Annotated in this window: 214 protein-coding genes and 6 tRNA genes (2 of these 220 running past the window's edge); 108 read left to right on the top strand and 112 right to left on the bottom strand. The window is 56.0% G+C overall.

All coding sequences use genetic code 11. From position 1 onward, the window contains the following. Positions 1–1,287 carry the 5' portion of a trimethylamine methyltransferase family protein gene (locus G7G_RS0108765; RefSeq protein ID WP_010440517.1) on the bottom strand. The gene continues 264 nt to the left of window position 1, outside the view, so the window shows 1,287 of its 1,551 coding nt (coding positions 1–1,287); its start codon is at positions 1,285–1,287; its stop codon lies beyond the left edge, outside the window. A 304-nt stretch (positions 1,288–1,591) separates the two neighbouring features. On the opposite strand from G7G_RS0108765, the gene G7G_RS0108760 reads away from it, so the two are divergent. Beyond that, positions 1,592–2,902, top strand: coding sequence for a YfiM family lipoprotein (locus G7G_RS0108760; protein ID WP_010440515.1), 1,311 nt, complete (start codon positions 1,592–1,594; stop codon positions 2,900–2,902). Positions 2,903–3,287: 385 nt separating this feature from the next. On the opposite strand, the gene G7G_RS23680 is transcribed toward G7G_RS0108760, so the two are convergent. Together G7G_RS23680 and tyrS are read right to left on the bottom strand one after the other, a co-directional pair. Next, entirely contained in the window at positions 3,288–4,373 is a 1,086-nt protein-coding gene (locus G7G_RS23680) for a DUF2652 domain-containing protein (protein ID WP_139056598.1), read from the bottom strand. A 253-nt stretch (positions 4,374–4,626) separates the two neighbouring features. After that, positions 4,627–5,877, bottom strand: coding sequence for a tyrosine--tRNA ligase (gene tyrS, locus G7G_RS0108750; RefSeq protein WP_010440507.1), 1,251 nt, complete (start codon positions 5,875–5,877; stop codon positions 4,627–4,629). A 230-nt stretch (positions 5,878–6,107) separates the two neighbouring features. Here tyrS and G7G_RS0108745 point away from each other — a divergent pair, with 230 nt between their 5' ends. Further along, positions 6,108–7,187: an anhydro-N-acetylmuramic acid kinase gene (locus G7G_RS0108745; RefSeq protein ID WP_238528772.1), complete on the top strand. Its 1,080-nt coding sequence runs from the start codon at positions 6,108–6,110 to the stop codon at positions 7,185–7,187. Between the two features lie 101 nt (positions 7,188–7,288). Here the strand turns inward: G7G_RS0108745 and G7G_RS0108740 are convergent, their stop codons facing one another. Beyond that, positions 7,289–7,708 carry a cupin domain-containing protein gene (locus tag G7G_RS0108740; protein WP_010440502.1) on the bottom strand — a complete coding sequence of 140 codons (420 nt, stop codon included), beginning with the start codon at positions 7,706–7,708 and terminating at the stop codon, positions 7,289–7,291. Positions 7,709–7,795: 87 nt separating this feature from the next. Between G7G_RS0108740 and G7G_RS0108735 the strand changes: the two genes are divergently transcribed. Then, a complete protein-coding gene (locus G7G_RS0108735) occupies positions 7,796–9,214 on the top strand; it encodes a protein adenylyltransferase SelO (RefSeq protein ID WP_029621851.1) in 1,419 nt (472 codons plus the stop codon). Here the strand turns inward: G7G_RS0108735 and G7G_RS0108730 are convergent. Further along, positions 9,190–10,101: an adenylate/guanylate cyclase domain-containing protein gene (locus tag G7G_RS0108730; RefSeq protein WP_083829000.1), complete on the bottom strand. Its 912-nt coding sequence runs from the start codon at positions 10,099–10,101 to the stop codon at positions 9,190–9,192. The genes G7G_RS0108735 and G7G_RS0108730 overlap by 25 nt on opposite strands. Before the next feature lie 215 nt (positions 10,102–10,316). On the opposite strand from G7G_RS0108730, the gene G7G_RS0108725 reads away from it, so the two are divergent. The 6 genes from G7G_RS0108725 (at position 10,317) to G7G_RS24515 (ending at position 14,664) form a co-directional block, all read left to right on the top strand. After that, positions 10,317–11,021 carry an endonuclease/exonuclease/phosphatase family protein gene (locus G7G_RS0108725; RefSeq protein WP_029621850.1) on the top strand — a complete coding sequence of 235 codons (705 nt, stop codon included), beginning with the start codon at positions 10,317–10,319 and terminating at the stop codon, positions 11,019–11,021. A gap of 72 nt (positions 11,022–11,093) precedes the next feature. Further along, positions 11,094–11,507: a Fur family transcriptional regulator gene (locus tag G7G_RS0108720; RefSeq protein WP_010440496.1), complete on the top strand. Its 414-nt coding sequence runs from the start codon at positions 11,094–11,096 to the stop codon at positions 11,505–11,507. Positions 11,508–11,643: 136 nt separating this feature from the next. Continuing rightward, positions 11,644–12,522: a DMT family transporter gene (locus tag G7G_RS0108715; protein ID WP_010440493.1), complete on the top strand. Its 879-nt coding sequence runs from the start codon at positions 11,644–11,646 to the stop codon at positions 12,520–12,522. A gap of 144 nt (positions 12,523–12,666) precedes the next feature. After that, positions 12,667–13,944: a phosphopyruvate hydratase gene (gene eno / locus G7G_RS0108710; RefSeq protein WP_010440487.1), complete on the top strand. Its 1,278-nt coding sequence runs from the start codon at positions 12,667–12,669 to the stop codon at positions 13,942–13,944. 134 nt (positions 13,945–14,078) lie between these two features. After that, positions 14,079–14,396, top strand: coding sequence for a hypothetical protein (locus tag G7G_RS0108705; RefSeq protein ID WP_010440485.1), 318 nt, complete (start codon positions 14,079–14,081; stop codon positions 14,394–14,396). A 100-nt stretch (positions 14,397–14,496) separates the two neighbouring features. Beyond that, on the top strand, positions 14,497–14,664 hold the full coding sequence (locus G7G_RS24515; RefSeq protein ID WP_010440483.1) for a hypothetical protein: 168 nt from the start codon (positions 14,497–14,499) through the stop codon (positions 14,662–14,664). Here the strand turns inward: G7G_RS24515 and G7G_RS0108695 are convergent. From G7G_RS0108695 to mazG, 3 genes are all read right to left on the bottom strand, one after another. Further along, positions 14,661–15,110, bottom strand: a complete 450-nt coding sequence (locus tag G7G_RS0108695; protein WP_010440479.1) for a GNAT family N-acetyltransferase — start codon at positions 15,108–15,110, stop codon at positions 14,661–14,663. The two genes, G7G_RS24515 and G7G_RS0108695, sit on opposite strands and share 4 nt — an antisense overlap. Further along, positions 15,107–16,045, bottom strand: a complete 939-nt coding sequence (locus tag G7G_RS0108690; RefSeq protein WP_010440475.1) for a nucleoside hydrolase — start codon at positions 16,043–16,045, stop codon at positions 15,107–15,109. The genes G7G_RS0108695 and G7G_RS0108690 overlap by 4 nt, the downstream gene beginning before the upstream one ends. Before the next feature lie 63 nt (positions 16,046–16,108). Continuing rightward, on the bottom strand, positions 16,109–16,966 hold the full coding sequence (gene mazG, locus G7G_RS22860) for a nucleoside triphosphate pyrophosphohydrolase (protein WP_037321041.1): 858 nt from the start codon (positions 16,964–16,966) through the stop codon (positions 16,109–16,111). 66 nt (positions 16,967–17,032) lie between these two features. Here mazG and G7G_RS0108680 point away from each other — a divergent pair, with 66 nt between their 5' ends. The 4 genes from G7G_RS0108680 to G7G_RS0108665 are packed head-to-tail and all read left to right on the top strand — an operon-like array spanning position 17,033 to position 20,641. Further along, positions 17,033–18,196, top strand: coding sequence for a M20 aminoacylase family protein (locus G7G_RS0108680; RefSeq protein ID WP_010440470.1), 1,164 nt, complete (start codon positions 17,033–17,035; stop codon positions 18,194–18,196). 12 nt (positions 18,197–18,208) lie between these two features. Then, positions 18,209–19,177: an agmatinase gene (gene speB, locus G7G_RS0108675; protein WP_010440467.1), complete on the top strand. Its 969-nt coding sequence runs from the start codon at positions 18,209–18,211 to the stop codon at positions 19,175–19,177. A gap of 59 nt (positions 19,178–19,236) precedes the next feature. Then, a complete protein-coding gene (gene speB / locus G7G_RS0108670) occupies positions 19,237–20,184 on the top strand; it encodes an agmatinase (protein ID WP_010440465.1) in 948 nt (315 codons plus the stop codon). Between the two features lie 31 nt (positions 20,185–20,215). After that, entirely contained in the window at positions 20,216–20,641 is a 426-nt protein-coding gene (locus G7G_RS0108665) for a DUF1499 domain-containing protein (protein WP_010440462.1), read from the top strand. Here the strand turns inward: G7G_RS0108665 and G7G_RS0108660 are convergent. Beyond that, positions 20,567–20,869, bottom strand: a complete 303-nt coding sequence (locus tag G7G_RS0108660; RefSeq protein WP_010440458.1) for a hypothetical protein — start codon at positions 20,867–20,869, stop codon at positions 20,567–20,569. The genes G7G_RS0108665 and G7G_RS0108660 overlap by 75 nt on opposite strands. A gap of 62 nt (positions 20,870–20,931) precedes the next feature. On the opposite strand from G7G_RS0108660, the gene prfA reads away from it, so the two are divergent. The 3 genes from prfA (at position 20,932) to G7G_RS0108645 (ending at position 23,648) form a co-directional block, all read left to right on the top strand. Further along, on the top strand, positions 20,932–21,987 hold the full coding sequence (prfA, locus tag G7G_RS0108655) for a peptide chain release factor 1 (RefSeq protein ID WP_010440455.1): 1,056 nt from the start codon (positions 20,932–20,934) through the stop codon (positions 21,985–21,987). Next, entirely contained in the window at positions 21,984–22,841 is an 858-nt protein-coding gene (gene prmC, locus G7G_RS0108650) for a peptide chain release factor N(5)-glutamine methyltransferase (protein ID WP_010440453.1), read from the top strand. Before prfA ends, prmC begins: the two co-directional genes overlap by 4 nt. 228 nt (positions 22,842–23,069) lie before the next feature. Beyond that, a complete protein-coding gene (locus G7G_RS0108645) occupies positions 23,070–23,648 on the top strand; it encodes a DUF4167 domain-containing protein (protein WP_010440450.1) in 579 nt (192 codons plus the stop codon). A 56-nt stretch (positions 23,649–23,704) separates the two neighbouring features. Here the strand turns inward: G7G_RS0108645 and rsmA are convergent, their stop codons facing one another. The 5 genes from rsmA to lptG form a co-directional block, all read right to left on the bottom strand. Continuing rightward, positions 23,705–24,547, bottom strand: a complete 843-nt coding sequence (rsmA, locus tag G7G_RS0108640) for a 16S rRNA (adenine(1518)-N(6)/adenine(1519)-N(6))-dimethyltransferase RsmA (RefSeq protein ID WP_010440447.1) — start codon at positions 24,545–24,547, stop codon at positions 23,705–23,707. Between the two features lie 81 nt (positions 24,548–24,628). After that, the gene (gene pdxA, locus G7G_RS0108630; RefSeq protein ID WP_010440442.1) at positions 24,629–25,594 is read right to left on the bottom strand and encodes a 4-hydroxythreonine-4-phosphate dehydrogenase PdxA; all 966 of its coding nucleotides are present in this window, start codon (positions 25,592–25,594) and stop codon (positions 24,629–24,631) included. Then, positions 25,591–26,844 carry a peptidylprolyl isomerase gene (locus G7G_RS0108625; protein ID WP_010440436.1) on the bottom strand — a complete coding sequence of 418 codons (1,254 nt, stop codon included), beginning with the start codon at positions 26,842–26,844 and terminating at the stop codon, positions 25,591–25,593. The genes pdxA and G7G_RS0108625 overlap by 4 nt, the downstream gene beginning before the upstream one ends. After that, positions 26,835–29,000 (bottom strand): LPS-assembly protein LptD, encoded by a 2,166-nt coding sequence (locus G7G_RS0108620; protein ID WP_010440434.1) that lies wholly within the window; start codon positions 28,998–29,000, stop codon positions 26,835–26,837. The genes G7G_RS0108625 and G7G_RS0108620 overlap by 10 nt, the downstream gene beginning before the upstream one ends. Next, a complete protein-coding gene (lptG, locus tag G7G_RS0108615) occupies positions 29,000–30,100 on the bottom strand; it encodes an LPS export ABC transporter permease LptG (RefSeq protein ID WP_029621849.1) in 1,101 nt (366 codons plus the stop codon). The genes G7G_RS0108620 and lptG overlap by 1 nt, the downstream gene beginning before the upstream one ends. 219 nt (positions 30,101–30,319) lie before the next feature. Between lptG and G7G_RS0108610 the strand changes: the two genes are divergently transcribed. From G7G_RS0108610 to G7G_RS0108600, 3 genes are read left to right on the top strand one after another with little or no spacing between them, the layout of a single operon-like run. Further along, positions 30,320–31,786: a leucyl aminopeptidase gene (locus G7G_RS0108610; protein WP_010440430.1), complete on the top strand. Its 1,467-nt coding sequence runs from the start codon at positions 30,320–30,322 to the stop codon at positions 31,784–31,786. Between the two features lie 4 nt (positions 31,787–31,790). Next, positions 31,791–32,249: a DNA polymerase III subunit chi gene (locus G7G_RS0108605; RefSeq protein WP_010440428.1), complete on the top strand. Its 459-nt coding sequence runs from the start codon at positions 31,791–31,793 to the stop codon at positions 32,247–32,249. 31 nt (positions 32,250–32,280) lie between these two features. Further along, positions 32,281–33,327: an aldo/keto reductase gene (locus G7G_RS0108600; protein ID WP_010440427.1), complete on the top strand. Its 1,047-nt coding sequence runs from the start codon at positions 32,281–32,283 to the stop codon at positions 33,325–33,327. A 77-nt stretch (positions 33,328–33,404) separates the two neighbouring features. On the opposite strand, the gene G7G_RS0108595 is transcribed toward G7G_RS0108600, so the two are convergent. Then, positions 33,405–34,391 (bottom strand): GlxA family transcriptional regulator, encoded by a 987-nt coding sequence (locus tag G7G_RS0108595; RefSeq protein ID WP_029621848.1) that lies wholly within the window; start codon positions 34,389–34,391, stop codon positions 33,405–33,407. Positions 34,392–34,523: 132 nt separating this feature from the next. On the opposite strand from G7G_RS0108595, the gene bcoG reads away from it, so the two are divergent. Genes bcoG through G7G_RS0108580 form a run of 3 tightly spaced genes read left to right on the top strand, consistent with a single transcriptional unit; the run spans position 34,524 to position 37,701 of the window. Next, complete coding sequence (gene bcoG / locus G7G_RS0108590; protein ID WP_010440423.1) at positions 34,524–35,447, top strand: 3-dehydrocarnitine:acetyl-CoA trimethylamine transferase BcoG; 924 nt, start codon at positions 34,524–34,526, stop codon at positions 35,445–35,447. Between the two features lie 29 nt (positions 35,448–35,476). Next, complete coding sequence (locus G7G_RS0108585; protein ID WP_010440421.1) at positions 35,477–36,943, top strand: carnitine 3-dehydrogenase; 1,467 nt, start codon at positions 35,477–35,479, stop codon at positions 36,941–36,943. Continuing rightward, on the top strand, positions 36,940–37,701 hold the full coding sequence (locus tag G7G_RS0108580) for an SDR family oxidoreductase (RefSeq protein ID WP_010440420.1): 762 nt from the start codon (positions 36,940–36,942) through the stop codon (positions 37,699–37,701). The genes G7G_RS0108585 and G7G_RS0108580 overlap by 4 nt, the downstream gene beginning before the upstream one ends. A gap of 1 nt (position 37,702) precedes the next feature. Here G7G_RS0108580 and G7G_RS0108575 read toward each other — a convergent pair whose 3' ends face one another. Next, positions 37,703–37,885, bottom strand: a complete 183-nt coding sequence (locus G7G_RS0108575) for a hypothetical protein (protein WP_010440418.1) — start codon at positions 37,883–37,885, stop codon at positions 37,703–37,705. 76 nt (positions 37,886–37,961) lie between these two features. Then, positions 37,962–38,828 carry a helix-turn-helix domain-containing protein gene (locus G7G_RS0108570; protein ID WP_010440414.1) on the bottom strand — a complete coding sequence of 289 codons (867 nt, stop codon included), beginning with the start codon at positions 38,826–38,828 and terminating at the stop codon, positions 37,962–37,964. A 108-nt stretch (positions 38,829–38,936) separates the two neighbouring features. On the opposite strand from G7G_RS0108570, the gene G7G_RS0108565 reads away from it, so the two are divergent. The 3 genes from G7G_RS0108565 to G7G_RS0108555 are packed head-to-tail and all read left to right on the top strand — an operon-like array spanning position 38,937 to position 40,959. Beyond that, positions 38,937–39,140 carry a DUF2061 domain-containing protein gene (locus tag G7G_RS0108565; RefSeq protein WP_010440411.1) on the top strand — a complete coding sequence of 68 codons (204 nt, stop codon included), beginning with the start codon at positions 38,937–38,939 and terminating at the stop codon, positions 39,138–39,140. Then, positions 39,133–40,035, top strand: coding sequence for a fatty acid desaturase (locus tag G7G_RS0108560; RefSeq protein ID WP_010440409.1), 903 nt, complete (start codon positions 39,133–39,135; stop codon positions 40,033–40,035). The genes G7G_RS0108565 and G7G_RS0108560 overlap by 8 nt, the downstream gene beginning before the upstream one ends. A gap of 21 nt (positions 40,036–40,056) precedes the next feature. After that, on the top strand, positions 40,057–40,959 hold the full coding sequence (locus G7G_RS0108555) for an EamA family transporter (RefSeq protein WP_010440406.1): 903 nt from the start codon (positions 40,057–40,059) through the stop codon (positions 40,957–40,959). Here the strand turns inward: G7G_RS0108555 and G7G_RS0108550 are convergent. The 3 genes from G7G_RS0108550 to G7G_RS0108540 all read right to left on the bottom strand — a co-directional run bounded on the left by G7G_RS0108550 (position 40,956) and on the right by G7G_RS0108540 (position 45,043). Next, the gene (locus G7G_RS0108550; RefSeq protein ID WP_029621847.1) at positions 40,956–42,308 is read right to left on the bottom strand and encodes a DEAD/DEAH box helicase; all 1,353 of its coding nucleotides are present in this window, start codon (positions 42,306–42,308) and stop codon (positions 40,956–40,958) included. The genes G7G_RS0108555 and G7G_RS0108550 overlap by 4 nt on opposite strands. 183 nt (positions 42,309–42,491) lie before the next feature. Beyond that, a complete protein-coding gene (locus G7G_RS0108545; protein WP_010440402.1) occupies positions 42,492–43,397 on the bottom strand; it encodes a glycosyltransferase family 2 protein in 906 nt (301 codons plus the stop codon). Between the two features lie 41 nt (positions 43,398–43,438). Next, positions 43,439–45,043: a peptide chain release factor 3 gene (locus G7G_RS0108540; RefSeq protein ID WP_010440399.1), complete on the bottom strand. Its 1,605-nt coding sequence runs from the start codon at positions 45,041–45,043 to the stop codon at positions 43,439–43,441. Positions 45,044–45,152: 109 nt separating this feature from the next. Here G7G_RS0108540 and G7G_RS0108535 point away from each other — a divergent pair, with 109 nt between their 5' ends. The 8 genes from G7G_RS0108535 to G7G_RS0108500 all read left to right on the top strand — a co-directional run bounded on the left by G7G_RS0108535 (position 45,153) and on the right by G7G_RS0108500 (position 52,561). Further along, the gene (locus G7G_RS0108535) at positions 45,153–45,515 is read left to right on the top strand and encodes a SnoaL-like domain-containing protein (RefSeq protein ID WP_010440398.1); all 363 of its coding nucleotides are present in this window, start codon (positions 45,153–45,155) and stop codon (positions 45,513–45,515) included. A 70-nt stretch (positions 45,516–45,585) separates the two neighbouring features. Continuing rightward, complete coding sequence (locus G7G_RS0108530) at positions 45,586–46,365, top strand: SDR family oxidoreductase (RefSeq protein ID WP_010440396.1); 780 nt, start codon at positions 45,586–45,588, stop codon at positions 46,363–46,365. 2 nt (positions 46,366–46,367) lie between these two features. Then, positions 46,368–47,480, top strand: coding sequence for a hypothetical protein (locus tag G7G_RS0108525; RefSeq protein ID WP_010440394.1), 1,113 nt, complete (start codon positions 46,368–46,370; stop codon positions 47,478–47,480). Between the two features lie 97 nt (positions 47,481–47,577). Continuing rightward, positions 47,578–48,624 carry a methyltransferase domain-containing protein gene (locus tag G7G_RS0108520; protein WP_010440392.1) on the top strand — a complete coding sequence of 349 codons (1,047 nt, stop codon included), beginning with the start codon at positions 47,578–47,580 and terminating at the stop codon, positions 48,622–48,624. Between the two features lie 80 nt (positions 48,625–48,704). Continuing rightward, the gene (locus G7G_RS0108515) at positions 48,705–49,790 is read left to right on the top strand and encodes an ABC transporter ATP-binding protein (RefSeq protein WP_029621845.1); all 1,086 of its coding nucleotides are present in this window, start codon (positions 48,705–48,707) and stop codon (positions 49,788–49,790) included. Between the two features lie 118 nt (positions 49,791–49,908). Continuing rightward, on the top strand, positions 49,909–50,691 hold the full coding sequence (gene surE, locus G7G_RS0108510) for a 5'/3'-nucleotidase SurE (RefSeq protein WP_010440388.1): 783 nt from the start codon (positions 49,909–49,911) through the stop codon (positions 50,689–50,691). Next, complete coding sequence (locus G7G_RS0108505; RefSeq protein WP_010440386.1) at positions 50,688–51,338, top strand: protein-L-isoaspartate(D-aspartate) O-methyltransferase; 651 nt, start codon at positions 50,688–50,690, stop codon at positions 51,336–51,338. Before surE ends, G7G_RS0108505 begins: the two co-directional genes overlap by 4 nt. 59 nt (positions 51,339–51,397) lie before the next feature. Further along, positions 51,398–52,561: a peptidoglycan DD-metalloendopeptidase family protein gene (locus G7G_RS0108500; protein WP_010440384.1), complete on the top strand. Its 1,164-nt coding sequence runs from the start codon at positions 51,398–51,400 to the stop codon at positions 52,559–52,561. Between the two features lie 63 nt (positions 52,562–52,624). Here G7G_RS0108500 and G7G_RS0108495 read toward each other — a convergent pair whose 3' ends face one another. Next, entirely contained in the window at positions 52,625–53,296 is a 672-nt protein-coding gene (locus G7G_RS0108495) for a helix-turn-helix transcriptional regulator (protein ID WP_010440383.1), read from the bottom strand. Positions 53,297–53,317: 21 nt separating this feature from the next. Then, a complete protein-coding gene (locus G7G_RS0108490) occupies positions 53,318–53,623 on the bottom strand; it encodes a hypothetical protein (protein WP_010440382.1) in 306 nt (101 codons plus the stop codon). A gap of 219 nt (positions 53,624–53,842) precedes the next feature. Here G7G_RS0108490 and G7G_RS0108485 point away from each other — a divergent pair, with 219 nt between their 5' ends. The 4 genes from G7G_RS0108485 (at position 53,843) to G7G_RS0108470 (ending at position 56,400) form a co-directional block, all read left to right on the top strand. Beyond that, positions 53,843–54,058, top strand: coding sequence for a twin-arginine translocase TatA/TatE family subunit (locus G7G_RS0108485; RefSeq protein ID WP_010440381.1), 216 nt, complete (start codon positions 53,843–53,845; stop codon positions 54,056–54,058). A gap of 6 nt (positions 54,059–54,064) precedes the next feature. Next, positions 54,065–54,523, top strand: coding sequence for a Sec-independent protein translocase protein TatB (tatB, locus tag G7G_RS0108480; RefSeq protein WP_010440380.1), 459 nt, complete (start codon positions 54,065–54,067; stop codon positions 54,521–54,523). After that, complete coding sequence (tatC, locus tag G7G_RS0108475; protein ID WP_010440379.1) at positions 54,520–55,443, top strand: twin-arginine translocase subunit TatC; 924 nt, start codon at positions 54,520–54,522, stop codon at positions 55,441–55,443. Before tatB ends, tatC begins: the two co-directional genes overlap by 4 nt. Positions 55,444–55,557: 114 nt before the next feature. Beyond that, positions 55,558–56,400 carry an ATP-binding protein gene (locus G7G_RS0108470; protein WP_010440378.1) on the top strand — a complete coding sequence of 281 codons (843 nt, stop codon included), beginning with the start codon at positions 55,558–55,560 and terminating at the stop codon, positions 56,398–56,400. A gap of 59 nt (positions 56,401–56,459) precedes the next feature. On the opposite strand, the gene G7G_RS0108465 is transcribed toward G7G_RS0108470, so the two are convergent. From G7G_RS0108465 to G7G_RS0108435, 5 genes are all read right to left on the bottom strand, one after another. Beyond that, positions 56,460–57,104, bottom strand: coding sequence for an SDR family NAD(P)-dependent oxidoreductase (locus G7G_RS0108465; protein WP_010440377.1), 645 nt, complete (start codon positions 57,102–57,104; stop codon positions 56,460–56,462). Between the two features lie 42 nt (positions 57,105–57,146). Next, on the bottom strand, positions 57,147–57,395 hold the full coding sequence (locus G7G_RS0108460) for a hypothetical protein (protein WP_029621843.1): 249 nt from the start codon (positions 57,393–57,395) through the stop codon (positions 57,147–57,149). Between the two features lie 238 nt (positions 57,396–57,633). Beyond that, the gene (purF, locus tag G7G_RS0108455; protein ID WP_010440375.1) at positions 57,634–59,154 is read right to left on the bottom strand and encodes an amidophosphoribosyltransferase; all 1,521 of its coding nucleotides are present in this window, start codon (positions 59,152–59,154) and stop codon (positions 57,634–57,636) included. Between the two features lie 16 nt (positions 59,155–59,170). Beyond that, the gene (locus G7G_RS24370; protein WP_010440374.1) at positions 59,171–59,326 is read right to left on the bottom strand and encodes a hypothetical protein; all 156 of its coding nucleotides are present in this window, start codon (positions 59,324–59,326) and stop codon (positions 59,171–59,173) included. Between the two features lie 776 nt (positions 59,327–60,102). Next, positions 60,103–60,612 carry an Lrp/AsnC family transcriptional regulator gene (locus G7G_RS0108435; protein ID WP_010440373.1) on the bottom strand — a complete coding sequence of 170 codons (510 nt, stop codon included), beginning with the start codon at positions 60,610–60,612 and terminating at the stop codon, positions 60,103–60,105. Positions 60,613–61,059: 447 nt separating this feature from the next. On the opposite strand from G7G_RS0108435, the gene G7G_RS0108425 reads away from it, so the two are divergent. The 5 genes from G7G_RS0108425 (at position 61,060) to G7G_RS0108405 (ending at position 65,582) form a co-directional block, all read left to right on the top strand. Then, positions 61,060–62,151: an aromatic ring-hydroxylating oxygenase subunit alpha gene (locus tag G7G_RS0108425; protein ID WP_010440371.1), complete on the top strand. Its 1,092-nt coding sequence runs from the start codon at positions 61,060–61,062 to the stop codon at positions 62,149–62,151. 19 nt (positions 62,152–62,170) lie between these two features. Next, on the top strand, positions 62,171–62,605 hold the full coding sequence (gene gloA / locus G7G_RS0108420) for a lactoylglutathione lyase (RefSeq protein WP_010440370.1): 435 nt from the start codon (positions 62,171–62,173) through the stop codon (positions 62,603–62,605). Between the two features lie 4 nt (positions 62,606–62,609). Beyond that, positions 62,610–63,008: a cupin domain-containing protein gene (locus G7G_RS0108415; protein ID WP_010440369.1), complete on the top strand. Its 399-nt coding sequence runs from the start codon at positions 62,610–62,612 to the stop codon at positions 63,006–63,008. 101 nt (positions 63,009–63,109) lie between these two features. After that, positions 63,110–64,549: a glutamine synthetase family protein gene (locus tag G7G_RS0108410; protein WP_010440368.1), complete on the top strand. Its 1,440-nt coding sequence runs from the start codon at positions 63,110–63,112 to the stop codon at positions 64,547–64,549. A 19-nt stretch (positions 64,550–64,568) separates the two neighbouring features. After that, positions 64,569–65,582 (top strand): alpha/beta fold hydrolase, encoded by a 1,014-nt coding sequence (locus G7G_RS0108405; RefSeq protein WP_010440367.1) that lies wholly within the window; start codon positions 64,569–64,571, stop codon positions 65,580–65,582. A gap of 306 nt (positions 65,583–65,888) precedes the next feature. Here G7G_RS0108405 and G7G_RS0108400 read toward each other — a convergent pair whose 3' ends face one another. The 15 genes from G7G_RS0108400 to G7G_RS0108325 form a co-directional block, all read right to left on the bottom strand. Next, positions 65,889–66,470, bottom strand: coding sequence for a CvpA family protein (locus G7G_RS0108400; RefSeq protein ID WP_010440366.1), 582 nt, complete (start codon positions 66,468–66,470; stop codon positions 65,889–65,891). Between the two features lie 40 nt (positions 66,471–66,510). Then, positions 66,511–67,875, bottom strand: a complete 1,365-nt coding sequence (gene radA / locus G7G_RS0108395) for a DNA repair protein RadA (protein WP_010440365.1) — start codon at positions 67,873–67,875, stop codon at positions 66,511–66,513. 121 nt (positions 67,876–67,996) lie between these two features. Further along, entirely contained in the window at positions 67,997–68,773 is a 777-nt protein-coding gene (locus G7G_RS0108390) for a DNA repair protein (protein ID WP_010440363.1), read from the bottom strand. 148 nt (positions 68,774–68,921) lie between these two features. Continuing rightward, positions 68,922–69,371: a paraquat-inducible protein A gene (locus tag G7G_RS22850; RefSeq protein WP_010440362.1), complete on the bottom strand. Its 450-nt coding sequence runs from the start codon at positions 69,369–69,371 to the stop codon at positions 68,922–68,924. 88 nt (positions 69,372–69,459) lie between these two features. Next, positions 69,460–69,858, bottom strand: a complete 399-nt coding sequence (locus tag G7G_RS0108380) for a hypothetical protein (protein ID WP_010440361.1) — start codon at positions 69,856–69,858, stop codon at positions 69,460–69,462. Positions 69,859–69,904: 46 nt separating this feature from the next. Next, positions 69,905–70,651: an ABC transporter ATP-binding protein gene (locus G7G_RS0108375; protein ID WP_010440360.1), complete on the bottom strand. Its 747-nt coding sequence runs from the start codon at positions 70,649–70,651 to the stop codon at positions 69,905–69,907. Further along, positions 70,648–71,430, bottom strand: coding sequence for an MlaE family ABC transporter permease (locus G7G_RS0108370; RefSeq protein WP_010440359.1), 783 nt, complete (start codon positions 71,428–71,430; stop codon positions 70,648–70,650). The genes G7G_RS0108375 and G7G_RS0108370 overlap by 4 nt, the downstream gene beginning before the upstream one ends. After that, complete coding sequence (gene alr, locus G7G_RS0108365; protein ID WP_010440358.1) at positions 71,427–72,461, bottom strand: alanine racemase; 1,035 nt, start codon at positions 72,459–72,461, stop codon at positions 71,427–71,429. The genes G7G_RS0108370 and alr overlap by 4 nt, the downstream gene beginning before the upstream one ends. Positions 72,462–72,509: 48 nt before the next feature. Continuing rightward, positions 72,510–73,448, bottom strand: a complete 939-nt coding sequence (locus G7G_RS0108360; RefSeq protein ID WP_010440357.1) for an isopenicillin N synthase family dioxygenase — start codon at positions 73,446–73,448, stop codon at positions 72,510–72,512. 166 nt (positions 73,449–73,614) lie between these two features. Further along, entirely contained in the window at positions 73,615–75,105 is a 1,491-nt protein-coding gene (locus G7G_RS0108355) for a replicative DNA helicase (RefSeq protein ID WP_010440356.1), read from the bottom strand. A gap of 199 nt (positions 75,106–75,304) precedes the next feature. Next, on the bottom strand, positions 75,305–75,982 hold the full coding sequence (locus tag G7G_RS0108345; RefSeq protein WP_010440355.1) for an orotate phosphoribosyltransferase: 678 nt from the start codon (positions 75,980–75,982) through the stop codon (positions 75,305–75,307). Between the two features lie 140 nt (positions 75,983–76,122). Further along, on the bottom strand, positions 76,123–77,304 hold the full coding sequence (locus G7G_RS0108340; protein ID WP_010440354.1) for an ammonium transporter: 1,182 nt from the start codon (positions 77,302–77,304) through the stop codon (positions 76,123–76,125). Positions 77,305–77,512: 208 nt separating this feature from the next. Further along, positions 77,513–77,980, bottom strand: coding sequence for a CinA family protein (locus tag G7G_RS0108335; RefSeq protein WP_010440353.1), 468 nt, complete (start codon positions 77,978–77,980; stop codon positions 77,513–77,515). After that, on the bottom strand, positions 77,977–78,474 hold the full coding sequence (locus tag G7G_RS0108330) for a phosphatidylglycerophosphatase A family protein (protein ID WP_010440352.1): 498 nt from the start codon (positions 78,472–78,474) through the stop codon (positions 77,977–77,979). Before G7G_RS0108330 ends, G7G_RS0108335 begins: the two co-directional genes overlap by 4 nt. Further along, a complete protein-coding gene (locus tag G7G_RS0108325) occupies positions 78,471–79,601 on the bottom strand; it encodes a bifunctional 2-C-methyl-D-erythritol 4-phosphate cytidylyltransferase/2-C-methyl-D-erythritol 2,4-cyclodiphosphate synthase (RefSeq protein ID WP_029621840.1) in 1,131 nt (376 codons plus the stop codon). Before G7G_RS0108325 ends, G7G_RS0108330 begins: the two co-directional genes overlap by 4 nt. A gap of 178 nt (positions 79,602–79,779) precedes the next feature. Here G7G_RS0108325 and dusB point away from each other — a divergent pair, with 178 nt between their 5' ends. From dusB to G7G_RS0108290, 7 genes are all read left to right on the top strand, one after another. Further along, positions 79,780–80,763 carry a tRNA dihydrouridine synthase DusB gene (dusB, locus tag G7G_RS0108320; RefSeq protein WP_037321038.1) on the top strand — a complete coding sequence of 328 codons (984 nt, stop codon included), beginning with the start codon at positions 79,780–79,782 and terminating at the stop codon, positions 80,761–80,763. After that, positions 80,760–81,839: a two-component system sensor histidine kinase NtrB gene (locus tag G7G_RS0108315; RefSeq protein ID WP_010440349.1), complete on the top strand. Its 1,080-nt coding sequence runs from the start codon at positions 80,760–80,762 to the stop codon at positions 81,837–81,839. The genes dusB and G7G_RS0108315 overlap by 4 nt, the downstream gene beginning before the upstream one ends. Beyond that, entirely contained in the window at positions 81,839–83,206 is a 1,368-nt protein-coding gene (locus G7G_RS0108310) for a response regulator (protein ID WP_010440348.1), read from the top strand. The genes G7G_RS0108315 and G7G_RS0108310 overlap by 1 nt, the downstream gene beginning before the upstream one ends. 162 nt (positions 83,207–83,368) lie before the next feature. Then, entirely contained in the window at positions 83,369–85,594 is a 2,226-nt protein-coding gene (locus tag G7G_RS0108305) for a sensor histidine kinase NtrY-like (protein WP_010440347.1), read from the top strand. Next, on the top strand, positions 85,591–87,000 hold the full coding sequence (ntrX, locus tag G7G_RS0108300) for a nitrogen assimilation response regulator NtrX (RefSeq protein ID WP_010440346.1): 1,410 nt from the start codon (positions 85,591–85,593) through the stop codon (positions 86,998–87,000). Before G7G_RS0108305 ends, ntrX begins: the two co-directional genes overlap by 4 nt. Positions 87,001–87,009: 9 nt before the next feature. After that, the gene (locus tag G7G_RS0108295; RefSeq protein WP_010440345.1) at positions 87,010–87,597 is read left to right on the top strand and encodes a helix-turn-helix domain-containing protein; all 588 of its coding nucleotides are present in this window, start codon (positions 87,010–87,012) and stop codon (positions 87,595–87,597) included. 43 nt (positions 87,598–87,640) lie between these two features. Further along, positions 87,641–88,834, top strand: a complete 1,194-nt coding sequence (locus G7G_RS0108290; protein WP_010440344.1) for an MFS transporter — start codon at positions 87,641–87,643, stop codon at positions 88,832–88,834. Here G7G_RS0108290 and G7G_RS0108285 read toward each other — a convergent pair. Further along, positions 88,799–89,278 (bottom strand): hypothetical protein, encoded by a 480-nt coding sequence (locus tag G7G_RS0108285; protein WP_010440343.1) that lies wholly within the window; start codon positions 89,276–89,278, stop codon positions 88,799–88,801. The genes G7G_RS0108290 and G7G_RS0108285 overlap by 36 nt on opposite strands. Before the next feature lie 96 nt (positions 89,279–89,374). Here G7G_RS0108285 and trkA point away from each other — a divergent pair, with 96 nt between their 5' ends. From trkA to G7G_RS0108260, 5 genes are all read left to right on the top strand, one after another. Continuing rightward, a complete protein-coding gene (gene trkA / locus G7G_RS0108280; protein WP_010440342.1) occupies positions 89,375–90,751 on the top strand; it encodes a Trk system potassium transporter TrkA in 1,377 nt (458 codons plus the stop codon). Beyond that, on the top strand, positions 90,751–92,292 hold the full coding sequence (locus tag G7G_RS0108275; RefSeq protein ID WP_010440341.1) for a TrkH family potassium uptake protein: 1,542 nt from the start codon (positions 90,751–90,753) through the stop codon (positions 92,290–92,292). Before trkA ends, G7G_RS0108275 begins: the two co-directional genes overlap by 1 nt. A 132-nt stretch (positions 92,293–92,424) precedes the next feature. Next, positions 92,425–92,664 (top strand): RNA chaperone Hfq, encoded by a 240-nt coding sequence (gene hfq / locus G7G_RS0108270; protein ID WP_010440340.1) that lies wholly within the window; start codon positions 92,425–92,427, stop codon positions 92,662–92,664. Then, positions 92,664–93,935, top strand: a complete 1,272-nt coding sequence (gene hflX / locus G7G_RS0108265) for a GTPase HflX (protein ID WP_010440339.1) — start codon at positions 92,664–92,666, stop codon at positions 93,933–93,935. Before hfq ends, hflX begins: the two co-directional genes overlap by 1 nt. A gap of 32 nt (positions 93,936–93,967) precedes the next feature. Beyond that, on the top strand, positions 93,968–94,258 hold the full coding sequence (locus tag G7G_RS0108260) for a putative quinol monooxygenase (protein WP_010440338.1): 291 nt from the start codon (positions 93,968–93,970) through the stop codon (positions 94,256–94,258). Between the two features lie 16 nt (positions 94,259–94,274). Here G7G_RS0108260 and G7G_RS0108255 read toward each other — a convergent pair whose 3' ends face one another. From G7G_RS0108255 to hemB, 4 genes are all read right to left on the bottom strand, one after another. After that, positions 94,275–94,670 (bottom strand): nuclear transport factor 2 family protein, encoded by a 396-nt coding sequence (locus G7G_RS0108255; protein ID WP_010440337.1) that lies wholly within the window; start codon positions 94,668–94,670, stop codon positions 94,275–94,277. Between the two features lie 104 nt (positions 94,671–94,774). Continuing rightward, complete coding sequence (locus tag G7G_RS0108250) at positions 94,775–97,237, bottom strand: penicillin acylase family protein (protein WP_010440336.1); 2,463 nt, start codon at positions 97,235–97,237, stop codon at positions 94,775–94,777. Between the two features lie 163 nt (positions 97,238–97,400). Next, positions 97,401–97,976 carry a lipid-binding SYLF domain-containing protein gene (locus G7G_RS0108245; RefSeq protein ID WP_010440335.1) on the bottom strand — a complete coding sequence of 192 codons (576 nt, stop codon included), beginning with the start codon at positions 97,974–97,976 and terminating at the stop codon, positions 97,401–97,403. A 143-nt stretch (positions 97,977–98,119) separates the two neighbouring features. Next, the gene (gene hemB, locus G7G_RS0108240; RefSeq protein WP_010440334.1) at positions 98,120–99,118 is read right to left on the bottom strand and encodes a porphobilinogen synthase; all 999 of its coding nucleotides are present in this window, start codon (positions 99,116–99,118) and stop codon (positions 98,120–98,122) included. Between the two features lie 120 nt (positions 99,119–99,238). On the opposite strand from hemB, the gene G7G_RS0108235 reads away from it, so the two are divergent. Further along, on the top strand, positions 99,239–99,766 hold the full coding sequence (locus G7G_RS0108235) for a hypothetical protein (protein WP_010440333.1): 528 nt from the start codon (positions 99,239–99,241) through the stop codon (positions 99,764–99,766). A gap of 18 nt (positions 99,767–99,784) precedes the next feature. Beyond that, the gene (gene mfd, locus G7G_RS0108230) at positions 99,785–103,240 is read left to right on the top strand and encodes a transcription-repair coupling factor (protein ID WP_010440332.1); all 3,456 of its coding nucleotides are present in this window, start codon (positions 99,785–99,787) and stop codon (positions 103,238–103,240) included. Here the strand turns inward: mfd and G7G_RS0108225 are convergent. The 5 genes from G7G_RS0108225 to G7G_RS0108205 form a co-directional block, all read right to left on the bottom strand. Beyond that, positions 103,237–103,914, bottom strand: coding sequence for an SH3 domain-containing protein (locus tag G7G_RS0108225; RefSeq protein ID WP_010440331.1), 678 nt, complete (start codon positions 103,912–103,914; stop codon positions 103,237–103,239). The two genes, mfd and G7G_RS0108225, sit on opposite strands and share 4 nt — an antisense overlap. Then, on the bottom strand, positions 103,911–105,575 hold the full coding sequence (locus G7G_RS0108220) for a hypothetical protein (RefSeq protein WP_010440330.1): 1,665 nt from the start codon (positions 105,573–105,575) through the stop codon (positions 103,911–103,913). Before G7G_RS0108220 ends, G7G_RS0108225 begins: the two co-directional genes overlap by 4 nt. Before the next feature lie 57 nt (positions 105,576–105,632). Further along, positions 105,633–106,841 carry a multidrug effflux MFS transporter gene (locus tag G7G_RS0108215; RefSeq protein WP_010440329.1) on the bottom strand — a complete coding sequence of 403 codons (1,209 nt, stop codon included), beginning with the start codon at positions 106,839–106,841 and terminating at the stop codon, positions 105,633–105,635. A gap of 73 nt (positions 106,842–106,914) precedes the next feature. Beyond that, positions 106,915–107,574, bottom strand: coding sequence for a DsbA family oxidoreductase (locus G7G_RS0108210; RefSeq protein WP_010440328.1), 660 nt, complete (start codon positions 107,572–107,574; stop codon positions 106,915–106,917). Continuing rightward, entirely contained in the window at positions 107,571–109,088 is a 1,518-nt protein-coding gene (locus tag G7G_RS0108205) for a class I adenylate-forming enzyme family protein (protein WP_010440327.1), read from the bottom strand. The genes G7G_RS0108210 and G7G_RS0108205 overlap by 4 nt, the downstream gene beginning before the upstream one ends. 65 nt (positions 109,089–109,153) lie before the next feature. On the opposite strand from G7G_RS0108205, the gene G7G_RS0108200 reads away from it, so the two are divergent. Then, positions 109,154–109,777, top strand: a complete 624-nt coding sequence (locus G7G_RS0108200) for a helix-turn-helix domain-containing protein (RefSeq protein ID WP_010440326.1) — start codon at positions 109,154–109,156, stop codon at positions 109,775–109,777. On the opposite strand, the gene G7G_RS0108195 is transcribed toward G7G_RS0108200, so the two are convergent. Further along, positions 109,766–110,002 (bottom strand): hypothetical protein, encoded by a 237-nt coding sequence (locus G7G_RS0108195; protein WP_010440325.1) that lies wholly within the window; start codon positions 110,000–110,002, stop codon positions 109,766–109,768. The two genes, G7G_RS0108200 and G7G_RS0108195, sit on opposite strands and share 12 nt — an antisense overlap. Before the next feature lie 531 nt (positions 110,003–110,533). Next, positions 110,534–112,360, bottom strand: a complete 1,827-nt coding sequence (locus G7G_RS0108185; RefSeq protein WP_010440324.1) for an extracellular solute-binding protein — start codon at positions 112,358–112,360, stop codon at positions 110,534–110,536. Between the two features lie 293 nt (positions 112,361–112,653). Here G7G_RS0108185 and G7G_RS0108180 point away from each other — a divergent pair, with 293 nt between their 5' ends. After that, positions 112,654–113,427, top strand: coding sequence for a 3-hydroxybutyrate dehydrogenase (locus tag G7G_RS0108180; protein ID WP_010440323.1), 774 nt, complete (start codon positions 112,654–112,656; stop codon positions 113,425–113,427). Between the two features lie 64 nt (positions 113,428–113,491). Next, positions 113,492–114,517, top strand: coding sequence for a patatin-like phospholipase family protein (locus tag G7G_RS0108175; RefSeq protein WP_010440322.1), 1,026 nt, complete (start codon positions 113,492–113,494; stop codon positions 114,515–114,517). Here G7G_RS0108175 and G7G_RS0108170 read toward each other — a convergent pair whose 3' ends face one another. The 4 genes from G7G_RS0108170 to G7G_RS0108155 all read right to left on the bottom strand — a co-directional run bounded on the left by G7G_RS0108170 (position 114,518) and on the right by G7G_RS0108155 (position 117,740). Beyond that, positions 114,518–115,195: a DUF502 domain-containing protein gene (locus tag G7G_RS0108170; RefSeq protein WP_010440321.1), complete on the bottom strand. Its 678-nt coding sequence runs from the start codon at positions 115,193–115,195 to the stop codon at positions 114,518–114,520. It lies immediately after the preceding gene. A gap of 64 nt (positions 115,196–115,259) precedes the next feature. Continuing rightward, a complete protein-coding gene (locus G7G_RS0108165) occupies positions 115,260–116,174 on the bottom strand; it encodes a pseudouridine-5'-phosphate glycosidase (protein WP_010440320.1) in 915 nt (304 codons plus the stop codon). Beyond that, positions 116,171–117,064, bottom strand: a complete 894-nt coding sequence (locus G7G_RS0108160; protein ID WP_010440319.1) for a PfkB family carbohydrate kinase — start codon at positions 117,062–117,064, stop codon at positions 116,171–116,173. The genes G7G_RS0108165 and G7G_RS0108160 overlap by 4 nt, the downstream gene beginning before the upstream one ends. Positions 117,065–117,119: 55 nt before the next feature. Continuing rightward, positions 117,120–117,740, bottom strand: coding sequence for a thiamine phosphate synthase (locus G7G_RS0108155; RefSeq protein ID WP_010440318.1), 621 nt, complete (start codon positions 117,738–117,740; stop codon positions 117,120–117,122). A gap of 154 nt (positions 117,741–117,894) precedes the next feature. On the opposite strand from G7G_RS0108155, the gene G7G_RS0108150 reads away from it, so the two are divergent. The 4 genes from G7G_RS0108150 (at position 117,895) to G7G_RS0108130 (ending at position 122,231) form a co-directional block, all read left to right on the top strand. Continuing rightward, positions 117,895–118,638 carry an RNA methyltransferase gene (locus G7G_RS0108150; protein ID WP_010440317.1) on the top strand — a complete coding sequence of 248 codons (744 nt, stop codon included), beginning with the start codon at positions 117,895–117,897 and terminating at the stop codon, positions 118,636–118,638. A 62-nt stretch (positions 118,639–118,700) separates the two neighbouring features. After that, the gene (ctaA, locus tag G7G_RS0108145; RefSeq protein WP_010440316.1) at positions 118,701–119,846 is read left to right on the top strand and encodes a heme A synthase; all 1,146 of its coding nucleotides are present in this window, start codon (positions 118,701–118,703) and stop codon (positions 119,844–119,846) included. Between the two features lie 5 nt (positions 119,847–119,851). Then, positions 119,852–121,321 (top strand): carboxypeptidase M32, encoded by a 1,470-nt coding sequence (locus G7G_RS0108140; RefSeq protein WP_010440315.1) that lies wholly within the window; start codon positions 119,852–119,854, stop codon positions 121,319–121,321. 505 nt (positions 121,322–121,826) lie between these two features. Further along, positions 121,827–122,231, top strand: coding sequence for a response regulator (locus tag G7G_RS0108130; RefSeq protein ID WP_202945031.1), 405 nt, complete (start codon positions 121,827–121,829; stop codon positions 122,229–122,231). Here G7G_RS0108130 and G7G_RS0108125 read toward each other — a convergent pair. Then, positions 122,228–123,832: an adenylate/guanylate cyclase domain-containing protein gene (locus tag G7G_RS0108125; RefSeq protein ID WP_029621832.1), complete on the bottom strand. Its 1,605-nt coding sequence runs from the start codon at positions 123,830–123,832 to the stop codon at positions 122,228–122,230. The genes G7G_RS0108130 and G7G_RS0108125 overlap by 4 nt on opposite strands. Positions 123,833–123,835: 3 nt before the next feature. Then, positions 123,836–126,310 (bottom strand): response regulator, encoded by a 2,475-nt coding sequence (locus tag G7G_RS23675; RefSeq protein WP_010440312.1) that lies wholly within the window; start codon positions 126,308–126,310, stop codon positions 123,836–123,838. 557 nt (positions 126,311–126,867) lie between these two features. Between G7G_RS23675 and G7G_RS0108110 the strand changes: the two genes are divergently transcribed. Further along, positions 126,868–128,169, top strand: a complete 1,302-nt coding sequence (locus G7G_RS0108110; protein WP_010440310.1) for a DUF3300 domain-containing protein — start codon at positions 126,868–126,870, stop codon at positions 128,167–128,169. 1 nt (position 128,170) lies between these two features. Next, the gene (locus G7G_RS22840) at positions 128,171–129,061 is read left to right on the top strand and encodes a DUF2950 family protein (protein ID WP_010440309.1); all 891 of its coding nucleotides are present in this window, start codon (positions 128,171–128,173) and stop codon (positions 129,059–129,061) included. Positions 129,062–129,347: 286 nt separating this feature from the next. Here G7G_RS22840 and gyrA read toward each other — a convergent pair whose 3' ends face one another. Continuing rightward, complete coding sequence (gyrA, locus tag G7G_RS0108100; RefSeq protein ID WP_010440308.1) at positions 129,348–132,053, bottom strand: DNA gyrase subunit A; 2,706 nt, start codon at positions 132,051–132,053, stop codon at positions 129,348–129,350. Between the two features lie 224 nt (positions 132,054–132,277). Here gyrA and G7G_RS0108095 point away from each other — a divergent pair, with 224 nt between their 5' ends. Together G7G_RS0108095 and G7G_RS22835 are read left to right on the top strand one after the other, a co-directional pair. Further along, a complete protein-coding gene (locus G7G_RS0108095; protein ID WP_029621829.1) occupies positions 132,278–132,547 on the top strand; it encodes an usg protein in 270 nt (89 codons plus the stop codon). A 102-nt stretch (positions 132,548–132,649) separates the two neighbouring features. Next, positions 132,650–133,345 (top strand): lipid-binding SYLF domain-containing protein, encoded by a 696-nt coding sequence (locus G7G_RS22835; RefSeq protein WP_010440306.1) that lies wholly within the window; start codon positions 132,650–132,652, stop codon positions 133,343–133,345. On the opposite strand, the gene G7G_RS0108085 is transcribed toward G7G_RS22835, so the two are convergent. Continuing rightward, complete coding sequence (locus tag G7G_RS0108085) at positions 133,346–134,299, bottom strand: radical SAM protein (protein WP_010440305.1); 954 nt, start codon at positions 134,297–134,299, stop codon at positions 133,346–133,348. Positions 134,300–134,462: 163 nt separating this feature from the next. On the opposite strand from G7G_RS0108085, the gene zwf reads away from it, so the two are divergent. The 4 genes from zwf to G7G_RS0108065 all read left to right on the top strand — a co-directional run bounded on the left by zwf (position 134,463) and on the right by G7G_RS0108065 (position 139,927). Next, entirely contained in the window at positions 134,463–135,917 is a 1,455-nt protein-coding gene (gene zwf / locus G7G_RS0108080) for a glucose-6-phosphate dehydrogenase (protein WP_010440304.1), read from the top strand. Beyond that, entirely contained in the window at positions 135,914–136,585 is a 672-nt protein-coding gene (pgl, locus tag G7G_RS0108075) for a 6-phosphogluconolactonase (RefSeq protein ID WP_010440303.1), read from the top strand. The genes zwf and pgl overlap by 4 nt, the downstream gene beginning before the upstream one ends. Before the next feature lie 5 nt (positions 136,586–136,590). Continuing rightward, complete coding sequence (pgi, locus tag G7G_RS0108070) at positions 136,591–138,201, top strand: glucose-6-phosphate isomerase (RefSeq protein WP_010440302.1); 1,611 nt, start codon at positions 136,591–136,593, stop codon at positions 138,199–138,201. Between the two features lie 106 nt (positions 138,202–138,307). Then, positions 138,308–139,927: a long-chain-fatty-acid--CoA ligase gene (locus G7G_RS0108065; protein ID WP_010440301.1), complete on the top strand. Its 1,620-nt coding sequence runs from the start codon at positions 138,308–138,310 to the stop codon at positions 139,925–139,927. A 19-nt stretch (positions 139,928–139,946) separates the two neighbouring features. Here G7G_RS0108065 and G7G_RS0108060 read toward each other — a convergent pair. The 4 genes from G7G_RS0108060 to G7G_RS0108045 form a co-directional block, all read right to left on the bottom strand. Beyond that, positions 139,947–140,021: transfer RNA gene (locus G7G_RS0108060), tRNA-Asn, on the bottom strand. 160 nt (positions 140,022–140,181) lie between these two features. Beyond that, positions 140,182–141,063: a hypothetical protein gene (locus G7G_RS0108055; RefSeq protein ID WP_010440300.1), complete on the bottom strand. Its 882-nt coding sequence runs from the start codon at positions 141,061–141,063 to the stop codon at positions 140,182–140,184. Positions 141,064–141,262: 199 nt separating this feature from the next. Further along, a tRNA-Asn gene (locus tag G7G_RS0108050) sits at positions 141,263–141,337 on the bottom strand. 74 nt (positions 141,338–141,411) lie between these two features. Further along, positions 141,412–142,326 (bottom strand): MBL fold metallo-hydrolase, encoded by a 915-nt coding sequence (locus G7G_RS0108045; protein WP_010440299.1) that lies wholly within the window; start codon positions 142,324–142,326, stop codon positions 141,412–141,414. A gap of 44 nt (positions 142,327–142,370) precedes the next feature. On the opposite strand from G7G_RS0108045, the gene G7G_RS0108040 reads away from it, so the two are divergent. Further along, positions 142,371–143,690: an ATP-binding protein gene (locus G7G_RS0108040; RefSeq protein ID WP_010440298.1), complete on the top strand. Its 1,320-nt coding sequence runs from the start codon at positions 142,371–142,373 to the stop codon at positions 143,688–143,690. Positions 143,691–143,692: 2 nt separating this feature from the next. Here the strand turns inward: G7G_RS0108040 and G7G_RS0108035 are convergent. After that, positions 143,693–143,769 (bottom strand) — tRNA-Ile (locus tag G7G_RS0108035). Between the two features lie 107 nt (positions 143,770–143,876). Here G7G_RS0108035 and purM point away from each other — a divergent pair. The 3 genes from purM (at position 143,877) to rnd (ending at position 146,784) form a co-directional block, all read left to right on the top strand. Continuing rightward, the gene (gene purM / locus G7G_RS0108030) at positions 143,877–144,923 is read left to right on the top strand and encodes a phosphoribosylformylglycinamidine cyclo-ligase (RefSeq protein ID WP_010440297.1); all 1,047 of its coding nucleotides are present in this window, start codon (positions 143,877–143,879) and stop codon (positions 144,921–144,923) included. Next, the gene (gene purN / locus G7G_RS0108025; RefSeq protein ID WP_010440296.1) at positions 144,920–145,516 is read left to right on the top strand and encodes a phosphoribosylglycinamide formyltransferase; all 597 of its coding nucleotides are present in this window, start codon (positions 144,920–144,922) and stop codon (positions 145,514–145,516) included. The genes purM and purN overlap by 4 nt, the downstream gene beginning before the upstream one ends. A gap of 110 nt (positions 145,517–145,626) precedes the next feature. Then, entirely contained in the window at positions 145,627–146,784 is a 1,158-nt protein-coding gene (gene rnd / locus G7G_RS0108020) for a ribonuclease D (RefSeq protein ID WP_010440295.1), read from the top strand. Here the strand turns inward: rnd and G7G_RS0108015 are convergent. Continuing rightward, the gene (locus G7G_RS0108015) at positions 146,781–147,305 is read right to left on the bottom strand and encodes a hypothetical protein (RefSeq protein ID WP_010440294.1); all 525 of its coding nucleotides are present in this window, start codon (positions 147,303–147,305) and stop codon (positions 146,781–146,783) included. The genes rnd and G7G_RS0108015 overlap by 4 nt on opposite strands. 141 nt (positions 147,306–147,446) lie before the next feature. Here G7G_RS0108015 and G7G_RS0108010 point away from each other — a divergent pair, with 141 nt between their 5' ends. Then, positions 147,447–147,857 carry a SufE family protein gene (locus tag G7G_RS0108010; RefSeq protein WP_010440293.1) on the top strand — a complete coding sequence of 137 codons (411 nt, stop codon included), beginning with the start codon at positions 147,447–147,449 and terminating at the stop codon, positions 147,855–147,857. Positions 147,858–147,860: 3 nt separating this feature from the next. Here G7G_RS0108010 and G7G_RS0108005 read toward each other — a convergent pair whose 3' ends face one another. After that, positions 147,861–148,526 (bottom strand): DUF1638 domain-containing protein, encoded by a 666-nt coding sequence (locus G7G_RS0108005; protein ID WP_010440292.1) that lies wholly within the window; start codon positions 148,524–148,526, stop codon positions 147,861–147,863. Between the two features lie 94 nt (positions 148,527–148,620). Then, positions 148,621–149,319 (bottom strand): corrinoid protein, encoded by a 699-nt coding sequence (locus G7G_RS0108000; protein WP_010440291.1) that lies wholly within the window; start codon positions 149,317–149,319, stop codon positions 148,621–148,623. 319 nt (positions 149,320–149,638) lie between these two features. Between G7G_RS0108000 and G7G_RS0107995 the strand changes: the two genes are divergently transcribed. Next, the gene (locus G7G_RS0107995; RefSeq protein ID WP_238528771.1) at positions 149,639–150,694 is read left to right on the top strand and encodes a PA0069 family radical SAM protein; all 1,056 of its coding nucleotides are present in this window, start codon (positions 149,639–149,641) and stop codon (positions 150,692–150,694) included. Positions 150,695–150,703: 9 nt separating this feature from the next. On the opposite strand, the gene G7G_RS0107990 is transcribed toward G7G_RS0107995, so the two are convergent. The 3 genes from G7G_RS0107990 to gltX form a co-directional block, all read right to left on the bottom strand. After that, positions 150,704–151,645 (bottom strand): autotransporter outer membrane beta-barrel domain-containing protein, encoded by a 942-nt coding sequence (locus tag G7G_RS0107990; protein WP_010440289.1) that lies wholly within the window; start codon positions 151,643–151,645, stop codon positions 150,704–150,706. Between the two features lie 172 nt (positions 151,646–151,817). Further along, positions 151,818–153,113, bottom strand: coding sequence for a citrate synthase (gltA, locus tag G7G_RS0107985; RefSeq protein WP_010440288.1), 1,296 nt, complete (start codon positions 153,111–153,113; stop codon positions 151,818–151,820). A gap of 114 nt (positions 153,114–153,227) precedes the next feature. Beyond that, the gene (gene gltX / locus G7G_RS0107980) at positions 153,228–154,634 is read right to left on the bottom strand and encodes a glutamate--tRNA ligase (protein ID WP_010440287.1); all 1,407 of its coding nucleotides are present in this window, start codon (positions 154,632–154,634) and stop codon (positions 153,228–153,230) included. 78 nt (positions 154,635–154,712) lie between these two features. Between gltX and G7G_RS0107975 the strand changes: the two genes are divergently transcribed. Next, on the top strand, positions 154,713–156,740 hold the full coding sequence (locus G7G_RS0107975; protein ID WP_010440286.1) for a ComEC/Rec2 family competence protein: 2,028 nt from the start codon (positions 154,713–154,715) through the stop codon (positions 156,738–156,740). Here the strand turns inward: G7G_RS0107975 and lexA are convergent. The 6 genes from lexA to G7G_RS0107945 all read right to left on the bottom strand — a co-directional run bounded on the left by lexA (position 156,734) and on the right by G7G_RS0107945 (position 161,551). Then, a complete protein-coding gene (gene lexA, locus G7G_RS0107970) occupies positions 156,734–157,432 on the bottom strand; it encodes a transcriptional repressor LexA (protein WP_010440285.1) in 699 nt (232 codons plus the stop codon). The two genes, G7G_RS0107975 and lexA, sit on opposite strands and share 7 nt — an antisense overlap. Before the next feature lie 70 nt (positions 157,433–157,502). Then, a complete protein-coding gene (locus G7G_RS0107965) occupies positions 157,503–158,675 on the bottom strand; it encodes a molybdopterin molybdotransferase MoeA (protein ID WP_010440284.1) in 1,173 nt (390 codons plus the stop codon). After that, a complete protein-coding gene (gene moaC / locus G7G_RS0107960; RefSeq protein WP_010440283.1) occupies positions 158,672–159,145 on the bottom strand; it encodes a cyclic pyranopterin monophosphate synthase MoaC in 474 nt (157 codons plus the stop codon). Before moaC ends, G7G_RS0107965 begins: the two co-directional genes overlap by 4 nt. Further along, a complete protein-coding gene (trpC, locus tag G7G_RS0107955; protein ID WP_010440282.1) occupies positions 159,145–159,957 on the bottom strand; it encodes an indole-3-glycerol phosphate synthase TrpC in 813 nt (270 codons plus the stop codon). The genes moaC and trpC overlap by 1 nt, the downstream gene beginning before the upstream one ends. After that, positions 159,954–160,973 carry an anthranilate phosphoribosyltransferase gene (trpD, locus tag G7G_RS0107950; RefSeq protein ID WP_010440281.1) on the bottom strand — a complete coding sequence of 340 codons (1,020 nt, stop codon included), beginning with the start codon at positions 160,971–160,973 and terminating at the stop codon, positions 159,954–159,956. Before trpD ends, trpC begins: the two co-directional genes overlap by 4 nt. Then, complete coding sequence (locus tag G7G_RS0107945) at positions 160,970–161,551, bottom strand: anthranilate synthase component II (protein WP_010440280.1); 582 nt, start codon at positions 161,549–161,551, stop codon at positions 160,970–160,972. Before G7G_RS0107945 ends, trpD begins: the two co-directional genes overlap by 4 nt. 197 nt (positions 161,552–161,748) lie before the next feature. On the opposite strand from G7G_RS0107945, the gene G7G_RS0107940 reads away from it, so the two are divergent. Beyond that, complete coding sequence (locus G7G_RS0107940; RefSeq protein WP_037321030.1) at positions 161,749–163,233, top strand: divergent polysaccharide deacetylase family protein; 1,485 nt, start codon at positions 161,749–161,751, stop codon at positions 163,231–163,233. A 24-nt stretch (positions 163,234–163,257) separates the two neighbouring features. Here G7G_RS0107940 and trpE read toward each other — a convergent pair whose 3' ends face one another. The 5 genes from trpE to fabI all read right to left on the bottom strand — a co-directional run bounded on the left by trpE (position 163,258) and on the right by fabI (position 169,241). Further along, positions 163,258–164,769: an anthranilate synthase component I gene (gene trpE / locus G7G_RS0107935; RefSeq protein ID WP_010440278.1), complete on the bottom strand. Its 1,512-nt coding sequence runs from the start codon at positions 164,767–164,769 to the stop codon at positions 163,258–163,260. 11 nt (positions 164,770–164,780) lie between these two features. Continuing rightward, positions 164,781–166,622 carry a peptidyl-prolyl cis-trans isomerase gene (locus G7G_RS0107930; protein ID WP_010440277.1) on the bottom strand — a complete coding sequence of 614 codons (1,842 nt, stop codon included), beginning with the start codon at positions 166,620–166,622 and terminating at the stop codon, positions 164,781–164,783. An 81-nt stretch (positions 166,623–166,703) separates the two neighbouring features. Further along, a complete protein-coding gene (locus G7G_RS0107925) occupies positions 166,704–167,879 on the bottom strand; it encodes an aminotransferase (protein ID WP_010440276.1) in 1,176 nt (391 codons plus the stop codon). A gap of 39 nt (positions 167,880–167,918) precedes the next feature. Further along, positions 167,919–168,428, bottom strand: a complete 510-nt coding sequence (gene gpt, locus G7G_RS0107920; protein WP_010440275.1) for a xanthine phosphoribosyltransferase — start codon at positions 168,426–168,428, stop codon at positions 167,919–167,921. Between the two features lie 6 nt (positions 168,429–168,434). Continuing rightward, positions 168,435–169,241, bottom strand: coding sequence for an enoyl-ACP reductase FabI (fabI, locus tag G7G_RS0107915; protein ID WP_010440274.1), 807 nt, complete (start codon positions 169,239–169,241; stop codon positions 168,435–168,437). 134 nt (positions 169,242–169,375) lie between these two features. Here fabI and pdxH point away from each other — a divergent pair, with 134 nt between their 5' ends. The 4 genes from pdxH (at position 169,376) to G7G_RS0107890 (ending at position 171,225) form a co-directional block, all read left to right on the top strand. Beyond that, on the top strand, positions 169,376–169,981 hold the full coding sequence (gene pdxH / locus G7G_RS0107910) for a pyridoxamine 5'-phosphate oxidase (RefSeq protein WP_010440273.1): 606 nt from the start codon (positions 169,376–169,378) through the stop codon (positions 169,979–169,981). 121 nt (positions 169,982–170,102) lie between these two features. Continuing rightward, positions 170,103–170,630 (top strand): cold-shock protein, encoded by a 528-nt coding sequence (locus tag G7G_RS0107900; protein WP_029621826.1) that lies wholly within the window; start codon positions 170,103–170,105, stop codon positions 170,628–170,630. Positions 170,631–170,640: 10 nt separating this feature from the next. Further along, entirely contained in the window at positions 170,641–171,105 is a 465-nt protein-coding gene (locus G7G_RS0107895; protein ID WP_010440270.1) for a DUF192 domain-containing protein, read from the top strand. A gap of 43 nt (positions 171,106–171,148) precedes the next feature. Continuing rightward, positions 171,149–171,225, top strand: a tRNA-Pro gene (locus G7G_RS0107890). Between the two features lie 9 nt (positions 171,226–171,234). Here the strand turns inward: G7G_RS0107890 and G7G_RS0107885 are convergent. Continuing rightward, positions 171,235–171,687 carry a hypothetical protein gene (locus G7G_RS0107885; RefSeq protein ID WP_120981140.1) on the bottom strand — a complete coding sequence of 151 codons (453 nt, stop codon included), beginning with the start codon at positions 171,685–171,687 and terminating at the stop codon, positions 171,235–171,237. A 525-nt stretch (positions 171,688–172,212) separates the two neighbouring features. Here G7G_RS0107885 and G7G_RS0107880 point away from each other — a divergent pair. Both G7G_RS0107880 and G7G_RS0107875 read left to right on the top strand, forming a co-directional pair. Continuing rightward, positions 172,213–175,830, top strand: a complete 3,618-nt coding sequence (locus G7G_RS0107880) for a vitamin B12-dependent ribonucleotide reductase (protein WP_010440268.1) — start codon at positions 172,213–172,215, stop codon at positions 175,828–175,830. 542 nt (positions 175,831–176,372) lie between these two features. After that, positions 176,373–176,618, top strand: a complete 246-nt coding sequence (locus G7G_RS0107875; RefSeq protein ID WP_010440267.1) for an EF-hand domain-containing protein — start codon at positions 176,373–176,375, stop codon at positions 176,616–176,618. A 54-nt stretch (positions 176,619–176,672) separates the two neighbouring features. Here G7G_RS0107875 and G7G_RS0107870 read toward each other — a convergent pair whose 3' ends face one another. After that, on the bottom strand, positions 176,673–178,217 hold the full coding sequence (locus G7G_RS0107870) for a trimethylamine methyltransferase family protein (protein WP_010440266.1): 1,545 nt from the start codon (positions 178,215–178,217) through the stop codon (positions 176,673–176,675). Positions 178,218–178,635: 418 nt separating this feature from the next. Here G7G_RS0107870 and G7G_RS0107865 point away from each other — a divergent pair, with 418 nt between their 5' ends. Further along, entirely contained in the window at positions 178,636–179,154 is a 519-nt protein-coding gene (locus G7G_RS0107865) for an outer membrane protein (protein ID WP_010440265.1), read from the top strand. Positions 179,155–179,207: 53 nt separating this feature from the next. Here G7G_RS0107865 and G7G_RS0107860 read toward each other — a convergent pair whose 3' ends face one another. Continuing rightward, positions 179,208–179,552, bottom strand: coding sequence for an MmcQ/YjbR family DNA-binding protein (locus G7G_RS0107860; RefSeq protein ID WP_029621825.1), 345 nt, complete (start codon positions 179,550–179,552; stop codon positions 179,208–179,210). A 218-nt stretch (positions 179,553–179,770) separates the two neighbouring features. Between G7G_RS0107860 and cysS the strand changes: the two genes are divergently transcribed. From cysS to G7G_RS0107845, 3 genes are all read left to right on the top strand, one after another. Then, positions 179,771–181,351 carry a cysteine--tRNA ligase gene (gene cysS, locus G7G_RS22830; RefSeq protein ID WP_010440263.1) on the top strand — a complete coding sequence of 527 codons (1,581 nt, stop codon included), beginning with the start codon at positions 179,771–179,773 and terminating at the stop codon, positions 181,349–181,351. A gap of 74 nt (positions 181,352–181,425) precedes the next feature. Continuing rightward, complete coding sequence (gene cimA, locus G7G_RS0107850) at positions 181,426–183,060, top strand: citramalate synthase (RefSeq protein ID WP_010440262.1); 1,635 nt, start codon at positions 181,426–181,428, stop codon at positions 183,058–183,060. 1 nt (position 183,061) lies between these two features. Next, the gene (locus G7G_RS0107845; RefSeq protein WP_010440261.1) at positions 183,062–183,838 is read left to right on the top strand and encodes a squalene/phytoene synthase family protein; all 777 of its coding nucleotides are present in this window, start codon (positions 183,062–183,064) and stop codon (positions 183,836–183,838) included. A gap of 1 nt (position 183,839) precedes the next feature. On the opposite strand, the gene G7G_RS0107840 is transcribed toward G7G_RS0107845, so the two are convergent. Then, the gene (locus tag G7G_RS0107840) at positions 183,840–185,066 is read right to left on the bottom strand and encodes an MFS transporter (RefSeq protein WP_010440260.1); all 1,227 of its coding nucleotides are present in this window, start codon (positions 185,064–185,066) and stop codon (positions 183,840–183,842) included. Positions 185,067–185,164: 98 nt separating this feature from the next. Here G7G_RS0107840 and G7G_RS0107835 point away from each other — a divergent pair, with 98 nt between their 5' ends. Genes G7G_RS0107835 through G7G_RS22825 form a run of 3 tightly spaced genes read left to right on the top strand, consistent with a single transcriptional unit; the run spans position 185,165 to position 186,791 of the window. Beyond that, the gene (locus G7G_RS0107835) at positions 185,165–185,797 is read left to right on the top strand and encodes a DNA-3-methyladenine glycosylase family protein (RefSeq protein ID WP_010440259.1); all 633 of its coding nucleotides are present in this window, start codon (positions 185,165–185,167) and stop codon (positions 185,795–185,797) included. Next, positions 185,794–186,459: an alpha/beta hydrolase gene (locus G7G_RS0107830; RefSeq protein WP_010440258.1), complete on the top strand. Its 666-nt coding sequence runs from the start codon at positions 185,794–185,796 to the stop codon at positions 186,457–186,459. Before G7G_RS0107835 ends, G7G_RS0107830 begins: the two co-directional genes overlap by 4 nt. A 29-nt stretch (positions 186,460–186,488) precedes the next feature. Next, positions 186,489–186,791, top strand: coding sequence for a putative quinol monooxygenase (locus tag G7G_RS22825; protein ID WP_010440257.1), 303 nt, complete (start codon positions 186,489–186,491; stop codon positions 186,789–186,791). Between the two features lie 4 nt (positions 186,792–186,795). Here the strand turns inward: G7G_RS22825 and G7G_RS0107820 are convergent, their stop codons facing one another. Both G7G_RS0107820 and G7G_RS0107815 read right to left on the bottom strand, forming a co-directional pair. Continuing rightward, positions 186,796–187,221 (bottom strand): VOC family protein, encoded by a 426-nt coding sequence (locus tag G7G_RS0107820; RefSeq protein WP_010440256.1) that lies wholly within the window; start codon positions 187,219–187,221, stop codon positions 186,796–186,798. Positions 187,222–187,252: 31 nt separating this feature from the next. After that, on the bottom strand, positions 187,253–187,858 hold the full coding sequence (locus tag G7G_RS0107815; RefSeq protein WP_010440255.1) for an rRNA large subunit pseudouridine synthase E: 606 nt from the start codon (positions 187,856–187,858) through the stop codon (positions 187,253–187,255). 212 nt (positions 187,859–188,070) lie between these two features. Here G7G_RS0107815 and G7G_RS0107810 point away from each other — a divergent pair, with 212 nt between their 5' ends. Further along, positions 188,071–188,658, top strand: a complete 588-nt coding sequence (locus G7G_RS0107810) for an HNH endonuclease (RefSeq protein WP_010440254.1) — start codon at positions 188,071–188,073, stop codon at positions 188,656–188,658. 3 nt (positions 188,659–188,661) lie between these two features. Here G7G_RS0107810 and G7G_RS0107805 read toward each other — a convergent pair whose 3' ends face one another. Then, complete coding sequence (locus tag G7G_RS0107805; protein WP_010440253.1) at positions 188,662–189,123, bottom strand: disulfide bond formation protein B; 462 nt, start codon at positions 189,121–189,123, stop codon at positions 188,662–188,664. Next, complete coding sequence (locus G7G_RS0107800; RefSeq protein WP_029621823.1) at positions 189,120–189,698, bottom strand: YqaA family protein; 579 nt, start codon at positions 189,696–189,698, stop codon at positions 189,120–189,122. The genes G7G_RS0107805 and G7G_RS0107800 overlap by 4 nt, the downstream gene beginning before the upstream one ends. A gap of 145 nt (positions 189,699–189,843) precedes the next feature. Here G7G_RS0107800 and G7G_RS0107795 point away from each other — a divergent pair. Further along, positions 189,844–189,929, top strand: a tRNA-Leu gene (locus tag G7G_RS0107795). 270 nt (positions 189,930–190,199) lie between these two features. Here G7G_RS0107795 and G7G_RS0107785 read toward each other — a convergent pair. From G7G_RS0107785 to G7G_RS0107775, 3 genes are read right to left on the bottom strand one after another with little or no spacing between them, the layout of a single operon-like run. Next, complete coding sequence (locus G7G_RS0107785; protein ID WP_029621822.1) at positions 190,200–191,234, bottom strand: lipocalin-like domain-containing protein; 1,035 nt, start codon at positions 191,232–191,234, stop codon at positions 190,200–190,202. Then, positions 191,224–193,638, bottom strand: a complete 2,415-nt coding sequence (locus G7G_RS0107780; RefSeq protein WP_010440249.1) for an FtsX-like permease family protein — start codon at positions 193,636–193,638, stop codon at positions 191,224–191,226. The genes G7G_RS0107785 and G7G_RS0107780 overlap by 11 nt, the downstream gene beginning before the upstream one ends. Continuing rightward, positions 193,635–194,282 carry an ABC transporter ATP-binding protein gene (locus G7G_RS0107775; RefSeq protein WP_029621820.1) on the bottom strand — a complete coding sequence of 216 codons (648 nt, stop codon included), beginning with the start codon at positions 194,280–194,282 and terminating at the stop codon, positions 193,635–193,637. The genes G7G_RS0107780 and G7G_RS0107775 overlap by 4 nt, the downstream gene beginning before the upstream one ends. A gap of 157 nt (positions 194,283–194,439) precedes the next feature. Here G7G_RS0107775 and G7G_RS0107770 point away from each other — a divergent pair, with 157 nt between their 5' ends. Next, positions 194,440–194,874: an ion channel gene (locus G7G_RS0107770; RefSeq protein WP_029621819.1), complete on the top strand. Its 435-nt coding sequence runs from the start codon at positions 194,440–194,442 to the stop codon at positions 194,872–194,874. On the opposite strand, the gene cls is transcribed toward G7G_RS0107770, so the two are convergent. From cls to G7G_RS0107755, 3 genes are all read right to left on the bottom strand, one after another. Then, positions 194,871–196,283: a cardiolipin synthase gene (gene cls / locus G7G_RS0107765; protein WP_010440246.1), complete on the bottom strand. Its 1,413-nt coding sequence runs from the start codon at positions 196,281–196,283 to the stop codon at positions 194,871–194,873. The genes G7G_RS0107770 and cls overlap by 4 nt on opposite strands. A 22-nt stretch (positions 196,284–196,305) precedes the next feature. After that, positions 196,306–197,280 carry an HAD family hydrolase gene (locus G7G_RS0107760; RefSeq protein WP_010440245.1) on the bottom strand — a complete coding sequence of 325 codons (975 nt, stop codon included), beginning with the start codon at positions 197,278–197,280 and terminating at the stop codon, positions 196,306–196,308. A gap of 72 nt (positions 197,281–197,352) precedes the next feature. Continuing rightward, the gene (locus G7G_RS0107755) at positions 197,353–198,921 is read right to left on the bottom strand and encodes an arylsulfatase (RefSeq protein WP_037321012.1); all 1,569 of its coding nucleotides are present in this window, start codon (positions 198,919–198,921) and stop codon (positions 197,353–197,355) included. A 241-nt stretch (positions 198,922–199,162) separates the two neighbouring features. On the opposite strand from G7G_RS0107755, the gene G7G_RS0107750 reads away from it, so the two are divergent. Beyond that, positions 199,163–199,843 carry a Crp/Fnr family transcriptional regulator gene (locus tag G7G_RS0107750; protein ID WP_010440243.1) on the top strand — a complete coding sequence of 227 codons (681 nt, stop codon included), beginning with the start codon at positions 199,163–199,165 and terminating at the stop codon, positions 199,841–199,843. Between the two features lie 3 nt (positions 199,844–199,846). On the opposite strand, the gene G7G_RS0107745 is transcribed toward G7G_RS0107750, so the two are convergent. The 8 genes from G7G_RS0107745 to G7G_RS0107710 form a co-directional block, all read right to left on the bottom strand. Beyond that, positions 199,847–201,076: a BatD family protein gene (locus tag G7G_RS0107745; RefSeq protein ID WP_010440242.1), complete on the bottom strand. Its 1,230-nt coding sequence runs from the start codon at positions 201,074–201,076 to the stop codon at positions 199,847–199,849. Further along, complete coding sequence (locus G7G_RS0107740; RefSeq protein WP_010440241.1) at positions 201,073–202,569, bottom strand: vWA domain-containing protein; 1,497 nt, start codon at positions 202,567–202,569, stop codon at positions 201,073–201,075. Before G7G_RS0107740 ends, G7G_RS0107745 begins: the two co-directional genes overlap by 4 nt. Next, positions 202,569–203,357, bottom strand: a complete 789-nt coding sequence (locus tag G7G_RS0107735; RefSeq protein WP_238528770.1) for a VWA domain-containing protein — start codon at positions 203,355–203,357, stop codon at positions 202,569–202,571. Before G7G_RS0107735 ends, G7G_RS0107740 begins: the two co-directional genes overlap by 1 nt. A gap of 197 nt (positions 203,358–203,554) precedes the next feature. Further along, entirely contained in the window at positions 203,555–204,028 is a 474-nt protein-coding gene (locus G7G_RS0107730) for a DUF4381 domain-containing protein (protein ID WP_010440239.1), read from the bottom strand. Next, positions 204,025–204,972: a DUF58 domain-containing protein gene (locus G7G_RS0107725; protein ID WP_010440238.1), complete on the bottom strand. Its 948-nt coding sequence runs from the start codon at positions 204,970–204,972 to the stop codon at positions 204,025–204,027. The genes G7G_RS0107730 and G7G_RS0107725 overlap by 4 nt, the downstream gene beginning before the upstream one ends. 20 nt (positions 204,973–204,992) lie before the next feature. Beyond that, on the bottom strand, positions 204,993–205,970 hold the full coding sequence (locus G7G_RS0107720) for an AAA family ATPase (RefSeq protein ID WP_010440237.1): 978 nt from the start codon (positions 205,968–205,970) through the stop codon (positions 204,993–204,995). A 114-nt stretch (positions 205,971–206,084) separates the two neighbouring features. After that, positions 206,085–207,221: an acetoin utilization protein AcuC gene (locus G7G_RS0107715; protein WP_010440236.1), complete on the bottom strand. Its 1,137-nt coding sequence runs from the start codon at positions 207,219–207,221 to the stop codon at positions 206,085–206,087. Beyond that, complete coding sequence (locus tag G7G_RS0107710; RefSeq protein WP_037321010.1) at positions 207,196–208,287, bottom strand: AI-2E family transporter; 1,092 nt, start codon at positions 208,285–208,287, stop codon at positions 207,196–207,198. Before G7G_RS0107710 ends, G7G_RS0107715 begins: the two co-directional genes overlap by 26 nt. Positions 208,288–208,455: 168 nt before the next feature. Here G7G_RS0107710 and G7G_RS0107705 point away from each other — a divergent pair, with 168 nt between their 5' ends. The 3 genes from G7G_RS0107705 (at position 208,456) to G7G_RS24365 (ending at position 211,503) form a co-directional block, all read left to right on the top strand. Continuing rightward, positions 208,456–209,313, top strand: a complete 858-nt coding sequence (locus G7G_RS0107705; RefSeq protein WP_010440234.1) for a YihY/virulence factor BrkB family protein — start codon at positions 208,456–208,458, stop codon at positions 209,311–209,313. Further along, complete coding sequence (locus G7G_RS0107700; RefSeq protein ID WP_010440233.1) at positions 209,313–211,217, top strand: cytochrome c3 family protein; 1,905 nt, start codon at positions 209,313–209,315, stop codon at positions 211,215–211,217. The genes G7G_RS0107705 and G7G_RS0107700 overlap by 1 nt, the downstream gene beginning before the upstream one ends. A gap of 91 nt (positions 211,218–211,308) precedes the next feature. Beyond that, a complete protein-coding gene (locus tag G7G_RS24365; RefSeq protein ID WP_029621817.1) occupies positions 211,309–211,503 on the top strand; it encodes a hypothetical protein in 195 nt (64 codons plus the stop codon). A 19-nt stretch (positions 211,504–211,522) separates the two neighbouring features. Here the strand turns inward: G7G_RS24365 and G7G_RS0107690 are convergent, their stop codons facing one another. The 3 genes from G7G_RS0107690 to G7G_RS0107680 form a co-directional block, all read right to left on the bottom strand. Continuing rightward, the gene (locus tag G7G_RS0107690) at positions 211,523–212,176 is read right to left on the bottom strand and encodes a leucine-rich repeat domain-containing protein (protein ID WP_010440231.1); all 654 of its coding nucleotides are present in this window, start codon (positions 212,174–212,176) and stop codon (positions 211,523–211,525) included. Between the two features lie 155 nt (positions 212,177–212,331). Then, on the bottom strand, positions 212,332–213,048 hold the full coding sequence (locus tag G7G_RS0107685) for an RlmE family RNA methyltransferase (RefSeq protein WP_010440230.1): 717 nt from the start codon (positions 213,046–213,048) through the stop codon (positions 212,332–212,334). Continuing rightward, positions 213,048–214,160: a Ppx/GppA phosphatase family protein gene (locus G7G_RS0107680; RefSeq protein WP_010440229.1), complete on the bottom strand. Its 1,113-nt coding sequence runs from the start codon at positions 214,158–214,160 to the stop codon at positions 213,048–213,050. Before G7G_RS0107680 ends, G7G_RS0107685 begins: the two co-directional genes overlap by 1 nt. 241 nt (positions 214,161–214,401) lie before the next feature. Here G7G_RS0107680 and G7G_RS0107675 point away from each other — a divergent pair, with 241 nt between their 5' ends. The 4 genes from G7G_RS0107675 (at position 214,402) to G7G_RS0107660 (ending at position 216,897) form a co-directional block, all read left to right on the top strand. Further along, the gene (locus tag G7G_RS0107675; protein ID WP_010440228.1) at positions 214,402–214,698 is read left to right on the top strand and encodes a virulence factor; all 297 of its coding nucleotides are present in this window, start codon (positions 214,402–214,404) and stop codon (positions 214,696–214,698) included. Between the two features lie 26 nt (positions 214,699–214,724). Continuing rightward, positions 214,725–215,651 (top strand): methylenetetrahydrofolate reductase, encoded by a 927-nt coding sequence (locus G7G_RS0107670; RefSeq protein WP_010440227.1) that lies wholly within the window; start codon positions 214,725–214,727, stop codon positions 215,649–215,651. A gap of 9 nt (positions 215,652–215,660) precedes the next feature. After that, on the top strand, positions 215,661–216,713 hold the full coding sequence (locus G7G_RS0107665; RefSeq protein WP_010440226.1) for a methyltetrahydrofolate cobalamin methyltransferase: 1,053 nt from the start codon (positions 215,661–215,663) through the stop codon (positions 216,711–216,713). A gap of 110 nt (positions 216,714–216,823) precedes the next feature. Further along, positions 216,824–216,897, top strand: a tRNA-Gly gene (locus tag G7G_RS0107660). Between the two features lie 10 nt (positions 216,898–216,907). Here G7G_RS0107660 and G7G_RS0107655 read toward each other — a convergent pair. Continuing rightward, positions 216,908–217,765 carry a class I SAM-dependent methyltransferase gene (locus G7G_RS0107655; protein WP_010440225.1) on the bottom strand — a complete coding sequence of 286 codons (858 nt, stop codon included), beginning with the start codon at positions 217,763–217,765 and terminating at the stop codon, positions 216,908–216,910. A gap of 24 nt (positions 217,766–217,789) precedes the next feature. Further along, the gene (locus G7G_RS0107650) at positions 217,790–219,835 is read right to left on the bottom strand and encodes an ASKHA domain-containing protein (protein ID WP_010440224.1); all 2,046 of its coding nucleotides are present in this window, start codon (positions 219,833–219,835) and stop codon (positions 217,790–217,792) included. Between the two features lie 215 nt (positions 219,836–220,050). Between G7G_RS0107650 and guaB the strand changes: the two genes are divergently transcribed. From guaB to G7G_RS0107635, 3 genes are read left to right on the top strand one after another with little or no spacing between them, the layout of a single operon-like run. Continuing rightward, a complete protein-coding gene (gene guaB, locus G7G_RS0107645) occupies positions 220,051–221,499 on the top strand; it encodes an IMP dehydrogenase (protein WP_010440222.1) in 1,449 nt (482 codons plus the stop codon). Positions 221,500–221,558: 59 nt separating this feature from the next. Continuing rightward, positions 221,559–222,767, top strand: coding sequence for an RsmB/NOP family class I SAM-dependent RNA methyltransferase (locus G7G_RS0107640; RefSeq protein WP_010440221.1), 1,209 nt, complete (start codon positions 221,559–221,561; stop codon positions 222,765–222,767). 59 nt (positions 222,768–222,826) lie between these two features. Next, a complete protein-coding gene (locus tag G7G_RS0107635) occupies positions 222,827–225,133 on the top strand; it encodes an ATP-binding response regulator (RefSeq protein ID WP_010440220.1) in 2,307 nt (768 codons plus the stop codon). A gap of 5 nt (positions 225,134–225,138) precedes the next feature. Here the strand turns inward: G7G_RS0107635 and G7G_RS0107630 are convergent, their stop codons facing one another. Next, complete coding sequence (locus G7G_RS0107630; protein ID WP_010440219.1) at positions 225,139–225,732, bottom strand: sulfotransferase family 2 domain-containing protein; 594 nt, start codon at positions 225,730–225,732, stop codon at positions 225,139–225,141. A gap of 190 nt (positions 225,733–225,922) precedes the next feature. On the opposite strand from G7G_RS0107630, the gene recA reads away from it, so the two are divergent. Next, complete coding sequence (gene recA / locus G7G_RS0107625; protein WP_010440218.1) at positions 225,923–226,987, top strand: recombinase RecA; 1,065 nt, start codon at positions 225,923–225,925, stop codon at positions 226,985–226,987. Between the two features lie 179 nt (positions 226,988–227,166). After that, positions 227,167–228,356 carry the 5' portion of an alanine--tRNA ligase gene (gene alaS / locus G7G_RS0107620; protein ID WP_010440217.1) on the top strand. 1,480 nt of this gene lie beyond the right edge of the window, so 1,190 of the gene's 2,670 nt are visible here — the first part of the coding sequence; its start codon is at positions 227,167–227,169; its stop codon lies off the right edge, out of view.

The following is a 228,356-nucleotide window of genomic DNA, read 5'->3' as shown; positions in this document are numbered from 1 at the left end:
CCCGCCGGGGCCGATATCACCAACGGCGGAAACCGCCTGATCGAAATCGTGCCATTTTGGGCCCTCGGCCATGCGATAGGCCATGGCGCATTGTTCCGCGTCGACGATGAACTTCGCGGTCGAGCAGTGCATCCCGGCTTCGTTCCAGCCTGCCGAATGCCAGATATAGTTCGCCCCTGCATGGATCACCGCCTGAAGAGTGGTCGCGGATTCATACCCCGCCTGTGCGTCAAAGGTTTTTGCCCCACCCAGCGTGTTCGAAGTGCGCCATGGTACGTCATAGTATCGGGCCATCTGTCCGATCATGAAGTTCATCAGGCTGATCTCAGGCGTGCCGGCCATCGGTGCACCAGATTTCATCGAGACAGTCGACAGGTAATGCCCGTAAATCGCAGGTGCGCCATTGCGGATCACCTGCGTATAGGCCAACGCGCTGAGTGCTTCAGCGTTCAGCTGCGCCACGGTGGCGGGTACACTGGCAGGCGTGTTGGCCCCGCCTAGAACGAAGGGCGAGCACAGCACGGGCTGCTTACGGCGACAGAATGCCCGCATCGCGCCCAACATGGTTTCATCCCAGACCAGCGGGGAGTTGCCGTTGCAGTTGCCGGTGGTGACAGGGTGATCCTCAAGGAACTCCTCGCCAAACAGGATCGCGCACATCTCCATGACATCTTCGGCATTCTTGGGACTGGTGGTCATGCCCATGAAGGTCTTGTCCGAGTGTTTCATCGACGAATAGGTGATCCGCAGATGTCGCTGGCTGATCGGGTGGTCATAGGGTTCGACTATATGATGGGCCGACGAATGAAGCGCGGGTAACATGTGGCTGAGCTTGTGGAACATCGCAAGATCGTCCAGCGTCGGGTTGCGGCGCACATCGTCTAGATCGCGCAGGAACGGCGCGCCGGTCATCGGTACAAAAATCGAGTGTTTGCCACCAAGTCGAACGTTCTTTTTCGGATCGCGCGCGTGGTAGGTGAAGTCTGACGGGATGGTCGTGATCAACTCGCGCACCAGACCGCGATCCAGATAGACCAGTTCACCTTCAACTTTGGCACCGGCCTTTTTCCAGTCTTCCAGCGCGATGGAGTCGCGGAACTGGACACCCACGTTTTCCAGAATTTCCATCGATGCCGCATCGATGCGTTCAACCTGAGTTCCGTCCATCACTTCGCAGAGCGGTAAGCCATGGGTCAGCCCGGGTAGCATCTCGAAATTTGGAGCGGTGCGGATGGCGCGACGGGCAGAGCGCCCTCCGGTACGTGTGGCAGTGGCAGTTCTGGTCATATGGTGCCTCCTTCCGGTTCAGAGTGGAACGGAAAGGGTGGGGCTCACATGCAGGAATGCGAAAGTCTGTTGCGAAATACGACGCCGGGAGTCGTCAATAATGCGGCAATCCGAAGAAGGTTATTGATGTTGGTATTGTTGTCTCAGGTTTGACAATCTCATGACCAATTAAGCATTGGCATTTTCCGACGCTTGGGCTGCATTATCCAAATTCGTTTCGCAGGTTGACGTTCATCGATTTCAGATGATTTCTTTTTTGAGGGCTTGCATACTTAAATAGTGTTGTTGGCCGAGTGGATTATGCATGTTGCGCAGACTTCTAAAGATATTGATAATTTCATTTGCCGCAGTGTTGATGGCTTTGGTTGTGTTTGTCCTGGTCGTCGTCGAGGACGCTCCACTAGTCGAAGCAGGAGCACCACCTTCTCCTAAAGATGTGACAGAAGCGCGTGAATTCGTACGAGGCCTGAGGTCCGCTATTCAGCCAAACTTATCTGAAACGGCTTCATTCACTACGAACGAGGATCAACTCAATAGTGTCTTAAAGCTAGGAGGGCGCTTCGTTCCCGGATTTCGCGGCGAACTCAGTGTTGATGGTAAGAGCGTTTATGGAATTGCCTCAGTCCCGGTTCCGTACACTAACAAATGGATGAACCTGCGCGCATCTGTACCTGAATTTGAAGGCCCATTTGTGCTTTCAAGCGTTCAACTAGGGCCCGTCACAGTCCCTCCAAGTCTCGCAATTAGCGTCGCGCGAATAGGCGGTAATGTAATTGTGGGAGAGCAGTTCGGTAATATCGTTCTGAACGTCGCGGATAGCATGCATATTCATGATGGCAACGTGGCCTTCCGTCTGACGATGAACGAAATGGGTAGTAACGGATTAATGCGAGGGATTTTTGGGAGCTTGCGTGGTTCCGACATGCCCGGTTCAGGAGACATTGACCGCTATTATTTGAAGTTTCGTTCAGCAATGGATCTCGGCGAACTGCCGACAAGCGGAAGTTACCTGCCCTACTTGCTTTTTATGCTAGAGGCCGCTCACGAAGGAAGCCAATCCGAGGGTGTGGCGAACGCCTACACGTCCGCGATTATCGCCCTTACACTGATTTGTGGCGCGAAAGATTTTACCTTGATTGTTGGTGGTATGATCGGAAGTGAATTTGCTGAGGACAATAACTGGAAAGCTGATTGTGGTGAATTGACTCTGAATGGGCGCATTGACAGTCGCCGACACTTCACAACTGCCGCCGCGTTGCAAGCTGCAAGCAACCGTGGCTTTGCCGTATCAGTAGGAGAATTCAAGGAGCTCTACGATACCGTTAAGTCCGGAGGTTTCGACTTCACTGACTTGGCGGCGAATAATTCTGGAATTCGGATGTCGAACAAATTTATGTCTACACCAGCCCCTGATTGGGCTGAACTCATACGTGTGATCCGGTCGGAAAATGATGTCATTATTGGATTCGAAGATATCCCCCAGATCATGTCTGAAGAAGATTTCAAGAATAACTACAAAGATGTCGAGAGCATCGAGTATCTTAAAATGCTGAATCTGATCGAGGCTCGGATCGATGAACTCGCATTGCATAGACGCGGTAATCGCATCGATTGAACGTCAATCACCTTTGGTGGACTTAGACGCAAGGAAATGCCCAGTCCGAACTCAAAGCGCACCTCTGACAGTCGGGCGCTAATAAATTTCAGATCGAATTGTTCGATCCGAAATAACAGCTGCAAATCGATGGAAGCCCAAAGGTGGCCGTTTACCTAGATCAACCCAGTTTCACCACCGTTCCACTTTTTTCTGCACTTTGTATGATCGGCGTTGGCAGCACCGACGCGGTGACCATCAGGCCCGCATCTGCCACCTTGCGGGCAACCGGTACAATCTGGCTCTAGGTGAACAACCCTGATTGCAAAGATAGCATCTTGTTCGATGATGGTACGATATTCTCAGCCCATTAAGGTGCGTAGATGCCGTCAAAGATTCAGCGTTATCACTCTTGTTTCTTTTGATTAAACTCCAGCGCCATCTCATCGAGAATGCCAAAAGCCACCGGATAAAAACTTTCGAATAATTCGATCACCGCAGCTTCCTCCGCCGGATGATGTTTTCCGTCAGAGTCTGTTAGTCGGCCCATACGAAATACAATTTCGGTGCCTTCTTCAGTCGGGACCAATTCATAAGTCTCAATATTCGTAAGACCTTCGATGGAGGAGTTGTGCAGAATGTCGGTTACATATTCGAATGGCTGCCAGTCGACGATCAGCATCTGAAAATGTGCGGCTTCATGAATGCAGTGCAAGCGAACGCCGACCGATGTGCGCGATGCATCTCCTTCGCGGTAGGCGTCCTTCAACATCATCCAGCGCATCTTCAGCTGGGGATCTGTAAGCATTTCCCAAGCCACTCCCGGGGGTGCGTTCAGCATGTGCCGAGTTGTGAATACTGCATCTTCGTCTGTAATGCGGACAGGTCCGGCGACTTCACGGTATCGATGCCAGGCTGCAGCAAGGTCGTAGACCCGCATGGGTACGTCGCCAAAGTGCTCGAACTGAGCGCTGTATTGCATGAGATCAGACTCGATGCCCATTGCCTCGAACGCGTCTTCTGAGAACAGCGCGTAGCTGAGGATACCTGTATCCTCTTTCACATCGGTTTTCGCCATCCGATGCACGAGTATGACGTCAGCACCGGAAATATCTTTCATCGGGCCAATCGAAAGCTCTTCAAATTTCCCGTGATGCGCAAGGATCTTCAGATCGAGATCAGCAACATTGCGACATGCATTGCAGGGACAAGTTGTGTTCTGCACAATGTTCCGACGGCGTTCGGCAAACGCCCGATAAAGGCTTTCACAGATGTTGAGGAAAGTTTCACCTGAAGGGAACGGTCCACTCGAATAAGCGAGAACGGCGTCACCCTCGAGGCCTCGCAACTTCATCGGGTCTTTCAGTTCCATCACAATTGCCTCAAGCAAAGAATGGATGATTGGGTTGGCATGCTCCAACTCAGACCGGGTCAAGTATCCTGTGTAACCGGTGATATCGGCGATTAGCAGGTAACCTGTCTGAACAGACACAATCACAATATCCCTAATTTCGAGCGTCAATACTCATGGTAGACTTTGAAACTATTTCGGGCAACGCAGTTCACAAACAAGAGCTGAACGACCAGAAATGGCACAGCCTGATAGCAGTTTCTGACAATTGATCTTCTCTTTCGAACCTAAAGCGATCTTCGTCGGGTGAATGCAAAAAAATTGCAGATCGAGTTACTCGATCTGCAACATTTTCTTCAAAGGACAAATGCGTGATAGCAGTTCTTTGACTGGATTAACCAAGTTTCACCAGCGCGTGGCGCTTCTTACCTGCGCTCAATTTGATGGGCGATGACAGTGCGCCTACGTCGATCATTAGGCCTGCGTCAGTCAGCGGGGCATCGTCCAGCTTTGCGCCGTTTTCGGCGATCAGGCGTTTGGCCTCTTTGCCGGATTTGGCGAGGCCGGATTTGACGATCAACTGAACGATGGACATGCCGTCACCCAGTTCCGAAGCGCTGAGGGTCAGGGTCGGGAGGTCTCCGCCAACGCCGCCTTTTTCGAACACTTCGCGCGCGGTTGCCTCGGCCGTTGCCGCAGCTTCGGCACCGTGAAGCAGGGTGGTGATTTCGTTTGCAAGGCGCACTTTTGCCTCGTTGATCTCGGATCCCGCGAGCGCGCCCATGCGGTCGCATTCGTCTACCGGAAGCTCGGTAAAGATTTTCAGGAACCGGCCCACATCAGCGTCGGTGGTGTTCCGCCAGAACTGCCAGAATTCGTAGGGCGACAGCATATCGCCGTTTAGCCACACGGCACCGCCCTGCGACTTGCCCATTTTACGGCCATCGCTTGTGGTCAGCAGAGGCGTGGTCAGGCCATAGATTTCGTGATCCAGGACGCGGCGGGTCAAGTCGATGCCGTTCACGATGTTGCCCCACTGGTCCGAGCCGCCCATCTGCAAAACGCAGTTGTACCGGCGGTTCAATTCGAGAAAATCATAGGCCTGCAGGATCATGTAGTTGAATTCGAGGAACGACAGCGATTGCTCGCGATCCAGGCGCGATTTCACGGATTCAAAGCTCAGCATCCGATTGACCGAGAAATGCCGTCCGATATCGCGCAGGAAATCGAGGTAGTTCAGGCTGTCCAGCCATTCGGCATTGTTCAGCATCAGCGCGCCGGTCTCGCTGTCATCATAGGACAGGTATTTCGAGAACACCTGTTTCATGCCCGCGATGTTGGCGTCGATTTGTTCGGGGCCCAGCAATGGGCGTTCGTCCGAGCGGAATGACGGATCACCCACTTTCGTAGTGCCGCCACCCATCAGGGTGATCGGTTTGTGACCGGTCTTTTGCAGCCAGCGCAACACCATGATGTTCATCAAGTGACCCACATGCAGAGACTGCGCCGTGGCGTCATAGCCGATATATGCCGTCTGCACCCCAGAGATCAGCGCGTCGTCAAGGCCCTGATAATCGGTGCAGTCGGCGAGAAAGCCGCGCTCGATCATCGTGGCGATGAAATCCGATTTGGGGTGGTAGGTCATATCGTGCCCTCGGGGTTACTACTGCGGAGCACTGTATAGGCGGCGTCAGAGGCAAGGAAAAGGCACCATTTCCAAGAAAAGTGCCGCTCGCGCCTGATGTGTCTTGCCTTGGCTTGGCGTTACCGTGCAGGTTGTGCCCAGAACCCGGCGAACGGGTGTTTGAACGGAACAATGAGGTCGATGTGGGCAGGGTCATCAGCAAATCGGGAGCGATCAGATCGTTAGGTGCCATGTCAGGAACCTCTCTGGACGGTGTCGACGCGGCAGTGATCGAAACCGATGGGCAGGAAATTTTTGATTTTGGACCAATTGCCTACCGGGCGTATTCAGAGGAAGAGCGTGAGACCTTGCGCTCAGCGCTCGGGCAGTGGCATGGCTCCAAAGTCGATACTGCAGCTGAATTGGTAACTCGCGCGCATGCCGAGGTTCTGTCTGAATTCGAAGAAGTTGACCTGATCGGCTTCCACGGCCAAACGCTGGCGCATGAACCACGTGGGCGTGGGACTTTGCAGGTGGGTGACGGTTTGGGCCTGTCGCAGGCCCTTGGATTACCAGTGGTTTGGGACTTTCGCAGCGACGATGTGGCGCTGGGCGGCGAAGGGGCACCGTTGGCACCGTTCTTTCACTTTGCCTGCGCCAAGTGGATTGGGGCGCAAGAGCCGATGTGTTTCCTCAACCTGGGAGGTGTGGGAAACCTGACTTATGTCGATCCGTCATTTGATGGACCTGAAGCACCTGGGGCGTTGCTGGCTTTCGATACCGGGCCAGCCAATGCGCCGGTAGATGACCTGATGCAGGCGCGATTGGGCCTGCCGATGGACCAGGATGGCGAGCTGGCGCGTGGTGGGACGGTCGAAACCGGTGCGCTGGAGCTGTTTCTGGCCGAACCTTTCTTTAATCGTATGCCACCCAAGTCGCTGGATCGGAATGACTTCTCGGAAATGATCGATCTGGTGAAAGAACTGAACGATGCAGATGCGGTCGCCACGTTGACGGGCATGAGTGCAGCAGGTGTTGTGCAGGGAATGGAGCATTGTCCCAAGCCACCTTCGCGCATTCTGGTGACGGGGGGTGGCCGCAAGAACCCGGTGTTGATGGAAATGCTGCGCGTATCGCTGGATTGCCCAGTAGGGCCGGTTGAGGCGGTTGGTCTGGACGGCGATATGCTTGAAGCCCAAGCATTTGCCTATCTTGCGGTTCGGGTAGCGCGGGGCTTACCGACATCTGGTCCGGGTACAACCGGGGTTAGTGCATTGGTTGGAGGCGGCGTCGTGTCGTCGCCAGCGCGGGGTGAGGTGGTTGGCGGGTAGGGGGTTCTGCCCCCGGTCGCTGCGCTTCCTCCCCCGGGATATTTTGAGCCAGATAAAGAAGCGGATACCTTTGGGATGTAATCCTGTGGGTCCAGTGATTATTATTTTGCGGGAATATCGAAGTCGGGTTCTGCGAGCTCGAAACCTTCAAACTCAAAGCCTGGGGATACCGTGCAACTGACCAATGTGTAAGCTCCGGTGCTGCGCGCTGCTTGCCAATACCCCTTGGGAACAATCAGCTGGGGTGCGCCGTTGGCCAAGTCCGGGGTGAGCGTGTAAGCGATTGCCGGACCCGCATCGGTTGCGCTGATCGACAAGGTCAACGGTGCGCCTGAATGGTAGAGCCAGATCTCGGTCGCGTCGACTTTGTGCCAATGGCTGCTTTGATCTTCGGTCAGCAGAAAGTAGATGCAGGTACCGGTGGCACGGCCGGAATTGTCGGCCCGCCAGGTTTCTTTGAACCAACCTCCTTCGGGGTGCGGTTGCAGATCAAGGTGATTGATGATGTCTTGTGGGTTCATGGCGGCCTCGGGTTCGATTGCGCTGATTATGCACGGCGTCGCATGATCCGCTATGGCAATTGTGTAACCAGCGCATATGTTTGCCGCATGACCATGATGATCCCTTTTGACAATAGTTACGCCCGCCTGCCGGAGGGGTTTTTTGCGCGGCAGGCTCCTGTACCGGTCCGCGCGCCGAATTTGATCGCGTTTAATACCAATCTGGCAAAGCTATTGCGGATAACGCCCGATGAGGCTGAAGAGATGGCGCGGGCGTTTGCGGGAAATATCGTTCCGGAAGGTGCGGAACCCTTGGCGCAGCTGTATTCCGGGCACCAGTTCGGTACCTATAACCCCCAGCTTGGGGATGGACGTGCAGTCCTGTTGGGCGAGACCATCGGCGCAGATGGGGTCAGGCGGGATATTCAGCTGAAAGGCTCGGGCCAGACGCCGTTTTCGCGCCGGGGCGACGGGCGCGCCTGGCTGGGGCCGGTGTTGCGCGAATATGTCGTGTCTGAGGCGATGCATGCGCTGGGCATTCCGACGACACGCGCCCTGGCGGCGGTCGAGACCGGTGAGATCGTGTTACGGGAAGGTCCGATGCCCGGTGCGATCCTGACGCGCGTGGCGCAGAGCCATTTGCGCGTGGGTACCTTTCAGGTTTTTGCCGCCCGAGGACAGTTGGACCATCTGCGAAAGCTGACAGACTATGCTATTCAGCGTCACTATCCGGACGCACAAGGTCCGATGGGATTGCTGCGTGCTGTACGCGATGCGCAGGCGCGACTGATTGCCCAGTGGATGAGCGTTGGATTTATTCACGGGGTGATGAATACGGACAACAGCTCGATCGCGGGTGAAACCATAGATTATGGACCTTGCGCCTTTATGGATTCCTATCATCCGAATACGGTGTTCAGCTCGATTGACCGGATGGGGCGTTATGCCTATTCGAACCAGCCTGAGATTGCGGTCTGGAATCTGGCGCAATTGGCGACTGCATTGATCCAGCAGTTCGAAGACAAAGACGCGGCGGTTGAAGAAGCTACCGAAATTGTCCATGCCATGCCTGACCTGATGCAAGAGCATTGGTTGAAGCGGTTCCGGACCAAGATCGGATTGGTTCGAGCTGAGGACGGAGACCTTGAACTGATCTCGGACCTGCTGGTGCGGATGGCGCAGAATCAGGCGGACTTTACCAACACGTTTCGTGCGCTGGGCGGTGATCATGCGCGGGATCAGTTCACTGATCCTGTCGCGTATGACGAATGGGCTGAAGGATGGCGCGCGCGGTTGCAGCGCGAAGATACTCCTGACGTTGTAATGAGTGCTGCAAATCCGGCTTTCATTCCACGCAACCACCGGATTGAGCAGATGATACAGTCGGCCGTTCAGGGAGATTACGCGCCATTCCATCGTTTGAACGACGTTTTGTCACGACCCTACGAGGATCAGTCCGATGCGGTTGATCTGACACGCCCTCCATCCGAGAGCGAAGTGGTTCATGCCACGTTCTGTGGTACCTGACTGCGGCCCAAAAGCTCGAACTGCAGGCAGGTTTCGGACTGTTCAATGGGCAGCGCTGGAGAAATCCAGCCGCTGTCTGCCAACATTACGGATTCGCGCTTGAGCTGGATTTCACGACCTGCCTCAGATTTCAGATAGGTACCGGATGTGCTGCGGTCTGACAGGATCAGCTTGCCATCCTTGATACTGAGAACAGCATGCAGGCGCGACACCCATGGTTGGGACAGCACGACGTCGCAATCTTGTGACCGGCCAATTGCCAGCTCGCCGTTCTCGTGGCAGCGCCATGAGCGCTCCCCATGGCTAAGCAAAAGGGTCAAACGTTCCGCTGGCTTCCAGTGATCTTCGGTCCGGCCATGGGACAGTGGCAATCTGGTTTGCGTGAACGGGTCCATGTCCGGGTTCATCAAGGAATAGACCATGAACCGCTCTGTCAAACCTTTGAGGTTGAGTTGCCCAAGCGGTTTGAGAATCTGGCGCAAGTTTTCCTGTAGCATCGTCGCGACGCCATTGCTGACACAGGCTTCTCCTGGGTTGGCGGCTGTGGCAAGACGGGCGGTCACATTCACCGCTTCGCCATAAACACCTTTTTCGGCGATGACGATCGGCCCGCAATGTACACCAACATGCACCGACAGTGAGGTTTCCGGGGACTGTTCGATCAGACCCATCGCTGCATTCAACGCCGCGTTTGGATCCAGGAAAAAGCTTAGAACATCATCCCCTTTCTGGCCAACTTGTGTGCCGCCATGGGTTGCAAGTACGCGACGTAGCCGATCAAGCTCCATTTGGATAAGGCGCTGCGCTTCGCCTTCGCCCACTGCTTTGTACAATGGGGTGCTCCCTGAAATGTCTGCGATTACCAGGGTGGCGAATGTTGTATTCACGTTTGATCCTTAGTTTGGCTTTACGGGCACTTTACCCATAGAGATGCACGTGTACACGATATTTGCGTTTTGGTAGAGCGCATTGTGGTAAAAGCAATTTTAAGTTGATTGGTGGTGATTGAACCAAAGCAATCTATCTGGTTCCTGCAGGAATTTCATGTTGCACTAGGCGCTGAGCGTGGCACTCTTAGTGTTTGAGTAAACATCGGAATCCCATGGTCCTTCAGTCAACACTGCGTCTAGCCAGTTACAACATTCAGAAATGTGTGGGACTCGACTTCCGGCGGCAACCGCAGCGGATATTGCAGGTTATTGAGAGTATGCAGGCGGATATTGTTGTGCTGCAGGAGGCCGATAAACGTTTGCCACCGCGCCCTGCCGCGTTGCCGCATTTCATGTTGGACGAAGCCGGCTGGCAGATTGTCGATCTGGGTGGTGCGGGCAGTCTGGGTTGGCACGGCAACGCCGTCATCTGGCGTGGAGACACAATTGCGGTGCGCCGGACAGGGCATCACGAGTTGCCGGGGCTGGAGCCGCGTGGTGCTGTGCGGGTCGAGTTTGATACACAGATCGGGCCCTTGCGGGTGATGGGGATGCATCTGGGATTATTGCCCGCGTCGCGACGCCAGCAAATCAACCATATCAAGCGCTGTGACTCCGATCTTGAGGATATGCCCACCGTCTGGGCCGGCGATTTCAACGAATGGTCGCGACAACCGGTTCTGGATCATCTGGCTCCGGACATGAGGTTTTTGCCGCCCGTACCCAGCTTTCCGGCTGCACAGCCATTGGGCGCGCTGGACAGGATCGCAGTGGGACAGGGGCTTGAGGCAGCATTGCATGGGGTGCACGATGCGCGACCGGCGCACATCGCGTCTGACCATTTGCCGGTTTGGGCCGATTTGCGACGCGCTGCCTGATGCGTAAATCCTGTGTGGCGCAAGGCACTCAGACATACTATGACAGAGTTTCGAACAGTTCCGGGGGTCACCATGTCCGATACGATTATCGCTCGTTGCGAAGCCAAGGGCCTGCGCATGACCGGTCAACGCCGGACCATCGCCCAGGTATTGCAGCAGAGCGAGGATCACCCGGATGTGGAAGAGCTGTATGCCCGTGCCTCGGCAGAGGATTCGGGGATTTCGATCGCAACGGTCTATCGCACCGTTAAGCTGTTCGAAGAGGCCGGGATATTGGAGCGATTGGAGTTCGGTGATGGCCGCGCGCGATACGAGGACGCAGAGCGCGATCACCACGATCACCTGATCGACATGCAGTCAGGCGAGGTGATCGAATTCGTAGACCCCGAGATTGAAGCACTGCAAGAAAAGATTGCGGCCAAGCTTGGGTATAAGCTGAAAGGCCATCGCTTGGAATTGTACGGCGTACCGCTGGAAAAAGACTAACTCATCACGAAAATCGATTGGTCGGCGTACGGGAAATCATCGAACATGTCACAATACTGCTTGCGACGTCGTGAAGGTTACGATTTTTGTGCTGGAAGGACTCGCAAGTTAGCGGTCAATTCCAATGGAAACGCGCATGAACAACGTAAACGGCATTTTGCTGATCATCGGCTCGATGGCAGCCTTCGCGCTTGAGGACATGTTCATCAAGTACCTTTCGGTTAGTGCCTCAACCGGGCAGATCATGATCGTGTTGGGTCTGTTCTGCGGAACCGTGTTTGCAATCATGTCGTTGGTGACACGTAAACGCATTTTCGACCCTGTCGCGTGGGAACCGCTGCCACTGCTTCGGGCAGGGACCGAGGCTTTTGGAGCGCTGAGTTTTGTGACCGCTTTGTCATTGGTCGATCTGTCGACCGTAGCTGCGGTTTTTCAAGCGATGCCGCTATTCGTCACGATGGGGGCTGCGCTGTTTCTGGGCGAGCAGGTCGGCTGGCGTCGTTGGAGCGCCATCGGCATTGGCTTTGTCGGCGTCTTGATGATCATTCGCCCCGGGCTCGAAGGTTTCCAGCCAGAATCTCTGTTTGTTTTGGTTGCGGTTGTTGCGATCGCGGCGCGTGATCTGATCACTCGCAGGCTGGATGTTCGTGTAGCCTCGTCGGTCGTCGCATTGCAGGCCTATATCGGAGTGGCGCTGGCTGGTGCGGCCCTGATGGTGTTCACAGCACAGCCCATCGTGCCGCTGCAGCCTGCGCAGATCGGGCCTTATCTGGGTGCCATCGGGTTCGGCGTATTAGGCTATTATGGCATCGTTACCGCGATGCGGATTGGTGAAGCTTCAGCGCTGACGCCGTTTCGGTATACCCGGTTGGTGTTTTCGATCATGGCCGGGATGCTGATGTTCGGCGAACGCCCTGACAGCATGACGCTGGCCGGTGCAGGTCTGATTATCGGATCAGGTTTGTATACCTTCATTCGAGAACGTCAGCTGGCGCGGGCACTGGCAGTGGCCTAAGCACCCGCTACCTGTTGGCGCAAACAGCAAACTGTTAGCCCTAAAGGCCGAAAAATATACGTGTTAGCGATAACGGAAACGGTTTACTTTTTGCCGCGTGCTGCTATGAGGCATGCAACTGTTGGCATCATCGGGACCCATATCATGAGCACGATCATCGACATCCACGCACGCGAAATTCTGGACAGCCGGGGTAACCCGACGGTCGAGGTGGACGTGATTCTGGAAGACGGCACTATGGGCCGCGCTGCCGTGCCCTCGGGCGCGTCAACCGGTGCCTATGAGGCAGTGGAAAAGCGTGATGGCGACAAGGCCCGCTATATGGGCAAGGGCGTGCTGGAAGCGGTCGCTGCCGTTAACGGTGAGATAGCCGAAGAACTGGTGGGCTTTGATGCGACTGAGCAGGTGGCCATTGATCAGGCGATGATTGAACTCGACGGGACAGAGAACAAGGGCCGTCTGGGTGCGAACGCCATTCTTGGTGTCTCTCTGGCGACGGCCAAGGCGGCGGCGGATTTCACTACGCAGCCTCTGTATCGCTACGTAGGCGGTACTTCGGCTCGTGTATTGCCAGTGCCGATGATGAACATCATCAATGGTGGAGAACACGCCGATAACCCGATCGACATTCAGGAATTCATGATCATGCCGACCTCGGCCGCAAATATCCGCGAGGCGGTGCGCATGGGGTCAGAAGTGTTCCATACGCTTAAAAAAGAGCTGTCGGCCGCTGGTCTGGCCACCGGCGTGGGTGATGAAGGCGGTTTTGCGCCCAATATCGCCTCGACCCGTGAGGCGTTGGATTTCATCCTCAAGTCCATTGAAAAAGCGGGCTACAAGCCGGGTGAGGAAATCCATTTGGCGCTGGATTGCGCGGCCACGGAGTATTTCAAGGACGGTAAATACGTTCTGGCGGGCGAGGGCATCTCGCTGACATCCGACGAAAACGCCGCTTATCTGGCCGCATTGGTCAACGATTACCCGATCATCTCGATCGAAGACGGTATGTCCGAAGATGACTGGGATGGCTGGAAGGCCCTGACCGACGCCATCGGTGACAAGGTGCAGCTGGTCGGCGACGATCTGTTCGTGACCAATCCGGCGCGTCTGGCCGAAGGAATCGAGCGTGGCTGTGCGAACTCGATGCTGGTCAAGGTGAACCAGATCGGTTCGCTGACCGAGACCCTTCGTGCCGTCGATATGGCCCACCGCGCGCGATACACCAACGTAATGTCGCACCGCTCGGGCGAGACCGAAGACGCCACGATTGCCGATCTGGCGGTCGCGACAAACTGTGGCCAGATCAAAACTGGCTCGCTGGCGCGCTCGGACCGGTTGGCGAAATATAACCAGTTGATCCGTATTGAGGAATCGCTGGGCGAGATCGCGGAATATGCGGGTTCGTCTATCCTGAAACGCTGATCTGCGTCTCTACATTTGGACTTGAATGGGCCTCGGCGTCATCGCCGGGGCTATTTTTTCTTTGTCTTGTCGTCGTTCCGTCTAATCTGTGTGAGATAGGCCATCACGCGGTGGTCGATGGGAGAGGACGTCATATGAGCCATCTTAAACTCATCGTGGGTGCAGTTTCGCTGTTGATCTCGCCTCAGTTGGTGTTGGCTGATCTACCGCCAGAGGCAGTGTGTCAGAAGATGGTGGAAGGCGATCCCAGCGGGCAGATCACGATGGAGGAATGTCTGTGTACTTATAACGTCGCCGATACGGTGCTGGACGATGACATCAAAGCCCTTTTGTTCGACTCCTGGTACACCGGCGAGAACATAACCGAGCAGCTCAACGCGCTGCCGCAGCCCAAGCGGGTGCCAAGGCAACTGAAAACCATGGAACAGACGTTCAACAAGAATTGCCTCTAAGCTAGAATATTCCGACATAAAAATCATTATGTGTGAACTTGTTCCTATTGCGGCGGAACAAGCCCCGATATTCTGCCTGTATTGCAGAAAGGGGGACAATATGTCTGCTTCAAAGATCTTTCTTGTAATTTCAATGCTTTCCGTCGGGCTTCTGGCCGCTTGCTCGGAGCCGGGGACCTATCCGATCACGGGGATGGAGGTCTCGCAGGATGATCCGGTGCAGGACATGGTGAATCCCGCTGTGATCTTCCGGGGTGAATCGCGCTAGAGCAATTTGCTCATCAGCATGTAGCGCTCGCGCGGTTTGAAACCCGACCGGAGATAAAGCTTCTGCGCGGTTTCGTTGGTGCGGTCGACCTCAAGATGCAGGGCGGTCAGGCCAGCTTCGGCTAGCGCTTTGGGGAGATCGTGTAGCACTTCGGTTGCGATACCCCGGCCTCGGACAGCAGGGCGGATGTAAATCTCATCCACAAATGCGTCCATGCCACCAAACTCGACCGACCAGCCGAATGTGAGGATGACATAGCCCAGCGGCGCTCGGCCCGGCCCGATCAGGTAGATGCAGCCATGCGGTATGCCATCCAGCAAAGGGGCAAGCGCGTTGCGGCGCTTCTCGTCATCCTGCGCGATGCCGGATTCCGAATGAAACGCTGCGACCAGTGCCATCAGGCGATCCAGATCGTCGGGACGGGCGAGGCGGAGTGCGGCAGTCATAGGCGGGCAAGCCTTTCTGTAAGCAGGTCGAAGAAACCCTGAGCGTCCACGTCGCCTATGAACATGGCATTTGGTGCGCGGTCGGTGACTCGCCACCAGTCGGCCACGGTCATGCCCAAAGTCAGTTCTGATTGGGTTTCGATCTCAACATTGATGTGGCGGCCCGAGAACAGATTGGGCCGGATCAGATAGGCGGTCACGCAGGGGTCGTGCAGGGGCGCGCCTTCCGAGCCGTATTTTTCTTTGTCGAAGCGTTCGAAGAAATCGGTCATTTCTGCCACCGCATGACCGACCTTGCTGTCCAATGCTCGGAATGCATCGTTGCGATGGGGCGTGACCAGTGCGCCATGAGTCACGTCGAGCGGAATCACCACGATGTGGATGCCGGATTTAAACACGATATCAGCCGCTTCCGGGTCGACATAGATGTTAAATTCCGCAGCTGGAGTTATATTTCCAACTTCGAAATAAGCACCTCCCATCAGCACGATTTCCTGCACCCGGTCGATGATGTCGGGTGCTTTCTGGAACGCTGTGGCGATGTTCGTCAGCGGCCCCAGAGGGCAGAGCGTCACCGTGCCGGGTTCATGCGCGCGCAGGGTTTCGATGATGAAATCGACCGCGTGTCCTTCGGCCAGAGGCATTTCAGGATCGGGGAGAACAGGACCGTCGAGCCCGGTTTTGCCATGAACATGTTCAGCAGTGACAAGCGGGCGTTTCAGCGGTCGGTCGCATCCGGCATAGACGGGGATATCGGTATGGCCCGCCAATTCACACACGATGCGTGCATTCTTGGCGGTTAGTTCCAGCGGAACGTTTCCGGCGACGGCGGTGATGCCCAGAACCTCGATCTCTTCAGGGCTGGCAAGGGCGAGAAGTATCGCAACGGCGTCGTCCTGACCGGGATCGGTATCGATGATGATTTTACGGGGCATGGGGGTCTCCGAGGGCCGTGAAGGTGGGACACTCGCAAGTGTCGCGGGACTTGTCTAGCCGAATTACGTGTCTGCCGGAGCATTCACCGGCGGGAGTTTGCCATTGGCGCGGTGCTCCTCGAATTTCACCTCATCCCACAGCGCATCCATTTCGGCCAGATCGCTTTGGGTGGGCGTTTTTCCGCGTTTAGCCAGCCGGGCTTCGACCTTCTCGAAACGGCGGGTAAACTTCGCGTTTGTGCGGCGCAGGGCAGCCTCGGGTTCGATGCCTAAGTGGCGGCCGAGGTTGACGATAACGAACAGCAGATCACCGAATTCATCTTCCAGCGCATCGGCATCCATGCTGTCGCGCGCCTCTTCCAGTTCGGCGGCCTCTTCGGTGATCTTTGCCAGCACATGGCTGGCGTCGGGCCAGTCAAAGCCCACACGCGCGGCACGTTTCTGCAGTTTATGCGCACGTAGCAAAGCAGGCAGGTTGGCGGCGACGCCGTCCAGTGCGCCTTTCTGTTCTTTGCCCGCGCGTTCGGCGGCTTTGATGGTCTCCCAATCCTTCGTCTGTTGGTCGGCGGACTTGTCACGGGATTCGTCACCGAACACATGCGGGTGGCGGTCAACCATCTTGTCCGACATGGTGCGCACTACGTCCTGAAAGGTGAAATGCCCAGCCTCTTCAGCCATTTGCGCGTGGAAGACGGATTGGAACAGCAGGTCACCCAGCTCCCCTTTCAACTCGTCATAGGCCTTGCGTTCGATGGCATCAGCGACCTCATAGGCTTCTTCAATCGTATAGGGCGCGATGGTGGCGAAATCCTGTTCGATATCCCAAGGGCAGCCGGTTTCCGGATCGCGCAGACGACGCATGATTTCCAGCAAACGCTCGATACCCGCATCGGTATCGTGGATCAGAGGATTTTCGGCCATTGCGAACCCTTTCGTTCCGGTGTCAGATGCATCCATCCCGCAGTCAGGATCAGGAGTCCACCCCAGATGCCCGTCGTCAACCGAATTGCCGATTACGCCGCCGATATGGCCAAGTGGCGCCAACACCTTCACACCATCCCCGAACTGGAATTCGAATGCTATGAGACCGCTGCATTCGTGGCCGAGCGTCTGCGCGAGTTTGGCGTGGATGAACTGCACGAAGGGATCGCCAAAACAGGCATGGTCGCGATCATCAATGGGCAGGGCGAGGGTCCGACGATTGGTCTGCGTGCCGATATGGATGCGCTGCCGATTACCGAGGAGACGGGCGTTGACTACGTCTCGAAGAACCCCGGCATGATGCATGCGTGCGGTCATGACGGGCATACCACCATGCTGTTAGGAGCAGCGCGCTATCTGGCTGAGACGCGGAATTTTGCGGGTCGCGTTGCGCTGATCTTTCAGCCCGCCGAGGAAGAAGGTGGCGGCGCGGGCGTCATGGTCGAAGAAGGCATTATGGATCGGTTCGATATCTCTCAGGTCTATGGCATCCACAATACTCCGGGTCGGCCTGAGGGTCTGTTCGAAACCACGCCGGGGCCTTTGATGGCGGCGGTGGATACGTTTGAGATTCATATTCAAGGTGTTGGCGGCCACGGGGCCATGCCACACGAAACGAAAGACCCGGTGATGGCGGCCTGCGGGATGGCGCAGGCAATCCAGACAATTGTCAGTCGCAATCACTATGCGCTTGACGATCTGGTGGTATCGGTGACGCAGATTCACACCGGAACGGTGAACAATGTCATTCCCGACACCGCTTATTTGAACGGCACTGTCCGCACCTTTGATCCTGTAGTGCAGAAAATGGTCAAAGAACGGATGGCGCAGATTGTGGCAGGGCAGGCGGCCTCGTACGGTGTTGAGGCCAAACTGGAGTATCAAGAGGGTTATCCTGCCACCATCAATGATGCCGACAAGGCCGCGTTTGCGGCCGAAGTGGCGCGGGATGTTTCCGGTGCGGAAAGTGTGAAGGATAATGCTGGACGCGAGATGGGGGCAGAGGATTTTTCATATATGCTGCAGGCCCGACCCGGTGCTTATCTGTTCATGGGACAAGGAGAGGGCGCAGGACTGCACCATCCGAAATACAACTTCAATGACGACGTCGCGCCGATCGGAGCGTCCTTCTTTGCGCGGATCGTCGAAAAGGCACAGCCGTTGGGCTGACAGGGAAAAGACATGGCACTGGAAGATGCAAAGAACCAGGTGGATGAGGCGTTCACCAACCCCGATCTCAAGGGGCTGTCCTATGAGAACACCTTTGGCGGCGCGACCTCATTCCTGCGGCGGCTTTATACCAAAGACCTGACCGGGGCAGATATCGCTGTAACAGGCGTGCCTTTCGATCAGGCCGTCACCAACCGCCCGGGAACCCGGCTCGGCCCTCGTGCGATCCGCGAGGCCAGTGCGTTGCAATCGCCTGATGCGCCTTATGGCTGGCCTTTTGATGCTCTGAGTGAGCTGGCCATCGTGGATTATGGCGACATGGCCTATGACTATGCCAATATCCCGGCTTTTCCTGACACGCTGACCGACCACATCCGTACCATTCTGAAGGCCGATGTCGCTTCGGTCACGCTGGGCGGGGATCATTATGTCAGCTTCCCGATCCTCAAAGCTTATGCCGAGAAATATGGGCCGATGTCGCTGCTGCAATTCGATGCGCATACGGACACCTGGGCCGATGATGATATGTCCCGCGTGGATCACGGGACGATGTTCTACAAGGCCGTGAAATCGGGGATCGTGGACCCGAAACATTCGGTTCAGGTGGGGATACGCACCACAAATGAGGACACGCTAGGCGTCAACATCATCGATGCGCGCGAGGTTTACGAATCCGGACCCGCCGCTGTGGCGCAGAAGATCAAAGGGATATTGGGCGACAGACCCGTTTATCTGAGCTTTGACATAGACGGTCTGGACCCGGCTTTTGCCCCGGGCACCGGGACACCGGTCTGGGGTGGGCTGAGCTCCATTCAGGCGCAAATCATCCTGCGGGACATTGCCGGGATCAACATCAAAGGTGGCGATGTGGTCGAGGTCTCTCCGCCATACGATACCTCCGGTGCAACGGCGATTGCGGGGGCCCATGTGGCGACGCAGATCATTTGCCTGTTGGGGTGGAACAAGCTGGTGAAGCCTTAACCTTTGGTTAGGCATAATCCCGGTATCTGCTTGGTAAGGCACCGGATCGGAGACAGTACATGACCGAATATAACCAACCCATTGGAGGCAATGATCTGGCGCGGTTTTCGGGGCCGAATACATTCATGCGCCTGCCGCAGGCGTCGTCGCTTGAAGGGCTGGACGTGGCGATCCTCGGGGTTCCGATGGATATCGGCACTTCTTGGCGGTCGGGCACTCGGTTCGGACCCAAGCAGATCCGCAGCGAAAGTGCGATGATACGGCCCTATAACATGGCCAATGGCGCGGCACCGTTCGAACATCTGCAGATCGCGGATATTGGAGATTTGGCGATCAACACCTTCTCGCTGGCTGATAGTCTTAAGATCATCAAGGGCAGCTATGACGGCATTCTGGCGCAAGGCGTCATCCCGGTGGCAATGGGAGGTGATCATTCGATCACTTTGCCGATCCTGCGGGCGATGGCGGCCAAGCATGGTCCAGTGGCTCTGGTCCATGTGGATGCCCATGCTGATGTCAATGACGAGATGTTTGGCGAGAAAGAGACCCATGGCACCGTCTTTCGACGAGCCTACGAGGAAGGGTTGATCGTGCCCGACAAGACCTTCCAGATCGGCATTCGCGGCTCGGGCTATGCCGCCAGCGACTTTACCGAGGCGCAGGGCTGGGGCTTTCGCCAGTACCCGGCGTGGGAGCTGTGGCAACAGAACCTGACCGAAATCGGCTCACTTATCCGCAAGACGGTCGAGGATCATCCGGTTTATATCACCTACGATATCGACAGCCTCGACCCGGCTTATGCGCCCGGCACCGGCACGCCCGAGATCGCGGGTCTGACGACGCCACAGGCGCTGCAACTGATCCATGCGCTGGCGGGCATGAACGTGGTTGGCTGCGATCTGGTCGAGGTCTCTCCGCCCTATGATCCGTCGGGCAATACGGCGCTGACGGCAGCAAATCTGCTGTTCGAGATGCTGTGCATTCTGCCGGGCGTGACGCCACGATAGGGGTGTTGGTCGCCCTCGGACCGGGTAGGCTTTGCGCAAAGGGATCGAAGGGCAGATGAAAATGGTGCTTTGGCTGTTGATTTCGGTGGGCATTGCGATGGGTGCATATGTTCGCCTTGCGCCGTCTGACCCAACGCGCTGGCATGTTGCCCCCGAAGGATTGGATCGAGATTTTAGGAACGGCGTAGTGCGGGTCGTTGAGGCAGCCCCGGAAGCGATGGAGCAACTCGATCATATCGCCCGCTCGACGCCGTGCACGACCGTGCTGGCAGGTTCGATCGAAGAGGGAATGATAACTTATGTCATCCGTTCCATGGTATTCGGGTTTCCCGACTACACCACCGTTCAGCATGACGGGGATAAGCTGCGCATCTATGCGCGCTCAAGATTTGGTCGGAAAGATTTCGGCGTCAATCGACAGCGGGTCACCCACTGGCTTGCTTTGCTGCAACCCTGACGACAAACACCCCTCCTGCACCTCACGCCACATGGGCACGTTCAACGACATCTGGCATTGGGCCATGAACATGCGGCCGTCGACCTGCAGGCAGATCATCTCTCCCAATTCGACGCGGGTGCCTGATTTGTCGGTGCAATAGCAGTCCTGCACCTTGCCCCCGGGGCCAATAACGTCGGCCATACCAGGAGTTGCAACAAGTGTCAGGGCCAGGATCAGTTGTTTCATGCGCTAAGCCTAGCACAAGGCAAGGCCTTGACCAAAGCCCCCGGATGATAGACACCGCGCGGATGATCCCCGAAGAACGCCTAGAACAGATCACCCAGCGATTCCAATATCTCGAAGCGGCCATGGCTGATGGCGCATCGGGCGGAGATATTGCGGCCTTGGCTAAAGAATACTCGGACCTCAAGCCGGTGGTTGATCAGATCATGTCATGGCGTTTGTTGGTCTCCGATTTGGCCGAGGCCGAAGCGATGCTGGCCGACCCAGACATGAAAGAGCTGGCCGAGGAGGAAATTCCCGAACTGCAGGCGCGAATCCCCGAGGCCGAACATGCCTTGCAGCTGGCATTATTGCCCAAAGACGCGGCGGATGCGCGCCCGGCGATGCTGGAGATACGGCCCGGTACAGGTGGCGATGAGGCGGCTCTGTTCGCCGGAGACCTGCTGCGGATGTACCAGCGATACTCCGAGGCGCGTGGCTGGCAGTTTGAAATCATCGAGGAACAGGCCTCGGATCTCGGCGGGATCAAAGAAGTAGTGGCTCATATCAAGGGCGACAACGTCTTTGCGCGGATGAAATATGAATCTGGCGTGCATCGGGTACAGCGTGTGCCCGAAACCGAAAGCGGCGGGCGTATTCACACTTCGGCAGCGACCGTCGCGGTTTTGCCCGAGGCTGAGGATGTAGACATCCAGATCGACGCGAATGACATCCGCATCGACACGATGCGCAGTTCCGGCGCGGGTGGGCAGCACGTTAATACGACGGATTCGGCGGTGCGGATCACGCACCTGCCCAGCGGTATCGTGGTGACCAGCTCTGAGAAATCGCAACATCGCAACCGTGAGATTGCGATGCAGGTGCTGAAAACGCGCCTTTACGATCTGGAGCGGCAGCGGATCGACAGTGAGCGGTCAGCGGATCGCGCCAGCCAAGTGGGCTCGGGTGACCGGTCGGAACGGATCAGGACTTATAATTTCCCACAGGGTCGTATGACGGATCACCGCATCAACCTGACGCTCTATAAGCTGGATCAGGTGATGCAGGGCGATCTGGATGAGGTGATTGATGCGCTCACCGCAGATGATCAGGCCCGGCTGCTGGCCGAGATGGCGCAATGATTGCGGCACTGACAGCTGCGCAGGCCATGGTAGCGGCCACCGCGCGTTTGCGCGCGGCAGGGGTGCCCGATCCGGCACGGGATGCGCGGGTGCTGCTGGCCCATGCGGCACGGATCGAGGCCAGCCGTGTGACGCTGATCGCACCCGAGGAACTGCCCGTTGATATCGCAGAGCGCTATGACCAGTTGATTTCTCTTCGTGCCATCCGGGTGCCGGTGTCGCACCTTCTGGGCGAGCGCGAATTCTATGGTCGTCGGTTCCGGGTCAGCCGTGATGTACTTGACCCTCGTCCAGAAACCGAAGCTTTGATCGAAGCAGCTCTAAGTGAACCGTTCGATCATGTTCTGGACCTGGGCTTGGGCACGGGCTGTATCTTGATTACCTTGCTAGCTGAACGGGCGAGCGCCTCGGGCGTCGGGGTGGATTTGAGCGAAGCGGCATGCCTGCAGGCCAGCGCCAATGCTGTTCAGCATCAAGTTCAGGCGCGTTTGGAGATTCGGCGGTCGGATTGGTTTGAAAACATTCAGGGGCAATTTGACCTGATTGTTTCGAATCCGCCCTATATTTCGGCGGAAGAAATGAATGAACTTTCGCCGGAAGTACGTGAGCATGAGCCGCGCATGGCTTTGACGGATGAGGGCGACGGATTGGACGCGTACCGTCGTATAGCGGCCTCGGCCCCAGATTATCTGATGCCTGGCGGGCGTATTTTGGTAGAAATCGGTCCAACACAAGGCACTTATGTCTCAGCGTTATTTGATGCCGCCGGACTGACGCGCACGCAGGTGATCCCTGACCTGGACGGGCGTGACCGGGTTGTAGGGGCAAGAATGCCACCATCCAGGGGAATCTGAAGCTGAAAAATGCCGATTGATGTAAAAAAGCTGCGACAATTGCGAGAATCCTCTTGTCTGAGCGCTCAGGACATGTTTACTCAGGATTAGTCGGCGAGGTTGACGCTGTTTCAGCGCACCCCTGACGCCAAGCCCAAAAAGTCGATAGCGCGTAACGGCACAAAGCCACTGAGCAGCGTTAGATACGGGTTGATCGACAGTGAATTGATAAGGCTGACGTAAAGTAAGATGAGATCTTCCAAATCCCGCTCGCGGGCCAAGAACAACCGCAATCGTCCTTCTGGCGGCAACGTCGTAAACCGAGTTTTCGACAGCTCGGGTCCTGAGGGCAAAGTGCGTGGCACACCGCAGCAGATCATTGACAAATACAACCAACTGGCGCGCGACGCACAGCTGTCGAATGACCGTGTGGCGGCTGAGAACTTTCAGCAACACGCCGAGCATTACCTGCGCATGCTGAGCGAGGCGCAGCGCGAGATCGAAGCGCGCCGCGAAGAGCAAGAGCGCCAGAACCGCGAACGGCAAGCTGAACGTGACCGTGAGCGTGCCGAACGTCAGGAGCGCGAAGCGGCTCGTCAGGCGGACCCCGCCGAAGCTCCGCAACCTGATGTGATGGATTTCGCCTCGGCCGAACCGACACCTGAAAGCGGGTTGGTCGAGACACCCGAAAGCAAAGGTGCCGAAGCTCCGGCTCAGGAGAAGAAGGAAAAGCCGGCGCGTAAACCGCGGGCGCGCAAGCCCAAAGCACCGCCTGCAGCTGAGGATACGCCCGCCGATACAGGCGACGCACCAGAAGCGGCCGAATAAGATCGGCTCACGCCGACAAAAGCCCCGAGGTTTTGACCCGGGGCTTTTTATTGCGATCAGGGTTTCTGAATTTCGCGAGCCAAGGCACAGAAAGCTTCCAGTGGAATCTGCTCGGCGCGCTCAGTGGGTTTGATACCAGCGGCAAGCAGGCGGTCTTCGATATCCGGGGCCGTACCTTTGAGCGAGGCACGCAGCATCTTGCGACGTTGATTAAAGGCCGCAGCGACCACACGGGACAGGGTGCGGGCGTCCGCTGGATACCGGGGCTCGGGCAACGCCGTCAGGTGAACCACCGCGCTGGAGACCTTCGGTGGAGGTGTGAACGCTCCAGGCGGCAGGGACATCGCGATGCGCGCTTCGGCCCGCCATTGGGCGAGGATGGCAAGGCGGCCATAGGCCTTGCTGCCGGGTTGGGCCACGATCCGCTCGGCCACTTCGCGCTGGAACATAAGGGTCAGGCTTTGCCAGAAAGGCGGCCAGTCGGGCGGGGTGAGCCAGCGGACCAGAAGCTCGGTCCCGACATTATAAGGTAGGTTCGCGGCCACGAGAATCGGAGGCGTCAGATGGGCCAATGGATCGATTTCCAGCGCATCACCGTTGATGACCTCGAGCCTGCCGGGATAAGCGGCGGCAATATCGTTCAAGGCTGCGATGCAGCGGGTGTCTTTTTCAACGGCCACGACCTTGCGCGCGCCCTCGGACAGCAGCCCACGGGTCAGACCACCGGGGCCGGGGCCGATTTCAAGGACATCGCATTGAGTCAGGTCCCCGGCTTGCCGCGCGATCTTGGCGGTCAGGTTGAGGTCGAGCAGGAAGTTCTGACCCAGCGATTTGCGGGCCGAGAGCTGATGGGTGGCGATAACCTCGCGCAGCGGGGGGAGGGAGTCGATGGCGCTCATGGCTTTATCGTTGTTCGGATTGGATTTGGTGCGCCAGATATTTTTTGCCTCCGGCGGGGATATTTTTGGCCAGATGAAGCATTAGCGGGATTGCGCCATCTTCTGGGCCAGTCTGAGTGCTTCGATCAGGCTGGTTGGGTTTGCGATCCCTTGGCCTGCAATGTCCAAGGCCGTGCCGTGATCCGGCGAGGTCCTGACAAAGGGCAGGCCCAGCGTCACGTTTACACCTCGGTCGAAATCCAGCGTTTTGATCGGGATCAGCGCCTGGTCGTGATACATCGCTATCGCCGCATCGTAGCGCGCACGTGCCGCGGCGTGGAACATGGTATCGGCGGGGTGCGGGCCGGTCACCGAATAATCACTGGAGGAGAAATCGGTGATCAGCGGCGCGATCCAGTCGAGCTCCTCAGTCCCCATCTTTCCCTCTTCGCCCGCGTGGGGATTCAATCCAGCCACGGCGATTCTAGGATTGGGGATGCCAAACTGGTCGCGCAAACCCCGTGCGGTGATCTCGATCGTTTCACGCAAAACTTCTGGAGTGAGCGCGCTTGTGACTTGCGATAGCGGAATATGGATGGTGGCTGGTACCACCCGCAACTGATCGCTCGCGAGCATCATCACGACGCGCGACTGTCCCGCCAGTGAGGCTAGGAATTCGGTATGTCCCGGAAATGCAAATCCAGCCCCATCGATCAGTGCCTTCTTGTGGATCGGTGCTGTACAAAGCGCCGATGCTGCACCGGATTGGACCAACTCGACACCCCGTTCAATAGCATCAACGACAGCGGGCGCATTTTTGGCTTCGGGATGTCCGGGTGTATTTATAGACGAAAACTCGACATGCAGAACGGGCAGGGCAGTGGCGCTTGCTGCAAGGGCTTCTGCTGGGTCGGATATCCGAGTGATCGGAGTGCCTGCCGGGAGGTGCGAGGCATCGCCGATATAGAAGAACGGGCATTCATCGCGCAATGATTGCCAGGCTTTGGCCGCGATCTCGGGGCCTATTCCTGCAGGTTCGCCGCAGCTGAGTGCGATAGGTAGTGTCATTGCTCGATGATGACGGCTTCGGCTCGGAGCTGTTCCAGCAGGCTGTCAGCAAGAGCCTGCAAGCGTTGTTGTGTCAGCGCGTTGGCTACGTCCACTCGGGTCGTTTCTTCACCCAGATCGCGGGTTCTGTTGCACAGCATCAGGAACATCAGCGTCTGACCGTTGTTTCGTGTCAGTGCAGTTGAAACCTCATTTGGATCAAGTTTGGCCAGTTCCAATGCGACATCGCGTGGTATCTCGGACGGTTTAGCGGTGATACGATCAAGAATATCCGGCGACTGACCCTTGGCCAATCCATAGAGATCATCGCAGGTGTCGACCTCTTCCTTGAGTTTGGTGGCTTTTGCGAGCGTATCTGTATTGCGGCCACCTGGGAGGGAATAGATGGCGTAGTCGATTTCGGAATATCGCGGCGCGCTGCCCGCTGTTTCACGGATACCCCTCATCTGGAATAGCGCCACAGCGTTTGGCAGAGCAAGCGGATCGGTAATCTCGCCGTTTTTCAGGCCCAGGATGACCGGCTGCAGAGCGGGTGGCAGATTTGTGATCGAAAGCCATTCGAGCCGCCCGCCATTTTCACGTGTAGCCGCTGCTGAGTACTGTGTTGCGGCGGCCGAAAAGCTCTCCTGATCAGGGAGCAATGCAATTTCGTCGGCCAGAGCCTCAGCTTGAGCCAGTGTTTGCGGGGTTACTGGAATGATGATTTCTGACAATAAAACCTGCAAGCCGCCGCCGCCGCCCTGTCCCAGTGCGCGATTGATTTCATCCTCGCTTGGCCGGGCCTGCGACAAAAAGCGAGTGGCGACATAATCCCGCCAGGATAATTGGTCGGCCACGAAATCCCGTACGGTTTCCGTGGAAACTCCCTCTTCGTTCAGTAGTCTTAGAAACTCGTCCGTGCTCAGGTTGCCGCGTGAGGCGAATTCATCAATTCCAGATTGAACATCTTCTGGCGTCGCCTGTATCCCGGCATCACGCATGGCCTGTTTACGCAGCCTGTCATCGATAAGTGCATTGCGGACTTCTGTTTCGGAACTGCCGGGGATACCCAGAAGATCCAGAAACTGTTGGCGCTGTTGCAGTTCATACCAAGTGACAATGTCTTGATTGACCCGGATTGCAGGAGAGAAAAGGCTTTGACTCTGGGCCGGGGGTGTCGCCAGGGCAACAAACGCGGCGGCCAACACCAGCAGGACCGAATTACGATAGCCTGAGCGAAGAGATTTTGTGAAACCTGAGATCAACTGCATCTTCTCTTAAACTTTTGTCCATTGCCTTCGACGGAGTACCCTGTCAGGGCTACGGTAAAGCCGAATTCCGTCGAAGGCTCAATACTTGATGTGGAGGTAAAGCGTCTGTTGACGTTCACATTCACCTGCACGCACTCATTCTCGTAGGTCAAACCAAACCCCAGGCGGAGTGGCTCAGATTCGCTGAAATCATAGCGCGCGCTGGCGCGGGTCAGCCAGTTCTGATCCACGCGATAGCGACCCGATACGCGCAGCTCTGATATTTCGTCATTATTAGCTTCAGCCGGGTCCGGTTCCAGCCAGATATAGCCGCCAGATAGTGCCGTATCTCCTTTGACCCACGCTGCGCGCAACTCAGCTTTCGTAAAACTGAAGTCATTATTCAGCAGTCCACGTGCCGCCAGTGTCAAACCTTTGCCATTGTTAAGTTGACCGGCCAAAAGAATGTCCGATTTGGTCCCCTGCAATCCTGATGTCAGCGTGAAATCCGGATCGGCGTCAGACCGAAAAACTTGCCCAATTGTTGCGAGCGCACGCCAACCATCAGCGTTGTAGCGGGACCAATTCAAGCCAACCACGGCGGTTGTGCCATCTTCACGCCGGTCAGGCGCAGGAAATCGCGAAAGTGCCAGCAGATTGCCCTGATCGAGCTCTTGAAATGTGCTTTCGTCGTTGGGCACATCGTTATCTGAAACATGTGTCCAGCCGATTTGTGCAATAGGTTCTAGGATTTGCGTCGCGCCAGATTGCTCGCGTCGCAACATTGGGTAGCGCAAAGTAAAGGCCGCGCGCGGCGTCGAGCGCGTCACATTGTTCGGATAACTGCTGTCATTTCTGATGTTGAACGTGTCAATCGCCGCGCCCAACTGGGCCTCGGCACGTAGCCCGGTTGCGAAAGTCCAGTTGCGCAGCCATTCTGCGTCAAAAGTCGCGCGGGCGACATCGCGCCCAACAATATCCTCATCGCTGGTGCGAGTGTGAGTGTGGCCAAGAAAGGCCAGTTGAACTTCGCCTCCGAGGGCTTTGGGAAATAAACGTTTTCGATAGTTAAGGTCGAAGATACGCGATGGGATCTCGTCCTGATCTTCGCTATCCCGCAGAGTCTTATAGTGGATGAAGCCGGTCCTGAATGCAGTGTCGCGTTTTATCCTTTCAAGGGCGATCTCGCTGCGGAGGCGATCAAAATCGGGCAGGCCATAGTCGGCCAGATACGAGTCGTCCGAGGTTGTTTTGATGTCAAACGTCAGTCGATAGCTGTTTCCCAGGCTGAAGCGACCATCTGCAAAGAGGTACCCGCGATCTTTGCCAGGTCGAAGATCGTCTCGCGTATAGGCGCCTCTTAATCGGATGCGACCGAATTTGAACGCCTGTCTGTACCGAAATCCGAGGGTGCGGGTTTTGGATGACAGATAGGGCGTCAGCGTCAGGTCTTTGTGATCCCCGATCTTGAAGAAATAAGGGACCTGTATGCCAGTATCCAACTGTGAGGTCGTGCGGATTGATGGCACCAGGAAACCTGTCGCGCGTTCGAGAGTTGGATCGGGCAGGCGCAGGGTAGGGAAATAAAAGACAGGTACATCCAGAATGCGGAACTGGGCGCCTTCGAAATACAGCTGCCTTTCGAGCTGATCATGCGTGACTTTGCGTGCGCGAATTTGCCAGATCGGTGGGGTGCCGTTTGCGCAGACATGACATGAGGTTGCCGCCACTTTGCTGAACTGTGTGTATCGCCCCGCCGCACGGGTAGCTTGGACCGAAGCGATCTGAACCTGCTGCTCAAATACCATACGCGCGCCCATCAACAGGCCATTCTGGATGCCGCTATCCAATTGTGCAGAATCGGCCAGCAATGTGCTGTCCCCACCTTGATCGATCCGGATCGGGCCGACCAGAGTCAGCTCACCTGTTTCACGATCATAGGTGACGCTTTGGGCTGTGAGTTTCACGTCGCCCTGAAAAGCTTCGACATTTCCTTCGGCGACCAGTTTGCGGTCCGGGGTGATGAAAATCTCATCGGCCACAAGTAGGGCTGGTTGATTTTGCTGAGTCGCACCGGTGTCGTTGGTGGCGCCTGGCACTTCCGACTGTGCCATAGCAACAGTAGGCAGGGACAGGATCAATGCGGTCGAAAGTAGTAAGGAGAGGATAGGGCGCATCAGCCGTCCTCCGCATGAAGCAAAAGACCCAGTGACAAAAGGATACCCGCAAAAGGTGGAGCCCAGGCCGCAACAAGGATCGGCAATTGTCCGTTCTCGCCAAGAATTTGCGCAAAGTTTCGAATGAAATAAATGCCGAACCCCAGCAAAACGGCAGTTAGTACAGCAACACCCGTGCCACCAAACCGGACATGGCGCATTGTAAAGGCCGCACCGATCAAGACCATTGAGACCAGAAACAACGGCCGCGCAAGTTGTACCTGCAACCAGACTTCATACTGTTTGGTGGAAAATCCGGCCTCTTCCAGATCTCGGATCAATTGCGGCAGGTCGTAGACGGATACCGAATCCTGCTGTCCTAAAGTGTCCAGAATCCGATCTCGTGTCAGCGTTGTTGGGAGGTTCAGTACCTCGTGCGTGCTGGAATTTGCTTCGGGGTTGAGGTCATCCTGAATAGGCCAGATCTTGGCCTGATGCAGGGTCCAGAACCCATCCTCAAGATCGGCCTGTTGGGCTGAAATTTGTTGGTTCGGTTTACCGTCGGGTGCGAATGTGGTGATGGTTACGTCTTTCAAGGCGAACCTGTCTCCGTTGACCGTGCCCGTTGCGTGGATCACCGACTGGCCATTGGCTGAACCCTGGCGCAGCCATAGCCCTTCGCGGCTGATCGAAAGGGCCGAACTGCCTTGGTTTCGGTATCCATCCGACAGACGCTGAAATTCTTCTGAAGTGGCGGCGGCAATTGGGTTCAGCAAAGCAACCGCGAGTGTTCCAATTGTCAACGCCAGCAATACCGGGGCCAGTAGCGCGCGGATTCCAGACCGGCCGATGGCTCGGGTCACGACCAATTCGGAACTGCGGGCAAGGCCAACGAACAAAGCAATAGTGGCCAAGATCATCAAAAGGGGTAGCATCTCGCTAATCGCGGCGGGCGTGTTGAGAAGCGTCAACTGCAATAGCTGACCGAAGGACAGGCCAGTACCATCGAACCGGCGCACCTGCTCGATCAGATCGATCAGGATCATCAAAGTCAGAAATATTCCGCCGATTATGAGAAAGCTTTGGATAAAGCGGCGGGCAAAATAGCGGTCGAGGATCACGCGCGTGTCCCCATCAGGCTCCGGCAAACGAGAATCACAGCCGGGCATGGATTCATGCGCGACGGCCTGTAGCTGCCGATTGATCTCACGTTATCTCCCCCGAGCCTGCCGTTATTTTCGCGCGACCATAATGCAATTGGTCGGCGGGGAAAACTGCTATCTGGTCAATGGTGGCTGCGCGGGCTAGGTCTTATGCAACGCATTTTTCAGGAGAATGATATGAGCAGTCTCATGCCCGTCCGTTTCACCCCTTTTGACCTTGATGCGATGGCGCAGGCCGAAGGGCGCGTGGCCATTCTCATTCCCGCCGATGGCAAGATGAGCCCCGCCGCGCGACGGGCCAATCGCTTGACCAAAGGTGGAATTGCGCGGCTGGTAGAAAGCGAGCGTTTCAGCAAAGTGAAATCGGGTGATGTAATCTCGCTCGCATGGCCGGCAGGAATGGAGGCCGAGGCGCTGGATATTTTGGTCCTGCCGCGCCGACCCGATTTCGACGAAGCACGAAAGGCCGGGGCTAATCTGGCAAAGCTATCTGCTGGTAAATCTGTGCTGGTCATGGCCGCCAACCACGCGCGAATCGAAGAGTTGGCTTTGGGCATGGTTCTGAGGGCCTACGATTTTGATGTCCACAAAACCAAGGAATCTGATCCGTTGGGCGAGATTGTCATCGGTCATTCAAAGCCCGAGGAGGCCGAGGCCACATTTGCGCCGCTCTATGCCGTCGCGGATGGGGTGCGCATGACACGGGATCTGACAAATGAACCCGCAAATGTGCTGACGACAACCGAATTCGCGGACAGGTTGGTCGAGATGGAATCGCTGGGCCTGAAGGTCGAGGTTCTGGAAGAAGACAAGTTGGCCGAACTGGGCATGCGCACGCTGCTGAGCGTCGGGCAGGGCTCAGTCACTCCCTCGAAAGTTGTGGTGATGCAGTGGGATGGTGGTGAAAAGGATGACGCGCCGCTGGCCTTGGTCGGCAAGGGTGTTGTGTTCGATACCGGGGGTATCTCGCTGAAGCCCGCGGGTGGCATGGAAGACATGACCATGGACATGGGCGGCGCGGGTGTTGTTGCCGGAACCATGCGTGCGCTGGCCAAGCGCAAGGCCAAGGCCAATGTCGTTGGGCTGGTCGGGTTGGTCGAGAACATGCCGTCGGGCAATGCTTCACGCCCCGGTGATGTCGTCAAATCGATGAAAGGCGACACTGTTGAGATCATCAACACCGACGCAGAGGGTCGTTTGGTTCTGTGCGACGTCATGTGGTACGCACAGGATCGGTTCCAGCCGGTGGGCATGATTGATCTGGCCACACTGACAGGCGCGGTCATCATTGGCCTTGGGCATGAGAATGCCGGTGTGTTCTCAAACAATGACACATTCTGCGATGCCTTCCTGAAATCGGCCAAGGCCGAGGATGAGGGCGCATGGCGGCTGCCCTTGGGCGAAGGCTATGACAAGCAGCTAAAATCACGCATTGCGGATATGAAGAACGTAGGGGGACGGCCAGCCGGTTCGATCACCGCAGCGCAATTCCTGCAGCGCTTTGTCAAGGAAGAGACACCTTGGATTCACCTCGATATCGCTGGTGTGGCCTCGGTGTCCTCCGAGACGTCTTACGCGCCCAAAGGGGCCACCGGCTGGGGCGTCCGCGCGCTAAGCCGGTTCGTGCAGGACAATTTCGAGTAAGCGCATGGGTGCCGTCTATTTCTACCACCTGACCCGTCAGCCATTGGAGCACACATTGCCTGTACTGCTCGACAAGGCACGGCAGGCCGGGTGGCGGATTGCCGTGCGGGGGGTGGACCCTGCGCGCATGGACTGGCTGGATGAAAAACTATGGCTGGGTCCCGAAGAGGGATTCCTGCCACATGCCCGCGAAGGCGGCGCGCATGACGCAGCGCAGCCGGTTCTGCTGACGACCGGACCAGAGGCCGCTAATGGCGCGACTTGCGTAATGGCCGTCGACGGCGCGCCGGTTGAGGCAGACGAAGTATCGGCCTTGGAGCGGGTCTGTATCTTGTTTGACGGAAATAACCCGGAGGCAGTTCAACATGCGCGAGGACAGTGGAAAGCCCTGACTGGGGCGGGGTGTTCGGCACAATATTGGTCCGAGGAATCCGGACGATGGGAGAAGAAGGCCGAGGCTTGATCGGTCGCTTATTTATTTTAGGAGATTTTAAATGGATATGAAGCCTTTGGGCCGTACCGGGATCATGGTGTCGGATTTATGTCTCGGCACGATGACCTTTGGTACTCAGACCTCGGAAGCCGAAGCGCACCGCCAGATGGATACGGCGCTTGCGGGTGGGATCAACTTCGTAGACGCGGCAGAGATGTATCCGGTGAATCCGATTTCGAAAGAGACAGTCGGACGGACCGAGGAAATACTGGGCAACTGGAATGCCGCAAATCGCTCGCGGCGTGGGGACTATGTGCTTGCCACAAAGCATTCTGGCGAAGGCTTCGTGCATGCGCGCAATGGGGCTCCGATCTCGAAAGAGACCATTCCCGAGGCGATTGAAGGCTCACTGCGCAGGTTGCAGACGGATTGCATCGACCTCTATCAGTTTCATTGGCCAAATCGCGGAAGTTACATGTTCCGGCAGAACTGGGACTATGCGCCCTTGGGGCACAACCGGGATGAGATCGTGGACGAGATGCGCGAGAGTCTGATTGCTCTGCAAGCGCAGGTGGACAAGGGCAATATCCGCGCCTTTGGTCTGTCGAACGAGAGCGCATGGGGGACGGCGCAATGGTTGCGAGCGTCCGATGAAGTCGGCGGCCCTCGGGTTGCGTCGATCCAGAACGAGTACTCTTTGCTCTGCCGGTTGTTCGATACGGATTTGGCTGAACTGTGCCTGCTGGAAGATGTTGGGTTGCTGTCATTTTCGCCCTTGGCGGCAGGTTTCCTGACCGGAAAATATCAAGGGGGTGCCGTGCCCGAGGGATCACGCATGGCGTTGGTCCCCAATATGGGCGGACGCAAAACGGATCGCGTGTTCGATGCTGTGGCGGCTTATCTGGATATCGCGCAGCGACACGGGTTGGACCCGATCCATATGTCCCTGGCCTGGTGTTGCAGCCGGCCGTTTATGGGATCGACAATATTCGGCGCGACGACAGTGGCGCAGTTAGAACATATTCTGGCGGGCAAGGATCTGAAGCTGTCCCCAGAGGTGTTGGTCGAGATCAGTGCAGCGCATCGGGCTTTCCCCATGCCGTATTGAAGGGCAAGGGGGGCTCTGCCCCCGTCGCCATTGGCGACTCCCCCGAGGTATTTCTGGCCAGATGAAGTTGGATCGCGTCAGTGATGGGTGGGTTGCGTACGGTCTTGTCTTAGGTCGCGGGCCGAAAGACCGTGCGCGGTACGGAAGGCGCGGGCGAAGCTGGATTGCGAGGCGAAGCCTGTTGCCAGGGCCACATCCATCAAGGGTATGTCGGTGTCGGTGACCAGACGGCGGGCCTCGGCGAGGCGCAATTGCAGGTAGTGGTCTTGCGGAGTTGTGTTGAGACGTAGGCGGAACTGTTGCTGTAAGGTGCGCGTGCTGGTGCCGAGCGTGTCGGCGATATGTGCCAGTGGCAAGGGTTCATCTAGGGATGATTCCATGAGCGAGTTCGCCTTGGCAGTCAGGGCAGTATGGCGATGCGGTGCACCGGTGCGGCTTTGCGGCTTTGAGGGTTCGGATGTGCCTTCGTAGAGGAACAGGCCCGAGACCCGGGCTGCAAATCCTGCACCATGGCGGGCGGCGATGATGTGCAGCATCATATCGATCGCCGGGACAGCACCGCCCGAGGTCAGGCGGTTTTCGGACACGGTGAACCGGTCGGGGCGTACATCGACATTGGGGAAGCGGGCGGAAAAATTCTCCAAGTCCTCCCAATGCGTCGTCGCAGCGTGACCATCCAGCAGTCCAGCTTCTGCCAGCAACCAGGGGCCGCCATCTATCCCGGCCATTGTGGCGCCAGTGGCGGCGATCCGGCGAAGACCGGCAAGCAAGCTGGGCGTTGCCTGGCGCGCAAGCTGGAAACCCGCGACGACAATCATTAGATCGCAGCCTTGCAGGCGTGCCAATGGGATGCCTTGTACATTCAGAGCGCTCGTCAACATGGCGGGCTCAGCAGTGGCGGTGACGTAGTCCCAGTCAAAAGCGGGCCGGTCTGCCAACCGATTGGCTGCGCGCATCGGGTCGACCGCAGCAGCAAAGCTGAGCGTGTTGCATTCGTCCATCACCAGCACCGCCGTTTTCAGGGCACGATGTTCAGGCTGGAGTATGTTTTTTGCGGATTTCATCAAGTCTGATTCGCATTCTGCCAAGTGGTTTCCCCAAGGCTGCGCCAGAGTTGGCGTTGACGCAAATCGGAATCCGGGGAGAAACCTGGGGAAAACCCACGGTAAAACCGGGTATAAGCTGGGGAAAACGCCATGCCTTTGGAAATGAACCGCGAAGTCTTTATCACATGTGCCGTGACTGGGTCGGGCGGAACCCAGGATCGCAGCCCTCATGTCCCGCGCTCACCCAAGCAAATCGCCGACAGTGCGATTGCTGCAGCCAAGGCCGGTGCGGCGGTGGTGCACTGCCATGTGCGCGATCCTGAGACGGGTGCACCGTCGCGCGATCTGGCGCTGTATCGTGAGGTGACGGACCGTATACGTGATGCTGAGGTTGATGCAGTGCTGAACCTGACGGCTGGCATGGGCGGGGACATGGTGTTCGGCGGGATCGAAAATCCGCTGCCATTGGCGGAGGCCGGAACCGATCTGGTTGGTGTCACTGAGCGTGTGGCACACGTGGCCGAGTGCTTGCCGGAAATCTGCACCTTAGACTGCGGCACGATGAACTTTGCCGAAGCCGACTATGTGATGACCAATACCCCCGGCGCCTTGCGCGCGATGGGGCAAATGATGACCGATCTGGGTGTGAAGCCCGAGATCGAGGCCTTTGATACCGGTCATCTGTGGTTTGCCAAACAACTGGTGAAAGAGGGTGTTCTGGAACCGAATGCGCTGGTGCAACTGTGCATGGGTGTGCCCTGGGGCGCGCCGGATGATCTGAACACCTTCATGGCGATGGTAAACAACGTGCCAGATGACTGGACGTTCAGTGCGTTTTCATTGGGTCGGAACGAGATGGCCTATGTGGCGGCATCGGTTCTGGCGGGTGGCAATGTGCGTGTCGGGTTGGAGGACAATCTGTGGCTCGAGAAGGGTGTATTGGCCGAGAACTGGCAGTTGGTCGAGCGTGCGGGCAGCATCATCGAAAACATGGGTGCGCGCGTGATCGGGCCGCAGGAAGTGCGTGAGAAACTGGGTCTGGTCAAGCGGGCACCGGCAGGAGTGGCGGGCTGAGGCCCGCACTACGAGTAAGGTCAAGCGATATGAAAAAGATTGCTGCAATCATTGGTGGCGGTGTGATCGGCGGCGGATGGGCTGCGCGGTTTCTCCTGAATGGCTGGGATGTTCGGGTGTTTGATCCGGATCCGGAGGCGGAACGCAAGATTGGCGAGGTGCTGGTCAATGCACGCCGCTCTCTGCCAGGCCTGAGCGATGTGCCCCTGCCGCCGGAGGGGGTGATGAGTTTCCATGATGAGATTGGCGACGCCGTGGACGGCGCCATGTGGATTCAGGAAAGCGTACCGGAGCGGCTCGACCTGAAACTGAAGGTTTACAAAAGTCTGCAGGAGGCATGTGACCCCGGTGCCATCATTGGGTCCTCGACAAGCGGGTTCAAACCGTCTGAGCTGCAGGAAGGTGCGTCGCGGCCCGAGCAAATCGTGGTCACGCATCCATTCAACCCGGTTTATCTGTTGCCGTTGATCGAACTTGTGCCGACTGACAAAAATACGCCTGAGATGGTCGCTAAGGCGAAGGAACTGCTGACCTCGGTCGGGTTCTTTCCGTTGCATGTCAAAAAAGAGATCGACGCGCATATCGCGGACCGTTTCCTTGAGGCCGTCTGGCGCGAGGCGCTGTGGCTGGTCAAGGACGGTATCGCAACAACCGAGGAGATCGACGAAGCCATCCGCATGGGGTTTGGCATCCGCTGGGCGCAGATGGGGCTGTTCGAAACCTATCGCGTGGCCGGTGGCGAAGCCGGGATGCGGCATTTCATGGCGCAGTTCGGCCCGGCGCTGAAATGGCCCTGGACCAAGCTGATGGATGTACCCGAGTTCACCGATGAATTGGTCGACATGATCGCGGAACAGTCGGATGCACAATCGGGCATGCACTCAATCCGTGAGTTGGAGCGCATTCGCGACAACAACCTTGTGGGCATGATGCGGGCGTTGAAGGCGCAGAACTACGGGGCCGGGGCGGTGTTGAACCAACATGACGCTGCGCTGAAACCGGGAGCCTTGCCGAACCTGGATCAAGCGGATCTGAGCCAGCCCATTCTGACGCTATCGCGCGCCGTGCCGCTGGATTGGACGGATTACAACGGCCATATGAACGAGGCCAAATACCTTGAAGCTTTTGCAGCCGCCACGGATCGGTTCATGGAGATAATCGGCTGCGACATGGAGTATATCTCCACTGGCGGCAGCTATTTCACCGCCGAGAACCACATCCGATATATGCAAGAGACCCATGCCGGTTCGCGGATCGAGTGCCGTACGCAGATGCTGTTGGGGCAGGGCAAGAAGCTGCATGTCTTCCACAGCATGTACGAAGGTGAGACGTTGTTGGCCACTGGCGAAAGCTTTTTGTTGCATGTCAGCCTTGAAACCCGCCGCCCCAGTCCGCCATCACCCGAAATCGAGGCTGCAATGGCGCGGATTGCTGAGGCGCAGGCCGGATTGCCTTATCCGGAAGGTGCGGGCGCTGCGATCCGCAAGCCTGCATGACCAGCCGGGTTCTGATTACTGCCGGCGCCTCGGGTGTCGGCCGCGCGATGGCGGAAGCGTTTGATGCTGCCGGGGCGCAGGTCTGGGTGGCGGATATTGACGTAGATGCGCTGGTAGAATGCCCATCAGACTGGAAGCAAAGCCTATTGGACGTTTCGGATGAAACCGCTGTTTCATCTACATTCAAAGAAGTTGAGGCCGCGTGGGGTGGGCTCGACGTGCTGTGCGCGAATGCAGGGGTCGCCGGGCCGACCGCTGCGGTTGAGGATGTGCCTCTAACTGATTGGCGTTCTTGCCTTTCAGTAAATCTGGAAGGGGCGTTTTTGTGTTCCAAATATGCTGCTCCAATAATGAAGCGGCAGAGGAGTGGTGCGATCCTAATCACGTCTTCGACTGCAGGCCAATACGGCTATCCCAACCGCGCACCTTATGCGGCGGCGAAATGGGGCATGGTGGGCTTGGGCAAAACGCTGGCGATGGAATTGGGGCCGCACGGAATCCGATGTAATGTAATCTGCCCCGGTTCAGTAGAAGGACCACGCATGGAGGGCGTGCTGCAACGCGAAGCCGTTGCAAAGGGCATGACCCGGGATCAGGTTTACAACGGTTACGCCTCGGGCACGTCCATGGGCCGCTTCGTCGAGGGGCGGGACATTGCAAACATGGCTGTATTTTTGGCGTCAGATGCGGCGCGGCTGGTGTCGGGTCAGGTGATCGCGGTGGATGGTCATACAGTCAATCCTGACCCGAAACTGTAGATCAGCCCTGATTGGGGCCGCGGATCTGGCGGATGGCGCTGCGGACGGCTTTCCAGTCCTGCGCCTCCTGCTGGTTTCCGGCGGCTTGGCTTTCGCGCATTTTCTGCGCAGCTTCGGCCTCGGCCCGATCTCCATGAGCCGTGTAAAGGGCACGTGCGTATTCTGCGGTTTTGAGTGCGTCCATTCCCGTCATCCTCCATCTCAGATCGGAATGTCTATGGGTTCGCGCCAAGTGACTATACAACAAGATATCCCTCAGGTCATGTCTGTGTAATTTCGGCACGCAATTGCTGCAAATGCGTTGGGAAATCACGGGCGGTCATCTCCGCCTCGCGCACAAGCCGATCGAAATGAAGAGTGAACACCTCAATCCGGTCGCGGTCGCGGAAGGCCATATAGTGGCTTCCAGCATAGAATACACATAGAAGCGGACCGAATATAGTGACCGGTGCAGAGTAAAGCCGTTTGGCATCAAATAGATAGATGCGAAGGCGGGGGTAGAGCTGTTTGCATAGGCTTAGCAGATGGTCGATCTGATCCAGCCGGACCTGCAGGGGCAGCCCCTCGTAGTATCCGGTGGCATGAGCAAAGCTGTGGAGCTCATAAAGCGGCATCGCAATTTCATAATCGGACTGTGCGCTACGCATCCAGGCCAGCCGGTCCGCCGAAGCGCCAATGGCTTGATCCGCAGTACGGCCCAAATGCGGAGCGTATTCCCATTCCAAAACTGCACGGGTCTTGAGCATGTCGGGCAGGGTGGCGGGGACATAACGTATTTTGTAGCCGGCGGCTTCTTGGTGCCATTCAAAGATTCGCTCATCTACAAGCGCTCGCGCGGCCTCAGTCAGCGTAAGGGAGCTGGCCAGCAATTCCGCAGCGCTTTCAGGTCGGTTGGAGAGGCCCAACAACCAGTCGGCGGATACCCCGAGCGCCGAGGCGCAGCTACCAACCACATGCGCATTAGGCAGGCGTGCGCCTGCTCCGGTCAGCAATTGTGAGACAGTTGATCGATCAACACCGATGCTACGTGCCAGCGCACTCTGACTGACGTCGCGATCTTGCATCGCCCTGGCCAGGCGCTGCCGGAACTGCGAGGCACGATCCCGTTTGTCGATTTTTTCAATCATATGGTGATTAATATCAGCTATGTTGTGAATTGTTAATCATATTCAGAATTCCCGACCCTTGGATGTGTCTGTAACGCTGGTGTTACAAAAACAAGAATGGGGTCTGGAATGGAAACGCGACGCAGGTCGGTCGTGAAAGCGCTGGTGTGGAATGCGATGGGACTCGCGATGATGACGCTGGTTGGTTTGATCGCTACAGGCTCGGCAGCGCTTGGGGGAATGGTTGCCCTGGTCAATACGGCCATTGGTCTGACGATGTACGTGATTTACGAACGCGTCTGGGCCGGGATTTCGTGGGGCCGCAATGGCTGATCCCACCACACCCAAATCGCCTGAGTGGGCGACATTCGCCCTGATCCTCGCGTGTTATTCCATTTGGCTTGGCGTGATCTTCTGGCTGGCTGATATGTCCCTTTGGCTGGCAATCCCAGTCATGGGGCTGGTGGCCGCTTTGCATTCCTCGCTGACCCATGAGGCGCTGCACGGGCATCCCTTTCGCCAGAAATGGCTAAATGAGGCGCTGATGGCACTGCCGCTGACCTTGTTCATTCCATACAATCGGTTTCGGGACCTGCATCTGGCGCATCACTGTGATGCGAACCTGACCGATCCTTACGATGACCCTGAGACCAACTATCTTGACCCGCAGGTCTGGGCGTCTCTGGCCGGTTGGCAGAGGAGGATGTATCAGGTGAACAATACTCTGCTTGGGCGGATGGTTCTGGGGCCTGCAATTGGGCAGATTGCGTTCCTGAGGGATGAAATACGAGGTGCATTGCGCGGGGATCGGGAGATTCTGTTGGCATGGGCGCTACATTTGCCCGGCGTTGCTGCGGTGCTTTGGATCGCCGCACTTTCGCAAATGCCGATTTGGGCCTTTGCCTTATCTGCATATATCGGGCTGGGTCTGGTCAAGATCCGCACATTCCTGGAGCATCGCGCCCATGAGAAATCCCGTGCCCGGACCGTGATTGTTGAAGACCGTGGCATCCTTGCATTTCTGTTTCTTAACAACAATCTGCACGTCGTCCATCATATGAATCCAGCCGCGCCGTGGTACCGTTTGCCGACACTCTACCGTGCAGGAAAAGAGCGCTATCTGGCTTGTAACGAGGCCTATGTATACCGTTCATATGCGCAGATATTTCGGGAATATTTCTGGCGCGCCAAGGATCCGGTGGCGCATCCGCTCTGGCCAAAGCCTTGATTTAACGACAGAAGGGAAACCATGAGTTTATGGATTCCCGTCACCATCGCAGCCGCATCGTTCCAGACGGTGCGGTTCATGCTGCAGAAATCGCTGAGCAGTGCGAAACTTACGGCTGCCGGGGCGACATTTGCACGATTTGCCTATTCGATGCCGTTGGCCTTGCTGGGGCTTATTATAGCCTTGGGCGCGACAGGGTACGAATTACCAGCGTTGACGACGAAGTTCTGGATCTTTGCGGTAATCGGCGGGACCTCGCAGATATTGGCCACGATCTGCGTGGTGGCGCTGTTCAAGCAGCGTAACTTTGCAGTTGGGATTACGTTCAAGAAAACCGAGGTTATTCAAACCGCTATCGTTGGGTTCCTCATCCTCGGCGATCAGGTGTCAACCGGGGCGCTTGGAGCAATTCTGCTTGGATTACTGGCCGTTCTGCTGCTGTCAAAAACACCCGGAGGCACCGGGGCTTGGTGGCAACATCTAACAAACAAAGCCTCGCGCCTTGGTCTGGGCTCAGGCGTATTGTTCGCCTTTTCCTCTGTCAGCTATCGTGGTGCTTCACTGCAACTGGGCGATATCGACGCGTGGTTCCGGGCACTGGTGACGCTGGCTGCGGTGGTCACGTTCCAGTTCCTCAGCATGTGGCTATGGCTGCTGTGGCGAGACCGGGCCGAGCTGCGCGCAGTGTGGGAAACCCGTCAGACCGGGATCTTCGTAGGTCTGACCAGCCTATGCGGTTCGTTCTGCTGGTTCTTTGCATTTACACTACAGAACGCGGCCTATGTGAAGGCGCTGGGTCAGATCGAACTGATCCTCAGCCTGTTCGCATCGCTGCTGTTTTTCCGCGAAACCATTACCCGGCGAGAGGTCGCCGGGATGACATTACTTGGCCTGTCGATACTGGCGCTTGTGCTGACGATCTAGCCAGCGCGACGCTCATCAAAGCTGAGCGCAATAAAGCTGGGTAGGTGATCGCCCATGCCCACAACTGCTGGCCCGCCATCTTCGCGACGACTACGGCCACGGGATTTCGGCTCACGCTCTTTACGGCTTTCGCTTTTCTTGCTTTCCGAGGTTTTGGCCTTTTTCTCGGGCTTCGGCGCGTCTGGCTTCGGCTCATCGGCCTTAACCGGATTGTCGATGCGCGGAATGTCTTTTTGGATCAGGCTTTCAATCGCGGCCAGAGCCTTTTCATCGCGGCCCGAGCAAATCGTGATTGCCTTGCCTTCGCGCCCGGCGCGACCAGTGCGGCCGATGCGGTGGACGTAATCCTCGGCATGGCCGGGAACGTCGAAGTTGAACACATGGCTGACCGAGGGGATATCCAGGCCCCGCGCCGCGACGTCTGATGCAACAAGCAACCGCAACGATCCATCGCGGAACCCGTCCAGTGTTTTCATTCGCTGCGACTGGTCTAGATCACCATGGATCGCGGCAGCGTTATAGCCGTATTTCTTCAGCGATTTGGCGCAAATATCTACATCTGTTTTGCGGTTGCAGAAGATAATAGCGTTGGTGCACTTTTCACCTTCGGAATCGATCAGAGCGCGCAGGGTTTTGCGTTTCTGGCTGGCCTCACGATCCCGGCGACCGCCTTTGAACATCACCACTCCCTGTTCGATGGTTTCCGAGGCAGTGGCCTGACGCGCAACTTCGACCCGGGTCGGTGCAGAAAGGAACGTGTCGGTGATCCGTTCGATCTCGGGCGCCATGGTGGCCGAGAAGAACAGGGTCTGGCGGGTAAATGGCGTTAGTGAAAAGATGCGTTCGATATCAGGGATGAAACCCATATCGAGCATCCGGTCGGCTTCGTCCACCACCATGATCTGAACGCCGGTCAGCAGCAGCTTGCCACGCTCGAAATGGTCCAGCAGACGGCCCGGAGTGGCGATCAACACGTCAACACCGCGATCGATCAGGGCATCTTGTTCCTTGAACGAAACGCCACCGATCAGCAGCGCTTTGGTCAGCTTAAGGTGCTTGGCGTAGGTGTCGAAATTTTCGGCCACCTGTGCCGCCAGTTCCCGAGTCGGGCACAGCACTAGCGAGCGAGGCATACGTGCGCGGGCACGCCCACGGGCCAACAGAGTGATCATCGGCAGGGTGAAGCTGGCGGTTTTGCCGGTGCCAGTCTGGGCGATCCCAAGAACATCGCGCCCTTCCAGTGCGGCTGGAATTGCGCCTTCCTGGATCGGGGTCGGAGTTTCGTATCCGGCTTCCTCAATGGCTTTGAGGACCTTCGGGTTCAGGTTCAGTTCGTTAAATTTTGTCATGTATGTCCGGTTCATGCGGACACTCGACCTGGCCCGCGCGTCAGAATATGCCGGGCCCGGATGGCCATGCGCCTCATGCGCGTTTCGGCTGTGGCGCGGGCATAACAAAAACGCGGGGCAGGGTCAAATGAAGTCGGCTTAACCTGTTCCATATCCGCCGATAACAGGGATTTCCGCAACAATTCAGATGCTTCCGGGAAAGTGTTTCGCGACTTTCCGGTCCAGGTCCAGCGGGCGGTGGCGCATCATGTCATTATCTTCAAGCCGTTCTAGAACCTCAGGGTCAGCGGCGCTGATTTCATCATAGAATTCCTTAAGACCATCTAGCCCGTATTCGGCTTCCAGAAGGGTGAACAATTCGAACCTGTCTAGCGCGCCGATCTTTCGCGGGCGATCCGGGCTGGCCTGGTACGAGCCGCGTTCAAGGCGGAAGCGGTAATGCGCCAGCCAATGCTCCCAATCCGGGGCGTGGCGGTGGCAGAGATCGATCTGCGGCAGCTCGGTTCTCACTGGCAGAAACTCACCGTGCTGATAGAGGTTGTGGATACGGTCGCTCAGTTTTTTCAAACCACCGCGCACGAACAGTTTGCCCTGAATGTGGCTCATGAAACCGGCCAGAACATAGGCGCCGAATTTTGGATAGAGCGATTCGACCAGCGCCTGTCTATTCTTTCCTTCGGGAATGAAGGCTTTGTAGAGGTCCTCGCCCCCCGCCAGAGCCTCTATCGGGCGGACGCGGACGGCGGGGGCGTCATCCGGAATTTGGCTCAGCAGATCTGGGATCGGGGACATCGGCCAAAGGAACTCGTCGACGTCGATATGCGCGACCCAGTCCAGATCGGTCCGATTATAGATCAAATTGGCATTCGACGATTGCCGGACCTGATGTTTGTCCGGCCTCTCACGACCGCGACGCTTCCAGAACGCCGCATCGCACGTGCGCACCCGGATCCGGGGGTGTTCGCGCAGGCCGGTGATGTCGCCTTGGACTGGCTCGTCCAGAAAGATGTAAATCCGGTCCGCGCCGATATCGAGGTGGTGGGCGGTAAAGCGCAGAATATCTTCACGCGGGGCGCGGATCGTGGACACAATCCCCCATGTGGTCTTTTCTGGATTGGCCGCGGAATCCGTCAGGTCATCATTTCCTTCGTCGCGGTCAGGTTCAGTGCTGGATAGTCACGAACCACCCGGTCAATATCCCATTGCAGACGCGTCAGATAGACGATGTCGCCGTCATGGTCATGCGCGATGTGCTGTTTGTTGGCGTTAACGAATTTGTCGACCTCGGGCTTGTCACCGCTGACCCAGCGGGCCGAGGTGAATTGAGACGCCTCAAACCGCACAGGGAGACCGTATTCCATCTCGATCCTACTGGCGAGCACTTCGAATTGCAGCGCACCGACAACCCCGACGATAAAGCCTGAGCCGATCGAGGGTTTAAAGACCTTGGCCGCGCCTTCCTCGGCAAACTGCATCAGGGCTTTTTCCAGATGCTTGGCTTTCATTGGATCGCCCGCGCGGACGGTTTGAAGCAGTTCCGGCGCGAAGGAGGGGATGCCGGTCACGCGGATCGCTTCGCCTTCGGTAAGCGTGTCACCGATGCGCAACTGGCCATGGTTGGGAATGCCGATGATATCACCGGCCCAAGCCTCTTCGGCCAATTCGCGGTCAGAAGCGAGGAACAGCACAGGGTTCGAGATTGCCATCGGCTTCTTTGATCGCACATGGGTCAGCTTCATGCCACGTTTGAAATGGCCCGACGCCATGCGAACAAAGGCCACCCGGTCGCGGTGCTTGGGGTCCATGTTGGCCTGTACCTTGAAAACAAAACCGGCGACCTTCTTCTCATCGGGTGCGATCTGACGCGGTTCTGCCGACTGAACCTGAGGCTGCGGGCCATAGGCGCCGATGCCCTCCATCAACTCTTTCACACCAAATGAGTTGATCGCCGAGCCGAACCAGATCGGGGTCATGTGTCCTTCCAACACCGCCTGTGGGTCGAGCTTTGGCAGCAATTCGCGCGCCATCTCAACCTCTTCCAGCAGCTTGTCGAGCAGTTCAGCCGGCACATGCTCGGCCAGCTTGGGGTCATCCAGCCCGTTGATCTGAATGCTCTCGGCCACCTTGTTCCGGTCGGCGCGGTCCATCAGCTCCAGCCGGTCGCGCAGCATGTCGTAGCAACCAATAAAATCGCGACCCACGCCAATGGGCCACGCGGCGGGAGTGACGTCTATGGCCAGCATCTCCTGAATTTCGTCGATGATCTCGAACGTATCGCGGCTTTCGCGGTCCATCTTGTTACAGAAGGTCAGGATCGGCAGATCGCGCAGGCGGCAGACCTCGAACAGTTTCTGCGTCTGGCTTTCCACACCTTTCGCACCGTCAATGACCATGACGGCGGCGTCTACGGCCGTCAGGGTGCGATAGGTATCTTCCGAGAAATCCGAGTGGCCGGGGGTGTCCACCAGATTGAACCGGAAATCCCCGTAGTCGAAGGACATCGCCGAGGCCGAGACCGAGATACCGCGATCTTTCTCCATCTGCATAAAGTCCGACCGCGTGCGCCGTGCCTCACCCTTGGCGCGCACCTGACCGGCCATTTGAATGGCCCCCCCATAAAGCAGGAACTTTTCCGTTAGCGTTGTCTTGCCCGCATCCGGGTGCGAGATAATGGCGAATGTCCGGCGACGGGCAATCTCGGGCGGCAGAGTGGGTTGGTTCGAGGTATCAAGCATAAACGCGCGTATAGGCGGGGAACCCTGCCGAGGCAAGACAAAGGGGGTGGTTCGAATCGTGGGGGTATGGCAATAGGAACATATAGTGAACAAAATATGGAGTGGACCAATGAATTTGAAAGAAATCGCAGACGAATTGGTTGCGGGTTGCAGAGAAAACCGAGCCAAAGAAAATCTGGACAAGCTTTACGCAGCGGATGCTGTCTCAGTCGAGGCTGCGGATGCAATGGGCATGGGCCGCGAAACTCATGGCCGTGACGCAATACGAGGCAAACATGAGTGGTGGGAAGGCGCGCACGAGGTTTCAGGCGCGTCGGTGAGTGATCCGTTCCCGCATGGCGAAGACCGCTTTGCCGTCATCTTCGAAGTTCAGGGCAAGGTGAAGGAGTCTGGTGAGAGCTTTGATATGCGCGAAGTAGCTGTTTATCACGTCGCGGACGGCAAGATCGTGCGGGAAGAGTTCTTCTATTGAGCCACTGATCCGTTTCTGGCCTTCCTTGTCGGGCCGATGCTAAATGAGGGCAAAGATAGGGAGGGTCAGAATGGATCTTGGAATTCGTGGAAAACGTGCGTTGGTTTGCGCCAGCAGCAAAGGTTTGGGTCTGGGCTGCGCTGAGGCGCTGGCCGAAGCCGGTGTCGACCTAGTGATGAACGCACGCGGGTCTGAGGCGCTGGAAGCCGAGGCAACACGTTTGCGGTCGTCATATGGCGTTGCCGTACAGACCGTCGCTTGTGACGTTACTATATCTGAAGGTCAGGCTGAGGTGACAAACGCCGCGCAGGGTGTTGATATCCTTGTTACAAACGCAGGTGGACCGCCTCCGGGGATGTGGTCTGATTGGGAACGCGACGACTTTATCAAAGCGCTGGATGCAAACATGCTGACACCGATTGCGTTCATGAAGGCTCTGCTTCCGGGAATGATGGATAAAGGCTGGGGCCGTGTGGTGAATATCACCTCACAATCCGTACGTGCACCGATCGCTGTTTTGGGTTTGTCAAATGCGGCGCGTACTGGTCTGACCGGATACGTGGCGGGCACTTCGCGTCAGGTGGCCCCGCATGGGGTAACAATTAACAATCTGTTGCCAGGAATCCATGCAACCGATCGGGCGGACGCACTGGATGGCGGCGTGTCGGCGCAGAAGGGGATCTCGATCGATGATGCACGGGCAGAGCGCGCCGCGACCATTCCAGCGCGCCGCTATGGAACGCGGGAAGAATTCGGGGCGACTTGCGCATTTTTATGTTCACAACATGCCGGTTTCATCGTCGGGCAGAATATTTTGCTGGATGGTGGGGGCACTAATCTGACGATGTAAGCATGGCGCAAAACTTTTCTCTGAAAGATCAACTCTTCAACGCTGAAAAAGTAAGCTATCTTGCGGGCTTGTTCGCGGAAGCTGACCCTCATTTCGACACAGGTGCACTCGAAGCACGAATAATGTCGCGATTGCTTGAGCTGGAATTGAAAGAGCGGATGGCCTGGATTGCAGAATGTTTGCAAGAAGCCGTTCCGGGTAATCTTCCAACGGTTGCCCCGGTCATTCTAGATGCGCTGCCACCGCCGCTTGATCCCGGCAAGAGTGATGATGACTTCGGCGATTTCATTTATGCGCCTCTGGGCGATTGGGTCTGCGCGATCGGGCTGGATCACCCTGAATTGTCGCTGGACGTCTTGGAAGAGCTTACGCAACGCTTTTCGATGGAATGGGCGATCCGCCCTTTCCTGAACCACCATCCAGAGAAAGTTTTTGAGCGTATGCAGATCTGGTGTTGCCATCCCAGCTATCACGTGCGCCGTCTGGTCAGCGAAGGGACAAGGCCACGCCTGCCTTGGGGGCAGGCTGTTGGCTTGGACGTCTCTGATCCCTTGCCGTTGCTTGACCAGCTGCATGGGGATCAGACGCGATATGTGACACGATCAGTCGCCAACCATCTGAATGATATCACCAAGAAAGACCCCGGTCTGGTGCTGGAACGACTGCGTAAGTGGGAGGAGGAACAGCAACAGGATCCGGAAGAGTTGCAGTGGATGACAGCGCACGCTTTGCGGGGTCTGGTAAAGTCTGGGCACCCGGGCGCGATGAGAGCTCTTGGGTATGATCCCGAAGCTGATATCGCGGTCGAAGTTCAGGTGAATGGTCCGGCTCGGATTGGTGAGGCGCTTGATTTCGAAGCGCGATTGAAGGGCGCGAGTGGACAGCCTGTTTTGATCGATTATATTGTACATTTTCAAAGGCCTGGGGGGAAGGTTTCACCTAAAGTTCACAAGTTGAAACAAACCAGTTTGGAAGAAGGACAATTGGTCGTCACAAAGCGCCACAAGCTCAAGGGCAACGCGACCACATTCAAACTGGTGCCCGGGCCACATCGGTTAGAGGTTCAGGTGAACGGGCGGGTGCGTACGGGCGTGGATTTCGAATTGCTGGGCTGAGCGCGGTCACGGTATCGTCAAATCGGGCGGTGGTGGATTGCACGGTTCGGCTTGCTGCATTAACTGCAGTGCAACCAGTGATAAAAGGAATGCCGCGATGAAGCATGAAGCTGTGCAGAACTACTATGGCGAAGTGCTGCAAGGCAGTGCGGATTTGCAAACGAATGCATGCTGTACCCCGGATGATATGCCGGATCACGTCAAGAAAATTCTATCGCAAATTCATAATGATGTGCTGACACGTTACTATGGGTGTGGGCTAATTGCTCCGCTGGATCTGGAAGGAATGCACATCCTTGATCTGGGCTGTGGCGCGGGGCGGGATGTGTATGCTCTGTCGGCGATGGTTGGTGAGAATGGCCGTGTTGTCGGCGTCGACATGACGCCGGAACAGTTGGATGTTGCGCGCTCTCAACAGGATTATCACGCTGAGGCATTTGGGCATTCCAAAAGCAATGTAGAGTTTCATCACGGTTTTATCGAAAAGCTGGATGAGTTGGACCTAGAACCGGGATCGTTCGATATCATTGTCTCGAACTGCGTAATCAATCTGGCGACTGACAAGGCTGCTGTACTGCGCGGGGCCCATCGTTTGCTGAAAAAAGGCGGTGAGATGTATTTCTCGGACGTCTATGCTGACCGTCGGGTGCCCAAAGCCATGGCCGAAGACGAGGTGCTGTATGGTGAGTGCTTGTCGGGGGCGCTCTATTGGAATGACTTCCTGTCGATGTCGCGCGCTGCCGGGTTTGGTGATCCGCGTAGGGTCACGCATCGTCCTTTGACGATCGAGAACTCCGCTCTGGAGGAAAGGGTGGCACCGCTCAGCTTTATTTCGGCCACATACCGTCTGTTCAAGCTGCCCGAGCTTGAGCCGGCTTGCGAAGACTACGGTCAGGCTGTGATCTACAAGGGCACAGTGCCGCATGCGCCGCATGAATTTGTGCTGGATGATCACCACACGATTGAGACTGGCAAAGTGTTCCCGGTCTGTGGCAATACATGGATGATGATGCAAGACACTCGTTTTGCACGACATTTCGAATTCATCGGCGATTTCTCAACCCACTATGGGATCTTCGAAGGATGCGGCGGTGATAGCCCGTTTGTTGTACAGGGCGAAGCTGCGTCAACTGGGTGTTGCTGATCCCTTGCGCCTGAAGGTCGGGGTTGCTATCCCCGCCTAAGCCCGATGGAATTGATCGGGAAAGGCAACGGGGTCCATCGGTGACAGTGACGACAACTCCTCCTCGATTGGAAATCCGCAATCTGGTTGCGCGCTTTGCTGGGCGGACGGTTGTGGATGATGTGTCCTTGACCGTTCAGGCAGGGCAGGTGACCTGTCTGCTGGGGCCGTCGGGTTGTGGCAAGTCAACCACCTTGCGCATGATCGCTGGCGTCGAGATGCAGACCTCGGGCGAGATTTATGTCGATGGCAAATTGATCTGCGACACTGTGTTTCGAGTGCCCCCAGAGCGGCGCGAGATTGGCCTGATGTTTCAGGATTTTGCCCTGTTTCCGCACCTCAGCGTGGCAGACAACGTCGCGTTTGGCCTGAAGGGCAGCAAAGAGCAGAAGCGCGCGCGGGTTGAAGAATTGCTGACCAAAGTCGATTTGATGCGGTTTATTGATGGATTTCCGCATCAGTTGTCGGGAGGGGAGCAACAGCGTGTGGCTTTGGCGCGGGCGCTTGCACCACGTCCACGGATCATGCTGATGGATGAGCCGTTTTCGGGCCTCGATAACCGTCTACGAGATGGTATTCGGGATGAGACGCTGGCAGTCCTTAAGGAAGAGGATGCTGCCGTTCTGTTGGTCACGCATGAGCCGGACGAGGCGATGCGGATGGCCGATGAGATCGCGCTGATGCGGCGCGGCAAGATTGTGCAGCAAGGGGCGCCGTACAATGTCTATACCCGACCTGCAGACAAGGCTGCAGTCGCGTTCTTTAGTGATGTCAATGTGTTGAAGTCGCAAGTTAATGGTGCTTTGGCGCATACTCCGTTTGGTCGTTTTCTCGCGCCAGGTGTGCCGGACGCAACCGATGTTGAAATCGTGTTCCGGCCCCAGCATGTCAAACTGGATTTCGACCGCAATGGCAAAGGGCCTGCGCCAACACCTACAGACGGTGTTGCAGCCCGAGGTGTGGTTGAGCGTGCTCGATTTCTGGGAAATGAAAGCCTTGTCGAGTTTCGAATGGACTACGATGGCTCGATCCTGAAGGCGACGGTTCCGAACGTCTTTGTACCTAAAGAGGGCCGAGTCATGTGGCTGACCATTCGCCGCGACCGGTGTTTTGTGTTCCCGGCCTGACGCTCAAATCCTGCATTTTCATCCAAGTGGTGCGTGAAAGCCTCAGATTGCGCATGTGCATTGCTTGTCGCAGCGCTGAGGCGGGTCTATCAAGGGCAAAACGAGGGGTGGACCGGGCATGCGAATTCTTCTGACCAATGATGACGGCATCAATGCGCCGGGACTGATTGTGCTTGAAGCGATCGCGGCTGAACTGGCTGGCCCCGAAGGCGAGGTTTGGGTGGTCGCACCTGCTTTTGAGCAATCGGGCGTCGGTCATTGTATCAGCTATACCCACCCGATGATGGTGGCCAAACTGGGTGAGCGTCGCTTTGCCGCCGAAGGGTCTCCCGCGGATTGCGTTTTGGCCGGCCTGCACGACGTGATGAAAGACGCTCCGCCCGATCTGGTGTTGTCCGGGGTGAACCGGGGCAATAACTCGGCTGAAAACACCTTGTATTCCGGTACGATCGGTGGGGCGATGGAGGCGGCCCTGCAGGGTCGCCCTGCGATTGCCTTGTCACAGTATTTTGGCCCGCGCAATTTGGGGCTGGAAGATCCGTTTGAGGCAGCAGCCCGTTACGGAGCGGGGCTTGTTCGGCGCATTTTGGATGCCACCCCGCCAGAATCGGGTGATTACCGACTGTTCTACAACGTAAATTTTCCACCGGTCCCCGCCGATGAAGTGCTGGGTGCCCGGGTAGCACCGCAGGGATTCCGCCGGGATACGCATTTCTCGGTCGAACCCCACAGCTCTCCGTCGGGGCGGCGGTTCCTGTGGATCAAGGGCGGATATCAGCACAACCCAACTGCTCCGGGTACGGATGCCGCCGTTAACCTTGAAGGGTATATCTCGGTGACACCGATGCGAGCCGATCTGACCGCCCACGACACACTTGAGGCGTTGAAGGTCATCGAATGACAGGACCTAGCGCTGAAACCATCATGCAGTTCCTATTTGCGCTGCGTTCGCGCGGGGTCACTGATGCGCGCGTTCTGGCCGCAATGGAGCAAATCGACAGGGGGCAGTTTGTGAGGGGCCTGTTTGCCCAGCGGGCCTATGAGGACACACCATTGCCGATTGCCTGTGGTCAGACCATCAGCCAACCTTCGGTTGTGGGTCTGATGACGCAAGCTTTGCAAGTGCGCCCGCGGGACACGGTTCTAGAGGTGGGCACTGGATCGGGTTATCAGGCGGCGATTCTGTCCAAACTGGCGCGCCGGGTTTATACTGTCGAACGCCATAAACGGCTGGTGCGTGAAACCGGTGAGCTGTTTCGTGAGTTGGGGCTGACAAATGTGACGGCGATGCTCTCGGATGGTTCTTTTGGATTATCCGAACAGGCACCGTTCGACCGTATCATTGTAACCGCTGCCGCCGAAGATCCTCCGGGGCCACTCTTGGCGCAGTTGAAAATCGGCGGTATCATGGTGTTACCCGTGGGCCAGTCGGATGCGGTGCAGACCCTGATCCGGGTCACGCGTACCGAGACCGGTCTGGATTACGACGAATTGTTGCCGGTCCGTTTTGTGCCTCTGCTTGAGGGGCTGGGAAAAGACGGAGCGTAAAGGTATATTAAAAGGCGCCGGAACCCCGGAGAACAGGGGCAGGTGTTGAGGACAGAAAAATGAGAGCAGTTTCCAATTCAGCAATGCGCCGTTGTGTAACGGGCGTGGCCGTGCTGGCAATTCTGGCCGGGTGTGAAGGACCGTTCGACTATGACTTGCGCGGGAATGTTGGCGGGTTTTCTACGACAGATGCCGCTCTAGCAGCCACCGCCAGCCGACCGTCACCGGATGCACGGGGGGTGATAACCTATCCAAACTATCAAGTGGCAGTGGCCCGTAGGGGTGATACGGTTGGTGATGTCGCTGCCCGTATCGGCATGCCAGTCGCCGAACTGGCGCGATTTAATGGTTTGCAGCCGAATGACTCTCTACGGGACGGTGAAGTGCTTGCACTGCCGCGTTCAGTCGGTGCTTCGAGTGGTGTTGATATTGCAACCATAGCTGGGACTGCGATTGATGACGCACCCGATACTGGTTCGGTTCAGACATCCACCCTGCAACCTGCGCAACCCACCGCGACCCCGGCGCCTGCTGCATCCGGGCCAGAGCCCATTCGGCATAAGGTAAAACGCGGCGAAACCGCTTATACGATCTCGCGTCTCTATCAGGTGTCTGTGGAATCGCTTGCCGAATGGAACGGGTTGGGATCGGACTTTACCGTGCGTGAGGACCAGTATCTGCTGATCCCCGTCAAGGATCAGGCAGCGCCGCGCGCTGCCGCACCAGCAGCAACCGCGACGGCTGTGACACAGCCGGGAGAGGGCTCTCCGACGCCGACACCGCCAAGCGCGACACAGCCATTGCCGGATGAGAAGGTTGCCGCTGCAACACCCGCACCAGATGTAACTGCCGAAGCCCCTACGAATTCAGGCAGTTCAGCATTGGCAGCGCCTGTGAACGGGACGATCATTCGCACTTATGCCAAAGGCAAGAACGAAGGGATCGACATTGCGGCGTCTCCAGGTGCTTCTGTAACGGCGGCCGAGGCGGGCACAGTTGCGGCGATCACGGAAGACGCCGATCAGGTTCCGATCATTGTGGTCAAGCACAACAATGATTTACTGACCGTCTATGCCAATGTCGACAATATCACCGTGAAGAAGGGTGACAGGGTGCGACGGGGTCAGAAAATCGCCGCGCTGCGTGGTGGCGACAATGCCTATGTGCATTTTGAGGTGCGTCAGGGGTTCGAGTCGGTTGATCCTGAGCCCTATCTTAAGTGACCTGAATGGCCCGTTCCGGGCCATGCCTCCGGCGGGGATATTTGTGGCCAGATGAAGCGCGGATCACCCGTAGGGGTCGTAGTCGCTCAGCCGTTTGCCGGGTACGTCTGAAAAGAGTTCTGGCAAGGGTGTGATGGCCTCGATCAGGTCGATGCGGAAAACGCGGAAGCCATTGCGAAGTTCGCACCATGCAGTGAGGGTCCAGACGCGGCCCCAGTATTCCATGTGCAAAGGGCGGATGGTGCGTTCGGTCAGGATACCGTCGATGCGGCGGTAACTTAGTTGTAATTTCTGGCGTGATTTGATCGCAGCGCGGATCGGGGCCATGTGGGCCAATCCGCGCGCAGCATCGGCAAACGGGTAGACGGCGAATTTCCAGGTGTCGGCCTCTGCCACGACTTGAGTGGGCAGTACGGCGTCAATCTTGTCGGCTAGAGATTCAGCGGCGGACTTGAGATCGGGATCGGCGGCTTCAGCCACGATGGCCATGCCGAGGTTCAGAGCCTCAAGCTCGGCAGGTGTCAGGTTCAGCGGGGGCAGGGTGATCTGTTCCCGCACCATGTAACCCACGCCGCGTTCCCCTTCGACCGGGACACCTGAGGCCACCAGCGTATCCATATCGCGATAGATCGTGCGGACCGACACCTCGAGCCGGTCCGCGATGTCCTGCGCGCGGTGCAGTTTGCCGTCGCGCAGGATCTGGATGATGTCGAACAGGCGGTCAGTGCGACGCATGACACGCCGTCTGAGCTGCGTTTACGCGGTCATATTCCATAGCACGGTCTCGTGGCGCATCTGAGCGCTTTCGGGATTGATTGCCGCCATCAGAGCGGGTGCAAAATCTTGTTGCATGAACGCAGCCGCAGCATCTTTGGCGGATTTCATATCTGCCCAGACGACATAATCTGTCCAGCGACCATCTTCGCCCTGACTCAGTTGGCGGTGGGCAAAGCCGGGGGCGGCGCGGACAAATGCCTCGGATGCTTGGCTCAGTTTCACGAATTGTTCAGGCTTTGTGCCCTCGGCAAGTGTGAAAGTGACGATTTCTGCGACATGGGTCATGTGGTTCTCCATTGAGAAGGTTTCGATATCGTCTTTCTAGGCAACCACAACTGACATAAACCTGTCAGTTGAGAAATGCGAGTCCGCAAAAAATGTGCGATCCGTTCAAATTCGTGCGCGGAATTGATCTGGCGCACTTTTGCAATGGCCCGTACGGGCGTAGACACGGGGCCAGATCGTATTCCCGGCGCGATGCGCCGACGTAGAAGGAGACAAGACATGCTCAACAATATTGGCCTTCCGGGTATCCTGCTCATTGCTGTTGTGGTTCTCGTCCTGTTTGGACGCGGCAAGATCAGCTCGTTGATGGGTGAAGTGGGTAAAGGCATTACTTCGTTCAAGAAAGGCATCAAGGAAGGTTCGGAAGAGCTGGAACAGGACGCCTCCGAGTTGGCTAAAGACGTCACCCCTGAGACAGACAAAGACAAGGTCTGAGTCTAGATGTTTGATCTGGGCTGGACCGAGCTTCTGGTCATCGGCATCGTCGCGCTGATCGTGGTAGGGCCGAAGGACCTGCCAGTGCTGTTTCGCAATGTCGGGCGGTTCGTCGGCAAGGCGCGCGGTATGGCTCGTGAGTTCAGCACTGCGATGAACGAGGCTGCGGATGAAGCTGGCGTCAATGAGATCAAGAAGGGCCTGAGCGCGGCGACCAATCCGGTCAGCACAGCCATGGACGGGATCAACGAGGCCGCGCGTGATGTGGCCAAAACCATTGACCCGACCAAGTTCGACCCGGATAGCGAGACCGGCAAACTGGCCGCTGAGCGGGCAGAGCAGGCAAAGAAGATCCAAGCCTCCACGGCCCGTGCGGCCGCTGAACGCAAGGCTAAGGAAGCCGCAGATGCGCTTGCAAAGGCGGAAGAGGCCGAAGCCGCGTTGAAAACTGAAAGCAAGTCATGACTAAAACCGACGAGATCGAGGACAGCTCGGCGCCTCTGATCGAGCATCTAGCCGAGCTTCGCACCCGGCTGATCCGGTCGGTGCTTGCCTTTATCGTGGGGATTGTTCTTGCCTTCATAGTGGCTGAACCGATCCTGCAGTTTTTAGTGCGTCCGATCGAGGCGACCCTGCGTGAGCTTGGTGATCCGTCACCAACACTGCAATACACCTCTCCACAGGAATACCTGTTCACACTGTTTCGGATATCGATGGTCTTCGGGTTTGCACTGGCATTCCCCGTGATCTCATATCAGTTGTGGCGGTTTGTAGCTCCGGGGCTTTACAAGTCCGAGAAGGGAGCTTTCCTGCCGTTTCTGATCGCATCACCGTTTATGTTCCTGTTGGGGGCGGCTTTTGCGCAGTTTGTTGTGACACCGTTGGCGATGCAGTTTTTCCTTGGGTTTGCAGATGTCAGTTCGATCTTTGCAAACCTGCTGGCCCCGGCGGCCGATGATGTCCCGGAAGAGATCATTGTTGTCCCCGAAACAACAGAAGGTGTGAAAATCACCTTCTTCGGGAAAGTTAATGAATCTCTGGATATTACGCTAAAGTTCATTCTTGCCTTTGGCCTGTGCTTCCAGTTGCCGGTTCTGCTGACTCTGATGGGCAAGGCTGGGCTGGTCTCGGCCGAGGGTCTGGGTGCCGTTCGCAAATACGCGATGGTCGGTATTCTGGTTCTGGCTGCTTTGGTGACACCACCAGATGTGATCACGCAGCTGATCCTGTTCACTGTGGTCTATGGACTATACGAAGTGTCAATCTTCCTTGTCGCCCGCGTCGAGAAAAAGCGCGAAGAACAACTGCGCGCCGACGGCTACTATGACGATGAAGAGGCCGAGGCGGATGCGGAAATGATGCAGGATTACGACGAGACAAAGTAGCCTGTATCTTGATTTCAAAAGGCGCGTCCACATTCGGCGCGCCTTTTTTATGCGCGGGCCTTGTTGTGTAGTTCGGAACATGGTTCAACTCCGCCGGAATACCCGGAGGAGCCGATGGACGATCAAGCCCTGAACCGTATCGCCGACGCGTTGGAACGCATGGCGCCCGCGCCGCTGGACGCACCCGATTTCAACACGGCCCCTGCATTTGTCTGGCATGTGGATCCGGACCGGCTGGTGCCCGTCTCGGAGGTTAACCGCGTCGATCTGGATCTGTTGGTCGGCATCAATCGCTCCCGCGATACGCTGCTGGACAACACCCGACGGTTCGCGGCTGGTTACAAGGCCAACAACGCGCTGCTCTGGGGTGCGCGAGGTATGGGAAAATCCAGCCTCGTCAAGGCAGTGCACGGCACTTTGCAAGCAGAACACCCGGACTTGAAACTCGTCGAACTGCAGCGGGAAGACATGTCCTCAGTCGCGCGTCTGCTGAACCACCTGAGATTAGCGCCGCACCGGTTCATTCTGTTCTGCGATGACCTTTCGTTCAGCCACGATGACCAACATTACAAATCGCTTAAGGCTGTACTGGATGGCGGCATTGAAGGCCGCCCGGAGAATGTCGTGTTTTACGCCACTTCCAACCGCCGCCACCTGATGCCGCGCGACATGATCGAAAACGAACGCTCCAGCGCTATTAATCCGTCTGAGGCTGTTGAAGAAAAGGTATCTTTGTCGGACCGTTTCGGCCTGTGGTTAGGCTTTCACCCCTGCGATCAGGATGAATATCTCGCCATGATCGACCGCTACTGTGCCGCCCATGGCGTCACGATCGACAAGGAAATCCTGCGCGCCGAGGCCATCGAATGGCAAGCCACCCGCGGCGCACGCTCGGGCCGCGTGGCCTGGCAGTTCTTTGTCGATCTCGCCGGGCGCAACGGTGTCCATATCGCGTAAACCGCCTGCTTCCTCTGGCCACAGATATCCCTGCCGGAGGCATGGCCCGTCAGGGCCAATCAAAGCCCGGCTACAATCCGCGCCGCCTCATCCGCGGGGCTGGTCAGCACCTCGCGGTCTTCACCGGGATGGAATCGTGCACGCACCGCTGTAGGCATCGGCGCGGGTTCAAGGATCGTAACCCGTGGACCTATGCGAGCTGTCTCAGCTGCCCAACTACGGGCCAAAGCCATTTGCGCGGCTTTGGTGGCACCGTAGATGCCATAGAACTTTTCACCTGCCTTGGGATCATCAAAGAACACCGCCTGACCTGCATCGCCTAACAGGGGCGACACATAAGGAATCAGAACCGAGGTGGCTGTCGCGTTAGTGCTGACCGCTTTGGTCCATTCCTTGGGGTCAACAAAGTTTGCTGGTGTCAGGGCCGAGGTATGGACAGCTGTATGCAGCCACAGGTCAACCTTACCCCAGCGGTCGTGAATGCCACGGCAAAGTGTCGCCATTGCATTGGGATCGGTGATGTCCATTGGGGCCAACGTGGCCGAGCCACCCTTGGCCTGAATGCGATCGTCCAGCTCTTCCAGCCCGCCTTGGGTGCGGGCGACGGCAACGATGTGATACTCGGGGGAAAGGGCTTCGGCCAGTGCCGCGCCCAGCCCGCGTGAGGCCCCGGTAATCAGGGCGATTTTGGTCTGATCGGTCATAAGTGGGGTTTGAACCCGTGCGCACAAGGCGTCAAGTCTGGATCAACTGCCAGGTATGTCGATCCTGCGGTTCTGGCCGCTTTGTCGCAGCACGACACCTTCCTCATCAATGGCGATCACCTTACCCGAGGCGACACGGCTGCCTGGCTTTACTTTCTTTACCCGCCCCGAGGACAGACGAACCAGAGCGCGCAACTCGGACTTAGGGCCAAAAATGCCCAGCACAGAGACCGAGTTTTTCTTTAGCGCACCCGCTTGCGTTGCGGCGCTTTTGACCGTTGAATTTGCCATGATCTGTGGCCGGATCGTGTACCCGGGCCCTGCATTGTGAGTGGTTTTCGGCGATCGGGTATCATGCGGCCGTTCGAACCAAAAGGGTTGCAATCCCATTTCCAATAGGTCGCTAACCCAGGTCGCCCAACCCTTTGCAAACGCATCTCGTTCAACAGAGAGTTGTCGGCGGATTCTGACCTATGAGTGCCTCCCCACCTCAGGGAAATGGCCTGTCGCTATCATTTGATTCGCCTGATCAGCCCGACGCCAGTTTGGCCGCGTTCCACGAACCGCCAACGACCTGCATATCCTCGCGTTTCTTGCTGACTCGGCTGCTGTTTTCAAGACTGTCCAGATAGTCCTCATCTACCCCGGTGATGTAGTTTCCATCAAAGCACGAACAGTCAAAGGATTCGATCTCGGGATTGCCTTCCTTGGCGGCCCAGATCAGATCGTCTAGATTCTGGTAGAACAGCGCGTCCGCACCCAGCTCTTCACGGATTTCTTCGATCTCTTTACCATTGGCAACCAGTTCGGCCTTGGTGGGCATGTCGATTCCGTAGACATTGGGGTATTTTACGGGTGGAGAAGCGCTGGCGATGTACACCTTCTTTGCTCCAGCCTCGCGGCACATCTGGACGATCTTCTTGATCGTATTGCCGCGCACGATCGAGTCATCGATCAGCAGCACATTATGTCCGTCGAATTCCAACGGCACGGCGTTCAGCTTACGGCGCACGGATTTTTGGCGCTCGGCCTGACCTGGCATGATAAAGGTTCGGCCTACATAGCGGTTCTTTACCAGCCCCTCACGATAGGGAATGCCGGTAATCTTGGCGGCTTCAAGTGCGACGGGGCGGGCGCTATCTGGCACAGGGATGATCCGGTCGATCTCTAGCCCCGAATCCTGAATCTGCTTGGCGAGTGTTTGGCCCATGCGCATCTGGGTTTTGTAAACCGACACGCCATCCAGCAGCGAATCTGGACGTGCAAGATAGACATACTCGAAAATGCAGGGCGTCAGCTTGCCTTCGACAGCCTGGAACTCATGCATATTCCCGTCGAGATCGATCAGGATCGCCTCACCTGGTCGCAGATCGCGCAATTTGTCGAAACCATTGATACCAAACGCTACGTCTTCCGAGGCAAAGGCGAAATCATCACCTTCAACGTGCGCTTCTCGCTTGGCGACCGATAGGGGCCTGATACCATATGGATCGCGGAAGGCGAGCATACCAACACCGGCGACCAGACAGATCACAGAATAAGCACCCTGTACCCGCTCCATGGTCATCTTCACACCTGCAAACAAGTTGCGGATCGGGTCGGCATTGCCATTGACCTTGATGGCGTCCGCTACCTTGTCGGCCAACACGTTTAGCAACACTTCGGAATCCGAGGTGGTGCGCAGGTGACGGCTGTATTTCGCAGTCACTTTTTCGCGCTGTTCTTCGGTGTTGGTGATATTGCCGTTGTGGACAAGGTAAATTCCGTAGGGCGCGTTCACAAAGAAAGGCTGGGCCTCGGTGGCGCTTAGCGATCCTGCAGTGGGATAGCGGACGTGACCCATGCCGATCTTGCCCAGTAGGGTTTCCGCATCGCTGGCGTTGAAGACGTCCTTGACCAGACCATTGGCTTTTTTCTCGCGGAAGAATTCGCCGTTGTAGGTGACGATCCCCGAGGCGTCCTGACCCCGGTGCTGCAGCATCAGCAACCCGTCATAGATTTCCGCAAAGACATCATGTGTCCGGCTTGCGATCCCCAAAATCCCACACATACACGGGCTCCAATTTCTATGACTTGATCTGGCTGGTGTTCAGGTCGGATCGACTGCTACTGCGTATCTGATTGGGTTGTTGCAGCCGGAATGTATGGCATGCATGCACAAGCGCCAAAGCGGCCAATGCAGAATAGAACAAATACAGCAAGATCGGCAGCTCCGATTCCATGTCGGTTCGGCTCCGACATACTGCCTATTGCCGCGCGTGTCACCAAAGGATCACATTCGCGATTTGCCGCAGGTCTGAAATGCGCCGCTCGCGGGTTTAAGATGACAAATGAGCCGACCTGTGCTGTGCTTTAGGTCAGGTGTCTGCTCCAGATGCCCGATAGTTTGGGATGGAAAATAGCCATGTGGCAGCACAAGCAAAACAATCCCAAGGAAAAGCCCGTCAAGCGTCGGTGTCACCGATGCCGAGGATCAGGCCGTGCAGCCTGTGAGATCTGCAAAGGATCTGGAACGGTCGTCAAAAGCCGTGACCAGTATGGCAAACCAATCTCAAGCCGCTGCGACGGGTGCTTTGGATTAAAGGCCATTCGCTGCAATATCTGCGGCGGTGAAGGGTTCATTTGATTTTGGATGAATCTGATACAGAATATGCGAGCGCCGAATTATAATGCTGAGAATGTTGTAAGGCGCACTGTTTTTCCGTTTCCGACAGGTTTTTCTTACAAATGAGTCCAAACTCAAGGCTGGGATGATCTTTGGGATATCTGGTGATCCAAGTTCAGCAATTGATATCCGCATTGTGAGAATTACCGGCCGTTCGCTTGCTTGAGCTCGATGACCAATCGCCAACGCGAAACAGTCGCTTGCTGCTGGCTTCGGCATTCAAAATACCGGCTATTGTCGGGGCCGGCACCATGATCGGCGCTGAGTATCTAGCAAAAGAATTTTGTTGAAGTCCTCTCGCGCTATCACTTTTAGCGGTCGACTTCTTCCTAATCACTCCTTTGCACCCTGCTTTAGGAGGAACTGGTTCTTGAAATTCTTCAGCCCCGGCATGACGTCGGCCTTGGCAATATCGTTACTTCCGTGGATTTCATGTTCCAGAAAATCTTTTAGTGCGTCGCTATCGTCGCTCACCAGCTCGATAATCAGATCATAACGGCCTGCGACCCACAGGATGAAAACAACACGTGGGTTTCTTTCAAGTCGCTCGGCCACCTGTCTTGGGGTCACGCCGGTCGCCACGTTCAAGCCAATCATTGCGTCAGTCGTGTATTCCGTTGCCACAGGATCCGACATGGCAACAATCCGCAGCATGTTGTTGTCTCGCAGTCCGCTCACCCTGTTGCGAATGGTTCCTTCCGACACATCGAGTTGCTGTGCAATTTCAGAAAAGGCCATCCGACCATCCTGCTGTAAAAGCCGGATGATCTGCTGGTTTAAATCATCCTTGGGGGATCGAATGCTCTGGGCGGCACGCGCGTTCGGTTGCTTTTTGACTGACATAGGCCTGATGCTCGATTGCTGTATTCGCAGCCAAGGTTAAGAGAGCGCATCGAAATCCGCAATTAACTCCTAGGAATCCTCTGGAGGGAAGTGCGGAAAACGACATGCTTTGATCTTCTCGCCACAGTTTCTGAAGGCCAGATTGCCGAAATTTCTATTATTTAATGCTGGATTTGTGGATCTAACAGCCAGAGTAACTAAAATATTCGAAATTCGTATCGAAATGCCGCTTTTTGACCAGATCACCTCCGATTCTTGCTCGATAATCCAATGCATAAGCGAATATCGAAGGGGAATGGCCCAAATTAATGCGATATTCGTAGAGTGAAAACCTAAGCCCGTCGCGGTGGGACAGAGCCTGAAAACAGGCCATCCGCGAGAAACGGTGAATCCATGCGCCTGCCGTTGGATCGGCGGACGCTGGTGTCAGTGTCGAAGGGAGGATAAATGACAATTGCCGAGCGAAAAGCACAGGCTTCTTGCGGGCCTCAGCACGGTCTGACCGCCGACGCATATCGCAGCGAGGAGTTCTGGCAACGGGAATGCCAGACGGTTTTAGCCAAGAACTGGGTGTTTGTCGGATTTGCCCATCAGATGAGCAACCCAGGCGATGCACAACCTATCACCTGTGCCGGCTTGCCGCTGCTGGCGGTGCGTGGTCGTGGAGGCGACATTCAGGTGTTTCACAATGTTTGCCTGCACCGCTGCATGACGCTGGTTGATAGGCCTAAGAATGTCGGCAAACTGATCCGCTGCCCTTATCATGCCTGGGCCTATGATCTGGATGGTCGCCTGCGGGCAGCTCCACATTTTGCAGGCACCGGCAAGCAAGAGTTTGACGGTTTCGACATCAAAGAGCATCGGCTGAAACCCGTACGCACTCATGTCTGGCATGACTGGATATTCGTTAATCTAGATGGGAACGCGCCTGAATTCGAAGACTATGCCGCGCCATTGATCGACCAGTTGTCGGGGATGGATTACAGCAAATTGGAACCCATTGGCCTGCTCGAATTTGGTGAGATCGACACCAACTGGAAGCTGATAATGGAGAACTTTATCGAGCCTTACCACGTCCAGTTTGTACATTCCTCGACGACGGATCAGCCGTTGGAGGATCACTATACTATCATTGATGGCACCTGCATCGGTAGCGCAGTGGACCTTGAGGAAGAATTAGGCACATCTGGCAGCTTGGGTGTGAGCTCGCGCTATCTGACGCTGTATCCCAACTTTATCCTGGGCCGCTATTTCCCGGATCAGCTGGGCGTCTATCTTAACGTGCCCATCGGTCCCGGAAAGATGCGCCAGTACCGAGCGCTTTACACCACTGAAGGCCAAAAGTTGAGCGCTGAGGAAATAGAGGCCCTCAGAAACCTCTGGTGGGACGTCCACAAGGAAGATCACGAGATGGTTGAACGCATGTTTGAGGGCCGCAAATCCCCGGTCGCCGAAGATGGGGGCCTGTTGTCGCCTGCCTGGGAAGATAGCGTGCGCGCCTTTCAGGATTTGATCGAGCGTGACGTGGCCGGCGCCTAAGTAAGAAGGAACAAGATCAATGAGCAACTCCATATCCAAAGGGTTTCGTCTGGCCCATACGATGATGCGGGTCACAGACATGGAGAAGTCGCTGGATTTCTATTGTGGAATCTTGGGCATGGAGGTGTTGCGGCGCACGGATTATCCCGAAGGGAAATTCACCAACACGTTTATCGGTTATGGCCCCGAGGCCGAGTTTCCCACGCTGGAGCTGACCGCCAATTGGGATCAGGACACGCCTTATGACAAGGGCGACGGTTGGGGCCATATCTGCATTGAAACTCCAGACGTTTACGCCGCCTGCGAGCAACTGGCAGCAGCCGGTGTAAACATCACCCGCCCGCCGGGGCCAATGAAAAACGGTACAAGGGTCATCGCCTTCTGCGAGGATCCTGATGGTTACAAGGTCGAATTGAACGAATCCATACTGAAACACTTGGCGCAGGAAGGCTGACCCAATGGGTGATACACCTCAACTTTTCAAATTCGACCTGGTTCAGAAACGCTACGACACGATGGGCGACAGCGATACGTACATTAAACCGATGGTGACCAGCGAGTTCAGCAAGTCGATGTGCGGTGGCATCAACGTTCTGAACAACATCAAGGTGCCGTGGGATCTGACCTGCGACGAGATCATTTATTGCCTCGAGGGGACGTTCCGATTGGTCTGTGACGGCAAAAGCTATGTCTGCAATCGTGGTGACGTGCTGTTTGTCCCCAAGGACAATCACATTTCCTACGAGGCGGACGGCAAATGCGTGATCTTCTATGCCGCCTACCCACACAACTGGAAACAACTGGCGGGGATCACACAAGTTCCCGGCATCGACCCTGACGATTTTGTTCCCGGCTGAACATTTTTCCGCCGTGTGACCGAGCAAACGAAACCTGAACCAACACCGAGGTGTCACCTCGGTGAAGCAAATCCAATTGCTATTCGATGGGAGGACGCCGAATGCCCAAGGACAATGCCAACGCCCGTATTTACTACGAGACATTTCACGACGCAGTAGAGCGGAACCGCACGCGTATCCCAGAAGTTCAACAACGTTTGGAAGAGGCCGGCGTCAAATATGTGATGGCTGCCTGGATCGACCTGCACGGCATTCCAAAAACCAAGCCCGTCCCGATGAGCGATTTTGAACCGCTTTGCCTTGGAAAAGGACCGCAATTTGCAGTGCATTCGATTTCTTACGTGCCCGAACTCAGCCCCGCTGACAGCGATCAGGTGGTGGTGCCGGATCTTGACGCCGTCTACGTTTGTCCGTGGGACACATCGTTGGCAATCATCTTCTCTGATCTGTATTGGGAAGACGCACCTTACAATGTCTGCCCGCGTCAGGCCCTGAAACGCGCCATGCACGAAGCTGCACTGGAAGGATACACAGGCTATGCCGGTGTTGAACCCGAGTTCATCGTGATGAAATATGACGATGCCGGCCAACCAGTGAAGGCCTTTGACGACGACCCTGCTATCGGCGTCCGCCCACGCCGTCAGGCCTTTGGCTATGACGTTGAATACTCGATCGACTCGATGGCATTTTTGAAAGACATGATCGACATCATCGAAGGACTGGGTTGGAATCTGCATGACGTAGTCGCCGAGGGTGCGTATTCACAATTCGAACTGGATTTTCATTATACCAACATGCTGGAGATGTCCGACCGTCTGGCGTTTCTGCGGATCACCTTGAAAGAGGTGGCAAAAAAGCATGGGATGTTCGTGACCTTTATGCCAAAACCAACAGTTGGCGACTGGCGATCGGGTGCGCATATCAACATGTCGATGCAACATGAAAGCCGCCCCGGTGAAAACATCTTTGAAACCCCCGACGGGGAATGGAGCGACGAAAGCCGCTGGGCCGTTGGCGGATTGATGCAGCACGCCGAAGCGATCACGGCGATCACCTGTCCGACGGTGAATTCCTATAACGGATTGGTGCCTCGTGTCGGTGGGTTTGAGGGTGGCACTGTCACTTGGGCTCCGACCAATATCACCTATGGTTTCAACAATCGCTCGGCCCAATTCCGTCTACCACAGAGCCGCCATTGCATTGAAAACCGCGCCTGCGATATGACCATGAATGTCTATCTGGCAATGGCGATGCATCTGAGTTGCAGTGTTAAGGGGATCAAGCACAAGATCGACCCGGGCAAACCAACGGATTTTGATCTCTACTCAAAAACCGAAGCTGAACTTGCCGAGTTGGGGATCCGTCGATTGCCTCGCACTCTGTTCAATGCGATCGAGGCTTTACGGGGCGACACCATGGCAGAACATGTGATGGGCCCCGTGATGCGTCAGTCCTACCTAGAATACAAGAATGATGAGTGGGAGCGATACCACCAATCGGTTACCGATTGGGAAGTGCAGGAATACCTTCGGCTCTACTAAAAGCGGGAAGGGCTAGACAATGGCGGATTATCAGATCTACGAGTTGGGTGACCTTCCGCTCTTGTCGGGTGAGATGCTCAATGATGCCAAGCTCGCCTATCAGACCTACGGCACATTGTCTGCGGCAGGTGACAATGTCATCGTTCTGCCGACATTTTATACCGGCACAAATACCCGCAACGAAGGCTTCTTTGGTCCGGGTCGCGCGATTGATCCGGCGCGGCATTTCATCGTCAGCCCCAACCTGTTTGGCAATGGTCGTTCGTCATCACCATCGAATACGCCTGCGCCGCAGGACGGGCCGCGGTTTCCGCTGGTACAAATGTGGGACAACATTGCTGCCCAGCACCGGTTGGTCCACGAACATCTGGGGATCGAAAAAATCGCCCTTGTCGCGGGTTGGTCTATGGCGGGCTGTCAGTCCTATCAGTGGGCAGCGCAATACCCGGACATGGTTCAGGCGATCCTGCCATTCTGCGCCTCAGCCAAAACCTCACCACACAATTTCGTCTTCCTCGAAGGGGTTAAGGCGGCCCTTTGTGCGGATCAAAAATGGAATGGTGGCAACTATGCTAGCCCACCCGAAGCAGGGCTGAAGGCCTTTGGTCGAGTTTACGCAGGCTGGGCTTTCTCTCAGACCTTTTATCGCGAGGGTCTTTATCGGCAGATGGGTTTCGAAACTATCGAGGAGTTATTGCAGGATTGGGAGCGTGATCATGTGCAGGGCTGGGATGCCAACGACCTGTTGGCAAAGCTTGCAACCTGGCAGGCAGGCGATATCTCTGCCGGACCGCTGTACAATGGGGATTACAAACTAGCACTGGGTGCCATTAAAGCTCGTGCCATCCTGATGCCTTGCACGCAGGATTTATACTTTCCACCAGAAGACAATGAAATTGAAGCCAGCTTCATGCCCAACGCCATCTTCCGCCCGCATCATTCGCCCTGGGGCCATTGCGCTGCGAACCCAGGAAGTGACAAGGGCTTCATGACGCAGCTAGATGCCAATATTCGTGAACTTCTTGAAAGGTAGCACTTGTTGAAAAACTACGGGGCAGTTGAAATTCACTAATCACCCGTTTCTTCCTTCGAATGAAGGGCAAAACAATCGCAACCAAAACGCAAACTGTTAGCTTTGAACTGTTTGGCTTATTTCTTCAACGTTCAAAAATCCGCTTTATTACGTGCAGCAGTCGCTAATACCAACCGCTACACTGGTCCAATTGAGCTCACAGCTACACTGCGCACTTGTCGTAGACCAGCAAACATGGTCTTCGACAAGAGCCGGAACGGGGTGGATTGATCACCTCATTCCTTATTACAGGCCTAAATGGCGTGATCAGCCGTCGGATGCGTCCGTTGAATTATCTGCAGTGCAGCTTGCGACCAGCTCCTCGTACTGAGCGGTGACCCAGCCCAGCGCGGCTTCGGGGTTTTGTTCTTCGATCTTGCCGCTGAACTGTTCAAAGACTTTTGCCGAGCGGCTTTCGTCGACCATCGTGTAAGACTGGCCGGTCATTACGGTGTCGTAGACAAAAAAGGCAATCGCAACCAGCAGGATGCCGCGTGCGATGCCGAAGAAGAACCCAAGTGCCTGATCCAGACCACCGATCGCGGAACGCTGCACCAGAGAAGAGAACAGTGGTGTAAAGATACTGACGACGATCAAGGCAACAGCAAAAACGGCGGCAAAGCCGGTGATAACCGAAAGCTCACAACTGTCGCGCAGGAATTCTCCGACGACGGGCACTTCTTTGACCAGTGGCACGGCCTGCGGCGCGAAGATGAAGGCCAGGACGGCAGCGGCAACCCAGCCAGCGATGGCGAGAACCTCGCGCATGAAACCACGCGAATAGGCCAACAAGCCCGACAGCACGATGATCAGGGCCACAACCCCGTCAATTATTGTAAAACCTTCCATGGCCCTCGCCTGTTCGTTTTCTGCCTCTCAAGGCGCGACTTTAACCTGCTCCGAACGTTTCGCCAACAAACCCCACCAAATCAGAGGGTCGGGTGAGTGTCAGACCTGCCACAGTGCCAGTTTTGCCACCTGCCGGAGCAATTGCCGCTGTGAAACCAAGTTTTTGCGCTTCTTTCAACCTGTTTTCTGTCTGAGGGGCCGGTCTAAGTGCCCCAGATAGCGAGATTTCTCCGAAAACGACTGTATCGGCAGGTAGGGCAGTATCTTCACGGGCACTTAGCAGCGCAGCTGCCACTGCGAGGTCTGCGGCAGGTTCGCTGACTTTTAGTCCTCCAGCGACGTTTAGATAGACATCAAGCCCAGCAAAGGGGATGCCGCAGCGGGCCTCGAGCACCGCAAGGATCATCGCAAGACGTCCGCTATCCCAGCCCACAACGGTACGGCGAGGCTGCGAATGAGGTGATGGAGCAACCAGCGCCTGCAACTCGACCAGCACGGGGCGGGTACCTTCGATGCCTGCGAAGACCGCTGACCCGGGGCTCGGTGTACCGCGTTCGGAAAGGAAGAGGGCCGAGGGGTTGGTGACCTGCGCCAAGCCCTTGCCGGTCATCTCAAAAACGCCAATCTCATCTGCAGGGCCAAAGCGGTTCTTTACCGCGCGCAGAATACGAAATTGATGGCCGCGTTCGCCTTCGAAATAGAGCACTGTGTCGACCATATGTTCGACCACACGCGGACCTGCGATCTGGCCTTCTTTGGTGACATGGCCGACCATGATGATCGAAACGCCGTGGCGTTTGGCAAAAGTGGTCAGTTCATGCGCGGCGGCACGAACCTGCGAAACTGAGCCTGGTGCGCTGTCTACATTGTCTGCCCACATGGTCTGGATCGAGTCGATGATGGCGAGGCCGGGTTTTTCGGCCTCTAGCGTAGTGAGGATATCCCGCAAATTGGTTTCGGCTGCCAGTTGAACGGGAGATTCTTCCAAACCCAACCGACGTGCACGCATCCTGACCTGCGCGCTGGCCTCTTCACCTGAGACATAGATTGTTTTGATACCGTTGCGCGCGAAGCGCGCGGCAGCCTGCAGCAGCAGGGTTGATTTGCCTATGCCGGGATCGCCCCCCACCAATAGGGCCGAGGCGGGGACGAGGCCGCCACCGAGGACACGATCGAGTTCTTCAACTCCACACAAGGTGCGGGGCGGGGGTGTCTCCTCGGTTGAAAGATCGGAGAGCGTGATCGACTGGCCACGCTTGCCGCCCAGCGATTTCTTGGCCGGTCCAGCGGAGAGGGGCGCTTCCTGAATGATAGTGTTCCATTCGCCGCATGCGTCGCAGCGTCCGGACCATCTTGTATGTGAGGCACCGCAGGCGGAGCAGGTGAAGGATTGTGTCTTTGCCATGTCGCCCTTCGTGCCCGAGGAAGGACGGTTCTTCAAGCCCTCGCGGGCTTTCCTCACCGCCGATAGCGTGGCGCGTCCTCAGGCCCTGCGGACCATCGTTCGCGACAGGCGCTGATCGCGCCTATTCCGCAGCCCGCGGCGGGGTCATGGCAACCACGCTGGCGGGGGATTTATCGTCGTTAGGCGATTGCAGTTGTACCGAGAGTTCGGGCAGCAGGTCGAACAACTCGTCCCTTAGCCGCGCCAGTTGGGATTTGGCGATGGATTCTTCGATCTCGATATCTCGGGTCCATTGGCGCAGTTCGTGTTGGATAATCTGGGCCTCTTCTATGCGATGCTGAAACTGCTCGATCTCTTCCTGCCTTTGCTGCAGGAAGGTTCGGGCGCGCAAGACCTTTGCCTCGGAATAGGTATCTGCAAGCTCCTGGCTGATCTGGCTCATCTGAGCGGCCAGTTCCAAAACCTGCGGTTCAAGCGATTGCAGATCGGGGTGATCGCGCAGAAAGGCCATACGCTCTTTCACAGCGTCGAATTCAGAAGACAGTGCAAAGGCGCCGCTGCGGTCGGCGGCATGGGCGACCTGATAGGCCTTGGCCACGTCCTGCATGTTCATCGTGAACTTACGATGGGTGTTTTCAAGCGCCATCATGCGCGCGTTTGATGGCAGATAGAAGACCAGCATCAGGATCAGGGCGGTCAATCCGGCCTGAACATATAGACCTGCTTCAATCGTTGCACCGGTGCTGAGACCGGCCTGCAACGAGAGCCAGGGGAGGATGCCAAACGCGGATAAAATGGTGGTGGTCACCGCGAATAATGCTGCGGCGCAGATCAGGAAAAAGGTTAGTCTTAATAATGCATTCTGAAATTGTAATGTTATTGTGTGGAGGGCGGCCATGATCGTCGTTCTCCTTCTTCAACCGGTACAAAAACCGGGCCGAAGCGGAAGGTTAAACAGACGTAAAGTGATCCGCTACGGACCCGAAAACTACAAAATTTACTGCTCGAAATATAAAGATGATACTCAGAAATCTGTTTTCAATCAATTAGGTCTGAGGTTTTCGTGATCCGGATGTCATCTCTGTAATGTGGCCCAAGGCAAGCGAAGCGAGAATGCAGCCGGTGAACAGGTAGAGACCCCAGGCTGTTTCGATGGTCGCGTATGAGATGCCTTTGGCCAACGTGATGTAGAGCGCGATGAGGAAGATATCGGCCATCGCCAATTTGCCCAGGATGTTGAGCGCGGGTTGGACCCGTGGGTCCAACATATCCCATTGGACAAGCGCAGTGCCGATGGTTTTGATGTAGGGCGCGAAGAGGGCGAAGATTGTGACGATCAGCGCGAGGAAGATGTCGGATTTCCACAAGGACTGGAGCCCGGTGATGACGCTTATTTCGCTGAGTCCGAAGATCGGGAGCAGGCCTGCACGCATCAGCGGGGCGAACCACGCGATGGGGTAGAGGATCAGGAGGGATAGAGTGGCGAAGCGGAGCATATGCTTAGATTGGTCAAAGATGTCAGAATTCCAAGCGGAATTTCGGCTTGCTGCCCAACAAACGCAAACAAGATAGCTGAAGAATGAATCATCCAAAAAACTCTGAAGAATACCTAAAAAACATCCGTATAACCGGAATACAAAAAATAACGGTCATAGCTGCATGAACGGAGTAGAGCCGTTTGGTTATTGCGAATATAGCTGCACCAATTGTTGCAACGGCGCTAAGGATGACCGGTGCATTCACTACAACTTCCAGCCATTCTCCTTTTAACATCGGCAACTTAACGCTTTCAGGGAAGCTAGAGATGTTAAAGAGCACAATTATTGAAAGTGTTATCCAAGCGCAGCAAAGAATGGGTGCCCAGATCAAAATCTGACCGACTTCCTTATGACCGGTGGTCTCTTTGATTTTGTGACCAAGTGAGACAGAGATCCATGCGGCTGTAGTTGGCAAAAACAATAGTATTGCAATTAAGATAAGCATCTTTGCAACTTACCTCGACGTCACAATACCCTGTGCAGTGAAGCCTTCATCGAACCGCCTCAATCGGCCCCTCAGCGCTCCCGCTGATAAACTGCTCCACATAGGGATCACCCGAAGCGTCCATCTGGCCGACCGGTCCGGTCCATTGGATCACGCCTCCGTGCAGCATGGCGACGTTGTCGGCAATCGCGCGAACCGAGCTCATGTCGTGGGTGATGGTCATCGCGGTGGCGCCCATCTCGGTGACGATTTCGCGGATCAGGTCGTTGATGACGCCGGACATGATCGGATCCAACCCGGTGGTGGGCTCGTCGAAGAAAATAATCTCGGGTTCGGCGGCGATGGCGCGGGCAAGACCGACGCGTTTTTGCATGCCGCCCGACAGCTCGGCAGGCAGCCGGTCGGCGACGTTGGCTTTCAGGCCGACGCGGCGCAGTTTCTCGATCGCGATCTCGCGCGCCTCGTCCGCAGGGCGTTTCAATGAGCCGCGCAGAAGGCGGAAAGCGACGTTTTGCCAGACGGGCAGGGAGTCAAACAACGCTGCACCCTGAAACAGCATCCCGAAACGCGCCAGAAACGCGTCGCGGTCGCCTTTCTGGGCGTCCTTGCCGTCGACATAGATCATGCCGCTGTCGGGCTTGATCAGGCCGAGGATGCATTTCAACGCCACGGATTTGCCGGTACCCGAACCGCCGATGATGACCATCGAGGTGCCCTGGGGAATATCAAGGTTCATGCCTTGCAAGACGTGATTGTCGTCAAAGGCCTTATGTACGTTCTCCATCCGGATCATAGCGAGAAGAACACCCCTGTGAGTACGAAATTGGCGGCGAGGATCAGGACGGCGGCGGCCTCGACCGATCCTTTGGTGGCGCGGCCCACGCCCTGTGCGCCACGGCCCGAGGACATGCCGTAGTAGCAGCCCATGATGGCGGCGATCACGCCGAAGGCGGCACCTTTGACCAGTGACGAAACAATATCCCGCGCTTCAAGGAAATCGACGGTGTTTTTCAGGTAGGCCGCCGGGTTGAAGCCCAGATTTTGCGTGGCCACGGTGTAGCCGCCTGCGATGCCGATGATATCTCCGACCGCAACCAACGCTGGCACGGTGATCAGTGCGGCCAGAACACGCGGGGCGGTGAGGTATTTCATCGGGTGGGTGGAGAGCGTGACCAATGCATCAATCTGCTCGGTCACTTTCATCGTCGCAATCTCGGCGGCGATCGAAGACGTCACGCGGGCGGCGATCATCAGGCCGACCAGCACCGGTCCAAGCTCTCGCACCATGCCAATGGCGACGATCTGGGGCACCACGGCCTCGGCATTGAAACGCGCGCCACCGGCGTAGATCTGCAGCGCCAGTGCGCCGCCGGTGAAGATGGCGGTCAGGCCGACCACGGGTAGGGACAGCCAGCCGATATTCAGCAGGGCAATGCCGAACTCGCGTGGATAAAACGGAGGTCGGAAAATATGTGAAACCGCGTCGAGTGCGAATAGCGCGACGCGGCCAAACGCCGCCAGCATGTTCAGTATGGCGCGTCCCAGCTCACCCAGCAATGAGATGGGGCTCATTCCACGTAGCCTCGGGAATAGCGGCTGCCGAGTGAGGTAAGTATCTCATAACCGATGGTTCCGGCGGCTTCGGCCAGATCATCGACGGTTTGGTGCCCGTTCAGGATACGCAGGCGTTCAGGAGTGTATGGCAAGTCGGTAACATCCACGGTGATCAAGTCCATCGAGATACGTCCTACCACCGGGCAGGGCTGATCACCAGCGAATGCGTCAATGCCGCCGCCAATGGCACGATGTAGCCCATCGGCATAACCTGCTGCCACGGTTGCGATCTTGGACGGGCGGCGCGCGGTCCAACTGTTTCCGTAGCCTACGGTTTCGCCGACGGAGACATCGCGCACCTGAATGATGGGCAGATCGACGGTCACAACCGGTTTGGCCCCGGCAAAGGGCAGCCCGCCATACAGGCCGATCCCCGGACGACAGAAATCAAAGTGAAATTCGGGTCCCATCAATGTGCCACCGGTGGCTGCAAGCGAACGCGGTGCATCCACACCATCAGTCATTTGTTTGAAAGTCCGCAACTGCTGCCGATTCATCGGATGTTCCGGTTCATCCCCGCAAGCCAGATGAGACATAACCACTAGCGGATTCTGCGCTAGGGCCTCATGGCGCAGTTCTGCCCAATCAGCAGGTTCAAGCCCCAGACGGTTCATTCCACTGTCAAGTTGAATGCCGAAGCGGTGATCGGGCAAGGCCTTGCGATGGCGTTTGAACTGTTCGGGGGAGTTGATCAGAGGTGTCAGAGCATGATTGCGCAACAGATCAGCATCGCCCTCCATATGGCCTGAAAAGACCGCGACAAGTGGGCCGGGGCCGACCGCCTCACGTACGACCGCACCTTCTTCGGCGACAGCGACAAAAAATTTGCGCACCCCTTCTTCGGCCAAAGCCCAAGCGACGGGTTCGGCACCTAATCCGTAGGCGTCGGCCTTTACGACAGCCCCGGTTTCGACGTTGGTTTTTGCGTCGAGCGCACGCCAGTTATGTGTCAGTGCGTGCAGATTAATCGTAAGATGTGCGGTACTCATAAAAGCTGTTCATGCCATTGTGCGGCCGACGTCAAGGGGGGGATTGATCTAATTTTTGCCTGGTTTGTGCGCCTCATAAGCTGCTTCTAGCTCAGAACGCAGGAAATTTCCGAATATCAGGGGGTTGTACCTGGGATGACCAGTGCCAGGTAGAGGTTGAACGATTGTATTCACATGCGGATCAAAGAAGAAGGGAACGCTGTATCGTTCACGTCCTGAGCGATTGATAACGCGGTGAGGTGTTGACATGAGTTGACCGTTGCTCATGCGGTGCAACATGTCGCCCACATTCACCACAAACGCATCCGGCTTTGTCGGAACATCGACCCAGTTTCCCGCTGGTGTCTGAACCTGCAATCCGCCGACCTGATCCTGGGCCAGCAAGGTCAGACATCCGAAATCCGTATGCGGCGCAGAACCGAACAGGTCGTCCGGACTGGCCTTGGGCTGCGGTGGATAGTGCAGAAGGCGCAACCAGATAGTAGGCTCGTCAAAGGCCGATAGGATCGAGAAATCAGTGGCCCCGCACGCCAAAAGTGCAATCCTCATCAGTCGGCGGCCCAATCCGGACATGACCTCGAAATAGGTCTCAAGTGTTTCACGGAACTGCGGCAATTCTGGCCAGCGATTGGGGCCAGAGAGATAGATATTCGGGTCAACGGATGCGTCCTCGCGCATCATCATGAAACTGGCGGATTGATTTGGTTTGGTGACATCAGCGAGGGAGGAGTTCACATCAGTCGACGTATTGATGGCAATATAGCCGCGATGGGTTGTATCGACCGCGATTGCTTGTTTTTCGGCCAATGGCAATGCGTGAAATTGCCAGGAGGCTTCGAAAACAGCTTGAATCAGGGATTGGTCGATACCGTGATCAACAATATATCCAAAGCCGGTTGTTCCGTAGGCAACGCGGAAATCGTCGGCGATTTCCTCGTCAGATCGTTTACCCAGTCGCACGACCGGGACTTCTGTGAATTCTGTCATTTCTCTCTCGCTTTGTTGGGACGGTTTCAGGGGCGAAGCGTGCCCCCGATCTATCCCGCAAAGCGTTTGCGCCGATGTCCGTAGTGGCGTGCGAGTATGACGCGACGTGGCAAAGGTTGAAGAGAATACCGCATGGCAGGATTAGTTCATTGAGATTTGGTAAACGTCAATATCCATCGATCTGACCTTCCTGCTGCCAAGGTTTTATCAGATTTCCGAAGCGGGTGAACTGGGCTTCAAACGAAAGCTCTACCGTGCCGATGGGGCCGTGGCGTTGCTTGCCGACGATGACTTCGGCCTTGCCATGCAGGCGTTCCATGGCCTGCTTCCACTCTTCCATCTTTTCCAACTCGTGATCGCCGGGCTTTTCGCGTTCTTTGTAGTATTCCTCGCGGAATACAAACATGACCACGTCAGCGTCCTGTTCGATCGATCCCGATTCCCGAAGGTCTGACAGTTGTGGGCGCTTGTCGTCTCGGTTTTCCACCTGACGGCTGAGCTGTGACAGGGCAATGACCGGGATGTTCAGTTCCTTGGCGATGGCTTTCATGCCCATCGAAATCTCGGCAATCTCGTTGACCCGGTTATCAGACATGCCTCGGCAAAGCTGCAAATAGTCGATGACCAGCAAATCCAGCCCATGCGTACGCTTTAACCTCCGCGCACGTGCTGCAAGCTGAGAGATCGGGAGGGCGGGGGTGTCGTCAATGAACAGCGGGCAGGCTTCTAGTTCCTTGGCCGCATCCACAAAGCGACGGAACTCGGATTCTGTCATGTCGCCTTGGCGGATCTTGTGCGAAGAAATCTCTGAGGCTTCGGCCAGTACACGTCCCGCGAGTTGCTCGGCGCTCATCTCCAACGAGAAGAACCCGACGACACCGCCGTCAACTGCGCCTTCGCTGCCATCGGGTTTCTGCCCGCGCTTGTAAGCCTTGGCCACGTTGAACGCGACGTTGGTCGCCAATGAGGTTTTACCCATCGACGGACGCCCGGCCAAAATAATCAGGTCGGATGGGTGCAACCCGCCCAATTGCTTGTCGAGATCGGCCAGACCGGTGGAAATCCCCGCCATACCGCCACCGCGCTGGTACGCCTCGTTGGTGACGTTGACGGCTTCTGTGACCGCCTTAAGGAAGGATTGAAATCCTTGTTCGGTCTGGCCCTGCTCGGATAACTGATAGAGCTGTTGTTCGGCCTCGACGATTTGTTCCTTGGGTTCACTGGCCACATCGACCCGCGCTGCCTTGTCCGAAATGTCCCGGCCCAGGCGGATTAATTCGCGTCGGATGGCAAGGTCATAGATCATCTGGGCGTAGTCATGCACCGCAAAGGCACTGATTGAAGCGCCAGCCAGTTTCACCAGATAGGCCGGACCACCCAGTTCTTTCAGACCCTCATCTTCCGCCATGAAAGATTTTAGCGTCACGGGTGAGGCTAACGCGTTCTTGGCGATGCGTGTCGAGGCGACCTCATAAATGCGCGCATGAACCGGATCAAAGAAATGCTCAGCCCCAATAATCGATGCGACGCGATCATACAGATCGTTGTTCGTCAGAATCGCACCCAGAAGCTGCTGCTCGGCCTCGATGGAGTGCGGCATTGTTTCCGGATTCTGAATCTGTGCGGCTGCCTGCTCGATACTGCTGATCTCGTTCATTGCTGCTCTCTATGCCCCTTGGGCATGTTCCATAGCCGAGCCCCGTGAGTCGGGGCAAATTGTATGTTTTTGGGGATAGGCTGTGCATATCTCCAGACCCCATCATATTGAAGGATGATGAGGTTGTTCGTCAACATATTGTGCGATTGGATCGCATTGTGCGATCATTGTTTCCAAGGCGCACACAGATGCCGTTGCGTTAGCTTTTGTGGGTTTCCTGCCATACACGTGGGTCGTTGAGGAAGGCCTCGACCCCGTCCAGCGTCTCATTGTCGAACGCTTTCTGCACCTTAGCCTCTGCCAGCACATCCCACCAGGTGCAAAGGCTGTGCAGCTTTACGCCATGATCGCCCAGTGTCTTCTCGGTTTCAGGGAAAATGCCATAGTAGAAGATTACTGCTGTATGGCCGCAGGTCGCACCCGTCTCACGGATCGCATCGACAAAGGACAGTTTCGAGCCGCCATCGGTGGTCAAATCCTCAACCAGCAGCACACGTTCGCCCTCGGTCATCGCGCCCTCGATACGGGCATTGCGGCCATAGCCTTTGGGTTTCTTGCGCACATAGGTCATCGGTAGCGCCATGCGTTCCGCAACCATGGCGGCAAACGGGATACCCGCAGTTTCACCGCCTGCAATGTTGTCGAATGCCTCGAACCCTGCGTCGCGCATCACTGTGACAGTCAGGAAGTCCATCAGGGTTGAGCGGATGCGCGGGTAGGAGATTAGCTTGCGGCAGTCGATATAGGTCGGGCTGGGCAGGCCGGATGCCAGCGTGAAGGGCTCGCGCGAGTTGAAATGAACCGCCTTGATCTCCAGCAGCATCCGCGCAGTCAGGCGGGCGATTTCGGTGCTGTCGGGGAAAGAACTGGGGATCATGGCGCAAACCTCTGGGCTGGAAGGGTGTCGCTGGCTGATAGCCCGACCTCTGGCCCAGAGTCGAGGGGGCTGACCAAAAGAAAAGCGGACCCCCAAGAGGTCCGCTTTGCCCTTACGGGCGGCAGAGCGCCAAGGTGGGCTTAGCTGCTCATATCGTAGGCGCGTTCCCCATGTACCGAGAGGTCGAGCCCGTTTGTTTCAGTCTCGGCGTCTACGCGAAGCGGGGTGATGAGTGCAACCACCTTGACCAACACAATCGTGACAACTGCCGTAAAGGCACCTACGATGACCAAGCCGCCCAGTTGCGCAGTCCAAGTTCCCAGACCGAAAAGCGCAATCATCAGAGTACCAAAGATACCCCCGACACCGTGAACGGCGAAAACGTCCAGCGTGTCGTCGATGTTCAGCTTGTTACGGATCACATTGACGGCCTCCTGACACAGGATACCTGCGACTGCTCCTATGATCAGAGCCTGAACCGGACCCACAAAACCCGAGGCCGGGGTGATCGACGCCAGACCAGCAATGGTGCCAGTTACAAGGCCGACCATCGAGGCTTTGCCAAAACGGATGCGTTCCCACAACGCCCATGTCAGCGACGCTGTTGCGGCAGACAGATGGGTGACAGTCATGGCCATCGCCGCGCCGCCGTCGGCAGCCAGTTGTGAGCCGCCATTGAAACCGAACCAACCGACCCACAGCATTGCAGCACCCACCATGACATAGCCGGGGTTATGTGGAGGTGTCGTGCGATTGCGTCGCGGTCCGAGGATAACTGCGATGATCAGCGCGGCCAGGCCGGCAGTTTCATGGACGACAATGCCACCCGCAAAGTCGCGCACGCCGATCTCGCCAAGAATGCCTCCATCCGCCAGCATGCCGCCGCCCCAGATCCAATGGACAACGGGCGCATAGCACAGCAACATCCACAGCGCCGAAAAGGTGAGAACAAAGCCAAAGCCAACACGCTCCACATATGCGCCGATGATCAGGGCAGGGGTGATGATGGCAAAGGTCATCTGGAAGGCAAAGAACAGGATCTCGGGTAAGGTTCCCGCAAGGCTATCGGCGTCCACTCCGTTCAGGAAGGCTTTGCCAAGACCGCCCCAGAGGCCGCTTTCACCCGGTCCAAAGGCGATCGAATACCCTGCGACTAGCCAAAGAATGCTCATCAAACAAGCAATCGAGAAGCAGTGCATGAAAACGCTGAGTACATTTCGGGCACGTACAAGCCCACCATAGAACAGGGCAAGACCCGGCAATGTCATGAACAGGACCAGTGCTGTTGCCACAATGATCCACGCTGTATCGGCTCCGTTCATGGGCCGCTCTCCTTTCCCTATTGGGGCGTCGGATAGACAAACCACATCTACCTCCGACACCGCGTGAGTGGTGTGGAGCGGGTTGAAGCCGAGCTGAGGTGGGGAAAAAAGAGGCAGCAATACAAAAAGCCGCCCGTTTAGGCGGCTTTTTTTCAACTGGTGATCAATTTTGCGCCTATCGGGCGTATTTGCCCTAAATTTGGGCAGACTACGAAACGCTGCTCAGCAGCATAAGTAATGCATGATCGCGAGCGGCTTTGCGCACGTTTTCACGCCCCAGAGCACCGAATTCAACAGTCTCGGTGCGGGTCGGTTGGCCATCTGCTGCCAAACCAAAGCAAACACGGCCTTCGGGTTTGTGCTCGGACCCGCCGGGGCCCGCAATGCCGGTGATCGAGACTGCCAGTTGCGCCTGTGAGTTGTGCAGCGCACCTTCGGCCATTTCCTGTGCAACCTCTTCCGAGACGGCACCATGGGCTTCAAGCGTGTCGACGTGTACGCCAAGCATTTCTTGTTTGGCGGTGTTGGTGTAGGTGACAAAGCCGCGCTCGACCACGTCTGAGCTGCCTGGGATGTCAGTCAGTGCGGCGGCGACCATGCCGCCGGTGCAGCTTTCGGCCGTTGCGATCATCACACCCTGCGCCTTGGCGCGGTTCAACAGGTCGATCACGGTCATAGGCCCATCACCCCATGCGCGATGCCAGCAAGGATCACGACGCCGACGGCTGCAAAGATGCCCGCGATCACGTCGTCCAGCATGACACCCATCGGATCACCGCGCCGGTCGGCCCAACCGATAGGGCCGGGTTTGGTGATGTCGAACAGTCGGAACAGCAGGAAGCCTGCGACCCAGCCAGGCCAGAGCGCCGTGATATCGATCCCATGGGCCCATGACGGGTAGGAGATCGCCCAGATTGCGATGAACTGACCTGCGACTTCATCAATGACGATCTCGGACGGGTCGTGATCATCCTGTCCTGCCGTCATCACACGCGTAGCCCAGAGGCCGCCGAAGAATGCTGCCAACGTCGCGATGACCAGTAGGGGAAAGCCGCCCAGTGTGTGCAGAACCCATGCCAGTGGCAATGCGGCCAGTGATCCCCAGGTTCCGGGGGCAGGGCGCAGATAGCCGACGCCGCCGACGGTTCCGATCAAGCGCGCCGCGATCATGACTTCACCAGACAGGCAGTCGCAAGCGACGCAATCCCCTCGCTGCGACCGGTAAAGCCCAGCCGCTCGGATGTGGTGGCCTTGATCGAGACCTGGTCGGTCCGCAGGCCCATGATCTGCGCCATCTCGGCACGCATCGCGTCGGCATGAGGGCCGATCTTGGGATATTCGCAGACCAGCGTGCAATCGACATTCGAGATCGCATAACCCATCTGCCCGGCAAGCTCGACGGCGTGGCGCAGGAAAATCTCACTGGCCGCACCCTTCCACTGCGGGTCGGAGGGTGGGAAGTGTTGCCCGATATCGCCTTTCGCCAGTGCACCATAGATCGCGTCGGTCACCGCATGCATTCCCACATCGGCGTCCGAGTGACCTTGAAGTCCGCGTGTGTGCGGCACTTTCACACCGCACAGGATCACGTGATCTCCGCCTCCAAATCGGTGCACGTCGTAGCCGTTGCCCAGCCTTACATCCATGTTCATACCCATTATGCGTTCCGCCCGTTCGAAATCTTCGGGCCGGGTTATTTTCAGGTTATCCGCGTCGCCTGGAATGATCGTCACATCAATCCCGGCAGCACGTGCAACTTCGACGTCATCTGCCGCGCCTCCGGGATGGTAGGCGTGGGCGGCTGTGATCGCGCCATAGTGAAACCCCTGCGGCGTCTGCGCGGCGTAAAGAGCAGACCGATCCTGTGTTCCTGTCACCACCGATCCATCTGCGGTCCAGAGTGCGTCAGTGACGGCCAAACCCGGAGCCGCTGCAGGATGTGCATCGAGCGCAGCCAGCACATCCCGGATTACCCTCGCGCTGACACAGGGACGAGCGACATCGTGGATCAAGACCTTTTCGACGCTGTGTGCTTCCAACGCCTGCAAGCCGCTATGCACAGATCCGGCCCGGTCGCTGCCACCTGGTGCAAGAATCAGGTCTGTTGCAGAGAATTCTTCCCAGGCAGATGTATCGTCTTCCGCCAGAACAAGAACGATATGATCGACGAGCCCTTTGAAGCGATCAATGGTCCAATCTGCCACGCGCTGCCCACCCAAAGCGCGCCACTGTTTAGGCACTCCGCCTCCGGCGCGCTGGCCGCGCCCGGCGGCGACGATGATGGCGGCTGTGGTCATCTGCGGGTTCTCCTGATTGGGCATTGTTTAGGGGGCTGTGAATGCAGAGGCAATCACCCACGTCAATCTGCCTAAAAATTAAGCAACTGATGATTTAGCGGGCTTGAATGCCGTCGATTTGTTGTTCATATGCTGCAATTTCGATATTAAAAGCGCAACTGCTCAAGGATTAAGCACATTGACCCTGCGTCTTGCTGAGAAGGACCTGACCCCGCCGGTGCTGCTGGCTCCTATGGCCGGAATCACCGACCGGCCTTTTCGGGATCTTGTGATGCGCTTCGGTGCAGGCATGGTGGTCAGCGAAATGGTTGCCAGCCAAGAGATGGTGCAGGCCAAACCAGGCGTCCGTGAACGGGCAGAACTGTCGGCGGATGTTGAGAACACGGCGGTGCAATTGGCCGGTCGCGAGGCGCACTGGATGGCCGAGGCTGCCCGGCAGGTCGTCGACCGGGGCGCCCGAGTGATCGACATCAACATGGGATGTCCAGCAAAGAAGGTGACCAACGGCTATTCCGGTTCAGCCCTGCTGAAGACGCCGGATCACGCGTTGACGCTGATAGAGGCCGTGGTGGATGCCGTGGACGTACCGGTCACGTTGAAGACGCGCCTGGGGTGGGATGACAAATTGCTGAACGCGCCGGATGTGGCGCGACGGGCGCAGGATGCTGGCATCCGGATGGTCACCATCCATGGGCGTACGCGCTGTCAGTTCTACAAAGGTCGGGCAGATTGGCAGGCGATCCGGGCGGTGAAAGAGGCGGTCTCGATCCCGGTCGTCGCAAATGGGGATATTATTGATACGGAGGCCGCGCAAACCGCGCTGGTGCAGTCTGGTGCGGATGGCGTGATGGTGGGCCGGGGCGCGCAGGGTAAGCCATGGCTGCTGGCGCAGATCTGTCACGATCTATATGGAGCTGCAGCTCCGGACATTCCGGTGGGAGCCGACCTGATCGAGATGGTGCGCGCCCACTATCAGGCGATGCTCTCATTCTACGGTACTGAGCTGGGCTTGCGCGTCGCACGCAAGCATTTGGGATGGTACATGGATGAGGCCCGGACGCCTGCCACCTTACGGCGCGCAGTACTGACATCACGCGATCCGGATGAAGTTCTGCAGCTACTGGGCGATGCTTTGAACAGCTCGGCAGAGGTGGCGGCATGACCTCGGATCAGAGCATCTGGACCTCGCTGCCGGTTCCGGCCTTTATCATCGATCCTGACGACCGCATATCGGATGTCAATTCTTCGGGTGAGGGGTTCCTGAACGCTTCGCGCAAAGCTGTAATCGGGCATCCAGTCTGGGATCAGATCGCAGTCGATGCGCCCTTGGAAGAGGCTTTCATACGCGCCCGTCAGCAGAGCACGCCCCTGTTCGTGAACGATGTGGATGTGGGCTCGGGTAATCGCGCGCCGCTGCAATGTGCCCTGCAGATCGCGCCATTAATGGGGCATCCCGGATCCATGATTATGATCATCTCACCACGTGAATTGTCTGGGCGGATGACCCGAGGCAATACCGTGAAGTCGGCGGCGCAATCGGCCATTGGCATGGCCGAGATGCTGGCGCATGAAATCAAGAACCCTCTGGCCGGGATCACCGGTGCGGCACAGTTGCTCAGCATGAATATCTCACAGCAAGACCTTGAATTGACAGATCTTATTGTCGAGGAAAGTCGTCGTATTGTGAAGCTACTGGAGCAGGTGGAACAGTTCGGAAACTTGTCTCAGCCTGATTTCAAGCCAGTCAACATACACGACGTTTTGGACCGCGCGCGCAGATCGGCGCTGCTGGGGTTTGGCGCTCATATGACCATTGTTGAGGATTACGATCCATCTTTGCCACTGGCATACGGAGATCCGGACCAGTTTTTGCAGGTGATTTTGAATCTGCTCAAGAACGCCTCTGAGGCTGCTGATGGCAGTGGCATAATCCGGCTTCGCACCTATTTCGAACATTCGTTCCGGCTGCGTCGCAGTGATGGTTCCGGTCACTCGCTGCCTTTGCAAATCGAGATCATCGATGACGGTCCCGGATTGCCGGAGAAAATTCAGGGCGAGATTTTCGATCCGTTTGTTTCGGGTAAAGAAAACGGAACCGGCCTGGGGCTGGCGCTGGTTAGCAAGATCATATCCGACCACGACGGATGGATATCAGCGGAATCGGCGCCCGGGCGCACGGTATTCCGTCTGTCTCTGCGGCGCGCACCGCAGGGCACAAACGACAAGGAGAGCATCTGATGGATGGCACAGTTCTGGTTGCCGATGACGACCGTACGATTCGCACGGTTCTAACACAGGCCCTCACGCGGGCGGGGTGCAAGGTGCATGCCACATCTTCGCTGACCACGCTCATGCGCTGGGTGGCCGAAGGCAAGGGCGACGTGGTGATATCGGATGTAGTGATGCCGGATGGAAACGGGCTCGAGATGTTGCCAAAGATCGCACAGGATCGTCCTGGATTGCCGGTCATCGTGATCTCGGCCCAGAACACCATCATGACGGCCATTCAGGCTGCCGAGGCGGATGCCTATGACTATCTGCCCAAGCCCTTCGATTTGCCTGATCTGATGAAGCGGACCGCACGGGCGCTTGATCAGAAACAGCATGCTCAGGCTGAGCCTGTCGAAGCCAGCGAAGATCGTCCAGACGAGTTGCCGCTTGTTGGGCGCACCCCAGTTATGCAAGCGCTCTATCGTCTCGTGGCGCGGGTGATGAACACCGATCTGTCAGTGATGATATCGGGTGAAAGTGGTACAGGTAAATCATTGATTGCGCGCGCTATTCACGATTTTTCAGACCGTCGAACTCTGCCGTTTGTCACCGCGACTGCCGCTGATCTAAGTGATCTGGAAGGTCCGGCACGAGTCATGGCGCGCGTGCGGGGCGGCACGCTGTTGATCGATGAGATCGCCGATATCGATGACGAGATACAGGCCCGGATCGTGCGCATGATGGACACTCCGGGCGATCATGTGCCGCGTTTCATGGCCACCAGCCAATCTGACCTGACTGACGCCATGGAGAGTGGCCGCGTGCGGCAGGACCTTTATTATCGTCTCTGCGGTGCGACGGTACATGTTCCTGCTCTGCGAGAACGCGTTGATGATATCACGTTGCTCACCGACCATTTCCTTGCGAGGGAAGAGCGCGAAAGCGGGACGAAACGCCGCCTCAGCCCTGAAGCTGTGGAACTTGTGCGCCGATATTCCTGGCCTGGGAATGTCCGGCAGCTGGAAAATGCCATCCGTCGTCTCAGCCTGACAAGCCGTGCAGAAGAAATCTCGCGCACCGAAGTTGAGATGGTTTTGGGCAGTCAGCCTGAGGCTGAGCCGGTTCTGGGGGATGGCGAGCGTGAAAAACTGTCTGCTTCGGTGGGGCGTCACCTGCGGCGTTACTTCGATTTGCACGGGAATATCCTACCACCGCCCGGGCTCTATCAGCGTATTTTGCGTGAAGTCGAAGCGCCTCTGATCGAAATTGCGCTGGATGCGACCGGTGGAAATCAAGCAAAATGTGCTGATCTTCTGGGGATTAACCGAAATACGTTGCGGAAAAAGATTACCGACCTCGATATTCAGGTGACACGCCGCCGCAAACTGATGTAATATCGCCACACAAACCGTGGCATTCGGGTTCGACCCCGGGAACGACCACGACATATGGCGGTAAGCCGTGCAAGCGGCACATCAGAATGAGGGCAGACGGTGGCAACCCGGGCACAGAACGGGCCGATCCTATCGATCAACCGGTGGCGCAAGTCCCGGAGGATGCGCAATTTCAGTACCTTGGGTCTGGTCGTGTTGGGCCCCATTCTGACGCTGGCAACTTATCTGGTCATTGGTCCCTTTGATCTAGGTGCGGCTGCGCCGACGCTTAGGCTGATTCTGCTGGCCGATCTGGTTTATGTGCTGGTCGTCGCAGCGTTGGTGCTGGGGCAGTTGTTCAGTTTGATCGCTGCCCGACGTGCGAAATCAGCGGGTTCACGGCTTCACCTGCGCTTGATCGGCGCGTTTACGCTGCTGGCTCTGGTGCCGACAGTTACGGTTGCAATTTTTGCAGGGCTCACGGTGAATATCGGCCTTGAAGGCTGGTTCTCGGATCGGGTTCGGCAGGTTGTTGGGTCATCTCTTACGGCCGCCGAAGCCTACGAACAAGAGCACCGCGAAGGGCTGACGCAGGACGCGATCGTTCTGGCGCGATTTCTCGATAACGCGCGATCACTAGATTACTACATCTCAGATGCCGAATTGCGTGAGGTTCTGGCGCAGGGGCAGTCCCAGATTCAACGCGGTTTGCGTGAGGCCTATGTGATTGATGGCAGTGCTGAAATTCGGTCGCGTGGTGATCGATCCTACCTGTTCGACTACGAGGCACCGACGCCCGAAGAGATGATTGAGGCCAATGATCAGGGTGTGGCGATTATTGCAGATTGGGAGAACAGCGAGTTCCGCGCGCTTGTACCATTGCAGGCCTATCTGGACCGATATTTATATGTCAGCCGCGAGGTTGACGGACAGCTTTTGACGCTACTGGATGAGACCAAAGAGACTGCACAGTTTTACAGTCAGCTCGAAAGTGAGCGTGGTCGGGTACTGTTCGAGTTCGGTCTTCTGTATCTGGGCTTCGCGGTGATCCTGATTTTGGCGGCTATGTCACTCGGCATGTGGTTTGCCGAGCGCCTTTCACGTCCCGTAGGGCGATTGACAACGGCTGCGCAACGGGTCGGTGCAGGTGATCTAAGCGTTCAGGTCATCGAGGAGGCCAGCGATGATGAAATCGCGATGCTGGGCCGATACTTCAATCAGATGACTCGCCAGTTGAAGGGGCAGCGCGATACCTTGCTGGAGAATACACGCCAGATCGAACGCCGCCGAAGGTTGTTCGACTCGGTGCTCAGTTCGGTGACGTCGGGGGTAGTGGGCGTTGATTCCGAAGGGTGCGTAACCTTTGTGAACCGGTCCGCAGAGCGCCTGTTGGGTTGGTCGGGCGGTGAGCATCATCTTGCGATAGGCATAGCCGTGCCCGAATTCCTGCCATTGTTCGAGACGCTCAAGGACAGCGGGCAAGAGGCTGTTCAGGGCGAAGTGAAAGTGACTCGAAAGGGTCAGTTAGAGAACTTGCTGGTACGCATGGCGACGCGTCGTGGTGAAGATGGCGGCTTGGAAGGCTACGTTGTGGCCTTTGACGATGTGACCGATTTGGTCAGTGCACAGCGTATGGCGGCTTGGGGCGATGTGGCCCGTCGCATTGCGCATGAGATCAAGAATCCTCTGACCCCGATCCAGCTGAGCGCCGAGCGGATCAAACGCAAGTTTTCGCGCAAGCTGGATGAAGAGGACTGCAGCAGCCTTGAATCGATGACAGATGTGATCGTGCGTCAGACCAATGATCTGCGACGGATCGTCGATGAGTTCTCGAAGTTCGCGCGGATGCCCGAACCGGAGCGGCGCGAAGAAAACATTGTGACGCTGGTGCGTGAGGCGGTGTTGTTGCAGCAGGCGGGCCAACCCGATGTTCAGATCGACGCGGATCTGCCCGAACAGCCTATTCTGGCGGATGTGGATTCGACCATGTTGAGCCAGGCCTTGACGAACCTGATCAAGAACGCGGGCGAGGCTATTGAAACGCTGAAAGAAAAAGGCGCCCCGGACAATCTTGAACCTCAGATTAAGGTGGCGGTCAGCAATGACGATGCGGGAACGCAGATCACCATTGCCGATAACGGCATCGGCCTGCCAGAAGATCGGGCGCGGCTGTTTGAACCTTATGTAACCACGCGTGACGAAGGCACGGGCTTGGGCCTGCCTATCGTCAAAAAGATAATCGAAGAACATGGCGGAGCGCTGACATTAGAAGATGCGCCCACATTTGACGGACAGGACCATTACGGCGCGATGGCTGTCATTCGTCTTCCCGGGGCCTCAGGCGGCCCGACAGATGCGCCGGAAAAACAGGCGATTAAAACAAACAAACTGAAAGCAGGCCAAAGATGAGCGACATTCTGATCGTAGATGACGAACGCGATATTCGCGAATTGGTGTCCGATATTCTAGAGGACGAAGGCTATTCCACACGGCTGGCGGCAAACTCGGATGAGTGCATGTCGTCGATCAATGCCGAACCTCCCGGACTGTTGATCCTGGATATCTGGCTGAAAGACAGTCGTATGGATGGGATTGACATCCTGAAGGCGGTGAAACGCGACAACCCGGATGTGCCGGTGGTGATCATTTCCGGGCACGGCAATATCGAGATTGCGGTCGCGGCGATCAAACAGGGGGCATACGATTTTATCGAAAAGCCTTTTAATATTGATCAGTTGATGGTGGTTATCCGCCGCGCGATGGAAACTTCGCGCCTGCGCCGCGAGAATGCTTCGTTGAAACGGCAGGAAGTCAGCTGTTCCGATATGATCGGCAAATCGGCTTCGTTCCGGGCGATGCAGGGGCAGTTGGATAAGGTGACCAAGTCCAATGGTCGGGTCATGCTCAGCGGTCCGGCGGGCTCGGGCAAAGAGATCGCAGCACGTTATATCCACGCCCATTCCAATCGCGCCAATGCACCATTCGTCACGGTAAACTGCGCCGGGATCGAGCCTGAGAGGGTCGAAGAGGTTCTGTTCGGCCGTGAATCATCTGAGCGTGGTGTCGAGTCAGGCCTGCTGGAAGAGGCCCATGGCGGGGTTGTCTATTTCGACGAAGTCGCTGATATGCCGCTGGGGACGCAGTCCAAAATCTTGCGTGTGCTGGTCGATCAGCAGTTCCAGCGCGTCGGCGGGTCAGACAAAGTGAGGGTTGATCTGCGCGTCATCTCTTCGACCAACCGCGATCTGGAACAGGAAATTGCAGCAGAGCGGTTCCGCGAAGAACTGTATCATCGTCTGAACGTTGTACCGATCGCAGTTCCATCTCTGGAAGAGCGCCGCGAAGACATACCGGTATTGGCGCAGCATTTTATCGAGATGTGCAACGACACGCAGGGCCTGCCAGTGCGTGAACTTTCCGATGAGGCCGTCGCGCTGCTTCAAACGATGACATGGCCGGGCAATGTGCGTCAGCTCAAGAACCTGATCGAACGGGTGCTGATCCTTGGGGATAGTACCGGCCCGATTGAGGCACGCGAACTGCCCAATGAAGAAGAGAAGGCAGATGAAACCGGACGGGTGGTCCTGTCCGGTGCTCTGGCAACGCTGCCGCTTCGCGAGGCCCGCGAAGCCTTCGAACGTGAGTATCTGCTGACGCAGATCAATCGGTTTGGTGGTAATATCAGCCGCACTGCCAGCTTCGTGGGCATGGAGCGCAGCGCCTTGCACCGCAAGCTCAAGTCCTTGGGGGTCGTGACCTCGAACAAGTCAGGTGCGCGAGTGGCGCAGATTGATGAGCCCGAACCCGCAGAGTGATTTGCTTCAATGACCGTAGATTGCTCGAAGACCACAGCCGTTTCCATTGGTTTTCCAGCCTTTGGAAAGCGGCTGAAACGGCTGCGCCGCGTGGTTGGCCTGAAGCAATCTGCCCTTGCTGATCTGATCGAGGTTGATCAGGCCACGATTTCTCGGTGGGAAAATGGTGGCCAAACCCCTTCGGCCCATGTTCAACAGGTTGTTTTTGCGGCGCTTGGTCCGGCAAAGGCACAAGATTCCGCGCTTAAACGTCTGGTGGTAAACTCGTCCGAGTGCCTACACCTTGTAGAAGAAGCCACACACACTTGCCTTGCCTATTCGGCCAGTCGTGCACGAGATTGGAAAACCTCTCAGCACGCGTTGCTGGGTGTATCACTCTGGCAATTTGCGACGGATGAGATCCGACAGGCCGAGGCGGAACTGCAACTCGATGGTTGGTGGGATTTGCACTCGCCTGCGCCCAAGGCCTTTTTGACCTCGGAAGCCGTGCATGACCAAATCAGAATCAGCGCCGGACGGATCGTTTGGGAGCGATTGTATCTTTCGGATGGCACCCCGGTTCGTCTGGTGAGCGGTCGGCGAGAGGGTGCCGCATAATTTATGCGTTCCGCTGGTGTGTAGGTCGCGATAGACCGAGTTCATGAGCGACTCTTTCCGCACATTTCTGCAAGTAATGCTGATTTGGTTCGCAGGCCTCGGGGCTGCGACCCAGTTTGCCAAGATCGCCGTTCCGTTTGCTGACATTGGATTGCTTTATCCCGATCATGCGGCGGTGATTGGCTGGCTGCTATCGATTATCAGCCTGATGGGAGCAGCGCTGGGTGCGATGTCGGGTGCGATTGCGGCGCAGATCGGGCCAAACCGTCTGCTTTTGTCGGGTTTGGTTCTTGGGGGTGCATTGTCATTAATTCAAGCAAGTCTGCCGGGATTCCAATTGATGTTGCTCAGCCGGGTGGTCGAAGGGCTATCCCATCTTGCTATTGTTGTCGCGGCACCGACCTTGATTGCACAGATCACAACTGGTCGCGCTAGGTACAACTCTATGGTGCTATGGAGTACGTTTTTTGGCGTAGCCTTTGCGTTGAATGCCTGGTTCGGGGTGCCAATTGTCGACCGCTATGGATTGCCGGTGTATTTTGCCCTGCATGGCGGATTGATGTTGGTGATTGCCGCGCTGATAGCGTTCAGCAAATTGAAGATCGACATAGCTCAGCCAGCCGGTATGAGGTGGAGTTTATCTTCTTTGCTTGGTGTGCACCTAAGGACCTATCGCTCGCCATTCATCTCGGCTCCGGCGATCGGATGGTTCTTCTACACGCTCACTTTCGTCTCACTTCTGGCAATTCTGCCGGGGCGCTTACCCGAAGGGCAGGGTGCATCGATCGCAGCATTGATGCCGTTGGCCGGGATCGTGTTGTCATGGTTGATGGTACCGCTGCTTTTGACCGTGCTGTCCTGCGTCAGTGTCGTGAATCTGGGATTCGCCATGGGGATTCTGACGATCATTTCGCTGTTTCTGGGGGCGCCGCTTGCCTTCGGATGCATCGCATTGTTTGCGGTTCTTGGGCTTGTTCAGGGCGGTAGTTTCGCTGCTGTGCCCGAGTTGAACGACACAGCCGAGACCCAGGCGTTAAGCTACGGCGCAATGGCGCAGATGGGGAATGCTGGAAATCTGCTAGGGACGCCAGTTTTACTGGCAGTTCTTTTGGGCGCAAAAGAGGTCGGTATGTTTTTGGCCGTGGCTGCATTCTATGGCATCGCCATATTTGCTCATCTCGCACTGGCCAAGCGTCGCAAATCAGCCGGCCTGTCCTGGGGTGATGATTTGAAATGACCCGTCTTCAAACTTCACGAAACACGACTCAGTGCTCAGTGGTGGAAGAGTTGTGGTACGTGCGGGTGCAACCCGCGATTTGACACCTTGTTTGCAAGGCGGCAGGCTGACCGGGCGGTACCCTTTCTGTGCCATACACTGTGCCTCGACCTTGTTTCTTAGCCCCTGATTCACGTCAACGGTATAGATCCGTCCGGGTTCCCACCATCCAGGGTTGCGATAGCAACGCCCACGGCCATCACAATAGGTGCGCCCGGGCCAGTATACCGGTGGGCTCTGACGGACCTGATTGGCGACAGGGGCGTCTTTAAGAGCTTTCACCTGACAGTTCGTGGTTTCGGTCTGCATGCGGGCAACGCTTTCGCCCTCTCGGTAATACAGCGAAAGCGGACCACAGGCAGATAGTGTCAGCAAGCAAATCAGAACGGGCAGAATTGTTTTCATACAGTTACTTTGGCTCAGCTTGTCATCCATGACAATTCAATTGACCGCTTTGGGGGCATCTGTCATTCAAAGATTTCAGGCAGAAAGGCCAAGAGTATGAAGGTCATCATATGCGGTGCCGGCCAAGTGGGCTGGCAGATTGCGCGTCACCTTTCGGGCGAACTGAACGATGTAACGGTGGTCGACAACAACCCTGATCTGGTGCGTCGCGCGACTGAGACGCTGGACGTGCAGGGGATCGCTGGATTCGCCAGTTATCCGGATGTACTGGACCGGGCAGGGGCCCGCGACGCTGATATGATCATTGCTGCGACCCATTCGGACGAGGTGAACATGGTCACCTGCCAGATGGCGCACTCGGTTTTTTCGATCCAGCGCAAGATCGCGCGTCTGAGGTCTAAATCCTATCTCGAAGCGATCCACTCCGATCTTTATCGCCGCGATCATCTTCCCATCGACGTGGTAATCAGCCCTGAACGCGAGGTCGCTGCCGCTGCAATGCGCCGTCTGTCGGCTCCGTCGGCTTTCGATACCGAGATTTTCATGGACGGTAAGGCGCAGCTGTTGGGTATTCGGGTTGAAGAAGACTGTCCAATCGTCAACACGCCTCTGCGCCAGCTGACTGATTTGTTCTCGACGCTCAGTTCAATCGTTGTTGGTGTTCGTCGTGAAGGGACGTTGTTCGCGCCTGAATCCGAGGATCAGCTGTTTGTTGGCGACGAATGCTATGTCTTTACCAGCGTCAAGGATGTGGACCGCACGATGGAGGTGTTCGGCAAAGCCCAACGTCAGCAAGATCGAGTCGTCATCGTGGGTGGCGGAAATGTCGGGTTGGAAGTTGCGCGCACGCTGGAAGAACGTGAAAGCCGCGTCCGCGCCAAGATCATCGAGCGCGACCGTCGATGCGCTGAAATCGCTGCCGAGGGGCTGGAGCGCACCATTGTATTGAATGGCGACGGTCTGGATTCGTCTTTGCTGAGCGAGGCAGGTATTGAACGCGCCGATGCGATGCTGGCAGTCACAGACGACGATCGCACCAACATGTTGGCTGCGGTGCGTGCCAAGGGCGAGGGCTGCCCGCTGGCCATCGCTTTGATCAATGACCCCAGTATGGTCGCCCTGATGGGGCCGCTGGGAATCGACGCTTATATCAATCCGCGTGCGACAACAGTAAGTTCGATCCTGCGCCACATCCGTCACGGTCGGGTGCGTCAGGTTTATTCTATTGGCGACGCCGAAGCCGAAGTTATTGAGGCCGAAGTCCTGTCGACTTCTCCGATGGCGGGGCAAAAGCTGCGTGATATTGATTTCCCCGAGGGCGTATTGGTCGGTGCCGTCCGCAAAGGCGACGAGGTGCTGCGCCCAACTGGAAGCCTCCGCATTGACGAGAAGGATGTCGTAGCAATCTTTGCTATGGCCAAAGACGTGCCCGAGGTTGAACGTCTGATGCAGGTCTCGATCGATTTCTTCTGATGTTGCAGGCACGTGGACAGCAACGGATCGGAGTATTGCGGCGACTACCGCTGTTGCTGATGATCTGGGGAATTGTCGCGCTGTCGATGTGGATTCCCGCTGCCTACGCGCTGGCACTGGATGATCACGATACCTCACGATCTTTCTTTTATTCCGGGCTGTTAGGTGTGTTCGCTGTCTTGATCATTGCGCTTGCGATGTCGAACCGAAAACCCCGGCGCGGGACGCTTGGCCAATTGGCGGTTCTACTTGCCGCGTTCACCTTGTTGCCGATCTTTCTGGCCATACCGTTTCATGATGCACTGGGAACAACCAGTTTTCTAAATGCTTATTTTGATATGGTCAGTGCGCTGACAACAACCGGCGCTGACCTGTTCCCGGATCCCCAGCGTCTGTCTGCACCGCTGCATTTGTGGCGCGCTTTGGTTGGATGGATGGGGGGGCTGTTGATGTGGATTTCTGCAGCGGCCATCCTCGCGCCTTTGTCGTTGGGTGGATTTGAGGTAACCGCAAAAGGGCAACCTGGTCGACCGGTCTCGGGCGTTGCCCAAAGCGAAAAGACCGATCCAAGAGGCCATCTGATCCGCGTGTCGCGCGCTTTGGCTCCGATTTATGCCGGATTGACAGCGGTGATCTGGGTTCTTTTGCTGATCGCAGGCGAACAAGGCTTAACCGCAGTGTGTCACGCAATGTCGGTGATGGCGACCTCGGGTATTTCGCCTGTGGGCGGGCTGGAAGGATCAACAGCAGGTATAACCGGCGAAGCTATCATGTTCCTGTTCCTTTTCTTCGCGTTGTCGCGGCTGACCTTTTCGACCGATACAGCGACCTCGGGCTATTCGCGGCTGGACAAAGACCCTGAGTTTCGGATCGGTATCTTTATCGTGCTGGCGGTTGCGGTATTGTTGTTTATCCGAGTTCTGGCGGGAACGGCCGAGCTTGGTATTCAGATCGAGATTGTGCAGGCGTTGCACGTGGCCTGGGGAATGGTGTTCACTGGAATGTCTTTCCTGACAACAGCCGGATTTGAAAGCGCGAATTGGAACGATGCGCAGCAACTATCGGGCCTCGGGACACCTGGTTTGATCCTGATGGGTTTGGCGTTGATTGGCGGCGGTGTTGCAACAACCGCAGGAGGGGTCAAACTGCTGCGCGTTTTTGCACTTTATCTGAATGGTAAGCGCGAAATTGACCGACTGATCTATCCGTCTTCTGTCAGCGGCGAAGGCGGAGGCAACCGACGTATCCAAAGCGACGGGGCCTTCATCGCCTGGATCTTCCTGATGATGTTTGCTTTGACGTTGGCTCTGTTCGATTTGCTGCTGGCCGCCATGGGGGTCGGGTTTGAGCAGGCGATGGTGCTGAGCGTTGCGGCGCTGAGCACAACTGGGCCGCTGATTGAATTGGCAACTGATGTCCCCATTCGACTTATAGATCTGTCAGGTGCAGCCAAACTGACAGTTTGCGCCGCAATGGTTATTGGCCGTTTGGAAACCCTGGCGATCGTCGCACTGATTACACCAACCCTGTGGCGCGATTGACCCTACGGCAGGCGTCTGCTGTTACTGCATGATTTTTCATCTGGAATATCTGCGCGCACCACTCCATACTCCGCCGGAGGGAGCGCGTTGGTCCGCAGCGCGTAGCAAGAACAATGGCGAGATTAAAACAATATGGCTTCGGACAGACAGAATCTGCAGGACGCGTTCCTGAATAATGTACGGAAAGCAAAAGTCCCGGTCACGATATTCCTGATCAATGGCGTGAAATTGCAGGGTGTAATCACCTGGTTCGATAATTTTTGTGTGTTGTTGCGCCGCGACGGACAGTCGCAGCTGGTCTACAAACACGCGATTTCGACCATCATGCCATCACAGCCGATCAGCCTGTATGAGGGCGAAGACGCCTCTTGATGGAACATGATAGGACGCGCACCCGCGCTTGGGTGCTGCATCCGGAAATCAAATCAGATGAACAGCGCCGCGTTCCAGAACCGGCGCTGGAAGAGGCGGTGGCATTGGCTGCCGCTTTGCCCGATCTGGATGTGGTCGGGTCCGAAGTTGTACGTTTACAGCGGGCTCAGGCGGGATTGCTGTTCGGCAGCGGCAAGATCGAAGAGTTGGGTGAGCGTTTCCACGAGAACGAAGTGGAACTGGTTCTGATCGACGGGCCAGTCACGCCTGTTCAGCAACGAAATCTTGAAAAGGCCTGGAAGGTCAAAATCCTCGATCGAACCGGGCTAATCCTGGAGATTTTCAGTGATCGTGCGCGTACCCGCGAAGGGGTGCTACAAGTCGAGATGGCGGCACTCAGCTATCAACGAACGCGATTGGTGCGGGCCTGGACCCACCTTGAACGGCAGCGTGGCGGATTGGGATTTGTCGGCGGGCCGGGTGAAACCCAGATCGAAGCGGACCGGCGTGCGATCGATGAACAATTGGTGCGTCTACGGCGGCAGCTGCAGAAAGTGGTCAAGACCCGCACGTTGCACCGCGCCGCACGGGCCAAGGTTCCGTACCCAATCGTTGCATTGGTCGGCTACACCAACGCTGGAAAATCCACGCTATTCAATGGCCTGACTGGCGCCAAGGTAATGGCAAGAGATATGCTCTTTGCTACGCTTGATCCCACAATGCGGCGGGTCGAACTGCCAGATGGTCCCGAAGTGATCCTTTCGGACACCGTGGGTTTCATCTCGAACCTGCCGACAGAACTGGTCGCCGCATTCCGCGCCACGTTGGAAGAGGTTTTGGGTGCCGATCTTGTGGTTCATCTTCGAGACATTAGTCATGAAGAAACCGAAGCGCAGGCGCAGGATGTCGAGACGATTTTGACCTCTCTTGGGGTCGAGGATGACCGGCCCCGGCTGGAAGTCTGGAACAAAATTGATCTTCTCAGTTCCGAGGATCGCCAGGCCACGCTGGCTCGAGCCGAGCGTGATCCGGCAATATTTGCGATTTCGGCGGTAACAGGCGAGGGGATTGCGCCTCTTTTGTCTGAAATTGCCACGATCCTGCAGGGCGCCCGGCATGAATCAACACTCTCTTTGACGTTCGCTGAAGGTCAAAAGCGGGCATGGTTGTTCCGTCAGGAAGTCGTGAGATCCGAAGAGCAGACTGAGGATGGTTTCGAAATCACTGTGCTTTGGACTGACAAACAAGCGGCCCGCTTCGCCGCGCTTTGAACTTTGGACCCACTCAATAAAAGGGGTTGTCGATGACAAAGGCTGAAAAGAAGGTTCATTTGCGTGGTCATATTACGGTGCCTCACGACCGGTTGGAACAGGTGCGACAAGCGCTGCCTGCTCATATTTCACTGACCCGTGCAGAGGTGGGGTGTATCTCATTCGAAGTCTGCGAAGATGCCAACCAGCCCGGTCGGTTTGAAGTGTCCGAGGTGTTTGCAAACAGGGCGGCCTTTGAGGCGCACCAGAACAGGACGAAAAACTCGGACTGGTATCGGATCACGCAAGGCATTCCCCGTGAATACATTGTGACTTCAGAGTAAGGCGTGCGGACGCGTTTCAGACACCATCAATCTGGCTTTGCCGCTCTTGTGCATCGAACCATTCCAGCGAAGTTTTGATCTTGTTGTCCGATGTCAGTTCCCACTGCTCCCATCCACGCGTGACAACGCGGTTACCAGTGGCGTGATGATGCCCTTCGAGCGTTCTGACGAACAGGGCATGTGATCCAGCCCACCGCATCATGTCGCAACGTACTTCCAGATCGGGAAAATCCGCATAAAGACGACGCGCCATTTCTGCGATTGCGGCATGTCCTTGCAGAGGTTCGCCACGATTGATGCTGATTTGACCATCCGGCGAAAAGAAGCTGGCAACCGCGTCTGGGTCGCCTGAACTCCACGCAACGGCATAGTCTCGCGCCAGATTATTCAAAATATCGCGAAGGCTGCCCATGCATTTCCCCCTTTGGTGCGATGCGACGGCTCGTTGATTTTAGGCGAATTCAATCAACCACGTCCACGCGGCGCGCAAAAAGGGGCGGGGAATTGCCGATACTGTCAGCGTGGGTTGAGCACGGTCACACCAACTGCCGCGGCGCGGGCAAGACCGATATCCAACGACATGGGAATGTATTCGCCCCGGCGCCACAACTGGGCCTGATCATCGTAGTAGCGCGACAAAAAATGGCCAGACTGACCAGTGGCCGTGATGAATACTGAACTGTCCGGATCGGCGAAATCATATACGCCACGATATCCTGCGCCGTGCACATTCTGGAATGGATCTGGACCTTCGCCCGAAGTGCGGCCGCGCAACAAGGTATTGTCGCCGCCGCTGGTCGACTGGCGGATGTTTACGAAGAAACGCAGTACCGGTACTTCGCCCAGCACGGGGTGGTCGTGGGTCGCCTGATGGGCATCACCCCAACGCAAAGATTCCAGCGCTGAGCCATATCGTTCCGAAATCCAGATGATTGCGTCATCCAGCGCCAGCCGAGCCATGTCTGTGCATGTCTCGGCAGGGGCGCTCTGACGCACGTCGCACCAGACCGAAGCACCATCGATATCACGGTAAACACGCTCGATGAACAATGGTTCGACATGTTTGTATTCCGCCGCCAAGGGGCCAAGCTCATCCGATATCAGACGGATTTGCAGTGCCCGCAGCCAGGCAGCGTAAATCAATGGCTCGGGCAGATGCTCATTCATCTCACCGTTCCAATTGGCCAGCAAATCCAGCGCGATTTGCCGCTGACGTTCCGGTGTGCCATCAGGCGCGGACTCTCCGGTGAACCAGAGATCAGCACCGATCAGCGGCAACAAGGATCGAGCCGTAAAGCTGACCGTATCCAGCTGTGCCTCGATAAAGCTGTCGCGGGTGTGCACTTCGCGCGATTGCATCAGGCGTTCCCAACGGTGAACGCGCTGGGTGTCACCCCACTCATATGAGACATGATCTGGGAACGGGCGATCAATGATCTTGTTATTTGTATTGCCCAGTACACCGCCCGCTGGGGTAACAAATTCCGGGTTGTCCGCATAAGGCAACCGGCCCTGCCAGCGGTTTCGTTCCAGCCACCCGGGGGTTGGAATACGGCCACGACTTTGGTTGTTAAGGTCTCGCCGGGGCATGGCACCGATCAGTTTCAAACCGATCGTGTTTCGATCGACCAGTGACAGGTTCTGTGACGGCGCGATGTAATCTTCGGCTATATTGATGGCCTGCCGAACGGTATCTGCATTCATCAGCGCCAAAGACGCACTCATCGAGGTGTCGAGGGGACTGAGCGCACTCCATGACAGGGAGGCCACATGCCCCGGAGGCGTAATGGTCTCCAGATGGTAATGCGTGCCCGGTAAAACGGGGCCGTTCTCGGTCCAACGCAGGGTCAAAGTGATCGGGGCCGCGTCCTTGATCTCGATGATCGAAGGCCGGGTTTGGAAGCGCTTATATCCGTCTGGGGTCAGGTATTCTTCTGGGTTCTCGGGGTTCAACTGTTCGATATGGACGTCCTGATCGTCCAGATAAGATGAGGTCAGACCCCATCCCAAGCGCTCGCTCCGCCCGGCTGAAATCGCAGGAATACCGGGGATCGTCGCGCCAATCACTCCGCCTTTGGCAAGCTCGAGCCGGGCTAGATACCAGATGCCGGGTGCGGTGAAGCCCAGATGGGGGTCGTTGGCCAATAAGGTGCCACCGCTGGCCGAACGAGACGGCGCGGCGGTCCAGGCATTTGACGCACCTGCCAATCCGCGCTGGGGGAAAGGTGACAGCGGCGTGTCAGGCATCGAAGCTCCCTGCGCATACCGCGGGAGGTTCGGAAACAGAGCGGCATATTCAGGTAGCGCCGCGATCCCGGGGCCAGGGACATCGGGCAGAATGTCAGCCAAACGTGCTGGGTCGTCCAAGATCAGAGAAGTTCGGGCACGCAGAACCTCATCCGCAAGGTGGCCGGACAACTGCAAACTCATCAGTTTCATGATGGCCAGACTGTCGCCGGGCTGCCATGGCGGGACCGGCGCGTTGAACAAGAACATCTCGGGCGCGCCACGACCTAGCGCCTGTTCGTTTATTTCGGTCAGCCGGGCGTTAATTCCAGCAGAATAGGCGCGCAATGCGGCAAGCGTGTAATCGTCTTGTACGTCGACAGATCGATGGGCAAGTCCATAAAGGTCCAGTCGTCGCAAGAGTTTGTCGATATGGACTGTTCGCTGGCCGAATATTTCGGACAATCGGCCCTGTACGGTCCGGCGCAGAACGGTCATTTGCCAAAGCCGGTCCTGCGCATGGGCATATCCAATGCCAAAGAATACATCCGGGTCGGATTGGCCCATGACATGTGGTACGTTCGCGGTGTCGCGGACGATCTCGACTGGGGCGGTAATCCCTTCAACTTCAAGAGTTTGATCATATTCGGGCAGGGACTGGCTGGCCAGAAAATAGATCAGCCCGATTGCTGCGACCAAAAGCAGGATCAGGCCCGTCGTAATTCTCACCAGCCAGCGAAAGACCAGACCCATCTGTCCCCCAAGAAATCTGTATATTCGTTTGCGCAGAGGTTACTGGAAGCCCATCAGGACCGAAAGAGGAATGCCACAGGAATATGTGTGAAATCCATAAAATCTAAAAGCCCTGCCACAAGATGTAGCAGGGCTTCTCTGAGGGGGAAGGGGGGCTCGTAAATCAGGGAATGATGCGTGTGTATTTGGTGCCCTCTATGGTTGCACCGAATTTCAGACCCGCCTGCCCAAAGACCGCTGCTAGCACTGGTTTGCCCAATTGATTGGTATCTGTCGAAAGCGACTCACCGGTTGCGTCAACGACATATCCGATATCGGCGCCTGCGGTCCAACCGCTGGATCGGCGGAAGTCATTCAGCGCGTCCTCGGTCATGAAGAATAGAACATGTGCATATTGTTGTGCGCCGATCTGTAGGCCCGCCGTGCCGGAAATGGCCGAATAGTAATCAACCGTAGCACCCTGAATGCGCAGCGCACCCTGACCATAGGCACCACCGAAGAAGATTAACCCGGCGTCGGTGATCAATGGCATGACCAGCATCCCGTTAGCCTTGTTGGCGATATCAACGGTATTAGGGTACTTGCTGTACATTTCGTTTAGCGTCGCATCAACACGGGCATCAAGCGCCACCGCATTGGAATTCCCGACGCCATTGCCGCAGGCGGCTGTTAGCGTCAGTCCGGCCATGCCAAATGCAAAGCCGCGACGGCTTAGTCGGAGGGAGTTTGAGCTGCTCATGTTTCTCTGTCTCTGTGTATGTGCCTGATTTGTCGGGTCTTCCCGATCTTGTTTGCAAGAATACGCCGATTGCGCCCGCCTGTCACGGGAAAGCTGTGCTGCATGCGCGGCAGATCGGCGAAAAGTCGCGACAATCTGAGGCGTTAGCCGTTCAAAATGCGCGCGGCCTCTGGCGCAAAATACGTCAGAATGCCATCACATCCCGCGCGTTTGAAAGCCAGCAGGCTTTCAAGCATCACCTTTTCGCCGTCGATCCAGCCGTTTTGGGCTGCCGCCTGTATCATCGCGTATTCACCCGAGACCTGATACGCGTAGGTCGGCGCGCCAAAGCTGTCTTTTGCCCGGCGGCAAATATCCAAGTAGGGCATCCCTGGCTTGATCATGACCATATCTGCGCCCTCGGTCAGGTCGCGTTCGATCAGACGCAGCGCCTCGTTCGAGTTTGCGGGATCCATCTGATAGGTCTTCTTGTCCCCGGTCAGTGCGCCCGAGGCCCCAACAGCGTCACGGAACGGGCCGTAAAACGCGCTGGCATATTTGGCGGCGTAGCTGAGGATCATGACGTTGTGATACCCTGCCGCCTCAAGCGCACTACGCATTGCGCCAATTCGTCCATCCATCATGTCTGAAGGGCCGATAATATCAGCACCGGCTTCGGCTTGCGCCAGAGTCATTTTAACCAGCGCTTCGACCGTCTGATCATTCACAATTTCGCCATCCACAACATAGCCGTCATGGCCGTTGATGTTGTAGGGATCCAGCGCTACATCGGACATTACAGCGATATCTGGTGCCGCTTCTTTGACCGCCCGAATAGCGCGATTGGACAAGTTGTCGGGGTTCCACGCTTCGGCACAATCTTCGGATTTCAGCGCCTGATCGGTGTATGGGAAGATACAGATAGCCGGTATTCCAAGCGCCTGTGCCTCGATAGCTGCTTTTGCGATCAAATCAACCGAACGCCGCATGACCCCGGGCATGGAGGGCACGGGCTCTTCGATACCTTCACCATCGCGCACAAAAATCGGCCAGATAAAGTCATCGACGGTCAGGGTGTTCTCGCGCACCAACCCCCGGATCGCCTCGGATTGACGGGCCCGGCGGAACCGCGTCAGTGGATAGGGGGCGATGGTCGGTTTCATGGCGCACTCTCCTTGAACAATCGCGCATTGGGTGGCATGAATTCCCGGTGGTCTCAAGGGTAACAATGGACGCATCCATTCGATGACGGTCCCTGCGGACGTTGAATAAAGGGCAGACGCTTGGACATTTACACTTCGATATTTGAAATCATCGATATGCGAAGCTTTTCGAATCTGTGGTATTGGATCGGATTGGCTGTTCTTTGGTCTTCGGCCAGCCATTGGTCGATTGGCGTGCCCCACGATCTGGTGGCACGAGCGCGCCGTTCCGGTGGCCAGTCAGAACAGGATTTGTTGGACATTGCCAGGATCAACACGAATCGCGTGTTGTATATTGTCGAGACTTCTGGTCTTGCGATATTTGCGATCTGTTGTTTCGTGCTGACCGGGTTGGCAACAATGGGTTTCTTTTACGGGCTTGAATTCGCGCAAGCTGTGTTCTTGCTGATGTGCCCGATGTGCTTTGTCATGCTCATCAATATATCGACCGCAAAAAAAATGAGACAACAAGAGCTGACGTTGGAAAACGTTGCCAAGAATCTGGGCCGGTGCCGGGTCTATACTCAGATCATCGGAATGATCTCTATATTGGTCACTTCGTTTTGGGGCATGTATCAGAACTTTACGGCTGGCGTTCTGGGCTGGTGATATCAAAGAGGCAGCATGATGAAGGCTCCGAACCACGTTACAGTCGGCGGTGCTCCTGAGGGGTTTGACGCACAGCTGGTGCTGAATGAGATCGTCCGCTCGGGTGGTCCGGTCTGTCATGTCGCGCGCGATGACAAACGGATGGAGGCGATGCGGGCGGCGCTGGCCTTTTTTGCCCCTCACATGCCGGTGTTCGTTTTCCCGGGCTGGGATTGCCTGCCTTATGATCGTGTGTCGCCCAATGCGGATATCTCAGCTGCGCGCGTGGCGACATTGGCCGCACTAGTACATCAGATGCCAGAGCAGTTTGTGCTGTTGACCACGCTTAATGCAGCAACACAGCGGGTTCCGGCCCGCGCTATTCTACGCGAGGCCGCGTTTACCGCCCGCGTAGATCAGCGCATAGATGAAGAAGCGCTGAGGAACTTTCTGGTGCGCATGGGCTTCACCCAAAGTCCGACTGTTATGGAGCCCGGAGATTATGCGATCCGCGGGGGTATCATTGATATCTTTCCACCGGGCGAAAGTGGCCCGGTTCGGCTGGACCTGTTCGGAGATGTTCTGGATGGCGCGCGCCGGTTCGATCCTGTCTCGCAGCGCACGACAGAAAAGCTTGATGTGGTCGAGCTTGCCCCAGTGTCCGAAGTTATTCTGGACGAAGCCGCCATCACCCGATTTCGCCAGAACTACCGCATCGAATTTGGCGCAGCGGGCACGGATGACCCGCTGTATGAGGCCGTCAGCGCTGGCCGTAAACATCAGGGTATCGAACACTGGTTGCCGTTCTTTCATGAAAAGCTCGAGACGCTGTTCGATTACCTGCCGGGCGCGACAGTCTCACTTGATGATCAGGTCACACCAGCGCGGTTGGCGCGGTGGGATTCGATTGCTGATCAGTATGAGACGCGAAAGCTGGCGCTGGAAAACCGCTCGCGCATGGATACTGTGTATAAGCCGACGCCTCCTGGGCTACTTTATCTGGACGATGCTGCATGGGAAAAGGCGGTTGGCGACCGGCGAGTGTTGCAGTTCAGCCCGCTGCCGCAGGCCAGCGGACCGGGTGTGATTGATGCAGGTGGTCGGATCGGGCGAAACTTTGCCCCGGAACGCCAGCAGGAAAGCATCAGCCTATTTGGTGCTCTCGCCAGCCACATCACCGATAAGATGGACAAAGGTCCTGTCCTCATTGCCTCTTATTCAGAAGGCGCGCGTGAGCGTCTAACCGGTTTGATCGAGGACGAAGGTCTCGCCGAGGCGATCCCAGTGACCGATGGCACGCGAGTTGGGAAGCGCGGGTTGCATCTGGCCGTTTGGGCATTGGAGCATGGGTTTGAAACGCCTGATTTGACGGTGATCGCTGAGCAGGACGTGCTGGGTGACCGTCTGATCCGCCAACCCAAGAAACGCCGCAAGGCCGAGAACTTTCTGACCGAGGCCCAATCCCTCAGCCCCGGCGATCTGGTGGTGCATGTAGACCACGGCATTGGTCGCTACATGGGGATGGAGGTCGTCACCGCCGCCGGTGCTGCGCATGAATGCCTGCTGCTGGAGTATGCGGAACAGTCAAAGCTCTATCTGCCGGTTGAAAACATTGAGTTGCTGTCGAAATACGGCCATGACGAGGGGCTGCTAGATCGTTTGGGCGGTGGCGCGTGGCAAGCCAAGAAGGCCAAGCTGAAAGAGCGCATTCGCGAGATGGCGGACAAGCTGATCCGCATCGCGGCCGAGCGTGCTTTGCGCAAGGCCCCGGTGATGGACCCGCCACCCCACGCGTGGGAGGAGTTCAGCGCGCGTTTCCCGTATCAAGAGACCGACGATCAGTTGCGTGCCATTTCCGAGGTGATGGAGGACATGCACTCCGGCGCGCCGATGGATCGCCTGATTTGCGGCGATGTTGGTTTCGGCAAGACCGAAGTCGCCATGCGCGCAGCCTTTGTCGCAGCCATGTCAGGCGTGCAGGTCGCCATAGTCGCGCCGACCACGTTGCTCGCACGCCAACACGCAGCTTCCTTTAAGGAACGCTTCCGGGGCTTCCCGCTGGAGGTTCGGCAATTATCGCGCTTTGTGTTGGCAAAGGAGGCGCAACAAACCCGCGACGGGCTGGCACGGGGCACTGTGGATATCGTGATCGGAACACATGCGCTGTTGGCCAAAGGGATACGGTTCAACAATCTGGGTCTGTTGATCATCGACGAGGAACAGCATTTCGGCGTGGGTCACAAAGAACGGTTGAAACAGTTGCGCTCGGACGTACACGTCCTGACCCTGACCGCAACGCCGATCCCGCGGACGCTGCAGCTGTCTCTGACCGGAGTGCGCGATCTGTCGATCATTGGTACCCCACCCATCGATCGCCTAGCCATCCGTACCTATGTCAGCGAGTTCGATGCCGTCACCATTCGCGAGGCGCTGCTGCGTGAACATTATCGAGGTGGGCAGAGCTTCTATGTGGTCCCGCGTATTTCGGACCTGCCCGAGATCGAGGAATTCCTCAAAGAACAACTGCCGGAGCTGACCTATGTGGTCGCCCATGGGCAGATGGCAGCGGGTGAGCTGGATGACAGGATGAACGCCTTCTACGACGGCAGGTACGACGTGTTACTGGCGACCACGATTGTCGAAAGCGGGTTGGATATTCCGACCGCCAACACGATGGTGGTGCATCGGGCGGACATGTTCGGCCTCGCACAACTCTATCAGATCCGGGGTCGGGTGGGGCGTTCGAAAACCCGCGCTTATGCCTATCTGACCACCAAACCGCGCGCACGCCTGACGGCAACGGCCGAGAAACGACTGCGGGTTTTGGGCTCATTGGATACGCTGGGGGCTGGATTTACGCTGGCGTCACAGGATTTGGATATTCGTGGGGCCGGTAATCTTCTGGGTGAAGAGCAGTCTGGCCAGATGCGCGACGTAGGCTATGAACTCTATCAGTCGATGCTGGAAGAGGCGATTGCCAAGATTAAAGCCGGTGAGATGGAAGGGCTGTCGGATGCCGACGACCAATGGGCCCCGCAGATTAACCTAGGTGTCCCGGTTCTGATCCCCGAGGATTACGTGCCCGATCTTGATGTGCGCCTTGGTCTCTATCGCCGCCTGTCGTCATTGTCGACGAAGGTCGAGCTGGAAGGCTTCGCTGCTGAATTGATCGACCGTTTTGGCACTTTGCCGAAAGAGGTGAATACACTGATGCTGGTCGTACGTATCAAGGCGATGTGTAAACGGGCAGGGATTGCCAAGCTGGACGGTGGACCTAAAGGCGCGACGATCCAGTTCCATAATGACAAGTTCGCTTCCCCTCAGGGGTTGGTCGAGTTCATCCAGAACCAGCGTGGATTGGCCAAGGTCAAGGACAACAAGATCGTTGTCCGGCGCGATTGGAAAAAGGACAGCGACAAGATCAAGGGCGCGTTTGCGATCGCGCGCGATCTGGCCGAAAAGGTGATGGCTGAGAAGAAAAAGGCAAAAGCCTAGTCCCCGGTCACAAAGGTGCAAAGCTGCCAATCGCCCGCTTCGGATTTCACCAAAGCAGCGCGATACCCAACCATTGATGTCAGAAAGTCGCCGTGCATGTAGCCTGTGGTTCCATCCGTCAGTCGAATTTTTTGATAGGTTTCATCGGTTTGATAGTCAGGAACAATAACCACCTCGTGGCTGATCAAACCAACTATCGGGCCACCGCGCGAGGGGGATTGGCGCAGCGTTACCTGTTCAGCGGCCACGAAATATGCTGTGAACGGATCCAGGGAAGCGGGCAGGGCGATTTGCCAATGTGTTGGCATCCAGAACTCACCCTGTTCGTCAAAGTAACCTGGCTGCGACAGCGTTTCGTATAAATCTGTCCAATAGGATTCGCGCAGTTCGTCAGCTTCGTCTCTGAACTCTTCGCTCAGCTGATCGGGCGGCACAGTTAGGTTTATTCGGAATTCGTCCGGTCCGCCATTGCTGCCATGGCTTAGATAAATATCGGGACATGAGGCAGCCACCACGGCCTCGGTATCGCGCGCCTCGATTTTTGCAAGCAGATCGGACCTGAACTTTAGCAGGGTGGGGTCTTGTTCTGCTTGATCCACTGGAGGAAATGTCTGCCGTTGTGCGAATGCGGGACCACACAATACCAAAGCCAGAGCCAATGACAGTGCATTCATTCGGCGGCTCGCATCGCAGCTTGCGCACAAAAACAGGATGCACCAACAGCCCTGTCCGCACGCGCGAGCGCAAGATCAAGACGTTGTTGAATCTGTTTGATTTCTATGGCCTCTCCACGCTCTTTCAGGCAATCGCGTAACCCTCTAAGGCTCCAGACATTGTCAGGGTGGATCGAGGCACGGCCGAGCGCTCCTGCCAGGCCCAGATCCTCTCGATAGACGGCCTCGGCCTCGGCGACGTGGCCCTGTTCAAATAACAAAGCCCCAAGCGCGTGGCGTGTGGGCTGCATCCAGCCCCATGGTTCGTCATAAGGCAATGTGTCGTCCAACTCGACCGACCGACGCAGATGGGCATATGCGATATCGTAGTTGCCCTTACGATATTCGATTTCTCCGCGCAGCATTTCGGCTGCAATTTCAAGAAGATCGATGACGCGGTTATTGTGCAGCCTGCGTGTTTCGGGCACGCAGGTTTTAGCGGCAAGGAACAGTTGCTCTTCAGCTTCGGCCTGCGCGACCTCATCCGTGGCCGCATGGGCGATGGCGCGGGCATAGTGCGTTGTTGCCGTGAGCGTACGATAGAGATCCGGATCGTCGGGTAGGTCCAGCGCCTTCGCCTCTTCCCAACGCCCAAAGCGGATCAGGATATGCGGACCCATGGACATATAACTTTCGAAATAATCCGCCATGGGCGGGCTTTCGATCCGCAGCATCTCCTCGGGTGTGGTGTCCCACAGGCCTTTATTGGCGCGCAGGGCGGGCTCCATCTGACCCAGAAATAATGCACCGTAGATTGCAAAATGGTAATTGTGTTGACGATAGCCGGTGTAGATATTGAACGCGCCTTCGCGCTCATAATACTTCAAATCAGCGACCGAGGCCTGTTCATTCCAATAGACGACGTTGTGATAATGGCCGCACTGCACGTCGATATGCGTCGGCATATGTACCAGATGCCCCGCATCCGGAACCAGCGTGCGCAGAATATCCCCCGCTTGCAGAGCCTTTTCCGGGGTCGGCGACATCTCCATCAGATGGACATAGAGATGCAACAGGCCGGGATGAGACATCGCATCAGGGTCATCGGCCATCGCTGTTTCCAATGCCTCTTGCGACTCAAGCGTGGCCGCGCCCTCGGCAGGTTGTCCGGTTTTCAGGTTCCACATCTGCCAGGGCGTAAGGTTCATCAATGCCCCGACATAGATGGTGCGCAGATCCAGATTGCCGGGCTGTTCGGAAAATGCAGCGCGCATTGCGTCGGCATAGTCGTAGTCCCAGGTGTGCATATCCTCAATCGGATCACGCTGTGGGTAACGGGCTGGCAGCGCACGGATCAGGGCCTGTTCAACCGGTGTGCACATCTCCAGAAGGGCCATAGCTTTTTGTGTAGCGTCATAGGCAATCGCCAGTGATTTGGTCTGTCCCTGATCGTCACGCAGATCCCATGGCAGGTTGTAGTTCGGCCCCGCCGCATAGGCGACGCCCCAATGGGCCATGGCGCAGTCGGGGTCTGCGTCTGCGGCCTTCTGAAAACAGGCAACCGCCTCGTCATGGTTATAGCCATATGTCCAGACCAGTCCGCGATCGAACCACAGCTGCGCCTCAGCCGACGCAGTGGTGACGGCACAGGAATAGGTGCCAAGATCATAATAGTCGCGCATAAGACCCCTCCCAAACAATTGGCAGGAGCTTAACGCGTTTCAGAAGGTCTGCACAGATCAGGCAGGCAGTCGATTTTCGATCCGACCCATATGCAGCATCAGGCCGAAGCCCAGAATGCACATGATCAACACCCCTGTCGTCAAAGGCGTAATCGATCCATCAAACAGCAAGCCCACGGGTGCGGCGATTGCCGCAGCCAGAACCGTTGCGATCGACCCAATGACAGAGGCGGCCATTCCCGCGATATGACCCATCGGTTCCATCGCGATGGCGTTCAGGTTGCCCATGGTAACGCCCGCCATGAAGAATACGGTAGTTTGCCACGTCACGAACAGCGCGAATGAGGCGTCCTCGGACAATGGCATCGCGTTCAGGACAATTACGCATGCGGTGATAATGATCTGCGCACCAAGGGCCCAGGTCACGATCCGGCGCATGCCGAGGCGAACAACGAGCGCGGCATTCAACAGACTGGCCGAGCCCGAGATCAGCGCCACAAAACCGAACCAGAACGGAAAGCTCTCAGCTCGGTCATGTATGACGTCAAAAACCGGTTGCACCATTGTCAGCATGGTAAACAGCAATCCCATACACAACGTCTGCACAAGGATTGAAAGTCGCACGGTGGGATGGGTCATCATCTCCTTCACAGCTGCGATCATTAATGGCAGTCGAAAGGGGCGGCGATTTTCAGGAGCCAGCGACTCGGGCAACCGCGTTGCCATCCAAACTACGATGATTGAAGCAAAAAGCATGAAGGATACGAAGATCCCGCGCCATCCAACCAAGGCGATAACACCTGCACCAAGCAGCGGTGCTGCGGCCGGAACCAGCGTGAAGATCATCATGGCAATCGAGATGATGCGCGCCATCTCGCGTCCCGCATAGAGGTCCCGAATGATCGCCATCGCCACAACACGCGGGCCAGCAGCGCCGAGGCCTTGGACAACCCGCGCAGCCAATACCAGCTCGAGCGAAGAACTGGCCCAAGCAACTGCCGACGCCAGGATATAGAGGGCGACGCCTCCATAGATAACCGGTTTGCGTCCAACGGCATCCGAAATCGGGCCCGTGAAAAACGTCCCGATGCCCATGCCCAGCACAAAAGATGTCAAAATCAGTTGCGCTTTGTTCATGTCATTGGGGCTAAGCTCTTTACCGATTTCGGGCAGAGCAGGCAGCATTGAGTCGATCGAAAAGGCAATCGTGGCGAACATCATCGCGACCAGCGCAATGAATTCGCCCCGGGACATGCGATTGGTCATGGGGAGCTCCTTCCCAGCAGCGCTATCACGGTGCCGAGGAACGGACTAGATCAGAAATGCACAGGGGTCTGTGCTATTCTGCAGAGGAAGCCTCAAACTGAGACATAATCTCGGATATTACTTTGCCCCATAATTCAGGGGGTTGCGCACCGGGAACCGCGTGTTGGTTCGCTACGATGAAAGTGGGAACCGAATTCACGCCCATCTCGCGAGAATGGCTGTCGCGGGTTCTTATGTCTTCGCGATCGGATTCCGATTGCAGCAATTTCATCACGACTGCCGCGTCCATGCCAACGCTGTCTGCGATATCGGCCAGAACTTCTCGATCTCCGATGTCGCGTGCTTCGACGAAATATGCGTTGAACAGGGCATCGACCACGGCGTTCTGCTTGCCCTCTATGCCAGCCCAATGGATCAGGCGGTGTGCGTCCAGCGTATTTGGTGTACGTTTCATGCCCTCGAAATCGATCTTCAGACCAGCGTTCTCGGCGTGCTCGACCACCGGTGCATAGGCGCGAACTGCGCCGTCTTTTCCGCCAAACTTACGCTCCAGATACTCACGCCGGTCCATCCCTGCATCGGGCATATCCGGGTTCAACTGAAACGGATGCCATTCGATCACAAACGGATGGTTCGGGATTTCGGCCAGCGCCTTGTCCAGATGGGTCTTGCCGATATAGCACCAGGGGCAGATCGGGTCGGACATGATATCGAGCTTAACGGTCTGTGTCATTCGGACGTTGCCTTGAAATAGGCCGGCAGGGCGCGGCGCAGGAGTTTGCCGTTGCCCCCAGTGGGCAGTTCGGACAGATGGACAAAGGCCCGCGGTTGTTTGTAGCGCGCCAGCTTGTCAGACACATAGGCGCGCAAAGCCCCCGCGTCCAGTTCGTGGGGTCCGGTGTAGAATGCAACAATGATCGAGCTGTCTTGTTTAACCTCAACCGACGCAGCGCCAACCTGCGTGATACCTGGGTGGTTCGACAAGGCAGCCTCAACTTCGACCGGGGAAACCCGGTACCCGCCTGCGTTCATCATGTCATCATCGCGGCCCATATAAGTTATCTGCCCGTCTGCGGCCATCGCACCCTGATCACCTGTCAGGAACCAGTTCCCAGCGATACGTGCGTCGGCCTCTTCGGGTGCGTTCAGGTAAGTCAACATAAGGCCCGGATCGTCACGGTGAATTGCAATCGTGCCTTCTTGTCCCTGCGGGACCGGGCCATCGGGACCAACAATGGCGACACGGCGCCCGGGTTGCGGCTGACCCAACGCCTCACCGCGCGCCGGGTGGCTGGGGCTGGATGAGATAAAGGTCGAACATTCCGACATGCCATACGCTTCGTATAGTTCTGTTCCGGTGGACCGCACCCACTTGTCGTGCAGGTGACGTGAGAGCTTTTCTCCGGCGCACAGGCCATGGCGCAGATCAGGTAAGTCTAGTCGCTGATTGCCTTGCATGATCTTCCGAAAGATCCCGGGGGCAGCTGCAAAAATCGTGGCGCGTTGTTGGGTCAGCAGGGTGGGCAGATCTCGGATGTTCGTTCCCGGCTCTGGAATCAGTGCCGTTGCGCCGATGGTCCACGGGTCCATCAACCCGGTACCCAGAGTATAGGTCCAGTTGAATGCTCCGGCGTGGCACAATCGATCCGAAGATTGCAGACCGTACCAGCCATCGACCATCATTTGCCGCGCCCAGATGGCGCGATGCGCGTGGGCGACCGCGCGCGGCTTGCCTGACGTTCCCGAGGTATAGACAACATAGGCCAGTCGCTCGGGGTCACCCATCGCAAACTCCGCCGGCGGCAGCGTTCGCATTCCGACAAGCTCATCCAGCCGCATTTGGTTGGGGTGCTCGGCGCAGGTGACCTGCGGATCGCGCAAAACGGCGGCAGGATTCAGATCGTCGATGATCTTGACGGTTTCCGCATCTGTCAGTTGTGATGAGGTTGGGACTGGAACCAGCCCCACGGCGATTGCTCCAAGATATGCGATTGGGAAATCGACTGTATTGCCAAGTCGCATCAAAATGATGTCGCCGGGCTTGAGGCCGCTCTGAAGCAAGCCGGTTCCTGTACCCAGGATCGCCGCTTTCAGCTCGCTGAAGGTCCAGTCGACTGCGCTGTTCTGCCCAAGCACAGATAGGGCGGTTTTTTCCGAATAGCTTTGGGCATGACGCAGGACATGCGCGGCAAGATTGAATGGGCGCGGGCAGGGCGGCGGTGGTCCCTGATCAAAGATCGACAACATGGGAACTGGCTACAGCTGCGCACGGCGCGTTGCAAGCAGAGCATGCTGCCCCTATAGAAAGACGCATGAGCAAGAATGATCATAAGTCCATCGTCAGAATTGCCCGCGACAATGGTATTAATACCGAGCTTGAGCCCGTCGATCTGGGCGCGCGTGTGCGTGAGCTGCGAAAAGCCCGAAACTGGACGCTGGAACAGGCGGCCAACCAGGCCGGGTTGGCAAGGTCGACACTTAGCAAGATCGAAAACGGTCAGATGTCGCCGACTTATGATGCGTTGAAGAAGCTGGCGATAGGGCTGGAAATTTCGGTGCCTCAGCTGTTCACTCCGCCCCAGCGTGATCAGGTCATAGGCCGAATGGCGGTGACCAAAATGGGCGCGGGGGCTGCGCACGCGACCACAACCTATGAGCATGAACTGCTGGCAGAAACGCTTACCAAAAAGCAGATGCTACCCTATCGTGCCCGAGTGCGCGCACGATCTATGGAAGAGTTTGATGGATGGGTACGTCACGATGGTGAGGAGTTCTTGTATGTCCTGACCGGCGTGGTGCGCCTGTTCACCGAATTTTATGAACCAGTCGAGATGCGCCGGGGCGATAGCGCCTATTATGACGGTAGCATGGGGCACAATGTAATTTCGGTTAGTGACGAGGACGCCACGATCCTTTGGGTGACGTCACTTACTTAAGGTTTGCGCAACTTCGCGGTTCAACGCTTCGGTATACAGGAAATCCTCAAGCTCTTCCCGGGCTTCATTAACAGTCAGATGGTGACGTTCGGCCAGATATGCTTCGAACTGCTTACGATCTTCACCAACGCGCGCCATGTCCCTGTCCCGCAGGTTTGGAAATCTGCGTTTTGCACGCGCATACGACGCGCCCCAGTCTTGCGTCAGATCAGCCCAGTTCAACATCTACGAGCCTTCCCTTTATTCGGTTCCAGGATTGCTCTCCCCGGTATTAGCGTACGGAGTGTGGGGGGATAATGCGGACATGACAAAATGTCGCAGGTTGCCGTGACGGCAACCAAAGGCAAAAACCCGCTGCGGCTAAACCGCAACGGGCCGACGGACCTGCTGTTTTAGTGAGTGGCGGCCGGTCCGTTGTTCTTCTGACTTAAACAGCCAGTACAGTATCACGTACCCGAAAAATGCTGCAATTATCTGCACTAAGATATTCATCGGGATATGTACAACGTATAGTCCGTGCCACGAGTCCGTAAAGCCCCTTGCGATGATTTTGACCGGATAAGCAATACTTGTGCAATTTGTGTACCAGTAGGTGCGAATGGTTCCGCGACCCACAAGCTCTGGTATTGGTCACAGTTTGTGACGGGTTCAGCCGAAAATCGCTTATGGCTGACAATCTGCCCTGTCGCCGTGCCATTGCCGGATCAACCAATTTTAGGCCCGGATATGCGCTGAACTAAAAGCCGCGCGGTCTTGTCAGTCCTCGTACCACCAGACCTGCGGCATGTATTCGGGGCCATCTCCATAAATCGGAAGCGAGGCAGGCTGCTTCAACTCCTTCACGTGGGCGATGCGGCCGACATCGAAGCTCCAGATCGGAATGACGTAACGGCCAGTGGTTAGTACGCGGTCCAACGCGCGGGTAGCGGCCACAAAATCCTCGTGGCTTTCCGAGGCCAGCATTGCATCGACCAATCCGTCAACGGCAGGAGAGGTCAGCCCCATGACATTCCTAGTCCCCGGAGTGTCGGCGTTTTCGCTGCCCCAATACAGGCGTTGTTCGTTGCCTGGCGACAGCGAAAGGGCGCGGCGGAAGGGCGTCATGTCGAAGTCTTGCGCGTCGATACGCGAGGTGTACTGCGCGTCGTCAACTTTTTCGACGGTCAGTTGAATGCCCAGGCGCTCCAACGCGCGTGCATAGATTTCCGCGATCACACCGACATCCTGCACCACATTCAGGCTGCCCTGGCTGATGACAAGGTCGATTTCAAACGGTTTGCCATCGGCATTGCGAAGCTGACCGTCCTGAATTGTCCAGCCTGCCTCTTCCAGCAGTTTTAGCGCCTTGCGGATATTGCTCCGATTGCGTTCGGTTCCATCACCCGCGGGCAATTCATACCCCTCAATGGTACCCGGCGCCAGTTCGGCGGCGTAAGGTTGCAGAAGGTCTGCGACGCGACCGGTGGCCGCACCGGGTTGCATGCCCAACTCGGAGCCTGAGAAATAGGACGTAATTCTGGGTTGCGCGCCGCCTGTGATGGTGTCGTTGATGAATTCAAAGTTAAACGCCAGAGTCAGCGCTTCGCGAACGCGCCAGTCGTCAAAGGGGGCCTTACGCGTGTTCATGACAAAACCGGTCATGCCCGAAGGTTTTTGATGCGGAATTTCGGTCTTTACAACATCACCGCGTTGCGCCGCCGGGAAATTATACTGAGTGTTCCATTTGTCCGCGTTAAACTCGCGCACGGCTGAAAGTTCACCTGCCTTGAATGCTTCGAATGCAACGGTGCCGTCACCATAGAATTCGATCCGCATGTCATCCAGATTCATTGTGCCCTTGCGGTAGGGGATATCGGCACCCCAGTAGTCAGGATTGCGGCGTAGGTTTACATAGCGGCCAGCTTCGTAATCATCGATCACGTAGGGTCCTGATCCGATGGGTATATCTTGCAACTGAGCGTCTGCGAACGATTTCCCCTCCCATTGCGCCTTTTGCAGGATAGGGCGCATGCCGGCGATCAGGGCCAGCTCGCGATCGGGTTCATTAAAGCTGATCCGGACACTGCGTGGGCCGGTCTGTTCAATGCTATCGATCTTGCCCCACAGCCCGCGATACCGCAGGTGGCCTTCGGTACCCAGCGTCTCATAGGACCAGATAACATCTTCGACAGTGACTGGTGCGCCATCCGAGAATCGTGCGTTTTCACGCAAAGTGAATTCGACCCAAGTGCGGTCCGAATCTGTCTCAACTGATTCGGCTAACAACCCGTAAAGAGTGAAAGGTTCGTCCCAGGACCGCCCCATCAGGCTTTCATGGGTCCAAAATCGCAGCTGCCAGGGTGACGTGCCTTTTTGCACAAACGGGTTCAAACTGTTATAGCCGCCGGTATTTCCAAATACGACCTTTCCGCCCTTGGGCGCGTCGGGATTTGCGTAGGGTAGCGACACAAAATCCGGTGGTAGTGCCGGGTCGCCATACATAGCTATGCCATGGGCTGATTCTGCCGAAGCGAATGAAGCCGCAAAAATGCAGGCGATTCCCGCAATTGCTGGTCGGAGGGGGTGGAGATAATCGGGGCTCATTTTGGAAACAATCCTGCTCTGGCCTTATTTTGTTTGGGATTCACCGTAGCCATGATTTTTCTTATTATCAAACTTTTAGCTTGGACGGATGCAAAGAATTGCTTATAAAGGATGCACTGCTCGATAGGTTTCTTGCCTGTATGAAACCTGCCTCAATAACTTAACGCCCGCTTCGTGCGGGCGTTTTTTTTGGCAAAATCTGCCGGGATGCACCCGCTGTATCATTCCCCGTTTCCTTTGCAGGTGCAGCATGGCACTGTGTGGCTGAATTGAAATCAGGACGGAGAGCAGGCATGAGCTTGGCGGGAAAAACAGCCATCATAACAGGGTCGAATTCAGGGATTGGACTGGGCGTTGCGCGTGAGCTGGCCAAGGCGGGTGCGGATGTGGTTCTGAACTCGTTTACCGACCGGGATGAAGATCATACGCTGGCTGCCGAGATTGGGAAAGAGACCGGGACCAACGCGCGCTACATCAAGGCGGACATGTCGAAAGGCGATGAATGTCGCGCACTTATCGAACAGGCAGGTGCCTGCGACATATTGGTGAATAATGCGGGCATCCAACATGTTTCACCGATCGATCAATTTCCGACTGATAAATGGGATGCGATCATCGCGATCAACATGAATTCAGCCTTTCACACAACGGCTGCAGCCATGCCGATGATGCGCGCGGCAGGTTGGGGCCGTATCGTGAATATCGCTTCGGCACATGGGTTAACGGCCTCTCCTTTTAAGGCAGCTTATGTAGCGGCAAAACATGGTGTGGTTGGGATGACCAAAACCGTTGCACTTGAGACGGCTCAGGAACCGATCACGTGCAACGCTATCTGCCCGGGTTATGTGCTGACCCCACTGGTTGAGGCGCAAATCCCCAATACGATGAAGGAATATAACATGAGCCGCGAGGATGTTGTGAAGAACGTCCTGCTGGAACGGCAACCTTCAAAAGAGTTCGCGACGGTTGAACAGCTTGGTGGCACGACCATCTTCTTGTGTTCGGATGCGGCTGCGCAGATCACCGGGACGACGATTTCGGTCGATGGGGGGTGGACCGCGCTTTGAGGATGCATGGGGGCTCTGCCCCCAACCCCCCGGGATATTTTTGGCCAGATGAAGAGGCGGAAGTATGAAGCGGATCAATCTGGCTTTGCAGGGCGGTGGTGCCCATGGTGCGTTTACCTGGGGTGTGCTGGACCGTCTACTGGATGAGGAGGATGTCGAGGTTGCGGCGATCACTGGAACCTCGGCTGGCGCCCTGAACGGAGCCGCGTTCAAATCCGGAATGGTCCATGCGGGGCGCGAAGGCGCTCGGGCCTGTCTCGACGATTTATGGACGCGCATGGGCGCTGTTGGTGATATGCGGATCGTTCATTGGATGCGCGGAATAGAGCCTGCGCATATATCGCAGGCGCTTGAGTATTCACTGCCGTATTCGATGGCCGAAACATGGTCGCGGCTGGTGTCTCCCTATGCTTACGGGCCGTTCTATCGCAATCCGCTTGAGCCGGTAGTGGATCGGTTCAATTTTGATGAGATTTGTGCAGATGAAGGACCAGAGCTTTTTGTCTGTGCGACATGTGTGCGCAGCGGCAAAATTCGGGTCTTTGCTGAAGATGAGATATCGACCGACGCAATTTTGGCGTCGGCCTGTCTGCCCAACCTATTTCAGGCAATAGAGATCTATGATCCAAAATCTGGTCGTACCGAAGCGTATTGGGATGGGGGATATACTGGCAACCCGGCGTTGTACCCCTTGTTTGGTGGTGATCTTCCCGACGATGTGGTGATTGTAAATATCAACCCCTTAGAAAGGGACGAGGTGCCGAAGACCCCGCAGCAGATTCAGAACCGAATTAATGAGATCAGCTTTAACTCATCGCTATTTCGTGAATTGCGCGCGATTAGCTTTGTGCAGCGGCTACTGGCCGAGGGAAAATTGAAAGCAGGCGAGATGAGCCGGGTGCTGGTTCATATGATCGCGGATGATGCTCTGATGAACGATCTGTCGGCTGCGACAAAAACTGTTCCAAATCCGGTTGTTTTGAACAGGTTGAAGCAGGCCGGGCGCGGTGCGGCAGATCAATTCTTGCGCGCCCACAAGGATGATCTGGGCGAACGCAGTACTGTCGACCTGCCTGCCATGTTTGGCTGACTACTCCGGCGGCTGGGTCGGGTCTTTTTCGTTTGGGTATACCAGCCCCGCTGAAATCACCAATTTGGCTGCGTCCTCGATCGACATATCCAGCAGGATCACGTCTTCGGCTGGGAAAAACAGCAGGAAACCGGATGTGGGGTTTGGGGTCGTCGGGACAAAGACGCTGAGCAACTCACCACCCGTTTCGGCACGTTGGCTGACTTCGCCCCGCGCTGTGGTCGAAACAAATCCAATCGCCCAAATTCCGCGGCGCGGATACTGGATCAGACAGGCTTTTTCGAAAGAGCGTTCTGTCTGCGCAAAGACTGTTTCCGAAATTTGCTTGATGCCGGAATAGACGGACCGGACGACGGGCATCCGATCAACGAGGCTTTCGGCGAAGTGGATCAGTGAACGGCCCAAAATACCTTTGGCAATCCAGCCGACGATGACCGTGAAGATCAGGAAGATGATGACGCCGACGCCGCGCAGGTTGATCCCAACATACTCGGCTGGTTGGAATTGCTGAGGGATCAATGGCAGCACGGCGCTGTCGATCCAGCCCACGACCGACCAGATCAGCCAGATCGTCAACCAAACCGGAGCAATGACGACAATGCCCGTCAAAAATGACGCGCGCAGTCCGGACAGAAGGCCCGAGCGGCGATGTGGTTCTTCGTCAAACGGCGTGTTCATTGCGGTCCTGAGTGGTTTGCGGAATTAGTTAAGCAGTCCGAGGTCTTGGTACAATAGGCTTATGTCACACAGCCGTCTTTACCAGCGCTATTGCTATGCCCGCCGCCAGCCGTGCATTGTTGCGTACCAGAGCGATATTGGCGATCAACGAGCGACCATTGGTCTGTTCGTAGATGCGTTGCAGTAGGTAAGGCGTAACGCCTTTGCCGGTGATCCTGTGCGTTTCGGCATCGGCCTGTGCGGAAGCAATGATCGGGGCAAGTTCCTCGGCAGCGATCTGATCGGTCTGCGGGATCGGATTGGCTACGAGTTGCCCACCGGGTAATCCCAGCGCCCGCCGCGCGGCATGGGCTTTGGCGATGTCCTCTGCGCTGTCCATCCTCAATGGAGCAGCCAGCGGAGACTTGGCTGACCAGAACGCCGGAAATTCGTCCTGTCCGTGTGCGATGACCGGCACACCGAGCGTTTCCAGAACCTCAAGCGTTTTGGCCAGGTCGAGAATAGCTTTGGCTCCGGCCGCAACAACCGTCACTGGTGTTTGCGCAAGCTCATGCAGGTCAGCAGAGATATCAAAAGAGGTTTCAGCTCCCTGATGAACGCCGCCGATGCCGCCTGTGGCAAATACTTCGATACCTGCATAATGCGCTGCGATCATGGTAGCTGCGACGGTGGTGGCCCCTGTACCGCCAGTTGCAAGACAAGCAGCCATGTCAGCGCGCGACAGCTTGGCAACGCCTTGCGCCTGACCAAGGGCCTGAAGCTGATCGGACTCAAGCCCAATGTTAAGCACGCCATCGATCACGGCGATAGTTGCGGGAACTGCGCCCGCATCGCGAATGTCCTGTTCGACCTGTGCGGCAACCTCGATGTTCTGGGGGTAGGGCATCCCGTGGGTGATGATAGTGCTTTCCAGCGCAACAATGGGTTGGCCTGCGTCTTTTGCGGCGCGAACCTCGGCGGAATATTGGATGTCGATCACAGTGGAGTTTCTCCGGAAACATATGTTGCAGCGGAATGCAAGGCACGTTTGAGCGCGGCGTCGTTGTCAGCGCCACTTGCTTCGGCAGCGATATGGGCTGCCATGAAAGTATCACCTGCGCCGGTCACGCGGGTGACCAGAACGGAAGGTGGTTTTTGAGTCAGAACACTCTCAGCGCTGCCGACAGTGGCCGAGTTGCCGCCATCGGTCACCAGAACACGCAATGCGCCACGGTCAAGCAAGCCCTGAGCAGCACTTTCGGAATCGGTGAATTCGCGTTGGCACAAAAGCCCAGCTTCTTCGAGGTTTACATAGAGCGTTGCGCGCGCGTGTTTCAGAAAAGGTAACAAACGCTCGGCCTTGCCGGGGGACGCGGGGGCCACGCGAAGATCGGCGCTGGCAAAGGCGGGGCTTTGCGCGATCTCTTCCAGCAGGTTCAGGGTTAGGTTGCCGTCCAGCGCGATGGGGCCTTCAAAAGGTGTATTTTCATAGCCCAAAGGTCCATGCATCAAGGGACGTAAGATTTTTGCTCCCGCCGCCTCAAGTGAATGGGCGTCTGCAATGGCTGCGATTAATCCATTGGCACCTTCGACGGCCATATAGCGGTCGGTCGGCAAGTCTTGCGAACGGTAGATGTGGTCGGTCACCATACCCAGCCGTGCGCAAGAGTGGACCAGTTCATCGCCTTCGGGATCGCGGCCGATTGCAGTGAGCAGCGTAGGGGTCATCCCAAAGCGCACCAACGTCATAGCGATGTTCATGGCGACACCGCCGGGCAAGCGGGTAATCCGCCCTGGTACGTCCGATCCCTGCCGCATGACGCTGGCAGATCGCCCGATCACGTCCCACAGGACCGATCCGATACACAGGATTTCGCTGTTCTGAGTCATGCTTCGTGTCATGCCGCAGCCCCGACGCGGGTGCAAGGGTTAACGCTCACAGTCGTCAGCGCATTGCGGCGATCAGAGTGTTCAATGCATCCAGCGGGTTGTCATGTGACCAGATCTCATCACCGATGCCAAAGAAATCTGTGCAGGGGGTCAGGTCTCGGATCAGGTCTTCGGTAAGCCCGCCTTCGGCCACCACCGGAACCTCGATCATCTCAGACCACCATTGGAACAGGTCTTGCTCAGCGCGGGTTCCATCGCCCAGCGCGACGTTGCCGACCGGGCCAAAGGCAACATAGTCTGCACCACCTTCTCCAGCGGTCATGCCATCATGGCTGGAGGCTCCGCAAAAGCTGCCGACGATGGCATCTGGCCCCAGTTCCTTACGCGCAGCCCTGACCGAGCGTGCCGCATCGTCCAGATGCACCCCGTCCAGACCCAGCCGTTGCGCCAGCAGTACATGGTTCGAAATCACCAGCGCCACGTCATGCGCATGAGCAACCTCACGGCAGGCATCAGCGGCGCGAGCGATGGTATCTTCGTCACTTCCTGCCAGAGCCAGGCGGATACAGGCGATCTCGGCCCCGTCCAGAACGCGGGACAACTGGTCGGGGAAAGTGCTCAGTGTGATCGCTGGTGGGGTGATCAGATAAATCTGCGGCTGCTCGGGGGTGTCCATTGGCGCGTCCTTCGCTTTCAGTCTTTCGCGCGGTTTAGCGGATTGCGGGCGGGAAGCAAACTTTTATGCCGTCTCGTGCTGGATTAGACGCGCCGGGTGCCTTGCCCTGCGGGGGAGACGCGATTAGAGCAGGCAGACCTTTTCGGAGACAGCCATGCCCAGCGATACATCCCAGCCTTCTTTCGTGCTTGTGCGCCCTCAGATGGGCGAAAATATCGGTGCTGCAGCACGGGCGATGTGGAATTTCGGACTGGACCGGATGCGGATTGTTGCACCGCGCGATGGATGGCCGAACCCCAAGGCCGTTGCGATGTCCAGCGGCGCAGGGCGATTGCTGGATGAGGCACAATTGTTCGACGATCTGGCTGGAGCATTGGGGGATCGCACATATGTCTTTGCGACCACGGCACGGCAACGGGGCTTGACCAAGCCAGTGTTCAGCCCCGAGCGGGCAATGCAAATCGCCGCGGAAAAGGTGGCCGCTGGTGAAAAGGTGGCTGTGCTGTTCGGTCCAGAACGCGCCGGGCTTGAAAACGAGGATATCGCCAAGGCAAACGCGATTATCTCGGTACCAGTGAATCCCGAATACGCGTCGCTGAACCTTGGGCAATGCGTTTTGCTGACGGCTTACGAGTGGATGCGCCAAACTGGGGATGTGATGCATGAAGCCACTGATCTGGGCAAAGGCGACTGGGCTACGGGGATCGAGGTCGAGAAGCTGGTCGAGCATTACGAGGATCGGTTGGAAGAGGCGGGATTTTTCTACCCGCCCGAAAAGGCCGAAGGGATGAAGACCAACCTGCGCAATCTATGGTCCAGGATGCGGATGACGCGGGCGGACGTTCAAATGCTGCACGGGGTGATGCGTCAGATGGTCCGCTGGAAGGATCGGGGCTGAGGCTGGACCTCGCCCCCAAGTCAACCTAGCTTGCGACGAAATCCAAGGCACAAGAGGACAGCATGAGCGGTAAGCGCAGCATCTTCGAAGACGTCTCAGACACTGAAAAACCACAAGCGGTTCAGCCGGGTGTGATCGATCGCGGGCGCGGTGGTGCACGCCAGGCCATTCGCGTCTGGCTTATGATCCTGTTTGCGCTTGTGGTCATCATGATCGCGGTCGGCGGACTGACCCGACTGACAGATAGCGGCCTGTCGATCACCGAATGGCGTCCGATCACCGGGGCCATCCCGCCGACCTCCGAGGCTGACTGGCAGGCCGAGTTCGACAAATACAAGCAAATCGATCAATGGCGCATCCAGAACCAGTGGATGGAGCTGGATGATTTCAAGTCAATTTACTGGTGGGAATGGGGCCACCGCCAACTGGGCCGCGTGATCGGACTGGTCTGGGCTCTCGGCTTTTCCGGTTTTCTTGTTGCCCGCAAGATACCGGCTGGTTGGACCGGTCGATTGCTGATCCCCGGAGCGCTCGGTGGCGTTCAAGGTGCTGTTGGTTGGTGGATGGTTGCGTCGGGTGTGACGCAAGGCGAGGGGATGACCGCAGTTGCAAGCTATCGACTAGCGGTGCATCTGGGGCTTGCGTTTGTCATCCTCGGATTTCTGGCTTGGTACATCTTCATGTTGGCGCGCGAGGAGCGCGATCTGATGCAAGCACGCCGCGCAAAGGAAACCCGGTTGTTCTCGCTTTGCACAGGTCTGATGCATTTCGCCTTTTTGCAAATACTCATTGGGGCGCTGGTCGCGGGTATCGACGCGGGTCGTTCCTATACGGATTGGCCTTTGATCGGAGGTCAGCTTCTGCCACCGGACGCCACGATGCTTGAACCGATGTGGCGAAATTTCTTCGAAAGCCCGGGCCTTGTGCAATTCATCCACCGCTGCGCTGGTTATCTGCTGTTCGCTTTTGGTGTCGTTGTTTGGCGGCGCGGCGCGGCAAGTGCGCATCCGCAGACGCGGTTCGCTTTCAACGCCGCATTCGCTGCGCTTTCGCTACAGGTGGTGGTCGGTATCATGACAGTGATCTACGCGGCACCCTGGCAAATCGCGATATTCCACCAATTCATGGCCGTCGTGGTTTGGACGCTGATCCTGCGTGCACGTTTTCTCACGGCCTATCCTATTGCAACTTCTCTGCGCGGAGCATAACTCAGATGACAGCTTTCAACGACCTGATGGCCTATCAGCGCCAAACTTCGGCCCTTGGCCAGATCGCCGGACGTCTGGGATGGGATCAGGAAACGGTAATGCCGCGCGGCGCAGCTCCGCAACGGGCCGAAGAGATGGCTGCGATCGAAGCCGTGCTTCACGCGCGCCGCTCAGACCCACGTGTGGCAGAATGGCTGGAGAGCGCATATGCAACTAGCGAAGCGGACAAGGCTCAGCTGCGGGAAATTCGACGCGAATATGATCGGGCGGTGAAGGTTCCATCGGATCTGGCTACTGCAATTGCACGCGTGACGTCCGAGGCGCAGGGAAAATGGGCGCAGGCCCGCGCGAATGAGGATGTCGCTGCTTTTCTACCCGTTCTGGAAGAGGTTGTTGCACTTAAGCGCGAGGAAGGTGCCGCGCTCGCTCAAGGCGGTGATATCTACGACGCAATGGTCGAAGATTACGAGCCCTACACGACGGGTGCGCAGATTGCCGAGATATTCGACCAGATGCGCCCACGTCTGGTTACTTTGCGCGCAGCTGTCCTAGATCGGCCCGAGCCTGCGGCTCTGACCGGTAGATTTGACGAGTTGATCCAAATGCGCCTGTCGCAAAAGCTGGCCGTCGCCTTTGGCTATGACCTAAATAATGGCCGCGTGGACAAAGCTGTACACCCGTTCAGTTCTGGCAGCGGGCTGGATGTACGCATCACCACCAGAACCAGCGAAACGGACCCGTTCAATTGCTTCTATTCCACGATCCACGAAGTGGGACATGCGGCTTATGAACAGGGGATCGACCCGGATTATTTGCTGACGCCTTTAGGGCGCGGTGTATCCATGGGAGTTCATGAAAGCCAAAGCCGGATTTATGAAAACCAACTGGGCCGGTCCCGCGCCTTCACCGGCTGGCTTTTCGATCAAATGAAAGAAGCCTTTGGCGATTTTGGCATCGCCGACGCCGATGCCTTCTATGGCACCGTTAACCGAGTACACAGTGGATACATCCGGACCGAAGCGGACGAAGTGCAGTACAACCTGCATATCATGCTGCGGTTCGATCTAGAGCGTGCGCTGATGGCAGGTGATCTGCAAGTCAGCGACCTTGAAGCCGCGTGGAATGATCGTTTCGCCGCAGATTTTGGATATGCGGTCGACAAGCCTTCGAATGGGTGCCTGCAGGATGTGCACTGGTCTGTTGGGCTGTTTGGCTACTTCCCGACCTACTCGTTGGGGAATGTCTACGCAGGATGTCTGAATCAGGCTTTGCGCAAGGCCGTACCCGATTTGGATTCGCAATTGGCTGCGGGCGATTCCTCGGGCGCCACCGGATGGCTGCGCGAGAACGTCCAGCAATTTGGCGGCCTTCATGCGCCGCGCGAAAACATCCAGAGGGCAAGTGGTGTCGAGCCCGGGCCGGAGGCGTTGTTGACCTATCTTGAGAACAAGTTTGGGGCATTGTATGGGCTTTGAGCGATGGCCGATTATTAACTTCCTGAAGGTGTACGCAAGTTTTTGAGTTCAGGATCTTGCTCAAAAGAAACGCCCGCCTCAGGCCCATCCTGTGAATTCGATTTTCTCGCTGCAAACGCACACAGCGCAGATTTTGCTGGGTGTGCATTATCTTGAGTACGGCGATGTGGCGTAAGGAGCCACCATTCGGGCCCGGCGCAGCGAGAATTCCCCAGGCAATTAACGAGACGCGGACACTACCGCCATTGGCAATCTGACAATGAACGACTGCTTTGGTCGCAACTCGACCGCAGCAAAAAACAGCAAGGGTGGGAAAGCGAAATTCGTAGCGGGTTGGGTGGACTAAAAGAAGACATTATCTGAAGACACTAATTTGTTCATTGCGTGAAGCTGAATTGATGAAAGAATGCTTCAACCGAAACGACTTGCGCAATCTAGTGGTATGTTCGACATTTTGAAAATGGATCCGGAAACACTCTGTCTCGTGGGCAGTCAAATGGCGCGCATGCGTAAAGGGGGAAATTTGGCTAAAGTTCTGTTGGTGGAAGACAACGAAATGAACAGCGATATGTTGTCGCGTCGGTTGGCGCGTAAAGGCTTCCAAGTTATCGTTGCGAAGGACGGGTTGGAAGGCGTGTCCATGGCTGGTGAAGCAAATCCCGACATTGTTTTGATGGATATGAGCCTGCCTGAAATTGATGGATGGGAGGCGACACGGCGCATCAAGGCAGCACCCGAGACGGCCTCAATCCCGGTGGTTGCGCTGACGGCACACGCAATGGCCAGCGACCGGGAAAAGGCGCTGGAGGCAGGTTGCGATGACTTTGATACCAAACCTGTCGAACTTAACCGTTTGCTTGAGATAATGGAAAAACTGCTGTCAGCCTCTGGAGGTAGATCCGACTACTAAGATTTCCGTCCAGTGATGAAATATGTTTTTGCCTGGCCTTTGCCCTTAATTCTCACATCCATCGGATCAGTTAGGTCAAAGCAATGCGTAACCCGCCTTGCAGTCTCCTCTGAGACTTGAATGCGGCCTGGCGCACCCGTTGTTTCAAGACGGCTGGCGAAATTCACTGTATCCCCCCAAACATCGTAGAGAAAACGGTGTGACCCGATTATTCCGGCGACTACGGGCCCACTGTGGACGCCGATTCTAAGATGCATAGGGTAGTCCAGCTCGTGGTTCAGCGCTTCGACCTGAGATAACATCCGACAAGCCAGTTCAACCATCACTTCAGCGTGGTCATTCCGGTGGTCGGGTACTCCGGCCGCGGCCATGTAGGCATCTCCGATTGTCTTGATCTTTTCCACACCAAGTTCCGAAGCCGCCTTGTCGAAGCCCGAAAAAACCCGATTAAGGTAGTCAACCACTTGCGCGGGTGACAATTTCGCCGACATCTCCGTAAAGCCAACCATGTCCGAAAACAGGACAGTCACATCGTCATGACGGTCGGCAATCGTGGCCTCTCCGTCGTTCAACCGTGTCACGATTTTTTGCGGCAGAATACTATGCAACAGGTCTTTGTACTTTTGCTTCTCTGCCTCCATCTGAAAGAGATAGAGGCGCTCTCGCTCCCGCCACTGTCCTTTCTCAAGCGCGGCGTTGATCCGAGCTTGCAACAAGATTGGGTTGAACGGTTTAGGGAGGTAATCTTCTGCTCCGATCTCAACGCAACGCGCGACGCTTTCGATCTCATCGAACGCGGAAATCATGATGACCGGGATGTCGCGCCAGTCATCGTTTTCTTTCAATCGCTTCAAAACATCATAACCGTTGAGATCCGGCATCATAAGATCAAGCAGGACCAGATCGAACGCGTGTTGAGATAGCTTTTCCAGAGCCGAATATCCTCCGTCGGCGGTCCAGACTTGATGGCCATCCCGTTCGAGCCGCCGGGCAAGCAGCGTACGGTTAGCTTCGACATCATCTACGACTAGGATGGTTCCGGTTAGCGAAGCAGTCTCCGCAACCGGATCAATCGAGCGTATGCTTTGAGCCAGATTCGCGAACATTTCAGCTGCGTCCTGCGATGCCTCGGGTATTTTGAAGCCATCGCCGGACTGGTTGTCGGACAACGATGCGAGCACATCAATTTCTTGCAATAGAGAATCCGTATGCTTCAGCAATCCGCGCAGGTCCAACTCCAGATGTCCTGCGTTTAGATCCTCCAGATCCTCAAGCAGCATTTCGCTGTAGCCCTTGATCGCATTCATCGGCGTTCGCAAATCGTGACGAAGCCTTTTCACTCCTTCGTCACCGCTTACCGTAAGCTTCAAGGCCATTCGGGGATGCAGAAGCTGGTCCACAAACACGCTTAGTTCGGTTGCAGCCTGAGATATTCGGTTCAGGTCTGATGCGGCTTCCTTCAGAGTAAGGCGTTCAGCCTCACTTTCGAGAAACTCACATAGCCCGACTACCGCACTGACCGGGGAAATCAGGTTCTGGCGTAAATTTGCCAGCCACATTGCCTGTGCCTGCTCGGGTTGGGTATTCGGGGCGCTACTCACAGCCTATACGTCTTCAGATCGAGAAGCCGAAAGGATTTCGTTCAACTGGTTCAGAATGATTTCAATCTCATCCCCATCTTTGCGGACCAGCGTCTGGAACGAGCCATTCAGTTGCGCGCGGTCCTCGCTGGACAGGGATTTGGCGGTCACGATGATGACGGGAATATTCTTCCACTCCGGGTTCTTTCTTATCCCCGCCAAGAACTCAAAACCGTCCATCTCGGGCATCATGAGATCAAGTAAAATCACGTCCGGCACGAACTGAGAGAGGCGTTGAAGGGCATCCAGTCCATTGATCGCCTCGTCAATCTGCCAGCCTTCTTTTTCGAGAACGCGACAGATTAGCTCACGCGTTGCAGCCTCGTCCTCGACGACCAGAACGCGTGGCGTTGGCAGAGTTGGGCAGTGCTCTTTGAGGACACTCAGAAGCTCGGTAGTGTCAATTGGCTTGCCCAAATATTCACTGGCTCCCAGCGACAAACCTCTTTTGCGATCCTCTGCGAAAGTCAACATGATGACAGGAATATCCGCAAGTTCGGGATCGTCCTTGAGCTTGGACAAAACAGCCCAGCCATCGATTTCGGGCATGAAGACATCGAGCGTGATAGCATCAGGACGGGTTGTTCGAGCCAGTTCTAATGCCTCATCGCCGTTGGCCGATGCGAGGACGCGATATCCCTCACGAAGTAGTCGTCGACCAAGAAGATCATGCACGGTCGGATCGTCATCCACCAACAGAACCAGCGGCGCATTCGGGTCATTGTTCAAATCATTTCCCGACTGATCAGCCAGACTAATCACGCCCGTTGACGGGTCGCGACAGATGCGCGGTAGGCGAATTGTGAAGGTCGAACCTTCGCCAAGCGCACTTTCGCAGTGAATGTTGCCGCCCAACTGTTCGCAGAAGGCCTTTGTGATAGACAGCCCCAATCCGGTACCACCGTAGTTACGCGTTGTTGAGGAATCTGCCTGCGTAAACGCATCGAATATCCTCTCGACCTGCTCTAGCGACATGCCGATGCCGTGATCGGTGACCGCAAATTCCAGTTGATCTGTGTCGTTCGATTTTACAACCGATAACGTGATCATTTCCTGTTCTGTGAACTTACAAGCATTGGACAACAAGTTCAGCAGGGCCTGCCGCACCTTGGTCAAGTCACAGACCATCTCGCCGATATCATCAGGGCACTCAATTTCCAGCGTGTTGTTGTTCTGCTCAGCCAACGGCTGCACTGTCGCGCTTACATCTTTGATCATCTGGAAAACGTCGAAAGTTTCCAGTTCGAACTCCATCTTTCCGGCTTCGATTTTGGAGAGGTCCAATACATCATTGATCAACGCAAGCAGGTGTTTCCCGGCAGATTGGATCTTCTTCAAGTCGCTCAGGTTTGCGTCATCCTTCTGGTCGATGGCTTCTTCCAGCATCAGTTCACTATATCCAATGATCGCATTCAGCGGCGTGCGCAGTTCATGGCTCATATTGGCAAGGAAAGTGCTTTTGGTCTTATTGGCGGTCTCAGCGATATCGCGGGCCACCCGCAACTCGCTCTCCACACGTTTTTGCCGCGTAATATCCCGACCGTAGATATTCGCGTATCCTCCTTCCGGAACCGGCCACAGCAAAAGAGAATAGGTCTGACCACCAGCCTTATACTGGAAATCTGCCCGTTGACCATCCTGCAAACCCTTGGCAACACGTTTACGCCAACCCGTTCCCACTCGGTCACCAACTTTTAGCTGCAGCGCTTCGATTAATGGAGCGCTTGCCTTATTGGCGTAAGTCAGTTCGCCCTGATCGGTGATACGCAACACCGGGTTCGGGTTCTCTTCCGGAATGCGGGCCAGTTCACGTATCTGGTTTTCGGCTTTAAGTTGATCGTTCAAGGCCCTTGCGTTGGCCAGGCTCAACTTGATGCTATCGATAGCAGTTGATCGTGTCAGAAACGTAAGCTTTACGATTGCCAAAAACACGCCAAGAACGATGAAGGTGTTGATATACCACGCTAATGGACCCCACAGCAGCATGGCAATCCAAGTAAAAAACAGAATTTGGCTTGAGAAACCAAAGGACACTCTCATCGAAAATGTCGTCGACCCGCCCAGTGCGCCGACAAATGCAAACAAATACAGCATCATCTGCTCGTAGGGAACCAAGTATGGCATCATGAACAAGTTGAAACTACCCCAACCAGCCCCCAGAACCATCGAGGTGACCAGGATGACTTTCAGCCGCCGATGGGATATCGATCTAGGCCTGGGTTTAGTACGCAGTTTATAGTAACTCTGCATGCCCAACAGGTTCACAATCGCCAGTACCGCAAGCGATCCGATCGCAGGGATCGTCAGATGGGAAGGCCCAATCTGCACGATCTGAACAGCAAACGCCGTCAAAAACGAAAGCGCAAAAACGGGTGTCGTAGACACCACATTCAGTGCTTCGTAAATGCGTAGTTCGCCTTCGTAATCCTGTTCTTGCATGCCCGGCACACGCTTCTCCCCCAAAAGCCGCCCAATTTTCGGTCACTAAATCAGGTACGGCCCTAATCTTGCAAGATTTATCGACGGTTGCATTTTTGAATGTGCTCGTTGCGTACGGTTAGGTTCTCATGGTTCGGGCAGCGAGTTCTCATTTCAATACTGTTCCTGAGCCATCCTATATTTCTGCTATGACGCTCAAGAGGCCATAGTTTTGCGCGAGAACGTCCAGCAATTTGGCGGCCTTTATGCGCCACGCGAAATCATCCAGAGGGCAAGTGGTGTCGAGCCCGGGCCGAAGGCGTTGTTGACCTATCTTGAGAACAAGTTTGGGGCATTGTATGGGCTTTGAGCGAGGGCCGAATATTAACCTCTATAAGGCGTATGAAAGTTAACGAATTCAGGATTTTGCTTAATAGCAACATCCGCTTCGAGCCCAAAGCGGACACTCGCTCAATCTTGATTGGGTGTCGATTATTATCCCACAACCGTTTTATTGACTGATCGGTTGCCAGAATCGCAGTCTTAGGTGATCCTTCAAGAAATCGAAGGATCGCAATATGTTTAGGTTTCTATTAATTGCATTCGGTATTTGCGTATCTACTTCAGCGTTAACGCAAGAGTCGTCTGAAGATGTAGCGGCAAAAGATGATACCTCGGCGACCTCGTCCAGTCTGCTAACTGACGCTGAGTTGCAGACATTGGTCGCCCCGGTTGCTCTTTATCCCGACACGTTACTCATACAGATATTTGTCGCGGCAACCCAGCCATTGGAAATTGTTAAGGCTGAACGGTATTTGCTCGATAACGCCGACCGCGACCCTGTTGAACTGGAACCGGAAATCGATGCAATGGGATGGGATCCTTCTGTCAGTGTGTTGGCAACGGCGTTCCCCCAAGTTGTTGGTCAGATGGCCACCCATATCGACTGGACCGAGACAGTTGGCACTGCCATGTTGGCCCAGTCCGACGATGTGATGGATGCGGTGCAGGTCATGCGGGATCAGGCAATTGACAGTGGCGCTCTTGTTTCAGGGCCCGAGCAAACTGTCGAAGTGTCTGAGGACGACACCATAGTAATTACGCCGACAGAACCCGAGACGGTATACGTCCCACAATACAATCCCGAGACGATTTATACTGGCCCGTCAACCGGGGATGTTGTGGGCGCAGCACTACTGACTTTTGGCGCTGTTGCCCTGATCGACGAAATTTTCGACGACGACGATGATTGGAACGACTACTGGGGGTGCCGAAATTGCGGTGGCTGGGGCGGCGGTCCGATTTATAGAAATCCAGACATCGACATAGACGTGGATGGCAACGTCAATATCGGCAATGATATAGATTTAGGTGACCGAACGGATATCGGATGGAACCCCGATCCTGACCGGCAACAGGAGGCCCGGAACAAAATAGCGGACCACAAAAGACCCGAAGGTGGCCGTAGCGACTTGCCGGTTAACCGTCCTGACGGTCGCACGGATGAGCTGCGTGCAAAGTTGAGCCGAGAATCTGGTGCTGCAGATATTAGCCGTGACCGCGGGGCGGCTGCAGCCGCGGTCGGTGCGGGTGCAGGGGCTGTAGCAGGCGGTGCCTTGGCGAACCGGAACAACGCTGATCGGGACAAGGCTGCCGCAAAGCAACAAGCCATTGATCGCACCAAACGTCCAGATTCAGCGAAAAAGCCAGTCGCACAAAGACCGCAGACCGCCAAGAAGCCGCAAGCGAAGAAAGCCGCATCGACGCAGCGCAAGCCCGCGGCATCCAAAGGGCAAGCGATGAAGAAAAAGGCGTCCGGCAGCAGAACTCAAAGCGCGTCCAAGCGTGGACACGCCGCTAAAGGCAAGCGGAGACGGTAAAATGCGTAGATCAGTATTTTCAATTTTGTTGCTTGCCGCGACCACAAGCCCGGCCCTCTCTGAAGGAGCCAGATTTGATACGCCGCAAACCGCACTGGATGCTTTTGTTGATGCGTTGAAGGCTAATGATCAGAGCAAGCTGATCGAAATTTTCGGGCCTGAAGCCGAGGATCTGGTTGGAACGGGTGATCCGACGGAAGATCAAGAAAGAAGGCAGGAAGTGCTTGGCATGTATGCCGAGGGGTATCGTTTCCGGCCTGAGGACGATGGCGTTGTACTTCTTCTAGGTGAAGACGGTTGGCCTTTTCCTATCCCAATTCTGCGTAGAGATGACGGTTGGCGCTTTGACCTGGAGGCTGGGATCGAGGAACTTTCAGCTCGTGAAATAGGCTTGAATGAGTTGGAAGTGATCGAATTGCTTGAGGCCTATGTTGACCTGCAGGCAGCTTTCCGGCTTGTGGACCATAACGGGAATGGCGTTATGGAATTCGCTCAGACGATCATTTCCGATCCGGAAGAGCAGAACGGTCTCTTCTGGCCTGGAAAAGACAGCTTTGTCGGTGCAGCGCTTGCCCGCGCCGCAGCTTCGGGGTGGAGTGACGGTCAGGTTGACTATGAGGCCGAACCGTTTCTTGGCTATTATTACACAATCCTGCAAGAGCAGGGCCCTAACGCTCCAGGGGGTGCCTACCCCTATTTCGTCGGGGATCACTTTGTTGCAGGACATGCCTTGCTGGCAATACCGGCAGACTACGGAGAAACTGGTATTCATTCCTTTCTGGTAGGCGAAAACGGCATAGTCTACGAGGCAGATTTTGGCCCGGAGACACTCAGTATTGCATCTGAAATTTCTGCTTATGATCCAGACACGAATTGGTCACCGGTCGAGTAATATTTGGATTGAAAGTGGCGCTAAAACTCTGCGCTTTGCTGAGGCCACTATTTGCGGTTCGTGTGACAAACTTCAGTTCGATGGTTACGTGTACCCGAACAGGTTCAGCCCGGATCGCTCTTGCAACACCCATTGTGACTGCGAGCAAATTGCCCATCTTACGACTTGATCCATTCTTCTGCCTTCACACGTTTCGACTGAATGACTGAAAAGTTCGCAGAGCTGTAATTGGAAGGTTTAGACCAAAGAAACCGAGCTTAACTCACCCGATTTCGTTCTCGATCCTTCATTCTTCGGCTTCTTCATCACCCTGGTCTGCAATCCAGGCAACACTGACGACTTCTTCGCCCTTGCCCGTATTGAAGACTTTCACACCGCCCGCGCTGCGGGAGCGGAAAGAGATCCCATCAACCGGCACCCGGATCGACTGACCCTTTGAGGTGGCCAGCATGATCTGGTCGTCAATATCAACGGGGAAGGATGCCACCAATTTACCGCCGCGCATGGCCTTGTCCATCGCTGCCACGCCCATACCGCCGCGTCCGCGAACCGGGTAATCGTGGCTTGAGCTCAGCTTGCCCGCGCCCCCTGCCGTAATGGTCAGGATCAGGTTCTCGGCAGCCGACATCTCGGCATAACGTTCCTGTGGCAGCACACTGTCGGCGTTACCTTCATCTTCTTCCGTCTCGGATTCATCGGTGACACCGGCCATAAGGCGGCGCATTTTAAGGTAAGCGGCCCGTTCATCCGAGGTGGCGTTGAAGTGGCGGATGACCGACATCGAAACCACCTCATCATCGCCGGTCAGACGTACACCGCGTACACCAACAGACGACCGGCTGTTGAACACCCGTACATCTGTTGTTGAGAAGCGGATTGCGCGGCCAGATTTAGTGACCAGCATGACGTCATCATCTTCGGAACAGATACGCGCGTTGATCAACTTGGTGTCGGCGTGATCCTCTTCGAACTTCATAGCGATCTTGCCGTTGCGCTTGACGTTGGTGAAATCTGACAAACGGTTGCGCCGCACGGTGCCTGCACTGGTGGCGAAGATGATCTGCAGGTTTTCCCATTCTTCATCCGGCACATCCACCGGCATAATTGCAGCAATAGAAACCCCGGTTGGAATCGGCAGGATGTTGACGATGGCTTTGCCTTTGCCAGTCCGCCCCGATTGCGGCAGGCGCCAGGTCTTAAGCTTGTAGACCATGCCATCCGTTGTGAAGAACAATAGCTGCGTGTGGGTATTTGCCACGAAGAGCGTGGTGACCACGTCTTCTTCTTTGGTCTGCATACCAGACAGACCTTTGCCGCCGCGCTTCTGGGCGCGGAAATCAGCCAGCGGAGTGCGCTTGATGTATCCGCCCGAGGTGACGGTCACGACCATATCCTCACGCTCGATCAGGTCTTCGTCTTCCATGTCGCCGGACCAGTCGACGATCTCGGTGCGACGTGGAACGGCAAACTGGTCTCGTACGCTGCGAAGCTCATCGCCGATGATCGACATGATGCGTTCGCGCGAAGATAGTATATCCAAGTATTCCTTGATCTTGGCGGCGAGTTCTTCCAGCTCGTCTGTGACCTCTTTGACACCCAGTTGGGTCAGACGTTGCAGACGCAGTTCGAGGATGGCGCGGGCCTGAACTTCGGTCAGGTTATAGGTGCCGTCGTCGTTCATCTTGGACAGAGGATCGTCGATAAGACGCAGATAGCCTTCGATATCAGCCGCCGGCCAACGGCGGGTCATCAGCTTTTCACGTGCTTGCGCTGCGTCTGCAGACGAGCGGATCGTGGCGACGACTTCGTCCACATTGGAAACAGCGACCGCCAGACCACAGAGAATATGGCTGCGTTCGCGTGCTTTGCGCAGATCGTACGCAGTACGACGGGCAACCACATCCTCGCGAAAATCGATGAAGGATGTTAGGAAGCGGCGCAAGGTCAGCTGTTCGGGGCGACCGCCATTCAGGGCCAGCATGTTGCAGCCGAACGAAGTTTGCATAGGTGAGAAACGATAGAGCTGGTTCAGCACCACTTCGGGCGTTGCATCGCGCTTCAATTCGACGACGACGCGCACACCATTGCGGTCGGATTCGTCCTGCACATGGGACACACCTTCGATCCGCTTCTCACGCACGGCCTCGGCAATCTTTTCGATCATAGCGGCTTTGTTCACCTGATAGGGAATCTCATCGACGACGATGGCGTAGCGGTCCTTACGAAGCTCCTCGACACGGGTCTTGGAACGGATGATGACGCTGCCACGGCCCTCCAGATAAGCTTTGCGCGCGCCGGACCGGCCCAGCATTACGCCGCCGGTCGGGAAATCTGGGCCGGGGACGTATTCGATCAACTGTTCCGAGGTCAAGTCCGGGTCATCGATCAGCGCCAGAGTTGCATCAACCACTTCACCCAGATTGTGCGGAGGGATGTTCGTTGCCATACCCACAGCGATACCGCCGGCACCGTTGACGAGCATATTTGGGAAACGGGCGGGCAGGACGGTCGGCTCTTTGTCTTTGCCGTCATAGTTGTCCTGAAAATCGACCGTCTCTTTTTCAATATCGGCCAGCAGGGACGCGGCAGGCTTGTCCATCCGAACTTCGGTATAACGCATGGCCGCCGGGTTATCGCCGTCCATCGAGCCAAAGTTGCCCTGACCATCCAGTAGCGGCAGGGACATCGAGAAATCCTGTGCCATCCGCACCAGCGCGTCATAGATCGCACTATCACCATGCGGGTGGTACTTACCCATCACGTCGCCGACCGGGCGGGCCGATTTGCGGTAGGCCTTTTCGTGCGTGTTCCCGGTTTCGTGCATTGCATACAGAATGCGGCGGTGCACTGGTTTCAAACCATCGCGCAGATCGGGAATGGCGCGCGACACGATGACCGACATGGCATAGTCCAGATAGGACGTGCGCATCTCGGATTCGATGGATACCGTCGGGCCGTCATAGACGGGGCGCTCGGGCGGTGTTTCATCCATGTTTTCAGGTATTTCTGGCGTATCGCTCACGTAGGCTGCCCGTGTCTTGTTTTTGATCTATATCTTGTGGATGCACCTTATCAGACCCGGCATATAAGGTGCAAGCAAGCAACCGTCTTGTGGCCAAATTAGCCCGGTAACAGTAGAGTAACATATTGTTATCTAAGTATTAGGTGATTTTCGTGTTACCCTGAGAAGACCTTGCAATAAAAATGGAGGTCTGGATGGCGCAAAACGAAACCGAACTCATGTTGAAAGGGTACGGGCTGACAACCGCAGAATTTTTCTATCACATGCCCGATTACATACACGTTCTGAATACGTTTATCTGGCAGGATTATGATCTTGCCCCGGATCACCCCAAACTTTTTGAATTCGTGGAATTCTGGCAAAAAGAAATTGAAGGACCACTGCATTCTGTTCGGTTCACACATCGAAAGAAGATCGCTCCGGGCGAATGGCGGAATATGGTTGGAGAGTTTCGCGTGAACTAATCGGGCGTCGGATATACTTTCAGGAATCGAAAGTCCGGTTCTCAAATGTCGCGATTGAGATAATGTAATGACCAAACTGATGGTCTTATACGGAATCACTCTATGCCTAGATATCTTATCCTCGCCGCTGCGGTTTTCCTGAGCGGTCCTGCCATCGCCGAAGGGGTTCTGGATAAGATCAAAAAGGGCGCTGAGAATACTGCAAACGCGATAGGTCGCGGTGCAGAGGGTGTTGGTAACACAATCGAGAAAGGTGCGAACGTCGTCGACGAAACCATTGATTCGACTTCGGAACTGCTAAGGAATGAAGCCACGCCTGAAGAGACACGTGCCAAGTTGGATTTGATGGCGGGCGAAATTCTGGATCAACTACTAGCCGAGAATCCACAGGCACAAGAACTATACGAAGTCTGCGCTGGATACGCGGTTTTTGACTCGCGCAAGGTGACGGTTTTTCCGGTATCTGCAGGTTACGGGCGCGGTGTGGCGGTTTCAAAAGACACAGGACAACACACCTATATGAACATGGGGACCGGGGGCGTTGGCGGAGCGATTGGGATCGGGGGCTTTGAAACCAAGTTCGTGATCCTCTTCGAAACCCCTGCAGATCTAGAGTATTTTATTGATCACGGCTACGACGCGACCGCGGAGACGGGCGCAATGTATGGTGAGGATCGCGCGGGAGACACGCTGCGCTTTACCGATGGCCGATCCTTCTTTGTTCTGAGCAAGAAGGGGTGGCGGGTGTCAGCGGGAGCCTCAGGTACAAAATTCTGGAAATCACCCGAGCTTAACTGATCAACCGGAGCAACTGGCCCCACCAAGAACGCAGAACTTGGCGCAGTGCGGGTGGTTTAGATGCACGTCGGCTTCGGCCTCGGCCAAGGTTTCGCCCATTTCGAATTCAGGTGAGTATGGCAGCAACGTACATGCCAAAACCGCCGGACGTTCTGCGCCTTTGCGCTTAATCACCATGCGCGAGCTGGCACACATCATGGCATCTGGAGATTTATCAAGAATTCCCCAGCAAGCGGTGGTGATTTCAGGCACTTCTATGGATTCATCCATTTCGGGAAACAGCACGGTTTGACCCGGGTCTTGAGGATCGATGTCAAAGCCATGTTCTGCATAGAATGCGCCATAGCCTGCACGGCTGTCGGCGTCGGAATCTCCCCACACGGTACGCCCGGCGATCGCCATCTTAAAGCCGTTATCCCGCAGCCATTCCATGCCGATCAGCGTCTTGGCAAAGCTGCCTTTTCCACGCTCTTCATCATGTAATTCCGGGCGGTAGTGATCGACCGAAATGCGCAGTGTCAGCTTGCCGCCATAGTCACGTTGCAGCTCCAGCAACCCTTCGCGCATCGTGCGTCGCATCATCGGCTGCATGGCGTTAGTCAGAATCAGAACCTCGTAGCCGCGTTCAAGCGCTGCGCGGGTCATTTCGATCATTTCAGGGTTCATGAAGGGCTCACCACCGGTAAAACCAATCTCGCGGATTGGCCACTGGCGTTCTTCGATCTGATCCAGATAAGCGCGAACCTCGTCTGCTGCGATGTAAACCAGCGCGTCATTGGTGGGACTGCTGGCGATATAACAGTTGACGCATTCGATATTGCACAGCGTGCCGGTATTGAACCACAACGTTTCCGGGTTGGATAACGCAACAGACGCGCGTGTTTGCCCGTCCGCTGTCACCAAACTGTTTTGAAACTTCCCGATATTTGCAGCCTGAGTGGCGTTGTCTTTCATTCCGGCATCCGGTTTTGTGCATTTACCAAACCGACTTAATCGTTTGTGCCGGTTTAGTTAAGTACGTTGACGCCCTGCTGACAGAGTTTTGATGTTCGAAGATTTCGACATTTTGATTGCGCTAACATTGGACATGCCACGACTGGCAAGGTAAGGAAAAGCCATGGTTTCTCGCGTCATACCCGTTGACCCATTTGATCTGGTCATATTCGGCGGAACCGGCGATCTGGCGCAGCGCAAGATCGTTCCGGCTCTGTTTCGGCGTTACTGCGCCGGACAATGGCCCGAGGCCACCCGGATCATAGGCGCGGCACGGGGTGCGCTGACCGTTGAATCCTTTCGGGATATAGTTGCCGAATCTTTGCGTCAGTATGCGCCAAAACGGTCTAAAGACCCGGAGGCGGTAAATGGTTTTCTGCAGCGCATAAATTATGTTCCGCTGGATGCCTTGTCCGAAGACGGGTGGGCTCCATTGTCCGAATTGCTGAGCACGGATCGAATCCGAGCGTTCTATTTCTCGGTGGGTCCCAGACTGTTTGGTCCGCTGGCCGAGCGGATCAGAGCGCATAATCTCGCCACCCCTCAGACCCGGATCGTTGTTGAAAAGCCGTTTGGGCACGATCTGGAAAGTGCGCGCGCTTTGAATGCAACTTTGGCGTCGCATTTTGATGAGGGGCAAATCTATCGAATTGATCACTATCTGGGTAAAGAAACGGTACAAAACCTGATGGCGGTCCGGTTCGGCAACATGTTGTTCGAGCCATTGTGGAACAGCCAGTACGTGGATCACATTCAGATCACCGTTGCGGAAACAGTCGGCATCGATGGGCGGGAAGAGTATTACGAGCGTGCAGGTGCCATGCGCGATATGATGCAGAACCACCTAATGCAGCTTTTGTGTCTGATCGCGATGGAACCGCCCGCAAAGTTTGACCCGGATGCGGTACGCGACGAAAAGCTCAAGGTGATCCGTGCGCTGGACCCGGTTGAACCGCACCACATTGTTCGGGGACAGTTTGCCGGTGGAAAACAGGGTCGGGGGTATCGCGAGGTTGTGGGTAACAACCGGTCCACGACCGAGAGTTATGTGGCTTTGCGCGCGCATATCAGCAACTGGAGATGGGCAGGCACCCCATTTTATCTGCGCACTGGTAAGGAATTGGTAGCGCGGTCGTCGGTCATCAATGTGATGTTCAAGGATGCGCCGCATTCGATTTTCGGCGAAGAGGCGGGGCGTCACGCAAATGCGCTTTCGATTCGGTTGCAGCCGAACGAAGGCATTACTCTGAAAGTGACGATCAAAGAGCCGGGGCAGGGTGGGATGCGGCTGGTCGACGTTCCGCTGGACATGAGCTTTGCCGAGGCGCTTGGACCCGAAAATCAGGACCCGCCAGACGCCTATGAGCGGCTGGTGATGGATGTCATTCGCGGCAACCAGACCCTGTTTATGCGCGGTGATGAGGTCGAGGCCGCGTGGGCCTGGACCGACCCGATCATTGCGGGCTGGCAGGCACGCGGAGACGTGCCCAAACCTTATGAAAATGGCAGCACTGGCCCAGGCGACGCCGAACTGCTGATGAAGAGAGATCACCGCCGCTGGCAAGGAATAAACCCATGAATATTAAAGAATATGCAGACCGTGACATGCTGGCCATTGATGTCGCGAATGCACTGGCCGGAGACATTGAGTCCGCGTTGTTGCACCACGATGTTGTTTCGCTTGCCGTTCCCGGAGGGACCACCCCGGGGCCGGTGTTTGATGGGTTATGTGCGGCTGATCTTGAGTGGGATCGCGTGCGCGTGTTGCCGACAGATGAGCGGTGCGTACCGGGTGACCATAAACGTTCGAACGAGCGGCTGATCCGCGAGCGTCTATTGACCAATCGCGCCTCTGTCGCGCAGTACCTGCCATTGTTTGTCGCAGGTCATGAGCCCGAAGCGGTTCTGCCTGAGATCGAAAGCCTGATCAATCCCGTCTTGCCTCTGTCGGTCCTGGTTCTTGGCATGGGTGAGGATATGCACACGGCCTCTCTTTTTCCTGGGATGCAGGGCCTGACTGCCGCGCTGGACAGCCACGCGCCTACACTTGCGGTGGCAAGGACAAACGTGCAGCCCGAGGCGAGAATAACACTGACCGCACCCGTGCTCGAAGGTGCGTTGTCAAAACATCTCATTATCTTCGGAGAATCCAAGCGCGATGCGCTGGATCGCGCCATGTCACTGCCGCCAGAAGAGGCGCCTATCGCGGCCGTGCTAACCGGCATGACTGTCCACTGGGCGGAGTAGTCACCATGCAATTGGATCAACTGAAATCTCTGGCTAAATCGATCGGTGATCGCAGAATACTTGATCTGTTCGATGCAGATTCAAACCGTGCCGAGAGTTTTTCCACGTCCAGCGGCGACCTGTTGTTTGACTACTCTAAAACTCAGATCAACGACGACATTCGCTCTGCACTTATTCAACTCTGTGACCATGCCAAATTGGCGGATCGCCGGACGGCGATGTTTGCGGGCCAAAAGATCAACGAGACCGAAGGGCGTGCGGTACTGCATACGGCGTTGCGCAACCTCGATGGCGGTCCGGTCGAGGTGGATGGTCAGGACGTGATGCCAGACGTTCTGGAAACATTGCAGCGGATGCGCGTGTTTGCCGAAGAGGTGCGCGGCGGGGCGATCAAGGGGGCAGGGGGCAGCTTTACGGATGTTGTGAATATCGGCATCGGCGGCTCGGATCTTGGTCCGGTCATGGCGACACATGCCCTGGCACCGTATCACGATGGTCCAAAGTTGCATTACGTCTCGAACGTGGACGGGGCGCATATCGCCGACACCTTGCGCATGCTAGACCCGACGCGCACGCTGATTGTTGTGGCTTCGAAAACCTTCACCACCATCGAAACCATGACCAACGCGCGGACGGCGCGTGCTTGGATGGTGGATGGAGGCGGAGACCCGTCGCAGCAATTCGCTGCCGTTTCGAGCGCGGTGGATAAGACAGCTGCGTTTGGCATCCCCGAAGAGCGCGTGTTCGGTTTCGCCGACTGGGTGGGCGGACGCTATTCGGTCTGGGGCCCGGTCGGATTGCCGGTGATGATCGCTGTAGGCTCAAATGCATTCGATGCTTTTCTGCGAGGTGGGCAGGCGATGGACCTGCATTTCCGCTCGGCGAAGTGGGTTGAAAACATGCCGGTTATGTTGGCGCTTGTCGGTGTCTGGCACCGGCAGGTTTTGGGTTACGCCAGCCGTGCGGTTTTGCCTTATGATCAGCGCCTTCTGCGGCTTCCAGCGTATTTCCAGCAGCTTGAAATGGAATCGAACGGCAAATCTGTCGCAATGGATGGCAGTACGTTGGCCATGCCATCAGGTCCGGTGGTTTGGGGTGAGCCTGGCACCAATGGACAGCACGCATTCTATCAACTGATTCACCAGGGCACTGACGTGATCCCGTGCGAGTTCATGGTGGCAGCCAATGGGCATGAGCCTGAATTGGCCCATCATCATCGTCTGCTTCTGGCCAATTGCCTGGCTCAGTCCGAGGCTCTGATGCAAGGCCGATCATTGGATGAAGCCCGCGTGCGGATGGTGGATAAGGGTTTGACCGGCGAAGAGCTGGAGCGTCAGGCGCGCCACCGTGTGTTCTCGGGGGATCGCCCATCAACAACCCTGATATATCCGCAGCTTACGCCATATGTGCTGGGCCAGATCATTGCGCTGTACGAGCATCGGGTTTTTGTCGAAGGCGTGTTGCTCGGCATCAATTCATTCGATCAATGGGGCGTTGAGCTGGGCAAAGAACTGGCGACGTCTCTGGGGCCCATTGTCGATGGCGAAGTTGGCACCGAAGGCAAGGATGGTTCGACAGCCGGTCTGGTCGAGTACGCGCTACGCCATCGAGGTTGACACGGCACTCAGCCAAACTCTCTTATTGTCAGACAATTAAAATCTTGGCAGGGTTTCTGCCAATGTAGAAGGGCGCGGCCAAGCGCTGACGATGGGAGGATTGTCCATGCTGGGACAGATGATGACGCAGCCTTTGCTGATTTCGTCGCTTATTGATCACGCCGAACGCTATCACGGACAGACCGAGATAATCTCGGTCGAGACGGACGGGGCCGTGACCCAGACCAACTGGGCGGGGATCGCGCAGAACGCCCGCCGTATGGCTTCGGCGCTTATGAATCTTGGGCTACAGCCGCAGGATCGAGTGGGCACACTGGCCTGGAATAACCGCCGCCATCTTGAGATCTACTATGCCGTATCCGGCGCGGGCTTCGTCTGTCACACGATCAATCCGCGTCTTTTCCCTGAGCAACTGACCTATATCATCAACCACGCGCAGGATCGGGTTCTGTTCTTTGATGCAACTTTCCTGCCGTTGGTCGCCGCGCTTCAGGAGCATCTGACCGAGGTGCAGCATTTCGTGCTGATGGGTGCACGAGATGAGGCCGCGTTGTCTCAGGTCCCTGGTCTGATCTTCTATGACGAGTTGATTGAAACCGGCGATGCGGATTACGCGTGGCCCAGTTTTGATGAGAATACCGCCTCTAGCCTTTGCTACACATCGGGCACAACAGGAAACCCCAAAGGTGTTCTGTATTCGCATCGTTCGACTTTGCTGCATAGTTTCGCGTCAAACACACGTGATGTTATCGGCTATTCCGCGATGGATGTGGTATTGCCGGTGGTGCCAATGTTTCACGTTAATGCTTGGGGTTCACCCTATGCCAGCGCCATGTCCGGCTCACGCATGGTATTGCCGGGGCCGGGTTTGCATGGGGAAGCATTGGTCAATCTGATCGACACTTATGGCGTGACATTGGCGATGGGTGTGCCAACCATCTGGCAGGGCCTTCTGGCGCACGCGGCGACATGTGGAACCAAACTGGAAAGCCTGAATCGTACAGTTATAGGCGGTGCAGCGTGCCCGCCTTCGATGATCGAAACCTTTCGCGAGACCTATGGTGTCGATACCGTCCATGCCTGGGGTATGAGTGAAATGAGCCCGCTGGGCACTACCAACTATCCTATGGCCAAGCATCTGGAAATGCCCATTGAAGCACAACACAAACTACGCGAGAGCCAAGGCCGCCCGCCCTTTGGTGTTGAACTGAAAATAGTCGATGACGATGGCAGCGACCTTCCCCATGACGGTGAAACGCAGGGTGATCTGATGGTGCGCGGCCATTGGGTGCTAGACAGCTATTTCCACATGCAAGATGACGCCTTGTTGCAGGATGGCTGGTTCGCAACCGGCGACGTGGCAACATTGGACCCAGATGGGTTTATGACCATCCGCGACCGATCGAAGGATATTATCAAATCAGGTGGCGAATGGATCAGCTCGGTCGAGCTGGAAAATATCGCTGTCGCGCACCCTCAACTGGCGACAGCGGCGGTTGTGGGTGTGCCTCATCCGAAGTGGGATGAACGCCCGCTTTTGGTTGCTGTGAAGGCGGAAGGCCAAGAGCCAACCGAGCAGGATTTACTTTCATTCTTTGACGGTAAGATCGCCAAATGGCAGGTGCCAGACAAGGTTGTATTCGTCGACGCTCTGCCATTGAACGCAACCGGCAAAGTCCTGAAACGGAACTTGCGTGCGGATTTTAGCGACGTGCTGATGGGGTGAATGCCAAACGGGGGAAGAATGGCTCCGGCGGTAGGGATCGAACCTACGACCAATTGATTAACAGTCAACTGCTCTACCGCTGAGCTACGCCGGAACGGTCCGCGCCGTATAGCAATCAGCTTTGGCATCGTCCAGAGGATTAGATTATTTTTTGAAGATAATTAGTAAAGGCCCAGAAAACTCTATGTTTTTGCTTGTGAGTTTTCTCTTGGCACCGATGTAAGCATTGTCGCTTCGAAAGGCTACCTGCAGGTTTATTTTACAGGTGGAGTTGCTTCCTGAGTTGCCTTTTGTGCCTCACGCTCTTGCCGCGTAAAAATAGGTGCCGCAGCGGTGTTAATGTTGTGCTTAGTCAACAACTGTTCCATGTAACTGCCCGGTTCAGGAACGCCTCCTATAGTGGCCAAAAACTGCCGGATTCTACGCCCATAGAAATGAACTGAATAAGTATCTTCAGTTACAGCACGGCGCACTTTACGGGCCCATTTTGACCGCATTAAAAAGCGGCGGTTTTTAAAACTTATTGGATAAAGCCAATTTTCTGGAAAAGCGTATTTCGATTCTCCGGTTTTTTGCAGATAATGAGTCACTGCATGCGGACCCCAGACACCCCAACGTAAATCACCAACATGCACCGGAGTTCCTGCCTCTCTTAGGTTTTCAAGGCGCTTCTTCTCTTCATCAGGATACCATTCAGGAATTCCATATTCATCTTCAGTCATCTCAAGAAGTTGCCCAAGCGCTTCGCTGTCTGAAGGTAGGCCTAAAACACCACCAGCAATTTGATAGTCGGATTCCCAAGCGTAGAAATGACCAGTCTCCGACTTGAAAGTCTTGACGCAATAAGCATCAAGATCCGCCCAGATCATCCGGTCATTTTGTTGAAGAAGATGATACCTGAATACATCAGAGAACAACGCGAAGCTACCTGTTCTACCGTGTTTGATAAAGCGATCACTGCCGAGTACGGTATCGCCGTGAACAAGCTCTACACCTTCCGGCACATTTTGTACGTGTCCATAATGGTAGAGTTTTACATGATGACCTGCATCTAAGAAAGATTGAGCGCAAAGAACTTCTACATAGCTGAGGGGGCCTTCGACCCACAGCATCCCTATTTCGTATTCGTGGCGCATATTTGTTCTTGTTCCTGTACACGTGATTGCAGCTAAACAATCCGCCAATATCGTTTATAGGGTTAAGTCCTAATCACCAATATGAACCGCGACAAGGCAATCAGAAAACAAGAGGCCTCAGCCGTTTCAGAACTGCACCAAAATAGACTTCTGGAAGGTTAGTACGATCTGGCAGCGCAATGAGAGTGCATATGGATATTGGCTCCGGCGGTAGGGATCGAACCTACGACCAATTGATTAACAGTCAACTGCTCTACCGCTGAGCTACGCCGGAACTGAAGGGCGTATAACAACACGGAATTTCGTCGTCCAGAGGGGAAGCGCATTGCTGATGAAAAAAGTTTGCCGCTAACTGAGCCTGATAAATTCGGACTGTGCTGAAAGCGTCTCAACGGGTGCGACCTGGGCCTTTCCGGTCAGATCGACCAGATGCGCGAATACATTTCTTTCCGCCGCTGGGAGCAATGCACCAGGCGTGTCTATATAAATACGCAGTGCAAGCTGACGTGCAGTGGCCGGGCCTTTGATCAGTTCGTCAAGAATCTGAGATTCGCGCGAAAGACGGTGCTGAATCAGCCACTCCAGGCGATTGTTTGGTTCCGTTACAGGAGCGCCGTGGCCGGGATGAAAGACTGACCATTCTCTCGCGCGAAGGCGATGGCAGGCGGCCATGAAGTCGGTCAGATCCCCGTCGGGCGGTGAGACCAGCGAACTGGCCCATCCCATGACGTGATCCGCTGTAAAGCAAACATCGCCCCAGGCGAGCGCAATATGGTTGCCGAGATGGCCGGGTGTGTGGATGACTTCAAGCGTCCAGTCGTCCGCAGAAATACATGCAGTGTCTTCCAGCTCAATATCAGGGCGAAAATCCATATCAATTCCCTCACCGCCGCCCGCAAACCCATTCTGCGCCAATTCCGTCATAACCGCACTGCGGCCTGCTTGAGGCCCTCCAAAAGCGAGAATCGGTGCGCCTGTATGGATCGCAAGAGGGGCAGCAAGGGGTGAGTGATCGAGATGGGTGTGAGTGACGAAGATATGGCTGATCCGCTGATTGGGCTGTAATGCATCGAGAATCGCCGACAAATGTGCGTCGCTCAGCGGTCCCGGATCGATGACGGCGATGTCTGTTTCACCCAGAAGGTAAGTGTTCGTACCGCGATATGTCATCGGTGAGGGGTTTGGGGCAAGCACCCGGCTTAGGCCTTGAGCAAGTATCACAGCTTGTCCAGGCACTGGGTTGAAATCATCGGAGGCTTGCATTCTGACCTCTTCCTCTTGTCCAGGCAGCCCGCTAGGTTTAGCGCATGTCGACCCAATGGCTCAAACCTTATATACCGCGCAGCCTGTACGCGCGTGCCGCACTTATCCTGGTGCTACCGGTCATCGTTGTACTCTTGGTTGTGGCGATCGCTTTTTTGCAAAAGCATCTCGAGGAAGTGACCGCACAGATGACGCGAACGGCAGCCCGTGAGGTCACGCTTATATTGAACGTGATGGAGGGTGCAGAGACGCAGCAGCAGGCGCTGGCTGCTGCACGGCCTGATCTATCGGCATTGAATATGACTTCTCGTTTTCTGCCGCAGTACCAAGAACCGGTGGTTGGAAAGCGTCGTTGGTATGATTTCATCGCTCCACAAGTCGATGCTGAAATGCAGGCGCTGGTGCCCCAAATGCAAGACGTCGCACTGCCGAATGGACAGGAGGTGCGGCTTTATCTGAGCACGCATCTTGGCACTTTGGAATTGAAATTTGATCGACGGCGCCTGTCACCCACGGCACCGCACCAACTTATCGTTACGATGGTGTTCTTTGCGGCATTGATCACCACGATCTCATTTTTATACATGCGCAACCAACTGCGGCCGATTACCCGGCTCGCGGATGCGGCGCAGGCGTTCGGTCGGGGCCGCGTGGTGCCTTACTCTCCTAGCGGGGCAATCGAAGTGCGTGCGGCGGGCAACGCTTTTGTTGATATGCGCTCCCGAATCGAAAGGCAGATCGAGCAGCGCACTTTGATGTTGTCTGGCGTCAGCCACGATCTGCGCACGCCTTTGACGCGTCTGAAGCTGGGGTTGTCATTGTTACCCGAAGATGAGGCAGCCCCGCTGTTGCAGGATGTGGATGAAATGCAATCGCTTCTAGATGCATTTCTGGACTTCTCAAGAGGGACTGCAGAAAGCACACCTGAGGCGGTCGAACCCGAGATTTGGCTGAGTCAGATTGTCGATGACGCGCAACGCGCAGGCCAGCAGGTTGAACTGGTATCGGTCGAGGGGCAGGGGACTGTTATGTTGCGCCCGTCGGCAATGCGCCGCGCGGTGGAAAATTTGATTGGAAACGCTATCCGCTATGGTTCAAGGGCTGAGGTTAGTCTGTCGATGACACCGAAGTCGATCCGCGTCCGGGTCGAGGATGACGGCCCCGGTATACCCATTGAACAGCGTACTGAGGCGGTCAAACCTTTCACGCGCCTGGACCCGGCTCGGAACCAGAATCAGGGCAGCGGTGTTGGGTTGGGCCTTGCCATCGTCGCCGACATCGCCCGTGTACACGGCGGCATCCTTCGGCTGGGCAGCAGCGAAAAATTAGGCGGTTTATGCGCAGATATCGTGATAGGGCGGTGATGTGGTAGGCCCGGAGGGACTCGAACCCCCAACCAAAGCGTTATGAGCGCTCTGCTCTAACCAATTGAGCTACAGGCCCGCCGATGCGCCTTGCGTATCACGATGGCAGCCCGCGTCAAGCCTGACCGTTGCAACATCGCCCACAATCGAATAACCCGCGCGCAAAGCACTCATGAGGGATTGGCCATGACAGCGGGCAAGAACGGAATCACCTACGCCGATGCAGGTGTGGATATCGATGCGGGCAACGCTCTGGTCGATCGGATCAAGCCTGCGGCCAAGCGCACCAACCGCTCGGGCGTGGTGAGTGGGCTAGGCGGGTTTGGCGCTCTGTTTGATCTAAAGGCGGCTGGGTATGAAGACCCGATTCTGGTGGGCGCCACCGATGGCGTGGGCACCAAGTTGCGGATCGCGATTGATACAGGTGTTGTTGATGGCGTCGGCATTGATCTGGTGGCGATGTGTGTCAACGATCTGATCTGTCAGGGCGCTGAGCCATTGTTCTTCCTCGACTATTTCGCCACCGGCAAGCTGGATACCGATACCGCCGCGCGGATTATCGAGGGCATCGCCGAAGGCTGCGTGCAGTCCGGTTGTGCCCTGATCGGAGGCGAAACCGCCGAGATGCCGGGTATGTATCCCGATGGCGATTTCGATCTGGCCGGGTTCTCGGTCGGTGCAATGGAGCGCGGCGCGACCCTGCCCGAGGGTGTGCAAGACGGGGATGTGCTGCTTGGGCTGGCCTCAAACGGTGTGCATTCCAACGGCTATTCTCTTGTGCGCAAACTGGTCGAGATGTCGGGGCTGGGCTGGGATGCAGAGTCGCCTTTCGGTGGCGGAACATTGGGTGAGGCTCTGCTGACCCCCACGCGGCTGTATGTGAAACCGGCGCTGCAGGCGATCCGGGCAGGGGGCATCCATGCGCTTGCTCATATTACTGGCGGCGGCCTCACCGAAAACCTGCCGCGCGTATTGCCCGACGGGCTGGGGGCCGAGATCGATCTGAGCGCTTGGGACTTGCCGCCTGTGTTCAAATGGATGGCCGAAACTGGCGGCATCGCCGAATCCGAGATGCTGAAAACCTTCAATTGCGGTATCGGGATGATCGTGGTCTGCACGGCTGAGGATGCAGACAAACTGGAAGCACTGCTATCCGAAGCTGGTGAAACCGTTGCCCGGATCGGATCTGTCACCGAAACACCCGGCGTCGCGTACTCAGGCAAGCTGCTGTGAGTCACAAGCGCGTCGCGATTCTGATTTCTGGTGGCGGATCAAACATGCTGTCGCTGGTCGATAGCATGATCGGGGACCATGCTGGCCGGCCTTGCTTGGTGCTGTCGAACGACCCTGAAGCCGGAGGGCTGACAAAGGCCGCAGAGCGTGGAGTAAAGACTGCCTCCGTCGATCACCGACCTTTCGGTAAAGATCGCGCCGCGTTCGAAGCGGAACTGCTCAAGCCGCTGCTGGCTTCGCAGCCAGATTTAGTGTGTTTGGCCGGTTTCATGCGCGTTCTGACCGGCGATTTTGTTTCTCGCTTCCAAGGACGAATGCTGAACATCCACCCTTCGCTGTTGCCCAAGTACAAAGGCCTGAACACACATGCCCGCGCCATCGAGGCTGGCGATTCAGAACATGGTTGCACCGTTCACGAAGTCACAGCCGCGCTGGATGACGGCCCGGTTCTGGGACAGGCGCGCGTGGAGGTAAAGGCAGGGGATACGCCAGAGGAACTTGCCGCCCGCGTGTTGGTGCAGGAACACAAACTCTATCCTGAGGTCCTGCGCCGGTATTGTATGGGCAACAAAGACCCAGTTCTGTTGCCTTGAATTTGCGCGGCGATTTACACGCGTAGGGTAATCGTCTTATGGTCGCATATCGCTCGGGACAAGCACGACACGGGCAGTCACAAGAATCAAAAGCAAGAACAGCACCGCGCATGAAAACCCTGACTACGACGCAAGAGCTGGCCGCCTTCTGCACGGCTGCTGCACAATATCCTTATGTCACTGTTGATACCGAATTTCTGCGCGAACGGACTTATTATTCCAAGCTCTGCCTGGTTCAGCTCGCGGTGCCGTCCGAGGATGAGGGCAGTGCTGTTCTAGTCGATCCCTTGGCTGAGGATTTGTCGCTTGAACCTTTGTATGACCTGTTCCGGAACGAAAGCGTTGTCAAAGTATTCCACGCGGCTCGGCAGGATCTGGAAATTTTCTGGGTCGACGCTGGCGTCTTTCCGACACCGCTGTTCGACACTCAGGTTGCCGCGATGGTTTGCGGCTTTGGTGAGCAAGTCGGTTATGAGACACTTGTCCGGAAAATATGTAGAGAAGGCGTTGATAAGACATCGCGTTTCACCGACTGGTCGCGGCGTCCATTGACGGACGCGCAAAAAACCTATGCGCTGGCAGACGTAACCCATCTTCGGAAAATCTATGAACATCTGTCTACGGAGTTGAAAAATAGCAAGCGGGATCACTGGGTCGTTGAAGAGCTTCGTATTCTAACACGGCCCGAGACCTATGACATTCGTCCTGAAGAAGCGTGGCGCAGGGTCAAAACACGCACAAATTCCGCTAAATTTCTGGCTGTAGTGAAAGAGTTGGCTCAGTTCCGCGAAGCCCATGCGCAAGAGAACAATGTGCCTCGTAGCCGTGTTTTCAAGGACGATGCACTAATCGAAATGGCGTCGACAAAGCCTAAAACGCCCTCTGATCTTGGTGGATCACGTTTGCTGTTGCGAGAGGCCCGCAAGGGGGCGATCGCTGACGGTATCCTGGCGGCAGTAAAAAGGGGTGTGAACTGCCCACAAGATCAATTGCCAAAGGTAGACAACAGCCGTGACAAGCTGAAAGTGAATCCAGCCCTCGCCGATCTTCTGCGCGTTCTGCTGAAATCAAAGACCGAAAGCGCAGGCGTCGCCGCAAAACTGATCGCGTCCAGCGCTGATCTGGACCAGATCGCCGCTGGTGAGCGCGATGTTCCAGCCATGTCCGGCTGGCGTTTTGAGGTCTTTGGCGAGGATGCACTTAAGCTTTGCGAGGGCAAGATTGCACTAGCAGCCAAGGGGCAAGCTGTGGATGTGGTTGCGCTTTAACGGCGACGTGATTCTAGCGCGTTCTGCTGGCCTTTGACACGGACCATGCGGATGCCTTCCAGTTCTTGAGCGCTGACATTGACAGCTTCAGAAACCATTCTAGAGCGTTCGTTTCCCTGAACGGTTGCATAGTCCGGATAATCCACGCGGAAGGTATATTCCAAAATGCCATTCTTGGTAAGTTCTTCGGACCTTACTCGGGCAAGCTGCGCATTATATGCGCCCTGTCGAATGGCGGTACCAGCTGCATATATGATCGCGCCTGAAGGTGTGGGGTCGACACGCAATTCGTTGATGACCGCTATTGGAACGCTATTGTCTTCAATTTCAGGCCGCGCCAACAGGCCTTTACCGTTGTTTTGACGTGGAACCAACGCATCTGCGTCGCTGGCTGAAACCTCTGATGGGGCAGGTGTGCTGCTGCCAAACCAGTTCGATGGGTTCGCCCGAGAGTTGCTCCAACTGTTACAGGCGGAAAGAACCGTGGCGGAGAGCAGAAGAACAGTCAGAGATTTGTGCATGGACCCAACACTTTGCGCAACTTTACCCGCACTGGGTTACCGCAATTTCAGCATCTTGAAAAGCCACACTGGGGGCTGGACAGAAGGGGAAGCTGAGCATAGTTCACAAATGTGATCGCGTAACGCAAGGACAGACCAGCCATGGCAACGCCAGCCTTTGAAGAGATAGTCGAAGATTTCGAGTTTCTGGAAGACTGGGAAGACCGCTATCGTCATGTCATCGAGCAGGGTAAGGCGATGGAACCGCTGGATGATGCGTTCAAGGTTCCCGCGACCAAAGTGAACGGCTGTGCCAGCCAAGTCTGGCTGCATCCCAGCATCGAGAATGGACAATTCAAATTTGACGGGGACAGCGATGCGCTGATCGTGCGGGGCCTGATTGCGGTATTACGCACGCTTTACAACGGCTTGCCGGTAGCCGATGTGCCAAAGGTCGACGCCGGAGGAGAACTTGCCAGACTGGGGTTGCAGGAGCACTTGTCTGCGCAACGTTCGAATGGGCTACGTGCTATGATTGAACGCATTCGCGAGGTCGCGTTGGCCAGCGCTTGATCTTCATGTAGCGTTGCGTGTTGCCCAATCCGTAAGCGTCGTTTCCAAGTCACCGTATCCGGTCTGCCGACGCTCGAATTCCAGTCCCATCCGTTCGGCACATTCTTGTGCGCGACGTGTGAGATTCGGGTTGTCGGTCTGTGCTTGATAAACGAGTTTGGTGTAATTTCCGAAATACATCTCGCGCAGTTCCGGGTGTCTATCCAGACCAAGCGGTTTCCAGACAAATGCGTCAAACTGCCGGGCGAGGAAATCGGTTAGGTAAAACGCAGTGGTTTCATCGGCGCCATGTGCGGCAAATGCCAGATTTCCTTCGAAAAAGGAATAGCAGTGGGGCCCTTGAATCATCTCGACGCCCAGACGTTCACATGCAGTCTGCAGCAGGCCTCCGGTTCCGCAATCGGCATATACAACATAGATTCGGTCGTATGAATCGCGGTGCTTGGCAATCGCATCCTCGACCGCTTGCGTGATTTTCTCGGGGTGTACATGCAGAATTGCGGGTAGGCAGGTCAGAGCCATATGATCCCAGCCATTCCGTTCCTTGAGATCCAGAATTTCACGGGCAAGCGCCCCACATGCGATCAGCAGAATCGACTCGGCAGCGCGCGGAGTGGCGTAACCCTGACGGGTCAGGCTTTCATCATCTGGTATCGGCGCGTCGGTCATGTGATCTCTCTGGTTGGCAACTATATATGTCAGGCTTTGGACAAAAAAGGCCGCCCCAGAAAGGACGGCCTGTCTCACGGTATGGTCGCGTGCCTTAGCCGGCCAGTTGGTTGTGCTTGCGCGACATGAAGTCCTTGGCCATTTCCACCGCCACGGCTGCGTCACGGCAATAGCCGTCAGCACCGATCGCCTTGCCAAACTCTTCGTTCAGCGGTGCGCCGCCAACCAGAACGGTGTATTCATCACGCAGCCCCTGTTCGACCAGTGTGTCGATTACCACCTTCATGTAAGGCATAGTCGTTGTCAGTAGGGCGGACATACCCAAAATGTCGGGCTGTTCGTTTTCTAGCGCTTCCAGATAGTTTTCGACCGGGTTGTTGATTCCGATATCGACAACCTCGAACCCGGCGCCTTCCATCATCATTGCAACAAGGTTCTTTCCGATGTCATGGATGTCGCCTTTGACCGTGCCAATAACCATCTTACCGACACGCGGAGCACCGGTTTCAGCTAGCAATGGCTTCAGGATTGCCATGCCGCCTTTCATTGCGTTGGCGGCCAACAAAACTTCAGGCACGAAAAGGATACCGTCGCGGAAGTCGTGGCCAACAATTGTCATGCCACCAACCAGTGCTTTGGTCAGAATATCGTATGGCATCCATCCGCGCTCGAGCAGGATGTTCACACCTTCTTCGATTTCTTCCTTCAGGCCGTCATAAAGGTCATCGAACATCTGTTCGACGAGTTCGTCGTCATTCAGTTCGGACAGGACGATGTCTTCTTCATCGGACATGGGTAATTCCCTGAGCTGAGTGGGCTTGCGGCCCGGGTGGCATTTTTTCCGTTTTGGCCATTTCGTCGCAGGACTACTGTGACGATTGCGACCTAGGTCGTTCCGAGACCGACCTATAGGCCGAATTTTGGCGTCGGGCGACCTCGAATTCTGCAAGATCATCCTGCATTTGTTTCATTTGTTCTGATTTCCTTCGCGCAGACCGATTTCAAAAACGCCTCAAGGTGATCGGATATGAAACAGGTGTAATCCTTGCCATTGGGCCCAGCTTTAATTAATACTGACACTCGGAACATATGGTGAACAAATGGCCGTAAGAATGAACCATCCGGGCCGGGGAGCGGCATCAAATTCAGCGGGTCGATTCGAGAAGTATTTGACCGAGCTGACCGAGGATGGGTGGGATTTGTTCGAAGATCTACCTCCGCTGCGGACCGAGGTTCAGGACGAAGTGGCCCGCAGTCTGATCACCTACAACAAATCACCGGATTTACCTTTTGATCGTTCGATCAATCCATATCGGGGTTGCGAGCATGGTTGCGTTTATTGTTTTGCCCGGCCAACCCATGCATATCTGGGCCTGTCGCCAGGGCTGGATTTTGAAACACGTCTGATCGCACGCCCCAATGCCGCAGAGATATTGCGACGGGAGCTTTCTGCGCGACGCTATAAGGTGGCTACGATTGCGTTGGGCACTAACACCGATCCATATCAACCGATTGAGAAAAGCCGCGAGATAACAAGAGGCTGTCTTCAGGTGTTGAGTGATTTTCAGCATCCAATCGGCATCGTGACAAAAGGCACATTGATCGAACGTGATCTTGATATCCTGGCGCCCATGGCCCGCTACGGTCTTGTGCGGGTCGGGATTTCGCTGACCACTCTGGACGCTAATCTTTCCCGCCAGATGGAGCCACGTGCACCTTCTCCACTGCGCAGGTTGCGCACGATTCGCGTCCTGACCGAAGCAGGGATACCGGTGCGCGTTATGACCTCTCCTGTCGTGCCGGGTTTAACCGACCATGAGCTTGAGAAGCTGTTGGAGGCCGGCAAGCAGGCGGGCGCGGACGCCGCAAGCTGGATCATGTTGCGGCTGCCGCGCGAAGTGTCCGAACTGTGGCGGGAATGGCTGACCGAGCATCAGCCGGGCAGGGCCGAGAAGGTTATGGCGCGGCTAAGGGAGATGCATGGAGGAAAAGAGTATGATCCGCGTTGGGGTCATCGAATGCGGGGCGAGGGGACTTATGCCGAAATGATTGCGCAACGGTTCAGCGCCGCCGTGAAACGGCTGGGACTCGCCGTAGACCTACCACCGCTGAATTGTGCGGATTTCGCGCCACCGCCCCAGTCTGGTGATCAGTTAAGTTTGTTCTGAATTCATGAGTCAGAAGCTGATACCGATTCCGGCCGAGAAACCGTTTACCGTATCGCTTCCATAATAGCGGACCATGAAACGGGTCGTTGATACCCAGGGCACCCAGGTATCGGATAGATCAACCTCAATCCCGCCACCGACGCGGGCAAGCCAATCCGTGCCCAGCACCAGTGCCTGATCCCCGATCAGATAGGATACCGACAGATCACCAACCCATCGAACCGGGCGCCCGAACATACGTTTACCCGTTGGAAAACGATATCGTGACCAAAGGACGGCATTCGCGGCAGTCGATTCAACCAAAAGGTCTTCGTTGTCGCCGATAGGCCAATACTCGATATGCGTATAGCGCAGGCTTGCTTCGAACTCCCGATCATTAGATAGCGATTTCTCGTACGCAACTGTCATCGAGCCACCCGCGCCACCTGCCCAGATACCACCGCTATCAAGGTAATCCCGGTCAAGGCCAAGGCGGTTGGCAATGGCTTGCGCCCCTATCGATGCATCGGATTGCGTGCGCCCGACCGAAATATGGGCCATCGGAGTCAGTTTCCAAAACTCCCCAATGTCAAACTGATAGCCGACTCCACCAGTGAGGGCGAGGCTGGTCCATTTCAGAGGTACACGATTAGTTTCTCCGGTGCCGCTGAAGGTCAGAACAGGATCATAGCGCGCGTATCCGATGTAGCCTTCGAGATAGATCGGTACGCCTTCGGCAAGACGAAATCCGCCACCCAGCTGTGCGGATTTGAAATCGTAGTCGCGATTATCCGTGTTCGATTGCAACGAAATTGCACTCGCAGAATCGTCCGGGATGCCTGCCAGCCCCAAAATCGCAAGCGAGCCAGCAGCATTTTCCTGCTGCTGCTGTTCAAAAGCTCTTTCAAGCAGGCTTTGTGCGGCGGCGGTCTGTGCAAACAGCAGCAAAAGGAACACAAGGGCGGAACGCATGATAACCGGAATCTTATTGCTGGACGCAGCAACACTAGGTTGGGTGGCGTGCCGCGAAAAGAACGAACAAGGCGCAAGTCCAAGATTGCCTCAGAACGGTTTCTTTTGGGTAACGGTAGGAACAAAAAAGACCCCGGCTAGGCGGGGCCTTCATTTCAACTTCTGTCACCGATCAGCGGTTTTCGATATCTACGTAGTCGCGGCTTGTCGCGCCCAGATACAACTGACGTGGACGACCGATTTTGTTTTGTGGATCGGCAATCATTTCCTTCCACTGGCTGACCCAGCCAACCGTACGCGACAATGCAAAGATCGGAGTAAACATCGAGGTTGGGAAACCCATAGCTTCCATCACAATGCCCGAATAGAAGTCGACATTCGGGAAGAGTTTCTTTTCGATGAAATATGGATCTTCCAGGGCCTGCTTTTCAAGCGCCTTGGCGACCTGAAGTTTAGGGTTATCTTCGATACCCAACAGATCAAGAACTTCATCTGCAGACTGTTTCATCACAGTCGCGCGCGGATCGAAGTTTTTGTAAACGCGGTGGCCAAAGCCCATCAGGCGGAACGGATCGTCTTTGTCCTTGGCGCGTTCAATGAACTCGGGGATGCGGTCTACGCTGCCGATCTCTTCCAGCATTTCAAGGCAGGCCTGGTTTGCGCCGCCATGGGCCGGACCCCAGAGGCAGGCGATGCCCGCCGCGATACAGGCGAACGGGTTCGCACCAGACGAAGACGCCAGACGTACCGTCGATGTCGACGCGTTCTGTTCGTGATCCGCCTGCAGCATGAAGATACGATCCATGGCGCGTGCCAAAATCGGGTTCACCTCGTAGTCTTCCGCAGGAACTGCGAAACACATTTGCAGGAAGTTCGACGCATAGTCCAGATCGTTGCGCGGATACACGAAGGGCTGGCCAATATGGTACTTATAAGCCCAAGCCGCGATCGTCGGCATCTTTGCAATCAGGCGATGAGACGCGATCTCGCGCTGACGCGGATCCGAAATGTCGGTCGAATCGTGATAGAAGGCAGACATGGCGCCGACCACGCCGACCATGATGGCCATCGGATGCGCATCGCGACGGAAACCGCGGTAGAAATACTGCATTTGCTCGTGCAGCATCGTGTGGCGCGTGATGGTAGTCTCGAATTTCTCCAAATCTTTTGCCGATGGCAGTTCGCCATAAAGCAGCAGGTAGCTAAGTTCGAGGAAGTGAGATTTCGATGCGATCTGCTCAATCGGGTAACCACGGTGCAGGAGTTCGCCCTTGTCACCATCAATGAAGGTGATGGTGCTGTCACAGCTCGCCGTCGACGTGAAACCCGGATCATAAGTGAATACACCAGCTTGACCATAGAGCTTACGAATGTCGATCACGTCGGGCCCCGCAGTCGGAGAAAATACCGGCAGATCGTAGCTTTCGCCGTGGACAGTCAGTTTGGCTGTTTGTTGGCTCTCGGTCATGTTTATCCCTTCCTCATTCGTACAGTTGCCGGATCGCTGTCCGTCAAAGCAGGCAACGACTGCGTGGTGTCGCGCAGTTCGTTCTTAGTGGAGCAGCATTACCCGAATGTGAAATCAGTCAGGGTTAGCTGCATCATCAAGCCGCGCCAGGGTTTCATTCCGCCCAAGCACAAGCATCATGTCAAATACCGAAGGTGTAACTGCCCGGCCTGCCAGCGCGGCCCGCAGCGGGCCGGCCAATTTGCCGAACTTAACCCCGTTCGCCTCTGCGAACGAATTCAGGGTCTCCTCCAGTTCGTTCCGAGACCAGCTAGCATTTTGCAGCTGCGGCGTCAATTCATTCAGTATACCGTCGGATACTGAGGTCAGGGCCTTAGCCGCCTTCTCGTCCGGTTGGATAGGTTTGGACGTCAGAACAAAATGGGCTTTATCAAGGAGTTCCGGGAAAGTGCGCGCTCGATCCTTGAGGCAATACATCGCACGCGCTAGATCACTCGATTGTGTTTCGGTCAGCTGTGATTTGTTTGCTGCAGACAGATAATCCTGGATTTCCTGCTGCAGCGCAGCATCCTCTCCGATGGCAATATGTTGTCCGCATAGGTTTTCCAGTTTCTTCAAATCAAACCGTGCGGGACTTTTGCCGATCCCTTCCAGATCAAACCACTCTTTGGCTTGAGCATCAGTAAAGAATTCATCGTCTCCATGGCTCCAACCAAGGCGTGCCAAATAATTGCGCATCCCCGCGGCAGGATAGCCCATGGTTTGATATTCCTGCGCACCCAATGCGCCGTGGCGTTTGCTGAGTTTTTTTCCATCCGGGCCGTGTATTAGTGGGATATGAGCCCAGACCGGGATGTCCCACCCCATCGCCTCATAGATCATCATCTGACGGGCAGCGTTGTTGAGGTGGTCGTCACCCCGGATCACATGAGTCACGCCCATGTCGTGATCGTCGACCACAACCGCCAGCATATAAACCGGCGTACCATCCGAGCGCAGCAGGATCATATCATCAAGCTGATCGTTGCGAATGGTCACGTCGCCCTGCACCTGATCACGGATCACGGTGGAACCTTCCTGCGGCGCTTTGATGCGGATCGCATAGGGAGCATCTGGATGCGTGGCTGGGTCGGCATCCCTCCATGGGCTGCGAAACAGCGTCGACTTACCTTCGGCGCGCGCCTGTTCGCGGAACGCAGCGATTTCCTCTTGGGTCGAATAGCACTTGTAGGCCTTGCCCTCAGCAAGCAACTGACGCGCTACCTCGGCATGACGGGCGGCACCTTCGAATTGGCTGATAACGTCCCCGTCGTGATCCAGCCCTAGCCACTTCATACCCTGTAGGATCGCAGCCGTGGCTTCCGGAGTCGAACGTTCCCGATCTGTATCTTCGATCCGTAACAGAAACTTGCCCCCGCGGCCCCGCGCATAAAGCCAGTTGAACAGAGCGGTGCGCGCGCCCCCGATATGCAGAAATCCGGTGGGAGAAGGGGCAAAGCGAGTGACGACCTGATCGGACATTGTGTGGATTAACCTTTTGGTAACCTTAGCGGGCATAGTTTGGCGACTATCTACCCAGCCCGAAGGACGGGGGCAACCATGCGTGTTCTGACACGGGTCGAGACCGCATTGCTGATCCAGCGGGGATATCTGTTCCCGTGGTCTCCGGTCTGTCTAGCGGTCGGGATCGGCTGGTACTTTAGCCTGAGGTTTGAACCCGGCGCAGGCGTGTACGCAATGGTCATTGCGTTTGTGTTGTTGGCGATTGGTTCCAGTCTTTGGTTGAGAGAGGCCTGGCGCCCGCTGCCCATCGGGATGTCGCTGATTGCGTTGGGTTTTCTGCTGGCCGGAACGCGGGCCCATATGGTTGCAGAGCCGGTCTTGCAATGGCGCTATTATGGCCCGGTCGAGGGGAGGGTCATAGCGCTGGACCGCTCTGCGTCGGATGCGCTGCGGGTTATGCTGGATCAGGTGCGGATTGTCGATATTCCCCCTGATCAAAGGCCCGGGCGCATCCGACTTTCGATACATGGCGATACTGTTGCGTTGTCCCCGGGTCAGCGGATCATGACCACCGCACACCTTTCTCCGCCGCAAGGTCCGGTCGAACCGGGTGGATTTGATTTTCGCCGCCACGCCTGGTTCCAAAGGCTTGGCGCAGTTGGATATACCCGTGTTCCAGTTTTGTCTTCGGCCCCGGCTCGCGATGGTCAAAGCGGTGTTCGTATTACGGCGTGGCGTATGGCGATCTCGGACAGAGTTCGTGCAATTTTGCCTGGCGAGATCGGTGGATTTGCTGCCGCCGTTACCACAGGGGATCGCAGCGGTATGAGCAAGGCCTCGCTTGAGTCCTTGCGTGCCTCAAATCTGGCGCATCTTCTGGCGATCTCTGGATTACATATGGGCTTGCTGACTGGTTTTGTATTCGTGGCATGCCGCATCGGATTGTCCATGGTGCCTATGCTGGCCCTGCGTTTGCCTGTACGAAAAATGGCGGCGATCTGCGCCTTAGCCGCTGCCACCATCTATCTATTTCTCTCTGGCGGAAACGTCGCGACCGAGCGCGCATTTGTCATGGTCTGCGTCATGCTAGGAGCCGTGATGCTGGACCGCCGCGCGATCTCGCTACGGGCGGTGGCCGTTGCCGCATTGATCGTATTGGTACTGCGCCCTGAATCACTGCTGAGCCCCGGGTTCCAGATGTCATTTGCTGCGACGACCGCTCTGGTCGCGGGTTTCGGAGCCTTGCGAGACTATGGTCCAATGCCCGGTCCACTCTGGATGCGGCGGGTGTTGGCCTTGTTGATTTCATCGGCGATCGCGGGGATCGCAACTGCCCCCATCGGAGCGGCTCATTTCAACACCGTGTCCCACTATGGATTAATCGCAAACCTCGTCTCGGTCCCGGTGATGGGCACTCTGGTCGTCCCGAGCGCCGTTGTCGCAGCACTTCTTGCGCCATTCAGGCTTGAGGCAATCGCACTGCACGTGATGGGTTTGGGGCTGAATTGGATCCTAGCGGTTGCGTCCTGGGTTTCGGGACTTGAAGGTGCGCGGGGATTTGTTGTTAGCCCAGGCCCATTTGTACTGCCCATTACGGCAGTGTCTTTCCTCTGGTTGATTCTGTGGCAAGGGCGCACGCGATGGATTGGATTGGTCCCGGCGGTAGTTGCTATTGCGGCGTGGGGGCAGGGGAGCCGTCCTGATGTTCTGATCGCAGATACCGGTGGGCTCGTCGGCGTGATGACCGATCAAGGCCGTGCGCTGAGTAAACCAAAAGGCAGCGGTTTTGTCGCATCGGTTTGGTTGGAGAATGACGGAGACGACGCGGATCAGCCAAAGGCGGCGAAGCGCTGGCCCGAGTCCTCAGGCGGTGTCCAACGTTATCTGCTGGGTAACAAAGAGCTAGTGCACCTAACAGGCAAACGCGCTGCGCTGGCCTTTGGAGAGTGCCGGCCAGATCAAATTATTATCGCGTCAGTTTCGTTGTCTCTGACAGGTGCATGTCAGATCTATGACCCGGATGCACTGCGAAGCACAGGCAGTCTCGCCATTTCCAAAGGGAGTTTGCTCACCAGTTCAGAGGCTTCAGGGCGCCGCCTGTGGTCACCTCAGCCCCGTCAGTAGCTACGGATCAAACCAACCAACCGACCCTGTACTTTCACCTTATCCTCGGGCAACACACGCGTCTCATAAGCCGGGTTTGCTGCTTCAAGTGCAATGGCCTGACCGCGACGGAAAAAACGCTTTAACGTGGCTTCTTGATCTTCAACCAGCGCCACTACGATATCCCCGTTATCTGCTGCCGTGGTTTCACGGATCACGACAACATCGCCATCATTGATACCGGCGTCGATCATCGAGTCGCCCCGCACTTCAAGCGCGTAATGTTCACCGCTGCCTGAAATCATCGAGCCCGGCACTGCCACGCGGTGTGAAACATGGCTTATCGCTTCGATCGGGACACCCGCCGCGATCCGCCCCATGACGGGCAGTTCCATCGCATCAACGGTGACGGGTTCGAAATTCGCTGGGCGGGTCCCTTCGGGCCGGTCACCTTCAATCACGCGGGGTTTGAAGCCTGCCGTCGGCTCTCCACCAAGGCTTTCGGGCAGCTTGACGATTTCAATGGCGCGTGCCCGGTGAGCAAGGCGGCGGATAAAGCCACGTTCTTCCAGCGCCGTGATCAATCGATGGATCCCGGATTTGGAACGCAGGTCCAACGCAGCCTTCATTTCATCAAAACTGGGCGGAACACCGTCCGCTTGCACGCGTTTGTGGATGAATTCCAGCAAATCCAATTGCTTCTTGGTCAGCATCGCTCGCACCTCATCGCTCATGCGTTTTCTTTTGTTCTACGCATGTTCACGTTTTGTGTCAACGGATTTGCTAGATAGGCAGGTAGGTGACCTTATCACCGGGAGGGCGCGCGGGATCATTGGGCTGTCGTACCAGCAATGCGTTTGCATGTGCTAAAACACTGAGAAGTGAGCTGTCCTGATCGTCACACGCCCGAATGCCATCGCTGTCCACAATCGCGCGCATATAGTGTTCGCGCCCACCGTTTTCAGTGAGTGGTGCCTTCAGCTGGGCCTGCTGCAGAGGTGGAAGTACATCTTCTATTCCCAGCATGCGCCGCACCATCGGAACCAAAAACAGATACCCACAGACCATTGCGCTAACCGGATTGCCGGGCAGGCCAACCATTGCTGCGTCGCCGAGGCGTCCAGCCATTAGTGGTTTACCCGGACGCATGCGGATTTTGTAGAACGACTGCTCCAGCCCAAGGCCTTCCGAGACATCTGCAACCAGATCGTATTCTCCGACCGATGCTCCGCCGATTGTCACCACGAGGTCCGCGCCTTGCGCCAGACCAAAAGCTGTTTCCAGAGAGCCAACCGTGTCTTGTGCGATCGGTAGCACGCGCACATGCGCACCGTTGTTTTCAAGGAGCGCTTTCAGGCCAAACGTGTTTGACGCGATGATTTGATCGGGTCCTGGCGTCTCGCCGGGCATCACCAGTTCATTGCCCGTCGATATCAATGCCACCACAGGTTTACAGGTCACAGGGACGGAGGCGATATTCATCGCAGCTAAAAGCGCAATATCCTCGGGCCGGAGCTGGCGTGGGGCCTTGATTTTGGTGCCGACGGCGAAATCAATGCCAGCAGGGCGGACATTGGTCTTTTCTCCGGGAGGGTGAGTGATGGTGATCAGGCTGTCTCGGCGCTCGACATCTTCTTGAATAACGACGAAATCCGCGCCGTCAGGCATCGGCGCACCCGTAAATATTCGCACTGCTTGACCGGGCCCGACCTTGCCTTCAAAGCGCTTTCCGGCTGCGGATTCGCCGATCACTTTGAACATCGCGTGCAATTCAACTTCGGTCGCTTTCACCGCGTATCCGTCCATCGAAGACGCTTCAAAAGGGGGTTGATCACGTGTTGCGGCGACGTTCTGCGCCAAGATGCGACCACCTGCCGCTGCAAGATGAACCGTTTCAGCAGACAGAGGCGTGACAAGTTCGAACAATAGGGCTCGGGCGTCTTCGACGGAGATCATGACGCCTCGTAACGACCTGATTTACCGCCGTCTTTCAAAAGAACTCGGATGCCGCCAATCTCCATTGCCTTATCCACTGCCTTAGTCATGTCATAGACAGTCAAAGCGGCGGTTGAGACCGCCGTCAGCGCCTCCATCTCGACACCAGTTTGTCCCGCAGTTTTGACGGTGGCTTCGATCTGCACGCCGGGAAGATCCGGATCCAGGGTCAGCTCAACCGCAACTTTGGTAACGGGCAGAGGGTGGCACAGCGGAATTAAGTCCGGAGTTTTCTTTGCGCCCATGATGCCAGCGAGACGCGCAATACCAAGAACGTCGCCTTTCTTGGCGCGACCTTCTGAAATAACATCATAGGTTTCCCGTACCATCCTGATGTGACCTGCGGCGACTGCAACCCGGTCCGTGACGGCCTTATCGGACACATCCACCATGTGTGCCTCGCCCTTGGCATCGAAATGCGTCAGTGGCATCACATCACTCCGGGGATGAGTGGATTGGCCAGTAGCGAACGGGTTGCGCTGGCCACATCGTCTTGCCGCATCAGGCTTTCGCCAATCAGGAAACAGCGCGCGCCATAGCGGGCGATATCAGCAAGGTCAGCAGGCGTGCTCAGACCGCTTTCGCACACGATCGTGCGATCTGCTGGAACCAACTTCGACAGGTGGCGTGTCGTATCAAGTGTGGTTTCGAAGGTTTTGAGATTGCGGTTGTTTATCCCGATCAGAGGGCTTTTTAGCTGTGTCGCCCGCTCTAGCTCCTCGGCGTCGTGTACTTCGATCAGAACATCCATACCCCAGTCGAACGCTGTCTGCTCAAGCTCTGCAGCTTGCGCATCTTCAACCGAGGCCATGATGATCAGAATACAGTCCGCACCCAGCGCACGGGCTTCGACCACCTGATAGGGGTCATACATGAAATCTTTACGCAAAGCGGGCAGAGAACATGCTGCACGGGCTTCAGTCAGGAATTCCTTTGCCCCTTGAAAGCTAGGTGTATCGGTCAGCACCGACAAGCACGCAGCTCCTCCCGCTTCATATGCTTCGGCCAGCGCGGGTGGGTTAAAGTCTTCGCGGATCAATCCCTTGGAAGGGCTGGCTTTTTTAACCTCGGCGATCAGCCCATAGCCAGATCGCGTGGCTTTGTGCAGAGCTTCTGCAAACCCCCGGACCTCTGGTGCGTTGCGCGCCTCTGATTCTAGTGTTTCCAGCGATTTGGCTGCCTTGTCTGAGGCGACTTCTTCAAGCTTGTAGGCTTTGATCATGTCCAGAACGGTCTCGGTCATGCGGTTTCCTGTGTAATGCGTGCCAGAGCGTTGATCTTTTCACGGGCTTTGCCGCTGTCGATGCTTTCAGCGGCCATAGCCACCCCTTCACGCAGATCACTGGCGGCATCTGCGACAACAAGTGCGGCGGCAGAATTCAGCAGTACAGCGTCACGGTAGGCCGATGGCTGGCCGTCCAGCAAGGCACGGAATGCGATGGCGTTTTCTTCCGGTGTCCCGCCGACAATATCCTCGAATGGGTGGACTGGCAGACCTGCGTCTTCAGGGTGAAGCTCGACCTCTTTGACAACGCCGTCCTCAACGGAGGCGATCCAGCTGACGCCTGTAATCGTCAACTCGTCGGTCCCGTCCGAACCATGCACCAACCAGGCATGCTCGGCGCCCAGCAGGCCCAGAGTTTCGGCCATTGGGCGGATCAGATCACGGCTAAACGCTCCGGTCAGTTGGCGTTTCACACCAGCCGGGTTGGTGAGAGGACCCAGAATGTTGAATATCGTGCGCGTACCAAGTTCTTGCCTCGAAGGCATGACATGGGCAATCGCAGGGTGATGCATCGGCGCCATCATGAATCCGATACCGACCTCTTGTAACGCCTTTTCAACCACTTCCGGGCCAACCATCACATTAATTCCAAGCTGACCAAGCGCATCCGCCGCACCGGATTTAGAACTTAGGTTCCGGTTGCCATGTTTTGCAACGGTGACACCGGCACCCGCCGTTACAAAGGCCGTGGCCGTCGAGATGTTGAGCGTTCCCTTGCCGTCACCACCGGTGCCCACGATATCCATTGCTCCCGCCGGGGCCTTCACAGCGTTGCATTTAGCGCGCATTACAGCAGCGGCAGCGGCGTATTCATCCACCGTTTCACCGCGTGTGCGCATCGCCATTAGCAATCCGCCGATCTGGCTCGGAGTCGCGGCACCGTCAAACAGGATTCCAAAGGCCTGTTCAGCCTCGGCACGGGTCAAAGGTCGATCGGCCGCAGCACCAATCAGCGGTTTCAGAGCATCGCTCATGCGGGGACTTTCATTTCATTCAGGAAATTCTTGAGCAGGGCATGACCGTGCTCGGATGCGATGGATTCCGGATGGAACTGGACGCCGTGAATGGGAAGCTCTTTGTGCTGCAAGCCCATGATGGTGCCAACCTCAAGTTCGGCGGTGATCTCAAGGCACTCGGGCAAGCTTTCGCGTTCAACGACCAATGAGTGGTAGCGGGTCGCCTCGAATGGTGACGGCAAACCAGCGAATACGCCTTTACCAGTGTGATTCATCGTGCCCATCTTGCCATGCACGATCTCATGGCATCGCACGACCTTTCCGCCAAAGACCTGACCAATGGTTTGATGGCCGAGGCAGACTCCCATCAGCGGTGTCTGCGTTTCGGCTGCCGCTTCGGTCAGCGCAAGGCAGATACCTGCCTGATCGGGATCACAAGGGCCGGGGCTCAGCAGGATGCCAGCCGGGTTCATCGCCATCGCTTCCTGTACGTCCAGCGCATCATTCCGGCGCACGACCATCTCGGCCCCAAGTTCGCCCAGATAGTGAACGAGGTTGTAGGTAAACGAGTCATAGTTGTCGATCAGCAGCAGCATTTGGGCACTTATCTTCCTATCGGCATTTCAGACTGGCGATGCAGCCCTTGAGCGCGGTATAATGTCGGGACATACATGCTCAGGCTTGTGCGGCAGCGTCAAGAGGACATACCCAACTTGGCGCAGTGCAAGTGAGCGCCGCAGAAGATGGCGTATGGGTGGTTGAGGCACGAAACAACGCGAGAGGCGAGATTTCGATGAGCGGATTTTATGGTGGATTGATCGCTGGTGCGGTCTCTGTACTGGCATTGGGCGCGGTCCTGTCGCTGTCCACCCCCTTGTCGCGCAAGCCAGAAGTCGCGGCAACCGCACCCGAAGTGGCTGATGCGCCTGATGCGCCTGAAACAGCGAATGTCGATAGCACTGGTGTCGATGCAGATTTGGTTGAGTTGCCACCATCGGGTCCCGAAAGCCCGGAACTCTCGTCAGATACTCTGGATGGGTTGGCAGACGTCGAGCTTGAGCCCGGGCCGCCTCCGCAGTCAAGTGAATCGCCTGTTGCCACCGCAGCACCTGCTGGAATTTCGACACCCGCGGTGACCGTTCAGACAGATGCGCCGACAGCACCGCCGCCACCGCTTGCTGAACCGGAGACGCCCAGACCAGAGGCTGAACCGGCCAGGGTTGCAGACGCGCCTCCGGCGCCAGAGCCTGAAGCGGTATCTGAACCCCGGATCGTGGACGAAACGCCTGAAGAACAAGCACCTCAAGTGGCGGCATTGGAACCCGAGACCGAAGAATTGCCGGACGTAACTTTTGAGGTTCCGGTAACCGAGGGCATGCCTAACGATAACCCGATTGCCGTTGAGGGCGAAGAAGATACACGCCCGGTCAGCAAGCCGCGCGTGCTGACGCTGCCTCAAATTGGCGGGGAAGGGACCGCGAGCTCTAATTCACTGATCGGCAAACGTGTCGTACCCCTGACCGAAAGGGATGACGCACCCGTTGAGCAATCCGAGGTAGTGCCTGAGGTGGCGGCAAAACCTATCGAAGCGCATGCCGCGATCTTTGAGAACCCCGAAGCCAAGCCACTGATGTCTATCATTTTGATCGACGATGAAGGAGCATTTGGAGTCGAGGCGCTTCAGGATTTTCCATACCCGCTAAGCTTTGCCATCAGCCCGTCAGACCCGGATGCAGCCGAAAAAATGGCGCGCCATCGCGAAGCGGGTTTTGAGGTGCTGGCGATGATTGACATGCACGAAGCTGCCAGCGCTCAGGATGCAGAAGTATCCTTGTCGGTGTGGTTGGATGAGTTACCCCACACAGTAGGCATTTTAGAGGGCGTCGAAAGCGGTATTCAGGGCAACCGAAAACTGGCAGACCAGGTCGCAGCGATTGTAGGTGATACCGGCCGGGGGCTGGTTACGCAGGACAATGGTCTGAACACCGCGCAGAAACTCGCCGCCCGCAATGGCGTACCGTCTAGCGTCGTGTTCCGCGATTTCGATGGGGCCAAGCAGGATCCCAAGATAATGCGGCGCTTTCTAGATCAAGCCGCATTCCGCGCCGGGCAGGAGGGTGCGGTCGTAATGCTTGGCCGATTGCGCCCCGAAACGATCTCGGCCTTGTTGCTGTGGGGGCTTGAGGATCGCGGCAGCCGGGTGGCGATGGCACCGATCTCAGCCGTGATGATGAAAGAGGTCGAACAAGGTGCTTCCGAAGCCTTGACGGACGGGTAATAGCGGCACCTTGTTGCCGCTTGCTCAGCTGTTTCCGCTGCCGGTAAAACGCGCCGCATCTGCCGCCGCGCGTCGGATCGCGTTCGATTTGTGCACGGTCTCCATATATTCCGCCTCGGGGTCGCTATCATAGACAACGCCGCCGCCAGCTTGGATATACAGCTTGTGGTCTTTCACGATGGCCGTACGCAAAGCGATGCACATGTCCATGTCGCCACCAGCGCTGAAATACCCAACACCGCCACCGTAGATGCCGCGTTTTTCGGGCTCCAACTCGTCGATAATCTCCATCGCGCGCACTTTTGGCGCGCCCGAGACTGTACCCGCAGGCATCCCGGCAAAGAAGGCATCCAGCGCGTCTTTGTCTTCGGCAAGTTCTCCGACCACGTTCGACACGATGTGCATCACGTGGCTGTAGCGTTCGATAATGAACTCTTCGGTGGGGCGGACGGTTCCGATCTTGGACACACGGCCCGTATCGTTGCGTCCAAGGTCCAACAGCATGAGGTGCTCGGCCAGTTCCTTTTTGTCGGCAAGCAGATCGATTTCGTTGGCCTTGTCTTCCTCGGGCGTTGCGCCTCGCGGTCGAGTGCCTGCGATTGGGCGGATCGTGACTTCATCCCCAAAGGCGCGGACCAGGATTTCAGGGCTCGCGCCTACGACCTGAAAGCCACCGAAGTTGAAATAGAACATGAAGGGCGACGGATTCGTACGCCGCAAAGACCGGTAGAGGGCAAACGGAGGTTGCGGAAAGTCCTGCGTCCAGCGTTGGGCTGGGACAACCTGGAAGATATCGCCTGCGCGGATATATTCCTTGGCCTTTTCAACGGCCTCCATGTAGCCCGATTTGGTGAAGTTGGATACTGGAGGACCAACTTCAATCGCGTCGCCCAGATCGCGTGTCTCGGCGGGCATTGCGCGCTCCAGATCACGCACAGCGTCCATGACACGCTCTGCAGCTTGTGCATATGCGGCTTTAGCGGATTGTCCGTCGCTGACCCAGGCCGGAGACACCACAGTGACCTCACCTTTAACACCGTCCAATACGGCGATCACCGAAGGCCGCAGCATGATCGCATCCGGCAGGCCCAGCGGGTCGGGGTTCACATCCGGCAAGTATTCCACAAGCCGCACCATGTCATAGCCCAGATAGCCAAACAGCCCGGCAGCTGCCTGTGGTAGATCGTCAGGCAGCGCGATGCGGCTTTCGGCCAGCAAATCGCGCAGGTTATCCATCGGATTGCCATCCTGTGGCTGAAACGCGTCGGCATCAAACCGGGCCGACCGGTTCAGGGCCGATGTTTCGCCATGACACCGCCAGACGAGATCGGGTTTCATGCCAATGATCGAGTAACGACCGCGCACCTCGCCACCGGTCACCGATTCGAGCATGAAGGCGTCTTTTTGTGCGCCCGTCAGCTTGAGCATTAAGGACACAGGCGTATCCAGATCGGCGGCAAGCCGGGTATAGACGACCTGATTTTCACCCGCGTCATAGGCGCGCGCGAAAGTTTCGAATTCTGGGGTCAGGGCCATGTGCTGTCTCTTTAATAGCTTGACCGTACCGCGTTCAGCGCTTGCTGATCCAGTACTGGGCGCGCGCGGGTCTGGGCGTTGCGCACATAGATATCAAAGATGTTCTGCGCCAGTGCCTGGTCAAACTGTGCTGCAAGAGCATCCTGCATCTGACGCTGTTCGTCGGTCTCGGCTGGTGGCAGCTCTTCATCCAAGCGCACGATCAGGGCAGTGCCGTTTCCGGGAATGACGCGTAATTCACCCGGTTCCAGCTCGAAGACCTGTGTCATGAAATCTACCGGAGTATCCTCAAGGAACGCAGTGCGCGTCAGGGCGTTTTCGACCCGGAAGGGCAGGCCAGTCGCCGTGAAATCTCCATCCGTCGCCAATTGGGTCAGCACCGAGTTTGCCTGATTTTGTAGCGCCTTCGCGGTCTCTGCTTGTGTCCAGGCCTCAGCAACCCGCCCTCGGGCATTTTCAAGCGGTTCGGGGCGGGGCTCAAGCACTTCATTCAGGCGCAAAGCAAAGATTGAACCGTCTTCGAGGAACGCGACTTCGGGAAAATCACCCTCTTGCACGGCCTCAGCGGCGGCGCGGAAGCCGTCATAGGCGGCAACGCCATCATCGCTTTGCTGGGTCCAGTCGATCTGGCCCAGTTCCAATTCAGTCTCATCGACCAATTCTTCCAGCGTTGCGCCGCCAGCAAGCAAGTCGTTGATGTCCTCGGCCTGCGCCTCGATCTGACGGCGCGCGCGATCTGAGGCAAGTTCATCACGCAACTCGGGCTCAGCATCTTCAAAGCTTACATTGTTTTCTGCCAGTGATCCGTTGATCCGGAACAAGGCTGGACCAAAAACAGATGGGAGCGGGCCGACGACATCGTCGATCTCGGCAGCGAATACAGCATCAGCGGCATCGCCAAGGTCCTCGCGGGTGACGTCACCCAGATCTACATCGCCCAGCTCAAGTTGCCGATCGCGGACCAGTTGTTCAAAATCTGCTCCACCAACCTCCAGCTGAGCCAGGGCCTCGGTTGCGGCTTCTTCGCTGGGATAGGTCAGGCGTTCGACCAAACGGCGCTCGGGCTGGAAATACTGTTCTGCGCGCTGGTCGTAGAGGCGGCGCAACGAGTCTTCGTCGATCTCAATCGTATCAAGCAGCATCTCTGGTGACAAAATGGCATACGTCAGTTGCTTGGTGCGGGGCAGTGTAAACAGATCAGTGTTCTCGTCATAGAATGTCTGAATCTGATCTTCTGTCGGTTCTGCCACGGGCGTCTCCAACGCGTCTGCGGACAGCGTCGCCACGGTAAAGCTGCGGCGGGCCAGTACATAGTTCGCCATTGCTTCGGTCAGAGCACGCGGCATCTCAACCCCGCCCATGACTGCACCCTGCACGATTGTGCGGGCAGATTCCTTGCGCAAATCCGATTCGAACTCGGAATCAGTCATCCCGACCTGTTCGAGCTGAAAGCGATAGGCTTCGCGGTCGAATGTACCGTTCACCCCCTGGAATGCGGGTATCTGGACGATCTCGTTCTGCAGGTTCTCGTCGCCGATCGAAATGCCAAGCTGCCCGACTTCATTGTCCAGCGCGGCCAGTGCAATCAGACGCGACAAGGCCAATTGGTCCAATCCAAGATCGTGCGCTTGCGAAATCTGCATTGGCTGTCCGGTTTGCGCCTCGACCGCCCTGATTTCGCGCTGAAGTTCGCGGAAGTATTCGTCGACCGAAACACTCTCATCACCGACCTGCGCAACAGTACGCACGGTTCCGGTCAGGCTGGTGGCGCCAAAGCCAGCAAGGCCCAGCATCAAAAGACCCATGAGAATCCAGACAAAGGTTTTGGATAGGTTTTTCATGCCTGCGGCCATGGTGCCCTCTTGGTTTGGTCGGCGAGTGTCTGCCCTGCTAGTTGCGGCCCTGAATACGATGCGTGCAGTCGAGGGGCAAGCTTAGAAGGACAGGGCCGGCAAACGGTCGAACAATTGCGCGATTCCGGCGCGATCGAGATTGGCAAACGCGATGCGGACCTGTTGTTTCCCAGTCGGGTCATGCGCGGGCATGAACATGGTTCCGGGCAACAGCAGAATGCCCGCCTCAGGCACCAACTGCCGGGCCAAATCGTCCGATGCGATTTGATAGGGGTGTTCGAGATAGGCGAAGTAAGCACCCAGCCCCAGAAGACGCCAGCCTTTTGCCTCTAGCCGAGGCATTCCTTCGGCAATTGCAGCCCTTCGGTCTAGAATCTCATCACGCTCAGCGGCAACCCAATGAGACAGGTTCTGCATTCCCCAAAGCGCAGCGAATTGACCGATCTGGCCGGGGCAGATCGCAACGGTGTCTAAAAACTTCTCAATCTCCGACAAAAGCGGTGTACCGGCAGCGATTGCGCCGACTCGGTGCCCAGTCAGGCGATAGGCTTTCGAGAACGAGTAGAGATGCACAAAGGTATCGTCCCAATCTGGCTGCTGGAACAATTCATGTGGCGCACCAGATCGGCTGTCGAAATCGCGATAGGTTTCATCAACCAACAGACGAATCCCTGTTTCCTGCGCGAGTTCATAGAAGCGGCGTACCAGGTCTGATGGGTATTCGACACCACCGGGATTGTTCGGCGTGACCAATGCAATGGCCCGCGTTTTCTTGGTGATCAGTGCGCGCGCCATCTCGGGGTCGGGCAACAGATCGTTACTGGTGGGCAAGTCGATGGCTTTGACACCGGCCATATCCAGCCACATTTTGTGATTGAAATACCACGGGGTTGGCAGAATGACCTCATCACCCTGATCCGTAATCGCCGAGATCACGGCCGAGAAAGCCTGATTGCAGCCCGAGGTAATCGCGACCTGATTAGCCTTAATTCTTGCTTCGTAGTGTTCGCTGATCTGTGCAGCCAGCTCGGTCCGTAATTCATCATTGCCCAGAACTGGGCCATAGAGATGTGCGCTGTCCTGTTCGACTGTGAATTCGGCCATAGCTTGCCGCAAGGCCAGTGGCGGTGGATCGACCGGAGCCGCTTGACTGACATTGATCAGCGGACGGTCTTCAGGAAACTCGACCCCGTCCAGCCAACGCCGCGCCTCCATCACCGGAGGGGCAAAGGTGGCGGCGGTACGGGTCATATTCATGGAAAGTCCGTGTTTTTGGTGTTCAAGCAAAACGCTTGATCAATCGGTACCCCGGTAAGGCTCGACATATTGCAAGGCCATATCCCATGGGAAGAAGATCCAGGTGTCTTGGCTGACCTCGGTAATAAAGGTATCAACCATGGGTCGGCCCTTGGGTTTGGCATATACGGTCGCGAAATGCGCCTTGGGATACATTTCGCGCACGAGTTCAAGCGTTTTTCCACTGTCGACCAGATCATCTATGATCAGGATACCCGTCCCATCGCCCATCAAATCAGCATTGGGGGCTTTTAGAATCTCAGCCTCACCCTGTGACTGGTGGTGATACGACCGCACGCTGACGGTATCGACCGTGCGGATATCCAGTTCACGGCTGACGATCATCGCAGGAGCCATTCCGCCTCGAGTGATCGCTACGACGGCACGCCAAGCGCCATCATCTGGACCTTGCCCATCCAGACGCCAAGCCAGGGCGCGCGAGTCGCGATGAATCTGATCCCAGCTGATGTGGAAGCCTTTTTCGTGGGGCAGGCGGTCCTTGGCGCTCATGGTCTTTTATCCTTTTTCAACATCCGGCGCGTCGACGGCCTTCATTCCGACGATGTGATATCCCGAATCCACGTGCAGATTCTCTCCGGTCACACCGCTGCTGAGGTCTGACAGCAGGTACAGCGCTGATTTGCCGACATCATCGATGGTCACGTTGCGACGCAGCGGAGAATTATACTCGTTCCACTTCATGATATAGCGGAAATCGCCGATGCCGCTGGCTGCGAGTGTCTTGATTGGACCCGCCGAGATCGAGTTGACGCGAATACCGTCTTTTCCCAGATCCTCAGCCAGATACTTGACCGATGCCTCAAGCGCAGCCTTGGCGACACCCATAACATTATAATGGGGCATGACCTGTTCAGCGCCGTAATAGGTGAGGGTGACTGCGCTACCGCCTTCGCCCATCATCTTCTCTGCGCGCTGCATAACGGCTGTAAAAGAGTAGACCGATACGTCCATCGTCAGATTGAAGTTAGCGCGCGATGTGTCGACGTAGCGCCCACGAAGCTCGTTCTTGTCAGAAAAGCCAATGGCGTGAACAACAAAGTCAAGCCTTCCCCATTTCTCTTCAAGCGAGTTGAAAAGGTTATCAATCGATTCCTCGTCGCTGACATCGCAGGGCAGAACGATTTCGCTGCCCAATTGCGCAGCCAGCGGGTCGACACGTTTTTTCAGCGCGTCTCCCTGATAGGAAAAGGCCAGTTCGGCCCCGGCGTCGGACAAGGCGCGGGCTATCCCCCATGCGATTGATTTGTCATTGGCCAGTCCCATGATGAGGCCGCGTTTTCCGGCCATCAACTGATTTGACATCTTCGGTTCTCCGCCTGTCGTCGCATTGTGTTGAGTTGGTTTATGCCATTGATTGTCCTGCGGCAAGGCCATGCGCTCTTGCCCGCAGCGGGTTCTCGCCTTAGGGTCGGGTTAATTATTTCCAGGGGATGGAAATGAACGAGCACAATGGCATCTTTGCCGGGACTGATCCGTTTGAAATCGCGGGTCGGTGGCTGGCTGAGGCGGAAAAGACCGAACCAAACGATCCGAACGCGATTGCATTGGCAACCGTGGATTCGGAAGGTTTGCCTAATGCAAGAATGGTTCTGCTGAAAGAAATCGAAAAAGACGCATTTGTCTTCTATACGAACTATAACAGCGCCAAGGCACAGGAACTGGACAGTGCCCATAAAGCGGCATTTGTGATGCACTGGAAATCTTTGCGGCGTCAAATTCGAGTTCGTGGTATAGTCAGCAAAGAAGACGGGCCTGGGGCAGACGCGTATTATGCCTCGCGCTCGCTTAAGAGCCGTCTGGGTGCCTGGGCCTCTCGCCAGTCGCAACCTCTGGAGAGCCGGGCATCTTTGATGGCCGAGGTGGCAAAGGTGACGGCAAAGTTGGGACCCAATCCGCCGCGCCCGGAATTCTGGGGAGGGTATCGGGTTTCACCTGTCGAAGTGGAATTCTGGGCTGATGGAGCCTTCAGGTTGCATGACAGGTTTCAATGGAAGAGGCGTAACGCCGATTCCGATTGGCAAGTGCAGAGGTTGAATCCGTGATGTTCGCGTACCGTGAAATGCAACTGATTGCTATTAATAGTTTTTTTCAGCTTGAATTTGCGAGTGAATATCATAAACAACAAACCCTTAACGGCTTGCCTATTATCGTAACGGGAAAACAGTGCCAGAAGATTTGAACAGCATGTATCGCGTCCATGGACACGTTAAATGGTTCGATCCCGCAAAGGGATACGGATTTGTTGTGTCCGACGATGGCGGTCCGGACATACTGTTGCATGTCAATGTGTTGCGCAATTTTGGTCAGAGCTCGGTCGCCGACGGTGCTGGTATCGAGATTATGACGCACAAAACTGATCGCGGTGTTCAGGCGGTCGAAGTGATCAGCGTTGATCCACCCGTGCGGGCAGAAACAATGATGCTGGCCGACTTTGCGGAGCTTGATCCGACCGTGATCGGCAATGCTCCATTAGAGGCAGCGCGTGTCAAATGGTTCGACAAAGGCAAGGGATTCGGCTTCGCCAATGTCTTCGGAAGCAGCGAAGATGTGTTCTTGCACATTGAGGTTCTTCGCCGTTCAGGTCTTGCGGATCTGCAACCGGGAGAAGCCTTGGCCATGCGTGTGATTGACGGAAAGCGCGGACGGATGGCGGCACAGGTTCTTGCCTGGGAAGCGGCGCTGAACGCCTAGGTCTTAAAGAATGAGAACAGCATTATTCGTAGCGGCCCTGACATTTCTGATCAGTGGTGGCGCGCAAGCCGAATGCCGTTCTGACCGTGTCGAGTTGCGAAATGAACTTGCGCAGGTTCGATTTGATATCGAGTTGGCCGTTACCCCTCAGGAACGATCACGCGGGCTGATGTTTCGTGAGAGTATGCCCAACCGCTCTGGCATGCTGTTCATCTTTGATCCACCGCAGCGGGTGGCGTTTTGGATGAAGAACACGCTGATCCCTTTGGACATGATCTTTACCGACAAAGCAGGAACCGTCACCCGCGTGCATGAGGGCGCGATCCCTGGCGATCTGACCCCGATCGAAGGCGGCGATTCGGTTTATGCCGTGCTTGAAATCAATGCGGGACTTGCCGCGCGCTATGGTATTCGACCAGGAACACAGATGCGCCACCAAGTTTTTTCGCAAGGTCCTGCAATTTGGCCCTGTTAGGGCTTTTCAAATCAGATCGGCGCGTTTAGGAAGGCGCACGGTCCGGGGCGTGGCGCAGTCTGGTAGCGCACCTGTTTTGGGTACAGGGGGTCGTAGGTTCGAATCCTGCCGCCCCGACCATTTCCACTCTTACACCGGCGTTCCGCCATAGTCGGTGTAGAGTCTGGAAAAATCCCTGTCCAATTCATCGCTTTCGATTGGAATCTTAAGTGTGCTTCCGCTTTTTTGGGGAATGATAAAAAACAATTCGGCATCCACACGGTAGCCTGCTTGATTCTTTGCTGAACTTAGCCGCGTCACGATCTTTGGCAGATTTTGAGAATATCCATCAAAATTGAGAATCAGATAGGCTGTCGCCTCGGGCGAGAGTATTTCGCGACATTCAAAACTGCTTGTCCCGGTTTTGACGAATTTATCGCCAGGGCCAGCGCAGTCTGTCTTGAAGGAATTGAACAGGTTCTGCGGGTACCCATCGAATTGAGCGCTACGAGACGCAGGCGGAACGTCCTGTGCTGTGCAGGACACGATTAAGCCCATAATAGTTAACAACGAAGTCAAACGCATGTTGAATAGATTTCCCATCCAGAAATGTCGTGATTTACAAACTATGGCACGCGCCACGTTGCGGTGACGATGATTCTCTGAATATGTCCTTAATGTCGGACAGGTTGATCAATTTCCTCTAACTGTGGCGGAAAAAAAGAGAAATCACTCTGACGCATCGAGCGCAGATTGATTGGTATCCGGGGACAGGCCTGTGGAGGAATCGCGATCCGGCAAGAAACCGCCGGTTCGTCAGATCAGGTCAAGCTAAAAGATTCCAAAAATGACTGAAAAAGCCCGTTGACCATCTATGGGAATATACGTCAGATTGTATGGGCCGAAAGACGAGCCACTAAATCTGGTAGCAATAACCAGAAAAGGCATCGGACGAGGGACGGAATGCAAACCAGTTTGACGTGAAACCGTATTTACGGTTCTGCGCTGTTATCGGCAGCGCTTGGTCCCTTGCGTCTCAATATTACGGCAGGGCGGGCGGCACACCGCGACATCAAGATTTTGTGCCGGGTACTAAAATTTGGACAGATCGTAGCTGGGGCAGCGGACATGAAAATTGAAAGAAAATTCACCAAACCTGGACAGGATGCATATGCCGATCTGGATTTTGTGTCTGCAACATCCGAGATTCGCAATCCCGACGGTACTATCGTTTTTCGTCTGGACGAAATCGAGGTTCCCGCAAAGTGGAGCCAGGTCGCCAGCGACGTTATCGCGCAAAAGTACTTCCGCAAAGCAGGTGTTCCGTCCAAGCTGAAGAAGGTTAAGGAAAAGGACGTTCCTGAATTCCTGTGGCGTTCGGTCCCCGCAGACGGCGCTGAATTTGATGGTGAGACGTCTTCAAAACAGGTGTTCGATCGCCTTGCAGGTGCTTGGGCCTATTGGGGTTGGAAGGGCGGCTATTTTTCGACCGAGGAAGACGCGCGCGCCTATTTCGACGAGATGCGCTATATGCTGGCGACCCAGCGTGCTGCACCGAACTCGCCGCAATGGTTCAACACGGGTCTGCACTGGGCCTATGGTATCGATGGTCCGGCGCAGGGGCACCATTATGTTGATTACAAAACCGGCAAGCTGACTAAATCGAAATCCGCCTATGAGCATCCGCAACCGCACGCGTGCTTTATCCAGTCAGTGGACGATGATCTGGTGAACGAGGGTGGCATTATGGATCTGTGGGTGCGTGAGGCGCGCCTGTTCAAATACGGCTCGGGCACCGGGACCAACTTCAGCCACCTGCGCGCAGAAGGCGAGGCGTTGTCGGGTGGCGGTAAATCCTCGGGCCTGATGGGCTTTCTCAAGATCGGCGACCGCGCCGCTGGCGCGATCAAATCAGGCGGGACAACCCGTCGGGCAGCAAAGATGGTGATCGTCGATGCAGATCACCCGGACATCGAGCAATTCATCGAATGGAAGGTGATCGAAGAGCAGAAGGTGGCCTCGATCGTTGCCGGATCAAAGATGCACGAGAAGATGCTGAATGGCATTTTCGAGGCCATCCGCAGCTGGGACGGCGCGCAGGATGATGCGTATGATCCCAATAAGAATGACAGCCTGAAGAAAGCGGTTCGCGAGGCGAAAAAGGTCGCGATCCCCGAGACTTATATCAAGCGCGTGCTGGATTACGCCAAGCAGGGCCACGACAGCATCGAATTCCCGACCTATGACACGGACTGGGATTCGGAAGCCTACAGCTCGGTTTCTGGCCAGAACTCGAACAACTCGATCCGCGTGACCAACGCCTTTCTGACTGCCGTTGAGAAAGACGCCGATTGGGAACTGATCAACCGTACCGACGGCAAGGTTGCTCGCACCGTCAAGGCACGCGATCTGTGGGAGAAAGTCGGCCACGCAGCATGGGCCTGCGCCGATCCGGGCATCCAGTTCCACGATACCGTCAACGAATGGCACACTTGCCCCGAAGATGGTGAAATTCGCGGCTCGAACCCGTGTTCGGAGTACATGTTCCTCGATGACACGGCTTGCAACCTGGCGTCGATGAACCTGCTGACTTTCCTCAAGGACGGTGAATTCCAGGCAGCCGACTATATGCACGCCTCGCGTCTGTGGACCCTGACGCTGGAAATCTCGGTGACGATGGCGCAATTCCCGTCGAAGGAAATCGCGCAGCTGTCCTATGACTTCCGCACTCTGGGTCTGGGTTATGCCAATATCGGCGGCCTGCTGATGAACATGGGCTACAGCTATGACTCGGATGAGGGTCGGGCGATCTGTGGCGTGCTGACTGCGATCATGACCGGTGTGGCTTATGCGACCTCGGCCGAGATCGCTGGTGAGCTGGGACCGTTCAAAGGGTATGAGCGTAACGCAGACCACATGCTGCGCGTCATTCGCAATCACCGCCGCGCGTCGCAGGGCGTGACCGAGGGGTATGAGAAGCTGGCGGTGAAGCCAGTGCCTCTGGACCATGGCAACTGCCCGGACAAGCGTCTGGTCGATCTGGCCATGTCGGCCTGGGATGAGGCGTTGAGCCTTGGTGAGAAGAACGGCTACCGCAACGCGCAGGCCACCGTGATCGCTCCCACCGGCACAATCGGTCTGGTGATGGATTGCGACACGACTGGAATCGAGCCCGATTTTGCGCTGGTCAAGTTCAAAAAGCTGGCCGGTGGTGGCTACTTCAAGATCATCAACCGCTCGGTGCCTTCGGCGCTGGAAAAGCTGGGTTATTCCTCGGCTCAGATCGAAGAAATCGTGGGTTACGCGGTTGGTCACGGCACCATCGGCAACGCGCCGGGGATCAACCACACCTCGCTGACCGGCCACGGCTTTGGCCCCAACGAACTGGCCAAGGTGGACGCCGCGCTGGAAAGTGCTTTTGATATCCGGTTCGTCTTCAACCAGTGGACACTGGGCGAGGATTTCTGCACCGGCGTTCTGGGCATCCCGGCGACCAAGCTGAATGACCCGACCTTCGACCTGCTGCGTCATCTGGGCTTTACCAAGGCAGATATCGACGCGGCCAACGACCATGTGTGCGGAACCATGACGCTGGAAGGCGCGCCGCATCTGAAGGAAGAGCACTATTCGATCTTCGACTGCGCCAACCCGTGCGGCAAAAAAGGCAAGCGTTTCCTTGGCGTTGATAGCCACATCACCATGATGGCTGCAGCGCAGAGCTTCATCTCGGGCGCGATCTCGAAGACGATCAACATGCCGAATGACGCCACCATCGAGGATTGCCAGAAGGCTTATGAACTCAGCTGGTCGTTGGGTGTGAAGGCGAACGCACTCTATCGTGACGGCTCGAAACTGTCTCAGCCTCTGGCCGCGGCACTGGTTGAGGACGACGACGAAGCAGCAGAAGTGCTGGAAAGCGGTTCGACGCAGGAAAAAGCCGTCGTTCTGGCCGAGAAGGTAATCGAGAAGGTCGTGGTCAAGGAAATGATCCGCAGCCATCGCGAGAAACTGCCGCATCGCCGCAAAGGTTATACCCAAAAGGCGATCGTTGGCGGCCACAAGGTCTATCTGCGCACCGGTGAGTTCGAAGACGGCAAGCTGGGTGAGATTTTCATCGACATGCACAAGGAAGGTGCTGGCTTCCGAGCGATGATGAACAACTTTGCCATCGCCGTGTCAGTCGGTCTGCAATACGGCGTGCCGCTGGAGGAGTTTGTTGACGCCTTCACCTTCACCAAGTTCGAACCTGCGGGAATGGTTCAGGGCAACGACTCGATCAAGAACGCAACGTCGATCCTGGATTACATATTCCGTGAACTGGCCGTGTCCTATCTGGACCGCACCGATCTGGCCCATGTAAAGCCAGAAGGCGCAACCTTCGATGATTTGGGTAGGGGCGAAGAAGACGGTCTTTCGAATGTTTCAGAAATCAGTGAAACTGCGGCGACCAAGTCATTGGAAGTGCTGAAACAAATCAGCTCGACCGGCTATCTGCGTAAGCGTCTGCCACAGGATCTGATGGTCTTCAACGGTGGTCAAGCCGACGTGACCGGTATGGCGGAGACCGCAGCGACATTCGAAGCTCCTGCTGAAACGGCGGTTGCGACAGGAATGGACGCCCGCACCAAAGCCAAGATGCAAGGGTACGAGGGCGATCCCTGCGGTGAATGTGGAAACTACACGCTGGTGCGAAACGGCACCTGTATGAAGTGCAACACCTGCGGCGCGACAAGCGGGTGTAGCTGAGTTTAGCGCCCCGGCAACCCGGGGTGCAGGGGTCGGATAGCTGCCACAGGTACCGACCCCGACGAATACGGAGCAAGGCGCTGAGACTTACCAACGATGCCTTGGTCCACTCGGCCGACATGCCCGTGTTGGCCGGGAACAGGGTGGGGCGGAATATTTGCTCCCTCCCACTCTCTCACGGGGCGGGTGCGCTCGTCCCATGCGCAGTCCAGGCCGCAGGCAAAAAAACACCGGGCGGTCAACGAAATGAGCCTGGAAGGCGAAACTGACAGGGGGCTTCGGCCCCCTTTCTTTTTTCAAGTGCGAGTCGGTTTTTGAGCAGAGGATTGCCAGATTATCTCGCCCGGGTCGGGCAAGAGTTGCCGAAACCTGTGTGGGCCATTTTGCCCGGCAAACCTCCGCAGATGCGACTCGGGCAAACACGCAGAGATTGGCCCGAATGGAGCAAAATCAATCGGAGCGGGTGACTTGCCCTTTGGGTGGCTTTCTTTTGGCGCTTGTCCGGACACAAACACTTAAGAAGACACACTCAGGAGGCAAATATGAAACCGCAGAAATTGGCCGTAATATCGGCGCTGGCACTTGGACTGCCGACATTGGTGTTGGCCCAGAACGCAGCTGACACCAACGGCGATGGCGTGCTGACAATCGACGAGGTTCAGGCCGTTGTGCCAGAGGTTGACGCCGAGGGTTTCGCGCAGATGGACGCAAACGGCGACGGCGCGCTTGATCAGGATGAGATCACAATCGCCCAACAGGCAGGACTGTTGCCGCCCTCCAACGGTTGATCCACTTAGAAAAATGGCGGCCCGATTTATTCGGGCCGCCTATATTTCAGTAGGTTACGCAGGCAAGTGAATGTTAAACCTGTCGCGGAGTTCGGCATCCAGCAGAGGATCAAATCTGGCCGGGGATGGCACCGCCAGAATCTCATCTTTCCGCTTCACCGCTTTCTCGATCAGATCAGGTTTTCCAAGTTCAACCCATTCTTTTGGAGACGAACGGTCGCCAAAGGTTGGATAGACGTAGTCCGCCTGCATACGGCCCAAGGTCGCATCTGTCCCTAGATAGTGACCCGGGCCGCCCATGCAAACCTCGGCCATTTGATCCAGCGCCAGAGTTTCATCCGACACTTCGATTCCACGTACGCAGCGCTGCGCTTGTCCGATCAGATCGTCGCTTAGGATTAAGCTCTCATGGCAGAAGCCCAGCAATGAGGCGTGCATGCCTGCGGCCTCATAAACCATATTCAGGCCCGAAAGTCCGGCCATGACGTTCGAGCACATCTGTTCCCAACCGGCCTGCATATCAGGCAGTTTCGCGTCTGAGGCACCGGCGGCGGCTCCGCCAGGCAGGTCATAGAAATGGTGCATCTGGGCGCAACCAGCGGTCAGCAGGGCTTGTTCCCCAGAGCCAATAGACATTGCACCGGTGCGCAGATCCAACCCAAATGGCCAGGTGCCAAAAATCGCAGGCGCACCGGGCTTTACGGCGTTTACATAAACCAAACCGGCCAGACATTCAGCCGTGGCTTGCGCTATCGCCCCGGCAACTGTCGAGGGTGCTGTGGCTCCGGCCATGCCGGCGGACAGCAGCAGAACCGGCATGCCAGCCTTGATGCACTCCTCCATCACCTCGCAGCTTTCGGTGGCGAATTTCATCGGTGGAACAACAAAACAGTTGGAGTTGGACATGAAAGGCCGTTCGCGCCACTTGTCCTCTCCGCCTGCAATCATGTGCAGCATTTCAATCGCGGGTGCGACATGGCTGGGTTCAGTGAAAGATGTGCCGATGTGTTTGAACGTACCGGAAGTGGTGGCGTAGACCGTGTTCAGGTCCATCTCGAGGTTGTCCGCAATATCGCGGCACACCATAGGACGTTGAACAAAGTGAATGTTTTCAAGCTGTTCACAGATGCGGGATGCATCGTGGAGATCCTGAAGGGTCGAATCGCGATATTCCTGCCCGTGCACATCGACCATGCTGACCGCCGCCCCGGCCGTTCCATAGTGAACCCGGTTTCCCGACAGCTCCAGATCGGACTTTCCATCCCGGCTGTACAGCGTGACCGAACGATTTGCTTTGGCGATAGTGTCTTCGACCAATGCACGCGGGAAGCGGATGCGGCCATCGTCGCCCAGGGAACAACCGGCGGCCACCAGATAATCGATCCCGCTTTGTGGCGCATCGGCAAGTCCAATAGTTTCCAGCGCAGTCAATGCGGCCTCATGGATACGCTCAATCTGGTGCAGAGTCAGAACCTTCAGCGTTCCACCCTCCATGCCGGGTCGAATAGGGCGCAAATGCTCTGGCAGGGCCGAGGCGCGGGCTGCACGGCGTGCAGCGCGGCCACCGCTACGGGATGAGTTTCGGGTTTGTTCGTTCATTTTGGAATCCGGTCGAAGAAATGCGTATTGGGTTGAGTGAACTCAGACCGCTGCTGGTCGCCCTCGTGCCGCACGTCCACGATCCGCTCCGATGGTGCGGCTGACCAGACGTATTTTCCAAACTTCGTTGTGCATTGTGTTCCAATCTAACTGAGTTCATATTTTCAACGCTCAGCGTCACAATCTGTTCTGTTTGCGACCTGCAAATGAATTTCCGCGCAAAAATTTCACCGGCGATGGGAACAGGTTAAATTGATATACAGAAATGTTTTTTTCCGTTACACTAAAAATCTGTTAACCTATCCCTAGTTAATTTTGAGACAACTGTTGGTTTGAATTGGAAGTCGGTGCGGATTGTCCTTCTGTCGGATATCTCCGCATTATTTTATGGACCGCTTCTGGTTTATTGGAGGGCTTGATGAAGTCAACGATTGCCGCACTCGTCATCGCGCTGTTCGCAGGTGTCGGGCCGGTATTGGCAGAAGACTGGACCGGAGCATATGCAGGTTTCAGTTTCGGCTATGCGGATGTTGACGGATCGGGCAATGCTGGCGGAAGCGATGTCGGTTTTGGCCCTGTGATCGGATACGACTACGATTTTGGAAATTTCGTGTTGGGTGGTGAACTGGAATACAACTGGCTCAACCTTGATCTTGGCCAGTCGGAGGGCAGTTTAGACAGCATGTCGCGTTTGAAATTACGCGGTGGCTACGATTTCGGCTCTGCACTGGGATACGTCGTCGTCGGCGCAGCGCGGGCTAGCACATCGGGTGATAGCGACACGGCAGCAGTATACGGCATCGGTGTAGCTTATCCTCTGGGTGATCGCTTCGTGATCAGCGGCGAGGCGCTAAGACAGGATTTTGAGAATGTTCCTCAGTCAGGTGGGAATCTTGACGCAAACGTCTTCAACCTGCGCACTACATTCCGCTTTTAACAAACGCTTTAGGTAGGTTGAATAAACCACTTCGCGCTCTTCAAAACCACCAATCAGAAACGATCGGTTAAAGTTGCTTGAACTTTCTTGGGGAGCGACGCGCGTATGATGTCGTAGGATGATACAAGGCGATGGCTCATTTCTTCAAAATCTGTGGACCAGGGCAGACAAACCCAACTGCGATGGAAGTATGGTGCCTTGATCCCAACTCCGGCATCGATCAGCATTTGGGCTGTCTCAATGTCAGGTGTCTTGACTGACACGCCATCCCCGACTGAGCCGACGCAGGCGAACATCTTGCCGCCCACTTTCCAGGCGTCGTGACCTCCTCCCCAGGGATCGGAAAGCTCGGCCCCTGGCAGTTCAGCGCAAATGGAATTGACGTATTCACGGCTCATGAGAGGCAGAGTGCCGATACCGCAGGCAAAACTCAAGGCTTGGCTCAGCGCAGTACTCGTGCTACCCACGGCGCATGAACCAGAAAACCTGCATCATTATTTGCTGCATTACCTGCTGATTTATCAAGCGGGCCGGTTTCTTTCGTTTTCATCCCTGAGACAAGTTGCTAAGCCCGCGCCAACGCGTGACGAACATGCTGTTTCAGGAGCACGACCCGATGACGACGATCAAACTGCACAACACGAGGACACGGACGAAAGAGGATTTCGTGCCGATCGATCCAGGCAATGTGCGGATGTATGTCTGTGGTCCGACGGTTTATGACCGCGCCCATCTTGGGAATGCGCGGCCCGTGGTGGTGTTCGACGTGCTCTATCGTCTGCTGCGGCACGTTTATGGTGCGGATCACGTGACCTATGTGCGCAATTTCACCGATGTGGACGACAAGATCAACGCTACCGCTTTGGCGCGAAAACAGGCCGGTGCCGAAGGCTCTCTGGAGCAATTGGTTCAGGAACGCTCGGACGAGACCATAGGTTGGTATCTGCATGATATGGGCGCGCTTGGGGCGATGGAGCCCACGGAAATGCCGCGCGCGACACAGTATATCGCGCAGATGATTACGATGATCGAGAACCTGATTTCCAAGGGGCATGCTTATGCTGCCGAGGGTCATGTCCTGTTTGCGGTCGACAGTTGGAAAGAAGACTATGGCAGGCTGTCTGGCCGTTCGGTCGATGACATGATTGCCGGTGCACGGGTTGAAGTCGCTCCATACAAGAAAAACCCGATGGACTTTGTTCTATGGAAGCCGTCGACCGATGAGTTGCCCGGTTGGGACAGCCCGTGGGGTCGGGGGCGTCCGGGTTGGCATATTGAATGCTCGGCTATGAGCTATGAGCTGTTGGGCGAGAGCTTTGATATTCATGGCGGCGGCAACGATCTGATGTTCCCGCATCATGAAAATGAGATTGCTCAGAGCAAATGCGCACATCCGCATGGAGAATTCGCGCGCGTCTGGATGCACAATGAGATGCTGCAGGTCGAGGGCAAGAAAATGTCCAAATCTCTGGGCAATTTCTTCACTGTGCATGATCTGTTGGAGCAAGGTGTGCCTGGTGAAGTGATCCGGTTTGTCTTCCTTCAGACCCATTATCGCAAGCCGATGGACTGGACCGAGAAGAAGGCGCGTGAGGCCGAGGTAACGTTGCGCAAGTGGCGGGCGCTGACAGCGGGCATCGAGCCCGCCGCCACCGCGGCACCTGCGGTAATCGATGCGCTTGCGGATGATTTGAATACGGCAGGTGCTATTACGGAACTCCACCGGCTGGCTGCGGACGGAGACGCTGCGAGGCTGCTCGCAAGTGCGCAAGTTGTTGGACTTTTGTCCAATGACATGGGTAGTTGGGCAGATGCAGGTGCTGTGGACAAATCCTATTTTGCCGAAGAAATTAAAAATTGGATGCTGCTGCGTTCTGAATTCAAAGCACAGGCAAGGATTTGGATGAAGAGCGGCGAGAAAGAAAAGGGTGGTCTATTTTTCAGTTGGGCAGACCAGATGAGGGACAAGGATCTCGCCAATTTTGGTTTCAGTGTAAAAGATACAAACGATGGTTACGAGTGGGAGCTTCTACCCATCCTATCTCGAGTAAATGTTGTCCGATCTAGTACCGGCAAAGTTTCGGAATCGGATTCTGAGAAGGCCAGAGAGAATCATTGGGCGCAAACACTACTGCGCATGGCAAAGCATCGCGAAGGGCTACAAAAGCACTACGACGAGTTGATTGCTGAAGCTTGAGTGAGTCATCTGATAAGCGTCTTCTTCTCTGATCAATTGCGCAATTGCCGGAAAAAAGCCAAAGAGCCAAACACATGACCAAAACCCGCCTCTACCTCTACGACACCACCTTGCGCGACGGGCAGCAGACGCAGGGCGTGCAGTTCTCGACCGCTGAGAAAGTGCAGATCGCGCAGGCGTTGGATGCATTGGGTCTCGATTATATCGAAGGCGGTTGGCCCGGGGCGAACCCGACCGACAGTGCGTTTTTTGAGAGCGCTCCCAAGACCTCGGCCTGTATGACCGCGTTTGGGATGACCAAACGCTCTGGTCGGTCGGCAGAGAATGATGACGTTTTGGCGGCCGTCATGAATGCCGGAACGCCAGCCGTTTGTCTGGTGGGAAAGTCACATGATTACCATGTGACTCATGCGCTTGGCATCTCGTTGGAGGAAAACACTGAGAACGTAAGGGCTTCGGTCGCGCATATCGTGGCGCAGGGGCGTGAGGCCTTGTTCGATGCCGAACATTTCTTTGATGGCTATAAGGACAACCCGGAATATGCGGTTGAGGTCTGTCGTGCAGCGCTTGACGCCGGTGCACGGTGGGTCGTCTTGTGCGATACCAATGGCGGCGCGTTGCCCGCCGAGGTCGGGCGGATCGTGTCTGAGGTGATTGCGGCCGGTCTGCCGGGGGACCGATTGGGCATTCACACCCACAATGATACCGAAAACGCAGTGGCCTGTTCTCTGGCTGCCGTCGACGCGGGTGCGCGGCAGATTCAGGGCACTCTGAACGGGTTGGGAGAGCGTTGCGGTAACGCCAACCTGACCGCTTTGATTCCGACACTGATGATGAAAGAACCCTATGCTTCACGCTATGAGGTTAACGTGAAGCCCGAGGCTTTGGCTGGGCTGACCCGGATCAGCCGGATGTTGGATGACATCCTGAACCGCGTGCCCAGCAAGCAGAGCGCCTATGTCGGCGCGTCGGCGTTCGCCCATAAGGCCGGGCTGCATGCCAGCGCGATCCTCAAGGATCCAACGACCTATGAGCATATCGATCCTGCAAGCGTCGGGAATGCGCGCATCATTCCGATGTCGAATCAGGCTGGTCAATCGAACCTGCGCAAACGTCTGACCGATGCGGGATTGGCCGTTGAGGCGGGTGATCCGGCATTGGGACGCATCCTTGAGCGGATCAAACTGCGCGAGGCCGAGGGCTATTCCTATGACACCGCGCAGGCCAGTTTCGAGCTGTTGGCGCGGGATGAGTTGGGGCAATTGCCCGAGTTCTTTGAGGTCAAGCGCTATAAGGTCACCGTTGAGCGCCGGAAGAACAAATACAACAAGATGGTTAGCCTGTCAGAGGCGGTTGTTGTTGTGAAAGTGGATGGCGAGAAGAAGCTGTCGGTCAGTGAGTCGCTGGATGAAAGCGGCAGTGATCGCGGCCCGGTGAACGCGTTGGCGAAGGCCTTGGCCAAGGATTTGGGACAGTATTCGCAGATACTGTCGGATATGCGTCTGGTCGACTTCAAGGTGCGCATCACTCAAGGTGGGACCGAGGCGGTGACTCGCGTGATCATCGATAGCGAAGACGGGCAGGGACGGCGCTGGTCCACTGTCGGTGTCAGCGCGAACATAATCGATGCCTCGTTCGAGGCGCTATTGGACGCGATCCAGTGGAAACTGGTGAACGATTGCGCCCCGCAGTCCGCGGCAGCCGAATAAGGTGGAGTTCGACGACGACATCAAGGCTTGTGCAGAACTGGTGCATCGGGCCGATCCTGATCGCTTTATGGCGGCCATGGCCGCACCGGTCGAGGCACGGGCTGTCCTGTTCCCGATCTATGCGCTGAACGTCGAAGTGGCCCGCGCCCCGTGGGTGACTCAGGAGAGCATGATCGCTGAGATGCGGCTGCAATGGTGGCGCGATGCCTTGCAGGAAATTGCCGAAGGTCCATCCGTTCGTCGGCACGAAGTTGTCACGCCGTTGTCGCGGATACTCTCACCGCATCTGGCGGCGCAATTGGATGAATATGTCGCCGTAAGGCGTTGGGATATATACCGCGATCCGTTTGATGATGAGGAGCATTTTGACTCCTATATCGACCACAGCGCAGGATCGTTGATGGTGGTGTCGGCGCAGGCTTTGGGTGCGTCGGATGAGACTGTTCTTCGAAATTTTGGTTATGCGGCCGGGATTGCGAATTGGATGCGTGCTATTCCTGAGCTCGAGTCGCGAGGTCGTATCCCATTGTTAGACGGCACACAGGATGGTGTTCGGGCTTTGGCGCAGAAAGCGTTGGACCGGTTGGCGCGTGCGCGATCTGCACGTGGCGAAATATCGGCGGCAGCACGGCCTGCACTCTTTGCAGGGTGGCAGACAGAATGGGTGCTGCAGGCGGCCTTGGCACGGCCAGAACGTGTGGCTGCGGGTGCCTTGGCACAAGGCGAAATTCGCCGTCGGTTCTCTTTGATGAAGACAGCCGCGACAGGGCGCTGGTAAGTCAGGCAGTTTGAGGGTCTGACGGCCTTAGCACCAGCCACAACAGCGCGCCTCCTGCCAGTGTCAGCAGCGGGATCATTGCTAAATTCACGGCTGTCCAGCCCTCGACCGCTGAGCCGCCCGAGCAATTCATCAGCCCACCCGACGCCAACGACGCAAAGGTGACGCCGCCAAAGACCATCAGGTCATTTAGGCCCTGCATCCGCCCACGCTCGTGCACTTCGTGCGAGTCGGCGAGCATGCTGGTGGCGCCGATGAATCCAAAGTTCCAGCCGATGCCCAGTAGGATGAGGGCGACGAAAAAGTTACCCAGATCTACACCCTGCAGAGCAACAAGGCCCGCGCCGCCGAGGATGGCCAGACCAAGGGCCACGATCTTTTCAACGCCAAATCTTGTAATTAGGTGGCCGGTGAAAAAGCTGGGGATATACATCGCCAGTACGTGGCTGGTTACGATATCTGCCGCATCGCCTTCAGTATATCCGCATCCGACAACGGCCAAAGGTGTAGATGTCATCACAAGGTTCATAAGCGCGTAAGAAACCATCGCGCAGATGATCGCCACTGCGATACGCGGGGTTTTTAGCAGCTCCAGCCGCTTGCGGCCCTTGGGTTCATCCTCGGTAGGCTTGGGTGGAGTGGGAATATCAAGAAAGAAGAAAAGGGCAGAACCCAGTACGTTGATTGCAATCACAGCCAAATAAGTGCCCAGAAACGGGATCACATAGGCTTGCGAGGTCAGCTTTACGATCTGTGGTCCAATGATGGCCGCCGCGAGCCCCCCGGCCATGACGTAAGAAATTGCCTTGGGGCGGAACGCATCAGAAGCGGTGTCGGCTGCCGCAAAGCGATAGAAGCCATGTGCGCTCATATAGATGCCGGTCAGGAAGCTGCCGACAAGGAACACAGGGAATGAGCCGAGATAGAGGCCGTAAGCCCCGATAATGCCACCGGCAGCACCCGCTGTGGAGCCTACAAGGAACCCTGCACGGCGTCCCCAGCGTTGCATGATGGCCGAGATCGGCGTGGCCGCCAGCATCGAACCCAGAACGATCAGTGAAATCGGCAGCGTCGCGAGGCAGGCGTTGCTGGCCAGCGATTGCCCGGCCAATCCGCCGACAATGAACATGATCGGCATCTGCGCACCCAAGATCGCCTGGGCCGCCACCAGAACGGCGACGTTTCGTTTGGCCTGACTGTCGTCGGGGGTGGCAGCGATCATTGTCATGGGCGAATGGTTATCTACGATTGAGACTAGGCACAAGCGGCTTGCATATGCGGCACATCCGCCTAACGTGCGGACGAGGATCACTTATCGGAGAGCGCATGTCCGTCGGACGCATCATCGAAACCCCGGACTGCGTGAGTGAAGGGGCCGAATGGCTGGCAGGGGCATGCCCCCGTATGGCCTATGCGATGGAGCAAACCGGCCCTCTGCCGCTCAGGCGCAAGCCTGACGGGTTTGCCCAACTGCTCAGCGCCATTGTCAGCCAACAGGTCAGTGTGGCCTCAGCAAATGCGATATGGAAGCGGTTGCAGGACGCAAAACTGACCGGCCCGCGCAAGATCATGTGGGCCACGGATGAAGATCTGCGGGCCGTGGGTCTCAGTCGTCAGAAAATCCGTTATGCCCGAGCCTTGGCCGAAGCGCGGATCGACTACAAAGCACTTCGTGATGCCCCGGATGACGAGGTGGTCGCAATTCTGACCGAGGTACCGGGAATCGGTGTCTGGACCGCCGAGATTTATGCGATGTTTTCGCTGGGTCGCGCCGATGTGATTGCGCCGGGTGATCTGGCACTGCAGGAGGCGGCTCGAATTCTTTACGACCTGCCAGAACGACCAAAAGACAAAGAGTTACGTCAGATGGCTGAAGCATGGTCGCCCTGGCGATCGGTTGCGGCGCGGGTGCTGTGGGCCTATTACCGGGTCGCAAAAGACAGAGAAGGGATCAGATGACACGAGTTTTGAATGCGCTCCGAAAAGAGCCGGTTTCGGGGGATACACGCTCGGTCGTTGTGTTCGTTCATGGTTATGGCGCCAATGGGGCTGACCTTTTGGGGCTGGCCGATCCGCTGGGGGAACATCTGCCGGATACTCTGTTCGTGTCACCCGACGCGCCGGAACAGATCCCAGGTATGCCCAATGGGTTTCAATGGTTTCCGATTCCGTGGATTGATGGCTCGTCCGAAGAAGAGGCCCGCCGTGGTATGGAAATGGCCGTCGAGGATTTCAACGCGTTCCTCGACGCGCTGATGGTTGACGAGGATGTCCTGCCCGAACAGGTTGTGCTGTTCGGTTTCAGCCAGGGTACGATGATGAGCCTGTATGTCGCCCCGCGCCGTGAAGATCCTGTGGCCGGAATTGTCGCGTTCTCGGGTCGGTTGTTGGAACCTGACTTGTTGCCGGACGAAACCGTCAGTCGGATGCCAGTGCTGCTGGTGCATGGCGATGCCGATGATGTGGTGCCGCCGCAATCGCTGCCTGAGGCGGCTGAGGCGTTGCAGGCCGCTGGTTTCAAAGAGGTCTACGCCCATGTGATGAAAGGCACCGGCCACGGGATCGCTCCGGATGGCTTGAGTGTTGCACTGGCATTCATGCGGGATAAGCTCAGCCTCTGATCTCTGGGCGTCTACCATAGGAGCATTTGATGCTGATCGTGACGGGTATTGTGGAAGTTGCCGAAGAAGGCGTTGAAAAAGCCTCGATTGCTGCGCAGAAAATGGTCGCGGAAACCCTGAAAGAGCCAGGATGCATGATCTATGAGTTCAGCCAGGTACTGGGCCATGCGACCCGGTTTCGGGTTTACGAAGAATGGCAGGATCAGACTGCGCTGGAAGCCCACTTTGCGACCCCGCATATGGCCGCGTTTCAGGCTGAATTGGGTGAGGTCGGCGTGACCTCAAGCGAGATCTACCGCGTGATCGAGGGCGAAAAGCAGCCCCTGCGCTAGCCGGTCAGTCCCACAACCAACCTTCTGAGAACTCGACCGAATTGCCCGCCGGGTCTCGTACATACAGCGACATGGCCCCATTGGGCCAGTCAAATTCGGCGTCGATAGGGATGTTCCAGTCCAACAGGTGCTTGCGCATCACTGCGATCTCGTCGCGGGTGAGGACAAGACATACGTGACCGGAGCCGCGAGCGCCATGTGGTGGGACCGGAAGTTCCGGGTTGCTCGGTGGTTTCTCGGTCTCGTCGGCAATGAACAACAACAGGACTGACCCGCCGATCCGATAGAAGACATGGCGGTTGTTTGCGCGCTGAATCTTTTCGAGGCCCAGTATTTGACCGTAGAAATCCTCGGCCGCGTCTAGATCGTCGACATAAAGTGCGGCTTCAAGGATCGCCGACGGGGCAGGAATGTCTGGTGTGACTTTCATGCCGTAAGTATATCACATCACGCAGTTTTTGTCATCGACGCGGACGTCGGTCGCGTTTGCGTGCTGGCGCTGCACTTATTGAAGGCATCGGCAGGCTATCCCACTGACCGGGGTCAAGGCCGTCCAAAAACCAGTCGCCGATCCGTGCACGGATCAGGCGCAGGGTTGGATGCCCGACTGCTGCGGTCATCCGGCGAACCTGACGATTGCGGCCCTCGCGTATGGTCAGTTCGACCCAACTGTCCGGTACGGTCTGGCGGGCGCGTATTGGCGGGTTTCGCGGCCATAAGCCTTCGGGCTCGTCAATCAGACGGGCCTTGGCAGGGCGTGTCAGCCCGTCCTTTAGCTCAACCCCATCGCGCAGTGCCTTCAGCACGGCCCCATCCGGGATACCCTCGACTTGAACCCAGTAGGTTTTGGCCATCTTGTGCTTGGGATCGGATATCTGTGCCTGCAACTTCCCATTGTCGGTCAGCAGCATCAAACCCTCGCTGTCCCGATCCAAACGCCCGGCAGGATAGACGCCGGGCAGATCGATGAAATCCGACAGCGTGTTGCGAGGTGAATCCGCATTGGCGCGGTCTGTGAACTGCGGCAACACATCATAAGGTTTGTTAAAGCGGATAAACCAAGACATGCCCCCGCCATACCGCCCAGACCACGGCAGCGCAACCTGTGGATAAATGTTACCTAACTGTTACGGAATCGGCCTAAGCATTACTCGAGATGTTGTGTAAAATCGGGACTTGTCAGAGTTTTAACACGATATATAGTTAAGTTAAGGCCGGGGCGGGTGTTCCCCGCTCTGATGTCACAAACGGGCAGTACAGAGCGAGGAGCGATTCTGTTATGGACGGAGACTTCAGGACCGAATTTGTCAGGGAACCCGGTGCGCTAAGGCATCATCCGGCATTGGTTCTGAACGCCGATTATCGCCCGCTGTCGTATTACCCGTTATCCCTGTGGCCCTGGCAAGAGGCGATCAAGGCGGCCTGGTTGGACAGGGTGGATATTGTGGCCGAGTACGACGAGGTCGTCCGAAGCCCGAGCACCGAAATTCGAATACCTTCGGTCGTTGTCCTGAAAGATTATGTAAAACCCAGAAAGCGCGTGGCCTTCACGCGCTTTAATTTATTTTTGAGGGACGAATTCAAATGCCAGTACTGCGGAAGCCGCGGAGAACTGACCTTTGATCACGTCGTCCCGCGCGCTGCCGGAGGTGTGACCAGTTGGCAGAACGTCGTGGCAGCCTGCAGCCCATGCAATCTGCGTAAGGGGTCAAAGTCGCTTCGGCAGGCCAGAATGTCTCTGAGCAAACCGCCGCGTCAGCCGGACGCTGAAGCCCTTAGAAATATTGGCCGTAAGTTTCCACCTAACCATCTGCATGATAGCTGGATTGATTTCCTATACTGGGATGCCGAATTGGATCAGCAATAACACCTAACGCACGCGCCAAGCTGCGATCCAGACCAGGACCAGACCCGCCGAGAACAATCCATTCCAACCGGCCATTGATATCCCGAACATTTCCCATGGAATTTCATCACAGCGCGCTAATGGGGCGGACATGATCTGGTTCATCAGTTCTTCGGCGCTGAGGCCTCCAATATCACCAGAAGTGCATGTTGATGGGCCTTCCCACCAGCCTTGTTCGACACCCGCATGATAGAATCCGACCCCTGCGGTTGTGGCTGCCGCAAGGGCTCCCAACAGGGGCAATGGTCGAATGCCCGGAAATGTGAATGCGAGCACACCAAGAACGATCGCCATGCCGTGCGGATAACGTTGCCAGATGCACATTTTGCACGGTGCAAACCCGCCGATGTATTGAAATCCCCAAGCACCTAGCAATAGGACGGCCGAACCTGTGGTTGCAATAAGTATGAGCGTTTTCTTGGTCATAGGTATTTCACAATAAGGAAGCCACCAAACAGCAGCACGATGAACAAGGTGAACATCAGACCCAACCGCTTTTCGATGAAATCGCGGATTGGCTCACCAAATTTCCACAGCAGTCCGGCAACAAGGAAGAACCGCAATGCGCGTGCCAGAATCGAAGTGGCAATGAAAGTCCCCAGCGGCATCCCGGTCCAACCGGACATGATTGTGATGACCTTATAGGGGAACGGAGTTACCCCAGCTGCGAGCACGGCCCAGAAACCGAAATCGTTGAAGCGGGTGTTAAATTCTTCCATCGCGTGGGCCTTGCCCATGGCTTCGAGAATTGGCTGCCCGAGGCTCTCGTAGAAGAATGCTCCGATGGCGTAACCCAGCATTCCGCCCAACACAGATGCCACCAAGGCAACGGTGGCGATCAGCCAGGCGCGCGATGGTCTCGCGATGATCATCGGAATCATCAGGACGTCGGGTGGAATCGGAAAGAAGGAGCTTTCAACAAATGCCACAATGGCCAGCGCCCACAGCGCATGAGGATGTTCGGCCAGACGAAGGGTCCAGTCATAAAGTGGTCGTAACATAAAGAACTGTTGTCCTGACAATTGTTGTTGCAAGGCAAACCACGCACCTGCCTGACCGTCAACCTCCGTCGCCGAAACAATCGATGCTCTGGTTGTTTTTTGCCTCTGGACCTTCCTGCGCATGAGCGCTAATCCATTGTTCGTGGCCCAAGTGGCGGAATGGTAGACGCAGGGGATTCAAAATCCCCCGGTAGTGATACCGTGCCGGTTCGAGTCCGGCCTTGGGTACCAAAGTAAAAACAGTAGGTTAGGGGAACCGGCCTGCTGTTTTTTCTTTTTGGCGATTTTGTTTTGTCACAGAGAAACCTCGCAATCCAGCGCTAGTCGGTAAATTGGCGATATCAAGATAAATTATTCGGTGATCGGATAGACGTTCAGAAAAATTGAATCTTTTGAGTATTCGGTAAATATCTTATTTGTTTGATATTCGTCGTATTGGTTTGAGTATCGAATCCTCTCCATGGGCATCTCAACAGATCTTCAAGGGTAGTCGGTTCATATTCAGTACCCGGTCATTTCCAGATACCCCCGCCCTAGATGGCTGCCAGAGATCGTAACGGGGCCTTCCCAATACTCGAACCGAGTCCCCATCCAGGCTTTAGGCGTTAGGGCCGATGCAACTACATCAATACCTTTCTCAGGTAGTGATATTTGCCATCTGGTAGGTATATCGCGTTGAGCGACGTGGTTTGTTTCTAGTGGTGTCAATAGTACCGATCCGTCCGGCAGAGATGTTGTTTGCCCATCCGCCTCGATCCATGTGGCAGCTGTGAAATCCCCACGTTCCCCACGCAGGCGAAACGCCATCAATTTGTCGCCGTTGTCAAAGCTGAGCGAAAACCAGTCCCAACCGCTTTGATCTTCGGCCAATGGTTGCGAGGACCATTCGCGGTCCAGCCAGCCCTGTCCAGTCACTTCGATGTCTTGATTTGGTAGGTGAAGGATACCTTCTACTGTGTAGAATGGCTGTGAATAATAGTAGCTGGCCTGCCCATCGGCAGATTTCACGGAATAACCCCTGTCCCCGTGGAACACCAATGGGCCTTGCGCTTGTAGGCCTAGGTCGTAACCAAAATCTGATCCCGACGCACTTAGACTCAATTGGGTCAAATCGCCTCCACGCATGTGCCACTCGTCGATCCAGGCTTCGAAAGGTTGGGCGGTGACACCGGCCTGTCCGATACCTCCACGGGATAGCCGTTCCGCGAAATAGTGCGTGTCTGATGTTGTTACTGCTGCGTGACCCATCCAGATCTGAGGGCTCTGCCAGCCCTCTGACTCAGTTGGTTTCAGGGCCGACCGGAATAAAGTCCATTGAACACCGTAGTCATTGCCTTCTGCGTCTTTGAGATTTGCAGTCAGATACCACCATTCTATCCGGTAAGAAGGGTGCGGGCCGTGATCTTTCGGGAACTGGAATTGGTAACCTGATTCAGGCCGCGCAAACCCTTCGGCATTACCTCCCAGTCCGGCATAGCCTTGTGCCCAACTAGCTATGGGGAACATTAAGAATAGGAAGAAAGCTCTAACGTTCATTGGCAAAAACCTGTAGCAAATCCGCAGGTGGCAGGCGGAGCAATCGCCAGGCAGGCCAAGCAGCGGCAAGGGTTGCGGCAATCAATGTCAGCAGAAACAGCGCCAGCCAATCACCCGGAAACAGATGCATAGGCAGACGCCAACCGAATGCCTGTACGTTGATCACGGCCAACAATACCCAGGCCAATATCAGCCCGAGCGGCAAAGCCAGACAGGCAGTTAAAGCAGCAAGCAGAGCGCTGCGCAAAAGTTCCAGCTGGGCAAGTTTCGAACGTGTCAGGCCCAACGCCCAAACCGGCGCGACCTGAGGCAAGCGTTGGGTCCACAACGTCAGCAAACTGGTCAAGATCGCAAATCCTGCGACGCCTAAGGTCAGCACGTTCAGGGCTGAGGTGATGACAAAGGTTTTCTCAAAGATAGCAAGCGACCGGGCCTTCATTACAGCTTGTTGCACCACGGCTGTGGGCGACAGTTCAAACTGGGCACGCAACGCCTGCGCCAACTCCGTGGCTTTCTCTGGCGCAATGCGGATTCCAAAGCGCAGGGTTTCGGTATCCGGAACTATCCGATCCAGCATTGGCATTGATACGATCGCCTGTCCGGTTGGGTTCCCGTAGTCGGAATAGACCCCGCTTATGGTCAGAATATGATCCGGCGTGATCGCCACCGTATCTCCCGGCCACAAATTCGCACGGCGGGCAAGTTGTTCGTTGATCAGGATTGCGCCCCGGTTCAGGACGCTGTCCCAGACATCAGGTTCTTTGGCGATCAGTGGCCAGTTTTGGCGATAGCTTTGGTGATCAACGATCCCATACAGGAAAAGCGGTCCGGTTTCGTGCGGTATCTCGGTACTGCGGATCGGAAGGATTGCTGAAGTTCTTGGTGCAAGCCATTCAGTAATAGCCTCAGCTTGAGTTTCATCCGCAGCGGTCACGTAAAGCTCCGAAGTTAGACGTTGATCCAGCCATCCGGTGAAAGTCAGGCGGAAACTGGAAACCATGGTTCCAACTCCGATATTTGCCGCCAGCGCCAGCAATAGGGCCATTAGCGCCAAGGAAAGGCCGGGCAGCTGCGCGCGCATATCGGCAAGAACCCATTGTGTGACCGGCGTTCTTGCCTTTTGGATCAACAGGTCCAACACAGCTGAAATGAAGAGTGGCAGTACCAATGCAGCCCCAGTCAGTACCCCGGCGAGCAGTGCAAATCCGGCAATAAGTCCGCCGAAAGTAAAGTAGGCAATGATACCCAAAGCAATCAAAGCGAATCCAAATCCGCCAGAAATCCAGGCAGATATCTTTCCGCCCCCCCAGGCCTGCAAGCCGGGTCCGGCGAGTATGGGCATGCGGGAAAGCCGCCAGAGCGCTTGCCCGCTTGCAGCCAGAGTGCCACCTGTTGCCATGGCAAGACCTGCGGCGACCCATTGAGGGCGCAGTGACATTTGCCCGTCGATTGGTGCTCCATAGAGGCCGCGTAAGGTCGAAGCAACGTCTGGAAGAAGCGCGCCGGCCAGGAAATATCCCAGCACAAGCCCCAATAGGCCTCCGATCAGAGCCAGCAACAAAAGTTCACCCAGAGCAATCCCGATCAGGTTCCGCATTGGAAGACCCAAGGCCCGCAATGTTCGGATTGTGCCGCGTCTCTGCGCGAAAGCTAGGCCGACGGTACCGTGGACGATGAACAAACCAACTGCGAATGAAAGCAGACCAAAAGCGGTCAGGTTCAGGAGAAAACTGTCAGTGAGTTGGGCGGTATCCAATTGTGAAGATGGTGCAATACGCTGCAGTTCAGGCGCGATTTCCGACAGAGCTGGCAATTTGCGAGGCTGATCCGGCAATATTATCAGTCGGGATATTTGATTGGGGCGGTTGAGCAGTTGCTCGGCTACTCCAATATCTGTCAGGATCAGATCAGGCGGTAGCGCGCCGCTGGTGAGGATTGGTGGAAATCGGTCAGCGGATTGAAATACCTGCGAAAGTTTGGGCGACATCAGCAGCCTTCCCGGAGCTGTCAGCATATCAGCCGGGTCTGGCGTATTGGTGCTTTGCTCGAGTTGCATAATGGCGGGCAGGGCAGGATATGCGACCATATCCACGCCCATTAGGCGTATTGAACGTCCATTTACGCGCAGCGCGCCCTCAAGCACCGCGGCCACCTGCCAGCCTGCGCGTCTGAGTTCCGTATATCGCGACAGAGGGATCATGGACCCGGTCGCGCGCAGTTCGTCAAACTGACCAATGGCAAGCTGTGCGCTGGCGCGCTCATAACTGGCGCGCGCCTCGGCGTTGATCGCTTGTACCGCCGACCAGAGACAGGTCGCCAGCGCGATGCCAGTCAGAAGGGTCAGCAACTGCAATGGATGCGCCCGCCAATGGGACAGTAACGCCTGGACTGCAGCGCGTGTCATTCGATCCGTCCGCCCGTCAGATGGGCACGACGGTCCAGTCTGTTGGCGATCTCGTTCGAGTGGGTGACCAGCAAGAGGGCAGCCCCTGTATCGGCTACCAAAGAAAGCATCAGATCCAGCACTACCGCGCTTGCTGTCTCATCCAGATTACCTGTCGGTTCATCAGCCAGCAGTAATCGCGGTCGGATGGCCATGGCCCGCCCAATGGCAACGCGCTGTTGCTGCCCACCCGATAGTTGTTCAGGATAGCGGTTCCGCAGATCGGCAAGTCCAAGACGCTTGGTCAGATGCTCGATCCACTCTGGGTCCTCACGTTTAGCAAGCCGCGCGTGGATTGAAAGGTTTTGAGCGATGGTCAGCGACGGGATCAGATTAAACTGCTGGAACACCAATGACAGCGTATTTCGGCGCAAGGCAGCACGCTCAATGTCATTCAGAGACGACATGGGCCTTCCATCTAGAGTGATTTCCCCGCCATCGAACCCATCTAATGCGGCAACCAAGTGCAGCAAAGTGCTTTTGCCGCTGCCGCTTTCCCCGGTCAGCGCCAGGGTCTGGCCTTGTTCCAAGGTCAGCGAGACATCATTCAGGACCGGGCGTCCGCCGGGATAGGATTTTTGGACATGATCAATCGATAGCAACATTTGAACACTCATTCGTTCTGTCACAATGTGCAGCGCAACGAAACAGTGTCCAGAGCAGAGATCGGTTCTATTCGCCGCAGCCCGCACCTTGAGCGCGGGGTTGTTCAGCGCGCGCGAAAGTTCCATGCTGGCTGCAATCGGAACAAAGGCCATCTATATGACATTGTCGCAGCAGATTATTTGGGGCAGCTTTTACTTAGGTATTTGTTTTCTGATCGAAATCATGCTGCTGACATGGTGCGTTCTGGTCATTCGCAAACTCGTCGAAAGATGGGAGACCCGGAGCACGATCCTGGCAACTGCGGGCCCGATCAGCGTAGCGCTTATGTTCATTGTGCTTACCCATACGGTACAAGTTTGGATCTGGGCGATTGTATGGGTGTGGGGCGACGTGCTGCCGGATTGGAATTCGGCCCTTTATTTCTCGTTGGTGACTTTCACGACGCTGGGTTACGGAGACATCGTATTGGGCGAAGGTTTGCGTATTTTCGGCGCATTCGCCTCGGTTACTGGACTTCTGGCCTTTGGGTTGTCTACGGCATTCCTCGTCGCCCTAATGACGCGGGTGTTTGAAGAACGGTTCCTGAACTAAAGGATCGGCGCGAACAATCGCGCGATTGGCGCGAAAAACCGGATGTGAAACGGCTGCTGAGGCAGGTCGCGCGTCAACTCGTAGCTAGAATGGAAATCGGTTTCCAGCATGTCAGATACAGCACGTGCCGCGCGGGGATCAAAAAACAGCGCCATCGCCTCAAAGTTCAGACGGAAAGATCGGTTGTCCAGATTGGTGGTACCAACAGCTGCCAGTGTATCGTCAACGACAAACACTTTCTGATGCATAAAGCCATCGGTATAGCGAAACACACGTGCACCGCAGTCGCGAATTTCATCGAAATACGCAAATGCCGCTAACCAGGGCAGGCGATGGTCAATGACATCGGGCACGAGTATCCGCACATCCACGCCGCGCAACGCCGCGTGTTGCAACGCGGTCATGATGTCGATGTCGGGCACAAAATACGGTGAGGCGATCCACAGCCGTTCCTTGGCCTCGGCGATGGCAGAAAAGAACATCATCGCGCCGGTTTCGGTATCATCGCCCGGACCAGTAGCGACCAGCAACGCGTTCATATCCTGTTCAGATTCGCTGCCTGCCCAATCGAGCTTATCGATCAGGTCTTCGTTGCGTGCCCAGTGCCAATCTTCGGTAAAGATCAGTTGCAACTGCCGCACAACGTGACCGGTCATCTTAATATGCGTGTCCCGCCAACGCCCGAACCGAGGGCTTTGCCCCAGATACTCGACACCAACGTTGTGGCCGCCGATGAAGCCTGTCTCACCGTCAATGATCACGGTCTTTCGATGGTTGCGATAATTGAGTTGAAAGCGGAAGTTCGGCCCGCGCTGTTCGCGCGGATCAGCCACATCCACACCCGACCCGCGCAGTGTTTCCAGATAGCTCGACGGCAGGCCATAGCTGCCTACGGCATCAGTCATAAACCGAACATGAACGCCGCGTTTGACCGCTGCAATCAGCCGATCTTGTACTTTTCGCCCCAGCTCATCATCGCGCACGATGTAGAATTGGATCAGGACATAATTCTTTGCCCCGTCGATTGCGTCCAGTATTGACTGAAACGTGACATCACCATCAATCAGTAATTCGGCTCCGTTGCCGCGTGAGACGGGTAGGTGTGCCAGAGCCTCGAATGGCCGCGGATTGATGCGCATCGTCTTAGGATCAGGTTTCGAGTAGTCGGCAAAGGTTTTGATCCCTTCCACCACACGTTCGCTTTCCTGTCGCGCGATGCGATAGCCTTTGAAGCGGTGGTGCCCCAGAAACAGATAGAAAGGAACGCCAAACACCGGCGCTGACAGCAGGAAAACCACCCACCCAACTGCACCCTGAGGTGTGCGCGCCGTTTGAGCAGCGCGCACGGAAAAAACGACCGCTAGGCAATAGAGCGCAAACAGAAAAAACGAAACGAGCAATGTCCACATGGGTGCGCAATGATCCGGTTTGTTAGTTGGCCCCAGTGTAGATGCGCGACCAGTCATTGGCCATATCAACGATGACCCACCCCATGTCAGGGCCTTTATCCAACCCGTCGACCAGCCGACCGATCGGACTTTCGCGGTCATAGGCCCATTCACGGTCCGCATCAGTGTGGTGTATCAAAACGCCCAGCCGTGGCCCGTCGCCTGCGGTGGTCCATTCAAGCATGGCAAAATCCCCGTCCGAGTTTCCCCCAGCAAATATGGGGCGCTTGCCGATGGTGCGCTCGATGTTGATTGGCTTGCCTTCTTTGTCATCGATGAAGGCGATGCCGGGGGCCTTGTTGATTACAGGTGTGCCGTCCACGCTGTCATAGGTTGTTTCTCCATACGTGCCCAGAATCTGTTCGGGCGGGATGCCATATGCCTGTTCGGCGAATACGCGCATGAAATGCAGGCCTCCGCCCGAAACGATATAGGTTTTGAAATCTTTATCCCGCAGGTAACGCAACAGCTCGACCATCGGCTGATAGGTCATCTGGTCGTAAGGCAGATCGGTCTCGGGATGTCGTGCAGTGCCCAGCCAGTCGGCCACCGACGCCTGGAACACTTCAACGCTGCTGCCGGAATGCGACGCGTTAACCACTTCAATCAGAGCGTCGTGCCCGCCTTCCAGAATGGTTTGCAGATCACCCTCGGCGGCCGCTTTCAGGGCTGGCGTCGATAAGATCGACGGGTCTTGTGCAGCAAGCTCTGCCAGTTGGTCCATGGCAAATATGAATTGAAAATAAACCGGTTGTTCAGCCCAGAGCGTGCCGTCATTGTCAAACACCGCGATCCGGTCGGCGGGGGTGACATAGTTCGGCCCTCTTGGATCTGTGACGTTGCCTATGAACTCAATAATCGTATTTTTTGAATCAGAATCGTTCCAACTCGGAAGTGGGTCTGCGAACAGTGTGAGGGGGGTGCAGCTGAGCACGGCAGCTAGAGCGGCGTATCGCATATGACTCTCGACATTTTCAGAAAGGAAAAAAGCCGCCCTGTAGAGGGCGACCCTAAGAGTTTCATTCAAGGCCTAATTGTTGGTCGGTGTTGTTAACTTCTCCATAACCTGATCCAAGTTGAAGCTGGCCGCTTTCTGACGTGGTGGGAACTCCTGGAATGTGCTCAGAAAACTACCAACATACTGCTGCGCAGGAACTAGGAAATAGGCTCGGTCCAACAGCCAATCGTAATAGGTGTTAGAGGTCCGGTAGGCACGCTCATACGGATCACGGCGCAGGTTAACGATCAAGGGTATGCGCAGCTCGGTCCAAGGTTCGATCCAGGCCCGCAGAGTTGCCCAGGCTTTCTGCTCCAGGAATATTAGCTTCCAGTCTTCGAAGCGCAGCGCCGTTAGGTCTCCGTCATCCGAGAAATAGAAAATCTCTTTGCGAGGACTTTCGGCAGTCTCACCAGTCAACAGAGGCAGGATGTTATAGCCATCCAGGTGCACCTTGTATTCGCGCCCCATACCAGACGAGCTATAACCTGCCTTCAGCTTGTCTTTAATTTCGGGATCACCGGCGACCGCGAGGTATGTTGGCAACCAATCCATGTGGTGCACGATCTCGTTGGTGACAGATCCGGCTTCGATCTGACCGGGCCAGCGGACCATCGAGGGAACGCGCCATCCGCCTTCCCAGTTGGTGTTCTTTTCACCCCAGAACGGCGTTGCGGCCGCATCGGGCCATGTGTTCATGTGCGGACCGTTGTCTGTGGAATAGTGAACTATGGTATTGTCGGCGATGCCAAGCTCGTCCAGCAGATCCAGCAGCTGACCCACATGCATATCATGTTCGATCATGCCTGCGGTGTATTCATCCGCAACGCGACCTGAGATTTCATTGGCTTTTGCGCGCATCTCGTCTTTGACGTGGGTACGGAAATGCATGCGGGTACCATTCCACCAGACATAGAAGGGTTGCCCTTGCTCATGTGCCCGCTTGATGAAATCAATCGCCGCCGCCACGGTTTCGTCATCAACAGTTTCCATGCGTTTGCGGGTCAAGGGGCCCGTGTCTTCGATGGTACCATCTGACTTTGATTTGATAACGCCGCGCGGCCCATACGCCTCGCGGAAGGTGCGGCCATCAGCCAATACCCGGTCACCCGGATAGTCCTCGTTTTCTGGTTCTTCTTCAGCATTCAAGTGATAGAGATTGCCAAAAAACTCATCAAAACCGTGGTTTGTTGGCAGGTGCTCATCCTTGTCTCCAAGATGGTTTTTGCCAAACTGACCAGTGACATAACCGTGGTCTTTCAACAAACCAGGTATGGTTGGGTCTTCGACCTGCATGCCAAGATCAGCCCCCGGAAGACCGACCTTGGACAGGCCTGTCCGGAACACGGACTGTCCCATGATATAGGATGAGCGACCAGCAGTGCAGGATTGCTCACCATAGTAATCGGTGAAGATCATGCCCTCATTGGCCACGCGATCGATATTGGGTGTCTGATATCCCATGAGGCCCATGGTGTAGGCTGAGATATTCGATTGCCCAATGTCATCGCCCCATATCACAAGAATATTAGGTTTTTGATCCTGCGCCCAGGCGGGCAGTGCAAGCGCAACAGCAACGGTTGCCACTGCGAACTTGCGCATCGATTCGCGCCAGCTATCTGCAATCATTTGTGGAGGTGACATAGGGTGCTCCTGATTAAACGAGCCTTAATGGCCCAGCAAATTTAGTTTTAGAGGCAGCGGCTAAATTGAACTCGATAGCCGCGTGCAAGCTGTTGATTGCCGGAAGAAAAAATATGTAATGGACCGGGAATCGAACAGAACTACTTTAAGCGATGAAACGTGTCTAAAACCTATCATATGATCATTTTGAAAGATACAAATGTTTGATAATGATGATGATATGCAGATCCTGACCCAAACCGACTGGTTTGGGGCACGCGAGCCGAAATTTCAGAATGATCTGATGACTTGCGCGGTTGTCCGAACGTTTGATCCAGGCGAAACACTCTATCACCATGGTGACCCGGCAAATGGTATTCACGCTGTGCTTGATGGGTCTGTTCAGATCACGGCGCCCGCCGATGACGGGCAAGAATTTGTTGTGCACCGGGAAGGTGCAGGTTTCTGGATTGGAGATCTTGCTCTTTTCGCCGAAGCGCAAAGACTGGTCAGCGTGATGACCACCCAACAGACGCGTACATTGTTTTTTCCCAGTTCACGGGTGGAAAGAATGGTGCAAGAGAATCCGGAATATGTCCGTGATTTCTACGCGTTAACACGTGAAAACATGAAAACAGCCCTCCGGATCATGGCCAACTTGGCAGTTACGGGGTCGGAGAAGCGCCTTGTCTTACGTCTGCTGCATTTGGACGAGGGCGCCTCGAAATCCGACGGCTGGATTATTGTTTCGCAGGATGAGCTGGCTGCGATGGTCGCAGTGTCTCAACCAACGTTGCATCGTAACCTGCATCGACTCTCAGGTTTAGGCCTAGTTGAGCTGGGATATGGTCGACTACGTCTGATCGACAGGCGCAAACTAATCGCAAGCTGTCAAAGTTGAATCCTAGGGATTAAGTGGCGGCAACACACCCGGTTTGGGACGACTAGAGTTATTCAGAGCATTCAGGTTCCGCATGACCGCACTCCAATCCTCAAAGCCAATTTGGCTCTTCTTTGAATACCGCTCAGCACCTATCTGGGTCAGGCTGCTCTCAAGGGGCGCGGCGCGCTCTGGTTGGAGGCTGCGCTCTTTCCAAAGTTCTATAGCATCATAAGCTGCAGACAAATCTCGAGCTCGCAATGCTGCTCTCAAAGCTTCGGCGGCGTATTCCTCAGAGGCAAGGTATCTACTGTGTCGCTTGTCTTTCCAGCGCTGATAGCGTGGGCGAAGAGATCGCACTGCGGCCCACAATGCCAAAACAACAATCGCGATCCAGAATGCAGCCTTTGCGAGGGTTTCAATATCCGGCGGCTGCCATTTTGGTGGTGCCAGCGTTAGCTCGGTCGCTGGGACCGAGGCCGTTTCAATTTGTTTGGTTTGCAAGTTAAACCAATCGATTGACACAGCTGGCAACCTTGTCTGGCCACCCTCTTGCGCAATATAAACCGTCTTCTCCATGCGTTGTCCGGACAACACCCCTCGATCTTCGGTTTCTGTAATGCGCGGCTCCGTAGGATATGCGCGCAACAACGGGTCTTGCTCGTGAGGTGTGAGCACTGGGATCAACAGAGGCGTCGTGCCAGATATCTGCGCGCTCAAATCGCGCGTAATGGCGTCACCAGCCTGCATATCTGTCGTGCCTTCTATTTGCTGCTGGAGCGAAAACCCGTTTGCGATGATTAACGGATCAAGACCACGAGCACCTTCCGGAATCTCGGCGCTGAGTTGTACAGGCGGAAGCGCCAACGAAACCTGAATTGGATCGTTGGTTTGAGGATCGGCATAAGTTACAACCACCTCTTGCGAGTCAAACGCAACCGGACCTGTTGCCAGAGGGTATAGGCGATAGCTGCGCTGCACACCGGACCAGGTCGCTCCGTTCACCGTCTCGCTGATTGGTCCAGAGGCACGTTCAGGAAGACGAACCACGAGGTTTTGTTGTTCTAAAGAGGGAAACACCGGAGGTTGTGGCATGAATGTTGGCACTAGAACTTTGATTCGAACGATCGCTGGTTGCCCTACAATGACCGGTTCATCAGGCGCTTCGACCGAGACCTGAGGGGCAGTCGCATCGTTATTCTGCGCAAATACTGGAAGAGCAAGAAAAAGAATAAAGAAAGTAACGTATCTCATTCTGTTCGCTCCTGATTTTCAAGAAGAAAACGATTGCGCAGAAAGTCTTGCATGTCAGTATCTATTGAGCTGATCCATTGATCGGCCGAAAGGGTTTGCGGCCCTTCTTTAGGAGCTTGAACCGTAGTTTCGTTACCACGGGCCGCATCATTGTCGAACACCGTGTCATCCGCACCAATGCCAGCCTCTTCACCCGTATCAGATTGTTCGCGGGTCGTTTCAATGTAATCAAGGATGGCTTTCGACACCTCGAGATTGTGCTGCGCTTCGGGCCATTCAGGACGCCGTTCCAAGGCGGTCTCGAAGGCGGATATGGCTGGGCGATACTCACGGTTCCGTATTCGCGCCATACCTTCAGCAAATGCGGCTTCCGGTGTGTCCAGCTCGGCAAATATGGAGGACGCCTCTGAATATTGACCGTCCCTGAGATAGGCATATCCCTTGTGATACGAGCCCTCAAACAATTCCGCCGCTTCAGCAAAGCGCTTTTGATTCATTGCAATTTGACCTTGCTGATCGGCCGTAAGGAACCAATCTTTCCACCCTTCGGCTCGAACTCCTGATGGTGGTATTATCATCAAAGCCAGTAGTGCCCAGCGGATCACCCAGCCTCTTCTGAACCAAAAAAGTGATAGTAACGCAGCAGGCCATGCCAAGATCCAGCCATTGTCCTGCCAATCAAGACGCTTATCATCATCCAGTGCTGCAGTGTAGGCAGTTTGGATTTGACGCTGCAGACGACTGATGTCCCGATCGTCATCCGAAAACGCTATCACGGATGCGCCTTGGACGTTGCCTAGCTGAACAATTCGCTCACCATTGGGCAGCATAGTGAGAAAGAAAATGTCGTCAGTCGAAGTGTTTAATCCAGATACCTGAGACGGGTCTAAGTCATCCAAAACAAACAGCACTGCCCCTGGGCTCTCACTTTCATCCAGTATGGATTGCGCTAAATCGAGAGCATCGGCCGCTGCGTCGCCTGGGGTTGGCATCACAGCCGGCGTTAAGCCTTCAAGCAGAGGGCGAAGAATGTTGGCGTCTTCGGTTAGGGGAGCAACTCGGTGCGGCGTTCCGGAATAAGCGATCAGCGCAGTGCGGGCTCCAGCGCGCTCATCGATCAGATCAGCGATCTTGAACCGTGCTCGGTCCAACCGTGAAGGAGCAATATCCGTGTTCTCCATGCTGTCGGTGACCTTTAGAGCGATCACTAACGGGGCGGTATCTGCAATTAGCGGGTTGGGTGCACGCGACCAGGTTGGACCGGAGGCCGCGAGGGCAACAAGTGTGGCGATGACCATCGCAATATCAATTGGTTGAATGCGACGGGTTTCAGTCTTGCCAAGCTGCAATGCGGTCGCCAGATGCGGAGCGATCCCTGAGGGTAGCTTGGTTTCGGCCGCAGGCTTGGGTCTGATCAACCACCATAACGCCACGATTGGGATTAAAAACAGAAGGTAATAACCTCGAATAAAATGGAAATCAGGAAATTCCATTATTGAACAACCCCCTTGCGCTGCTGAGCAAAATGGAACCAGGTTGTGCTGATAAGAATAACGATCAGCGCAATCGCCAATGGAATATGGGCAAGGCTGTTTGTCGGGCGATAGCTTTGAGTTTCTACTATTCTGGGGTTTAGCTGATCTATGCGCTCGTAGGTCTGTGCGAGGGCCGACGCATCATCTGCAAAGAAATATTCTCCACCGGTGCGATCCGCGATGTCCTTTAACGCTTGCAGGTCCACGCGATCTTCGCCCGTAGCATTAGGGTCTCCAACACCAATCGTATAGATGACCACATTCTTTTCCGCGGCAATCGCCGACGCGTTTACAGGCGTCATACGGCTGGATGTATCGGCCCCATCGCTTAGGACGATCATCAGGCGTTGATCCACTTCGCTGGACTCGAATGTTCTGATCCCAAGCCCGATCGCGTCACCCAGGGCAGTGTTCGGACCAGCCATGCCAACGTGAGTTTGATCTAGGAAGCCATTCAAACTATTAAGATCTTCTGTAAACGGCGCTTGTATGAACGCGCGTGTTCCAAAAATGATGAGGGCCATCCTGTCACCATCGCGCTCGGCGATGAATTGTTTTAGGACATCTTTAACTGCTTCCAACCTCTGCACCGGGCCGCCAGTCTCGGATTTGAAATCGCGCTGATCCATCGAGCCCGAGATATCCAAGGCAAGGACGACGTCCCGCGCAGATTTTTCAATCACTATGGGATTACCCAACTGTTCTGGTCGAGCCAGCGACAGAACCAGCAAAATCCAGATTAACATGACGCTTGCCGTTTGCAGGCGGGATCGAACTGGGATGACTGAGCCAGAATTCGGCTCGACGCCTGCGGCCTGCGCAACGCGTCGAAAGAAGGGAATACGAATTGAAGTGGTTTTTTCGCGATGGGGTAGAGCAAAAAAATAGACCAGCGCCGGAAGCGGAAGTAGCAGAAAAACCCACGGAGCAGCGAAGGAAAACATCACTTTCTCCGATATGGTTTGTGGGCTTTAACCCAATGCCGGGCAAGCTGCGTGACAGCGGGGTTTGGCGGTATGTCTTTATACGGGGCTTCAACTAACGCTCGGAAAACTTCCGAATTTAATGATTTTCTATCAATGGTTTGGGATAGAAAGCTCAGCCAATCTTCGCCATGAATCCCTGCGACCTGCTCGCGAGGATATGCGGCCAACGCAGTACGCCGAAGGATCTCGGCAACCTTGGCCACAGAGATGCCAGGCGATGCGAGTTCTGCCAGCGCGTACCGCCTATAGGCGTTCGCACGCCTGTGCCGCAGTATCAGGACTGTAGCGACCGAAAAAAATGCCAGCAGGATGACAGCGACCACGACCCATCCCCAGGTCTGGGGCATCATTGAAATAGTTTCAGGTTTTGGCGCTGGTTCTAGCATATCCAACAGATCAACCAGAGATTTTCCTGTGGTATCGATGCTCATCGCCGACCTCCGCGGTGCCCGAATAAGCGCAATAGCTGATCCAAAGCCGGTTCAGAGGTTGTCATAGGAACTACCGGAAAACCATATCGTCGGGACCATGTGTGCAGTTGTGCTAACCTATCCTCCATGGATTTTCGAATTTTGTCTGATAACTCAGGGTCGGAACTGTCGATTTCAATCTGCTCGCTACCATCTGAGACCGTCATCTTCAGGTTAGGCGCGAGGGTCTTTGCAGTTGGATCCGCGATATTGAAAACGATCAAATCGTTTGAGAACGCCAGTTGACGCAACAAATTCTCCGATCTTTCATTGAGCCCGTCGCAGTCTGAGAACAGGCAAATTAGTCCACTGGTTTGGGTGATGCGGGTCGCCTCAAAAAGCATGTCATTCAGAAACACGGTTGGCTGTGGGGTCAAACCTGCATGCAAGCAGGAATTTGCTGTTCCGATGGAGGACAAGAACCGCGTAAGGGCTGCCGCGCGGCGCTGTGGTCTGTGCTCGGCAACGTCTGTATCGCTGAATACGAGACCTCCAACACGATCGCCTTGACCAAGAATTCGATGCGCAGAAATTGCTGCGGCTTCGGCAGCGATGACAGATTTCATATAGACTTCTGTTCCGAAGAACATCGATATGCGCTGATCGACCAACAGCAGGGCAGGGCGATCACGTTCTTCGGTGTAGACTCTAACATGGGGCTTTCCGGTTCGTGCAGTGACCTTCCAGTCGATGGTTCGGATATCGTCGCCCGGCAAATAGCCACGCAATTCTTCAAAATTCAGGCCGCGACCACGCAGACGCGAGGCGTGACGACCATTCAGGATCGAGCGCGCGGGTTGACGCGGTAACAGGCTGAGTGCCTGCGATCTGGGGCCCAATTGCAATAGATGGTCCGCGTCGACACGGACGCGTGGGTCGTTCGGATATGGCGCAGTCAGGGTCATGCAGCCGTTTTCCTTAGCGATTAGGGAAGCGCCACCAGGCGAAGGAGTTCTGCGATCACGTCATCTGCGGATTTGCCTGATCCTTGTGCTTCGAAACTGAGTGTAACGCGATGACGAAATACGTCATGCGCAATGGCGCGGATGTCTGCAGGGTCGACATAATCGCGTTCGTTCATCCAGGCATGGGCGCGCCCGCATTTGTCCAACGCCAGTGAGGCGCGTGGACTGGCGCCGATCTCAATCCAACTCGCGAGTTCGAGGCTCAAAGCTTCGGGCGTACGCGTCGCCTGCACGAGGTCGGCCATATAACGATCCATCGCGTCAGACACATGGATTTGACCGATCTCTGACCTTGCCGCAAAGATGGCTTCCTGTGGTATCGCGGCTGGAGTTTCACGCGCCCCACCTTTGTTGGCAGCAAGATCTTCGCCCCGGACCAGGCGAATAACTTCAACCTCGTCTTCGACGGGGGGGTAAGTGATTTGAACATGCATCAGGAATCGATCCATCTGTGCTTCGGGCAGTGGGTAGGTACCTTCCTGTTCGATGGGGTTCTGGGTGGCCATAACGATAAACAGAGGATCCATTTTATGCGTGGTTCCTGAAACAGTGACCTGCCGTTCCTCCATCGCTTCCAGCAACGCCGCCTGCACCTTGGCGGGCGCACGGTTGATTTCATCCGCTAGTACGATGTTCGCAAAAATCGGTCCCGGTTCGAACTTGAACTCACCCCCCGCATCGGTCTGCTGGAATATCTCGGTCCCAGTCACATCCGAAGGCAGTAAGTCCGGCGTAAACTGAATGCGGCTAAAGCTTGCATCCATATTCTTCGCCATTGCCTTGACCGCGCGTGTCTTGGCCAGACCAGGCAGGCCCTCGATCAAAAGGTTACCATTGGCCAAGAGACCGATCAGCAGGCGATCAATCACCTCGATCTGGCCAATGATCGATTGGCCCATACGGGATCTGAGATCCATAATCTGGTTGAGTGCGCTCATAACAATTGTCCCGTAATAGCCCGAAATACCGGTCTCGCGTTCTATCGTCTGCGATGGCCGAGAGTCGGGATCTTGAAGTAATGATAGAACGTTAGCAGGGCGAAGTTGCTCAGACTACAATGAATTCCGAGTTCTGAGTTTTTGAATATCACTCTTTAACTCCTCGCGGATGGGCCCGGGATTACTGGGATCACGTAGTGTCGTTGCCCAGTGGGTTGGTCGGTCGCGACCGGTCTTTCGGTTCCAACTCAGCGCGTTTAGGATAGATTGCTGTTCTTCTGTCAGATGAGAAGGGATTTCATATCCGTTCAGGGTCGCCCAAACACCGCTCCACAGACGGCCGACAGACCAAGGATTATAACCTCCGCCACCCAAGATCAAAAACCGAGGTGTTAAGTGTTGGAGGCTGGAAACGGCACGCCAGTGCGCATTGTTTGACAATGCGAGGCGCGATAGTGGGTCTTCGGTGACGGCGTCGGCACCGCATTGTAGGATAATGGCTTGTGGGTGGAAAGCCTTAGTTACAGGAAGAATCATCCCCTCCAGAATGGCTTGGAATTCATCGTCATTTAGACCTCGATCAACAGGTAAATTCCATGCGGCGCCACCTGCGTCATCTTCCAGTAGTCCGGTAAAGGGCCATCTGCGCGCCTCATGAATCGAAATTATGCGCACCATTGACGAACCGTGAAACGCAGCCTCGACGCCATCGCAATGATGGGCGTCGATGTCTATGTAGACAATTCGTTCAAGCCCAAGATCAAGCAGTCTGAAGATCGCGAGAACTGGATCGTTTAGGTAACAGAAGCCGTTGGCGCGACTTTCCAATCCATGATGCGTACCTCCTGCTGGGTTGAACACAATACCACCGTTCCAAATTAACTCGGCTCCCAGCATCGATCCTCCGGCGGCAGTGGCTGGCCGTCGATACATTTCTCCAAATACCGGATTGGACAATGTGCCCAGACCAAATCTGCGTTTTACCTCGTCGGAGACCGACTGTGTTTTTTCGGCGTTTATTAATGCTGAAATGTAAGCAGGTGAATGAAATCGCTGCAGTGCCTTAGGTTTGGCACACGGGCTGGTCCGATAGTTCTGCGAGTTCAGCCAACCCATCGATCTGCAGAGGTCAATCACAGTAGAAACGCGCGGGATTGCAAGTGGGTGTTTTGCGCCATAGCTCGAGGTGCGATAGATTTCCGAGCCTATGAAGATGGGGCGAGGTCTATTGTTTGTCGTCAACACGCGCATGGCTGTCATCGCCCAATTGACCATCCAGCGACATCAGAACGGCAACAGGCCTGAGTGCTGGAATATGACTGAATATAATCAGGATACACACCGTTAAGGGCACGCTCAGAAACGCTCCGATCAAACCCCAGACTGTGGTCCAGAATGTCAGTGCCAATATGACAAGAAAGGTCGACATATTCAGAGACCGGCCAAGCATGGCTGGGTCTAGGAAATTGCCGATCACAAATTGCAGCGTGCCACAGCCCAGGACGATGACAAGGAATGGTCCAATGGTTTCAAATTGTACCAATGCAATCATCGACGGAAAGATCACGGCAATAATCGAACCGATGGACGGGATGAAATTCAGCGCGAATGTTAGAACGGCCCATGTCTCGGCATATTCCAGTCCCAGTGCCTTAAATATTGAATAGCTTATGAGGGCCGTGATCAGGCTGATCAAAGTCTTCACCCCGACATAGCGCTGCAGACTGTACGAGATAGCATCCAAAACCGAAGCCAGATCAGCGCCGAGCTGCGGGTTGCCTGCCGCAATTTGGATTTTCTTGCGAAATGCCAGGCGCTCAGCCATTAGAAATGCGACATACAGGCTGATCAGGAAAAACTGGTTCAGTAGTGATGTGGCGCTGCCCAGCAAAAGCCGTGCAACATAGGACATATCGATGCTGACCAAATTGTCCCGAATGAAGGTGGTGACGTCATTTCCGACCAATCCGGTAATTCTGTGCACCGCACCATCAAACTGGCTTTCATAGGTGTTGATTGAACGCGCAAACTGCGTGGCCTGACTGCCAAGAATATACATGATCATGAACAAGCCTGCCAAAACGACTGTAACTCCGGCTAAGTTCGCGATCCAGATTGGTACACGTGTCACCGCGATGACCCGATCGCTGAGGGCCAGGATCAGAACATTGATCAACAGTGCCATGGTCAACGGCACCAGAAAATTCGCCCCAGCATAGAGGCCAAGCACCACAAGAGTGGCCACGATCACAACATCCCTCAATACGCCCAACTGCAGGCGCGCTCTGGATGGGCTATTTTCGGGATCAGAGGTCATGAGTTGGCCTGGGTCTGCTTGCCGCTGGTGCGTGTTTGAGAACATCTTGCACGATCCTGCACAGGCTTACCAGTTTATGCAATCCATACAGATGGTTAAGCGCCGGAATTCCTTACAAATGGCGAATTGGCGGTTCTGCCAGCGCAAAAGGCGCGTTAGGCTGTGGCGATGTCACGTGTATCGATTCTCTCATCCAATCAGTTTCTGCGCGCGCTCTGGCTTGCTGTTCGTCGGTTCAATGACAAAGACGGTTTTGTCATGAGCAGCCATGTGGCGATGTCACTGATGATGGCTCTGTTTCCGTTTGTTCTGTTCACAGTGGCGTTGGCGGGGGCTTTGTCACAGGGATATGTGACGGACGAACTGATCGAGCTGATTTTTGGTGCCTGGCCCAAAGATGTCGCCGATCCGATTGTTTCTGAGTTGCGGGCTGTGCTGGCTGGTGCCGGGTCGGGCGTGATCACATTGGGCGGTTTGTTAGCGATCTACTTCGCATCCAATGGTGTTGCTGCCGTACGTCGCGCCATGACGCAAGCCTATCATGACAAAGATATCTGGCCGTTCTGGAAAACCCGGCTGTTGTGTTTTGCGCTTGTTATTATCGGTGGGGCCGCAATTTTGGCCATCGCAGCGGTTGAGGTGGTTTTGCCTGTCTACACGCGTCTGGTCTCGGAAAAGACGGCTGTTGATGTTGATAACTGGCTGTCCGTTGACCGCCTGCGATGGACGTTCACCGTTGCAGTACCGGCAGGCACAGTTATTCTGGCTCATCTGATCTTACCCACACGGCGGCACAGGCTTTCGCAAATACTTCCGGGGGTCATCCTGACCTTGGCATTGTGGGCTGCAGGTGGATGGGGGTTTTCGATCTATATCGCCCAGTTTGCCACCTATAGCGCGACCTATGCGGGCCTCGCAGGGGCAATGGCAGCGCTGATTTTCCTCTACCTGTGTTCTGCCATGCTGATCCTGGGTGCCGAGTATAACGGGGCCTTGATAGACTTAAAAAATGCGGAAACCAATTGATGTACTTCCGCAAGTTCATTCTGATTGCGATCCTGTGGGCAACAACGCCGACTGGCTGGGCACAGGAATATGTCGGATCCGAACTGTGCGCAGATTGCCATCAAGACGAAACTGAAGCCTGGAAAGGGTCACATCACGATCTCGCTTGGACCGAGGTAGAAGATGGCCAAGTTCTGGCTGATTTCGATGGGACCAGCTTTTCCCATGATGGGATGAGCGTTTCTTTCGTGGATAAAAACGGCGTTCTTTCGGCGCAAGTCACCGAAAAAGATGGCGTTATCACCGACTATCCGGTGCATTCGGTGGTCGGCATTGCGCCGTTGCAGCAATACCTCTTTGAAACTGGACCAGGCAGATTACAGAGTTTCGATGTCGTCTGGGACACGGTAGAAAGCCGCTGGTATCACCTCTATCCAGAACAGGATTTACCACCGAATGACGGGCTGCATTGGACAGGGCCGTACAAGAACTGGAACGCGCGCTGTGCCGAGTGCCATGCGACCGGTTACGTGAAGAATTACGATGCCGAGACAAGGCGCTATGCGTCGACACAAGTTGAAATCGGCGTCGGTTGTGAGGCTTGTCACGGGCCAGGATCAGCGCATCTTGAGTGGACGACTGGCAAAACGCTTGACGACGGGTTGGGCGCGTTTGGATTTCCAATCGAATTGGGCAAGGGGCAAACCGAGGCAGACATCCAGCAATGCGCCGGGTGCCATTCTCGGCGCGAGGCGCTGGAGGATGGTAATCCGGTCCCCGGTACGCCTTTTCATGACGCACATAATTTAGCTGTCCTGCGACCGGGCGCTTACCACCCGGATGGGCAGATTTTGGACGAGGTCTACGTATATGGTTCGTTCCTTCAGTCGCGCATGTATGCTGAGGGGGTAGGATGCATGGATTGCCATGATCCTCACCGGGCCGAGGTAAAAGCGGAAGGGAATGGCTTGTGCACGCAGTGTCATTCGCCCGCTGGAAATTCGGAATTCCCAACCCTTCGATTGGCCAGTTATGACACGCCCGAACACCATCACCATGCAGAAAACTCTGATGGCTCCCAATGCAAGAACTGCCACATGATCGAGCGAGTCTATATGGGCGTGGACGGCAGGCACGATCACAGTTTCCGAATCCCCCGACCGGATTTGGGGCTTGGAGTTGACGCTTGCACCGATTGTCATGCGGAAGAGGGGCAGCCCTGGGCTGCGCAACAGATTTCTGACTGGTTCCCAAACTCTGCCCATCGAACCGTTCATTATGGTACAGCGTTTGCTGCGGTGAGCATTGGTCAATTGGACGATCCCGAAGCGTTAATCGCGATCGCTTTGGACAAAGAGCAGGCAGGAATTGTCCGCGCGACTGCACTCTATCTGCTGCAACCCTTTGCGACGCCTGTACTTGCGCAGCGGGTAGCACCGCTGTTATCCGATCCGGATCCGCTGGTTCGCGCCAATGGGCCGGTTTTGCAACGCCAAGCGCCAATGCCGGAACGTGTTGCACGGCTTGAGCCGCTATTGTCAGACCCCTTGCGCAATGTCCGAATTTCGGCAGCCAAGGAGTTTCTTGCCATCCCTGCACAAGCCATGACGCAGGATCAACGGGCGGTCGCTCAGCAGGGTATGGCCGACTGGCAGCGCAGTATCTCGCATCGCCTGGACTTTCCTGAAACCCACTTAGTGTTGGGAGGCTGGGCACTGACGCTGCGAAATGCCCAAGCCGCAGAAAAGGCGTTCCGAGAGGTTGTGACGCTAGATCCACAACGGTCTGAGGCCTGGCCGATGCTGGTACAGCTGGCCCACATAAATCGTGGTCCACAGGCAGCGATTGCGACATTGGACGAGGCTTTATCCATCCTTCCAGATGATCCGAGCTTAAATCAGTTGGCTCGCGATATGGGGCGGTAACAGGCACCAATCCGGCAGATTTACGCCACGTTACGGGCCCATTTGTTGGTTAGACACCGATGCCAGCACTTGGACTGTCAACAGGTGATGTATGCCGGAGCGCACAGCTACTATCATAAAGCCGATTTCTGCTGATCGGAAAACAACGTTGGATCAGCGCATTGAAGAACTTCGCGTGCGCGAGCCTGTCGATATAAATCATGGAGAGGCAATCTTGTTTCAGGGGATTGCGACGGCGTCACTCAAGAAACAGCGTATTGCTCAGGGTAAGATCGATCTGGACTAGGGCAGCGACCGGACAAACCCTAAAGCCCAAGCTTTTCTCGCAAACGCGATAGGTGCTGCATCATGTTGTACTGCCAGCCCGGTTGATAATTTTGTCGGAAACCAGAACCGCCTGACAACTGAAGAAATGGACGTTCCTGCAAGATCGCAAATTGTTCACCAGACCCGTCGAGTGCGTGACTGTTGTGAAGATTTAGCCAATTCAGGTTCTCGATTTGTAAAACAGGCACCAGCGTTTCAATTTGGGTATTGCCGATATCAAGGCGTTCAAGCGATGGCAGTGTCGCGAGAGGAGAAACATCAGAAACCCAGGTATCATGGAGGTAAACCAGCTTTAGGTTCGGTAAACCGTTAAGTGGGCTAAGATCGGAGACCCGCGTCATGTTCACGTCAAGCCGCTCGAGCGTTGCGTTCCCTTCCAGCCCGGTCAGATCACTTAAATTGGTTCCCCGTGCATTCAGAGATTTGAGATTCGGAATATCCGGGATGTTGGCCGGCAGCTTTCGAAGTTCAGTAAGATCTTTGAAATCAAGATCGTTCGTTCCCGCAGAAACGACATCTTTAACCCGCTGCTCGGCTATCAGTAGTTGTTGGTTTGCAGTTTTCTGCAGCTTGTACTGCCAGGCGGCCAACGCAATCAGGGCAATAATAAGTGCTAGGACAGTTTTTCTCATGTGATCGGCGGATAAAACGACAATGCGGCCAATCTATGACCGTGTAGCGCAGCGCGAATTGCAGGCAATCACGGTAAACCGCTACGTGTCGTGCTAGAGGACTAAGTCGCCATCCGAGAATTAAAGTTGGTTAAAAATCTTAACCTTACAGCCGCTTAGCCACGGAAACCGGTGGCGACAACGAATTTTTCTGAGCTGTCCGAGCGTGACGCGGGTGGCTTTACATTGGCCACCTTGTTGAATTTCTGCTTGAGCAGCTTCTGAAGGTCTCCCTCGGCCCCGCCTGCAAGAACTTTTGCGACGAAGGTGCCACCTTCTTCCAGCACATCAAACGCAAAATAGGCTGCCGTTTCGCACAAGGCCATAATCCTAAGGTGATCGGTCTGCTTGTGGCCTGAGGAGGCAGCCGCCATGTCGGACATGACCACATCCGCTTTGCCGCCCAGCCAGTCTTTGACCTTCTGGTCGGCATCATCTTCCATGAAATCAAGCACATGTGCGGTGGCCCCCGCAACGGGTTCGACCTCTTGAAGATCGACACCTAGAACCGTGCCAATACGCTTACCGCTCTTCTCGCCCAGTGCGTTAACACGTTGCACTGCAACCTGCAGCCAGCCACCGGGTGCACAACCCAGATCAACCACGCGCGCGCCGGGCACAAGGAACCGGAATTTATCGTCTAGCTCCAGTATCTTGAACGCTGCGCGTCCGCGATACCCTTCGGCCTGCGCCCGCTTGACATAAGGGTCGTTCAACTGCCGCTCAAGCCAGCGGGTTGAACTGAGCTTGCGCCCGCGCGCTGTCTTAACCTTAACCTTTAGGTCACGCTGCCCACGGCCTGAACTGTTTTTTCCACTCGGTGTCTTCGCCATCAGAATGGTCCGTCTTCCAATACACCGTCCGCGCTCATTTGTGCATACAGCAGACCTTCGCGTAACCCCCGATCCGCCACAGAAAGGCGATCGGTGGGCCAGCAGCGCAACAACGCCTGCAAAATGGCCGAGCCGGACATGATTAGAGCCTGCCGATCTTCTCCGATCCGGGGATCACGGCGGCGCCCACGAGGGCCGAGTTCTAGATAGCCTCGTATGACCTTGTCAATCTGATCGCTGGTCATTCGCAATCCGTCCACCTTGGTTCGGTCATAGCGTTTTAGACCCAGATGCGAAGCAGCCACCGTGGTGACGGTTCCGCTAGTGCCCACGATCTGGAACCCCTCGCGAGCCTGTTCGTCTTTGTAAGGTGCAAAATCAGCAAGGTTTTCTTCAAAGAACCAGCTCATCAGCGCAAATCGCGCTGCATCGTCTTCGACGTCGTTGAACTGGTCCCGCAAAGTGGCCACTCCCAACGGTACACTGATCCAGTCCACGACTTTGGCCGCAGGAAAAGGGCTATCGGCGGTATGGAAGCCGTTATGCAGCCGCATGATCGAGGCAGGTCGGTCGCGGCGCGGAACCGAGGATATATCGATCCACACCAACTCAGTCGAACCGCCGCCAATGTCCACGACCAACAATTGCTCGGTTTTGGTTGATACCAGCGGCGCGCAGGAAATGACGGCCAGGCGCGCTTCTTCCTCGGGCTGAATGATGTCAAGCGTCAGGCCAGTTTCACGTTTGACCTGGCGGATGAAGTCGCGCGAGTTCTTGGCACGACGACAGGCCTCGGTCGCGATCAAGCGCATGCGCTTGACCTTGTTCCGTTTCAGCTTTTGCTGACAGATTCGAAGGGCTTGTACCGTACGCGCCATAGACGCCCGCGACAATCGTCCGGTGCGTTCCAGACCAGCGCCGAGTTGCACTGATTTGGAGAAACTGTCTACCACATGAAAGCCACTGCCCTTGGGCTGGGCGATCAACATGCGGCAGCTATTTGTCCCCAAATCCAGCGCCGCATATAACGCATCTGGATCGGGTCTTGCCGGCGCGGGGCTTTCGACCGCTTTCGGGAACGCGCCCGCACCTTTGGGACGCTTGGGCGCCATCTGAAACGCCCTCCGATTTTCGAGTTACCCCGACCATAGGTCGCGCTTTTCAATCACGCAAGACACTCATTAAAGTCATGAGGATTTTGATGTTCGGTTTCGAGGCAGGGGTCTTTAAAAGCAGCGATATCCGATCCTGGGCAAAAAGGTCGCTGCAAATACGCCGTGTGTCGAAAATCGACCGACCTCCGCCCATATTGAAGTTTAGAACCGGCCCATCGGGTTAGGAGGAATCACAGTTATGCCTGACGTCACCATCGTATACTGGCGCGACATTCCCGCTCAGGTCATCGTCGGCAAAGGCCGTCGTGGCGCCAAGCGGCAATTGGAAGAGCGGTTTGAACAAGCCATCGACCGGGCCGCAATGAAGGTGAACGCCAAGGATAGTGATGCCTATCTGGCCGAGTGGCGCAAAGCCGAACCTTTCGCGGTTGAGGGCGACCCGTCCGAGATTGCCGAGGCCGAGGCCGCGCGCCTGGAAACGGAATACGATCAGGACCGAATCAAGTCCCTGATCGCCAATGACGGTTGGGCATGAGCCCCAGATCTTTATGGGAGGCCGCTATGGCTTTGCTGAACTTCAAGAAACGTGATGCGGTCGAAAACGGCCCTGTGAACCCGACCGTCGAAGCCTTTCTGCAGGGCTATTCGATCGAGGTAATGCCGCGCACCGCCGAAAAAGTCGAAGACTTCCGTGCGCTGCTGCCCGAAGGCACACGCGTTTACATCGCCCATATCGAGGGCACGCCAATTGAAGACATGGTCAAAACGGCCAAGCGCATTGAGGCTGAAGGTTACCCTGTCATGCCGCACTTCCCTGCGCGGATCATCAAGGATGCGGCGACTCTGGAAAACTGGATTTCGATGTACCAGGGCGAGGCGGGCGTTGAACAAGCGCTGCTGCTCGCCGGTGGTGTCGCGACCCCTCACGGCGATTTCGACAGCTCGATGCAATTGCTGGAAACTGGCTTGTTCGACAAGGCTGGATTCAAGCGTCTTCACGTTGCCGGTCACCCCGAGGGGAACAAGGACATCGACCCCGACGGCTCGACCAAGAATGTCGATGATGCGCTGCGTTGGAAGCAAAAATTCAGCGAAACAACAGATGCGGAAATGACGCTGGCCACTCAGTTTGCGTTTGATGCCAAGCCGATCATCGCCTGGGCAGACAGCCTGAAAGAGGCTGGCATTGATATCCCAGTCCATATCGGTATCGCGGGCCCTGCCAAGCTGCAGACTCTGATTAAATTCGCCATTGCTTGCGGTGTAGGCCCGTCGCTGAAAGTTCTGCAAAAGCGCGCAATGGATGTGTCCAAACTGCTGCTGCCTTACGAGCCGACTGACGTAATCACCGAACTGGCCAACCACAAAGCGGCCAACCCGGATTTCAACATCACCAACGTCCACTTCTTCCCGCTTGGCGGCATCAAAACCAACGCCAACTGGGCGATCAACAACGGCGGCGCTTCGGCAAAGCCAGCAAACTCCTAAGGAACGGACATGACCCGTACAGTCGTCGAATCAAAAACAAAAACAGCCGTTCTGGGCTTTGATGAACCGTTCTGCGTGATCGGAGAGCGGATCAACCCGACAGGCCGCAAGAAACTGGCCGCCGAATTGGAAGCGGGCGATTTCTCAACCGTTGAGAAAGACGCATTGGCGCAGGTTATGGCGGGCGCGACCGTTTTGGATATCAACGCGGGAGTTGTTTACAACTCGAACCCCAACCCAAACGAGACCGAGCCGCCGCTGATGCGCAAGATTGTCGAACTGGTGCAGGGTCTGGTTGACGTACCGCTGTGCATCGACAGCTCGGTTCCGGGTGCGCTAGAAGCCGGTCTGGCAGCCGCAGAGGGCCGTCCGCTGCTAAACTCGGTCACGGGCGAAGAAGAGCGTCTGGAACTGGTTCTGCCGCTGGTAAAGAAATACAACGTACCGGTTGTGGCGATCTCGAACGATGACACCGGTATTTCGGAAGACCCCGATGTGCGTTTTGCCGTCGCCAAGACCATCGTTGAGCGCGCAGCGGATCATGGTATCCCTGCACATGACATCGTGGTCGACCCGCTGGTCATGCCGATCGGTGCGATGGCAACTGCAGGCCAGCAGGTGTTCGCTCTGGTCCGTCGTTTGCGCGAAGAGCTGGGTGTGAATACCACTTGTGGCGCGTCCAACATCTCGTTCGGGCTGCCGAACCGTCACGGTATCAACAATGCTTTCCTGCCGATGGCAATGGGCGCTGGCATGACGTCGGCGATCATGAACCCGGTTGCTTTGCCGGTAACGCAGAAGAAGATTGCCGAGAAGAAGGAACAGGTTGCCGCCGCTGGCATCATCCTGCCTGAAGGCATGGATGACGAAACCTTCGTTCAGATGTTCGGCCTGGGTTCGACCAAACCGCGCGCTGGTAAAGAGATGGAGGCCATCCGCGCCGCAAATCTTCTTACAAACAATGACCCGCATGGTGGTGAATGGATCAGGTCCAACAAAGCGCCTGAGGAAGCCGGTGGCGCAGGTGGGCGTCGGGGCGGTGGACGTCGTCGTCGCGCTTAAACTATGGAAAACAACAGATTGGGCCGGGTCTTTGACCCGGCTCTTTCGTTTTTGTCGGCACTGGTTTGGCTTGAACCCTGGTCAGGACAAGTGATAGTCAATTCTTAGCGGCGGGTATGATGTAATGGTAGCCTGTCAGCTTCCCAAGCTGAACGCGCGGGTTCGATTCCCGCTACCCGCTCCAACTCTATCGATCAACTCGATACACGCGCCTGCAGCAGGTTGATGACTGCTGGAACCTGTACGCCTTTTGATGTCTGGAATGCGTCAAACTCTTCGGCCACGTCACGCACGACGGCATCAACATCCTCCTGTGTACCTTTGAAATGGGCGATCACTCGCGCGGCGGGGCCGACCCGGGTACACAAAAGAGCGGCGTCTTCAACGGATGCAGGGGCGGTGAGCGCTAGGGGGACTGCCTCGACCCGGATATCGTTCAAACCGGCCTGCGCCATCAGGTTCGAAACCCTGTCACGGTCATGGAATGCTAAAGGGCCGGGTGCATTCCGGTCCACCTTGGGTGGTTGTCCCAACCGTTTGACGGCGGCGACATGCGGGATCTTGAACCAAGGGTTCTCTGACAGACCACCCCAGGCTGCAAAGGTTATCTGACCGCCCGGTTTTAAGGCCCGAGCCATATTGGCGAAGGCTGCTACGGGATCGGTGAAGAACATCACTCCAAACCGCGAGATCATTGCATCAAAACCGCCTGACGAAAGCTCAGCGATCTGAGCGTCGGCATATGTGAAATCGAGATTGTCGAGCTTCGCCTCGTCTGCGCGCATCCGCGCTCGTTCGAGAAATTGTTCCGAAATATCAATGCCCAGAACATGCCCCTTGGGTCCAACCTGCTGCGCGGCCCGGAGCGCACTTGCCCCGGTGCCGCAGCCGATATCGATGACGCGCATTCCCTCGGCTAGTGTGGCGCGATCGAAAACCAGATCCAGTACGGGCGCGAATAGATGGTCCAACTGATCCTCGAAGGTCAGCCAGCGCGTGCCCATTTCGGACTTGCCCCAGAATTCTTCCTGATCTCCGTTGATTGTCAGCATCGCGCCCTCCAGGATTTGAAGGGACTATGACCTCCTGCGGCGACGACGGCCAGACTTTTCATCGTCCCCGCCACCGGTGTTGAAGGACGGCGCGGGCAGGGTAACGACCTGCGCCAACTCGGGGAACGGATCAGTTTTGTGCGGGATCGCGTTGGCGGCGACGAAATGGTCTTGGAACTTGGGTTCGATCGCGGTTTCGACCTTGGTGATCTCGCGCACGACGCGCTCGATCTCGGCCCGCGATCCGATGTTGCACAATGCAATTCGCGCGCCCGTACCCGCGGCATTGCCCGCGCTGGAAACCTTGTCCAGAGGCGCGTCGGGAATCATGCCTAGAACCATCGCGTGTTTGGTCGAGATATGCGCGCCGAACGCCCCGGCCAGTACCACGCGGTCCACGCGGTCAACCTCCATCTCGTCCATCAACAGACGCGCACCGGCATAAAGCGCGGATTTGGCCAACTGGATGGCACGGATATCGCCCTGAGTTACCGTGATGCGCGGACCGCCCTCGGCGCTGGCATCATGGATCAGATAGGAGTTGGTGCGGCCTTCGGGAACACAACGGGGAGTACCCGTCTGTTCAGCCGAGCCGATCAGCCCACTTTCGTCCAGCAGGCCAGCGATACGCATCTCAGCGACAGCCTCGATAATGCCCGAGCCGCAGATACCGGTGATGCCGGTCGTCGCGATGTCCTGATCAAAGCCATCTTCATCCGACCAATTCTCGGACCCGATCACGCGGAAACGCGGTTCTTTGGTGACGGGATCGATTTCTATACGCTCAATCGCGCCGGGGGCCGCGCGCTGTCCCGAACTGATCTGAGCACCCTCGAATGCGGGTCCGGTGGGCGAGGAACAGGCCAGAACGCGGTGGGTGTTGCCCAGCAGGATTTCTGCATTGGTGCCCACATCCACGATCAGCACGAGGTCTTCGGATTTGCCGGGTTCTTCAGAAAGGGCAACGGCGGCACAGTCTGCGCCCACATGGCCTGCGATGCACGGCAAGATATAGACCAGCGCACGCGGGTTCATATTGGTCAGCTCCATTTCTCGCGCGGGCAGGGACATGCTTTCGGAGGTTGCCAACGCAAATGGAGCCTGGCCGAGTTCAACCGGATCAAGCCCGAGCAGTAGATGATGCATCACCGGATTGCAGACAAATACGGTTTCAACAATCAGCGCAGCGTCAATCCCGGCCTCATCTGCGATTGAGGTGGTCAAATCATTAATCGCCTCGCGCACGGCTTTGGTCATTTCTTTGTCGCCGCCGGGATTCATCATGGCGTATGAGACGCGACTCATCAGGTCTTCACCGAACCGGATTTGTGGATTCATCAGACCCGACGAGGCCTTGACCTCACCCGTTTCAAGATCGGTCAGGTGTGCAGCGATGGTGGTCGAGCCGAGGTCGATAGCCAGACCGTAAAGCCCATGTTCGTGCAGGCCGGGCCAAATTTCGACGATACGGGCCACGTTGTCCTTGTGGCCTTTATGGACGGCGACCGTGACCTCCCATTTACCTTTGCGCAGCACTGGCTGCAGCTTGGACATCAGGGACAGGTCGGCGGTGATCGCATCGATCTTCCACTGCTCACGCAGGGCGCGCTCCAACCGTTCCAGATCGCCGGTGGGCGAATGCATGTCTGGCTCTTCCACCACTACGAAATAGAGGCGCGTGGCTGGGTCCATTGTGATCGCACGGGCCGCCGCGGCCTTGCGGACGACTTGACGGTGCACCTGGCTTTCGGGCGGAACATCAATCACTACATCGCCCTGAACTGATGCCTGACAGCCAAGACGCCGACCCGGTTTCAGGCCGCGCTTGTCATCATAGCGCTGCTCGACGGCGTTCCATTCGCTCAGCGCATCCTCGGAAACGGTCACACCGTGCTTGGGGAACTCGCCATAGCTGGGGGTGATCTGACATTTCGAACAGATGCCACGCCCGCCGCAGACCGAATCCAGATCGACGCCCAATTGGCGCGCAGCAGTCAGGATTGGCGTGCCAATGGGAAAGTGCCCACGTTTGCCGGACGGAGTGAAAACGACAAGAGGATCGGTGGTCATGAATGGCCTGCCTTTGTATTCGCGCGTATGCCGGCGAACATATGGGTTTGGACGCAAAGGGAAAGGGCATTCAGCGGCACGTTTTGCATTGCTTGCGTCGTTTTCGGGCGTGGCAGAAGCCCGCAGGGGAAAACAACTTGGGTTCGGGGCTTTCCCTCGGGTGAAATCCATGTAATAGGGTCACCGTCAAACGGGCTTTTGCATGGGGTTTTCAGATGCAGATTCGTGAGGCACTCACCTTTGACGACGTACTTCTTGTTCCGGGCGCATCTTCTGTGCTTCCGGCGACGGCGGATACAACCACGCGTGTGACGCGCGAGATCACTATGAACATTCCGCTGCTTAGCTCGGCAATGGACACGGTAACCGAGGCGCGTATGGCCATTGCCATGGCGCAGGCCGGGGGCATCGGCGTTGTGCACAAGAACCTGTCGATCGAGGAGCAGGCCCGAGAGGTGCGGCGCGTGAAACGGTTCGAATCCGGGATCGTCTACAATCCTGTGACATTGCGCGCGAATCAGACGCTGGCTGATGCACAGGCGCTGGTCGAACGCTATAATTTCACCGGCTTTCCTGTAGTTGACGAAAGTGGCCGGGTCGTGGGGATCGTGACCAACCGCGACATGCGCTTTGCGACCTCAGACGATACGCCAATCAAAGCGATGATGACTTCGGACAACCTGGCGATGCTACAAGAGCCCGCCGATCTGGAAGAGGCAAAAAGCCTGATGCGTGCCCGTCGGATCGAAAAGCTGCTGGTCGTCGATGGCGAGGGCAAGCTGACCGGATTGCTGACGCTGAAAGACACCGAACAGGCTGTGCTGAATCCTACAGCTTGCAAGGACCGGTTGGGCCGTCTGCGCGTAGCTGCAGCGACCTCTGTCGGGGACGCGGGTTTTGAACGGTCTGAGCAGCTGGTCGATTCCGGGGTTGATATCATCGTTGTAGATACCGCGCATGGTCATTCGCAGGGGGTTCTGGACGCGGTGAAACGCGCCAAGACGCTGTCGAACGAGGTTCAGATCATTGCTGGTAATGTTGCTACCGCCGAGGCCACCAAAGCGCTGATCGATGCGGGTGCAGACGCGATCAAGGTGGGCATCGGGCCGGGCTCAATCTGCACAACACGCATGGTCGCAGGTGTCGGGGTTCCCCAGCTGACAGCGATCATGGATTGTGCGGCAGCAGCGGGTGACGTGCCAGTCATTGCTGATGGTGGCATTAAATTCTCGGGTGACTTCGCCAAGGCGATCGCGGCGGGTGCATCTTGTGCCATGGTTGGTTCGATGATCGCTGGCACAGACGAAAGTCCGGGTGAGGTCATCTTGTATCAGGGCCGTTCGTTCAAATCCTATCGCGGCATGGGTAGTTTGGGCGCCATGGCGCGCGGCTCGGCGGATCGGTATTTTCAGAAGGATGCAGCCAACGATAAGTTGGTACCCGAGGGGATCGAGGGTCAGGTGCCCTACAAAGGGTCCGCCAGTGCGGTTGTGCATCAGCTGGTTGGCGGCTTGCGCGCAGCGATGGGCTATACCGGATGCGCAACGGTGGATGAAATGCGTCGCAACTGCAACTTTGTCAAAATCACCGGTGCAGGCCTGAAGGAAAGCCATGTGCATGACGTGCAGATTACGCGCGAAAGCCCGAACTATCGGATCATGTAGTCGCTATGGTGCTCGTATCTGGGCATCGAAGTATGTGACAAAGTCAAACGGACCCAGCTATGACACCCGCAGCCCGAGTTCAGGCCTCGATCGACATCCTCAATGAGATATTGGCCGGAGCGCCAGTCGAGAAAGCGTTGACAGGTTGGGCGCGGCGCAGTCGGTTTGCGGGCTCGAAAGATCGTGCGGCAATCCGCGATCACGTATTCGATGCGTTACGCTGCAAACGATCCTTTGCTGCGCGTGGTGGAGCTGAAACCGGGCGCGGCTTGATGATCGGCGCGATGCGATCTTCGGGTCAGGATCTTGCTCAGTACTTCTCGGGCGCGCGATATGCGCCAACTTCGGTAACAGATGCCGAGAAAGACCGAGGTTTCCAGACCGAGGCCGAAGCCCTCGACATCCCTGATTGGTTGTGGCCCGAATTCAAGGCGTCATTGAAAGATGAGGCCAACGCAGCCGCAATTGCATTGCAGGGGCGGGCCCCGGTGCATTTGAGGGTGAACCGGTCGCGAGCTGATCCGGTTGAAATCATCCAATGCCTCTCGGATGAAGGCATAGTGGTGCAGCCTCACCCAGCGTGTGACACTGCTTTGGAAGTCACCGCTGGTGCACGAAAAATCTCACAATGCAATCCATATCTTGAGGGTTTAATCGAGCTGCAGGATGCCGCCAGTCAGGCCGTTACTGCAGCGTTGGATTTGCAACCTGGAATGAGGGTTTTGGACTACTGCGCCGGTGGTGGTGGCAAAGCCTTGGCCTTGGCGGCAAGGGCCGAAGGCGTTCAGGTATTTGCGCATGATATCAATCCAGGTCGCATGGCAGATTTGCCTGCACGTGCAAAGCGGGCGCGCGCAGAAATTTCACTGCTGACGTCGGATCAGGTATCAGGACAGGCACCCTTTGACATCGTTCTGGTGGATGCGCCCTGTTCTGGAAGCGGATCTTGGCGCCGTTCGCCCGCGGGGAAATGGGCGCTGACGCCTAAGCGCTTGCTTGAACTTACCCGCATTCAGGCAATGATTTTGGAAAGCGTCGCGCCATTGACCGCAGACGCAGGTACGATTGCTTATGCCACATGTTCGATGCTGTCAGTCGAAAACGACGCGATAGTGGACAGTTTTCTGCAAGAGCATTCGGATTGGCGATCTGGATTTCGAAAGACGTGGCTGGTTTCACACGGGGCGGATGGATTTTATTCGGCCCACTTGACTAGAACTTGGATCCGATCAAACAACTTAAAGGAGTTTTCACCGCTGATTTATTAAGCGGCATTTAACGATTGTGGGCCGATATTGGTCAAATATGTCTTAACAAGAGCTGCTTTATGCCCAGTGTTCCCCAAGCGTTTCCCCGTTTGTCAGATCGGGTCGTATCTGATTGCGGGCGCTATGTGTCTTTGGGTTTGATTGCCCTTCTTCTCTGCCTGCTTGCAGCCTTGGGTGTCCTTCCAAAACAATGGAACACTGGTGTTGCAACCGTCGGTCTGTCTTTTCTTGCGGTTGTTGGGTTTGCTATCTTAGGCAATTGGATCGCCAAGCAGATTGAGCAGCGTACAAAAGGCGTGATTGCAGCGCTTTTGGAACAAGATACCGCAGCCTGTATCGTTACGGATCAAAACGGCCGAATTGTCCTGGTCAATTCGCGGGCCAGCCTCGGCCTTGGTGCCATACCAGAGAAGCAACTGGATGACGCTTTGCGATCTGTATTCGCCAATCCGGCGGCGATTCTGCTGCGTCTTCAAACTCAGCTCCGGTCACGGGTGAAAGCTGAGGAGGATGTAGTCACACGTGGTCAAACCATACCGGTGACGGTATCGAAACTGGATCATGATTGGTATTGCTGGCGCTTCGTATTAGAGGCTGAGCAAGCCTGGCGAAATGTCGGGTTACCGGTCATCACCATTGGTCGGAATGAAGTTATTCTAAACACGAATGATGCAGCTGCAAATTTTTTTGGCCGCACGCCTGCCACGTTTGCAGAGTTATCATCAGAGAATGGTGTGCTGGGCGATCCCGTCGGAAACAGCTGCGCAATTCAAGTTAGGACGCCTGAGGGTGACAAAACGGTCCTGGTTTCTCAGTTGCGCCGAAGCGGGATCGCACGCGAACTGATTTTGACCCCGATCACCGATAGCGATGCAAAACTCGAGGCAACTTCGTTCGCTGATTTGCCGGTTCCGATCATGAGATTGGCGCCCGATGGTGAGATCATCGAAGCCAACCACCTTGCAATCGAACTGGTGGGTGAGGTTCGGCTGGGCAATTCCAGAATTGACGAGGTTATGCACGGGCTTGGCTATTCCATTCGTGATTGGCTCGCTCGTACGGTTGAACCGACTTCTGCTCCAAAGTCAGAGTTTCTGCGCCTTACCCGTAAAGACAAAGAAGTGTTCGTTCAGGTCACGCTGTCTCGCATTGTGAGTGACGGTCAGGTATATCTGATCGCAGTTCTGAATGACGCAACTGAGTTAAAAACACTTGAGGCGCAGTTCGTTCAGGGGCAAAAAATGCAAGCCGTAGGCCAGTTGGCCGGTGGGGTTGCGCATGATTTTAACAATCTGCTGACAGCAATATCAGGGCATTGCGATCTTCTGTTGCTGCGCCACGACCAAAATGATCTGAATTATGGTGACCTTGTACAAATCAACCAGAATGCCAACCGCGCTGCCGCTCTGGTCAGTCAGTTGCTTGCATTTTCGCGCAAGCAAACCCTCAGGCCCGAGGTGTTGGATTTGCGAGACACGATTTCCGATCTGATCCACCTTTTGAATCGCCTTGTGGGCGAGAAGGTCCGGTTGACGCTCAGCCATGATCCCGTGCTCAAGCCGGTTTGTGCCGACAAACGACAGCTTGAGCAGGTGTTGATGAATCTGGTTGTAAACGCGCGCGATGCGATGCCCGACGGCGGCGAGATTCGGATCGAAACCGAAGTTCTGAATTTGGAACGAGCCTATTCGCGCGACAGGGCGACAGTGCTGCCGGGCGAGTATGTGATGGTCAAGGTCATAGACAGCGGCATAGGTATCCCTCCGGACAAGCTGCAAAAGGTATTCGAACCTTTCTACACCACCAAGCGCACCGGAGAAGGGACAGGTCTGGGTCTTTCGACGGTCTACGGCATTGTAAAACAGACTGGAGGATTCATTTTCGTGGACAGTGCACCCGGTACGGGTACCGAATTTACCGTTCTTCTTCCTGCCAGTCCGGCGGCGCAGACACCTGAACCGATCACACTAGAGGCCCACGAAGAGCAAAAACCACGGCACGGTGAGGGCGTTGTTCTGTTAGTCGAGGACGAAGCCCCCGTCCGCGCTTTTGCCACGCGTGCGCTGCGTCTGAAGGGGTACACAGTGCTCGAGGCGGAATCAGCCGAGGATGCGTTGCATATGTTGGAGGACCCAAATCTCACGGTCGATGTTTTCGTCACAGATGTGGTGATGCCTGGCATGGATGGTCCGACCTGGGTGCGCGAGGCAATGAAAACGCGCCCCGAAGTCCGGGTGGTCTTTATGTCCGGCTATACGGAAGGCGCATTTGGTGAATCCGGCCCCGAGATTGAAAGCTCGACCTTTCTGCCAAAACCATTTTCATTGACGCAATTGACCGAAGCGGTGTTTCAGCAACTCAACTGACGCCGTTATTCAGCAGATTGATGCAGTGCAAATTCCGCTGCGAATAAGCTGCGAAATTGCTGGTCTGTGTCTTTCGAGAGTTCAAGCTTGAGCTTCGGCGAAACGTTCTCTTGCGGAAGTTGTATGTCGCAGTTCAGGCGATTTCGTAGGAAATCGAGTATCTTGCTTTGGTTTTCGTACTTAAACACGTGGCTCACTCTGACACCATTGCTGCGGGGCATTAAGAATTCGCTTTGGCGTCCGACATCCGCACAGGCCGGAGGGGATTTCTGCATATGGGCAACTACAAATGCCTCAAAATCAAGCCCATGAGTAGAGTGTGGATGATTTCTCAATTCTTGCCGCGTGCGATATCGATACCAACTCCCTAACCAGTCGATGGGTTCTCGGACGACGGCCATAACCTCCATTTCAGTGTCAAACAGCTTCTTGAACATGGTTTGATAGAACCGGTCAAAGCGGCGCATGTTTGCGTGTTTTAATTCAGTTGGACCTGAGACAACGATATCGGCACGGTCTTTCAGAGCAGATTGGTAAGCTGTGCTGCCGGTTTTGGGGACGGACAAAAGCGCGAGACGCTCTTCATAAAAAACAAGCATTTATCTTTTCTCTACAACGCTTTTCGATTGGCAGATTGTCGTAAACGACTCTTTAACACAATTGCCTAAGACTGAATTTCATAAGTTTTAGTTGAAATGTTCTCTTTTTGATCCCATAAGGAACAAGAGGCGAACAAAGCAGCGATTGCCGCCCGTCAAAGGGTGTGACAAAAGGGATAGTGACAGGACAATGGCGGATCTTCTGACGATGAGCGACAAGAAAAACGCAGACAAGCAAAAGGCGCTCGACAGCGCATTGGCTCAGATCGAACGGCAGTTCGGTAAGGGCTCGATCATGAAGTTGGGCGAGGATTCCAAGCAGGATATCGAGGCAAGCTCAACCGGCTCACTGGGCCTGGATATTGCGTTGGGTATCGGTGGGCTGCCGATGGGGCGGATTGTTGAGATCTACGGGCCTGAAAGTTCGGGTAAAACCACGCTGACATTGCATTGCATTGCTGAACAGCAAAAACGTGGCGGTGTTTGCGCTTTTGTAGACGCAGAACATGCACTTGACCCGCAATATGCCCGCAAGTTGGGTGTTGATCTGGATGAACTGCTGATTTCGCAGCCCGATACCGGTGAACAGGCGCTTGAGATCACTGATACGTTGGTGCGCTCTGGTGCGGTGAACATGGTTGTGGTCGACTCGGTTGCGGCCCTGACGCCGAAATCCGAGTTGGAAGGCGACATGGGCGATAGCAGCGTGGGCGTTCAGGCCCGGCTGATGAGCCAGGCAATGCGCAAACTGACCGGCTCGATCAATCGCTCGAACTGCATGGTGATCTTCATCAACCAGATCAGGATGAAGATCGGCGTGATGTTCGGCAGCCCGGAAACCACGACCGGTGGCAACGCACTGAAGTTCTACAGCTCGGTCCGTCTGGATATCCGCCGCATCGGCGCGATCAAGGATCGCGACGAGGTGGTCGGCAACCAGACCCGCGTCAAGGTTGTGAAGAACAAGGTGGCGCCGCCGTTCAAGCAGGTGGAATTTGACATCATGTATGGCGAAGGCATCAGCAAGATGGGCGAATTGCTAGACCTGGGCGTTAAAGCCGGAGTGGTTGAAAAGTCAGGTTCATGGTTCAGCTATGGCGACGAGCGGATCGGGCAGGGGCGTGAAAACGCCAAGCAATATCTGCGTGACAATTCCCGCGCCGCGTTGGAGATCGAAGACAAGATTCGCGCGGCCCACGGTCTGGATTTTGAAATGCCCCCCGAGGCGGAAGAGGATGATATCCTCGAAGCGTAATGCACTCTGACGGCATCAGCAGAAATCCCCCGGCACTCCTATAGTGCTTAGAATACGTAGAACGGGGCGGCTCAAGGGAGCCGCCTTGTTTCGTTTGGGTCATCCAATGCTGTGGACACTCCTTGGACAGAGGGCTAAACCTTCGCAGACCATTATGAATGCGCGTTGAGAGAGCCCAAATGCCCACGCTGAATGATATCCGCTCGACCTTTCTGAACTACTTTGCCAAGCAAGGCCACGAAGTGGTTGCGTCCAGCCCATTGGTGCCGCGCAATGATCCGACTTTGATGTTCGTGAACTCAGGTATGGTTCAATTCAAGAACCTGTTTACCGGCGTAGAAACTCGCGATTATCATCGTGCAACCACAGCGCAGAAATGTGTGCGCGCAGGTGGCAAGCATAATGATCTAGATAACGTGGGCTATACCGCACGCCATCATACGTTCTTTGAAATGCTGGGAAATTTCTCGTTCGGAGATTACTTCAAGCCGGAAGCGATTCCGTTTGCGTGGGAGCTGATCACCAAAGAATTTGGGATCGACAAGAACCGCCTGCTGGCGACGGTTTATCATACCGATGATGAAGCCTTTGAAATTTGGAAGAAGGTAGGAGTTCCCGAAGACCGGATCATTCGCATCGCCACCAATGACAATTTCTGGCAAATGGGTCCAACCGGGCCTTGTGGCCCATGTACCGAGATTTTCTATGATCACGGCGATCACATCTGGGGTGGCCCTCCGGGTTCCGCCGAAGAAGATGGCGACAGGTTCATCGAAATCTGGAACATCGTTTTCATGCAAAACGAGCAGTTCGAAGACGGCTCGATGGTCGAGCTCGATATGCAGTCGATCGATACTGGCATGGGACTGGAACGTATTGGTGCCTTGCTTCAGGGCAGTCATGACAACTACGACACTGATCTGTTCAAAACACTGATCGAGGCTTCTGCGGAGGCCACCGGAGTTGATCCTTATGGGGATCAGAATGTGCATCACCGTGTGATTGCGGATCACCTGCGTTCGACATCTTTCCTGATCGCTGATGGGGTGATGCCGTCAAATGATGGGCGTGGATATGTTCTCCGTCGTATTATGCGTCGTGCGATGCGCCATGCGCATTTGTTGGGGGCGAAAGATCCGGTGATGCACCGTTTGGTGCCAACTCTGGTTCAACTGATGGGCGCGCAATACACCGAACTTGGTCAGGCGCAACCTCTGATTGAAGAGACATTGCTGCTGGAGGAAACGCGGTTCAAACAAACATTGGATCGCGGCTTGAAACTGCTTGATGACGAGGTCTCTGGTTTGTCGGAAGGTGATCCGCTACCGGGTGATGCGGCATTCAAGCTTTATGACACATACGGTTTCCC

This window comes from Ruegeria conchae, from assembly GCF_000192475.1.
In the GTDB taxonomy this organism is placed as follows: Bacteria; Pseudomonadota; Alphaproteobacteria; order Rhodobacterales; family Rhodobacteraceae; genus Ruegeria; species Ruegeria conchae.
This window is presented reverse-complemented; position numbering and strand designations above follow the sequence as displayed.

Excerpts from the sequence above, each read along its gene's own strand:
- G7G_RS0107820 (WP_010440256.1), bottom strand. The coding sequence starts at position 187,221 with ATGAAAGTCACACCAGACATTCCTGCCCCGTCGGCGATCCTTGAAGCC.
- G7G_RS0107870 (WP_010440266.1), bottom strand. The coding sequence starts at position 178,217 with ATGAACGAACAAACCCGAAACTCATCCCGTAGCGGTGGCCGCGCTGCA.
- G7G_RS0107775 (WP_029621820.1), bottom strand. The coding sequence starts at position 194,282 with ATGTTGCTATCGATTGATCATGTCCAAAAATCCTATCCCGGCGGACGC.
- G7G_RS0108305 (WP_010440347.1), top strand. The coding sequence starts at position 83,369 with ATGCGCAATTTCAGTACCTTGGGTCTGGTCGTGTTGGGCCCCATTCTG.
- G7G_RS0107705 (WP_010440234.1), top strand. The coding sequence starts at position 208,456 with ATGTCACGTGTATCGATTCTCTCATCCAATCAGTTTCTGCGCGCGCTC.
- G7G_RS0108390 (WP_010440363.1), bottom strand. The coding sequence starts at position 68,773 with ATGGCCGCCCTCCACACAATAACATTACAATTTCAGAATGCATTATTA.
- G7G_RS0108055 (WP_010440300.1), bottom strand. The coding sequence starts at position 141,063 with ATGCGCCACGAATACGAAATAGGGATGCTGTGGGTCGAAGGCCCCCTC.
- G7G_RS0108130 (WP_202945031.1), top strand. The coding sequence starts at position 121,827 with ATGCGTAAAGGGGGAAATTTGGCTAAAGTTCTGTTGGTGGAAGACAAC.
- G7G_RS0108335 (WP_010440353.1), bottom strand. The coding sequence starts at position 77,980 with ATGACCGTGATCGACCTGTTGAACCGCGCCAAGGCGCAGGGTGTGATG.
- hfq (WP_010440340.1), top strand. The coding sequence starts at position 92,425 with ATGGCTTCGGACAGACAGAATCTGCAGGACGCGTTCCTGAATAATGTA.
- G7G_RS0108690 (WP_010440475.1), bottom strand. The coding sequence starts at position 16,045 with ATGCCCCGTAAAATCATCATCGATACCGATCCCGGTCAGGACGACGCC.
- ctaA (WP_010440316.1), top strand. The coding sequence starts at position 118,701 with ATGAGCGGTAAGCGCAGCATCTTCGAAGACGTCTCAGACACTGAAAAA.
- prmC (WP_010440453.1), top strand. The coding sequence starts at position 21,984 with ATGATTGCGGCACTGACAGCTGCGCAGGCCATGGTAGCGGCCACCGCG.
- G7G_RS0108295 (WP_010440345.1), top strand. The coding sequence starts at position 87,010 with ATGACCGTAGATTGCTCGAAGACCACAGCCGTTTCCATTGGTTTTCCA.
- G7G_RS0108410 (WP_010440368.1), top strand. The coding sequence starts at position 63,110 with ATGCCCAAGGACAATGCCAACGCCCGTATTTACTACGAGACATTTCAC.
- G7G_RS0107655 (WP_010440225.1), bottom strand. The coding sequence starts at position 217,765 with ATGCTGACAATCAACGGAGATCAGGAAGAATTCTGGGGCAAGTCCGAA.
- G7G_RS0108580 (WP_010440420.1), top strand. The coding sequence starts at position 36,940 with ATGACCAGCCGGGTTCTGATTACTGCCGGCGCCTCGGGTGTCGGCCGC.
- G7G_RS0107760 (WP_010440245.1), bottom strand. The coding sequence starts at position 197,280 with ATGCGATACGCCGCTCTAGCTGCCGTGCTCAGCTGCACCCCCCTCACA.
- radA (WP_010440365.1), bottom strand. The coding sequence starts at position 67,875 with ATGGCAAAGACACAATCCTTCACCTGCTCCGCCTGCGGTGCCTCACAT.
- G7G_RS0108415 (WP_010440369.1), top strand. The coding sequence starts at position 62,610 with ATGGGTGATACACCTCAACTTTTCAAATTCGACCTGGTTCAGAAACGC.
- G7G_RS24515 (WP_010440483.1), top strand. The coding sequence starts at position 14,497 with ATGTCTGCTTCAAAGATCTTTCTTGTAATTTCAATGCTTTCCGTCGGG.
- trpC (WP_010440282.1), bottom strand. The coding sequence starts at position 159,957 with ATGACCGAGACCGTTCTGGACATGATCAAAGCCTACAAGCTTGAAGAA.
- G7G_RS0108315 (WP_010440349.1), top strand. The coding sequence starts at position 80,760 with ATGACCTCGGATCAGAGCATCTGGACCTCGCTGCCGGTTCCGGCCTTT.
- G7G_RS0108285 (WP_010440343.1), bottom strand. The coding sequence starts at position 89,278 with ATGAAAACAATTCTGCCCGTTCTGATTTGCTTGCTGACACTATCTGCC.
- G7G_RS0107780 (WP_010440249.1), bottom strand. The coding sequence starts at position 193,638 with ATGACACGCGCTGCAGTCCAGGCGTTACTGTCCCATTGGCGGGCGCAT.
- G7G_RS0108435 (WP_010440373.1), bottom strand. The coding sequence starts at position 60,612 with ATGTCAGTCAAAAAGCAACCGAACGCGCGTGCCGCCCAGAGCATTCGA.
- G7G_RS0108225 (WP_010440331.1), bottom strand. The coding sequence starts at position 103,914 with ATGAATGCACTGTCATTGGCTCTGGCTTTGGTATTGTGTGGTCCCGCA.
- G7G_RS24365 (WP_029621817.1), top strand. The coding sequence starts at position 211,309 with ATGCCGGAGCGCACAGCTACTATCATAAAGCCGATTTCTGCTGATCGG.
- G7G_RS0107895 (WP_010440270.1), top strand. The coding sequence starts at position 170,641 with ATGAGAACAGCATTATTCGTAGCGGCCCTGACATTTCTGATCAGTGGT.
- G7G_RS0107725 (WP_010440238.1), bottom strand. The coding sequence starts at position 204,972 with ATGACCCTGACTGCGCCATATCCGAACGACCCACGCGTCCGTGTCGAC.
- G7G_RS0108500 (WP_010440384.1), top strand. The coding sequence starts at position 51,398 with ATGAGAGCAGTTTCCAATTCAGCAATGCGCCGTTGTGTAACGGGCGTG.
- G7G_RS0107700 (WP_010440233.1), top strand. The coding sequence starts at position 209,313 with ATGTACTTCCGCAAGTTCATTCTGATTGCGATCCTGTGGGCAACAACG.
- hflX (WP_010440339.1), top strand. The coding sequence starts at position 92,664 with ATGGAACATGATAGGACGCGCACCCGCGCTTGGGTGCTGCATCCGGAA.
- G7G_RS0107800 (WP_029621823.1), bottom strand. The coding sequence starts at position 189,698 with ATGTTACGACCACTTTATGACTGGACCCTTCGTCTGGCCGAACATCCT.
- G7G_RS0108715 (WP_010440493.1), top strand. The coding sequence starts at position 11,644 with ATGAACAACGTAAACGGCATTTTGCTGATCATCGGCTCGATGGCAGCC.
- G7G_RS0108595 (WP_029621848.1), bottom strand. The coding sequence starts at position 34,391 with ATGAAATCCGCAAAAAACATACTCCAGCCTGAACATCGTGCCCTGAAA.
- G7G_RS0107945 (WP_010440280.1), bottom strand. The coding sequence starts at position 161,551 with ATGCTGCTGCTGATCGACAACTATGACTCGTTTACCTACAACCTCGTT.
- pdxH (WP_010440273.1), top strand. The coding sequence starts at position 169,376 with ATGAACGAGCACAATGGCATCTTTGCCGGGACTGATCCGTTTGAAATC.
- G7G_RS0107815 (WP_010440255.1), bottom strand. The coding sequence starts at position 187,858 with ATGTCTTGGTTTATCCGCTTTAACAAACCTTATGATGTGTTGCCGCAG.
- lexA (WP_010440285.1), bottom strand. The coding sequence starts at position 157,432 with ATGCTGACCAAGAAGCAATTGGATTTGCTGGAATTCATCCACAAACGC.
- G7G_RS0107675 (WP_010440228.1), top strand. The coding sequence starts at position 214,402 with ATGCCTGACGTCACCATCGTATACTGGCGCGACATTCCCGCTCAGGTC.
- bcoG (WP_010440423.1), top strand. The coding sequence starts at position 34,524 with ATGCCTTTGGAAATGAACCGCGAAGTCTTTATCACATGTGCCGTGACT.
- G7G_RS0107650 (WP_010440224.1), bottom strand. The coding sequence starts at position 219,835 with ATGACCACCGATCCTCTTGTCGTTTTCACTCCGTCCGGCAAACGTGGG.
- G7G_RS0108355 (WP_010440356.1), bottom strand. The coding sequence starts at position 75,105 with ATGAACGAGATCAGCAGTATCGAGCAGGCAGCCGCACAGATTCAGAAT.
- G7G_RS0108605 (WP_010440428.1), top strand. The coding sequence starts at position 31,791 with ATGGGTGCCGTCTATTTCTACCACCTGACCCGTCAGCCATTGGAGCAC.
- tatC (WP_010440379.1), top strand. The coding sequence starts at position 54,520 with ATGACTAAAACCGACGAGATCGAGGACAGCTCGGCGCCTCTGATCGAG.
- alr (WP_010440358.1), bottom strand. The coding sequence starts at position 72,461 with ATGAGTACCGCACATCTTACGATTAATCTGCACGCACTGACACATAAC.
- G7G_RS0107740 (WP_010440241.1), bottom strand. The coding sequence starts at position 202,569 with ATGGAATTTCCTGATTTCCATTTTATTCGAGGTTATTACCTTCTGTTT.
- G7G_RS0108275 (WP_010440341.1), top strand. The coding sequence starts at position 90,751 with ATGTTGCAGGCACGTGGACAGCAACGGATCGGAGTATTGCGGCGACTA.
- G7G_RS0108245 (WP_010440335.1), bottom strand. The coding sequence starts at position 97,976 with ATGAGCAGCTCAAACTCCCTCCGACTAAGCCGTCGCGGCTTTGCATTT.
- surE (WP_010440388.1), top strand. The coding sequence starts at position 49,909 with ATGCGAATTCTTCTGACCAATGATGACGGCATCAATGCGCCGGGACTG.
- G7G_RS0108195 (WP_010440325.1), bottom strand. The coding sequence starts at position 110,002 with ATGTTGAACTGGGCTGATCTGACGCAAGACTGGGGCGCGTCGTATGCG.
- tatB (WP_010440380.1), top strand. The coding sequence starts at position 54,065 with ATGTTTGATCTGGGCTGGACCGAGCTTCTGGTCATCGGCATCGTCGCG.
- moaC (WP_010440283.1), bottom strand. The coding sequence starts at position 159,145 with ATGCCACTGACGCATTTCGATGCCAAGGGCGAGGCACACATGGTGGAT.
- G7G_RS0108735 (WP_029621851.1), top strand. The coding sequence starts at position 7,796 with ATGACCATGATGATCCCTTTTGACAATAGTTACGCCCGCCTGCCGGAG.
- G7G_RS0108065 (WP_010440301.1), top strand. The coding sequence starts at position 138,308 with ATGCTGGGACAGATGATGACGCAGCCTTTGCTGATTTCGTCGCTTATT.
- G7G_RS0108705 (WP_010440485.1), top strand. The coding sequence starts at position 14,079 with ATGAGCCATCTTAAACTCATCGTGGGTGCAGTTTCGCTGTTGATCTCG.
- G7G_RS0107685 (WP_010440230.1), bottom strand. The coding sequence starts at position 213,048 with ATGGCGAAGACACCGAGTGGAAAAAACAGTTCAGGCCGTGGGCAGCGT.
- G7G_RS0108005 (WP_010440292.1), bottom strand. The coding sequence starts at position 148,526 with ATGACCGACGCGCCGATACCAGATGATGAAAGCCTGACCCGTCAGGGT.
- G7G_RS0108585 (WP_010440421.1), top strand. The coding sequence starts at position 35,477 with ATGAAAAAGATTGCTGCAATCATTGGTGGCGGTGTGATCGGCGGCGGA.
- G7G_RS0107885 (WP_120981140.1), bottom strand. The coding sequence starts at position 171,687 with ATGGGAAATCTATTCAACATGCGTTTGACTTCGTTGTTAACTATTATG.
- G7G_RS0107835 (WP_010440259.1), top strand. The coding sequence starts at position 185,165 with ATGTCCGTCGGACGCATCATCGAAACCCCGGACTGCGTGAGTGAAGGG.
- hemB (WP_010440334.1), bottom strand. The coding sequence starts at position 99,118 with ATGAAACCGACCATCGCCCCCTATCCACTGACGCGGTTCCGCCGGGCC.
- speB (WP_010440465.1), top strand. The coding sequence starts at position 19,237 with ATGACCGAATATAACCAACCCATTGGAGGCAATGATCTGGCGCGGTTT.
- G7G_RS0108660 (WP_010440458.1), bottom strand. The coding sequence starts at position 20,869 with ATGAAACAACTGATCCTGGCCCTGACACTTGTTGCAACTCCTGGTATG.
- G7G_RS0108000 (WP_010440291.1), bottom strand. The coding sequence starts at position 149,319 with ATGTCCGATGAAGAAGACATCGTCCTGTCCGAACTGAATGACGACGAA.
- G7G_RS0107715 (WP_010440236.1), bottom strand. The coding sequence starts at position 207,221 with ATGCGCGTGTTGACGACAAACAATAGACCTCGCCCCATCTTCATAGGC.
- G7G_RS0107735 (WP_238528770.1), bottom strand. The coding sequence starts at position 203,357 with ATGTTAATCTGGATTTTGCTGGTTCTGTCGCTGGCTCGACCAGAACAG.
- pgi (WP_010440302.1), top strand. The coding sequence starts at position 136,591 with ATGCAATTGGATCAACTGAAATCTCTGGCTAAATCGATCGGTGATCGC.
- G7G_RS22850 (WP_010440362.1), bottom strand. The coding sequence starts at position 69,371 with ATGCTCCGCTTCGCCACTCTATCCCTCCTGATCCTCTACCCCATCGCG.
- G7G_RS0107875 (WP_010440267.1), top strand. The coding sequence starts at position 176,373 with ATGAAACCGCAGAAATTGGCCGTAATATCGGCGCTGGCACTTGGACTG.
- G7G_RS0108370 (WP_010440359.1), bottom strand. The coding sequence starts at position 71,430 with ATGAGCCCCATCTCATTGCTGGGTGAGCTGGGACGCGCCATACTGAAC.
- G7G_RS0108260 (WP_010440338.1), top strand. The coding sequence starts at position 93,968 with ATGACAAAGGCTGAAAAGAAGGTTCATTTGCGTGGTCATATTACGGTG.
- guaB (WP_010440222.1), top strand. The coding sequence starts at position 220,051 with ATGCAGATTCGTGAGGCACTCACCTTTGACGACGTACTTCTTGTTCCG.
- trpD (WP_010440281.1), bottom strand. The coding sequence starts at position 160,973 with ATGAGCGATGCTCTGAAACCGCTGATTGGTGCTGCGGCCGATCGACCT.
- G7G_RS0108625 (WP_010440436.1), bottom strand. The coding sequence starts at position 26,844 with ATGCAGTTGATCTCAGGTTTCACAAAATCTCTTCGCTCAGGCTATCGT.
- G7G_RS0108470 (WP_010440378.1), top strand. The coding sequence starts at position 55,558 with ATGGACGATCAAGCCCTGAACCGTATCGCCGACGCGTTGGAACGCATG.
- G7G_RS0108570 (WP_010440414.1), bottom strand. The coding sequence starts at position 38,828 with ATGATTGAAAAAATCGACAAACGGGATCGTGCCTCGCAGTTCCGGCAG.
- G7G_RS0107785 (WP_029621822.1), bottom strand. The coding sequence starts at position 191,234 with ATGAACGTTAGAGCTTTCTTCCTATTCTTAATGTTCCCCATAGCTAGT.
- gyrA (WP_010440308.1), bottom strand. The coding sequence starts at position 132,053 with ATGGATGAAACACCGCCCGAGCGCCCCGTCTATGACGGCCCGACGGTA.
- G7G_RS0108525 (WP_010440394.1), top strand. The coding sequence starts at position 46,368 with ATGGCGCAAAACTTTTCTCTGAAAGATCAACTCTTCAACGCTGAAAAA.
- G7G_RS0107710 (WP_037321010.1), bottom strand. The coding sequence starts at position 208,287 with ATGACCTCTGATCCCGAAAATAGCCCATCCAGAGCGCGCCTGCAGTTG.
- G7G_RS0108170 (WP_010440321.1), bottom strand. The coding sequence starts at position 115,195 with ATGAACACGCCGTTTGACGAAGAACCACATCGCCGCTCGGGCCTTCTG.
- G7G_RS0108345 (WP_010440355.1), bottom strand. The coding sequence starts at position 75,982 with ATGATCCCCAGTTCTTTCCCCGACAGCACCGAAATCGCCCGCCTGACT.
- G7G_RS22825 (WP_010440257.1), top strand. The coding sequence starts at position 186,489 with ATGCTGATCGTGACGGGTATTGTGGAAGTTGCCGAAGAAGGCGTTGAA.
- gltA (WP_010440288.1), bottom strand. The coding sequence starts at position 153,113 with ATGACCGAGAGCCAACAAACAGCCAAACTGACTGTCCACGGCGAAAGC.
- G7G_RS0108620 (WP_010440434.1), bottom strand. The coding sequence starts at position 29,000 with ATGCGCCCTATCCTCTCCTTACTACTTTCGACCGCATTGATCCTGTCC.
- G7G_RS0108400 (WP_010440366.1), bottom strand. The coding sequence starts at position 66,470 with ATGGAAGGTTTTACAATAATTGACGGGGTTGTGGCCCTGATCATCGTG.
- cimA (WP_010440262.1), top strand. The coding sequence starts at position 181,426 with ATGACCAAAACCCGCCTCTACCTCTACGACACCACCTTGCGCGACGGG.
- G7G_RS0108405 (WP_010440367.1), top strand. The coding sequence starts at position 64,569 with ATGGCGGATTATCAGATCTACGAGTTGGGTGACCTTCCGCTCTTGTCG.
- G7G_RS0108695 (WP_010440479.1), bottom strand. The coding sequence starts at position 15,110 with ATGACTGCCGCACTCCGCCTCGCCCGTCCCGACGATCTGGATCGCCTG.
- cysS (WP_010440263.1), top strand. The coding sequence starts at position 179,771 with ATGACGACGATCAAACTGCACAACACGAGGACACGGACGAAAGAGGAT.
- G7G_RS0107665 (WP_010440226.1), top strand. The coding sequence starts at position 215,661 with ATGACCCGTACAGTCGTCGAATCAAAAACAAAAACAGCCGTTCTGGGC.
- G7G_RS0108310 (WP_010440348.1), top strand. The coding sequence starts at position 81,839 with ATGGATGGCACAGTTCTGGTTGCCGATGACGACCGTACGATTCGCACG.
- purF (WP_010440375.1), bottom strand. The coding sequence starts at position 59,154 with ATGTGTGGGATTTTGGGGATCGCAAGCCGGACACATGATGTCTTTGCG.
- G7G_RS0108555 (WP_010440406.1), top strand. The coding sequence starts at position 40,057 with ATGAGTTTATGGATTCCCGTCACCATCGCAGCCGCATCGTTCCAGACG.
- G7G_RS0108540 (WP_010440399.1), bottom strand. The coding sequence starts at position 45,043 with ATGCTTGATACCTCGAACCAACCCACTCTGCCGCCCGAGATTGCCCGT.
- G7G_RS0108045 (WP_010440299.1), bottom strand. The coding sequence starts at position 142,326 with ATGCAAGCCTCCGATGATTTCAACCCAGTGCCTGGACAAGCTGTGATA.
- fabI (WP_010440274.1), bottom strand. The coding sequence starts at position 169,241 with ATGTCAAATCAGTTGATGGCCGGAAAACGCGGCCTCATCATGGGACTG.
- ntrX (WP_010440346.1), top strand. The coding sequence starts at position 85,591 with ATGAGCGACATTCTGATCGTAGATGACGAACGCGATATTCGCGAATTG.
- G7G_RS0107860 (WP_029621825.1), bottom strand. The coding sequence starts at position 179,552 with ATGAGCCGTGAATACGTCAATTCCATTTGCGCTGAACTGCCAGGGGCC.
- speB (WP_010440467.1), top strand. The coding sequence starts at position 18,209 with ATGGCACTGGAAGATGCAAAGAACCAGGTGGATGAGGCGTTCACCAAC.
- G7G_RS0108490 (WP_010440382.1), bottom strand. The coding sequence starts at position 53,623 with ATGACCCATGTCGCAGAAATCGTCACTTTCACACTTGCCGAGGGCACA.
- rsmA (WP_010440447.1), bottom strand. The coding sequence starts at position 24,547 with ATGAGCGCCATCGACTCCCTCCCCCCGCTGCGCGAGGTTATCGCCACC.
- gloA (WP_010440370.1), top strand. The coding sequence starts at position 62,171 with ATGAGCAACTCCATATCCAAAGGGTTTCGTCTGGCCCATACGATGATG.
- G7G_RS0108740 (WP_010440502.1), bottom strand. The coding sequence starts at position 7,708 with ATGAACCCACAAGACATCATCAATCACCTTGATCTGCAACCGCACCCC.
- G7G_RS0108140 (WP_010440315.1), top strand. The coding sequence starts at position 119,852 with ATGACAGCTTTCAACGACCTGATGGCCTATCAGCGCCAAACTTCGGCC.
- G7G_RS0108610 (WP_010440430.1), top strand. The coding sequence starts at position 30,320 with ATGAGCAGTCTCATGCCCGTCCGTTTCACCCCTTTTGACCTTGATGCG.
- G7G_RS0108015 (WP_010440294.1), bottom strand. The coding sequence starts at position 147,305 with ATGCACAAATCTCTGACTGTTCTTCTGCTCTCCGCCACGGTTCTTTCC.
- G7G_RS0107975 (WP_010440286.1), top strand. The coding sequence starts at position 154,713 with ATGCGTGTTCTGACACGGGTCGAGACCGCATTGCTGATCCAGCGGGGA.
- mfd (WP_010440332.1), top strand. The coding sequence starts at position 99,785 with ATGAAGGCTCCGAACCACGTTACAGTCGGCGGTGCTCCTGAGGGGTTT.
- G7G_RS0107750 (WP_010440243.1), top strand. The coding sequence starts at position 199,163 with ATGTTTGATAATGATGATGATATGCAGATCCTGACCCAAACCGACTGG.
- G7G_RS0107990 (WP_010440289.1), bottom strand. The coding sequence starts at position 151,645 with ATGCGTTCCGCCCTTGTGTTCCTTTTGCTGCTGTTTGCACAGACCGCC.
- G7G_RS23675 (WP_010440312.1), bottom strand. The coding sequence starts at position 126,310 with ATGCAAGAACAGGATTACGAAGGCGAACTACGCATTTACGAAGCACTG.
- G7G_RS0107805 (WP_010440253.1), bottom strand. The coding sequence starts at position 189,123 with ATGACCAAGAAAACGCTCATACTTATTGCAACCACAGGTTCGGCCGTC.
- G7G_RS0108680 (WP_010440470.1), top strand. The coding sequence starts at position 17,033 with ATGCCCGTCGTCAACCGAATTGCCGATTACGCCGCCGATATGGCCAAG.
- G7G_RS0108560 (WP_010440409.1), top strand. The coding sequence starts at position 39,133 with ATGGCTGATCCCACCACACCCAAATCGCCTGAGTGGGCGACATTCGCC.
- G7G_RS0108465 (WP_010440377.1), bottom strand. The coding sequence starts at position 57,104 with ATGACCGATCAGACCAAAATCGCCCTGATTACCGGGGCCTCACGCGGG.
- G7G_RS0108095 (WP_029621829.1), top strand. The coding sequence starts at position 132,278 with ATGGCGCAAAACGAAACCGAACTCATGTTGAAAGGGTACGGGCTGACA.
- G7G_RS0108550 (WP_029621847.1), bottom strand. The coding sequence starts at position 42,308 with ATGACAAAATTTAACGAACTGAACCTGAACCCGAAGGTCCTCAAAGCC.
- G7G_RS0108425 (WP_010440371.1), top strand. The coding sequence starts at position 61,060 with ATGACAATTGCCGAGCGAAAAGCACAGGCTTCTTGCGGGCCTCAGCAC.
- recA (WP_010440218.1), top strand. The coding sequence starts at position 225,923 with ATGGCGGATCTTCTGACGATGAGCGACAAGAAAAACGCAGACAAGCAA.
- trkA (WP_010440342.1), top strand. The coding sequence starts at position 89,375 with ATGAAGGTCATCATATGCGGTGCCGGCCAAGTGGGCTGGCAGATTGCG.
- G7G_RS22835 (WP_010440306.1), top strand. The coding sequence starts at position 132,650 with ATGCCTAGATATCTTATCCTCGCCGCTGCGGTTTTCCTGAGCGGTCCT.
- G7G_RS0108495 (WP_010440383.1), bottom strand. The coding sequence starts at position 53,296 with ATGCGTCGCACTGACCGCCTGTTCGACATCATCCAGATCCTGCGCGAC.
- G7G_RS0108380 (WP_010440361.1), bottom strand. The coding sequence starts at position 69,858 with ATGCTTATCTTAATTGCAATACTATTGTTTTTGCCAACTACAGCCGCA.
- G7G_RS0108325 (WP_029621840.1), bottom strand. The coding sequence starts at position 79,601 with ATGACCACAGCCGCCATCATCGTCGCCGCCGGGCGCGGCCAGCGCGCC.
- G7G_RS0108220 (WP_010440330.1), bottom strand. The coding sequence starts at position 105,575 with ATGCGCGACTATTATGATCTTGGCACCTATTCCTGTGCCGTCACCACT.
- G7G_RS0108535 (WP_010440398.1), top strand. The coding sequence starts at position 45,153 with ATGAATTTGAAAGAAATCGCAGACGAATTGGTTGCGGGTTGCAGAGAA.
- G7G_RS0108210 (WP_010440328.1), bottom strand. The coding sequence starts at position 107,574 with ATGACACAGACCGTTAAGCTCGATATCATGTCCGACCCGATCTGCCCC.
- G7G_RS0108360 (WP_010440357.1), bottom strand. The coding sequence starts at position 73,448 with ATGACAGAATTCACAGAAGTCCCGGTCGTGCGACTGGGTAAACGATCT.
- G7G_RS0108720 (WP_010440496.1), top strand. The coding sequence starts at position 11,094 with ATGTCCGATACGATTATCGCTCGTTGCGAAGCCAAGGGCCTGCGCATG.
- G7G_RS0108745 (WP_238528772.1), top strand. The coding sequence starts at position 6,108 with ATGTCAGGAACCTCTCTGGACGGTGTCGACGCGGCAGTGATCGAAACC.
- G7G_RS0108255 (WP_010440337.1), bottom strand. The coding sequence starts at position 94,670 with ATGGGCAGCCTTCGCGATATTTTGAATAATCTGGCGCGAGACTATGCC.
- G7G_RS0108010 (WP_010440293.1), top strand. The coding sequence starts at position 147,447 with ATGGCAACGCCAGCCTTTGAAGAGATAGTCGAAGATTTCGAGTTTCTG.
- G7G_RS0108520 (WP_010440392.1), top strand. The coding sequence starts at position 47,578 with ATGAAGCATGAAGCTGTGCAGAACTACTATGGCGAAGTGCTGCAAGGC.
- G7G_RS0108160 (WP_010440319.1), bottom strand. The coding sequence starts at position 117,064 with ATGACTCAGAACAGCGAAATCCTGTGTATCGGATCGGTCCTGTGGGAC.
- pgl (WP_010440303.1), top strand. The coding sequence starts at position 135,914 with ATGAATATTAAAGAATATGCAGACCGTGACATGCTGGCCATTGATGTC.
- G7G_RS0108485 (WP_010440381.1), top strand. The coding sequence starts at position 53,843 with ATGCTCAACAATATTGGCCTTCCGGGTATCCTGCTCATTGCTGTTGTG.
- G7G_RS0108085 (WP_010440305.1), bottom strand. The coding sequence starts at position 134,299 with ATGAAAGACAACGCCACTCAGGCTGCAAATATCGGGAAGTTTCAAAAC.
- G7G_RS0107635 (WP_010440220.1), top strand. The coding sequence starts at position 222,827 with ATGCCCAGTGTTCCCCAAGCGTTTCCCCGTTTGTCAGATCGGGTCGTA.
- pdxA (WP_010440442.1), bottom strand. The coding sequence starts at position 25,594 with ATGACACTACCTATCGCACTCAGCTGCGGCGAACCTGCAGGAATAGGC.
- G7G_RS0107995 (WP_238528771.1), top strand. The coding sequence starts at position 149,639 with ATGAACCATCCGGGCCGGGGAGCGGCATCAAATTCAGCGGGTCGATTC.
- G7G_RS0107720 (WP_010440237.1), bottom strand. The coding sequence starts at position 205,970 with ATGAGCGCACTCAACCAGATTATGGATCTCAGATCCCGTATGGGCCAA.
- G7G_RS0108290 (WP_010440344.1), top strand. The coding sequence starts at position 87,641 with ATGAGCGACTCTTTCCGCACATTTCTGCAAGTAATGCTGATTTGGTTC.
- G7G_RS0108205 (WP_010440327.1), bottom strand. The coding sequence starts at position 109,088 with ATGTTGTCGATCTTTGATCAGGGACCACCGCCGCCCTGCCCGCGCCCA.
- G7G_RS0108200 (WP_010440326.1), top strand. The coding sequence starts at position 109,154 with ATGAGCAAGAATGATCATAAGTCCATCGTCAGAATTGCCCGCGACAAT.
- G7G_RS0108150 (WP_010440317.1), top strand. The coding sequence starts at position 117,895 with ATGCCCAGCGATACATCCCAGCCTTCTTTCGTGCTTGTGCGCCCTCAG.
- purM (WP_010440297.1), top strand. The coding sequence starts at position 143,877 with ATGACAGCGGGCAAGAACGGAATCACCTACGCCGATGCAGGTGTGGAT.
- G7G_RS0108565 (WP_010440411.1), top strand. The coding sequence starts at position 38,937 with ATGGAAACGCGACGCAGGTCGGTCGTGAAAGCGCTGGTGTGGAATGCG.
- prfA (WP_010440455.1), top strand. The coding sequence starts at position 20,932 with ATGATCCCCGAAGAACGCCTAGAACAGATCACCCAGCGATTCCAATAT.
- G7G_RS0108460 (WP_029621843.1), bottom strand. The coding sequence starts at position 57,395 with ATGGCAAATTCAACGGTCAAAAGCGCCGCAACGCAAGCGGGTGCGCTA.
- G7G_RS0108760 (WP_010440515.1), top strand. The coding sequence starts at position 1,592 with ATGTTGCGCAGACTTCTAAAGATATTGATAATTTCATTTGCCGCAGTG.
- G7G_RS0107755 (WP_037321012.1), bottom strand. The coding sequence starts at position 198,921 with ATGCGCAAGTTCGCAGTGGCAACCGTTGCTGTTGCGCTTGCACTGCCC.
- zwf (WP_010440304.1), top strand. The coding sequence starts at position 134,463 with ATGGTTTCTCGCGTCATACCCGTTGACCCATTTGATCTGGTCATATTC.
- G7G_RS0108340 (WP_010440354.1), bottom strand. The coding sequence starts at position 77,304 with ATGAACGGAGCCGATACAGCGTGGATCATTGTGGCAACAGCACTGGTC.
- G7G_RS0108600 (WP_010440427.1), top strand. The coding sequence starts at position 32,281 with ATGGATATGAAGCCTTTGGGCCGTACCGGGATCATGGTGTCGGATTTA.
- G7G_RS0108155 (WP_010440318.1), bottom strand. The coding sequence starts at position 117,740 with ATGGACACCCCCGAGCAGCCGCAGATTTATCTGATCACCCCACCAGCG.
- G7G_RS0107680 (WP_010440229.1), bottom strand. The coding sequence starts at position 214,160 with ATGGCGCCCAAGCGTCCCAAAGGTGCGGGCGCGTTCCCGAAAGCGGTC.
- G7G_RS0107690 (WP_010440231.1), bottom strand. The coding sequence starts at position 212,176 with ATGAGAAAAACTGTCCTAGCACTTATTATTGCCCTGATTGCGTTGGCC.
- eno (WP_010440487.1), top strand. The coding sequence starts at position 12,667 with ATGAGCACGATCATCGACATCCACGCACGCGAAATTCTGGACAGCCGG.
- G7G_RS22840 (WP_010440309.1), top strand. The coding sequence starts at position 128,171 with ATGCGTAGATCAGTATTTTCAATTTTGTTGCTTGCCGCGACCACAAGC.
- G7G_RS0107770 (WP_029621819.1), top strand. The coding sequence starts at position 194,440 with ATGACATTGTCGCAGCAGATTATTTGGGGCAGCTTTTACTTAGGTATT.
- mazG (WP_037321041.1), bottom strand. The coding sequence starts at position 16,966 with ATGGCCGAAAATCCTCTGATCCACGATACCGATGCGGGTATCGAGCGT.
- G7G_RS0108575 (WP_010440418.1), bottom strand. The coding sequence starts at position 37,885 with ATGGACGCACTCAAAACCGCAGAATACGCACGTGCCCTTTACACGGCT.
- G7G_RS0107925 (WP_010440276.1), bottom strand. The coding sequence starts at position 167,879 with ATGAATATGACCCGTACCGCCGCCACCTTTGCCCCTCCGGTGATGGAG.
- gltX (WP_010440287.1), bottom strand. The coding sequence starts at position 154,634 with ATGTCCGATCAGGTCGTCACTCGCTTTGCCCCTTCTCCCACCGGATTT.
- G7G_RS0107930 (WP_010440277.1), bottom strand. The coding sequence starts at position 166,622 with ATGGCCGCAGGCATGAAAAACCTATCCAAAACCTTTGTCTGGATTCTC.
- trpE (WP_010440278.1), bottom strand. The coding sequence starts at position 164,769 with ATGGCCCTGACCCCAGAATTCGAAACTTTCGCGCGCGCCTATGACGCG.
- gpt (WP_010440275.1), bottom strand. The coding sequence starts at position 168,428 with ATGAGCGCCAAGGACCGCCTGCCCCACGAAAAAGGCTTCCACATCAGC.
- G7G_RS0107830 (WP_010440258.1), top strand. The coding sequence starts at position 185,794 with ATGACACGAGTTTTGAATGCGCTCCGAAAAGAGCCGGTTTCGGGGGAT.
- G7G_RS0108330 (WP_010440352.1), bottom strand. The coding sequence starts at position 78,474 with ATGATCGCGGCGCGCTTGATCGGAACCGTCGGCGGCGTCGGCTATCTG.
- G7G_RS0107965 (WP_010440284.1), bottom strand. The coding sequence starts at position 158,675 with ATGATCTCCGTCGAAGACGCCCGAGCCCTATTGTTCGAACTTGTCACG.
- G7G_RS0108725 (WP_029621850.1), top strand. The coding sequence starts at position 10,317 with ATGGTCCTTCAGTCAACACTGCGTCTAGCCAGTTACAACATTCAGAAA.
- G7G_RS0108375 (WP_010440360.1), bottom strand. The coding sequence starts at position 70,651 with ATGATCCGGATGGAGAACGTACATAAGGCCTTTGACGACAATCACGTC.
- G7G_RS0108040 (WP_010440298.1), top strand. The coding sequence starts at position 142,371 with ATGTCGACCCAATGGCTCAAACCTTATATACCGCGCAGCCTGTACGCG.
- G7G_RS0108180 (WP_010440323.1), top strand. The coding sequence starts at position 112,654 with ATGAGCTTGGCGGGAAAAACAGCCATCATAACAGGGTCGAATTCAGGG.
- G7G_RS0107880 (WP_010440268.1), top strand. The coding sequence starts at position 172,213 with ATGAAAATTGAAAGAAAATTCACCAAACCTGGACAGGATGCATATGCC.
- rnd (WP_010440295.1), top strand. The coding sequence starts at position 145,627 with ATGAAAACCCTGACTACGACGCAAGAGCTGGCCGCCTTCTGCACGGCT.
- G7G_RS0108185 (WP_010440324.1), bottom strand. The coding sequence starts at position 112,360 with ATGAGCCCCGATTATCTCCACCCCCTCCGACCAGCAATTGCGGGAATC.
- G7G_RS0107640 (WP_010440221.1), top strand. The coding sequence starts at position 221,559 with ATGACACCCGCAGCCCGAGTTCAGGCCTCGATCGACATCCTCAATGAG.
- G7G_RS0108505 (WP_010440386.1), top strand. The coding sequence starts at position 50,688 with ATGACAGGACCTAGCGCTGAAACCATCATGCAGTTCCTATTTGCGCTG.
- G7G_RS24370 (WP_010440374.1), bottom strand. The coding sequence starts at position 59,326 with ATGGAATCGGAGCTGCCGATCTTGCTGTATTTGTTCTATTCTGCATTG.
- G7G_RS0107865 (WP_010440265.1), top strand. The coding sequence starts at position 178,636 with ATGAAGTCAACGATTGCCGCACTCGTCATCGCGCTGTTCGCAGGTGTC.
- G7G_RS0108110 (WP_010440310.1), top strand. The coding sequence starts at position 126,868 with ATGTTTAGGTTTCTATTAATTGCATTCGGTATTTGCGTATCTACTTCA.
- G7G_RS0108645 (WP_010440450.1), top strand. The coding sequence starts at position 23,070 with ATGAGATCTTCCAAATCCCGCTCGCGGGCCAAGAACAACCGCAATCGT.
- G7G_RS0108215 (WP_010440329.1), bottom strand. The coding sequence starts at position 106,841 with ATGACCAATCGCATGTCCCGGGGCGAATTCATTGCGCTGGTCGCGATG.
- G7G_RS0107810 (WP_010440254.1), top strand. The coding sequence starts at position 188,071 with ATGGACGGAGACTTCAGGACCGAATTTGTCAGGGAACCCGGTGCGCTA.
- G7G_RS0108250 (WP_010440336.1), bottom strand. The coding sequence starts at position 97,237 with ATGGGTCTGGTCTTTCGCTGGCTGGTGAGAATTACGACGGGCCTGATC.
- G7G_RS0107730 (WP_010440239.1), bottom strand. The coding sequence starts at position 204,028 with ATGAGCATCGATACCACAGGAAAATCTCTGGTTGATCTGTTGGATATG.
- tyrS (WP_010440507.1), bottom strand. The coding sequence starts at position 5,877 with ATGACCTACCACCCCAAATCGGATTTCATCGCCACGATGATCGAGCGC.
- G7G_RS0108530 (WP_010440396.1), top strand. The coding sequence starts at position 45,586 with ATGGATCTTGGAATTCGTGGAAAACGTGCGTTGGTTTGCGCCAGCAGC.
- G7G_RS0107670 (WP_010440227.1), top strand. The coding sequence starts at position 214,725 with ATGGCTTTGCTGAACTTCAAGAAACGTGATGCGGTCGAAAACGGCCCT.
- G7G_RS0107840 (WP_010440260.1), bottom strand. The coding sequence starts at position 185,066 with ATGACAATGATCGCTGCCACCCCCGACGACAGTCAGGCCAAACGAAAC.
- cls (WP_010440246.1), bottom strand. The coding sequence starts at position 196,283 with ATGTGGACATTGCTCGTTTCGTTTTTTCTGTTTGCGCTCTATTGCCTA.
- G7G_RS0107630 (WP_010440219.1), bottom strand. The coding sequence starts at position 225,732 with ATGCTTGTTTTTTATGAAGAGCGTCTCGCGCTTTTGTCCGTCCCCAAA.
- G7G_RS0107940 (WP_037321030.1), top strand. The coding sequence starts at position 161,749 with ATGAGCGGATTTTATGGTGGATTGATCGCTGGTGCGGTCTCTGTACTG.
- G7G_RS0107745 (WP_010440242.1), bottom strand. The coding sequence starts at position 201,076 with ATGAGATACGTTACTTTCTTTATTCTTTTTCTTGCTCTTCCAGTATTT.
- G7G_RS0108175 (WP_010440322.1), top strand. The coding sequence starts at position 113,492 with ATGAAGCGGATCAATCTGGCTTTGCAGGGCGGTGGTGCCCATGGTGCG.